The organism is Achromobacter sp. ACM01, from assembly GCF_014851745.1.
Taxonomy (GTDB): Bacteria; Pseudomonadota; Gammaproteobacteria; order Burkholderiales; family Burkholderiaceae_B; genus Achromobacter; species Achromobacter aegrifaciens.
On sequence record NZ_JACVAF010000004.1, the window covers coordinates 1 to 226948 of the forward strand.

Annotated in this window: 206 protein-coding genes, 3 tRNA genes and 2 pseudogenes (1 of these 211 cut by a window edge); 100 read left to right on the forward strand and 111 right to left on the reverse strand. The window is 66.0% G+C overall.

The features are described 5' to 3' along the window. Positions 1 to 278: 278 nt before the first annotated feature. From ilvD to IB268_RS20440, 3 genes are all read right to left on the reverse strand, one after another. On the reverse strand, positions 279 to 2147 hold the full coding sequence (gene ilvD / locus IB268_RS20430) for a dihydroxy-acid dehydratase (protein ID WP_192354733.1): 1869 nt from the start codon (positions 2145 to 2147) through the stop codon (positions 279 to 281). A gap of 107 nt (positions 2148 to 2254) precedes the next feature. Next, positions 2255 to 3070 carry a helix-turn-helix domain-containing protein gene (locus tag IB268_RS20435; RefSeq protein ID WP_175160906.1) on the reverse strand — a complete coding sequence of 272 codons (816 nt, stop codon included), beginning with the start codon at positions 3068 to 3070 and terminating at the stop codon, positions 2255 to 2257. Between the two features lie 64 nt (positions 3071 to 3134). After that, positions 3135 to 4025 carry a LysR family transcriptional regulator gene (locus tag IB268_RS20440; protein ID WP_192354734.1) on the reverse strand — a complete coding sequence of 297 codons (891 nt, stop codon included), beginning with the start codon at positions 4023 to 4025 and terminating at the stop codon, positions 3135 to 3137. A 113-nt stretch (positions 4026 to 4138) separates the two neighbouring features. Here IB268_RS20440 and IB268_RS20445 point away from each other — a divergent pair, with 113 nt between their 5' ends. Both IB268_RS20445 and IB268_RS20450 read left to right on the forward strand, forming a co-directional pair. Continuing rightward, positions 4139 to 4684 carry a GNAT family N-acetyltransferase gene (locus tag IB268_RS20445; RefSeq protein WP_192354735.1) on the forward strand — a complete coding sequence of 182 codons (546 nt, stop codon included), beginning with the start codon at positions 4139 to 4141 and terminating at the stop codon, positions 4682 to 4684. After that, a complete protein-coding gene (locus tag IB268_RS20450; protein ID WP_119450274.1) occupies positions 4681 to 5871 on the forward strand; it encodes an MFS transporter in 1191 nt (396 codons plus the stop codon). Before IB268_RS20445 ends, IB268_RS20450 begins: the two co-directional genes overlap by 4 nt. Positions 5872 to 5904: 33 nt before the next feature. Here the strand turns inward: IB268_RS20450 and queC are convergent, their stop codons facing one another. Then, positions 5905 to 6624: a 7-cyano-7-deazaguanine synthase QueC gene (gene queC / locus IB268_RS20455; protein ID WP_054459441.1), complete on the reverse strand. Its 720-nt coding sequence runs from the start codon at positions 6622 to 6624 to the stop codon at positions 5905 to 5907. Positions 6625 to 6846: 222 nt separating this feature from the next. Here queC and ppc point away from each other — a divergent pair, with 222 nt between their 5' ends. The 7 genes from ppc to IB268_RS20490 all read left to right on the forward strand — a co-directional run bounded on the left by ppc (position 6847) and on the right by IB268_RS20490 (position 17398). Further along, entirely contained in the window at positions 6847 to 9696 is a 2850-nt protein-coding gene (gene ppc / locus IB268_RS20460; protein WP_192354736.1) for a phosphoenolpyruvate carboxylase, read from the forward strand. A 96-nt stretch (positions 9697 to 9792) separates the two neighbouring features. After that, entirely contained in the window at positions 9793 to 10314 is a 522-nt protein-coding gene (locus IB268_RS20465) for a sigma-70 family RNA polymerase sigma factor (RefSeq protein WP_175160902.1), read from the forward strand. Between the two features lie 6 nt (positions 10315 to 10320). Next, complete coding sequence (locus IB268_RS20470) at positions 10321 to 11322, forward strand: FecR domain-containing protein (RefSeq protein WP_125470457.1); 1002 nt, start codon at positions 10321 to 10323, stop codon at positions 11320 to 11322. Between the two features lie 120 nt (positions 11323 to 11442). Next, on the forward strand, positions 11443 to 13902 hold the full coding sequence (locus tag IB268_RS20475; RefSeq protein WP_192354737.1) for a TonB-dependent siderophore receptor: 2460 nt from the start codon (positions 11443 to 11445) through the stop codon (positions 13900 to 13902). Between the two features lie 279 nt (positions 13903 to 14181). Next, positions 14182 to 15117: a 3-hydroxyacyl-CoA dehydrogenase family protein gene (locus IB268_RS20480; RefSeq protein WP_054459431.1), complete on the forward strand. Its 936-nt coding sequence runs from the start codon at positions 14182 to 14184 to the stop codon at positions 15115 to 15117. A gap of 180 nt (positions 15118 to 15297) precedes the next feature. Continuing rightward, positions 15298 to 16638 carry a short-chain fatty acid transporter gene (locus IB268_RS20485; RefSeq protein ID WP_054459429.1) on the forward strand — a complete coding sequence of 447 codons (1341 nt, stop codon included), beginning with the start codon at positions 15298 to 15300 and terminating at the stop codon, positions 16636 to 16638. Between the two features lie 31 nt (positions 16639 to 16669). Then, the gene (locus IB268_RS20490; protein ID WP_125470461.1) at positions 16670 to 17398 is read left to right on the forward strand and encodes an SDR family NAD(P)-dependent oxidoreductase; all 729 of its coding nucleotides are present in this window, start codon (positions 16670 to 16672) and stop codon (positions 17396 to 17398) included. A 47-nt stretch (positions 17399 to 17445) separates the two neighbouring features. Here IB268_RS20490 and IB268_RS20495 read toward each other — a convergent pair whose 3' ends face one another. Then, a complete protein-coding gene (locus tag IB268_RS20495) occupies positions 17446 to 18228 on the reverse strand; it encodes an IclR family transcriptional regulator (protein ID WP_192354738.1) in 783 nt (260 codons plus the stop codon). 145 nt (positions 18229 to 18373) lie between these two features. Here IB268_RS20495 and IB268_RS20500 point away from each other — a divergent pair, with 145 nt between their 5' ends. From IB268_RS20500 to IB268_RS20525, 6 genes are read left to right on the forward strand one after another with little or no spacing between them, the layout of a single operon-like run. Beyond that, a complete protein-coding gene (locus IB268_RS20500; RefSeq protein WP_013396544.1) occupies positions 18374 to 19063 on the forward strand; it encodes a 3-oxoacid CoA-transferase subunit A in 690 nt (229 codons plus the stop codon). Then, positions 19060 to 19704 carry a 3-oxoacid CoA-transferase subunit B gene (locus IB268_RS20505; protein ID WP_013396545.1) on the forward strand — a complete coding sequence of 215 codons (645 nt, stop codon included), beginning with the start codon at positions 19060 to 19062 and terminating at the stop codon, positions 19702 to 19704. Before IB268_RS20500 ends, IB268_RS20505 begins: the two co-directional genes overlap by 4 nt. Before the next feature lie 52 nt (positions 19705 to 19756). Then, a complete protein-coding gene (catC, locus tag IB268_RS20510) occupies positions 19757 to 20032 on the forward strand; it encodes a muconolactone Delta-isomerase (RefSeq protein WP_043546701.1) in 276 nt (91 codons plus the stop codon). Positions 20033 to 20045: 13 nt separating this feature from the next. Beyond that, positions 20046 to 20342: a YciI family protein gene (locus tag IB268_RS20515; protein WP_054459424.1), complete on the forward strand. Its 297-nt coding sequence runs from the start codon at positions 20046 to 20048 to the stop codon at positions 20340 to 20342. A 19-nt stretch (positions 20343 to 20361) separates the two neighbouring features. After that, on the forward strand, positions 20362 to 21141 hold the full coding sequence (pcaD, locus tag IB268_RS20520; RefSeq protein WP_175160896.1) for a 3-oxoadipate enol-lactonase: 780 nt from the start codon (positions 20362 to 20364) through the stop codon (positions 21139 to 21141). Positions 21142 to 21146: 5 nt separating this feature from the next. Further along, complete coding sequence (locus IB268_RS20525; RefSeq protein WP_088159054.1) at positions 21147 to 22187, forward strand: cyclase family protein; 1041 nt, start codon at positions 21147 to 21149, stop codon at positions 22185 to 22187. A gap of 76 nt (positions 22188 to 22263) precedes the next feature. Here IB268_RS20525 and IB268_RS20530 read toward each other — a convergent pair whose 3' ends face one another. From IB268_RS20530 to hemA, 5 genes are all read right to left on the reverse strand, one after another. Beyond that, the gene (locus IB268_RS20530; protein ID WP_054457626.1) at positions 22264 to 22827 is read right to left on the reverse strand and encodes a UbiX family flavin prenyltransferase; all 564 of its coding nucleotides are present in this window, start codon (positions 22825 to 22827) and stop codon (positions 22264 to 22266) included. Positions 22828 to 22834: 7 nt separating this feature from the next. After that, a complete protein-coding gene (gene grxD / locus IB268_RS20535; RefSeq protein ID WP_042797530.1) occupies positions 22835 to 23161 on the reverse strand; it encodes a Grx4 family monothiol glutaredoxin in 327 nt (108 codons plus the stop codon). 94 nt (positions 23162 to 23255) lie between these two features. Then, the gene (gene prmC / locus IB268_RS20540) at positions 23256 to 24080 is read right to left on the reverse strand and encodes a peptide chain release factor N(5)-glutamine methyltransferase (protein ID WP_054457627.1); all 825 of its coding nucleotides are present in this window, start codon (positions 24078 to 24080) and stop codon (positions 23256 to 23258) included. Between the two features lie 8 nt (positions 24081 to 24088). Next, on the reverse strand, positions 24089 to 25171 hold the full coding sequence (prfA, locus tag IB268_RS20545) for a peptide chain release factor 1 (RefSeq protein ID WP_054457628.1): 1083 nt from the start codon (positions 25169 to 25171) through the stop codon (positions 24089 to 24091). 90 nt (positions 25172 to 25261) lie between these two features. Then, a complete protein-coding gene (gene hemA / locus IB268_RS20550; protein WP_042796220.1) occupies positions 25262 to 26536 on the reverse strand; it encodes a glutamyl-tRNA reductase in 1275 nt (424 codons plus the stop codon). 299 nt (positions 26537 to 26835) lie between these two features. On the opposite strand from hemA, the gene IB268_RS20555 reads away from it, so the two are divergent. The 7 genes from IB268_RS20555 (at position 26836) to IB268_RS20585 (ending at position 36082) form a co-directional block, all read left to right on the forward strand. Beyond that, positions 26836 to 26911, forward strand: a tRNA-Phe gene (locus tag IB268_RS20555). Between the two features lie 875 nt (positions 26912 to 27786). After that, on the forward strand, positions 27787 to 30285 hold the full coding sequence (locus tag IB268_RS20560) for a mechanosensitive ion channel family protein (RefSeq protein ID WP_192354739.1): 2499 nt from the start codon (positions 27787 to 27789) through the stop codon (positions 30283 to 30285). A gap of 35 nt (positions 30286 to 30320) precedes the next feature. Further along, positions 30321 to 30396 (forward strand) — tRNA-Phe (locus IB268_RS20565). Between the two features lie 112 nt (positions 30397 to 30508). Then, positions 30509 to 32248, forward strand: a complete 1740-nt coding sequence (locus IB268_RS20570) for an ABC transporter ATP-binding protein (RefSeq protein WP_225591442.1) — start codon at positions 30509 to 30511, stop codon at positions 32246 to 32248. Between the two features lie 40 nt (positions 32249 to 32288). Next, a complete protein-coding gene (locus IB268_RS20575) occupies positions 32289 to 33056 on the forward strand; it encodes a hypothetical protein (protein ID WP_125470470.1) in 768 nt (255 codons plus the stop codon). A gap of 135 nt (positions 33057 to 33191) precedes the next feature. Continuing rightward, the gene (locus tag IB268_RS20580) at positions 33192 to 33587 is read left to right on the forward strand and encodes a hypothetical protein (protein ID WP_125470471.1); all 396 of its coding nucleotides are present in this window, start codon (positions 33192 to 33194) and stop codon (positions 33585 to 33587) included. A 128-nt stretch (positions 33588 to 33715) separates the two neighbouring features. Continuing rightward, positions 33716 to 36082 (forward strand): copper-translocating P-type ATPase, encoded by a 2367-nt coding sequence (locus IB268_RS20585; protein ID WP_370540029.1) that lies wholly within the window; start codon positions 33716 to 33718, stop codon positions 36080 to 36082. A 91-nt stretch (positions 36083 to 36173) separates the two neighbouring features. Here IB268_RS20585 and IB268_RS20590 read toward each other — a convergent pair whose 3' ends face one another. The 4 genes from IB268_RS20590 to IB268_RS20605 all read right to left on the reverse strand — a co-directional run bounded on the left by IB268_RS20590 (position 36174) and on the right by IB268_RS20605 (position 38361). Further along, positions 36174 to 36866, reverse strand: coding sequence for an RNA polymerase sigma factor (locus IB268_RS20590; protein WP_175160886.1), 693 nt, complete (start codon positions 36864 to 36866; stop codon positions 36174 to 36176). Positions 36867 to 36908: 42 nt separating this feature from the next. Continuing rightward, positions 36909 to 37262: a cupredoxin family copper-binding protein gene (locus IB268_RS20595; RefSeq protein ID WP_370540030.1), complete on the reverse strand. Its 354-nt coding sequence runs from the start codon at positions 37260 to 37262 to the stop codon at positions 36909 to 36911. Further along, the gene (locus IB268_RS20600; RefSeq protein WP_192354740.1) at positions 37255 to 37782 is read right to left on the reverse strand and encodes a DUF4142 domain-containing protein; all 528 of its coding nucleotides are present in this window, start codon (positions 37780 to 37782) and stop codon (positions 37255 to 37257) included. The genes IB268_RS20595 and IB268_RS20600 overlap by 8 nt, the downstream gene beginning before the upstream one ends. A gap of 117 nt (positions 37783 to 37899) precedes the next feature. Next, positions 37900 to 38361 (reverse strand): Lrp/AsnC family transcriptional regulator, encoded by a 462-nt coding sequence (locus IB268_RS20605; RefSeq protein ID WP_054457638.1) that lies wholly within the window; start codon positions 38359 to 38361, stop codon positions 37900 to 37902. 192 nt (positions 38362 to 38553) lie between these two features. Between IB268_RS20605 and IB268_RS20610 the strand changes: the two genes are divergently transcribed. Further along, positions 38554 to 39198 (forward strand): LysE family translocator, encoded by a 645-nt coding sequence (locus IB268_RS20610; protein WP_082401232.1) that lies wholly within the window; start codon positions 38554 to 38556, stop codon positions 39196 to 39198. Positions 39199 to 39241: 43 nt separating this feature from the next. Then, on the forward strand, positions 39242 to 40147 hold the full coding sequence (locus IB268_RS20615) for a DMT family transporter (RefSeq protein ID WP_192354741.1): 906 nt from the start codon (positions 39242 to 39244) through the stop codon (positions 40145 to 40147). A gap of 31 nt (positions 40148 to 40178) precedes the next feature. On the opposite strand, the gene IB268_RS20620 is transcribed toward IB268_RS20615, so the two are convergent. From IB268_RS20620 to IB268_RS20670, 11 genes are all read right to left on the reverse strand, one after another. Then, positions 40179 to 40754 (reverse strand): hypothetical protein, encoded by a 576-nt coding sequence (locus IB268_RS20620; protein WP_054457639.1) that lies wholly within the window; start codon positions 40752 to 40754, stop codon positions 40179 to 40181. A gap of 112 nt (positions 40755 to 40866) precedes the next feature. Then, positions 40867 to 41847 carry a tripartite tricarboxylate transporter substrate binding protein gene (locus tag IB268_RS20625; protein ID WP_054457640.1) on the reverse strand — a complete coding sequence of 327 codons (981 nt, stop codon included), beginning with the start codon at positions 41845 to 41847 and terminating at the stop codon, positions 40867 to 40869. Positions 41848 to 41959: 112 nt separating this feature from the next. Beyond that, positions 41960 to 42745 carry a 2-oxo-tetronate isomerase gene (otnI, locus tag IB268_RS20630; protein ID WP_054457641.1) on the reverse strand — a complete coding sequence of 262 codons (786 nt, stop codon included), beginning with the start codon at positions 42743 to 42745 and terminating at the stop codon, positions 41960 to 41962. Positions 42746 to 42815: 70 nt separating this feature from the next. Beyond that, positions 42816 to 43769 carry a hydroxymethylglutaryl-CoA lyase gene (locus IB268_RS20635; RefSeq protein WP_175160876.1) on the reverse strand — a complete coding sequence of 318 codons (954 nt, stop codon included), beginning with the start codon at positions 43767 to 43769 and terminating at the stop codon, positions 42816 to 42818. 11 nt (positions 43770 to 43780) lie between these two features. Next, on the reverse strand, positions 43781 to 44971 hold the full coding sequence (locus tag IB268_RS20640; RefSeq protein ID WP_054457643.1) for a CaiB/BaiF CoA-transferase family protein: 1191 nt from the start codon (positions 44969 to 44971) through the stop codon (positions 43781 to 43783). A gap of 10 nt (positions 44972 to 44981) precedes the next feature. Further along, positions 44982 to 45704 carry an ABC transporter ATP-binding protein gene (locus tag IB268_RS20645; protein WP_054457644.1) on the reverse strand — a complete coding sequence of 241 codons (723 nt, stop codon included), beginning with the start codon at positions 45702 to 45704 and terminating at the stop codon, positions 44982 to 44984. Positions 45705 to 45713: 9 nt separating this feature from the next. Continuing rightward, on the reverse strand, positions 45714 to 47480 hold the full coding sequence (locus IB268_RS20650; RefSeq protein ID WP_175213076.1) for an ATP-binding cassette domain-containing protein: 1767 nt from the start codon (positions 47478 to 47480) through the stop codon (positions 45714 to 45716). Further along, positions 47477 to 48391, reverse strand: a complete 915-nt coding sequence (locus IB268_RS20655) for a branched-chain amino acid ABC transporter permease (RefSeq protein WP_082401234.1) — start codon at positions 48389 to 48391, stop codon at positions 47477 to 47479. The genes IB268_RS20650 and IB268_RS20655 overlap by 4 nt, the downstream gene beginning before the upstream one ends. A 78-nt stretch (positions 48392 to 48469) precedes the next feature. Further along, positions 48470 to 49672 (reverse strand): ABC transporter substrate-binding protein, encoded by a 1203-nt coding sequence (locus IB268_RS20660; protein ID WP_175160872.1) that lies wholly within the window; start codon positions 49670 to 49672, stop codon positions 48470 to 48472. Between the two features lie 43 nt (positions 49673 to 49715). Continuing rightward, entirely contained in the window at positions 49716 to 51347 is a 1632-nt protein-coding gene (locus tag IB268_RS20665) for a GMC family oxidoreductase (RefSeq protein ID WP_192354742.1), read from the reverse strand. A gap of 17 nt (positions 51348 to 51364) precedes the next feature. Next, the gene (locus tag IB268_RS20670) at positions 51365 to 52834 is read right to left on the reverse strand and encodes an NAD-dependent succinate-semialdehyde dehydrogenase (protein WP_175182025.1); all 1470 of its coding nucleotides are present in this window, start codon (positions 52832 to 52834) and stop codon (positions 51365 to 51367) included. A 192-nt stretch (positions 52835 to 53026) separates the two neighbouring features. Here IB268_RS20670 and IB268_RS20675 point away from each other — a divergent pair, with 192 nt between their 5' ends. After that, a complete protein-coding gene (locus IB268_RS20675) occupies positions 53027 to 53917 on the forward strand; it encodes a LysR substrate-binding domain-containing protein (RefSeq protein ID WP_192354830.1) in 891 nt (296 codons plus the stop codon). Between the two features lie 26 nt (positions 53918 to 53943). Here the strand turns inward: IB268_RS20675 and IB268_RS20680 are convergent, their stop codons facing one another. The 7 genes from IB268_RS20680 to IB268_RS20710 all read right to left on the reverse strand — a co-directional run bounded on the left by IB268_RS20680 (position 53944) and on the right by IB268_RS20710 (position 63141). Further along, positions 53944 to 55140 (reverse strand): ABC transporter substrate-binding protein, encoded by a 1197-nt coding sequence (locus tag IB268_RS20680; protein ID WP_054457651.1) that lies wholly within the window; start codon positions 55138 to 55140, stop codon positions 53944 to 53946. 122 nt (positions 55141 to 55262) lie between these two features. After that, complete coding sequence (locus tag IB268_RS20685; RefSeq protein ID WP_192354743.1) at positions 55263 to 56495, reverse strand: dihydrolipoamide acetyltransferase family protein; 1233 nt, start codon at positions 56493 to 56495, stop codon at positions 55263 to 55265. Positions 56496 to 56507: 12 nt separating this feature from the next. Beyond that, entirely contained in the window at positions 56508 to 57209 is a 702-nt protein-coding gene (locus IB268_RS20690; RefSeq protein ID WP_192354744.1) for a GntR family transcriptional regulator, read from the reverse strand. 6 nt (positions 57210 to 57215) lie between these two features. Continuing rightward, on the reverse strand, positions 57216 to 57938 hold the full coding sequence (locus tag IB268_RS20695; protein WP_054457654.1) for an SDR family NAD(P)-dependent oxidoreductase: 723 nt from the start codon (positions 57936 to 57938) through the stop codon (positions 57216 to 57218). Further along, entirely contained in the window at positions 57922 to 60132 is a 2211-nt protein-coding gene (locus IB268_RS20700; protein ID WP_175213072.1) for a thiamine pyrophosphate-dependent enzyme, read from the reverse strand. Before IB268_RS20700 ends, IB268_RS20695 begins: the two co-directional genes overlap by 17 nt. A gap of 39 nt (positions 60133 to 60171) precedes the next feature. Beyond that, complete coding sequence (locus IB268_RS20705; RefSeq protein WP_175160860.1) at positions 60172 to 60945, reverse strand: SDR family NAD(P)-dependent oxidoreductase; 774 nt, start codon at positions 60943 to 60945, stop codon at positions 60172 to 60174. Between the two features lie 171 nt (positions 60946 to 61116). Next, entirely contained in the window at positions 61117 to 63141 is a 2025-nt protein-coding gene (locus IB268_RS20710; protein ID WP_370540033.1) for a TonB-dependent receptor domain-containing protein, read from the reverse strand. A gap of 242 nt (positions 63142 to 63383) precedes the next feature. Here IB268_RS20710 and IB268_RS20715 point away from each other — a divergent pair, with 242 nt between their 5' ends. Beyond that, positions 63384 to 64091, forward strand: a complete 708-nt coding sequence (locus tag IB268_RS20715; protein WP_054457656.1) for a FadR/GntR family transcriptional regulator — start codon at positions 63384 to 63386, stop codon at positions 64089 to 64091. 36 nt (positions 64092 to 64127) lie between these two features. Here the strand turns inward: IB268_RS20715 and otnK are convergent, their stop codons facing one another. The 7 genes and pseudogenes from otnK to IB268_RS20750 form a co-directional block, all read right to left on the reverse strand. Next, entirely contained in the window at positions 64128 to 65384 is a 1257-nt protein-coding gene (gene otnK, locus IB268_RS20720; RefSeq protein ID WP_192354745.1) for a 3-oxo-tetronate kinase, read from the reverse strand. After that, positions 65381 to 66298: pseudogene (gene ltnD / locus IB268_RS20725) on the reverse strand (L-threonate dehydrogenase); the annotation flags it as partial. The gene otnK and the pseudogene ltnD, both read right to left, overlap by 4 nt. Before the next feature lie 36 nt (positions 66299 to 66334). Continuing rightward, the gene (denD, locus tag IB268_RS20730) at positions 66335 to 67309 is read right to left on the reverse strand and encodes a D-erythronate dehydrogenase (RefSeq protein WP_054457659.1); all 975 of its coding nucleotides are present in this window, start codon (positions 67307 to 67309) and stop codon (positions 66335 to 66337) included. Further along, the gene (gene otnI / locus IB268_RS20735; protein ID WP_175213070.1) at positions 67306 to 68106 is read right to left on the reverse strand and encodes a 2-oxo-tetronate isomerase; all 801 of its coding nucleotides are present in this window, start codon (positions 68104 to 68106) and stop codon (positions 67306 to 67308) included. Before otnI (IB268_RS20735) ends, denD begins: the two co-directional genes overlap by 4 nt. 14 nt (positions 68107 to 68120) lie before the next feature. Then, positions 68121 to 68759: an aldolase gene (locus IB268_RS20740; protein WP_192354746.1), complete on the reverse strand. Its 639-nt coding sequence runs from the start codon at positions 68757 to 68759 to the stop codon at positions 68121 to 68123. A gap of 178 nt (positions 68760 to 68937) precedes the next feature. Then, positions 68938 to 69855: an NAD(P)-dependent oxidoreductase gene (locus tag IB268_RS20745; RefSeq protein WP_054457662.1), complete on the reverse strand. Its 918-nt coding sequence runs from the start codon at positions 69853 to 69855 to the stop codon at positions 68938 to 68940. Beyond that, positions 69852 to 70265: a carboxymuconolactone decarboxylase family protein gene (locus IB268_RS20750; protein WP_119450243.1), complete on the reverse strand. Its 414-nt coding sequence runs from the start codon at positions 70263 to 70265 to the stop codon at positions 69852 to 69854. Before IB268_RS20750 ends, IB268_RS20745 begins: the two co-directional genes overlap by 4 nt. Before the next feature lie 283 nt (positions 70266 to 70548). On the opposite strand from IB268_RS20750, the gene IB268_RS20755 reads away from it, so the two are divergent. Both IB268_RS20755 and IB268_RS20760 read left to right on the forward strand, forming a co-directional pair. Further along, positions 70549 to 71289 (forward strand): GntR family transcriptional regulator, encoded by a 741-nt coding sequence (locus tag IB268_RS20755; protein ID WP_054457664.1) that lies wholly within the window; start codon positions 70549 to 70551, stop codon positions 71287 to 71289. A 42-nt stretch (positions 71290 to 71331) separates the two neighbouring features. Next, complete coding sequence (locus IB268_RS20760; protein WP_175160844.1) at positions 71332 to 72135, forward strand: N-acyl homoserine lactonase family protein; 804 nt, start codon at positions 71332 to 71334, stop codon at positions 72133 to 72135. 25 nt (positions 72136 to 72160) lie between these two features. Here IB268_RS20760 and IB268_RS20765 read toward each other — a convergent pair whose 3' ends face one another. Genes IB268_RS20765 through acnA form a run of 4 tightly spaced genes read right to left on the reverse strand, consistent with a single transcriptional unit; the run spans position 72161 to position 78016 of the window. Beyond that, entirely contained in the window at positions 72161 to 73156 is a 996-nt protein-coding gene (locus tag IB268_RS20765; RefSeq protein WP_192354747.1) for a GTP-binding protein, read from the reverse strand. A gap of 7 nt (positions 73157 to 73163) precedes the next feature. Next, positions 73164 to 73892, reverse strand: a complete 729-nt coding sequence (locus IB268_RS20770; protein WP_054457667.1) for an isochorismatase family protein — start codon at positions 73890 to 73892, stop codon at positions 73164 to 73166. Between the two features lie 33 nt (positions 73893 to 73925). After that, positions 73926 to 75287, reverse strand: coding sequence for a dihydroorotase family protein (locus IB268_RS20775; RefSeq protein ID WP_125470497.1), 1362 nt, complete (start codon positions 75285 to 75287; stop codon positions 73926 to 73928). 29 nt (positions 75288 to 75316) lie between these two features. Beyond that, positions 75317 to 78016, reverse strand: coding sequence for an aconitate hydratase AcnA (acnA, locus tag IB268_RS20780; RefSeq protein ID WP_225591443.1), 2700 nt, complete (start codon positions 78014 to 78016; stop codon positions 75317 to 75319). A 298-nt stretch (positions 78017 to 78314) separates the two neighbouring features. On the opposite strand from acnA, the gene IB268_RS20785 reads away from it, so the two are divergent. The 5 genes from IB268_RS20785 to IB268_RS20805 are packed head-to-tail and all read left to right on the forward strand — an operon-like array spanning position 78315 to position 82544. Further along, positions 78315 to 79037 carry a GntR family transcriptional regulator gene (locus IB268_RS20785; RefSeq protein WP_054457670.1) on the forward strand — a complete coding sequence of 241 codons (723 nt, stop codon included), beginning with the start codon at positions 78315 to 78317 and terminating at the stop codon, positions 79035 to 79037. Positions 79038 to 79058: 21 nt separating this feature from the next. Further along, positions 79059 to 79955 (forward strand): oxaloacetate decarboxylase, encoded by an 897-nt coding sequence (locus IB268_RS20790; protein ID WP_054457671.1) that lies wholly within the window; start codon positions 79059 to 79061, stop codon positions 79953 to 79955. Between the two features lie 10 nt (positions 79956 to 79965). After that, a complete protein-coding gene (locus tag IB268_RS20795) occupies positions 79966 to 80685 on the forward strand; it encodes an SDR family NAD(P)-dependent oxidoreductase (RefSeq protein ID WP_054457672.1) in 720 nt (239 codons plus the stop codon). Beyond that, positions 80682 to 81455, forward strand: a complete 774-nt coding sequence (locus tag IB268_RS20800; RefSeq protein ID WP_192354749.1) for an SDR family NAD(P)-dependent oxidoreductase — start codon at positions 80682 to 80684, stop codon at positions 81453 to 81455. Before IB268_RS20795 ends, IB268_RS20800 begins: the two co-directional genes overlap by 4 nt. A gap of 60 nt (positions 81456 to 81515) precedes the next feature. Further along, on the forward strand, positions 81516 to 82544 hold the full coding sequence (locus IB268_RS20805; protein ID WP_054457673.1) for a tripartite tricarboxylate transporter substrate binding protein: 1029 nt from the start codon (positions 81516 to 81518) through the stop codon (positions 82542 to 82544). A gap of 51 nt (positions 82545 to 82595) precedes the next feature. On the opposite strand, the gene IB268_RS20810 is transcribed toward IB268_RS20805, so the two are convergent. From IB268_RS20810 to IB268_RS20820, 3 genes are all read right to left on the reverse strand, one after another. Further along, positions 82596 to 84851: a TonB-dependent siderophore receptor gene (locus IB268_RS20810; RefSeq protein ID WP_192354750.1), complete on the reverse strand. Its 2256-nt coding sequence runs from the start codon at positions 84849 to 84851 to the stop codon at positions 82596 to 82598. A gap of 325 nt (positions 84852 to 85176) precedes the next feature. Continuing rightward, positions 85177 to 85623, reverse strand: coding sequence for a hypothetical protein (locus tag IB268_RS20815; protein ID WP_119450226.1), 447 nt, complete (start codon positions 85621 to 85623; stop codon positions 85177 to 85179). A 49-nt stretch (positions 85624 to 85672) separates the two neighbouring features. Beyond that, positions 85673 to 86155 (reverse strand): hypothetical protein, encoded by a 483-nt coding sequence (locus IB268_RS20820; RefSeq protein ID WP_054457676.1) that lies wholly within the window; start codon positions 86153 to 86155, stop codon positions 85673 to 85675. 195 nt (positions 86156 to 86350) lie between these two features. On the opposite strand from IB268_RS20820, the gene IB268_RS20825 reads away from it, so the two are divergent. After that, positions 86351 to 86740: a hypothetical protein gene (locus IB268_RS20825; protein ID WP_054457677.1), complete on the forward strand. Its 390-nt coding sequence runs from the start codon at positions 86351 to 86353 to the stop codon at positions 86738 to 86740. A 7-nt stretch (positions 86741 to 86747) separates the two neighbouring features. Here IB268_RS20825 and IB268_RS20830 read toward each other — a convergent pair whose 3' ends face one another. From IB268_RS20830 to IB268_RS20860, 7 genes are all read right to left on the reverse strand, one after another. After that, positions 86748 to 88610 carry a sensor histidine kinase gene (locus IB268_RS20830; protein ID WP_192354751.1) on the reverse strand — a complete coding sequence of 621 codons (1863 nt, stop codon included), beginning with the start codon at positions 88608 to 88610 and terminating at the stop codon, positions 86748 to 86750. Further along, positions 88607 to 89299 carry a response regulator transcription factor gene (locus IB268_RS20835; RefSeq protein WP_054457679.1) on the reverse strand — a complete coding sequence of 231 codons (693 nt, stop codon included), beginning with the start codon at positions 89297 to 89299 and terminating at the stop codon, positions 88607 to 88609. Before IB268_RS20835 ends, IB268_RS20830 begins: the two co-directional genes overlap by 4 nt. Positions 89300 to 89405: 106 nt before the next feature. Continuing rightward, positions 89406 to 90191, reverse strand: coding sequence for an EAL domain-containing protein (locus IB268_RS20840; RefSeq protein WP_192354752.1), 786 nt, complete (start codon positions 90189 to 90191; stop codon positions 89406 to 89408). An 81-nt stretch (positions 90192 to 90272) separates the two neighbouring features. Further along, positions 90273 to 90647: an Hpt domain-containing protein gene (locus IB268_RS20845; RefSeq protein ID WP_175182035.1), complete on the reverse strand. Its 375-nt coding sequence runs from the start codon at positions 90645 to 90647 to the stop codon at positions 90273 to 90275. Between the two features lie 48 nt (positions 90648 to 90695). Continuing rightward, positions 90696 to 91325: a response regulator transcription factor gene (locus tag IB268_RS20850; protein ID WP_054457682.1), complete on the reverse strand. Its 630-nt coding sequence runs from the start codon at positions 91323 to 91325 to the stop codon at positions 90696 to 90698. Between the two features lie 11 nt (positions 91326 to 91336). Further along, a complete protein-coding gene (locus IB268_RS20855; RefSeq protein ID WP_225591451.1) occupies positions 91337 to 92962 on the reverse strand; it encodes an ATP-binding protein in 1626 nt (541 codons plus the stop codon). Between the two features lie 77 nt (positions 92963 to 93039). Next, complete coding sequence (locus IB268_RS20860) at positions 93040 to 95121, reverse strand: ATP-binding protein (RefSeq protein WP_192354753.1); 2082 nt, start codon at positions 95119 to 95121, stop codon at positions 93040 to 93042. A gap of 305 nt (positions 95122 to 95426) precedes the next feature. On the opposite strand from IB268_RS20860, the gene IB268_RS20865 reads away from it, so the two are divergent. The 10 genes from IB268_RS20865 to IB268_RS20910 all read left to right on the forward strand — a co-directional run bounded on the left by IB268_RS20865 (position 95427) and on the right by IB268_RS20910 (position 107597). Beyond that, on the forward strand, positions 95427 to 95957 hold the full coding sequence (locus IB268_RS20865; protein ID WP_054457685.1) for a fimbrial protein: 531 nt from the start codon (positions 95427 to 95429) through the stop codon (positions 95955 to 95957). Positions 95958 to 96039: 82 nt separating this feature from the next. Then, entirely contained in the window at positions 96040 to 96852 is an 813-nt protein-coding gene (locus tag IB268_RS20870; protein WP_119450220.1) for a molecular chaperone, read from the forward strand. 17 nt (positions 96853 to 96869) lie between these two features. Further along, the gene (locus IB268_RS20875; RefSeq protein ID WP_192354754.1) at positions 96870 to 99374 is read left to right on the forward strand and encodes a fimbria/pilus outer membrane usher protein; all 2505 of its coding nucleotides are present in this window, start codon (positions 96870 to 96872) and stop codon (positions 99372 to 99374) included. Between the two features lie 83 nt (positions 99375 to 99457). Further along, on the forward strand, positions 99458 to 100429 hold the full coding sequence (locus tag IB268_RS20880; RefSeq protein ID WP_192354755.1) for a fimbrial protein: 972 nt from the start codon (positions 99458 to 99460) through the stop codon (positions 100427 to 100429). Positions 100430 to 100464: 35 nt separating this feature from the next. Next, complete coding sequence (locus IB268_RS20885) at positions 100465 to 101265, forward strand: winged helix-turn-helix domain-containing protein (RefSeq protein ID WP_125470510.1); 801 nt, start codon at positions 100465 to 100467, stop codon at positions 101263 to 101265. Positions 101266 to 101603: 338 nt separating this feature from the next. Continuing rightward, positions 101604 to 102164 (forward strand): fimbrial protein, encoded by a 561-nt coding sequence (locus IB268_RS20890; RefSeq protein ID WP_054457690.1) that lies wholly within the window; start codon positions 101604 to 101606, stop codon positions 102162 to 102164. A 13-nt stretch (positions 102165 to 102177) separates the two neighbouring features. Continuing rightward, positions 102178 to 102909: a molecular chaperone gene (locus tag IB268_RS20895; RefSeq protein WP_225591444.1), complete on the forward strand. Its 732-nt coding sequence runs from the start codon at positions 102178 to 102180 to the stop codon at positions 102907 to 102909. Between the two features lie 81 nt (positions 102910 to 102990). Further along, the gene (locus tag IB268_RS20900; protein ID WP_192354756.1) at positions 102991 to 105612 is read left to right on the forward strand and encodes a fimbria/pilus outer membrane usher protein; all 2622 of its coding nucleotides are present in this window, start codon (positions 102991 to 102993) and stop codon (positions 105610 to 105612) included. After that, complete coding sequence (locus IB268_RS20905; protein ID WP_225589052.1) at positions 105609 to 106370, forward strand: molecular chaperone; 762 nt, start codon at positions 105609 to 105611, stop codon at positions 106368 to 106370. The genes IB268_RS20900 and IB268_RS20905 overlap by 4 nt, the downstream gene beginning before the upstream one ends. Before the next feature lie 36 nt (positions 106371 to 106406). After that, positions 106407 to 107597 (forward strand): fimbrial protein, encoded by a 1191-nt coding sequence (locus IB268_RS20910; protein ID WP_192354757.1) that lies wholly within the window; start codon positions 106407 to 106409, stop codon positions 107595 to 107597. A 68-nt stretch (positions 107598 to 107665) separates the two neighbouring features. Here IB268_RS20910 and IB268_RS20915 read toward each other — a convergent pair whose 3' ends face one another. From IB268_RS20915 to IB268_RS20925, 3 genes are all read right to left on the reverse strand, one after another. Next, positions 107666 to 110692, reverse strand: a complete 3027-nt coding sequence (locus IB268_RS20915) for a filamentous hemagglutinin N-terminal domain-containing protein (protein WP_192354758.1) — start codon at positions 110690 to 110692, stop codon at positions 107666 to 107668. An 80-nt stretch (positions 110693 to 110772) separates the two neighbouring features. Continuing rightward, a complete protein-coding gene (locus IB268_RS20920) occupies positions 110773 to 112461 on the reverse strand; it encodes a ShlB/FhaC/HecB family hemolysin secretion/activation protein (RefSeq protein WP_192354759.1) in 1689 nt (562 codons plus the stop codon). Positions 112462 to 112692: 231 nt separating this feature from the next. After that, a complete protein-coding gene (locus tag IB268_RS20925) occupies positions 112693 to 112857 on the reverse strand; it encodes a hypothetical protein (RefSeq protein WP_192330226.1) in 165 nt (54 codons plus the stop codon). Here IB268_RS20925 and IB268_RS20930 point away from each other — a divergent pair. Together IB268_RS20930 and IB268_RS20935 are read left to right on the forward strand one after the other, a co-directional pair. After that, positions 112856 to 113536 (forward strand): response regulator, encoded by a 681-nt coding sequence (locus tag IB268_RS20930; protein ID WP_192354760.1) that lies wholly within the window; start codon positions 112856 to 112858, stop codon positions 113534 to 113536. The two genes, IB268_RS20925 and IB268_RS20930, sit on opposite strands and share 2 nt — an antisense overlap. Positions 113537 to 113758: 222 nt before the next feature. Further along, complete coding sequence (locus tag IB268_RS20935) at positions 113759 to 117142, forward strand: ATP-binding protein (protein ID WP_192354761.1); 3384 nt, start codon at positions 113759 to 113761, stop codon at positions 117140 to 117142. Between the two features lie 22 nt (positions 117143 to 117164). Here the strand turns inward: IB268_RS20935 and IB268_RS20940 are convergent, their stop codons facing one another. Next, positions 117165 to 118691 carry a sulfatase-like hydrolase/transferase gene (locus tag IB268_RS20940; protein WP_192354762.1) on the reverse strand — a complete coding sequence of 509 codons (1527 nt, stop codon included), beginning with the start codon at positions 118689 to 118691 and terminating at the stop codon, positions 117165 to 117167. Beyond that, a complete protein-coding gene (locus tag IB268_RS20945; protein WP_192330230.1) occupies positions 118688 to 119668 on the reverse strand; it encodes a tripartite tricarboxylate transporter substrate binding protein in 981 nt (326 codons plus the stop codon). Before IB268_RS20945 ends, IB268_RS20940 begins: the two co-directional genes overlap by 4 nt. A gap of 124 nt (positions 119669 to 119792) precedes the next feature. Here IB268_RS20945 and IB268_RS20950 point away from each other — a divergent pair, with 124 nt between their 5' ends. After that, positions 119793 to 120758, forward strand: a complete 966-nt coding sequence (locus IB268_RS20950; RefSeq protein ID WP_192330232.1) for a LysR family transcriptional regulator — start codon at positions 119793 to 119795, stop codon at positions 120756 to 120758. A 39-nt stretch (positions 120759 to 120797) separates the two neighbouring features. Here IB268_RS20950 and IB268_RS20955 read toward each other — a convergent pair whose 3' ends face one another. The 4 genes from IB268_RS20955 to IB268_RS20970 form a co-directional block, all read right to left on the reverse strand. Beyond that, the gene (locus IB268_RS20955) at positions 120798 to 122936 is read right to left on the reverse strand and encodes a LamG-like jellyroll fold domain-containing protein (protein ID WP_175213048.1); all 2139 of its coding nucleotides are present in this window, start codon (positions 122934 to 122936) and stop codon (positions 120798 to 120800) included. Further along, positions 122905 to 123105 (reverse strand): integrase core domain-containing protein, encoded by a 201-nt coding sequence (locus tag IB268_RS31090; RefSeq protein WP_370540031.1) that lies wholly within the window; start codon positions 123103 to 123105, stop codon positions 122905 to 122907. Before IB268_RS31090 ends, IB268_RS20955 begins: the two co-directional genes overlap by 32 nt. Positions 123106 to 123300: 195 nt before the next feature. Continuing rightward, the gene (locus IB268_RS20965; protein ID WP_175213047.1) at positions 123301 to 123825 is read right to left on the reverse strand and encodes a hypothetical protein; all 525 of its coding nucleotides are present in this window, start codon (positions 123823 to 123825) and stop codon (positions 123301 to 123303) included. Between the two features lie 268 nt (positions 123826 to 124093). Beyond that, positions 124094 to 124477 (reverse strand): SMI1/KNR4 family protein, encoded by a 384-nt coding sequence (locus tag IB268_RS20970; RefSeq protein WP_175213046.1) that lies wholly within the window; start codon positions 124475 to 124477, stop codon positions 124094 to 124096. A 903-nt stretch (positions 124478 to 125380) separates the two neighbouring features. On the opposite strand from IB268_RS20970, the gene IB268_RS20975 reads away from it, so the two are divergent. Then, positions 125381 to 125959, forward strand: a complete 579-nt coding sequence (locus tag IB268_RS20975) for a hypothetical protein (RefSeq protein ID WP_192354763.1) — start codon at positions 125381 to 125383, stop codon at positions 125957 to 125959. Positions 125960 to 126042: 83 nt separating this feature from the next. Here IB268_RS20975 and IB268_RS20980 read toward each other — a convergent pair. The 3 genes from IB268_RS20980 to IB268_RS20990 all read right to left on the reverse strand — a co-directional run bounded on the left by IB268_RS20980 (position 126043) and on the right by IB268_RS20990 (position 128575). Beyond that, positions 126043 to 126119: transfer RNA gene (locus IB268_RS20980), tRNA-Pro, on the reverse strand. A gap of 131 nt (positions 126120 to 126250) precedes the next feature. Beyond that, positions 126251 to 127216, reverse strand: coding sequence for an octaprenyl diphosphate synthase (gene ispB / locus IB268_RS20985; protein ID WP_088143216.1), 966 nt, complete (start codon positions 127214 to 127216; stop codon positions 126251 to 126253). Between the two features lie 195 nt (positions 127217 to 127411). Continuing rightward, positions 127412 to 128575: a fumarylacetoacetate hydrolase family protein gene (locus IB268_RS20990; RefSeq protein WP_125470519.1), complete on the reverse strand. Its 1164-nt coding sequence runs from the start codon at positions 128573 to 128575 to the stop codon at positions 127412 to 127414. 104 nt (positions 128576 to 128679) lie between these two features. On the opposite strand from IB268_RS20990, the gene IB268_RS20995 reads away from it, so the two are divergent. The 5 genes from IB268_RS20995 to proB all read left to right on the forward strand — a co-directional run bounded on the left by IB268_RS20995 (position 128680) and on the right by proB (position 132850). Further along, entirely contained in the window at positions 128680 to 129438 is a 759-nt protein-coding gene (locus IB268_RS20995) for an IclR family transcriptional regulator (protein WP_192354764.1), read from the forward strand. A 284-nt stretch (positions 129439 to 129722) separates the two neighbouring features. Further along, positions 129723 to 130034 carry a 50S ribosomal protein L21 gene (gene rplU / locus IB268_RS21000; RefSeq protein WP_006216228.1) on the forward strand — a complete coding sequence of 104 codons (312 nt, stop codon included), beginning with the start codon at positions 129723 to 129725 and terminating at the stop codon, positions 130032 to 130034. 34 nt (positions 130035 to 130068) lie between these two features. Then, positions 130069 to 130329, forward strand: a complete 261-nt coding sequence (gene rpmA / locus IB268_RS21005) for a 50S ribosomal protein L27 (protein ID WP_006216229.1) — start codon at positions 130069 to 130071, stop codon at positions 130327 to 130329. A gap of 191 nt (positions 130330 to 130520) precedes the next feature. Continuing rightward, positions 130521 to 131657: a GTPase ObgE gene (gene obgE, locus IB268_RS21010; RefSeq protein ID WP_054457705.1), complete on the forward strand. Its 1137-nt coding sequence runs from the start codon at positions 130521 to 130523 to the stop codon at positions 131655 to 131657. Between the two features lie 56 nt (positions 131658 to 131713). Continuing rightward, entirely contained in the window at positions 131714 to 132850 is a 1137-nt protein-coding gene (proB, locus tag IB268_RS21015; protein WP_054457706.1) for a glutamate 5-kinase, read from the forward strand. Here the strand turns inward: proB and IB268_RS21020 are convergent. Then, entirely contained in the window at positions 132819 to 133529 is a 711-nt protein-coding gene (locus IB268_RS21020) for a response regulator transcription factor (RefSeq protein ID WP_192330240.1), read from the reverse strand. The genes proB and IB268_RS21020 overlap by 32 nt on opposite strands. A 79-nt stretch (positions 133530 to 133608) precedes the next feature. Between IB268_RS21020 and IB268_RS21025 the strand changes: the two genes are divergently transcribed. From IB268_RS21025 to nadS, 3 genes and pseudogenes are all read left to right on the forward strand, one after another. Further along, a complete protein-coding gene (locus IB268_RS21025) occupies positions 133609 to 134061 on the forward strand; it encodes a helix-turn-helix domain-containing protein (protein ID WP_054457708.1) in 453 nt (150 codons plus the stop codon). A 181-nt stretch (positions 134062 to 134242) separates the two neighbouring features. Further along, a pseudogene (locus IB268_RS31095) lies at positions 134243 to 134553 on the forward strand (type II toxin-antitoxin system RelE/ParE family toxin). A 1-nt stretch (position 134554) separates the two neighbouring features. Further along, positions 134555 to 134845 carry a NadS family protein gene (nadS, locus tag IB268_RS21030; protein ID WP_119450206.1) on the forward strand — a complete coding sequence of 97 codons (291 nt, stop codon included), beginning with the start codon at positions 134555 to 134557 and terminating at the stop codon, positions 134843 to 134845. 112 nt (positions 134846 to 134957) lie between these two features. Here nadS and IB268_RS21035 read toward each other — a convergent pair whose 3' ends face one another. Further along, on the reverse strand, positions 134958 to 135518 hold the full coding sequence (locus IB268_RS21035; protein WP_054457711.1) for a hypothetical protein: 561 nt from the start codon (positions 135516 to 135518) through the stop codon (positions 134958 to 134960). A 371-nt stretch (positions 135519 to 135889) separates the two neighbouring features. Here IB268_RS21035 and thiC point away from each other — a divergent pair, with 371 nt between their 5' ends. Beyond that, a complete protein-coding gene (gene thiC / locus IB268_RS21040) occupies positions 135890 to 137803 on the forward strand; it encodes a phosphomethylpyrimidine synthase ThiC (protein WP_192354765.1) in 1914 nt (637 codons plus the stop codon). 986 nt (positions 137804 to 138789) lie between these two features. On the opposite strand, the gene IB268_RS21045 is transcribed toward thiC, so the two are convergent. The 7 genes from IB268_RS21045 to gpmA form a co-directional block, all read right to left on the reverse strand. After that, positions 138790 to 140202 carry an FAD-binding oxidoreductase gene (locus IB268_RS21045; RefSeq protein WP_054457713.1) on the reverse strand — a complete coding sequence of 471 codons (1413 nt, stop codon included), beginning with the start codon at positions 140200 to 140202 and terminating at the stop codon, positions 138790 to 138792. After that, positions 140199 to 140918: a FadR/GntR family transcriptional regulator gene (locus tag IB268_RS21050; RefSeq protein WP_175182281.1), complete on the reverse strand. Its 720-nt coding sequence runs from the start codon at positions 140916 to 140918 to the stop codon at positions 140199 to 140201. Before IB268_RS21050 ends, IB268_RS21045 begins: the two co-directional genes overlap by 4 nt. A gap of 102 nt (positions 140919 to 141020) precedes the next feature. After that, positions 141021 to 142208, reverse strand: coding sequence for a GGDEF domain-containing protein (locus IB268_RS21055; RefSeq protein ID WP_054457715.1), 1188 nt, complete (start codon positions 142206 to 142208; stop codon positions 141021 to 141023). Between the two features lie 107 nt (positions 142209 to 142315). Then, entirely contained in the window at positions 142316 to 143071 is a 756-nt protein-coding gene (locus IB268_RS21060) for a molybdopterin-synthase adenylyltransferase MoeB (RefSeq protein ID WP_054457716.1), read from the reverse strand. After that, positions 143068 to 144513: a S41 family peptidase gene (locus IB268_RS21065; RefSeq protein WP_054457717.1), complete on the reverse strand. Its 1446-nt coding sequence runs from the start codon at positions 144511 to 144513 to the stop codon at positions 143068 to 143070. The genes IB268_RS21060 and IB268_RS21065 overlap by 4 nt, the downstream gene beginning before the upstream one ends. A gap of 59 nt (positions 144514 to 144572) precedes the next feature. After that, positions 144573 to 146192 (reverse strand): murein hydrolase activator EnvC, encoded by a 1620-nt coding sequence (locus IB268_RS21070; protein ID WP_192354766.1) that lies wholly within the window; start codon positions 146190 to 146192, stop codon positions 144573 to 144575. 7 nt (positions 146193 to 146199) lie between these two features. After that, complete coding sequence (gene gpmA, locus IB268_RS21075) at positions 146200 to 146952, reverse strand: 2,3-diphosphoglycerate-dependent phosphoglycerate mutase (protein ID WP_054457719.1); 753 nt, start codon at positions 146950 to 146952, stop codon at positions 146200 to 146202. 162 nt (positions 146953 to 147114) lie between these two features. Here gpmA and IB268_RS21080 point away from each other — a divergent pair, with 162 nt between their 5' ends. From IB268_RS21080 to IB268_RS21100, 5 genes are all read left to right on the forward strand, one after another. After that, positions 147115 to 147537: a rhodanese-like domain-containing protein gene (locus IB268_RS21080; protein ID WP_173145064.1), complete on the forward strand. Its 423-nt coding sequence runs from the start codon at positions 147115 to 147117 to the stop codon at positions 147535 to 147537. Between the two features lie 51 nt (positions 147538 to 147588). Further along, positions 147589 to 147846: a glutaredoxin 3 gene (gene grxC, locus IB268_RS21085; protein ID WP_088143288.1), complete on the forward strand. Its 258-nt coding sequence runs from the start codon at positions 147589 to 147591 to the stop codon at positions 147844 to 147846. A gap of 38 nt (positions 147847 to 147884) precedes the next feature. After that, entirely contained in the window at positions 147885 to 148415 is a 531-nt protein-coding gene (gene secB / locus IB268_RS21090; RefSeq protein WP_054457722.1) for a protein-export chaperone SecB, read from the forward strand. A gap of 94 nt (positions 148416 to 148509) precedes the next feature. Next, positions 148510 to 149592 carry an NAD(P)H-dependent glycerol-3-phosphate dehydrogenase gene (locus IB268_RS21095; protein WP_054457723.1) on the forward strand — a complete coding sequence of 361 codons (1083 nt, stop codon included), beginning with the start codon at positions 148510 to 148512 and terminating at the stop codon, positions 149590 to 149592. Positions 149593 to 149640: 48 nt separating this feature from the next. Then, on the forward strand, positions 149641 to 150633 hold the full coding sequence (locus IB268_RS21100) for a tripartite tricarboxylate transporter substrate binding protein (protein ID WP_054457724.1): 993 nt from the start codon (positions 149641 to 149643) through the stop codon (positions 150631 to 150633). A 50-nt stretch (positions 150634 to 150683) separates the two neighbouring features. On the opposite strand, the gene IB268_RS21105 is transcribed toward IB268_RS21100, so the two are convergent. Together IB268_RS21105 and IB268_RS21110 are read right to left on the reverse strand one after the other, a co-directional pair. Next, positions 150684 to 151154: a tRNA (cytidine(34)-2'-O)-methyltransferase gene (locus IB268_RS21105; protein WP_054457725.1), complete on the reverse strand. Its 471-nt coding sequence runs from the start codon at positions 151152 to 151154 to the stop codon at positions 150684 to 150686. Positions 151155 to 151234: 80 nt separating this feature from the next. Next, positions 151235 to 151780, reverse strand: coding sequence for a ComF family protein (locus IB268_RS21110; RefSeq protein WP_370540032.1), 546 nt, complete (start codon positions 151778 to 151780; stop codon positions 151235 to 151237). 287 nt (positions 151781 to 152067) lie between these two features. Between IB268_RS21110 and IB268_RS21115 the strand changes: the two genes are divergently transcribed. Next, positions 152068 to 153000 carry a methyltransferase domain-containing protein gene (locus IB268_RS21115; RefSeq protein ID WP_054457727.1) on the forward strand — a complete coding sequence of 311 codons (933 nt, stop codon included), beginning with the start codon at positions 152068 to 152070 and terminating at the stop codon, positions 152998 to 153000. 56 nt (positions 153001 to 153056) lie between these two features. On the opposite strand, the gene IB268_RS21120 is transcribed toward IB268_RS21115, so the two are convergent. From IB268_RS21120 to rsmB, 7 genes are all read right to left on the reverse strand, one after another. Then, complete coding sequence (locus tag IB268_RS21120) at positions 153057 to 154301, reverse strand: YbdK family carboxylate-amine ligase (RefSeq protein ID WP_175182286.1); 1245 nt, start codon at positions 154299 to 154301, stop codon at positions 153057 to 153059. A gap of 308 nt (positions 154302 to 154609) precedes the next feature. After that, the gene (locus tag IB268_RS21125) at positions 154610 to 156079 is read right to left on the reverse strand and encodes a TrkH family potassium uptake protein (RefSeq protein WP_054457729.1); all 1470 of its coding nucleotides are present in this window, start codon (positions 156077 to 156079) and stop codon (positions 154610 to 154612) included. Positions 156080 to 156130: 51 nt separating this feature from the next. Next, a complete protein-coding gene (gene trkA, locus IB268_RS21130; RefSeq protein WP_054457730.1) occupies positions 156131 to 157510 on the reverse strand; it encodes a Trk system potassium transporter TrkA in 1380 nt (459 codons plus the stop codon). After that, a complete protein-coding gene (locus tag IB268_RS21135; protein ID WP_192354767.1) occupies positions 157507 to 158199 on the reverse strand; it encodes a response regulator in 693 nt (230 codons plus the stop codon). The genes trkA and IB268_RS21135 overlap by 4 nt, the downstream gene beginning before the upstream one ends. A gap of 11 nt (positions 158200 to 158210) precedes the next feature. Beyond that, on the reverse strand, positions 158211 to 160526 hold the full coding sequence (locus tag IB268_RS21140; RefSeq protein WP_054457732.1) for an ATP-binding protein: 2316 nt from the start codon (positions 160524 to 160526) through the stop codon (positions 158211 to 158213). Beyond that, complete coding sequence (locus IB268_RS21145) at positions 160523 to 161113, reverse strand: DUF4390 domain-containing protein (protein ID WP_082401241.1); 591 nt, start codon at positions 161111 to 161113, stop codon at positions 160523 to 160525. Before IB268_RS21145 ends, IB268_RS21140 begins: the two co-directional genes overlap by 4 nt. Positions 161114 to 161153: 40 nt before the next feature. Beyond that, the gene (rsmB, locus tag IB268_RS21150; RefSeq protein ID WP_054457733.1) at positions 161154 to 162491 is read right to left on the reverse strand and encodes a 16S rRNA (cytosine(967)-C(5))-methyltransferase RsmB; all 1338 of its coding nucleotides are present in this window, start codon (positions 162489 to 162491) and stop codon (positions 161154 to 161156) included. A 92-nt stretch (positions 162492 to 162583) separates the two neighbouring features. On the opposite strand from rsmB, the gene IB268_RS21155 reads away from it, so the two are divergent. The 3 genes from IB268_RS21155 (at position 162584) to rimO (ending at position 165240) form a co-directional block, all read left to right on the forward strand. Next, complete coding sequence (locus IB268_RS21155) at positions 162584 to 163216, forward strand: LysE family translocator (protein ID WP_054457734.1); 633 nt, start codon at positions 162584 to 162586, stop codon at positions 163214 to 163216. Positions 163217 to 163465: 249 nt separating this feature from the next. Continuing rightward, on the forward strand, positions 163466 to 163723 hold the full coding sequence (locus IB268_RS21160) for a DNA-binding transcriptional regulator (RefSeq protein ID WP_054457735.1): 258 nt from the start codon (positions 163466 to 163468) through the stop codon (positions 163721 to 163723). A gap of 179 nt (positions 163724 to 163902) precedes the next feature. Further along, positions 163903 to 165240 carry a 30S ribosomal protein S12 methylthiotransferase RimO gene (gene rimO, locus IB268_RS21165; RefSeq protein WP_192354832.1) on the forward strand — a complete coding sequence of 446 codons (1338 nt, stop codon included), beginning with the start codon at positions 163903 to 163905 and terminating at the stop codon, positions 165238 to 165240. Positions 165241 to 165275: 35 nt separating this feature from the next. Here the strand turns inward: rimO and IB268_RS21170 are convergent, their stop codons facing one another. Beyond that, positions 165276 to 165593, reverse strand: coding sequence for a multidrug efflux SMR transporter (locus tag IB268_RS21170; protein ID WP_042796135.1), 318 nt, complete (start codon positions 165591 to 165593; stop codon positions 165276 to 165278). Between the two features lie 81 nt (positions 165594 to 165674). Here IB268_RS21170 and IB268_RS21175 point away from each other — a divergent pair, with 81 nt between their 5' ends. After that, positions 165675 to 166070, forward strand: coding sequence for a helix-turn-helix domain-containing protein (locus IB268_RS21175; protein WP_192330246.1), 396 nt, complete (start codon positions 165675 to 165677; stop codon positions 166068 to 166070). On the opposite strand, the gene IB268_RS21180 is transcribed toward IB268_RS21175, so the two are convergent. Then, the gene (locus IB268_RS21180; RefSeq protein WP_192353102.1) at positions 166067 to 166627 is read right to left on the reverse strand and encodes a bacterioferritin; all 561 of its coding nucleotides are present in this window, start codon (positions 166625 to 166627) and stop codon (positions 166067 to 166069) included. The two genes, IB268_RS21175 and IB268_RS21180, sit on opposite strands and share 4 nt — an antisense overlap. A 220-nt stretch (positions 166628 to 166847) precedes the next feature. On the opposite strand from IB268_RS21180, the gene IB268_RS21185 reads away from it, so the two are divergent. From IB268_RS21185 to IB268_RS21200, 4 genes are read left to right on the forward strand one after another with little or no spacing between them, the layout of a single operon-like run. Beyond that, positions 166848 to 167435 carry a TIGR00730 family Rossman fold protein gene (locus tag IB268_RS21185; RefSeq protein ID WP_054457738.1) on the forward strand — a complete coding sequence of 196 codons (588 nt, stop codon included), beginning with the start codon at positions 166848 to 166850 and terminating at the stop codon, positions 167433 to 167435. 37 nt (positions 167436 to 167472) lie between these two features. Continuing rightward, positions 167473 to 168039: a hypothetical protein gene (locus IB268_RS21190; RefSeq protein ID WP_192354768.1), complete on the forward strand. Its 567-nt coding sequence runs from the start codon at positions 167473 to 167475 to the stop codon at positions 168037 to 168039. 49 nt (positions 168040 to 168088) lie between these two features. Further along, on the forward strand, positions 168089 to 168715 hold the full coding sequence (locus tag IB268_RS21195; protein ID WP_054457740.1) for an HAD hydrolase-like protein: 627 nt from the start codon (positions 168089 to 168091) through the stop codon (positions 168713 to 168715). A gap of 17 nt (positions 168716 to 168732) precedes the next feature. After that, positions 168733 to 169359, forward strand: coding sequence for a pyridoxamine 5'-phosphate oxidase family protein (locus IB268_RS21200; protein WP_054457741.1), 627 nt, complete (start codon positions 168733 to 168735; stop codon positions 169357 to 169359). Between the two features lie 34 nt (positions 169360 to 169393). Here the strand turns inward: IB268_RS21200 and fmt are convergent, their stop codons facing one another. Continuing rightward, positions 169394 to 170335 (reverse strand): methionyl-tRNA formyltransferase, encoded by a 942-nt coding sequence (fmt, locus tag IB268_RS21205; protein ID WP_192354769.1) that lies wholly within the window; start codon positions 170333 to 170335, stop codon positions 169394 to 169396. 175 nt (positions 170336 to 170510) lie between these two features. Continuing rightward, a complete protein-coding gene (gene def / locus IB268_RS21210) occupies positions 170511 to 171023 on the reverse strand; it encodes a peptide deformylase (RefSeq protein ID WP_054457743.1) in 513 nt (170 codons plus the stop codon). 216 nt (positions 171024 to 171239) lie between these two features. On the opposite strand from def, the gene dprA reads away from it, so the two are divergent. The 3 genes from dprA (at position 171240) to IB268_RS21225 (ending at position 173855) form a co-directional block, all read left to right on the forward strand. Beyond that, positions 171240 to 172352: a DNA-processing protein DprA gene (gene dprA, locus IB268_RS21215; RefSeq protein ID WP_192354770.1), complete on the forward strand. Its 1113-nt coding sequence runs from the start codon at positions 171240 to 171242 to the stop codon at positions 172350 to 172352. Positions 172353 to 172464: 112 nt separating this feature from the next. Next, positions 172465 to 173373, forward strand: coding sequence for a hydroxymethylglutaryl-CoA lyase (locus IB268_RS21220; protein WP_192354771.1), 909 nt, complete (start codon positions 172465 to 172467; stop codon positions 173371 to 173373). 8 nt (positions 173374 to 173381) lie between these two features. Further along, positions 173382 to 173855: a hypothetical protein gene (locus IB268_RS21225; RefSeq protein ID WP_054457790.1), complete on the forward strand. Its 474-nt coding sequence runs from the start codon at positions 173382 to 173384 to the stop codon at positions 173853 to 173855. A gap of 57 nt (positions 173856 to 173912) precedes the next feature. Here the strand turns inward: IB268_RS21225 and IB268_RS21230 are convergent, their stop codons facing one another. Both IB268_RS21230 and IB268_RS21235 read right to left on the reverse strand, forming a co-directional pair. Beyond that, on the reverse strand, positions 173913 to 174929 hold the full coding sequence (locus tag IB268_RS21230; protein WP_054457746.1) for an amino acid ABC transporter substrate-binding protein: 1017 nt from the start codon (positions 174927 to 174929) through the stop codon (positions 173913 to 173915). Positions 174930 to 175122: 193 nt separating this feature from the next. After that, a complete protein-coding gene (locus IB268_RS21235) occupies positions 175123 to 176364 on the reverse strand; it encodes a PLP-dependent aminotransferase family protein (protein ID WP_054457747.1) in 1242 nt (413 codons plus the stop codon). Positions 176365 to 176563: 199 nt separating this feature from the next. Here IB268_RS21235 and IB268_RS21240 point away from each other — a divergent pair, with 199 nt between their 5' ends. Together IB268_RS21240 and IB268_RS21245 are read left to right on the forward strand one after the other, a co-directional pair. Further along, a complete protein-coding gene (locus IB268_RS21240) occupies positions 176564 to 177283 on the forward strand; it encodes a YggS family pyridoxal phosphate-dependent enzyme (protein ID WP_175213034.1) in 720 nt (239 codons plus the stop codon). Positions 177284 to 177412: 129 nt separating this feature from the next. Continuing rightward, complete coding sequence (locus IB268_RS21245) at positions 177413 to 178381, forward strand: tripartite tricarboxylate transporter substrate binding protein (RefSeq protein WP_054457749.1); 969 nt, start codon at positions 177413 to 177415, stop codon at positions 178379 to 178381. A gap of 89 nt (positions 178382 to 178470) precedes the next feature. Here IB268_RS21245 and IB268_RS21250 read toward each other — a convergent pair whose 3' ends face one another. Together IB268_RS21250 and IB268_RS21255 are read right to left on the reverse strand one after the other, a co-directional pair. Next, positions 178471 to 182430: an FAD/FMN-binding oxidoreductase gene (locus IB268_RS21250; RefSeq protein ID WP_119450193.1), complete on the reverse strand. Its 3960-nt coding sequence runs from the start codon at positions 182428 to 182430 to the stop codon at positions 178471 to 178473. Positions 182431 to 182563: 133 nt separating this feature from the next. Beyond that, positions 182564 to 183100, reverse strand: a complete 537-nt coding sequence (locus tag IB268_RS21255; RefSeq protein WP_054457751.1) for a YqaA family protein — start codon at positions 183098 to 183100, stop codon at positions 182564 to 182566. Positions 183101 to 183173: 73 nt separating this feature from the next. Here IB268_RS21255 and ilvA point away from each other — a divergent pair, with 73 nt between their 5' ends. Further along, positions 183174 to 184682, forward strand: a complete 1509-nt coding sequence (gene ilvA / locus IB268_RS21260) for a threonine ammonia-lyase, biosynthetic (RefSeq protein WP_054457791.1) — start codon at positions 183174 to 183176, stop codon at positions 184680 to 184682. A 172-nt stretch (positions 184683 to 184854) separates the two neighbouring features. On the opposite strand, the gene IB268_RS21265 is transcribed toward ilvA, so the two are convergent. Then, positions 184855 to 185967 carry a porin gene (locus IB268_RS21265; RefSeq protein ID WP_054457752.1) on the reverse strand — a complete coding sequence of 371 codons (1113 nt, stop codon included), beginning with the start codon at positions 185965 to 185967 and terminating at the stop codon, positions 184855 to 184857. A 433-nt stretch (positions 185968 to 186400) separates the two neighbouring features. After that, positions 186401 to 186784 carry a DUF4148 domain-containing protein gene (locus IB268_RS21270; protein WP_192354772.1) on the reverse strand — a complete coding sequence of 128 codons (384 nt, stop codon included), beginning with the start codon at positions 186782 to 186784 and terminating at the stop codon, positions 186401 to 186403. Between the two features lie 383 nt (positions 186785 to 187167). Here IB268_RS21270 and IB268_RS21275 point away from each other — a divergent pair, with 383 nt between their 5' ends. After that, complete coding sequence (locus tag IB268_RS21275; protein ID WP_013396712.1) at positions 187168 to 188058, forward strand: LysR family transcriptional regulator; 891 nt, start codon at positions 187168 to 187170, stop codon at positions 188056 to 188058. A gap of 18 nt (positions 188059 to 188076) precedes the next feature. On the opposite strand, the gene IB268_RS21280 is transcribed toward IB268_RS21275, so the two are convergent. The 8 genes from IB268_RS21280 to purT all read right to left on the reverse strand — a co-directional run bounded on the left by IB268_RS21280 (position 188077) and on the right by purT (position 197201). Continuing rightward, positions 188077 to 188631: an adenine phosphoribosyltransferase gene (locus IB268_RS21280; RefSeq protein ID WP_054457754.1), complete on the reverse strand. Its 555-nt coding sequence runs from the start codon at positions 188629 to 188631 to the stop codon at positions 188077 to 188079. A gap of 54 nt (positions 188632 to 188685) precedes the next feature. Then, complete coding sequence (gene cydC, locus IB268_RS21285) at positions 188686 to 190389, reverse strand: thiol reductant ABC exporter subunit CydC (RefSeq protein WP_119450192.1); 1704 nt, start codon at positions 190387 to 190389, stop codon at positions 188686 to 188688. Further along, on the reverse strand, positions 190386 to 192164 hold the full coding sequence (gene cydD / locus IB268_RS21290) for a thiol reductant ABC exporter subunit CydD (RefSeq protein WP_119450191.1): 1779 nt from the start codon (positions 192162 to 192164) through the stop codon (positions 190386 to 190388). The genes cydC and cydD overlap by 4 nt, the downstream gene beginning before the upstream one ends. Further along, positions 192161 to 192286 carry a cytochrome bd-I oxidase subunit CydX gene (gene cydX / locus IB268_RS21295; RefSeq protein WP_043546919.1) on the reverse strand — a complete coding sequence of 42 codons (126 nt, stop codon included), beginning with the start codon at positions 192284 to 192286 and terminating at the stop codon, positions 192161 to 192163. Before cydX ends, cydD begins: the two co-directional genes overlap by 4 nt. Positions 192287 to 192302: 16 nt before the next feature. Then, positions 192303 to 193457 (reverse strand): cytochrome d ubiquinol oxidase subunit II, encoded by a 1155-nt coding sequence (gene cydB / locus IB268_RS21300; protein WP_192354773.1) that lies wholly within the window; start codon positions 193455 to 193457, stop codon positions 192303 to 192305. 13 nt (positions 193458 to 193470) lie between these two features. Then, the gene (locus tag IB268_RS21305) at positions 193471 to 195045 is read right to left on the reverse strand and encodes a cytochrome ubiquinol oxidase subunit I (protein ID WP_119450190.1); all 1575 of its coding nucleotides are present in this window, start codon (positions 195043 to 195045) and stop codon (positions 193471 to 193473) included. A gap of 127 nt (positions 195046 to 195172) precedes the next feature. Continuing rightward, complete coding sequence (locus IB268_RS21310) at positions 195173 to 195718, reverse strand: GbsR/MarR family transcriptional regulator (RefSeq protein ID WP_059378283.1); 546 nt, start codon at positions 195716 to 195718, stop codon at positions 195173 to 195175. Positions 195719 to 195983: 265 nt separating this feature from the next. Continuing rightward, positions 195984 to 197201, reverse strand: a complete 1218-nt coding sequence (purT, locus tag IB268_RS21315; protein ID WP_054457792.1) for a formate-dependent phosphoribosylglycinamide formyltransferase — start codon at positions 197199 to 197201, stop codon at positions 195984 to 195986. Positions 197202 to 197304: 103 nt separating this feature from the next. Here purT and IB268_RS21320 point away from each other — a divergent pair, with 103 nt between their 5' ends. The 9 genes from IB268_RS21320 (at position 197305) to IB268_RS21360 (ending at position 204806) form a co-directional block, all read left to right on the forward strand. Continuing rightward, a complete protein-coding gene (locus tag IB268_RS21320) occupies positions 197305 to 198294 on the forward strand; it encodes an SIS domain-containing protein (RefSeq protein ID WP_192354774.1) in 990 nt (329 codons plus the stop codon). Beyond that, positions 198291 to 198899, forward strand: a complete 609-nt coding sequence (locus IB268_RS21325) for an HAD family hydrolase (protein WP_082401242.1) — start codon at positions 198291 to 198293, stop codon at positions 198897 to 198899. Before IB268_RS21320 ends, IB268_RS21325 begins: the two co-directional genes overlap by 4 nt. Positions 198900 to 198936: 37 nt before the next feature. Next, positions 198937 to 199569: an LPS export ABC transporter periplasmic protein LptC gene (gene lptC, locus IB268_RS21330; RefSeq protein WP_054457763.1), complete on the forward strand. Its 633-nt coding sequence runs from the start codon at positions 198937 to 198939 to the stop codon at positions 199567 to 199569. Then, positions 199566 to 200195 (forward strand): lipopolysaccharide transport periplasmic protein LptA, encoded by a 630-nt coding sequence (gene lptA / locus IB268_RS21335; protein ID WP_054457764.1) that lies wholly within the window; start codon positions 199566 to 199568, stop codon positions 200193 to 200195. Before lptC ends, lptA begins: the two co-directional genes overlap by 4 nt. Before the next feature lie 32 nt (positions 200196 to 200227). Then, a complete protein-coding gene (lptB, locus tag IB268_RS21340) occupies positions 200228 to 201022 on the forward strand; it encodes an LPS export ABC transporter ATP-binding protein (protein ID WP_054457765.1) in 795 nt (264 codons plus the stop codon). A 222-nt stretch (positions 201023 to 201244) separates the two neighbouring features. Beyond that, complete coding sequence (hpf, locus tag IB268_RS21345) at positions 201245 to 201583, forward strand: ribosome hibernation-promoting factor, HPF/YfiA family (protein ID WP_013396726.1); 339 nt, start codon at positions 201245 to 201247, stop codon at positions 201581 to 201583. 363 nt (positions 201584 to 201946) lie between these two features. Further along, the gene (locus IB268_RS21350; RefSeq protein WP_006389881.1) at positions 201947 to 202402 is read left to right on the forward strand and encodes a PTS sugar transporter subunit IIA; all 456 of its coding nucleotides are present in this window, start codon (positions 201947 to 201949) and stop codon (positions 202400 to 202402) included. A 21-nt stretch (positions 202403 to 202423) separates the two neighbouring features. Continuing rightward, positions 202424 to 203350 (forward strand): HPr(Ser) kinase/phosphatase, encoded by a 927-nt coding sequence (gene hprK / locus IB268_RS21355; RefSeq protein ID WP_013396727.1) that lies wholly within the window; start codon positions 202424 to 202426, stop codon positions 203348 to 203350. Between the two features lie 22 nt (positions 203351 to 203372). Then, positions 203373 to 204806 (forward strand): PLP-dependent aminotransferase family protein, encoded by a 1434-nt coding sequence (locus IB268_RS21360; protein WP_192330257.1) that lies wholly within the window; start codon positions 203373 to 203375, stop codon positions 204804 to 204806. 7 nt (positions 204807 to 204813) lie between these two features. Here the strand turns inward: IB268_RS21360 and IB268_RS21365 are convergent, their stop codons facing one another. Both IB268_RS21365 and IB268_RS21370 read right to left on the reverse strand, forming a co-directional pair. Beyond that, a complete protein-coding gene (locus IB268_RS21365; RefSeq protein ID WP_054457767.1) occupies positions 204814 to 206097 on the reverse strand; it encodes a cytochrome c in 1284 nt (427 codons plus the stop codon). A 12-nt stretch (positions 206098 to 206109) separates the two neighbouring features. Further along, positions 206110 to 206862: a c-type cytochrome gene (locus IB268_RS21370; protein ID WP_192330259.1), complete on the reverse strand. Its 753-nt coding sequence runs from the start codon at positions 206860 to 206862 to the stop codon at positions 206110 to 206112. Between the two features lie 184 nt (positions 206863 to 207046). Here IB268_RS21370 and rapZ point away from each other — a divergent pair, with 184 nt between their 5' ends. Together rapZ and IB268_RS21380 are read left to right on the forward strand one after the other, a co-directional pair. Then, positions 207047 to 207919, forward strand: a complete 873-nt coding sequence (gene rapZ / locus IB268_RS21375) for an RNase adapter RapZ (protein ID WP_054457793.1) — start codon at positions 207047 to 207049, stop codon at positions 207917 to 207919. Further along, the gene (locus tag IB268_RS21380; protein ID WP_054457769.1) at positions 207916 to 208878 is read left to right on the forward strand and encodes a septal ring lytic transglycosylase RlpA family protein; all 963 of its coding nucleotides are present in this window, start codon (positions 207916 to 207918) and stop codon (positions 208876 to 208878) included. The genes rapZ and IB268_RS21380 overlap by 4 nt, the downstream gene beginning before the upstream one ends. A 59-nt stretch (positions 208879 to 208937) precedes the next feature. Here the strand turns inward: IB268_RS21380 and IB268_RS21385 are convergent, their stop codons facing one another. Together IB268_RS21385 and rsmI are read right to left on the reverse strand one after the other, a co-directional pair. Further along, positions 208938 to 209522, reverse strand: coding sequence for a methylated-DNA--[protein]-cysteine S-methyltransferase (locus tag IB268_RS21385; protein ID WP_054457770.1), 585 nt, complete (start codon positions 209520 to 209522; stop codon positions 208938 to 208940). A gap of 3 nt (positions 209523 to 209525) precedes the next feature. Then, on the reverse strand, positions 209526 to 210461 hold the full coding sequence (rsmI, locus tag IB268_RS21390; protein WP_054457771.1) for a 16S rRNA (cytidine(1402)-2'-O)-methyltransferase: 936 nt from the start codon (positions 210459 to 210461) through the stop codon (positions 209526 to 209528). Positions 210462 to 210527: 66 nt separating this feature from the next. Here rsmI and IB268_RS21395 point away from each other — a divergent pair, with 66 nt between their 5' ends. From IB268_RS21395 to IB268_RS21410, 4 genes are all read left to right on the forward strand, one after another. Next, a complete protein-coding gene (locus IB268_RS21395) occupies positions 210528 to 211010 on the forward strand; it encodes a YraN family protein (RefSeq protein ID WP_192354775.1) in 483 nt (160 codons plus the stop codon). 87 nt (positions 211011 to 211097) lie between these two features. Further along, a complete protein-coding gene (locus IB268_RS21400) occupies positions 211098 to 211691 on the forward strand; it encodes a phosphoheptose isomerase (RefSeq protein WP_192354776.1) in 594 nt (197 codons plus the stop codon). Then, entirely contained in the window at positions 211688 to 212428 is a 741-nt protein-coding gene (locus tag IB268_RS21405) for a BON domain-containing protein (protein ID WP_054457774.1), read from the forward strand. Before IB268_RS21400 ends, IB268_RS21405 begins: the two co-directional genes overlap by 4 nt. Continuing rightward, complete coding sequence (locus IB268_RS21410; protein ID WP_054457775.1) at positions 212425 to 212919, forward strand: peroxiredoxin; 495 nt, start codon at positions 212425 to 212427, stop codon at positions 212917 to 212919. Before IB268_RS21405 ends, IB268_RS21410 begins: the two co-directional genes overlap by 4 nt. A 133-nt stretch (positions 212920 to 213052) precedes the next feature. Here the strand turns inward: IB268_RS21410 and IB268_RS21415 are convergent, their stop codons facing one another. After that, positions 213053 to 213841, reverse strand: coding sequence for a MetQ/NlpA family ABC transporter substrate-binding protein (locus IB268_RS21415; RefSeq protein WP_054457776.1), 789 nt, complete (start codon positions 213839 to 213841; stop codon positions 213053 to 213055). Between the two features lie 265 nt (positions 213842 to 214106). Here IB268_RS21415 and argB point away from each other — a divergent pair, with 265 nt between their 5' ends. The 5 genes from argB to IB268_RS21440 all read left to right on the forward strand — a co-directional run bounded on the left by argB (position 214107) and on the right by IB268_RS21440 (position 219260). Next, a complete protein-coding gene (gene argB, locus IB268_RS21420; protein WP_013396740.1) occupies positions 214107 to 215009 on the forward strand; it encodes an acetylglutamate kinase in 903 nt (300 codons plus the stop codon). Further along, a complete protein-coding gene (locus tag IB268_RS21425; RefSeq protein ID WP_192353114.1) occupies positions 215009 to 215755 on the forward strand; it encodes a pyrimidine 5'-nucleotidase in 747 nt (248 codons plus the stop codon). The genes argB and IB268_RS21425 overlap by 1 nt, the downstream gene beginning before the upstream one ends. A gap of 56 nt (positions 215756 to 215811) precedes the next feature. Beyond that, complete coding sequence (slmA, locus tag IB268_RS21430) at positions 215812 to 216387, forward strand: nucleoid occlusion factor SlmA (RefSeq protein WP_192353115.1); 576 nt, start codon at positions 215812 to 215814, stop codon at positions 216385 to 216387. A gap of 314 nt (positions 216388 to 216701) precedes the next feature. Next, positions 216702 to 218195: a DASS family sodium-coupled anion symporter gene (locus tag IB268_RS21435; protein ID WP_054457779.1), complete on the forward strand. Its 1494-nt coding sequence runs from the start codon at positions 216702 to 216704 to the stop codon at positions 218193 to 218195. A 12-nt stretch (positions 218196 to 218207) separates the two neighbouring features. Further along, complete coding sequence (locus tag IB268_RS21440) at positions 218208 to 219260, forward strand: Ldh family oxidoreductase (protein WP_119450185.1); 1053 nt, start codon at positions 218208 to 218210, stop codon at positions 219258 to 219260. Positions 219261 to 220198: 938 nt separating this feature from the next. Here the strand turns inward: IB268_RS21440 and rodA are convergent. The 5 genes from rodA to IB268_RS21465 form a co-directional block, all read right to left on the reverse strand. After that, positions 220199 to 221335, reverse strand: coding sequence for a rod shape-determining protein RodA (gene rodA / locus IB268_RS21445; protein WP_054456885.1), 1137 nt, complete (start codon positions 221333 to 221335; stop codon positions 220199 to 220201). Next, entirely contained in the window at positions 221335 to 223260 is a 1926-nt protein-coding gene (gene mrdA, locus IB268_RS21450) for a penicillin-binding protein 2 (protein ID WP_175213027.1), read from the reverse strand. Before mrdA ends, rodA begins: the two co-directional genes overlap by 1 nt. A 15-nt stretch (positions 223261 to 223275) precedes the next feature. Then, on the reverse strand, positions 223276 to 223842 hold the full coding sequence (gene mreD, locus IB268_RS21455) for a rod shape-determining protein MreD (protein WP_054456889.1): 567 nt from the start codon (positions 223840 to 223842) through the stop codon (positions 223276 to 223278). Further along, positions 223829 to 224713 carry a rod shape-determining protein MreC gene (gene mreC, locus IB268_RS21460; RefSeq protein ID WP_042796087.1) on the reverse strand — a complete coding sequence of 295 codons (885 nt, stop codon included), beginning with the start codon at positions 224711 to 224713 and terminating at the stop codon, positions 223829 to 223831. The genes mreD and mreC overlap by 14 nt, the downstream gene beginning before the upstream one ends. Positions 224714 to 224797: 84 nt before the next feature. Further along, on the reverse strand, positions 224798 to 225841 hold the full coding sequence (locus IB268_RS21465; protein ID WP_006216320.1) for a rod shape-determining protein: 1044 nt from the start codon (positions 225839 to 225841) through the stop codon (positions 224798 to 224800). A 227-nt stretch (positions 225842 to 226068) separates the two neighbouring features. On the opposite strand from IB268_RS21465, the gene gatC reads away from it, so the two are divergent. After that, positions 226069 to 226377 (forward strand): Asp-tRNA(Asn)/Glu-tRNA(Gln) amidotransferase subunit GatC, encoded by a 309-nt coding sequence (gatC, locus tag IB268_RS21470; RefSeq protein ID WP_054456891.1) that lies wholly within the window; start codon positions 226069 to 226071, stop codon positions 226375 to 226377. Between the two features lie 3 nt (positions 226378 to 226380). Continuing rightward, positions 226381 to 226948, forward strand: the start of a protein-coding gene (gene gatA, locus IB268_RS21475) for an Asp-tRNA(Asn)/Glu-tRNA(Gln) amidotransferase subunit GatA (RefSeq protein ID WP_175162430.1). 968 nt of this gene lie beyond the right edge of the window; only the first 568 of its 1536 coding nucleotides appear in the window; its start codon is at positions 226381 to 226383; the stop codon falls past the right edge of the window.

Sequence of the window (226948 nt, forward strand, 5' to 3'; positions counted from 1 at the left end):
GGCGAGCAACCTCGATGCGCCCGAGGGAATCTGAAGGGAAGGCCGAAGGCCTGGACGAAGATGACGAAGGGGCAGTCCGGAGCGAAGGCTCCGGACCGCAATCGTGGGCGCTCGCCTCCCACGCGCCGGCGCCGACGGGCGGCCTACGAAGCACTACGGCACCGGCACCGGCACCCGCACGCACGCACGCACGACGTCAACACCAACCAGCACTCATCAGACGCCAAAAAAAAAGCGGCGCTAAAAAGCGCCGCCCTCTTACCCAACAGCAAGCAAAATCAACGCTTGCCCTTCTGCTTCAGCTGCGACAAATCCCGCACAGCCCCGCGATCCGCCGAAGTCGCCAACGCCGCATACGCTTGCAGCGCCTGCGACACGACACGTTCGCGACCGACCGGCTCCCAGCCATCGGCACGAGCATCCATCGCCGCCCGGCGGCGCGCCAGTTCCTCGTCGGACACCGCCAGATGCATCTTGCGGTTCGGGATATCGATCTCGATCACGTCGCCCTCTTCCACCAGGCCGATCGTGCCGCCTTCCGCCGCTTCCGGCGAAGCATGGCCGATCACCAGACCCGACGAACCGCCAGAGAAACGGCCATCGGTAAACAGCGCGCAAGTCTTGCCCAGGCCCTTGGACTTCAAGTACGACGTCGGGTACAGCATTTCCTGCATGCCCGGACCGCCCTTCGGGCCTTCGTAGCGGATCACCACCACGTCGCCAGGAACGATCTTGTCGCCCAGAATGCCTTCCACCGCATCGTCCTGGCTTTCAAAAACGCGCGCACGGCCGGTAAAGACCCATTGCGACTCGTCCACGCCCGCCGTCTTCACGATGCAGCCCTTTTCAGCCAGGTTGCCGTACAGCACGGCCAGGCCGCCGTCCTTCGAATAGGCGCTTTCCTTGCTGCGGATGCAGCCCGTCTTGCGGTCGGTATCCAGCGTCAGGAAGGTTGCGTCCTGGCTGAACGCCACCGTGGTCGGAATGCCGCCCGGAGCCGCCCGGTAGAACTTCTGCGCCTCTTCGCCTGCGCCGCCGGCCACGTCCCATTGCTTGATCGCATTGCCCAGCGTGCCGCTGTGCACGTTGCCGCAGGACAGATCGAGCAGGTCCGCGCGCGCCAGTTCACCCAGGATGCCCAGGATGCCGCCGGCGCGGTGCACGTCTTCGATGTGGTATTTGTCGGTGGCGGGCGCCGCCTTGCACAGGCACGGCACCTTGCGCGAAATGCGGTCGATGTCGGCCATGGTGAAGTCCACGCCCGCTTCCTGCGCCGCGGCCAGCAAGTGCAGCACGGTATTGGTCGAGCCGCCCATGGCCACGTCCAGCGCCATCGCGTTCTGGAACGCGCTCTTGGTGGCGATGCTGCGCGGCAGGACCGACGCGTCCTCTTCCTGGTAGTAACGGCGGCACAGGTCCACCACCAGACGGCCGGCCTGCTCGAACAGACCCTTGCGCCAGGCGTGCGTGGCAACGATGGTGCCATTGCCCGGCAGCGCCAGGCCGATGGCCTCGGTCAGACAGTTCATCGAATTGGCCGTGAACATGCCGGAACAGGAGCCGCAGGTCGGGCAGGCGCTGCGTTCGACTTCGGCCACTTCCGCATCCGACACCTTCGGATCGGCGGCCTTGATCATGGCGTCGATCAGGTCGATCTTGGCGATGACCTTGCCGTCGCTGGGCGACTTGACCTTGCCCGCTTCCATCGGACCGCCCGACACGAACACGACCGGGATGTTCAGGCGCATAGCGGCCATCAGCATCCCCGGGGTGATCTTGTCGCAGTTCGAGATGCAGACCATGGCGTCGGCGCAGTGCGCGTTGACCATGTATTCGACCGAGTCGGCGATCAGTTCGCGCGAGGGCAGCGAATACAGCATGCCGCCGTGGCCCATGGCGATGCCGTCGTCCACGGCGATGGTGTTGAATTCCTTGGCGACGCCGCCGGCGGCCTCGATTTCCTTGGCGACCAGCGCGCCCAGGTCGCGCAGGTGCACGTGGCCCGGCACGAACTGCGTGAACGAGTTCACTACCGCGATGATCGGCTTGCCGAAGTCGCCGTCCTTCATGCCGGTGGCGCGCCACAGGGCGCGGGCGCCGGCCATGTTGCGGCCGTGGGTCGAGGTGCGGGAGCGGTAGTGCGGCATGGTTTGTCTCTGGCTGTAGCTGTTAGCGTAGGCGGCAAAACGTTAAATAATACGCTGGTTCGAGCCGCCCTCGCCCGTCGGCCGCCCCCGGGACGCGGCCGCGGCCATCAGGCGGACGCCATGCCGCGGGCCGCGAAGGCGCTGGGCGGCTCGCCCACGGCCTTGCGGAACATGGCCGCGAAAGCGCTGGGGCTTTCGTAGCCCAGGTCCAGCGCCACCTCCAGCACACGTTCGCCGCGCGCCAGCCGCTCCATTGCCGCCAGGAGCCGCGCCTGCTGGCGCCACCGGCCAAAGGTCATGCCGGTGTGCCGCAGGAACAGCCGGTGCACCGTCTTCGGGTCCACTCCCAGCGCGCGCCCCCAGTCGGCCGCGCCGTCCTGGCGTTCCGGGTGGCGCACGATGGCGCGGCAAATGCGCGCCAGGCGGGGTTCGGAAGGCTGCGGCAGGTGCAGCGGCAGCACCGGCTCCTGGCGCAATTCGTCCAGCAGCAACATCATCAGCCGGCCGTCGCGCGTGTCGGGCGCCCAGTCCAGCGGCACCTCGGCCGCCGCGACCATCAGCTCGCGCAACAAAGGGGAAATCGACAACACACAGCAGCTGGACGGCAAGTGCGCGGCCGCGCCCGGCTCCACAAACACGGTGCGCATGCGCGGCTCGCCACTCATGCGCAGGCCGTGCGACACCCAGGCCGGCACCCAGACGCCGCGCGTGGGCGGCACCACCCAGATCCCGGCGTCGGTATCCACCACCATGACCCCGGAGATGGCGTACAGCAACTGGGCGCGGCGGTGCCGGTGGCGGCGCACGCGGTGGCCGTCTTCGTAATCCACCGCCAATCCGGCCACCGGACGCCGCGAGGACTCATAAGGAAACAGGTCCAGCTCTGCGGGCTTATAGGGCTTGCGGGCAGCAGGCTTGTCCATTTTGCGATGATTGTGATTCAAGTGGCGTGGAATGGTCTGCGCCAGTGTACCCACGTCCTTGGGTTCACCCTCGCAACGCCAGCAGCGAGTCCTGCAGATGCCGCAACCCCCGGCTGAGCGGCTTGTCCCTTCGCAGCACGATGGCCAGGCTGCGCGACAGGCGCGGCGCCAACGAGCGCACCTCCAGCGCCTGGCGCTGGCCCGCGCCCGACACCGCCAGCCTGGGCAGGATCGCGCAACCCAGGCCCGCGGCGACGATCTCCTTCATGGCCTCGGTGCTGCCCAGCTCCATCACGGGCTTGGCGGCCAGCCCGGCGTCCTCGAACCAGTCGTCCACCAGGCGGCGGGTGCGCGCGCCCGGTTCGAACAGCACCAGCGGCAGCTGCGCCAGCGCCTGCGGCGTGGCGGCCGCGGGTATGGCGGCCGGATCGCGGGCGGGAAAGATCGCCACGAACTCGTCATCCAGCACCGGCGTGACCTGGAACATGCGTCCCGGCGCGGGCAAGGTGACCAGGCCGATATCGAGCGTGTTGTTCTCCAGCCCGCGCAGCATGTCCGCCGTATTGCCGGTGCTGGCCACGATATCCAATGCCGGAAAGCGCCGCCGCAGGTCCGCCAGGATCGGCGGCAGCAGATAGGTGCAGGCGGTGGCGCCCGTGCCCATCCGGATACGGCCGGACACCTGCGACGCATGCGCGGTCATGGCAAGTTCGGCCTGCGCCAGCGCCGCGTCGATGACGCGCACGTGCGACAGCAGCTCCAGCCCGGCCGCTGTCGGGCCCGCGCGGCGGCCGATGCGTTCCACCAGCTTCAGGCCGAAGCGCCGCTCCAACTGGCGGATCTGCAGGCTGACGGCGGGCTGCGTCACGCCTCCCCGCTCCGCCGCGGCGGAAAAACTGCCCAGTTCGATCACCTGCGCAAAGGTGCGCAGGTGATCCAGGTTAAGGCCACGCATCGCTGAATCCATAGTTTTACTTATACAAATCATAATGGACCAAAGCTTTATTAATAAATAAGCTTGCGCGACACTGGCGGCTTCTGTTTTCCTTTCCTGTTCACGGCCCGCCCATGTCGTCCCCCCGCCCCACCGTCCTCATCCGCGATAGCGCGGAAGCCGATCTTCCCGCCATCAAGACCATCTACGCCCACCATGTACAGCACGGCACCGCCTCGTTCGAGCTGGAGCCGCCGTCCATCCAGGAAATGCGCCAGCGCCGCGGCGCCGTACTGGAAAAGGAAATGCCCTATCTGGTGGCCGAGATCAACGGTGAGGTCGTGGGCTACGCCTACGTCATGCCTTACCGCCCGCGCCCGGCCTACCGCCACACGGTCGAAGATTCGGTGTACGTAAAGGCGGGCCGCTCCGGCCTGGGCATCGGCGGCAAGCTGCTGGCCGAGCTGATAGAGCGCTGCACCGCCGCCGGCTGGCGCCAGATGCTGGCCGTCGTGGGCGACAGCCGCAACGCCGCATCGCTGGCGCTACACGCCAGCCAGGGCTTCCATCCCGCCGGCACCCTGCGTTCGGTGGGCCACAAGCATGGCGAATGGCGCGACACGGTGCTGATGCAGCGCGCGCTGGGCGAAGGCGACGCCACGCCGCCGCAACGGCCGTGATTGCGCCGCGCGCCATCGTCTGCCTGGGGCTGACGCAACTGGTCGGCTGGGGCGTGACGTACTACTTGATCGGCGCCCTGGGACCCGCAATGGCCGCCGACCTGGGCTGGAACGCCGCCACCGTCTACGGCGGTTTTTCGGCGGCCATCGTGGTGATGGCCCTGGTGTCTCCGCTGGCCGGCATGGCCGTGGACCGCTGGGGCGGCCATCGCGTCATGCCGCTGGGCGCGCTACTGGGCGCGCTGGGCTGCGCGGGCCTGTCGATCGCGCACGCCATACCTTGGTACTTCCTGTCCTGGGCCGTGCTGGGCGTTGGCATGCGGCTGAGCCTGTACGACGCGGCTTTCGCCTCGCTGGCGCGCGCGGCCGGCCCCTTGGCGCGCCGGCCCATGTCGCAGATCACGTTGTTCGGCGGACTCGCGTCCACGGTGATGTGGCCGGTAGGCCATGCGCTGTCGGGCTGGCTGGGCTGGCGCGGCGCGGCGCTGGCCTATGCCGGTTTGGCGCTGGCCACGGTGCCGCTTTACCTGGCGCTGCCGCGTGCACGCTATGCAGCGGCCCCCGGCGGCAAGGACAAGGCGCCCGCCGGCCTCACCCGCAACGCCGCCGAGCGCCGCCTGGCGGGCGGACTGTACGCGTTGGTCGCCATGCTGACCAACTTTCTGGCGGCGGGCAACGCGGCCCATCTGATTTCATTGCTGTCGGGCCTGGGCTTGGCCGCGGCCGCCGCGGTCAGCGTCGCGGCACTGTGGGGCGTCGGCCAGTTCGCGGCCCGTCTGGCCGACGTGGCGTTGGGCTCGCGCCTGCATCCGCTGACATTGACGCTGGCGGTCGGCGCGCTGCTGCCCCTGTGCTTCCTGCTGGCGCTGCTGTCCGGCGGCAACCTCTATGCCACCGCCGCCTACGCGCTGCTTTATGGCGCCTGCAATGGCCTCTTGACCATCACGCGCGGCACCCTGCCGCTGGCGCTCTTCGATTTCCGCAGCTATGGCACGCTGGTGGGTTCATTGCTGATCCCCAGCTTCCTGGTCACCGCCGCCTCTCCGGTCGCCTATGCCTACATCGTGGACAGCTACGGCGCACGCGGCGCGATGGCGCTGTCGGTGGGCTTGGCCGCGGCTATCGGTGCGGCAGCGTTCGCGCTAAGGTGGAAGTTCATCGCCAGGACGCGCGCGGCGTTTGCCTGAAGCGCCCACCGCGCGATGGCGGCGGCCGGCGTCTCAACCCTCGGCGGCGGAGGCCACCACCCATTTTTCCCAACCGATCTTGCGCAGCTTGCAGGCGGGACACTCGCCGCAGCCGTAGCCCCAGTCGTGGCGCGCGCCGCGCTCGCCCAGATAGCAGGTGTGGCTTTCCTCGACGATGGTTTCCACCAGCGCGTCGCCGCCCAGCCGATGCGCCAGCGCCCAGGTCTCGGACTTGTCGATCCACATCAGCGGCGTCTCGATCGTGACCCGCGAGCCCAAGCCCAGGCCCAGCGCCACCTGCTGCGCCTTGATGGTGTCGTCGCGGCAATCCGGATAGCCGGAAAAATCGGTTTCGCACATGCCGCCCACCAGCACGTCCAGCTGACGGCGGTAGCCCAGCGCGGCGGCCAGCGTCAGGAACAGCAGGTTGCGCCCAGGCACGAAAGTGTTGGGCAGGCCGTTGGCCTGCATTTCGATGGCGCGGTCGCTGGTCATGGCGGTATCACCCACCTGGCCCAGCACCTTCAGGTCCAGCAGATGATCCTCGCCCAGGCGCGGCGCCCAGTCGGGGAAATTGCTGCGGATCTCGCGCAGCACGTTCAGCCGCGCAGTCAGTTCAATGTGGTGGCGCTGCCCGTAGTCGAACGCCACGGTTTCCACATGGGCGTAGCGGTCCAGCGCCCAGGCCAGGCAAGTAGTGGAATCCTGGCCGCCCGAAAACAGCACGAGCGCGCGACGTTGATGATTTTGCATAAATGGGGGCTTCTGGAAAGACGAAGGGACTGAAGGCTTGTACGCACAGGTGACGGCCTGCCTTTAGTGTAAACATGCTGCTGGCGGACTTTAAACCGACGCCGGCGGCTGGCGTAAAAAGTCTGCGTAAAATCTTCCTGGTTCTCTTTCCCGGTTTACCTGCAACGCCTCTTCTTTCCTACCCCTTCCCCTCTCTCAGCAGCCTCGACGGATCCCCGCCAGATGAATGCCATGCGCCCGCAGTCCGATTCAGCAGAACCCTTGCGTCACGATATCCGGCTATTAGGCCGATTACTGGGCACCGTCATCGAGGAATGTGAGGGCAAACGCGTCTTCGACACCATCGAAACCCTGCGCCGCACGGCCGTGAAGTTCCGCCGCGAAGGCAACGACGCCGACGGCAAATTGCTGGAGCAGCGCGTCAAGCGCCTGCAAGGCAGCGACCCCAACTCCGTGGCGCGCGCCTTCAGCTACTTCCTGCACCTTTCCAATATCGCCGAAGACCGCGACCAGAATCGCCGCCAGCGCGCCCGCGCCATCGCCAGCGGCGCGCCCGAGCGCGGCAGCCTGCGCGACGCGGTGCAGACCCTGGGCCGCCAGGGCGTGGGCGTAGCCCGCATCCGCCGGCTGCTGGCCGAAGCCTGCGTCATGCCGGTGCTGACCGCGCACCCCACCGAAGTGCAGCGCAAGAGCACGCTGGACGTGCACCGCGAGATCGCCGGCGCGCTGACGCAGCGCGAAGGCACGCTCACGCCGGAAGAGCTGGCCGACCTGGACGCCTCCCTCCTCGGCCGCGTCGCCACGCTGTGGCAGACCCGCATGCTGCGCTACACGCGCCTCACGGTGGCCGACGAAATCGAGAACGCGCTGTCGTACTACCGCAGCACCTTCCTGCAAGTCATTCCGCGCGTGTACGGCGACCTGTCCAAGCTGCTGAGCCGCGAGTCCGCCAAGCCCTTCGCCGCTCCGCCCGCGCCGCTGGAGCCCTTCCTGCGCATGGGCAGCTGGATCGGCGGCGACCGCGACGGCAACCCCAACGTGGATGCCAGCACCCTGGAACGCGCGCTGCTGCGCCAGGCCACCGTGCTGTTCGAACACTATCTGCAAGAGGTCCATGCGCTGGGCGCGGAGCTGTCCGTCACCACCTTGCTGATTGGCGTGGATGCCGAACTGCTGGCCCTGGCCGACGCCAGCGGCGACGATTCGCCCCACCGCCGCGATGAGCCCTATCGCCGCGCGCTGGTCGGCGTGTACGCCCGCCTGGCCGCCACCGCGCAGCGCCTGACGGGCCAGGACCTGGCGCGGCGCAGCACCGTCGCGGCAGCCCCCTACGAAGGTCCGCAAGAGCTGTCCGCCGATCTGGCCGTGATCGCCGCGTCGCTGGCCGCCCACCATGGCTCGCCCATCGCCAAGCTGCGCCTGGCCGGCTTGCAGCAGGCCGTGGAAGTATTCGGCTTTCATCTGGCCACGGTGGACCTGCGCCAGAGTTCCGACGTGCACGAGCGCGCGCTGGCCGAGCTGTTCACCCTCGCCGGCACGCAACGCGACGGCAAGCCGCTGGACTACCTGGCGCTCACCGAAGAGCAACGCGTCGAACTGCTGCGCGCCGAACTGGCGCAGGCCCGGCCGCTGGCCTCGCCCTGGATCGCCTATAGCGAAGACACCACGCGCGAACTGGCGGTGCTGCGCGCCGCCGCCGCCGGCCGCGCGCGCTACGGCAAGCAGGCCGTGCGCCAGACCATCGTGTCGCACACCGAAACGCTGAGCGACCTGCTGGAAGTCATGGTGCTGCAAAAGGAAGCCGGCCTCATCGCCCCGGCGGGCCAGGAGATCCAGCCCGAGGACGGCCTGATGGTCGTGCCGCTGTTCGAGACCATTCCCGACTTGCAGCGCGGCGCCGAGATCATGGCTGCCTGGCTGGACCTGCCCGAAATCCGCCAGCGCGTGAAGCTGGCGCAGAACGGCGCGCAGGAAGTCATGCTGGGCTATTCGGACAGCAACAAGGACGGCGGCTTCCTCACGTCCAACTGGTCGCTCTACCAGGCCGAGCGCGCGCTGGTCGACGTGTTCTCGGCCCGCAACGTGCGGCTGCGCCTGTTCCATGGCCGTGGCGGTTCGGTAGGCCGCGGCGGCGGCTCCAGCTTCGACGCCATCCTGGCACAGCCCCCGGGCACCGTGGCCGGCCAGATCCGCCTGACCGAACAGGGCGAAGTCATCCAGAGCAAATACAAGGACGCCGAGGTCGGCCGCTGGCACCTGGAACTGCTGGTCGCGGCCACGCTGGAATCCAGCCTCGCGCCGCGCGCCGAAGCCACCAGCGCGGAAGACGCGCACATGGCCCAGCACGGCCCGGCCATGTCCTTCATGTCCGAAACCGCGCAGCGCACCTACCGCGGCCTGGTCTACGACACCCCGCGCTTTGCCGATTACTTCTTCGCCGCCACGCCCATCAGCGAAATCGCAGGCCTGAACATCGGCTCGCGTCCCGCCTCGCGCAAGAAAGGCCAGCGCATCGAAGACCTGCGCGCCATCCCCTGGGGCTTTTCCTGGGCGCAATGCCGCCTGATGCTGACCGGCTGGTACGGCATGGGGTCGGCCATCGAGGCCTATCTGGAAACCGGCGCCCCCGACGCGCCCCGCTCGCGCCGCGGCCGCCTGGCCCAGCTGCGCGAAATGGCGCGCGACTGGCCCGCCTTCCGCACGCTGCTGTCCAACATGGAAATGGTGCTGGCCAAGTCCGACCTGGCGATCGCCGCGCGCTACGCGCAGCTGGTGCCGCAGCGCGGCGTGCGCGAACGCATCTTCGGCGCCATCAGCGCCGAGCACGGCCGCACGCTGGCCATGCTCAGGCTGCTGACCCAGCGCGAACTGCTGGCCGACAACCCCACGCTGCAGGCGTCGTTGCGCGAGCGCTTCGCCTACATCGATCCGCTCAACTACCTGCAGATCGACCTGATCCGCCGCCACCGCGCCGCACAGAAGCATCCCGAGGCCGAGGTCGACAAGCGCGTGCAGCGCGCCATCCACCTGACCATCAACGGGATTGCGGCAGGGCTGCGCAACTCGGGCTAGCGATTGCTGGTGAAATGGCGCGCGGTATAGAATGAGTCTGATTCTCATCCTTTACCCGCGCCATTTTTGCCGCCTTCGCGCGTTGCAGGGGCCCGCATGTCGACCAACCAATCCGCAGCGCAGCAGGGCATCGAAGGCCTGTATGCCGATCATCACAGCTGGCTGAGAAGCTGGCTGCGTCGAAGGCTGGGCAATGCGTTCGACGCGGCGGATCTGGCGCACGACACCTATCTGCGCATCCTGCACACTGGCCGGCTGCCCGAACCGCACCAGTCGCGCCAGCATCTGGCGCAGGTCGCCCGCGGCCTGGTGATCGACCTCTACCGCCGCCGCCAGATCGAGGCCGCCTATCTCGAAGCCCTCGCCGGTCTGCCGCAGGCGCATGCGCCGTCGGAAGAAGCCCGCGCCATGGCGGTACAAGCCCTGGTCGAGATCGACGCCGTGCTGCAGAGCCTGCCAGCCAAGGCGCGCGAGGCGCTGCTGCTGCGCAAACTGGACGGTTTGAGCTACCGCGACATCGCGTCGCGGCTGGCCGTGTCGGTGTCGTCGGTGGAGAAATACGTGGCTTCCGCGCTGCTGGCCTGCTACCAGGCCCTGCACGTGCCCCCTGGCGGCTGACCGGGCATGTCCGCCACGCCCGGCATTCCGTCAAATCCCCAGGGCTTGAATCGGGCCATCGACCCCGCCATCGTGCAGCGGGCAGCCGAATGGATGGCGCGCTTGTGGTCGGAAGACGTCAACCCCACCGACCAGTCCGACTGCGCCCGCTGGCGCGCGCAACATGCCGACCATGAACTGGCCTGGCAACGGCTGCTGGAATTCGAGGACAAGCTCGGCAGCGTATCGCCGCAGGCCGCCAGCCACGCTCTGCGCAAACGCCCGGCTGGCGTCTCGCGGCGCCGCGCGATCAGCCTGCTGGGGCTGGGCGCAACCATCGTGGGCGTGGGCTACGTCCTGCACGGCACCGACTCCTGGCAAACCGCAACGGCCGACTACCGCAGCGGCACTGGCGAAATCCGGACCATCACCCTGCCGGATGGGTCCAGCGTGACGCTGTCCACCGCGACCGCCATCGACCTCAGGTTCACCGCGGACGAACGCGTGGTGGTGCTGCACGCCGGAGAAATCCTGGTAGCAACCGCGCCAGATCTGGCAGCCATGGCCCGGCCGTTCCGGGTGCGCAGCCGCCACGGCTCCATCCAGGCCCTGGGCACCCGATTCTCGGTCAGGGACGATACCGAAACCTCCCGCGTGGCCGTGTTCGAAGGCGCCGTGGAAATCCGTCCCCTCGGCGCACCGGAACAGGCAGTCCTGCTTCAAGCCGGCCAGGGTTCGCGCTTTTCGTCAGGCGGGGCCGCGGCACCTAGTCCTGCGCAGGAAAGCGCGGCGGCCTGGAGCCGCGGGGTATTGGTGGCCGATGCCATGCGCCTGGACGAATTCCTGGCAGAACTGGCCCGCTACCGGCCAGGCCTGCTGCGCTGCGATCCCGAGGTTGCGGGCCTGCTGGTGAGCGGCGTCTTTTCCGTACGCAACACGGACCGGGCGCTGGACAACCTCACGCGGGCTCTGCCGGTGGCGGTGAGCTACCGGACGCGCTACTGGGTGACAGTGCAGGCAGCGCAATGACGGCCAATCGGCTGTCGCCGTTACAAACTTTTCGAGGCGGCAATTGCGGATTCGGCGTTCTTGCTCGGGATATAGGGTGACCCCCTTTCATCTCCAGCACGAACCGCAAGGCATCACCCAATGTCCCGTCACCCGCAGCCCAGGTCCCATTCCCACGCGCCAGCCACGCCAGCGCTCCGCCCCGCGATTCCCCGCCTGATGCGCCTGGCGCTGTTTCTCAGCGTGGCGTTCTGCGTCATCCCTGGCGCGACCGCCACCGCGCAGGCGCAGAGCGTCGACACCAGGCGCAGCTACGACATCGCCGGCGGCCCGCTGAGCCAGGTGCTCAATGCCTACGCCAGCGCGGCCAGCGTAGAACTGAGCATGGACGCCGCGCTGCTGCATGGAAAGCGCAGCAACGGCCTGTCAGGCAGCTATTCGGTGCGCGAAGGCTTCGGTGAATTGCTGCGCGGTCAAGGCCTGCAAGCCCTGCCGGAAAGCAACGGCAGCTACACGCTGCGCCCCGCGCCGGCGTCGCACCACGACGCCACCACTCTCGAAGCCGTGACCGTCACCGCGCAGGCCGCGGAGACCGCCACCGGCCCCCTGCATGGCTACGCGGCCCGGCTCAGCGCGACCGGCACCCGCACCGACACGCCCATCATCGAAACGCCGCAATCGATCTCGGTCGTGGGCGCGGAGGAAATCGACACCCTGAAATCGCAGAGCATTCAAGATGCGCTGGGCTACGTGGCGGGCGTCAGCCGCGCTGAAGGCATGGACCGCACGTCTGACAGCCTGTTCCTGCGGGGCTTCCGCAGCAACCTGGGCAACTACTACCGCGACGGCATGCTGTACACCGTGAACATCTACAACGGGCGGCAGGAGGTGTATGGGCTGGAGCGCATCGAGTTCCTCAAGGGCGCATCCTCCGTCCTCTACGGCTCCGCGTCGCCCGGCGGCATCATCAATACGGTCAGCAAACGCCCCACCGTGGAGCCGCTGCGCGAACTGAACGTTGAAGCGGGCAACTACAGCCGCAAGCAGATCTCCGGCGATTTCGGCGGCGCGCTCGATGAAGATGGCAAGTGGTCGTACCGATTGACCGCCTTGCTGCGCGAGAGCGATACGTTCATCGACCATGTGCCTGACGATCGGACCTACATCGCGCCTGCCATCACGTGGCAGCCAAGCGCCGCCACCTCGCTGACCCTGCTTGCGGAATACCAGAAGGACCACACCGTCTACGTTTATGGCCTGCCGGCGCAAGGCACGGTGCTCCCCAACGTCAACGGCCGGATCCCACGCAATCGTTTTAGCGGCGAGCCTGGTTTCGACAAGTTCAACATGGAACGCTATTCGATCGGCTATCTGTTCGAACACGCCTTCAACAGCCAGCTTAAGCTGCGCAACAGTGCGCGCTATTTCCATGCGGACAGCACCTATCACTCCACCGACATCTGGCAGCTCGCGCCCGACCAGCGCTGGACCGCCGATCGCGGCGCCATGCCACGCTGGGATCGCTCCTCCGCCCTGATCTCCGATACGTCCTTGCAATACGAGGTGGGCAGCGGCATGGTGCGCCACACGCTGTTGGCGGGCATCGATTACTCGCTGCCCAAACACGAAACCGAACGCTATATCCGCAGCAACAACAACATCGACCTCTACGATCCTGTGTATGGCATGCCGCTAGGCCCCGTCGCGCCGTTCCCCGGGTCCTCCTCCGTCACCGACATGAAGCGCCTGGGCATCTACCTTCAGGACCAGATCAAGATCGCCGACAAATGGGTCGTCCTGCTGGGCGGACGACAGGATTGGGTCACGGTCGACGAGCACAACTTCTTCACCGACGAAAAATATGCGGACGGCGAAAAGAGCAAGGCCTTCACCGGCCGCGCCGGCCTGGTCTACCTGGCCGACAACGGGCTGGCGCCGTTCCTGAGCTATAGCGAATCGTTCGAGCCTACCAGCGGCCAGGACCGCCAGGGCAGCCGCTTCCAGCCCACCACCGGCCAGCAGTACGAAGCCGGGCTGCGCTACCAGCCCGCCGGCTCGGACACCATGCTCTCGGCGGCGGTCTACCAGCTGACCCGCAAGAACATGACCGTGACCGACCCCTTGGACACGTCCTACCAGATACAGGCCGGCGAGGCGCGGACCCGCGGCCTGGAACTGGAGGCGCGCACCCGCATCGGCCGCAATGCCAACCTGATCGCCGCCTACGCCTACACCGACGCGCGCACGCTCAAGGCCAGCCCCTTGCAGCCCGACGAGGAAGGCAAGCGCCTGAGCTCGGTCCCCTACAACCAGTTCTCGCTATGGGGCGACTATGGTTTCGGCGACTTCGGCCTGCCTGGCTTGAGAATCGGCGCTGGCCTGCGCTATGTGGGCAGCACCCGCGGCATGGCGCACGGCATGCCGGTGGAGGTGCCATCCTTCACCTTGTTCGACGCCATGATCAGCTACGCGACGGGGCCATGGAAGTTCGCGCTGAACGCGTCCAACCTGACCGACAAGACCTATATCGGCAGTTGCACCTACGGCTGCTTCTACGGCGAACCGCGCCGGGTGATCGGCACCGCCACCTACCGCTGGTGAAGTCAGGCCGGCCCGCGCTCGCGCCAGAGCGCGGGCCGGCGTCCCCTGCCTGCGCGCCGTCCACCAGCCGGACACCCAAAATCCCCCATTTGTCCGCCCCCCGCGACTTTTAGTACTATCTCTTTCAGAAATTCTATATACGCACAAATGTTCGTATATAGAACATAAAGATTTTTCTGGCCAGGCGCACAGGAAGGCACACCCGGAAGAGACAGAAAGCATCCTGGTTCCGCACGTGCCCGCCCGCAAGCCCGGCGTGTCAGCACCGAGCGAACCATCATGGATACTCCCCTCAAGAATCTCGCCATCGTCGGCGCAGGCGCCATGGGCAGCGGCATCGCCGCGCTGTTCGCCTCGAAGGGATTGAACGTCGTCCTGATCGACCCGATGGAAGGCGCGCTGGACCGCGCGCTGCAGACCATAGACCGCCAGTTGAATGTCTATGCCCCGGGCAACGTCCAGGAAGCGATGCAGCGCATTCAAGTCGCACCGGGGCTGGAAGCGGCTTGCAACAGCGACCTGGTGATCGAGGCCGTGCCCGAGAACCTGGAGCTCAAGCGCGGCATCTTCGCCAAGCTCGATTCCCTGTGCCCCGCGCACACCCTCTTCGCCACCAACACCTCCGGCCTGTCCATCAACGCCATCGCCAGCGCGGTAGTGCGGCGCGACCGTTTCGTGGGCACCCATTTCTTTACGCCCGCCGACGTGATTCCGCTGGTGGAAGTGGTGCGCAACGACGGCACCTCCGAGGACACGGTCGCCCGGGTGATGGCCACGCTGCGCTACGCCGGCAAGCGTCCGGTGCTGGTGCGCCAGGACATCCCCGGCTTCATCGCCAACCGCATCCAGCACGCCCTGGCACGCGAGGCCATCTCGCTGCTGGAGAAAGGCGTGGCCAGCGCCGAGGACATCGACGAAGTGGTCAAGTGGAGCCTGGGCATCCGCCTGGCCCTGTCGGGACCGCTGGAACAGCGCGACATGAACGGCATCGACGTGCACTACGCGATCGCCAGCTATCTCTACAAAGACCTGGAAAACCGCACCGAACCTTCCGAACTCCTGAAGAGCAAGGTCGAAAGCGGCCAGATCGGCGCCAAGAGCGGCCAGGGCTTCTACACCTGGAGCCCCGAACGCCGCGAGCGCGTGCTGCGCGAGAAAAGCGCCGCGCTAGGCGAACTGGCTGACTGGCTCAACGGCAAGGCCAGCGGCTCCTGACGGCCGCGCAAGCAAAGCATTCACACCATAAGGCGCGGGGCATCCCGCCACCAGCGCCAGCGGGCCACAAGCCCAACCACACAAAGAAAGCAATCGTCCCACCCGCCCCCGCCGACACCCGGCGCCGGGCGGCGCAAGACGCGAGAAAACTTAGCCTTACCGGAGTTTGTAGGAGGCACCATGAATAAACTGGCTTCATTCTTTACGGAGCTGATGCGCAAGTATCTGCCCGACCCCTTCGTCTTCGCGATCGCGCTGACCCTGCTCACCGTGCTGCTGGCCATGGGCGTCGAGGGCAAGGGCATCGGCGACATCACGCGCGCCTGGGGCAACGGCTTCTGGAGCCTCCTGGCCTTCACGACCCAGATGGCCGTGATCCTGGCGATGGGCTACGTGCTGGCCACGGCGCCGCTCACCGACCGCATGCTCAACCGCATCGTCAGCCACGTGCACAAGCCGCACACCGCCATCATCGTGGCGACGCTGGTCGGCGGCATCGGCAGCTACCTGAACTGGGGCTTCGGCCTGGTCATCGGCGGCATCGTCGCCAAGAAGCTGGCGCTGAAGGTCAAGGGCGTGCACTACCCCCTGATCATCGCCGCGGCCTACAGCGGCTTCACCATGTACGGCCTGGGCCTGTCGGCCAGCATCCCCGTGCTGGTCGCCACCCCCAATCACCCCACCGCCAAGCAGATGGGCACCATCCCGCTGTCGGAAACCATTTTCTCGGTGCCGATGCTGATCACCAGCCTGGTGATCATCGTGACGCTGCCGCTGCTCAACGCCTGGCTGCACCCCAAGAAGGGCGAGAAGATCGTTGAAGTGGACCCGGCCATCGACCGCGACGCCAACACGTCCAGCGCCGCCGAAGACATGCTGGAAAAAGGCACCATCGCCTCCAAGCTGAACAACAGCCGCATCCTGAGCCTGCTGATCGGCGCGCTGGGCATCGCCTACGTGACCTTCCACTTCATGGACGGCGGTTCGCTGGACCTGAACCTGATCAACTTCATCATCCTGTTCCTGGGCATCATCCTGCTGGGCACGCCGGCCGCCTACGTGGCCAAGCTGACCGAAGGCATCAAGACGATCTCCGGCATCATCCTGCAGTACCCCTTCTACGCCGGCATCATGGCCATCATGGCCGCCTCCGGCCTGGTCACCACGATCTCGCAAGTGTTCGTCGACGTGGCCACGCCCGAGTCGCTGCCGTTCTGGGGCCTGATCAGCTCGTTCGTCATCAACTTCTTTGCGCCTTCGGCCGGCGGCCACTGGGTCATCCAGGGTCCGTTCATGATCGACGCCGCCAAGGAAATCGGCAGCGCGCTGAACCAGACCACCATGGCCGTCATGCTGGGCAACGCCTGGAACGACCTGGTGCAGCCCTTCTGGATCCTGCCCGCGCTGGCGCTGTCCAAGCTCAAGCTGCGCGACGTGATGGGCTATACCGTCATCATGATGCTGTGGGTCGGCGTGATCCACATCACCGCCGTCCTCCTTTGGGGTTATCTGACCCACTGACCGGCGCGCATACTCTAGGAACGGAACCGATATGAGCAAACCTACTGCGTATCTCGTGACCGGCGGCAGCGCCGGGATCGGGGCTGCGATCATCCGCATGCTGCTGGATGCGGGACACCAGGTCGTCAACATCGACTACAAGCTGCCCGAGAATCCGCCCGCGGGGCTGGTGTCTTATCAGGCCGACCTGACCGACGAAGCGCGCACCAAGGAAGTGGCCCGCGAAGTGACCGCGGCCTACAACATCGTGGGCCTGGTCAACAACGCCGGCGCGACCCGCCCGGGCACGGCCGACACGGCCACGCTCGCGGACCTGGACTACGTGGTCAACCTGCACCTGCGCACCGCGCTGATCCTGGTGCAGGCCGCGCTGCCCGCCATGCGCGAAGCCGGCTTCGGCCGCATCGTGAACATGTCGTCGCGCGCCGCGCTGGGCAAGCCGGACCGCGTGGTCTATTCGGCCACCAAGGCCGGCCTGGTGGGCCTGACCCGCACGCTGGCCATGGAACTGGGCGGCGACGGCATCACCGTCAACGCCATCGGTCCCGGCCCCATCGCCACCGATCTGTTCACCAAGAGCAATCCGGCAGGCGCGCCGCAGACCGAACGCATCATCAACAGCATCGTGGTCAAGCGCCTGGGCACGCCCGAAGACGTGGCGCGCGCCGCGATGTTCTTCCTGTCGCCGGACAACGGCTTCGTCACCGGCCAGATGCTGTACGTCTGCGGCGGCACGACGCTGGGCGTCGCGCCCATCTGAGATCCGCCATGCGCACGCCAGCCGCCCTCGTCTCTCCCCTGCCCCGCCTAACGGCGAAGCAGGGCGTGGTTGATCTGGTCGGCCGCGCGGCGCAATGGCGGCAGAAACGCCGCCAGCATTTCCTCGCGCGTAAAGCGGTTGGCATGGCCGCTGACGTTCATCGCGGCGATCACGCGGCCGCTGCGGTCCATGATGGGCACGGCCACCGACTGCAGCCCCGGCTCCAGCTCCTGCGCGACGCAGGCGTAGCCGTCGGCGCGCACGCCGGCCAGCACGCGCTTCAACTCCGCGATGTCCGTGACGGTGTGCGGGGTGTAGGACTGGATCTGGCTCAGCGCCAGCACCCGGTCCAGCTCCGGCTCCGTCAGCCCCGCCAGCAACACGCGGCCCATCGAGGTCGCCCAGGCCGGCAGGCGGCTGCCCACGGCCAGGTTGATGGTCATGACCTTGTGCGTGGACAGGCGCAGGATGTAGACGATGTCCGCGCCTTCCAGCACCGAAACGGAACACGACTCCCGCGTCTGCTCGGCCACTTCTTCCATGTACGGCAACGCCAGGTTCCACAGCGGCGTGCCGGACAGGTAGGCGTAGCCCAGCTCCAGGATGCGCGGGGTCAGCGAGAACTTGCGGTCGTCGACGGTGACGTAGCCCAGGTGCTCCAGCGTCAGCAGGATGCGGCGCGCGCCGGCGCGAGTCAGCCCGGTCACGGCCGCGACCTCGGACAAAGTCATCTCGGAACGGTCGGGGCCGAAGGCCCGGATCACGGACAAGCCGCGCGCGAAGGACTGCACGTAGCTGTCGCTGGGTTGCTGGGTTTCTTGCTCGGCCATCCGTCTACCGCAAAAAGAGTAAATGGGGATGACGTCGGGCCGGCTCGCCTTGACGCCCGGCTCATCCCCATGAAACGATGTTCTTCAGAAGAACGAAAGTTCTAATTAAGAACAAATTATGACACGCCACCTATGAGCAAACATCATGATTTCTAAGCTTGTTGCAAGCGCGGCGGCCGCCCTGGCGGACGTACCCGACGGCGCCACCGTCATGATCGGCGGCTTCGGCACCGCCGGCCAGCCCATGGAACTGATCGACGCCCTGCTGGAGCAGGGCGCGAAGGACCTGGTCATCATCAACAACAACGCCGGCAACGGCACCACCGGCCTGGCCGCCCTGCTGGGCGCCAACCGCGTGCGCAAGATCATCTGCTCGTTCCCGCGCCAGGTGGATTCGCAGATCTTCGACGGCCTGTACCGCAGCGGCAAGATCGAGCTGGAACTGGTGCCGCAGGGCAACCTGGCCGAGCGCATCCGCGCCGCCGGCGCCGGCATCGGCGCGTTCTTCACGCCCACCGGCTACGGCACCCCGCTGGCCGACGGCAAGGAAATCCGCGAGATCAACGGCCGCCAGTACGTGCTGGAGTATCCGCTGCACGCCGACTACGCGCTCATCAAAGCCGAACGCGGCGACCGCTGGGGCAACCTGGTCTACCGCAAGACCGCCCGCAACTTCGGCCCCATCATGGCCAGCGCGGCGCGCGTGGCGGTGGCGCAGGTGCGTGAAGTGGTCGAACTGGGCGAGCTGGACCCGGAAACCGTCGTCACCCCCGGCATCTTCGTGAAACGCGTCGTGCAGATCGCAGCCACCCCGGCCGCCAAGGAGCAGCAATGAGCACCAAACTGACCCGCGACCAGATCGCCGCCCGCGTGGCGCAGGACATTCCTGAAGGCGCCTACGTGAACCTGGGCATCGGCCTGCCCACGCTCGTCGCCAACCATCTGCCGGCCGACCGCGAAGTCATCCTGCACACCGAAAACGGCATGCTGGGCATGGGCCCCGCCCCCGCCAAGGGCGAGGAAGACTACGACCTGATCAACGCCGGCAAGCAGCCCGTGACGGAACTACCCGGCTGCTCGTTCTTCCATCACGCCGACTCGTTCGCGATGATGCGCGGCGGCCACCTGGACATCTGCGTGCTGGGCGCCTTCCAGGTTTCGCAGCACGGCGACCTGGCCAACTGGCACACCGGCGCGCCCGACGCGATTCCCGCCGTGGGCGGCGCGATGGACCTGGCGATCGGCGCCAAGGACGTGTTCGTGATGATGGAACTGCAGACCCGCGAAGGCCAGAGCAAGCTGGTCGAGGCCTGCACCTATCCGCTGACCGGCGTGCGCTGCGTATCGCGCGTGTACACCGACGTGGCGGTGTTCGACATCCGCGCCGACGGCGTGACCGTCATCGACATGTTCGGCGACACCACCGCCGACGAGTTGCTGCGCCTTACCGGCCTGCCGCTGAAGTTTTCCCGCTGAATTTTGTGCGCGCTCCGGCATCGCCGGAGCGGCTTTACAGGAGAGAGTCATCATGTTGTTCATGGTTCAAATGCAAGTCAATCTTCCCGTCGACATGCCCGCCGACCGCGCCGACAAGCTGAAGGCCGACGAAAAGGCCCTGGCGCAGCAACTGCAGCGCGACGGCAAGTGGAAGAACCTGTGGCGCGTGGCCGGCCGCTACGCCAACGTCAGCATCTTCGACGTCGAAAGCAACGACGAGCTGCACACGCTGCTGTCCTCGCTGCCGCTGTTCCCGTACATGGACATCAACGTCACGGCGCTGGCGCGCCACCCCTCGGCAATCTGACCAGGAGCGGCTGATGCCCTACATCATCGAAACCTTCGACAAGCCCGGCCACCAGGAAGTGCGCCAGCAGCATCGCGCCGCGCACCTGGAATACCTGGACGCGAACAAGCAGCTGCTGCTGGCCTGCGGCGCCAAGCTGCAGGACGACGGCAAGGACGCCGGCGGCGGCCTCTACATCGTGGCCCTGGAAACGCGCGAAGCCGCGCAGCAGTTCATCGACGCCGACCCGTTCTCCCAGGCCAATCTGTTCGAGCGCGTGACCATCACGCGCTGGCGCAAGGCCTATGTCGACGGCGTCTGCCACCTGTAAACGCAAGGAATAAACCCGCATGTCTTACGCCGATCTCAGCCAGGCACGGCTGTACTACGTCATCGATGGCCCCGCCGACGCGCCGGTGCTCGTGCTCTCCAACTCGCTGGGCACCTGCTCCGACATGTGGGCCCGCCAGATTCCCGAACTGAGCAAGCACTTCCGCGTGCTGCGCTACGACACCCGCGGCCACGGCAAGTCGTCGATCCCCGAGGGCGAATACAGCTTCGAGCAGCTGGGCAACGACGTCGCCGAACTGCTGGCGCACCTGAACATCAAGCGCGCGCACTTCTGCGGCCTGTCGATGGGCGGCCCCACCGGCCTGTGGCTGGCGCTGGCGCGTCCCGAACTGCTGGACAAGCTGATCCTCTGCAACACCGCCGCGCGCATCGGCTCGGCCGAAGGCTGGAGCGCCCGCATCGCCGCGGTCGCCGAACAGACCCTGGAAAAGATGGCGCCCACGCTGGTCGAACGCTGGCTCACCGACAGCTACCGCGCGGCCGAGCCTGGCCTGACCCAGGTGCTGATCGACATGCTGCGACGCACGCCGGACGCTGGCTACTCGGGCAACTGCGCCGCGCTGCGCGACGCCGACTTCCGCGAACAAGTGGCCTCGATCAAGGCGCCCACGCTGGTCATCAGCAGCACGCACGACCTGGCCGCCACCCCGGCCCAAGGCCGTGAACTGGCTGAGGCCATCCCCGGCGCGCGCTACTTCGAAATGAACACCTCCCATATCTCGAACTGGGAGCAACCCGAAGTCTTCACCCGCACGGTCGTCGACTTCCTGAAGGGGTAAGCGGCATGCAGCGCTGGAAAAACCGGCCCGAAGGCTCCAACTGGGGCGACTTCGGGCACGACGACCAACTCGGCCGCCTGAACCTCATTACCGAAGAACAAGTCCTGAAAGGCGCGCGTGAAATCCGCGCCGGCAAGACCTTCTGCCTGTCGCTGCCGCTGGACCTGCCCGGCGGCAACGTGCTCAACCCGCGCCGTCATCCGCCGCAACTGAGCCCCACGCGCCTGGCGGACACGCCCTACCTGAACTTCCCGCTGCGCAACGTCAACCCGGACGCGGTGGACGTGCTCAGCGATGACCAGGTGCTGCTGTCGATGCAGTATTCGACGCAATGGGACGCGCTGGCCCACGTGGGCGCCTTGTTCGACGCCGACGGCGACGGCAAGCCCGAACTGCGCTACTACAACGGCTACCAGGCCGGCGTGGACGTCGTCGGCCCGGCCGACGGCGACCATACCGGCTGCGGCTGCAACAGCGGCGGCCCGTCGGCGGCGCTGAAGCTGGGCGTGGAAAACCTGGCGCAGAAGGGCATGCAGGGCCGCGGCGTGCTGGTGGACCTGTTGCGCCACTACGGCCCCGGCCGCACACTGATCGGCCATGCCGAACTGATGCATGTACTGAAGACGGACGGCATCAGCGTCGAAACCGGCGACATGCTGGTGCTGCGCACCGGCTACGCCGAAGCGGTGGTCGCCATGAACGGCACGCCCGACGCCGAGACGCTGCACACCTACGGCGCCGCGCTGGACGGCACCGACCAGGCGCTGCTGCAATGGATCACGGACAGCGGCATCGCCGCCATCTGCGCCGACAACTACGCCGTGGAAGCCTATCCCGCGCGCGAGAAAACTGGCCCGCGCGCCATGCTGCCGCTGCACCACCATTGCCTGTTCAAGCTGGGACTGCCGCTGGCGGAACTCTGGTACCTGAAGGACCTGGCGGACTGGCTGCACGCCAACGGCCGGCACCACTTCATGCTGACCGCCCCGCCCCTGCGCCTGCCGCATGCAATCGGTTCGCCGGTCACGCCGATCGCAACGGTGTAATCGCCAGCAACCCGGCGCCATCGCGCAAATGAAAAGAGCTCCAGACCTGGAGCTCTTTTTTTTGATGCGGCGATCGCTACTTCATGCCTTCCCAATGCGGTCCGGGCACGATGATGTCGAACAGCTCCAGCACCCGCGCCACGGTATGGTCCACCATCTCTTCGATGGAGGCGGGCCGGTGGTAAAACGCGGGCAGCGGCGGAAACACGATGCCGCCCATTTCGGTGACGGCAGTCATGTTGCGCAGGTGCGCCAGGTTGAAGGGCGTCTCGCGCACCATCATCACCAGGCGCCGGCGCTCCTTGAGGGTCACGTCGGCGGCGCGGGTAATCAGGTTATCCGACAGGCCGTGGGCCACGGCCGCCAGCGTGCGCATGGAGCACGGCACGATGACCATGCCGGCCGTCTGGAACGCGCCGCTGGCTAGCGTAGCGCCCACGTCGCGCACGCTGTGCACGTGGTCGGCCAGGGCATAGACATCATGGCGGCTGACGTCCAGCTCGTGCTTGATGTTCAGCACGCCGGAGGCCGACACCACCAGATGCGTTTCGACATCGTCCACGCCGCGCAATGCCTGCAGCATGCGCACGGCGTACAGGGAGCCCGTGGCGCCCGTGATGCCGATGACCAGTCGCCGCATGGGCTGATCAGGCCGTTGCGCCGGACTGGTCCAGCAGCGTCTTCAGTTCGCCGGATTCGTTCATCTCGTTCATGATGTCCGAGCCGCCGATGAATTCGCCGGCCACGTACAGCTGCGGAATGGTGGGCCAGTTGGAGAATTCCTTGATGCCCTGGCGGACTTCGTCGTCCTCCAGCACATTGACGGTGACCAGCTTCTTCACGCCACAGCCCTTCAGGATCTGAATGGCCTTGCCGGAAAAGCCGCATTGCGGGAACTGGGCGGTGCCCTTCATGAACAGCACGACGGGGTGCTGGGTCACGGTTTCGCGGATGAATTCTTGAACGTCGCTCATGGTGGTCTCTTGGACAGGCATAACGGAATACGCCAATTATAGGTACAGCGGGAAAATTCGCCCGGATACCCCGGGCGTCCCGCCGGGAATGCGGTCAGGCGGGCAGCCGGCCGCCGGAAATACGCTCGATGCCGGCCAGGTCCTGGCGGCTGTGCACGTCCTGGAATCCGGCCGCGGCCAGCAGGCCCCGCACGGCTTGTGCCTGGTCCCAGCCATGCTCCATCCACAGGGATCCCCCCCGTTTCAGGTGACGGCCGGCGCCCTGGACGATGCGGGCCAGGTCTTCCAGACCGCCCGCGCCGTCGGTCAGCGCCCCGCGCGGCTCGAAGCGCACGTCGCCCTGGTCCAGGTGCGGGTCGTCGCAGGCCACATAGGGCGGATTGGACACGATCAGGTCGAAGCCCTCGCCGGCTGGCACGGCCTCGTACCAGCTGCCTTCGACCAGGCGCACGGATGCGGCCAGGTCCCAGGCGTTGCCGGCGGCGACCGCCAGCGCGGCGGAGCTGACGTCGGACGCCATCACCCGGGCGTCGCGGCGCGCCAGCGCAATCGAAATGGCGATCGCGCCGCTTCCCGTACCCAGGTCCAGCACCGCGGGCGCGGCCAGGCCGGCCAGGCATTCCAGCGCGGTCTCCACCAGCACCTCGGTGTCCGGGCGCGGAATCAGCACGTCCGGGGTCACGCGGAAGCGGTGACCCATGAATTCGCGGTGGCCCAGCAGATAGGCCATGGGTTCCCCTGCCAGGCGCCGCTGGGCCAGGGCCTCGTAGGCCGCGGCCGTTTCAGGCAGCAAGGGGTCGGTATCGTGCGCCAGCAGCCAGGCGCGCGGCTTGGCCAGCACGTGCTCCAGCAGCATGCGCACCTCCAGGCGGGGCAGGCGCGTGTCGAGCAGCAGGCTTTTCAGCTGGGGCGGCGTCATGGCCGGGCTCAGATGTCGTCGCCCAGGGCCGCCAGCTGCTCGGCCTGGTGTTCGGAGATCAAGGCGCCGGTCAGCTCTTCCAGATCGCCTTCCATGATCTGCTGCAGCTTGTACAGCGTCAGGTTGATGCGGTGGTCGGTCACGCGGCCCTGCGGGAAGTTGTAGGTGCGGATGCGCTCGGAGCGATCGCCCGAACCGATCAGGCTCTTGCGCTCGGCGGCTTCCTTGCTCTGCCGTTCGCGGGTTTCCTTGTCCTTCAGGCGCGCGGCCAACACCTGCATGGCCTTGTCCTTGTTGCGGTGCTGGGACCGGTCATCCTGGCATTCCACCACCAGCCCCGTCGGCAAGTGGGTGATGCGCACCGCCGAATCGGTCTTGTTGATGTGCTGGCCGCCCGCGCCGCTGGCGCGGAAGGTGTCGATGCGCAGGTCGCTGGGGTTTATGACGATTTCCGACATCTCGTCCGCTTCAGCCATGATGGCCACCGTGCAGGCGGAGGTGTGGATGCGGCCCTGCGCCTCGGTGGCGGGCACGCGCTGCACGCGGTGCGCGCCGGACTCGAATTTCAGGCGGCCATAGGCGCCATCGCCGTCGATGCGCGCGATCACTTCCTTGTAGCCGCCCAGCTCGGATGCGCTTTCGGACATCAGTTCCACGCGCCAGCCGCGCTGTTCCGCGTAGCGCGTGTACATGCGCAGCAGGTCGCCCGAGAACAGCGCGCTTTCATCGCCGCCCGTGCCGGCGCGGATTTCCAGGAACACGCTGCGCCCGTCGTTGGGGTCGCGCGGCAGCAGCAGCAACTGCAATGCGCCTTCCAGTTCCTCGAGCTTGACGCGGCCGGACTTGATCTCGTCCTCGGCCATGGATTTCAGGTCCGGGTCGGACAGCATTTCTTGCGCCGCGGCCAGATCATCCTCGGTGCGGGCGAAGGCCGTGAACGCCTCGACCACGGGTTCCAGTTCAGCGCGTTCACGCGAGAGCTTGCGGAAACGGTCCATATCGGACGCCGTTTCCGGTTCGGCGAGCAGCGCGTCGACCTCGATCAGGCGGTGACACAGGTGCTCCAGCCGGCTGCGCATGGAAGATTTCATGGGGAATGACCAAAAAGAAAAGCGGGAAAGCGGATAGCGGGCGCCCAAAAGACGAACGCCCGCCAGGAGGCGGGACGTGGGGCAAAGTCGCTAACGGCGGGAGTCGCGGCCGGGGAACAGGCGCGGCATCCAGGCAAGCAATTGCTTGCGGTCGTCGCCTTCGCTGCGGTTCAGGGCCGCCAGCGGGCCGTGCAGGTACTTTTGAGTCAGGCCGTGGGCCAGTTGTTCCAGCACGGCTTCCGGCGATTCGCCCCGCGCCAGCAGGCGGCGGGCGCGTTCCAGCTCGGCGCTGCGCACGTCCTCGGCGGCCTGGTGCAGGTCGCGGATGACGGGCACCACTTCGCGGGACTGCATCCAGTGCATGAAGCCCTGGACGCGGGTTTCGATGATGGCTTCGGCCTGCACCACGGCCGCGCGGCGCGCGTCCGTGCCGGTCTGCACCAGCCGGCCCAGGTCGTCCACCGAATACAGATAGACGTCGTCCAGGCGGCCGACCTCGGGTTCGATGTCGCGCGGCACGGCCAGGTCGATCATGACCATGGGGCGGTGGCGGCGCAGGCGCGTGGCCCGTTCCACCATCCCCAAACCGAGGATGGGCAGGGAGCTTGCCGTACAGGAAACGATGACGTCGAACTCGGACAGACGGTCGGTCAGGTCCGACAGCTTCATGGTGCTGGCCGCAAAGCGGTTGGCCAGGACCTCGGCGCGTTCGGCCGTGCGGTTGGCCACCACCATGCTGCGCGGCCGCTGCGCGGCGAAGTGCGTGGCGCACAATTCGATCATTTCGCCCGCGCCGATGAACAGCGTGCGGGCCTGGTCCAGATTGCCGAACACGCGCTCGGCCAGGCGCACCGCGGCGGCGGCCATGGACACCGACTGCGCGCCGATGGCGGTCTGCGACCGGACTTCCTTGGCCACCGAGAAGGTGCGCTGGAACATCTGGTGCAGCAAGGTGCCCAGCGAGCCGGCTTCGCCGGCCGCGCGCACGGCGTCCTTCATCTGGCCCACGATCTGGGTTTCGCCCAGCACCATGGAATCCAGGCCGCTGGCCACGCGGAAAGCGTGGCGCACGGCGTCGTCCTGATGATGGCGGTATAGATGCGGGCGCAGCGTGCCGGCGTCCAGGCGGTTGTAATCAGCCAGCCAGGCGGGCAGTTGATCGGCCACGTGGCCGTCGGCGGCGCAATAGATTTCGGTGCGGTTACAGGTGGACAGGATGGCGGCTTCGCGGACCGAGCCGCCGAATGCCGAGCGCAGGCCTTCCAGCGCGGGCTTCACCAGATCGACGGGCATGGAAACACGCTCGCGGACCGAAACCGGCGCGGACGTGTGATTCAGACCGAAGGCAAGGACAGCTACCGACATGTGGGAAGGATGGCCGGGCCATCCGCGCGTAAGCGTTAAGTACTGCCACTAAGAACGAGGCGCCGCACCGGGATATTCAAACCTGGAGTAGCGTCAGACCGCTAATCATTATACCCCTGCGGGTTATCCCCAGGCCATTTCACCCCCGGGGCGCGACCCTGGGTCGCACCTTTCGTGCCGTCTGACCAACAGTCGGCCCATGATTCATGCGGCGGCCCGGCCGGGAAACGACATATCTCAGGATTTTCGCCTCCGACTGGCGCAAGCCTCAAAAATTGTGTATAGTTGCGGACTTCGTTGGCCTGGTAGCTCAGTCGGTAGAGCAGAGGATTGAAAATCCTTGTGTCGGTGGTTCGATTCCGCCCCAGGCCACCAAAAGATTCAAGCACTTAGCCCCGCGAAAGCGGGGCTTTTTGCTTTGGTCTGTCGCGACGGCCAGTTCTGCGCCCAGTTCCCCACGTCCATCGATGATGTTCAACACATCTTCCAGGTCATGGCTGTTCATGAAGTCGCCGCCCCCTCGGCTGGCGAAAGCTCCAAGTTTGGTGACAAGCTCACGCTCGCGGGCGCGCCCGGTGCGCAAGGCATCCAACAACGCGAGCAGGCGGTGCAGCGCCGGGTCCGATAGAGCAGCCTGCGGTGTTGTGCGGTAGAGCGGCGAAAGCGTGGGCCCTTTTGATGAGCCCGTGGGGTATGCCCAGACGGGCGCCTCTCCTGGAGCTGCCGTCAATTGGCTGGCCAGGGGGTCGCTGCCGACAGCTATCGGGACGCCACTCTTGACCGGGCCCAGTGTGGCCGGCCAGACGTAGCGCACGCCGTACACGACAAACTCTAGAAGGTTGGCACGTACCGGTGACCATTGGCCGCGTGCCGGCGCCACCGCCAAGCCCGAAGCCACGGAACGCTTCACGCTCGCATGGGTTTCCGAAGCGCTCATGGACAGCGCTGCGCCCAGCGCGGCATAAGTCCAGCGCTGCGGCGGATGGGCGGCCACCTTTAGCAATACCAGCAGGTCTTGGGGTTTTAGTTCCATCTCAGGGTGATATTCGCTATTCGCGAATAGCGAATATCACCGACGAGACAGTTTTTGTGCGAGTGTCCTACCTTCTATCCGAGGCCAAAAAAAGCCCAGCCCTTATGGGCTGGGCTTTTTGCTTTCCGGACGGCCCTTTCCCTCAAGCGCGCTTCCGCGATATCGTAAGACGCCATTTTTTTTGTAGCCCGCCGCATCCATCCACCGGAGCCGCGACATGCGCGCCCAAGCAACAGCAAGAGCAAAAGCGCTTTTCGGTCTGATTGCACTGCTGGCCAGCCTGCTCGGTTCCCCCTACGCGCAGGGCGCCGCGCCGGCGCCGACCTCCCCCGCCCCGGCCTCCACGCAAGCCCACGCGATCCTGGTGGCAGAGATCCCGCTGCGCGCGGACACCGACCACCGCTATGCCGAAAGCGTCATGGAGCGCATCACGGGGGCCGACCCCACCGATTCGCTGGCGCCGCGCCTGGAATCGATTTCCCGGTCCGTGGACGAAAAGCTCCAGCAATTCCTGCCGGCCCAATTGCGCACCCTGCCGATCATGCGGCTGGAAAGCCTGGAGCGGCACTGGATGTTCGATGCGAGACGTTTCGCCGACTGGCAGGAGGACATGCGCCAGGCGACCGCCGCCTACGCCAGCGATGCCGCCGAGCTGGCGCGCCGCCGCGAAGCCTGGCAGGCGCTCAAGGGAGCCCCCGGCGCCGCCGATCTGCCGCCCGCCCTGACCGCGCGGATGGACTCGGTCATCGCGCAACTGACCCGGGCCGAACAGGCCTTGTCGGTGCCGCTGGGCCGCCAGATTGCGCTGGGCCAGCGCGCCAACTCCGTCGAAGAGCGCATCCAGGCCGGACAGCGCTCGGTGGCCGACGCCATCCGTTACATCGATGCCCGCCTGCTCGAACTTGACGGACCGCCGCTGTGGGCCGCCACCTTCACGCCCACCGCCCGCAGCGATGCAAAGGCCTACCTGCGCAGCGGCCTGGACATGGAATTGCGCTTCGCCCGCCAGTACGCGGCGGCCGATACCGGCAACCAACTGGCCCTGCACGTGCTGCAAGTCGTGCTGCTGCCCCTGTTGCTATGGCTGGCCTGGCACAGCCGCCACGCGATCAGGGCCGGCGAAATGAGCGAGACGGCCGCGCGGGTGCTTGGGCGCCCGCTGTCAGCCTGGCTGCTGCTGGCCATGATGGGCGTGCAGCTGCTGGAGTCGGACGCGCCGCTGATCGTGCTGCAGATCGCCCTGCTGCTGGCGGTCGTCCCGGTACTGCGCCTGCTGCCGCCAACCGCGCGCGAGCAGTTGGACCTGTGGCCCTATGCCATCACCGGCCTGTATCTGGCCGAGCGGCTGGGCATTTTCTTCCTGGCCAGCGAAACGCTGTACCGGCTGCACAACCTCGTCATCACCCTGCTGGCCCTGGCCACGGCGCTGTGGCTGCATGCCCGGGCCAAGCGCCGCGGCAGCGCTGCCCAGGCTCCCGGCCGGCTGCACCGGGCCGTGCGCATCGGCGCCTGGGCCGCGGTGGCGCTGCTGGCCATTGCCGGCGTCGCCAACCTGATCGGCAACCTGTCGATGGCCGAGATGCTGACCAGCGCCGTCATCAGCAGCGGCTATTTCGGGCTGATGCTCTACGCCGGGGTCACCATCATCGTCACCCTGCTGCAACTGATGCTGGCGCGGCCCGGCGTGTCGCGCTTTCGCATCGCGCGCGAGCATGCTCCTCCGCTGGTGCAATTGTTGATCCGCCTGGTGATGGCCAGCGCGGTCGCGGGGTGGGCCATCTACACGATGGACCGTTTCCGCATCCTGCGCGCGACCTACGCCTTCACCACGAAGGTGCTTTCGTACACGCTGGCGCTCGGCGACATCACCATCAGCCTGGGCAACATCCTGGTGTTCGCGATCTCGGTGCTGATCGCGTTCTGGGCCGCGCGCGCGATCCGCCTGGTGCTGCACGACGAAGTGCTGGCGCGCATGCCGCTGCCGCGCGGCGTGGGCAACAGCATCGCCTCGCTGACCTACTACTCGGTGCTGCTGCTGGGACTGGCAGTGGCGCTGTCGGCCGCCGGAGTCAGGACCAGCCAATTGGCCCTGGTGCTGGGCGCCCTGGGCGTGGGCATCGGCTTCGGCCTGCAGAACGTGGTCAACAACTTCGTGTCGGGCCTGATCCTGATGTTCGAGCGCCCCATCCAGCCCGGCGATGTGGTGGAAATCGGCGAAACCTCTGGTCAGGTGCGCGAGATCGGGATGCGCGCGACCCGCATCAGGACTTTCGAAGGCGCCGACGTGGTGGTCCCCAACGGCACCCTGCTGTCGGAAAAACTGACCAACTGGACCATGCTGGACCGCAACCGCCGCATCGAGATCAACTTGGGCCTGGCCTACGGCACGGACCCGGCGCAGGCCATCGAACTGCTGGGCTCGGTGGCGCGCGGCACCCTGGGGGTCTCTACCCAGCCGGCTCCGATCGCGCTCTTCATGGGATTTGGCGCCAGCACGCTGGATTTCAGCATCCGCGCCTGGACGCCGGATTTCGATCAGTGGATGTCCATCCGCAGCGACATGCTGTCGCGGATGTACGAGGCGCTGACGCAGGCCGGCATCGAGATCCCCTATCCGCAGACCGACCTGCACCTGCGCAGCATTTCCCCGGAAGCCGGCGCCGTCCTCGCGCAAGCCCGCCGCGCGGCGCCCGATGGCGGGCCGCCGCCCACGTGACGCGGATATTGTGTATAGTGGCGGACTTTCGCGTTGGCCTGGTAGCTCAGTCGGTAGAGCAGAGGATTGAAAATCCTTGTGTCGGTGGTTCGATTCCGCCCCAGGCCACCAATGAATTCAAGCACTTGGCCCCGCCGTTGGCGGGGCTTTTTGCTTTGGAGCGCGGCGGCGCCTGTCGGATAGCATAATCATGCCGTGCCCCCCCTGACTTCCCCTCCACGCGATGAAGCCTGATTCTTCTTCCCCCTCTTCCTCCGTCGGCATGGGCCGCGCGGCGATCGTGCTGTGTCGCGCGCTCTGGCACTATGCCGACGGCGCGCGGCGGCAGCTGATGGGCGCCATCGCGCTGCTGTCGGGCGCGCAACTGGTCAAGCTGACCCTGCCCTGGCTGGCCTCGCACGCCATCAATGCCTTGCAGCAGAACGACATGCCCACCGCCGGCTTGTGGATCCTGTTCCTGGTTGGCAGCTACATGATGTCCTGGGTATTCCATGGCCCCGGACGCGTCCTCGAAGGCAATGTGGGCGTGCATGTCCGCGAACGGCAGGCCGACGATCTTTATGCCCGCATCGCTGCCGCCCCGTTGACCTGGCGCGACGGCAGGCATTCCGGCGACCTGCAGCATCGCGTATTGCAATCCAGCCGCGCACTGGCCGCTTTTGCCCGCAGCATGTACGGCTACCTGCACAGCGCCTTGAACTTCATCGGCCCGCTGGTGGCGCTGACCTTGCTGTCCCATGTCAGCGGCATCATCGCCGTAAGCGGTTACCTGATCATCGCCCTGGTCACCTTGCGCTTCGACCTCGCGCTGATGCGGCTGGCCCGCGACGAAAACGACCAGGAACGCCGCTACGTCGCGGCGCTGCTCGATTTCGTCAGCAACGCCGGCACCGTGATCGGCCTGCGGCTGCAAGCCGCCTCGCGCAAGATCCTGGGCCGCCGCCTGCAGGCGGTCATGAAGCCCCTGCGCCGTGCCCTGTGGATCAACGAAGTGAAATGGTGCGTGGTGGACCTGGCGGGCATGTGCCTCACCTGGATCCTCGTCGTGGAGTACGTGCTGCGGCACCGCGAGCCCGGGCAGGCGCTATTGCTAGGCACCATCTTCATGATCTACCAATATGCCCAGCAGGCCGCGTCCGTGGTCAGCGCCATCGCCTCCAACTTCCAGAGCTTCGCGCGCATGCACACCGACTACAGCAGCGCCGAACCCATCTGGCAGGCCCCGGGCAACCCCAATGCCGCCGTCCCCGCGGTCCAAGCCGACGCGCCTTGGCAGACCCTGGAGTTGCGCGGCGCCACCTGGCGCTATTCGGACGAAGGACGCGGCGGCCTGCATGGCGTCGACCTGGTGCTGCGGCGCGGCTCGCGCGTCGCGCTGATCGGCGCCAGCGGCGGCGGCAAGAGCACGCTGCTGCGCACCCTTGCCGGACTCTATCCGCCGCAACACGGCGAACTGCTGCGCGACGGCAAGCCGGTGGACTGGGCAGAACTGCGCACGCTGGCCACGCTGATTCCGCAGGAAGCCGAAGTCTTCGAAGCCAGCGTGCAGGAAAACCTCACCTTCGGCGAACCCGCCGACGCGGCCGCGCTGCAAGCCGCCGTGCATACCGGCGTGTTCGACGAAGTGCTGCAACGCATGCCCGAGGGTCTCGCCAGTCCGATGAATGAACGGGGCAGCAACCTGTCCGGCGGGCAACGCCAACGCCTGGCCCTGTCGCGCGGGGCGCTGGCCGCGCAGGGCAGCTCCTTGCTGCTGCTGGACGAGCCCACCAGCGCGCTCGACCCGCAAGCCGAAGGCCGGGTGTTCGACCGCATGTACGCCGCGTTTCCGACCGCTTGCATCGTGGCCTCGGTGCACCGGCCCAGCCTGCTCAGCCGTTTCGATACCATCGTGGTGATGGAAGCCGGACGCGTGGTGGATGCGGGCCCCCGCGACGAAGTGCTGGCCCGGCATCAGCCTTGATGAACTCCCTCTGCCGACCAGGCGTCTACACTCAGCATCCATGACACAGCCGCCCGCCACCCCAACTGCACAGCGCCAGCCCAGTCGACGGCTCGCGAATCTGCTCTTCTATGTCTGCCTGGCGATCAGCCTGACGTTCGTCTACCTGGGCTCGCAAATGATCCGGGACGGCGCCGATGCAGGCATTCCCGTCACGCTGTTCTTCGGCGTCTGCGCCGCGACTGCCGTCCTGCAGATCTGGCCGCAACTGCTGCAGCGCGACTCGCGCTCGGCCGCAACACTGCTGGCGCGGTACCCAGGCCCCCTGGAACTCAAGGCCGCGAAAGGCAAGCTGCTGGCGTTCTCGCTGCTGTCCGCGGGCTTCGGTGGCGTGATCCTGTGGATGCTGCTGCAGGAATCGCTGCCGCCTCTCAAGCAATTGATCCTCTGGCCGGGCGCCGCATTCTTTCTGCTCGGCGCGGTCATGCTGCTGGTGCGCGCCGCCAAGGACGACATCGGCCTGCGCCTGGGGCGCGACGGCTTTCAAGCGCGACAGGTGTGGAACGGCAGGACAATACGCTGGCAAGACACCAGCGAGTTCAACGTGATCAGAGCCAGCCGCGCGGTGCCCAAGCTGATTGTCTTCGACGATGCTGCGGTCGAACGCAGCGGCACTGCCGGGCTCAACAAGCATTTCGTCGGCCGCAATTCCAGCCTGGGTGAAACTTACGGGCTGACCCACGAAGCTTTGGCCGACCTGCTCAATGCTTGGCGCAAGCGCGCGCTGGAGCAGGATGCGATTTTTACGCGATGGCCTGATAACCAATGACCGCCACATCGTGTCGGATGTACGCCCGCCTGCCCCGCAACATTACAAAAAAGTAATCCGCGCGTAACCTCCTCGCCCCGGTCAGCACTCCAAACTGGAGTTAATGCACTTCCAGACCACAGAAAGGAGCTGACCATGAAGACCCTGACCACCTTGTTCAGCGCGTGCGCGTTGAGCCTGGGATTGCTCGGCGCGGCCCACGCGCAGGCGGGGAACGGCGATCATGCCGCGCATCATCCCGCGTCGCCTGCGGCGGGCGAATCGGCCACGAAGCCGCAAATGGCGCCGGACGCCAGCATGATGAAGAACATGGAGGCGCACATGCAGGCCATGAACGGCATGCACCAGAAAATGGCCGCCGCCCAGACGCCCGAAGAGCGCCAGGCCTTGATGGCCGCCCACATGAAGTCCATGCCCGCCAATGGCGCCGACATGCAAGGTTGCCGCCAGATGATGGGATCGATGATGAACCCGGCGGGTGATGCACCCTCGGCGGCGGAACCCGCGACTTCCCCGGCGGCCAAGGGCTGATCGCCATGGGCCATCGCTGCGGCCGGCTCCGCAGCGATACCACTGCGGCCAGCGGTTGCGCCGCAAACACCCCAGCCTGGGCATAATAGGCGCACGAAGGATCACACCAGTACTCGAAAGGGATGGGTATGAATCACTCTCGTCACGGCGACGCGGCATCGAAAGACGGCACGCTCTACGTGTGTCCCATGCACCCGGAAATCCGCCAGGACCATCCGGGACGCTGTCCGAAGTGCCAGATGCATCTGGTGCCGCAGGGACAGCCAGAGGATCAGGCTGCGCATGCATACGGCGGCCATGATGCGCACCAGCATCACGGTCACGGCAAGCGCCACGCGGGCCACGACGATGCCACCGCGCTTCCAGCCGCGCCCGCCGATGCCCCCACCGATGTCCCCGCGGGCACGATCTACACCTGCCCCATGCACCCGGAGATCCGCCAGGATCACCCCGGGAACTGCCCCAAATGCGGCATGACGCTCGAACCGCTCATCCCGCTGGACGAGGAAGACAACAGCGAACTCAAGGACTTTCAGCGCCGCTTCTGGTGGACGCTGCCCCTGACCCTCATCGTCGCCGTGATGGCCATGTTCGGCCATCGTCTGGGCTGGTTCGACATGGCGACCCAGAGCTGGCTGGAGCTGGCGCTATCCCTGCCGGTAGTGTTCTGGACGGGTTGGCCCTTCTTCGTGCGCGGCTGGCAATCCCTTGTGCATCGCAGCCCGAACATGTGGACCTTGATCAGCCTGGGCACGGCGGCGGCTTTCATCTACAGCGTGGTCGCCACGCTGGCGCCGGGCGTGTTCCCGGATTCCTTTGTATCGATGGGCCGCGTGGCGGTGTACTTCGAAGCCGCCGTGGTCATCATTTCGCTGACCATGCTGGGACAGATCCTGGAGTTGAAGGCGCGTTCGCAGACGTCCGCCGCGATCAAGGCCTTGCTCGGCCTGGCGCCCAAGACGGCGCGGCGTATAAACGCTGACGGCAGCGAGGAAGACGTGCCGCTGAACCATGTGCATGTGGGCGACCTGCTGCGCGTGCGGCCCGGCGAGAAGATCCCGGTGGACGGCGTCGTCACCGAAGGCCGCAGCGCCGTGGACGAGTCCATGCTTACCGGCGAGCCCGTGCCCGTCAGCAAGCGCGAGAACGACAAGCTGATTGGCGCCACCCTCAACACCAGCGGCACCCTGGTGATGCGATCGGAAAAGGTCGGCGCAGCCACCATGCTGGCGCAGATCGTGCAGATGGTCGCCAACGCCCAGCGCTCCAAGGCGCCCATGCAGCGCATGGCGGACGTGGTGGCGGGCAAGTTCGTCATTGCCGTGGTGCTGGTGGCGATCTCCACGCTGCTGGTGTGGGGCTTTTTCGGGCCGGAGCCTAGCTGGGTGTACGGCCTGATCAACGCGGTCGCGGTGCTGATCATCGCCTGCCCCTGCGCGCTGGGGCTGGCCACGCCCATGTCGGTCATGGTGGCCACGGGCCGCGCCGCGGCGCAGGGCGTGCTGTTCCGCGACGCTGGCGCGATCGAGAAAATGCGCGAGGTGGACACGCTGATCGTGGACAAGACCGGAACGCTCACCGAAGGCAAGCCAGCCTTCGACACCGCCATCGCCGCCCCCGGATATACGCCCGACGAAGTGCTGCGCCTGGCGGCCAGCCTGGACCAGGGCAGCGAACACCCGCTGGCCGACGCCATCGTCAGCGCGGCGCGCGCCCAGGGCCTGGCGCTGGCCAAGGCCGGGGACTTCGATTCCGGCAGCGGCATAGGCGTGCGCGGCACGGTGGAAGGCAAGCGCCTGGCGCTGGGCAACACCGCCCTGATGGAGCAGGAAGGCGTGCGGGTGGACGCGCTGCGCGCGGACGGCGAGCGCCTGCGCGGCGAAGGCGCCAGCATCATGCATTTGGCCGTGGACGGCCAGTTCGCCGGCATCCTGGCGGTGACCGACCCGATCAAGCCCAGCACGCATGAAGCCATCCAGAACCTGCACGACAGCGGCCTGCGCATCGTGATGGCGACAGGCGACGGCCTGACCACCGCCCGCGCCGTCGGCGCCGCGCTGCGCATCGACGAGGTGCACGGCGAGGTCAAGCCGGCCGACAAGCTGGCGCTGGTGGAAAAACTGCAGAAGGACGGCCACGTGGTGGCGATGGCGGGCGACGGCATCAACGACGCCCCCGCGCTGGCGCGCGCCGACGTGGGCGTGGCCATGGGCACGGGCACCGATGTAGCCATGAACAGCGGCCAGGTGACCCTGGTCAAGGGCGACCTGCGCGGCATCGCCGCCTCGCGCCAGATCTCGATCGACACCGTGCGCAACATGCGGCAGAACCTGATGTTCGCCTTTGTCTACAACGGCATCGGCGTGCCGATAGCGGCGGGCGTCCTGTATCCGTTCACGGGTTGGCTGCTGTCGCCGATGATCGCGGCGCTGGCGATGAGTTTGAGTTCGGCTTCGGTGATATTCAATGCGTTGAGGTTGCGGGGCGAAAAATAAGCGCCCCACACTGCAGGGAAATCTCTTTACTTGACGTCGTTCGTCCGCGCCTACGAGTTGTTCCAACAAGTCGGTACTTATCAAAATTTACCTAGCTTTTGGAACACTCACCCAACCGCGCCAGCGTCCCCGCCACCACCCTGTCGCAATCATCCCCATCGAACTCAAACAGACTCTTCTCCATCACCCCCACATCCCGCACCAGCGCTTCGCGCAGCAGTGCGTTGGCGCGAAAGTGGCGGCTGCGGACGGTGGCCTCGGGGATGCCCAGGCAATGCGCCGTCTCCTCGACGGACAGCTCCTCGACCGAGCGCAATACGAACACGGTCCGGAACGAGACCGGCAAGGCGTCCAGCCGCGCTTCGAGCAGGCCCCTGAGCTCGGCTCGGGCAGCGGCGTGGTAAGGCGGGTTGAAGTCGTTGATGGTCATCGCATCAACCTCTTTCTCGATGTCGTCGGCGATGGGCAACAGCGCCTCGCGGCGGCTGTGCTTGCGCAGCCGGCCGTAGCATTCGTTGAGCAAGAGCCGTGTCAGCCAGGTGTACAGCGTCGACTCGCCGCGGAACGCGGCCATGTTCCGATAGGCTGCCAGGTAGGCTTCCTGCAAGGCATCTTCGGCGTCGGCATCGTTGCGCAGGGTGGCGCGCGCCAGGCGGTAGAGCCGCCGGTTGTGCCGCCGCATCATCAATTCGAATGCGGTCTGCTCGCCTGCCGCGATACGGTGCGCGAGCGCCAGGTCTTCATCCTCGGCCCGCCGTAACGCCAGCGCCGCAAGTGCAGTCATGAGTCTGACCTCCGCCATGCGTCATTGCGCAATCAAGGTGCCCTACATCGTCGGATGGAACAGGCAGACGTAGGCGCTGCTGCCCTCCTCCCGGACAGTGTAGGTCCAGGAGGCGCCGGCGGCGATAAGCCCTGAGTCGAACGCCTTGGAAACGGCGGTGGCGGTATGCGGGACCAGGTCCTTGTTGATCCACGTCACCTTGTCGCCCCGCTTGACGGTCAGCTCGGCGGGCATGAACTGCATCCCTTCGATGGTCACCACGTGTTCGGCCAGCCGGGTGCCGGCTGGGTTCTGTTGGGCGGCGGCCAACCCGCCCGCCAGCAACAGGCCCGCAGCCAGCGCGGCCAGGCTTGCGCGTCCGGACCCGCGCGCTCCGGGGGTCGTTCTTTCAGCCACCGTTGAGCCTCTTTTGCAGGGATTTGGCATGCTCCAGGTGCGCGATGAACGCGGGCCGCACCTTGACCAGCAAGGCCTTCAACTCCGCGTTGTGGGCGCCCGGAATCAGGGTCGTGTCCAGCGCCTGGATCACCGCCTCGTGATAGGCCACTTCGTGGTCCACATAAGCCTTGTCGAACGCGGCGCCGTTCATGCCCTTGAGCGCGGCAAGGTTCTTGTCGCCGCCCTGCTGCAGGCTGTCGCTGGTCGGGTTCGGTTCGGGGGTGACCTTCAGCTTCTGCACCAGTGCGTCGGCCGACTTGTTGACGGCGGCATGGTCGGTCACCATCAGCGTGGCGAACTCGCGGACATCCTTGTTGCCGGTCTTATCCTGCGCCAGCTTGCCGGCGTCGATGTCGACCTGGTTGGCCACCACCACGATCGCCGCGATCTGCGGATCCGTCGGCCCGTTGCCATGGGCAAATACCCCGCAGCTCACCAGGGCCAGCGCATAGAACCATCTTGCTTGAATCGCTTTCATCTCATCCCCCAAACCCTGGATGCAGGCGCGGCCGGAATGGCCAGGAATCTTGCCTGCTTATGGGGTTGGATGTCGCGAAAACGCGCCGCGTTCCGGCGCAGAAAACATACGGAGAAATCAGCCCACCGGCACCGCCATGCCGTACTTGGCGCGGTTCAGCACCACCAGCGTGGAAAAGCGCTTGACGTTGGGATTGCCCCAGAAATTGCGCTGGGCGAAGGCCTCGTATTCGGCCATGTCGCGCATGGTGATGGTCAGGACGAAGTCCACCTCGCCCGTCACCGACAGGCACTGCATGATTTCCGGCGCGGACTGCATGGCGCGCTTGAACTGGTCGAGCTTGTCGGCGCGTTCGCTCTCCAGCGTCACCAGCACGACCATCATGATGCCGCGGCCCACGGCGGCGGGATCGACCACGGAAACGTCACCCAGCACCACCTTGGATTCGCGCAGCCGCTTCATGCGGCGCAGGCAGGAAACCGGCGACAGGTTCACGCGCTGCGCGACTTCCTGGCTGGTGCGCTGGTTGTCTTCCTGCAGGCTTTGCAGGATCTGGAGGTCGAAATCGTCTAGTTCCATAAGGGTCTCGGAACGGCTGGAAACGGGCTGGAAAGGGCTCGCCAACAGATTCTAAGCCCGGTCACGCCGGAATCCGGCCCCATTTTGACGGGAAACTTCATTTCCGCGTCCCGCGATGCAGGAATTATTCAGCAGGCTTGCTTACACTGAGAGCCCTCTGCCCGCGCCGCGGGTACGTCCGCCCCTCGTATCATGCCGTCACTCCAGCTTTTCCTGCTGTTCCTCGCCGCAGACGCGGCGCTCAAGCTCACGCCCGGCCCCGACATGGCGCTGACCCTGTCCCGAGGCATGACGCAGGGCTTCCGGCCCGCCTTCCACAGTGTCCTGGGCAACGTCGCCGCCGGATTCATCCAGGTGCCGGCGGTGGTGCTGGGCCTGGCCTCGGTGCTGCAGGCGTTTCCGTCGCTGTTCATGGGCATCAAGGCAGCTGGCGGCCTGTACCTGGGCTACCTGGGCATCAAGGCCATCGTCCGCTGCGCGCGCTCGGCCGACGTATCGCTGGCCGCACGCCCCGGGGATGCGCGCGACGCCTTCTGGCAAGGATTCACGACCAATCTGCTGAACCCCAAGGTGTTGCTGTTCATGATCGCCTTCCTGCCGCAGTTCACCACGCCGGACAACGGGCCGGTCTGGGTGCAGATGCTGGTGCTGGGCGTGACGATGAAAGTGTTGAGCCTGCCCTACGGCAGTTTCTTTGCCTACGGCGCCTCGCGCATCCGCGGCTGGGTGGGGCGCAATCCCTGGTTCCTGCGCATGCAGCAAGGCCTGCTTGGCGCCGTCATGCTTGGGCTGGCGCTGTATGTGCTTTACTCCACCGCCGCACACCTGACGCCCTGAACCTGCCGCCGTTCCCTACGCATTCCGCTTTTCCGCCATCGCCATGACCGCCGCAACCCTGAATACCGGACGCAACGCGTCGTCCTCCACCCTGCTCCCCATCCTGTCGTTGATCAGCGCGATGGCCTCGCTATGCGTCGGCACCTCGTTCGCCAAGTCCCTCTTCCCGATGGTCGGCGCGCAGGGCACGACTGCCTACCGCATCGCCATCGGCGCGCTGATCCTGGTGGCGATCTGGCGCCCGTGGCGCTTTCCGCTGACGCGCCAGGCGGCAGCCAAGATCGCGCTGTATGGCGTGACGCTGGCCTGCATGAACCTGCTGTTCTACATGGCCTTGCGCACGCTGCCTCTGGGCGTGGCCATTGCCATCGAATTCATCGGCCCGTTGACCCTGGCGGTGGCGCTGTCGCGCCGCGCCATCGACTTCGTCTGGATCGGCTGCGCCATCGCCGGCCTGGTGCTGCTGATTCCCACGGGGCAATCGGTGCATGACCTGGATCCGGTCGGCATCGCCTTTGCGCTGGGTGCGGCGGTGTGCTGGGCGCTCTACATCATCTTCGGCAAGATGGCCGGCAACGTGCATGGCGGACAGGCCACGTCGCTTGGGCTGACCGCGGCGACGCTGGTGGCGCTGCCCATAGGTGCAGCGCATGCCGGCGCCGCCCTGCTGGATCCGACCCTGATCCTGGCCGGCATCGCGGTGGGCGTGCTATCCAGCGCCTTGCCCTATTCGCTGGAAATGGTGGCGTTGCGGCGCCTGCCGCAAAAGACCTTCGGCGTGCTGCTCAGCATGGAGCCCGCCATGGGCGCGCTGGCCGGCGTGATCGTACTGAACGAGCAGCTGTCGCAAACGCAATGGCTGGCCATCTGCGGGATCATCGTCGCTTCCGCAGGCTGCGCGGCCACCGCCCGCCGGCAAAACACCGCCCCCACGCCCGCGCCGGACTGAGCGCGGACGCGCGCCGCCGCCCAAGGCCGTTTCAGCCGAATCCGATCTCGCGGCGGGGCGGCGCCAGCGGATCGAAGTCTTCCCAGTGGTTGTTGCGCCAGCGGCCGTTGGCGTGTTCCACGTCCGCGCCGCCGGCATCGCGCAGGATGCGGCACGCCAGCATTTCGCGCTGCGGCCGCGTGCGCACGGCAACCATCACGCCGGCCTGCCGGATCTCGGCATGGGAATCAGGATTGAAGTGGCCATGCTGGGTGCTGCCGTGGCCCGTCACCCAAAGCGCGCCGAAGAGCGATCCCAGATAGGCGCCGACCCCGGCCGCGGCCAGGATCAGTGGCGTGGAATCGCTGATCTCGGACATCACGAACCCGCCAAACACCGCGAAACCTGCGCCCACCCCGCCCGCCCCCAGAAAAGCGCCGATATCGGCGCGTCCCGAGTCCGGGTCGGAACGGCGGTCGCCGCCCAAGGGGTAGCGGCCGTGCTCGCCGGCCGGATTGACGTAGAAGGTATTGATGTCCCAGTCTGGAAAACCGCTGGCGGACAGGCGCTCGGCCGCGGCGTTCGCCGCTTCGAAACCCTCGAACCGGGCTGCTACGATCAGAGACATGATGTGCTCCTTGCCCGGGCTGCCGGGCAGGATATACGTGTCTTTATCGTACGCCCGCGGCGCGGGCGCGAACGCGCCGGTTACACCTTGCGGCGGCTGTTACCGTCCGCCGTCAGTTGGCGGAAATGTTCTTGCTCCGGATCACCGCGCCCCAACGCTCGTATTCCTTGCGCGCATAGTCCGCGAAGGCCTGCGGCGTGCTGCCCGTGGGCTCCATGCCCTGCAGCTTCAATTGCTCGGCCACCTCTGGCGAACGCAAGGCCTGCTCGATGGCCCGGCTGAGTTTCTCCACCACCGGCGCCGGCGTGCCCGCGGGCGCCACCACGCCCTGCCAGGCAGCAGCCTCGAATGCCGGGCCGCCCGCCTCGGCGAAGGTCGGCACCTGGGGCAATTGCCCGGAGCGCTGCGCGGCCGGCACCGCGATGGCGCGCAGCTTGCCCGCCTGGATCAGCGGGCGGGCGGCGGCCAGATCGGCCATCATCATCGGCACCACGCCGGACGCCACGTCCTGCAGGGCGGGCGGCGTGCCCTTGTAGGGAATGGCCGTGGCGCGGCCCTGGACGGTATCCAGGAACAGCTCCATGGCCAGGTGATGGGGGCTGCCCACGCCCAGGGACGCATAGCTGCCCGGTTTGTCGCGCTTGAGGTATGCCTTCACGTCGGCCAGCGTATGCATCTGGGTATCGGGCGACACCACCAGCACGATGGGCAGCGACACGAGCGTGGAAACGGGGGTCAGGTCCTTCCCTGGATCGTAGGGCAGCTTCTGATACAGCCAGGGGTTCAGCGCCAGGGTGCTCATCCCCGCCGTCAGCAGGGTGTAGCCGTCAGGCGCGGCGCGGGCGGTTTCCTGGGCGGCGACGATCGTGGCCGCGCCCGGACGGTTTTCCACCACCACCGGCTGGCCCAGCGCGTCGCCCACGTGCTTGGCGACGATGCGGGTGGCGATGTCGCTACCCCCGCCCGCGCTGAACGGCACCAGCCAGCGGATCGGATGATCGGGAAACCCGGCCGCCGCAGCCTGGCCCGGGACGATTGCAGCCCCTGCCAGCGCCGCCGCCAGCAAGGCGCGATGCAGTATGCCTTTGAACATGTGCGCTCTCCTCGCCTGCCTATTTATTTAACATATTAATGATTTATTATCGGACGCAGGACGCTGGCGCACATCACAGGAAAAACCCGCAGTCCAAGCATCAGGACCGGCGTCAGGTGCGCGCGGCGGCCAGCCAGCGCAAGCCGGCCGACGTGCCGGCGGCCGGCCGGTACTCGCAGCCTATCCAGCCGCCGTATTCCAGTTCGCGCAGCACATTGAACACCCAGCCATAGTCCAGTTCGCCACGGTCAGGCTCCTGGCGCAGCGGCACGCCGGCGATCTGCAGATGGCCGACCCGCCCCGTGGGCAGGTATTCGCGCAGCTTCATGGTGAGGTCGCCCTCGACGATCTGGCAGTGGTAGAGATCCATCTGCACTTTCAGGTTGGACGCATTGACCGCCTGCACCACGGCATGCGCCTCGTCCTGGCGGTTCAGGAAATAGCCGGGTATGTCGCGGGTGTTGATGGGTTCGATCAACACGGTGACCCCCGCCGAACGCGCCTGGCGCGCGGCCCAGTCCAGGTTCTCGCGATAGCAATCCAGCATGGCCTCGCGCGATGCGCCGGGTTGGACCAGGCCCGCCATCACATGGAGATTCGGGCAGGCCAGCGCGGTAGCGTAGGACAGCGCCTGTTCGATGCCCGCCTGGAATTCCGCCTGCCGTCCCGGTTGCGCGGCCAGTCCGCGATCGCCGCGGGCGGCCACGCCGGGCGGCGCGTTGAAGAGCACCTGCGTCACGCCGGCTGCGTCCATGCGTTCGCGCACGAAGGCGGCCGGAGCCTCGTAGGGAAACATGCATTCCACGCCGGCGTACCCGTCCGCCGCAGCGGCCGCGTAGCGGTCCAGGAACGCGTGTTCCGTGTACATCATCGAAAGATTGGCGGCGAACTTCAACATGGCGGAGGCTCCGGACCGGGCGGCATGCATGGAAATTAGCACAACCGCCCGCCCCGCCATCGCCGCAGCGCTAGGCGCCGAAGTCGGGCGCCGGGTGCAGGGTCAGCCGCGGTCCCGCCTTGAGCAGCTGGCTGGGAATGTCGTGCCCCACCAGCGCGGGCAAGGTCGCCGATACGCCAAGTATGGCGTCCAGGTCCACGCCGGTGTCGTAGCCCATCAGTTCCAGCATGTGCACCAGTTCCTCGGTGCAGACGTTGCCGCTGGCCCCCGGCGCGTACGGGCAGCCGCCCAATCCGCCCAGCGATGCGTCGAAGCGGTCGATGCCGGCCTCGATGGCCATCAGCGTATTGGCCAGCGCCATGCCGCGCGTGTTGTGGAAGTGCATGGTGGTGGTCAGTCCCGGGAACAGCTTGCGGACCTCGCGCCCGATTTTGCCGACCTGCGTGGGATAGGCCATGCCGGTGGTGTCGCACAGCGTCACCCCGTCCACCCCCAGCGCCGCGAAGCGTCCCACCAGTTCGAACACCTCGAAGGCATTGATGTCGCCTTCCATCGGGCAGCCGAACACTGTGGACAGAGATACGTTGATGGCGACGCGGCTGCCGCGCACCGCATTGACCACATCGCTCAATTGCTCGAACGACTGCTCCCGCGTCATGCGCAGGTTGGCGCGGTTATGGGTCTCGCTGACCGACATCACCAGGTTGATCTCGTCCACCTTGCACTCCAGCGCCCGCTGCGCGCCGCGCACATTGGGCACCAGCACGGTGTAGACGACGTCCGGATTGCGCTCGATCTCGTGCATCACGATCTCGGCGTCGCGCAAGGCGGGAATGGCCTTGGGCGAGGTAAAGGACGTGGCCTCGATCTTGGCGAATCCGCTGGCGGACAGCCGGTTGATGAAGGCAATCTTGTCCTGGGTTTCGATGAACTGCTTTTCGTTCTGGAAGCCGTCGCGCGGCGCGACTTCCTGGATGTACAGCCGCGGGCGGCTGGCAGTGGTTCCGGGGTTGGTCACATTCATGGCTGCCTTCCTCAGATGATGCCGCGCGCGCGCCAGTCCTGGCGCTGCGCCTCGCCTATGCCCAGCCCGGCCAGCACCTGGTCGGTGTCCTGGCCCAGGGCGGGCGCCGGGCTGCGCACTTCGCCCGGAGTTTCCGACAGCTTGGGCACGATGCCCGGCACCTGCACGGGCGTGCCGTCAGGCAGCGTGCCGTCCAGGATCATGCCGCGCGCCTGGTAGTGCGGGTCGGCCGCGATATCGGCCACGTCATAGATCTTGCCCGCGGGAATCTGGCCGTCATTCAAGCGCTCCAGCACCAGGTCCAGCGGATGCTGGCCGGTCCATTGCGAAATCGCGTCGTCAAGCATGACCACGTGCTTCACGCGCCCGGCGTTGTTCGCCAGTTCCGGCGCATCGGCCAGATCGGGCCGGCCGATCACGCCCATCAGGCGCTTGAAGATGCTGTCGCCATTGCCGGCGATCAGCACGTACTTGTTGTCCTGGCAGCGGTAAGCATTGCTGGGCGCGATGCCCGGCAGGCTGCTGCCGGCCGGCTGGCGGATTTCGCCGAACACCGAATACTCGGGCAGCAGGCTCTCCATCATGTTGAAGACGGATTCATACAGCGCCACATCGATCATCTGGCCCGTGCCATTCTGGTCGCGCGCGCGCAGCGCCAGCAGGATGCCGATGACGCCGTGCAACGCCGACAGCGAATCGCCGATGGACACGCCCACGCGCACCGGCGTGCGGTCAGGCTCGCCGCTGAGGTGGCGCAGGCCGCCCATGGCCTCGCCGATGGCGCCGAACCCGGGCAGATCGCGGTACGGACCCGTCTGGCCGTAGCCGGACACGCGCAGCATCACCAGCCGCGGGTTGATGGCGCGCAGTTCTTCCCAGCCCAGGCCCCAGCCTTCCATGGTGCCGGGCTTGAAGTTCTCGACCACCACGTCGATGTCCTTGACCAGGGACCGGATCAGGTCCTGCGCCTCGGGCTTGCGCAGGTCCAGGCTGACCGACTTCTTGTTGCGCGACTGCACTTGCCACCAGACGGAAGTGCCGTCGTGGATCAGGCGCCAGTTGCGTAGCGGATCGCCCTTGCCGGGCGGTTCGATCTTTATGACCTCGGCGCCGAATTCGCCCAGCATCTTGGCGGCGAACGGTCCGGCGATCAGCTGGCCCAACTCCAGCACTCGGATCCCGCTCAATGGTTTGGATGACATGATTGCCTCGTCAGCTCTTGTGTTTGCCCAGATAGGCCTCGCGCACGCGCTCGCTGGCCAACAACTCCTGGCCCGTGCCCTCCATCACGATGGAGCCCACTTCCAGGACATATGCGCGGTCGGAGATCGCCAACGCCTGGTTGGCCATCTGTTCGACCAGCAGGATCGTCATGCCGCGCTCTTTCAGCGACTTGATGATCTTGAAGATCTCGGCCACGATCAGCGGCGCCAGTCCGAGCGAGGGCTCGTCCAGCATCAGGATGCGCGGCTTGCTCATCAAGGCGCGGCAGATGGCCAGCATCTGCTGTTCGCCGCCAGAAAGCGTGCCCGCGTATTGCGCACGGCGCTCCTTCAGGCGCGGGAACATCGCAAAGCACTGCTCGATCTCCGCAGCCAGTTCAGCGGGCGATTCCTTGCGCAGGAACGCACCCAGCATCAGGTTGTCGTAGACGGTCTGGTCGGGGAACACCTGGCGCCCTTCCGGCACGTGGGCGATACCCAGCCCCACCCGCTTGTGCGCGCTGATCCCGCCCAGATCCTGCCCGGCGAACGCGATGTCGCCAGTGGATTTTTCGATGCCCGACAGCGCGCGCATCATGGTGCTCTTGCCCGCACCGTTGCCACCGATGATGGTCACGATCTCGTTCGTGTCCACATGCAGCGACACCTGCTTCAGGGCATTGACGGCGCCATAGCTGACCGCCAGGTTCTTGATGTCCAGTAAACGGCTCATTGCGGTCTCCTATGCCGGCGCGCCCAGGTAGGCTTCGATGACTTTCGGATTCTCCTGGATGTGGTTCGGCAGGCCCGAAGCGATCTTCACGCCGTAGTCCAGCACCACGATATGGTCGGAAATGGCCATGACCAGATCCATGTGGTGCTCGATCAGCAGGATGGTCAGGCCCATGTTCTTGAGCTTCACGATCAGGTCCGTAAGCTGGTCGGTTTCCGCAGGATTCAGGCCTGCGGCAGGCTCGTCCAGCAACAGCAGGTCCGGCATGGCCGCCACCGCGCGGGCGATTTCCAGGCGGCGCTGCAGGCCGTAAGGCAGGCTGTTGGCGGCATCGTCCGCGTAGCGATCCAGCTCGAAAAACCGGAGAATGGCATAGGCCTGGCGGCGGATGCGCCGCTCTTCGGCCAGACTGCCGGGCAAGCCCAGCAGGTTGGAGAAGAAGCTGGACTTCTGCACCCGGTAGAAACCCACCATCACGTTCTCCAGCGCGCTCAGCCCGTCGAACAGCTTCAGGTTCTGGAACGTGCGGCCAATGCCGGACGCAGCGATCTCATTGGGAGACAAGCCGACCATCTGGCGGTTCTTGAAGCGGATGCTGCCGGCGTCCGGCACCACCAGGCCAGACAGCAGGTTCAGGGTGGTGGTCTTGCCGGCGCCATTGGGGCCGATCAGCGACACGACGGAACCGCGCTCCAGCGAGAACGACACCTTGTTGGTAGGCACCACGCCGCCGAAGGCCTTGTACAGGTCCTTCACTTCCAGGAAGCCGGACGCCGCGCCGCCGCGGTCGGCAGGAGGCGCCGGCGTCCAGTCGGCGGCGCCCGCCTCGGCAGCCAGCGCCTCGCGCTGGCCGCGCTTGGGCAGCACCTTGGCCAGCAGGCCCGCCAGCCCTTCCGGCATGGCGTACAGCGCGAACAGCAGGATCAGACCATAGGCGAAATGCTGCACTTCCGGCCAGCGCGCCAGCATGGCGTCGATCACCGTCAGCACCACCGCGCCCAGGAAAGAGCCCCCCGGCGTGCGGCCGCCGAACAGCACCAGCACCAGGAAGAACACCGACAGGTTGAAATTGACGAAGTCCGAATTGATGTACTGGTTCTGCTGCGCCACCAGGCCGCCCGCGATGCCGCAGGTGATGGCGCTGATGGCGAAGGCCAGGATCTTGAAGCGGTAAACGCTGATGCCCACGCTCTCCGCCGCAATCTCGGACGTGCGCACCGCGGCGAAGCCGCGGCCGAAACGGCCGTTCAACAGCAGCGAGGTCATGGCGTGCAGCGCCAGGCCCAGCACCACGACCACCACCACCCATTGGCGGCTGTCCAGCGTGGCGCCGCCGAAGGTCAGGCCGGTGATGCCATAGAAGCCTTCCTGGCCCTTGAACACGTCGGTCCATTCGGACACGATCTTTTCGATCAGAAGGCCAAAGGCGATGGTCACCATCGCCAGGCTCGGCCCCTTGACCTTCAGCGCCGGAATGGCGATCACCACGCCGAAGACCGCTGAAACAACCGCGGCGCAGCCCAGCGCCAGCCAGGGATCGACCTGGTAGTTCACGGTCAGGAGCGCCACCGTGTAGGCGCCGACGCCGAACAGGCCGGCATGGCCCAGCGACTTCTGCCCGGTCTGGCCGACCAGGATGTTGAAGCCGGTGGCAGCGATGTAATAGACCCCGATGTTGAACAGGATCAGCAGATAGAAGTCATTCAGGCCCGAATAGGCGTAGCCGATGGCAAGCGCCGCGATGACCAGCGGAATGAGGATTTTGGAGAGCTTCATACTTTCTCCGCATGCACGCGACCGAGGATGCCGGCCGGGCGGAAATACAGCACCACGATGATCAGCGCGAACACCGCGATCTCGCGCAGGTTCGAATACCAGAGGCCGATCAGCGATTCCAGCAGCCCGATCAGAAAGCCGCCAAAAATGCAGCCGCGCGGATTCTCCAGCCCGCCCAGGATTGCGGCCGAAAAGGCCTTGAGCGACAGCAGCGTGCCCACGAACACCGAGGCGGTGGCAATCGGCGCGACCATGACGCCGGCGATCGCGGCCAGCGCCGAACTGATTGCGAACACGGCAATCGCAACCGCGTTGGCATTGATGCCCATCAGGCTGGCGGCGGTCTTGCTGAACGCCACCGCGCGCACCGCCTTGCCCATCTTGGTCTTGTGCAAGGCCCAGTCGAACACGATCATCAGCGCCAGCGTGGTGCCGAACACCAGGATTTCCTGCGGCCGCACGCCGGTACCCAGGACCGTGATGATGCCCTCGCCCAGCGGCGACGCCACCGCGATGGGCGCCGGGCCCCAGACCAGCAGCGCCAGGTTCTGGATGATGATGCCAAAGCCGATGGTGCTCATCACCCAGGACAGCCCCGCCTCGCCCACGAAGTGGCGGATGGCGGTGATGTAGAGCACGTAGCCCAGCAGGCTCAGGACCAGCATGGCGGCCAGCAGGGCGAACAGGAACGTGCCCCAGGTTACGTCCTCCGGATTCGGAAAACCGATCAGCTTGCCCTGGCTGACCAGCAGGATGGCGCTGATGCCGATCAGGCCGGCCAGCGCCAGGAATGCGCCCTGTCCGAAGTTGAAGGTCTTGGTCGTGGTGTACGTGATGCTGAACCCGAACGCGACCAGGGCATAGACGCTGCCCATGGCCAGCCCGCTCAAGATGGCTTGTAGTATTTGCATGCTGGATGCCCCCCTATTGACGACTCCCCGGCGCGCCTCCGCGCACCGGGGAGAGATCTTTCTCGTTGCCGCGCCTTCTTACAGCTTCAGGTCTTCCGGCTTGATGGCGCGGGTGTATTCGTCATCCACCGACACCACCTTGCCGTCGATCCAGCGCACCAGGCGGAAGTCCTTCACCGACAGGGCTTCGTGGTTTTCCGCTGTGAACGGCTTCTCGTAGGTCTTGATGACGCCCTTGGCCTGCGCCAGGTTCTGCAGCGCGGCTTGCACGGCTTCGCCTTCGGTCGACTTGGCCTGCTCCATGGCGGCGGCGATGAGCTTGACCGAGTCATAGGCCTGCGCGGCCATGACGTAGGTCGGCACGCGGCCGTCGCGCTTCATCAGCGTGTCATACAGCGCCTTGGACTCGGGCGAGGAGTCTTCGGTGATCGAAGCCGTGAAGATCATCTTGCTGGCCAGCTCGGGACCCGCGATGCGCAGGAACGGCGAGCTCAGGTTGGCCCAGGAAGCCAGCGTGGTCGGGAAGTAGCTGATCTTCTCCAGGCTGCGCATGACGTGCGCGTTGGAATCCGCCAGCGCGTAGACGATCAGCGTGTCGGCGCCCGAACTCTTGATCTTGTTCAGCTGCGACGACATGTCCGTGTCCTTGGGACCGAACTTCTCGTTGGCCACGGGCGTGATCTTGTGCAGCGCCAGGATCTCGACCGCGTCCTTGGCGCCTTGCTGGCCGTAGCCGGTGGTGTCGGCGATGATGGCGACCTTGCCGTTCTTGCTGGCGCGGGCGGCGTAGGCCGCCAGCAGCGCGATCTGGTCGCGGTCGCGCATGGACACGCGGAACACGTAGTTGGCGGGCGACTTGGCGTAGCGGCCGGTGATGTCGGTGGCGGTGGCCACGGGCGAGATCGTCGGAATCTTCTTCTGCTGCACCAGGTGCAGCCAGGCCAGCATGTTGCCGGAGTTGACCCCGCCCAGCATGGCGTTGACCTTGACGTTGTCGACCAGTTCGTTGGTGTTCTGGATGGCCTTGGGCGGCGCGCCAACATCATCGCGCTCGACGATGACGACCTTCTTGCCCAGCACGCCGCCAGCCGCGTTCAGCTCATCGGCCGCCTGGCGCGCGCCGGCCAGCGCGGAAATGCCGAAGTCCGCCGAGCCGGTGGCAGACATGTCGCTGTTGAAGCCGATCTTGATGTCGTCGGCCAGCGCGGCGCCGCTGGCGCCCGCCAGCGCCGCCGCCAGCAGCAGGGACTTCATGGTCTTGGGGAAATGCTTGAAGTACATCTTGTCTCCTTCTGGATCACTCTGGTGACCGCTGATTGGCAATTCAGGATTGTTTGATGAGGTCGGCGGCCTTGTTGCCGATCATCATGGTGGCCGCGCAGATGTTGGCCGATGGCATGGCCGGCATCACCGAGGAATCGATGACGCGCAGATTGCCCACGCCGTGCACCCGCAACTGCGGGTCGACCACTGCGTACTTGTCATCGGCCTGGCCCATGCGGGCAGTGCCGTTGACGTGATACGACGACACGCCATAGCGGCGCGCGAAGTCCAGCAATTCGGAATCGGATTCGCACAGCGGACCGGGCAGCACTTCGCTGTCGAAATACTGCGAAAGCGCCTGCGAACGCAGCAGCTGACGCGCCAATCGGATGCCGCGTACCAGCGTCATCTGGTCGCGCTCGTTTTCGAGGTAGTTGGCCAGGATCACGGGGTCCTGCAGCGGGTCCGCCGAACGGATGCGCACCTGGCCGCGGCTCTCGGGCCGGTGCTGCCAGACGCCCGCGGTCATGCCGGGGAAGTCATCCAGCATGCCCACATAGCCTTCCTTGTAGCTGGCGGGCGTGAACACGCCCTGCAGGTCAGGCAAGGCGAGGTCAGGCGTGGACTTCCAGAAGTAATGCAGCAGCGACGGGCTCAGCGCCATGATGCTGGGACGCTTCATCATCCAGCGGCTGATCTGGCCGGCCAGGCTCAGGCCCTTGACCAGCTGGTTCATGGTCTGGCTGTTCTTCACGCGCGCCACGACCCGCACCGAATAGTGGTCGCTCAGGTTTTCCCCCACGCCCGGCAGGTCGCACACCACGCCGATGTTGTGCTGGCGCAGCAGGTCCGCCGGTCCCAGGCCCGACAGCTGCAGCAGCTTGGGCGTGTTGATTGCGCCGCAGGACACGATCACTTCGCGGCGCGCGCGCACCGCGCGGACCTGCGAAGGGTGGGCCGGGTGGCAATAGGCCACGCCAGCAGCCTTGCCGCCATCGAACAGGATGCGGGTTGCCTGCGCGTAGGTACGCACTTCCAGGTTCTTGCGGCCCATGGCGGGCTTGAGGAAGCACTTGGCCGTGCTCATGCGCCAGCCGCGGTCGATGGTGCGCTGGAAGTAGCCCACGCCGGCCTGATCCGCGCCGTTGTAGTCGGGGTTGCGCGGGATGCCCTGTTCCACCGCGCCGGCGATGAAGGCCTCGCACAGCGGGTGGATCCAGTCTATGTCCGTGACCGGCAGTTCGCCCTTGCGGCCGCGGTAGCGGTCGTCGCCGCCCACGCGCCGTTCCATGGACTTGAAGTACGGCAGCACCTCGTCATAGGACCAGCCGGTATTGCCCAGCGCGGCCCAGTGGTCGAAGTCGGCCGCCTGGCCGCGGTTGTAGACCAGGCCGTTGATGGAAGTAGACCCGCCCAAGGTTCGGCCCTGCGGAATCGGCACGCGCCGTCCGTTGGTCTGCGCCGTGCCTTCGCTGGAGAACTGCCAGGCGTACTTCTTGTTGAAGACCGCCTTGATGAAGCCGGCGGGTATGTGCAGGTAGGGACTGCGGTCCGGCGGGCCGGCCTCCAGCACGCAGACCGTCGAGCCGTCCGCGCTCAGGCGGTTGGCCAGGATGGAGCCGGCCGCGCCGGATCCCACGATCACATAGTCGAACTGATCCGCGTCGCGGAGGGAAGGCTGTGCTTGGCTCATGTCTGGATCCGCGGGCGTCAGGGAATCGCGTTGAACGACTTGCCGGCAAGGCAGACGTACTTGATTTCCAGGAACTCTTCGATGCCGTACTTGGAACCCTCGCGGCCCACGCCCGACTCCTTGATGCCGCCGAAGGGGCCGACCTCATTGGACACGGCGCCGGTGTTCACGCCGACAATGCCGTATTCCAGCCCTTCCATCATGCGCCAGACCCGCTCCAGGTTGGCGGTGTAGAAATAGGCGGCCAGGCCCGAGGCACTATCGTTGGCGCGCGCCAGCACGGCGGCTTCGGATTCGAAGGTACTGATGCCCACCACCGGGCCGAAGATCTCTTCGTGCGCCAGCTCCATGGCATCCGTGATGCCGGCCAGCAGGGTCGGCTCATACAGCAGCGTGCCCGGCTCGCGCAGCTTGCCGCCCGCCAGGAGGCGCGCGCCGCGCGCCGTGGCGTCGTCCACCAGGCGGGCCACCTTGTCCACCGCGCGCTGGTCGATCAGCGGTCCTTGCGTAACGCCTTCTTCCAGCCCGCCGCCCACCTTCATGCGGCGCATTTCCGCCAGCAGCTTGTCGTTGAAGGCGTCTGCGACGCTGGCATGGACGTAGACGCGGTTGGCGCATACGCAGGTCTGGCCGGCGTTGCGGAACTTGGACTGCACCAGGCCTTGCACGGCCTCGTCCAGATCGGCGTCCTCGAACACGATGAAGGGCGCGTTGCCGCCCAGTTCCAGCGACAGCTTCTTGATGTTGGAAGCGCTTTGCTGCATCAGCAGCCGGCCCGTCTGGGTGGAACCGGTGAAGGTCAGCTTGCGCACCGTGGGGTTCTGCGTCAGCTCCGTGCCGATGGGCGCGGGGTCGCCGATGACCACGTTGAGCACGCCGGGCGGGATGCCGGCCTGCTCGCCCAGCCAGGCCAGCGCCAGCGCAGTGAACGGCGTCAGCTCGGACGGCTTGAGCACCACCGTGCAACCGGCGGCCAGCGCCGGACTGACCTTGCGCGTGACCAGGGCCGAGGGAAAGTTCCAGGCGATGATCGCCGCGCACACGCCCACGGGTTGCCGGATGGCCAGCATGCGCTGGTCGCCGCGGGTATGGGGCAGCACGTCGCCATACACGCGCTTGGCCTCTTCCGCGAACCATTCGACGAAGGACAAGGCGTAATTCAGCTCGCCGCGGGCTTCGGCCAGCGGCTTGCCCTGCTCCAGCGTCAGCAGCAGCGCCAGGTCGTCGGCGTGCGCCTCGATCAGGGCATGCCATTTCCGCAGGATGGCGCCGCGCTCCTTGCCCGTCCTGGCCCGCCAGGCCGGCAGGGCGTCATCGGCGGCCGCGATGGCGCGGGCCGTCTCGGCCTGGCCCAGATTAGGCACCGTACCCAGCACGCTGGCGTCAAAGGGATTGCGCACCGTAATGGTGGCGCCATTGTCGGCGTCGCACCAGGCGCCGCCGATGTAGGCCTGCTGCCGCAGCAGCTGGCTATTCTGCAGATTCATTTGTCTCGCGCTCCATCCATCATGCTCCGCACGGTCCGCGCTGGGGGGCCGGGCGAAATTTTTTGGGGAGGATAGCCCTGGCGCCCGCCTGCGCAACAGCAGTCATTAGCGATGCCGCCATCACCATCCGCGATGACAAGCCTGCCCATGGCTACAATGGAACTTCTCGTCCGCTTTCCCGCCCGTCCCGCCATGCGTCTCGATCCCACCTCCCTCAAGCTCTTCATCAGCGTGGTCGAGCAAGGCACCATCGCCGCAGCGGCCGAACACGAGCACATCGCCGCGGCCGCCATCAGCAAGCGGATCAGCGAGCTGGAAGAGAACCTCAAGATCCGGCTGCTCATCCGCACCAACAAGGGCATCCGTCCCACGCCGGCCGGCGTCGCGCTGTCCACCATGGCGCGGCGCGCCCTGCACGAACTGGATGAAATCTCGGTCCACATGCGCGACTACTCGCGCGGCCTGCGGGGCTTCATCCGGGTGCACGCCAATATTTCCGCGATCACCCAGTTCCTGCCCCAGGACATCAAGCTCTTCCTGAACGACTACCCCAACGTGCAGGTCGACCTGGAAGAGAAAATCACCTCGACCATCATCAAGTCTGTCGCCGAAAACGCAGCCGACGTAGGCATCTTTTCCGGCACCGCGCCAGACCACGACGTGGAAATCCACCCCTACCGCGAGGACACGCTGGCGCTGGTGGTGCCCGCCGACCATCCCCTGCGGGACAAGCCGGGCTTTCGCTTCGCCGACGCGCTGGAACACGATTTCGTCGGCTTGCACCGCGGCAGCGCCATCAACCGCATCCTGTCCAACGCCGCCAGCGATGAAAAGCGCAACATCCAGCTCAAGGTGCAGGTCACCGGCTTCGACGCGCTGTGCTTCATGGTGAATTCGGGGCTGGGCATAGGCGTGCTGCCGCTGGACATCGCGCGCCGCTACTCGGCCATGTTCGACATCCGCATCATTCCCTTGACCGAACCCTGGGCGCGGCGCCAGATCCAGATCTGCGTGCGCTCCTTCGACGCCCTGCCCACGGCTGCCAAGCTCTTCGTGAACCACCTGAGCAAGCGCCAGCCCTGAACCCGGGCCGGCGCCTGCCTGCCACCCTACTGCTTGAGTTCGTCCGGCTTGATGCTGCGGCTGACTTCGTCGTCGACCGTGACCACCTTGCCATCGATCCAGCGCACCAGACGAAAATCGCGGTACGACAGCGCTTCGTGGTTTTCCTTGGTGAAGGCCGGCGCGTAGGTCTTGATCACGCCGTCTACCTTACCCAGCTTGTCCAGCGCCTGCTGCACCTTCTCGCCGTCGGTGGAATTGGCCTGCGTCATCGCCGCCGCCAGGATCTTGACCGAGTCATAAGCGTGCGCCGCGAACACATATGTCGGCAGCTTGCCGTCCTTCTTGATGATGGCGTCGTAGAGCGCGCGCGATTGCGGCGTGGAATCCTCGGTGATGGAGGCGGTGAAGATCATCTTCTTGGCCAGCTCCGGCCCCGCGATACGCAAGAACGGCGGACTGAGGTTGGCCCAGGAGCCGAGCGTGACCGGGAAGTAATTGATCTTTTCCTGGCTGCGCATCAGGTGGCCGTTGGCGTCAGCCAACGCATAGACGATGACTGTGTCCGCGCCCGCGGCCTTGATCTTGTTCAGCTGCGACGACATGTCCGTGTCCTTGGGACCGAACTTCTCGTTGGCCACGGGCGTGATGCCGTACAGGCTCAGCACATGCGCCGCATCCTTGGCGCCCTGCTGCCCGTACCCGGTGGTGTCGGCGATGATGGCGATCTTCTTGTTCTTGGTGGCCTTGGCGGCGTAGGCCGCCAGGAGCGTGATCTGGTCCAGGTCGCGCATGGACACGCGGAAGACGTAGTTGGCCGGCTCCTTGCCATAGCGGTTGGTGATCTCCGTGGCCGTGGCCGACGGCGAAATCGTCGGCACCTTCTTCTGCTGCACGATGTGCAGCCAGGCCAGCATATTGCCGGAGTTCACCCCACCCAGCATTGCCACGACCTTCTCGTTGTCCACGAGTTCGTTGGTGTTCTGGATCGACTTGGGCGGCGAACCCACGTCGTCGCGCGGCACGATGACCAGCTTGCGGCCCAGCACCCCGCCCGCCGCATTGATCTCCTCGGCGGCCTGCCGCGCCCCGGAGAGGGCCGACACGCCGAAGTCGGCGGAGCCGCTGGCGGACATATCGCTGTTGTAGCCAATCTTGATGTCGGCCTGCGCCCAGGCGCCCGGCGCCAGGGCCACGAAGGCCGCCGCGCAGGCAATGCGGATTAGCTGCTTCTGCTTACTCATTACTTTGTCTCCTGACTAGATGTAATGCTGCTTCGACTTGCTTCCGCCATCGGTCTGTGCGCCGTTCGCGGTCCACCCTGCGCGCTGATGCCGTGGAAATCGTCCAGGTCCCGCCCAGGACGCTAGAGAATCAATTCGATCGGATTCTCCAGCAATTGCTTTACCGCCCCCAGGAAGCGCGCGCCCAGCGCGCCGTCCACCACGCGGTGATCCGCCGACAACGTAAGGCTCATGACGTGGCCCACGCGGATGTCGTCGCCGTCGACCACCGGCTGCCTGACCACGGCGCCCGCGGCCAGGATGACGCTTTGGGGAGGATTGATGATGGCGGCAAACTCGCGCACGCCATGCATGCCCAGATTCGACAGCGTGAGGCTGCCGCCTTCGTATTGTTCGGGCCGCAAACGGCCACGGCGCGCCTGTTCCGCCAACTGCGCGATCTCGGTGGAGAGCTCGCGCAAGGATTTCCGGTTCGCGTTGCGCACGATGGGCGTGATAAGTCCGGACTCCAGCGCCACGGCGATGCTCAGGTCCACCTGGCCCAGCTGCACGATGCCCTCGTCCGTCCATTGCGCATTGATGCCCGGCACTTGGCCGGCCGCCCGTGCCACCGCCATCGACAGCAGGTCGTTAAGGGAATGGCGCATGGGCTCACGCGCAGACTCGCTGCGCGCATTCAATGCTGCACGGGCGGCCAGCAGCGCGTCCATGCGGCAATCCACCGTCAGGTAAAAGTGCGGCACCTGCTGCTTGGACTGCACCAGGCGGCGCGCGATGGTGACGCGCATGGAACTGTGCGGCTGCAAGCCGGCGCTGGAGACCGGCGCGGCGGGGGTAGCCCCGGATTGCGCGGATGCCGCGGCGGCATTCTCGATGTCGATCCGCACGATGCGGCCGTTCGGGCCGCTGCCGGAAAGCGTTTGCAGGTCCACGCCCAGCGCGCGCGCCAGGCGTCGCGCGGATGGGCTGGCGAACAGGCGCTGCTCCGCCAGGCCCGAACGATCCCCGGATGGCAGGTCGGCCGCAAGGGCGGGACGCGTGACGGCCTGGGGAGCCGCTGCTGGCGGGTTCGCGATTGCCGGTGGCGGACTGGCGGCCGGCTGCATCGCACCGCCCCGGCGCAGCAGCGTCGCGATGACGCCGCCTACCGGTACCTCGGCATCGCCCGCGGGCACATGGATGCGGTCCAGCACCCCATCGTCCAGGGCTTCCAGTTCTATGACGGCCTTGTCGGTCTCGATCTCGGCCAGGATATCGCCCACCTTGACCGTGTCGCCGGACTGCTTCAGCCACTGCAGTATCTTGCCCTGCGTCGTGCCCGCGCCTATGGCGGGCATCACGACCTCGATATCCATGTCTTACTCGCTCTATGTGTTGGCCAGATTGCCTGTCTTCTCGATGTACAGGGCTGCGTCCGATATGTCCGCCACGATGGCCGCGCGCGCAGCTTCGCCGTCGCGGTGCTTCAAGGCGTCCAACAAGGCGGCGTGGTGGCTGAAGGATTCCCAGCTTTCGGACTTGCGGTCCTTGCTGCCCATGCTGAGTGAAAACAGCGGCGCGATCTGCAGCCAGATGTTCTCTATCATCGTGACCAACAGAGGCATTCCGGCCGCCTCATACAGCGTGAAATGCAGATTGCGGTTGGCCTCGATGGTCTTCAAGGTATCGATCTTGCGTTGATGCCCAAGTTTGTCGAACTCGTCGGCGTAGCGCTGTATGCGCGCCACGGTCGCATCCGTCATGATCTGGGCCGCCTCGGCCGCCGCGAAGCCTTCCATGCAGCAGCGGATGCGCACGATCTCGCGGAACTTGGTCAGGCCGGGCTTGGGCACGCGCAGGCCACGGCTGGGCAACATTTCCAACGCCCCTTCGGCGACAAGTTTGTTGACCGCTTCGCGTACCGGCATGGGACTGGTGTTAAGCACCGAGGCCAGCCCGCGCAAGGTGACTTTCTCTCCCGGCGGCACGGCGCCGCTCATCAGGAGTTCACGGGTCCGTTGATAGATCTGATCCGCGACGGTGACGCGTTCCTGCTTTTCGAGCAGGCCTTCCAGTGTGCTGTTGTCCATGTCGTCTCAATTCATGTAGACGCCACCGTTCACGTCCAGGGTGGCGCCGCAGATGTAGCTCGCGCCATCGGAACAGAGAAAGGCGATGGGCAAGGCGATTTCGCGAGGCCGGGCTATGCGCCGCAGCGGAATTCTATTCGCATCGAAGGCCTGCCCACGGGTCATTCCCGTCTCGGTCGCGCCTGGCGCGACGCTATTGACGGTGACGCCGGAATCGGCCGCCTTGCGGGCCAGCCATTTGACAAAAGCCTGCGTGCCGCCCTTGGCCGCAACGTAGTGTGGACTGGCGGCCAGCCCTCCCATGCGCGCGGCGACGGAAGACACCAGCACCATGCGGCCGGCGCCCTGCGCGCTCATCTTCGCCAGCACGGCGCGCGTCAGGTGCATCAGCCCCAGCAGATTGACGTCGATGACATGGTGGAAGACCTCGTCCCAGCCCGCCTCGTGCCAGTCGTCCCAGGGGCAATAGCCCGCATTGGCCACCAGCGCGTCCAGGCGCCCGATGTCGGCCACGGCCGCCTCGGCGGCGGCCCGGTCCGTCACGTCGAAGGCGATGGCGCGCGCCGGCACGCCCTTGGCTTGCAACTGCGCAACCAGTTCCTGCGGGGGTTCGCGATCGGCCAGCACCAGCGATGCGCCCTGCTCGCCGCAGACTTCGGCGGTCGCGCGGCCGATGCCGCCGGCCGCGCCGGTGATCAACACGGTCTTGCCCTCAAGCGCGCGCGGCATGAGCTTGCTCCTGTTGGCCGACCGAGAGCGCACTGTCGGCCTGCATTTCACGAATCAGGGCACGGATGTCGTCCTCTCCCGCCAGCGCCGCGCGCTCCAGCGCCTGCGACACCACGGGAGGCGCCCAGCGGCCGGTGACGCGCTTGACCGGCTGGTCCAGGTAGTCGAAGTAGCGCCGCTGGATCTCGTCGGCGATCAGCGCACCCAGGCTGGCGCCGCGCGTGGTCTGTTCGACGATGGCGACGCGCCCCGTCTTCATGACGGACCGGCCGATGGTTTCGTAATCAATGTCCCGCTGCGACAAGGTGCGCAGGTCGATGACGTCGGCGCGTATGCCCGCCTCTTCCACCATGCGGCAGCATTCATCCACCATGGTCAGGGTCGTCAGCAGTGTGATCTGGTCCCCCTCGCGTACGCGCTTGGCGCGGCCGATGGGGATGTAGTAGTCCAGGTCCTTGGGCACCAGCGTCTTGCGCTTGTGCAGCTGCTGCGGCTCGATGACCAGCACCGGGTCTTTGCAGCGCAGCGCCGAGTTCATCAGGCCCACGTAATCGAAAGCATTGGACGGCGCCACGATGCGCCACCCCGGAAACAGCGCGAACACGCCTGCCGGGTCCATGGAATGCTGCGAGCCATAGCCTTCCGGCCCGGGGATGCGCGCGCGCAGCACCAACGGCACTTCGGCCGTGCCATTGAACAAGTGACGGATCTTGCCGGCCTGGTTCAGCAGCTGGTCGCCCGCCACCAGGAAGAAGTCGCTATACATCAGCTCGACCACGGGCTTCAGGCCCGACAGCGCTGCGCCGGTGGCCAGGCCGCAGAATCCGTTCTCAGTGATCGGAGTATTCACCAGCCGGCCGGCGTATGTCTCCGTCAGTCCGCGGGTTGCGCCCACGGTGCCCCCGCCCATGTTGGCCACGTCCTCGCCGAACACGTGGATTGTTTCGTCTTCGGCCATGCGCGCGCCCATGGCCCGCGAGATCGCCTCGATGTAGGACAGGGGTTCCATCTCTTCGGCGGCATAGTCCTCCGCCTCGGCGTAGCGCACGCCATCGAACTCCGACATGTCGCTATTGAGGTGTTCGTCCACGCTGGCCGCCGCCGGCCAAAGGCCGGCGCGTATGCGGGCCGACGAGCCTGCGCCTTCGATGCAGGAGGCGGCGGCCGCTTCCACCGCGTCAGTCACCGCGGCGTCGACGGCCGCCAACTCTTCCTCGCGCAGAATGCCGCGCGCCTTCAGTTCCTGTTGCAGGAACAGCCAGGGATCGCGTGCCTTCCACGCGTTTTCCTCTTCGCGCGTGCGGTAGCCGAAAGCGCTGCCCGGAATCGAAGAACTCTGGTGGTAGTAACGGTACACCTCGGCCAGGACGAAGGCCGGGCGCCCGGTGCGGACGATATGGTCTTGCGCCCAGCGCGTGGCCAGCCAGGTGGCGAACGGGTTCATGCCGTCCACCTTGACTCCGGCGATGCCGTGGCCCTGCGGCCGGGTCAGCAATTCCGTCTCGAAAGTGGATTGCTCCACGCTCATGGAGACGGCGTACTTGTTGTTCTCCAGGAAGAAGATCATGGGCAGGCCGTATAGCGCCGCCAGGTTCATGGCTTCGTGGGTGGCGCCCTGGTGCACCGCGCCGTCGCCGAAAAACGTGACCATGGTCTTGCCCGAGCCACGCTGCTTTTCCGCGTAGGCGTGGCCGCAAGCGATGGGAATGCCGCCCGCGACGATGGCATTCGTGCCCATGATGCCGAGCTCCGCGCGGCGCAGGTGCATGGAACCGCCACGGCCGCCGGTCCAGCCGTCCTTCAAACCCAGGATCTCGTGCATCATTCCCTGGATTTCCTGGCGCATGCGCAGCGTCAGGCCGGCCGCCGAGGGGTCCAGGCCGCCGTCGTAGAGCGCGTTGATGGCCTTTGCAATGCACTGGTGATGCGCGCGGTGCGTGCCATTCATCAGCGTGTCGACGGGCAATGCGGCGATACAACCGGCCGCGGCGCCTTCCTGGCCGATGCTGGAATGCGCCGGTCCGTGCACCAGGTTCAGCTTGTCCAGCTGCAGGATTTTTTCCTCGAAGCGGCGCGCGGCCAGGAACAGCGTCGTCAGGCGCAGGGCCTCGGCGCGTGTCAGCTGCGCCCAGTCGCTCTCTTCCACCACCAGTTCGTGCACCGGCGTCTTCTGCCGGATTTCTTCGAGTTGCATGCCGTCCCCTCGTTGTGCTTTGCGGCCGCCGCGCGGCATTCAGATATGCGCGGTCACGCCGCCGTCCACCACCACGCTGGCGCCCGTCATGAAGTCGGACGCGGCGCTGGCCAGGAACAGGGCGGGTCCGACCATGTCTTCCGGTTCGCCCCAGCGGCCCATGGGCGTGGTCGCCACGACGCGTTCCGCGTGGCCAGGAATGTCTACCCGCGCCTGGCGCGACAGCGCCGTGTCGATCCAGCCGGGCTGGATCACGTTGACGGTGATGCCATCGGCCGCCCAGGCGCAGGCCAACGAACGGGTCAGCTGCAGCACCCCTCCCTTGCTGGCCGAATAGGCCGCGGTCATGGCGTTGGACGCCAGTGCCAGGATGGAGCCGATGTTGATGATCTTGCCCTTGCGGCGCGCCTGCATGGATGCGTGCACGGCCTGGCACATGTTGAAGCTGCCCTTCAGATTGATGTCGATGATGCGGTCCCAGACGTCTTCGGCGTACTGCTCCGGACGCATGCGGGTATTGACGCCGGCGCAGTTCACCAGCACGTCCACCCCGCCGAAGGCGGCCACCACCTCGTCCACCACCGCGGCGCACGCGGCGCGATCCTCCACCTGCAGCGCGTAGCTTCCGGTCTTGGCGCCGGATCCGCGCAACTCGGACGCCAGCGCGTCGAGCTTTTCCCCCGCCAGGTCGGTCAGCACCAGCGTTGCGCCCGCCTGGGCATACGCCCGGCTGAGCGCGGCGCCGATACCGCCTGCCGCGCCGGTGATCAAGACAATCCTGCCTTCGAGATCGAACAGTTCGTGCTGGGCCATGCTGCGTCCCTTGTTTGCTATTTTTGATATGTGATCACAAATCAAATTCTAGGAACGGCTTCGAAGGCCGTCAACATGCCTGCCATCGGGGTCTACCCGTAGAACGAAAAAAATGGCGGAACGGGGACATGCCCATTCCGCCTTGGAGGCATCCGCCAATGGCTGGAAAAATCAATACGTCATGCGCACGCCCAGCAGCACGCTGCGCCCGGGCAGCGGCGCCACCGTCGAAATGAAGGACGCGTGGTTGTACGCCAGCTTGTTCAGCAGATTCGTGCCGCGCAGGTAGACCTCATAGCCCGTGGCGCCATATTGGCCGCGGTAGGCCACCACCGCATTGACCATGTTGTAGCCAGGCGTGGTCTCCTCGTAGGCAGCGATGTCCTTCTGCGCAAACACGCGCGCGTACTCGACGCCGCCCGACCACTGCTGCCACTTCATATCCGCGCGCACGCCGGCGCGCGCTGCCGGGATGCGCGGCAGGTTGCCATCGCCGCCCGTCAGCTTGCCGCGCACGTAGTCGCCGAATACCGCAGCCGAAAACACCGGGGTGAACTGGTGGCGCAGTTCGCCCTCCACGCCCGTGAACTCTGCGTCGCGCTGGGTGTACTCGATCAGACGAAAGTCTTCGTAGCGGTCCAGCGTGTTGGCATAGATGTAGTTCTTCACGCGATTGTGGAACACGCTGGCCGAGAACGTCGTGTCGCCCGAATGCTTGCGCAAGGTCAGGTCGATGTTGTGCGAGGTCTCGCGGCCCAGGTTCGGATTGCCCAGTTCGTAGGTGTTGGTGGCCAGGTGCACGCCGTCCGCATACAGTTCTTGCGCGGTGGGCAGGCGCTGCGAGCGCGACAGGGACAGGGCCACCGAATACTGCGGCGCGAAGTCCCAGATGGCCGCGGCCGACAAGGACGTGCCGGACAGGCTGCTGCGCTGCGCGCCGCCCGTGGGCGAGATGCGCTGCCAGTCCTGCCGCGCGCCCAGTTCGAAGCGCCAGTCGTTCAACTGGTACTCCTCCAGCACGAACAGGCCATAAGAGCGCGTCTTGCTGCGCGGCAGGAACGCCTCTTCGCCATCGGCGCGGAAATCGCTGTAGGCATTCTGCACGCCCACCACGCCGCGCCAGCCTGCGATGGGCTTGTGCTGCATTTCCACGCGCAGGTCGTAACCCTTGTTCTTGAAGCGAGTGCCCACCTCGCCGCCTTCGATTTCGTCGTGCTGGTAGTCGGTCAGGCCGCCGCGCACGCGGATTTTCTCGAAGCCCGCAAATGGATCCTGGTACTCGGCGCGCAGATCGAGGCGGTTGCTGCGCAGCTTCACGTAAGGCACGCCGCCGTGTTCGTGCTCATGGTCGTGATCGTGGCCGTCTTCGTCGTGGTCATGATCATGGCCGCCGCAATGCAGATGAGTACCGTGCGGATGGCAGCCTTCGTATTCGTGGTTATGTCCGGGCAGGCCGTACTTGCTTTCCAGATGCGTGAACGCCAGGCCGACGTAGCCGCGCGGCGTGATCCAGGACATGCCCACCGTACCCTGCGTCGACTCGCTGTACGAACCTTCCAGCTTGCCGCCCGGCCAATCCGGCACGTCATAGTCGCTGGTGCGGCGCTTCAGGCCTTCCACGCGCACCGCGAACTGTCCTTCGCCCGCGGTGATACCCACCGCACCCGCACGTTCCTTGGTGCCCGTGGCGCCGCGCAGCTCGGCCTCGGCTTCTATGCCTTTTTCCGGCACCGCCGTCGGGATCTTCTTGTCCACCACATTGACCACGCCGCCGATCGCGCCGCCCCCATACAGCAGCGTTGCCGGACCGCGCAGCACTTCGATGCGTTCAGCCAATAGCGGCTCCACCGTCACCGCATGGTCAGGAGAGATGCTGGACGCGTCCATCACCTCGGAGCCGTCGGACAGCACCTTTACCCGCGGCGCGGTCTGGCCGCGGATCACGGGGCGGCTGGCGCCGCCGCCGAAGGTGTCGCTGTTGACGCCGGGCAGGTTCTTCAGCGTGTCGCCCAGGGTGCCGTTGCGCTGCTCGATCAGCGCGTCGCCTTCCAGCACCGAGGCCGGCAAGGTGGTGCTGTTCAGGTCCAGCCCCAGCGGGTTGGCGGAAACCGTGATCGGCGCCAGCGTCCTGGCGGCCGAGCGTTCCGCCGCGGCTTCCGCGGCTTCGTCGGCCTGCGCGGCGGGCGCGGCCAGCATCAGCGCGCAGACCAGGGGCTTCAGCGCACCCCGGCGGCCCGCCCGCAGGGCAACCCTGCCGCCGCGTTCCCTCTGCCACCCCAGTTTCTTGCCATTCATCATCGCCCTCTTTCAAATGTTATAACGTACCAAATAATTGACGAATGATATAACATTTCGAAAATGACGCAAGCTTGCAGACGCAGTGAATGTGCCGCTGCCGCTCATGGCCGGGCCGGCACGGGCGCGCGTATCATAGGGCGATGGTGTTCCCCCGACTTCCGACTCCTCCCACGCTGACCGACACCGTCGCCAAGCGCCTGCTCGCCGAGATCGACGGAGGTCGCGTGCCGCCCGGGGAAAAATTGCCCACGGAAAGCGCGCTGGCGGAGCAGTTCGGCGTCAGCCGCACGGTCATCCGCGAAGCGGTTTCGCGGCTGCGGCAGGACGGCATCGTCGAAGCGCGGCAAGGCAGCGGCGTGTACGTCACCGGCCACGCCGGCAACCGCGCTCTGCGCATCGACGCCGCCGATCTGTCCTCGCTGGACGCCGTGCTGCATATCGTGGATCTGCGCCGCGCGCTGGAAACCGAGATCGCCGCGCAGGCCGCGGCAGTGCGGAAAAAGCAGGACATGGCGGAGATCGACGCCGCGCTGGCCGCCATTTCGCAGGCTGTGGAAAACGGCGGCGACGGCGTGCAGGAAGACGTCGCCTTCCATCGCAGCATCGCCCGCGCCACCGGCAACCCCTATTTCCTGACAACCCTGGCCTTCGTCAGCCAGTTCCTGGAAGCGGCCACGCGCGTCACGCGCGCCAACGAGGCGCGCCACGCCAGCCTGATGCGCGACGTACTGCAGGAACACATCGCCATCGTCGAAGCCATACGCGGCAGGGACGTGGACGGCGCGCGCGAGGCCGCGCGCATCCATATGGTGAATGCGGCCAAGCGGTTGAGCCAGGCGCACCGCTAGACGGGAGCGCCGCGGCGCATGCGCTGCGGCCGGCGCCTAGCCGAATGCCTTGATGAAGAAATCCCGCGTGCCGAAGTTGCCTGATTTCAGCGCGATGCTGATGTCGCCTTGTGCCGCGGGCGCATGACCGGAGCACCAGGGAACGCCGGGATCGATCTGCTCACCGATGGCGATCTGCTGCAGTCCCAACGCCTGCACCACCGCCCCCGAGGTCTCGCCGCCCGCCACGATCAGTTGCCGCACGCCGCGTTCGACCAGACCCGCCGCGATGCGCGCGATGGCGTCCTCGATCATGGCGCCCGCGCGCGCAGCGCCGAGTTCGCTCTGCGCCTGCCTCACCTGCGCGGGCTGCGCGGTGGAGTAGATCAGCACGGGGCCATCGTGCATGCGCGCATCGGCCCAAGCCAGCGCCTCGCCCACGACGTCGTGACCCGCAGCCAGCCGCCGCGGATCCAGCGCCAACGCCGGCCGGCCGCTTTCAATGAATGCAGCCACCTGGCCATTGGTTGCCGCCGAGCAACTGCCCGCCACCACCGCCTGCAAGCCGCGCTGGCGCGGTTGCCGGGCGTCCGCGGACGCCGCCGCCAGCCCCCAGTTGCCGGGCAGTCCGATCGCCACGCCCGACCCCGCCGTCACCAGCGGCATGCCGGCAAGCGCGGGACCCAAGGCCAGCAGGTCGTCATTGGACACGGCGTCCACGATGGCGATCCCCACACCCTGCGCCTGCAACTCTTGGATGCGGGCGCGGATGGCCTCGCTACCGCGCGCCACGACGCTGTAGTCGATCAACCCGACTCGGCGGGAAGTCTGCGCGGACAGAACGCGCACCAGATTCGGGTCGGTCATGGGCGTCAGCGGATGGTGCTGCATGCCCGATTCGTTCAGCAGCACATCCCCTGCGAACAGATGGCCTTTGAACACCGTGCGCTTGTTGTCCGGAAAGGCCGGCGTGGCGATGGTGAAATCCGTTCCCAGCCGCGTCATCAGCGCATCGGCGACCGGCCCGATGTTGCCCTCGGGCGTGCTGTCGAAAGTGGAGCAATACTTGAAGTAGATCTGTTCCGCGCCCTGCGCCAGCAGCCACTCCAGCGCCGCCAGCGACTGCGCCACGGCCTCGGCCGCGGGCAGCGTGCGGGTTTTCAGCGCGACCACCACCGCATCCGCCGCGCCGCGCAGGGGTTCGCCCGGTATGCCTATGGTCTGCACGGTGCGCATGCCGGCGCGCACAAGGTTGTTGGCCAGATCGGTGGCGCCGGTGAAGTCATCGGCGATGCAGCCCAGTTTGATGCTCATTTGGCCTCCGGCAGGGCGATGCCCGGGAATATCTTGATCACCGCGCTGTCGTCCTCGCGGCCGTGGCCGGCGCTGGAGGCCTGCATGAACATCTGATGCGCGGTGGAGGCCAGCGGCAAGGGAAAGCGGGTATGCCGGGCGGTGTCCAGCACCAGCCCCAGGTCCTTGACGAAGATGTCGACCGCGGAGAGCGGCGTGTAGTCGCCGGCCAGCACATGGGCCATGCGGTTCTCGAACATCCAGCTATTGCCCGCGCTATGCGTGATCACTTCATACAGGGCGTCCGCGTCCACGCCTTCGCGCAGTCCCAGCGCCATGGCCTCGGCCGCCGCTGCGATGTGCACGCCCGCCAGCAGCTGGTTGATGATCTTGACCTTGCTGCCCGCGCCGGCGCGGTCGCCCAGGCGGTAGACCTTGCCGGCCATGGATTCCAGCACCGCGCCGCAGGCGTCATAGGCCGCCGCGCGCCCGGCGGTCATCATCGTCATCTCGCCCGAAGCCGCGCGCGCAGCGCCGCCCGAGATGGGCGCGTCCAGGTACAGGATGCCCTGCGCTTCGAGCCGCGCCTCCAGCGCGATGGACCAATTGGGATCCACGGTGGAACACATCACGAACACCGCCCCCGGGCGCAGCGCGGCGGCAAGGCCGCCTTCCCCGTACAGCACCTCCTCGGTCTGCTGGGCGTTGACGACCACGCTGATGACGATGTCGCAGGCGGCCGCCATGTCGGCCAGGGTGGCGCAGGCCACGCCGCCCTGCGCCGCGAATGCCGCGCAAGCTTCCTTGCGGATGTCGTACACGTGCACGTCGTGGCCCGCCCGGCGCAGGCTTTGCGCGATGCCCGCGCCCATGGCGCCCAGGCCGATGACGCCGACGCGGCGGGATGGGGTTTGAGGATTGCTCATATCGTTGGCGGCCCGGCTACGGTGGGAATGGAGAGCTGCCGGCGCTCAGCGCGGCAGGTCGTCGGCCATGTAGGCGCGGATGATGTCCGCGAAGTCGGCGTCGCCGCGCAGGCCCAGGCGCTCGGCCCGAGCGGTGTCCCAGCGTCCAGGCCAGCTGCCCACGATGCGCTCGACGCGCTCGTCAGGCTTCCAGCCGACACGGCCGGCGACCTCCTCGCCCGCGACCTCTCGCAGCGCTTGCACCATTTCGCTTGCCGTGACCGACACGCCAGGCAAATTGATGGGAGCGCGGTCCGCGACGGCGGCCGTCTCGAGCTCGCAGCCGGCGATCAGGGCCTGTATCGCGCCGCGCGGCGACAGCAGCCACAGGCGCGTATCGGCGCTGACCGGGCAGGCGGCCTCCAAGCCGTTCAATGGTTCGCGGATGATGCCGCTGGCAAACGACGACGCCGCCGCATTGGGCCGCCCCGGACGCACGCTGATGGTGGGCAGGCGCAGCACGCGCCCGTCCACGTAGCCGCGCCGCGTGTAGTCCGCCAGCAGCAGTTCGGCAATGGCCTTCTGCGTGCCGTAGGACGATTGGGGATTGAGCGCGGTATCGTCGCGCACGGTGTCGGGCAGCGCGCCGCCGTACACCGCGACCGAACTGGTGAAGATTACCCGCGGCTTGTGGCCCAGCGCGCGGCAGGTTTCGAGCAGCGCGCGCGACGCGTCCAGGTTGATGCGCATCCCCAGGTCGAAGTCCGCCTCAGCCTGCCCGCTGACGATGGCGGCCAGATGGAAGATGGCGCGGGTTTGCGTGTCAATGGCCTGCCGCAGCATCGCGGGGTCGGCGATATCGCCAAGCTGCGCATGGATGCGCGGATCGTCCGGCCCCTGCGCCTGCACCACATCCAGCAGGTCGATCCGCGTGATGGCTTCGGGCTTGCCGCCATCCAATGCCAGCGTGCCGCGCTCCAGCAGCTTGCGGGCCAGGCGCTGCCCCAGGAATCCGGCGCCGCCGGTGATGAGTATCTTCATATCGCGGTATGCCCCGTGTGTGTCAGATAGGGCCGGGCCCAGCCCAGCCCGGCGGAGGTGCCGGCCCGGGGCCGGTATTCGCAACCGATCCAGCCGGCATAACCCAACGCATCGATCTGTTCGAACAGATATGGATAGTTCAGCTCTCCCAGGTCCGGCTCGTGGCGGTCGGGCACGCCCGCGATCTGGATGTGGCCGATGCCCGCCATGTCGCGCTTGAGCTTGACCGCGATATCGCCTTCCACGATCTGGCAGTGGTAGATGTCGAACTGGACTTTCAGATTGTCTGCGCCGACTTCGGCACAGACGGCTTGGGCCTCGTCCTGGCGGTTGAGAAAGAATCCCGGAATGTCGCGCGTGTTGATCGGCTCGATCACCACCGTCACGTCGGCGGATGCCGCAGCGCGCGCGGCCCACGCAAGGTTCTCCAGATAGACCGCGCGATGCGCCGCGCGGTCCTGTCCGGGCTGTATCAGCCCAGCCATCAGATGCAGCTTGCGGTTGCCCAGCGCAGCGGCATATTCCAAGGCTTGGTCGACTCCGCGCCGAAACTCGCTTTCACGGCCTGGCAGCGAGGCTGTGCCGCGCTCGCCCGCGGCCCAATCGCCGGGCGGCGCGTTGAACAGCGCCTGGGTCAACCCTTGCGCTTGCAGCCGCGCCTTGAGTTCGACGGCCGGGTACTCGTAGGGAAACAGGAACTCCACTCCCGCGAATCCGTCCCCCGCGGCCGCGGCAAACCGGTCCAGGAAAGGATGCTCGGTGTACATCATGCTGAGATTGGCGGCCAGGCGCGGCATCGCGATTCCTTGATTCAATAGCGCGCGCCGAACACGTCGCGCAGTTCGTCGATCGCCGCCGCGCTCAATGGCGCCGGCCGGGGATCGCTCATCAGCCACAGGCGGGCGGTTTCTTCCAGTTCTTCCAGCGCGTAAGCCGCATGCGCCACGGAACGCTCCCACACCACCGGCCCCAGGCGCTCGAATAGTGCCCCGCGCACCTCGCCGGCCACGGCGGCGACCTCGGCTGCGGCCTGGGGGTCGCCGGGACGGCGATAGGGGATCAGCGGAATCCTGCCGACCTTCATGACCTGATAGGGCGTGATCGGCGGCAGCACTTGATCGGGCCGCCATACGCCCGCGAGCGTCAGCGCCACCAGATGCGTGGAATGCGTATGCACGATGCCGCGAGCGCCGGGACTGGCCTGGTAGATGCCGCGATGCAGCTCCAGCGTCTTGGACGGCTTGCCGCCCGAAACATGCCTGCCCGCCGCATCGACCTTGGACAGTTGGACGGGATCCAGCCTGCCCAGGCAGGCATCGGTCGGCGTGATCAGCCAGCCATCGTCCAGGCGCGCGCTGATGTTGCCGGCGGCGCCCACGGTATAGCCACGGTTGTAGAGGCTGGCGCCTATGGCGCAGATCTCTTCGCGGATGCGGGATTCTTCGGTCATGGACGCCCGCCGGCCGGACAAGGGGCGAGCATGCGTAATGTGGATGCCAAGGGCATGACGACGTTGCCTTCCAAGAGTGAAGTCATAATGTCATCATACAAATTTGCCGTAAAGCACAGTGCCAGGGTAAACACTGAGCGATAGGACGCAGCCGGACGCCAACCCGGCCGCAACGGTTTCAGTCTTGCTGCCTGGCGCCCAGCTCCACGCCGGCCAGTTGCTCGGACAGGCGGGCGACGGCGGTGTGGTCCTGGCCCTTGCCCAGCGTCTTGCCGGCCGAGGCCCAAAGTTCGCGGCACAGCGAGGCAAACGGCGTGGGCGTGCCGGTGTCGGTCGCGATGCCTAGCGCAATGCCCAGGTCCTTGACCATCAGGTCCAGGCCGAAGCCCGAATTGAACTGGCGCGACAGCACGAACTGCTTGAACTTCTTCTGGGTGGAATTGTTCATGCCGGTCGACGCGTTGAGTACGTCGACGATAACGTTCGGATCCAGGCCGAACTGCTGGCCGATCAGCATGGCCTCGACGCCGATCAGGAAGCCGCCTGCCGACACCAGGTTGTTCAGCGCCTTCATGGCGTGCGCGCTGCCCACCTCACCCACGGGCGTGATCGTCGTGCCCATGCTGGACAGGGCCGGACGCACCCGCTCCAGCGTCGCCGCGGGTCCGCCGTACATGATGGCCAGTTCGCCCGTGCGGGCGCGCGGCACGCCGCCGGAAACCGGCGCGTCGACCATGACGCCGCCAGCGGCGGCCACGGCCTGCGCCAGGCGCTGGGTATGCGCCGGCACGCCGGAACTCATGTCCACGACCACGCTACCCTGGTGCAAACCCGCCAGCACGCCCTGTTCGCCGTTCAGCACCTGCTCGACGATCGCGCTGGTGGGCAGCATGGTGAAGATGATGTCGGACTGCGCGGCCAATTCGGCGCAGGTGGCTGCGGCCTGGCCGCCTACTTCCTGGGCGAACTTGGCGGCCTGGCCCGGCACGGCGTCGAACACCGTGACCGCAAAGCCGGCCTGCACCAGGCGGGCCGCCATGGGCCAACCCATGCTGCCGATGCCGATCAGGCCCACCCGCTCTTGCGGGGCGTTCATGCCTTGGACTCCTTGAAAGCGCCCTCTTCTTCCAGCACCTGGTTGGCGACCTTGAACGCGTCCAGCCCCGCCGGGATTCCGCAGTAGACCGTGGCCTGCAGCAGGATTTCCTTGATCTCCTCGACCGTCACGCCGTTGTTCAGCGCGCCCTTGACGTGCAGCTTGATCTCGGCCGGGCGGTTCAGCGCGGTCAGCATGGCCAGGTTGAGCATGCTGCGGGTCTTCTTTTCCAGACCGGGACGGCCCCAGGTATAGCCCCAGCACCATTCGGTGGTGATGTGCTGGAAGGCCATCATGAATTCGTTGGCGCGGCCGATGGAGCCGTCCACGTATTCCGTGCCCAGCACTTCGCGGCGCAGGTTCAGGCCTTGGTCGAACAGGGCCTGGGTTTCGGATTTGATGTCTGCCATGAGTTCCTCTTTGTGATGGGTGACGGCTTTACAGGGGATCTACGCCCACTGTTTTGTCTGATTGTCCGGCAATTTTCCCGCAATCGTCAATAGTCTGATTGTCTGACAATCTGCTTGACTGAAAAAATAGTGCACCTCATAATTTGCCGCAGGGCATGCCCCGCGAGCACGACCTGCCAACGGGATATATTGCGTCTTTACATTGACACGGCGGTCCGCCGCGACGAGGCCATGAGCCTGCGCCGCCGCTCGAACCCGCCGCCCGGATAAGCGAGAAACAGCAATGGCCAGCCAGACAGGCGCGGTATTCGAAAAGCCCAGCACTCTGCGCATACGCGTCGAGGAGTTCCTGCGAGCATCCATCATGGACGGCCGGCTCAAGGGCGGAGAGCGCCTGCGCGAACAGGAGCTGTGCGATCAATTGGGCATCAGCCGCAGCACCCTGCGCGAGGCGCTGCGCACCCTGGAAGCCGAACGCCTGATCTCCATCGAGCCACACCGCGGCCCTACCGTGGTGCGCATCACCGAAAAGGCCGCCCGTGACCTCTATGCCCTGCGCGGACTGCTCGAAGGCTATGCAGCGCACGAGTTCGCCCGGCTGGCAAGCGACGCCGACATCGAGCGTCTGGGCAAGGCCGTCGACGCCCTGCACCGCCAGGCCAAGGGCAGCAATAAGGCCGCCCTGCTGGCGGCCAAGCGCGAGTTCTACGACGTACTACTGAGCGGCTGCGACAACGATCTGGTCAAGGACATGCTGCCCGGCCTGCTGTCGCGCATCAATCTGCTGCGCGCCACCTCGTTTGCACGCGCCGACCGCCTGCCGGAAAGCATGGCCGAGATCGATCTGATCTTCGAGCACATCCGGGCCCGGGATCCGCAAAGCGCACAGAACGCCGCGCAAAGCCATATCGCAAACGCGGAACGCACTGCGCTCGAGGTGCTCAAGCGCCAGCAACAGGAGACTTCCCAAGGTGAAGACGAGCGTCCAGCAACCAAAAAGCGGGGCGCCAGCACTGCAGGGTAGCGAGTTCATCCCGCCCGTCCTGCGCGCAACCGGAGCCATCGCATGACACTGCCCCACTACGAGGTCTACGCCCTGCGCTACGCCACGGTAGCGCGGCAGCGTAGCCAGAACTTCATCACGCCCCCGGATCCGCACGACGGCCCGATGCCGATGGATTACTTCGTCTGGGTCATCCGCAACGGCCAGCGCGTCTACCTGGTGGATACGGGCTTCAACGAGGCCGCAGCCCGGGCCCGCGGCCGCGAGTTCTTGCGCTGCCCGATTGAAGCATTGGAAAAGCTGGGTATCGCGCCCGCGGACATCCGCGATGTCATCGTCACACATCTGCATTACGACCACGCAGGCAACATCCGCAAGCTGCCGCAAGCCCGCCTGCATCTGCAGGAAAGCGAGCTGCACTATGCCTGCGGCTGCAACATGCGCTTCGACATGCTGCGCCACGCCTATGCAGTGGAAGACGTGGTCGACGTGGTACGGGGCGTGTACGACAAACGCGTGGCGTTCTACCATGGCCACGACGAAATCGCACCGGGCCTGCAACTGCTGCACATCGGCGGCCATACCCGCGGACTGCAGGCGGTGCGCGTGCACACCGCGCGCGGCTGGATGGTGTTGGCGTCGGACGCCAGCCACTACTACGACAACATGGGCCGGGACGCACCGTTTCCCATCGTCGACAACGTCGCCGACATGCTGGCGGGCTACGAGATCCTGCTGAAGTTCGCGGAATCACCCGACCACATCGTGCCTGGGCACGATCCTTTGGTCAGGACACGGTACCCGGGACTGGCCGGCGCGGATACGGAAGTGGTGGCGTTGCACCTGGGCAACGGCGCGCGCCCCTGAACGCCAGCGCGCCAGCGGCGCGGCATCACAATCCCAGCGGCCGAATCGCCTCGTCCACTTCTTCCGCCGACATGTCCTGCACGATGAGGACCATGGCGCCCGCCCGCTGCGAGCCTTCCACTCCCTCGACAGGCTCGGGCACAGAAAAGACATGCCGCACGCCATGGACGGCGCGCAGCGTCCCGTCCGTCCAGCGCAAGAGCCCTTTCGCGCGCAACAGCCGGTCTCCGACCTGGCGCTGCATGTGCCGGGTCCAGCGCGCATAGTCCTCCCAGCCCACCGGCCGGCTCTGCGTAAAGGAGTGGGACACGATGCCGTAGCGCAGCACATGCGCCAGCGGCCCCGAGGCCGGCACCGCCGTCAGCGCCGCCACGTCCAGATGCCCGGCGCGCAGGCCGTCGAACAAGGCCGGCGCGTCTTCGTCCACGGTGTCCGGCGACACCGCGCGGATGGGCGCACTGGCGTTGTAGCCGCGCAGCGCAGCGCGCATCGTGTCTATCGCAGCCTCATCGGCCAGATCGGCCTTGGTCAGCGCGATGCGGTCGGCGATGGCGATCTGGGTACTGGCTTCGCGGTAGGCGTCCAGCGTCGACAGGCCATGCAGCGCGTCCGCCGTCGCCACCACGCCGCCGAAGCGGTAGTGGCGGGCGATGAGCGGATCCGCCGCCAGCGTATTGATGACCGGACACGGATCCGCCAGCCCCGAAGTCTCCACCACCACGCGCGTGAACGCGGGAATCTCGCCGCGCTGGCGCCGGTAATAGAGCGACTCCAGCGTGTCCTGCAGCGAACTGGTGGCTGCGCAGCACAGGCAGCCGGAATCCAGCAGCACCACGTCGGTGTCATCGGCCTTGCCCACCAGCATGTGGTCCAGGCCGATCTCGCCGAACTCGTTGATCACCACCGCCGTATCGGCAAAGCGCGGGCTGCGCACCAGCCGCGACAGCAGCGTGGTCTTGCCGCTGCCCAGGAAACCCGTCAGCAGGTAGACCGGCAACGGTCCGGCGGCGGTCGCGGACATGGGCGGCTCAGGCCTGTTCCGCCGCGGCCGGCGCGGGCAGGTTGCGCAGGTAATCCTGCACTTCGCGCGACGGGATCACATCGGCGTACTTGCAGTTCAGGTCGAACAGGCTCATCGCATGGCTGGCCTGGAAGCGGTCGAACGCAGCCTCTTCGGGAATGATGACCTTGAAGTTGTACGAATAGGCGTCCACCGTGGTGGCGCGCAGGCATCCCGAAGACGTGCAACCCACCAGGATCAGCGTGTCCACGTCCAGGAAGTTCAGGTGGCTCATGAAGATGGTGCCGAAGAAGCAGGACGGCTTCTGCTTGGTGATGCGGATGTCCTGCGGCCGCGGGGCCAACGGCTCCACGGTCTGCGTGGCATGGGTGTTGGCCAGCACGGTCTTCTCGCCACCGCGATGGTTCTTGCCCACTTGCACGCCGCTGTCCAGAAGGTCGGCGCGGCGGCCGCTTTCGGTATAGAAGACCGGTATGTTCTTGTCGCGCGCCAGCTCCAGCAGCGGCACGATATGCGCCACCGCGTCCCAGGCCTCCCGGCCGCAATGGGTGCGGTACTGCTTCAGGCCTTCCAGGATGTCCTGGGGCGTATCGCCGCAGAAGTTGTACTGCACGTCGATGATGAACAGGGCCGGACGCTTGCCGAAGCCGCCACGCTTGCCGTAGCCGGCCTGCGCCAGCACCTGCTTGTCGCGTTCAGTCAGAAAGTCGTCCCAGATTCGCTTGGTTTCGCTCATGGTAGTGCCTGCCAGAAGAGGAGTAGGTTCAGTTCAAAGACGCTTGAGATAGCGGCCGCCGGGATTGCTGCGCGCGGCATCGGTAATGCGGCCGTCCAGCGCCACAGTGCGCCCGCGCACCAGGGTGCGCACGGGCCAACCCTTCAGGGTCATGCCCTCGTAAGGGGAGTAGTCGGAATTGGATTCGAGCGTGGAGGGATCGACGGTGCGCTCCAGATCCGGATCCACCAGCACCAGATCGGCATCCTTGCCGATCTCGATGCTGCCCTTGGCAGGCATGCGGTAGATGCGGGCAGAGTTCTCCGCGCTGACTTTCATCAACGTTTCCAGCGGCACGCCGCGGCGGTGATAGCCTTCGTGCAGCAGGATCGGCAACATCAAGCCGGTGCCGGGAAAGCCGTTGCTGGCTGCCCAGATGTCGGTGTCCTTGGTGGCACGCTTGCGCGGCACGTGGTCGGTGCCGATGGTGGTAATGGAACCATCCAGCACGCCCTCCCACATGGCGTCCACGTCGGCCTGGCCGCGCACCGGCGGATTGACCTTGGCATAAGTCCCGGCGGGCGATTCGTCGTTCAGGAACAGGTAGTGCGGGCAGGTCTCGACATAGATCGGCGGCGCGTCCGGCGTGCGCCGGTGGCGCCGCGCCTCGTCCAGCGCCTCGCGGCTGCTCAGGTGCACGATGTTGACCGCGGCGCCGGTCTTGGATGCGAAGTAGCAGACGCGGTGCACGTTCTCCGCTTCCAGGAAGTCCGGGCTCTGTTCATTCCAGGCCTTAAGGTCGTCGCGGCCAGCGGCGCGCAGCGGATCCCGCAGGACGGGAATCACTTCCACGTTTTCACAATGCACGCCCATGATCGCGCCCGGGATCGCGGCGGTAGCGCGCAACGCCGAATACAGCAGGCCGTCGTCGATATCGGTAAAGCCCTTGGACAGCCCTGCTGCGCCCTTGTACATCATGTAGAGCTTGTAGGAATTCACGTTGAAGCGGCGCGAAATTTCCTCCAGCGTCTCCACGTGCAGATTGCTGGTGATGCCGAAATGGAAGCCGAAATCGACGCAGCTCTGCGACAGCGCGCGGTCGCGCACCTTGTCGAAGGATTCGCGGATATCCGCCGAGCGATGAAACGACAGCACGGAGGTCGTGCCGCCGAGGGCAGCGAAGCGCGACTCGGTTTCGAAGTCGGTCTCGGGCGAGCCGAATCCGAAATGCACGTGCGGATCGATCAAACCCGGCAATACCCAAAGCCCTTGGCAATCTATGGTCTCGCGGGCCTCGAACTGCGCGCCTGGCTCGGCGATGATGGCAATGCGACCGTCGATGACGCCGAGTACGCCTTCGGTCAGCCCCTGCTGGGGCAAGTACAGTCTGGCATTGGTAAGCAGCAGATCCAGCATGATGTGGTTTTCCCGATAGATGCGTGTTTTCAGCGAGGGGCCGCGTCAGCGGCCTGCGTGTCGTTCAAAAAGCCGTTGAGGACGCTGGCAGGAATGCCGCCCTCTGCCATGAGTTTGCGTTCGGCGCGAGTGAGCACCTGGGCGTAGGCCTGGAAGACGATGCGGCGCTCGCCGTCTTCGGCGACGACGGTGATGGGCTCGCCCTTGCGCACACCGTCAGCCACGTTGTCGAAACGCAGGGTTTCCGCCCCGGTCAGGCCCAACTGGCGCCAGCCCTCGCCCGGGGCGAAAGCCAGCGGCAACACGCCCATGCCCACCAGATTCGCCCGGTGGATGCGTTCAAACGATTCCGCGATCACGGCGCGCACGCCCAGCAGCGCCGAACCCTTGGCGGCCCAGTCGCGGCTGCTGCCCATGCCGTAGTCCTTGCCGCCCAGGACCACGCTGGCCACACCCTCGGCGCGGTAGGCTTCGGCCGCGTCGACCACCGCCATGCGCTGCCCGCTGGGAAAATGGCGGGTCACCCCGCCCTCCACATCCGGCACCAGCGCATTCTTGATGCGGATGTTGGCAAAGGTGGCGCGGGTCATCACATGGTGATTGCAGCGGCGCGCCACATAGGTATTGAAGTCGCGCGGCGCCACGCCCTTGCCGATCAGGTACGCGCCAGCCGGCGTATCCGCCGGGATCTCGCCGCTGGGCGAGATGTGGTCGGTCGTCAGCGAATCGCCGAACGCCGCCAGCACGCGGCCGTGCTTCAGGCTGGCTTCCAGGTCTGCCAGGGCATCGCGGCCGGGCTCGGTCTTGAAGAATGGCGGCTCGACCAGGTATTGCGATTCCGGGTCCCAGGGAAAGCGCAGCCCCGAGGGCGCCGGCAGGTCGCGCCAGATCGCGCTGTCCAGGCTCGCCGGGTCATAGACCTCGGCGAACAAGGCAGGATCCGCGGCCAGCGGCAACAGGGCCGCTATCTCTTCCTGGCTGGGCCAGACGTCGCGCAGATAGATCGGCGCGCCATCGGAGCCCGGCCCCAGCGGTTCGCGTTCGAAGTCCAGGTCTATCCTGCCGGCCAGCGCATACAGCACCACCATGGCCGGAGAGCCGATGTAGTTGGCGCGCAGCAGCTTGTGAATGCGGCCTTCGAAATTACGGTTGCCGGACAGCACCGCCGCGGCCACCAGGCCGCCCTCGGCGATGGCGTCTGCCGCCGCGGCGTCCAGGGGGCCGGACTTGCCGCCGCAAGTCGTGCAGCCATAGCCGATCACGTGAAATCCCTGCGCCTGCAAGGCCTGCAGGAGGCCGGCGGATTCCAAATAGCGCGTGACGGCGCGCGATCCCGGCGCCAGCGAACGCTTGACCCAGGCGGGCGGCGTCAGCCCCAACGCCAGCGCCTTTTTCGCGACCAGGCCCGCGGCCAGCATCACGCCAGGATTGGACGTATTGGTGCAAGAGGTGATGGCCGCCAGCGCCACGGAGCCATGGCCCAAGGAAGCGCGGCTGGGCGGATGCGCGGCCAGCGCGGCGGCGTCCACGCCGAACCCGCCTTCCGTCAGGGACTGACCCAGGCGGCGGCGGAAATCCGCCCCGACCTCGCCCACGTCCATGCGGTCTTGCGGCCGTCGCGGACCCGCCACGCTGGGACGCGCCGCCGACAGGTCGATCTCTATCACCCGGCTATATGCGGGCGCCGCGTCGCCAGCATCGCGCCACAGGCTGTTGGCGCGGGCATAGGCTTCGATCAGCGCCAGTTGCTCGTCGCTGCGCCCCGTCATGCGGGCATAGTCCAGCGTGCGGGTGTCTATCGGGAAAAAGCCGCAAGTGGCGCCGTACTCGGGCGCCATGTTGGCGATGGTGGCGCGTTCCGGCACACCTAGCGCCTGCACCGCAGGGCCGAAGAATTCGACCATGCAGCCCACCACGCCCGCCGCGCGCAATTGCTGCGTGATCAGCAGGGCGGCGTCGGTGGTGAGCGCGGGCGCCTCGATGGCGCCGCGCAGCCGCACCCCCACGACCTCCGGGATCGGGAACGTGTAGGCATGGCCCAGCAGGGCCGCCTCGGCGTCGATGCCGCCCACGCCCCAGCCCAGCACGCCCAGGGCGTTGACCATCGGCGTGTGCGAGTCGCCGCCGATGACGAAATCGGGATAGGCCCAGTCGCCGTCCGGCCGTGACTGGCGTATGACCACCGGCGCCAGGTACTCCAGGTTGACCTGATGGATGATGCCGATGCCCGGCGTGATGACCTGCAGACCCTTATAAGCCTGCTGCGCCCATTTCAGGAACCGGTAGCGTTCGTCGTTGCGCTCGAACTCGCGGCGCAGGTTGCGCTGCACCGCGCCTTCGTCGCCCCAATGGTCGACCTGCAGGGAATGGTCCACGATCAGGTCCACCGGAATCCGGGTGTCCACCCGCGCCGCGTCCCCGCCCGCCTGGGCCACCGCGTCGCGCAGCGCCGCCAGGTCCTGCAAAACCGGCAGGCCGCTGGAGTCCGGAAGGATCACCCGCGCGACATGCAGCGGCAAGTCGGCGCCGGCATGCGCGCGCCAATCCCAGAGCCTGCCGATCTCATCCTCGGACACGGCGGCGCCCCATGCGCGATGGCGCAGCAGGTTCTCAAGCAGCACGCGGATGACATAGGGATATGCGTGGATGTCGCGCCCCGCGGCTCGGGCGGCGGCGGACAGGTGCGCGTAGCGCAGCGTCCTGCCGCAACAGGGGAAAGACTGGATCATGGCAGCGGTAATCGGGAAAATCTCAACTGAGTCCATCTTACGGCTTACGAAATAATAGTGTCAACACTATAGGCCATCACTGAATCGACAATGGGTGCGTCAAATACAGTTTGGCATAGCCTCATCGAAAGTGTAGATACAAGAACCACCCCCATAGAGCTAGGGATAACCCCGAAAAGTCTCTGTAAAATAGGCGAAACATCAATGGCGACGCCTGCAATCCGGTATCGCCACCACGATCCTGTCAACTCCAAAAGAGTTGACACTTTTTAAATTCCTTTGATAGGCTGTCAACACTATGAACACCGCCACGACCTCCATCGCCATCAAGGAAGACGCCTCCGGCCCGCTGGCCGACGTGGTGTTCGACCAGGTGCTGGACGCGATCTACCAAGGCCGGTTGGCCCCGGGCAGCGTTATCAATGAAGTCGCGCTGGCGCAGGAATTCGGCGTCAGCCGCGGTCCGGTGCGTGAGGCCGTGCGCCGCCTGCAAGGGATCCAGCTGATCACGCGCGAGCCCTACATCAAGGCGCGCGTGGTGACGTTGTCGGCGGAATCCGCGCTGGAACTGTTCCAGATGCGCATGGCACTGGAAGGCGTGGCCTGCAATCTGGCCACTCGCCGCATGAGCGACGAGGAAATCACGCAACTGCTGGCCGAGCTTGAACAGGACCGCCAGCGGCGCCTGGAAGCGGCCAATGGCGGCGCCCCCGCGCCGCGGGTCTTCGACTTCCATGAGCGCATCGTGCGGGCCAGCGGCAACAACCGCATCATCAACGCCCTTTGCGGCGACCTCTATCACCTGCTGCGCGTCTACCGCCGGCACTCCGGCACCGTGCTGGAGCGCAAGGACGACGCCTACGCCGAACACTGGCAGATCCTGCGCGCGATCCGCGCGCGCGACGCCGAGCTGGCGGAATCGCTCATGCGCTCGCACATCGAACGCGCGGCGCAACACCTTTTTGAACATCTGGCGGAAGGGGCGTCCGGCATCGCCGGGCACCCCGTCTCCGCTGCCTGACACTCTCTGGAGCAGTACGACATGAACAACCCGCGCCACCAGTTCCGGCAATTGCTGAAGAACGAACCTTTCATCGTCTCCCCTGGCGTGTACGATGGATACAGCATCCGCCTGGTCGAGGCCGCGGGCTTCAAGACCGCCTGCACCAGCGGTGCGGCAGTGTCGAACGCCCTGCTGGGCATCGCGGACATCGGCGTGATGGGCCTGTCGGAAAACGTCACCCACTGCCGCCATCTGGCGCGCTCCGTCTCCATTCCCCTCACGGCTGACGCCGACACCGGCTACGGCAACCCGGTGAACGTCTACCACACGGTACAGATGTTCGAGGAAGCCGGCGTCGCCGGCATCAACCTCGAAGACCAGGTCAGCCCCAAGCGCTGCGGCCACATGCCCGGCAAGGACGTGGTGAGCGAAGCGGAAATGGTCAAGAAGATCGAAGCCGCCTGCCTGGCGCGACGCGACGATGACTTCGTCATCATCGCCCGCACCGACTCCCTCGCGATCGAAGGCATCGAAGGCGCGGTCAAGCGCGCCCGCGCCTACGCCAAGGCGGGCGCCGACATGCTGTTCCCCGACGCCGTGCGCACCGAGGACGACATCAAGCGCCTGGTGGACGCCGCCGGCATTCCGGTCAGCATCAACATGGGATTCGGCATCCGCAACCGTCCCACCACGCCGCTGATTCCGCTGCCGCGCCTGAAGGAAATCGGCGTCAAGCGCATCAGCCTGCCGCGCATGCTGCCTGCCGCTGCGATTTACGGCATGCGCCAGGCGTTGCAAGTCATGCAGGGCGTGATCGCCAGCGGCGAGCCCGCCGACCGTCCCGACCTGCTGGTGGGCATCGAAGACATCATGCAATTGATGGGCTACGAGCAGATGCGCGCCATGGAAAAGCGCCTGACGACGCTGGCCGACTGAGCGCTTCGCCATGACTGAGCGGAATGCGCAGGCGCATTGCGTCCTGACGGGCGCGTCGTCGGGCATCGGCCTGGCGCTGGCCGAGCTGCTGCTGGCGTCCGGCTGGCAGGTGACCGGCGTGGACATCGCGCCGGCGGCCATCAAAGGCCATGGACAGTATCGCCATCTGGTGTGCGACCTGACCGACGCCGCCGCCTTGCGCGGTCTATGCGCGCTGCTGGACGGCTGCGCCCCGACAGCGCTGGCGCATTGCGCGGGCGCAGTGCGCACCGGCGGCGCGCTGGACACGCGCCCGGAAGACGCGGACTGGCTTTGGCAATTGCACGGCGCCGCGCCGATGGCACTGGTCCGTGCGCTGGCGCCGCAACTGCCTGACGGCCGCGGCCGCATCGTGCTGGTGTCCAGCCGCGCCGTGCTGGGCCGCGCGCAACGCCTGGCCTATGCGGCGACCAAATCCGCCCAGATTGGCCTGGCGCGCAGTCTGGCCGCCGAACTCATCGCGCGCGGCATCACCGTCAACGTCGTCGCGCCCGGCGCGGTCGACACGCCCATGCTGCGCGATCCCAAGCGCGGCGCTCCGCCGCAGGTTGAACTGCCGCTGGGCCGCCTGATCGACGCGGGCGAAGTCGCCGCGGCCATTGCCTTCTTCCTGGGCGCGCAGGCAGGCGCCATCACCGGACAGACGCTCTACGTCTGCGGCGGCGCCTCGCTGGGAGCGATGCCGCTATGACACAGACGAACGCACCCGCGCTGCATGGCAAGGTCGTGATCCTGACCGGCGCAGCCGGCGGATTGGGCCAGGCGATCGCGGCGCAATGCCTGCTTGCCGGCGCCCGCGTGGCCTTGCTGGACCGCGATGCGGAACTGCTCGCGCAAACCCGCCAGGCCCTCGCTGGACCTGATACCCAGATGCTGGCGATCGCCTGCGACGTGAGCGACGCGCAAAGTACGCGCGAAGCCGTGGAAAGAACGGCTGCGCACTGGGGTGCGATCCACGTCCTGGTGAACAACGCGGCCACCGTCACGGCGGGCAACAAGATCGCGGACCTTACGCTGGAGCAATGGCGTCAGGCGCTGGACGTGAACCTGACGGGCGCGTGGCTGATGAGCAGATGCGCCATCCCCCACATGGCGCGGGCCGGCAGCGGCGTGGTGTTGAACATCGCCTCGCAGCTGGGCAGCGTGGCCGCGCCGGGCCGTGGTGCGTATGGCGCCAGCAAGGCCGGTTTGATCGCGCTGGCGCGCGCCATTGCCGTGGACCACGCGGCCGACGGCATCCGCGCCTTGAGCCTGTCGCCGGGCGCTGTCCTGACCAGCAGGCTGGTCGCGCGCTATGGCAGCGCGCAGGCCGCCGGCGCCGCGTTGGCGGCCAAATATCCAGCCGGACGCCTCGGCACAGCCGAGGAGATCGCACAGACAGCAGTTTTCCTGATCAGCGACGCCGCCTCATTCATCACGGGTACGGACATACGCGCGGACGGCGGCTACACCGCGCTATAGCTCCAGCCGCCACCATCGACTTCACACAAGACTTACATCACACAGCAAGGGGCTAGAACCATGAAGCACACCAACACTTCCGCAACGCACGGACGCCCGGCGCGCCCTGCTCTCCGCCGCAGCATGCTGGCGCTGCTTGCCGGAGCCATTGGCCTGGCTGCCGCCCCAGTCTTCGCGCAGGGTACGGACAACTTCCCCAACCGCGCGGTCACCATCGTCGTACCCTTCCCGGCCGGCGGCGCCACTGACATCACCGCGCGCCTGGTGGCCGAAGGCCTGTCCAAGAAATGGGGACAACCGGTGGTCGTGGAAAACAAGCCCGGCGCAGGCGGCAACGTCGGCTCGGAATATGTAGCGCGCGCGGCGCCCGACGGCTACACCCTGGTGCTGGGCGTGACGGGTTCGCACGGCATCAATACCTCGCTCTACAAGAACATGCGCTATGACCCGGTCAAGGACTTCGAGGCCATCACGCAGGCCACGCTGTATCCCAATGCCATCATCGTCAACAACGACGTGCCGGCCAACAACCTGCAGGAACTCATCGCCCTGCTGAAGAAGCCCGACGCGCACTACTCGTACGGATCGGACGGCAACGGCACGGCATCGCACCTGGGCATGGAGCTGATCAAGAACCAGGGCAAGTTCGAGATTGCCCACATTCCCTACCGCGGCAGCGCGCCGATGGTGACCGACCTGCTGGGCGGCCAGATCCAGGTGGGCGTCACCGGCCTGCCCGCCGTGCAAGCCTATGCCAAGAGCGGCAAGCTGAAGATCGTGGCGCTGACCACGGCGGGGCGCTTCGCCAGCGCGCCCGACTACCCCACGGTGGCCGAACAGGGCTTCCCCGGCTACGCCGCTCCGCCCTGGTCGGGCTTTTTCGCCCCCAAGGGCACGCCCAAGCCGCTGGTGGAGAAGATATCGGCGGACATGCGCGAAGTCATGGCCGATCCCAAGACCAAGGAAAAGCTCGCCGCCTCCGGCAGCGAATTCACGCCTTCCACGCCCGAGCAGTTCCAGGCTTTCGTGCAGCAGGAAATCGCCAAGTGGGCCGAGGCCGTCAAGATCTCCGGCGCGCGCATCGACTAAGCCGGAATACGCGACGCCAGCGCCGCGGCTGCGGCCCTGGCGTATTGCGCGTCAGTTATAGCGGAACGTGGCGGTCAGCATCGCCGACCGGCCCGGCGCCACATAGCTGAACAGCCCCACGTGCGAAGCCTCGTAGATGGTCTCGTCGGTCAGGTTGTTCAGGTTCAGCTGCAGGCCGAAGTTCTTGTTGAACTGATAAGCCGCCATCGCGTCGTAGCGCCAGTAGGACGGCAACTGATAGACGTTGGCGTCGTCCACGTAACGCTTGCCGGTGTAGGTGGCGCCCGCGCCCACCGTCAGCTCCGGCAGGAACTTGTAGGTCGTCCACAGGCTGGCGCTCTGGCGGGCGATGAATTTCATCTGATTGCCGCTGTAGTCGGTGCCGCCGCTCTGGTAGCTGGTGACCTTGGGGTCCATGTAGCTGTAGCCGCCCCAGACCTGCCACTTGGGCGTGATGGATCCCGCCACGCCCAGCTCGATGCCGCGCACGCGGTTGCTGCCGGACAGCGTCACGTCGCCGGTGATGGGATCGGAGCTGCGGGCATCGGTCTTGCGGGTTTCGAACACCGCTGCCGTCAGCGACAGGCGCTCGTCGAACACGTCCCACTTGGTGCCCAGTTCGATGCTGCGGCTCTTTTCAGGCGCCAGCGCCGCGGTGCCCGCGGTCAGGCGGCCGCCTGCCGCGCCGTCGGCGCCGCCTGACTGGCCTGCCGTTTCGCCGGACGGGTTGGACGAGGTGCCGTAGGACACGTAGATGCTGCCATTGGGCGCGGGCTTGTAGACCAGGCCCAGCTGGTAGTTCCACATATTGTCGGTACGCTCGACGTTGCCGCTGGTCACGCGGTAATTGTCGTAGCGCAGGCCGGCGTTGGCTTCCCATTGCTCGCTGAACTTGACCGTGTCGAACACGTAGGCCGCGCGCGTGATGGTCTTGGCGGCGTCGTAGCGCGGCCCCCAGCTCAGGCTGCCGGTATACGGCTGGCGGGGATCGGGGTTGTACAGATCGTCCTGCAGGGTCTTGTCGAAGCCGCCCGAGGGCACGCCGTCGCGCTTGCTGATCGTCTCGGTGCTGAACTCCAGGCCGGCCACATAGCTGTGACGCAGGCCGCCGGCGGTGAATTCACCGAACATGTCGGTCTGGTTGATGAAGGAGCGGTTGGTCTGGTTCAGGCTGCGCAGGGCCTTGCTCATCTTCACGCCGTCCGCTTCGTTCGAGCAGGGCGCCACGCCATAGGCGGGGTTGGGCCTGCCACCCACACGCGCCGCGCAATTGTCGAAGGACGGTCGGGTCATCACGTATTCGTTGGTGGACTCGCTATAGCGCGTACCGTTGCGCAGCTTCAGCTTGTCGCTGAACTTGTGCTCGACCATCAGGGTGGTCATGTCGGCCTGGTTCTTGCGATAGTCGCGGCCGATCAGGCCGTAGTAGTTGTTGCGGTCCACCTTGGGCGGCGTGACGCGATCCGGGCGCGACTCGTTCTTGAACGGAATGCCCAGGTCGGGCGTGTCGTCGTTCTGCAGATGGTAGTAGCTGAGCGTGACCTGCGTCGGTGTGCCCAGGCCCCAGGAGAATGAGGGCGCCACGCCCCAGCGATCGGTTTCGACATGGTCGCGGCCCGGGATGTCCCCACCCTGCTTCATGAAATTCAGGCGGAATGCCGAGCTCTCGCCCAGCGCCCAGTTGCCGTCGCCGGTCAGGCGCCAGTTGTCGTCGGTGCCCACGCCGACCGTGCCTTCGGCGAAATTCTCCAGCTTGGGGCTCTTGCTGACCAGGTTGATGCTGCCGCCGGTCGAACCGCGGCCGGAATAGGCGGAGCTGGGGCCCTTCAGGATCTCGACCGACTCCAGGTTGAAGGTCTCGTGCGAGAAACGGCCCAGGTCGCGCATGCCGTCAACCATCATGTCGGTGCTGGCCTCGTAGCCGCGCACGAATGGGCGGTCGCCGGTGGGCGTGCCGCCCTCGCCCGCGCCAAAGGTGATGCCCGGGGCGGTGCGCAACACATCCATGAGCGAGGTCGCCGCGCGGTCGCGCATCAGCTGTTCAGTGATCACGGTGACCGAACGCGGCGTGTCCAGCAGAGGCGCCGTCATCTTCGGAGAGGACGCGATGTTGGCTTCGTAGCCATCGCTGACCGCCTGCCCCTGCACGTGCACCGGCGACAGTTCGTGTACGGCGCCTGGCGCCACGCTGCCCTGCGCCAGGGCCAGGCCCGGCGACATCAGCGCCCCGCACATCGCTGCATAAATGGAGGCCGAAGTATTCCCACCGGCCTTGGCATGGGCCGTCGATGTATCTGCTTTGTTCATTGGACTCTGTCAGAAGCCGCCCCGCGGCGGCTGCGCTATCAGCGCGATCTTGGTTTTTTAAGAGCGCCAATGATATTCATTCTTATTTTTACGTTCAACAAATAGTCAGGATTTATTCAGACAAATGTCAATTTTGTGAAATTTGACCGGTTCACAAGGCCAGAATGCAGCGCAATAACAACAATTCATGCGTATCGATCTGCTCACAGCAGGTGCATATCGGCGCCTATCCTCAGGCTTCAGACATGAAAAAGCCCCTTGCTCCAGATGTCCAGTCATCTGGAGAAAGGGGCTGGGCAAGCTGCCGGTCAGCTACCGTCCAACCTTACAGCGAGTACCGGTAGTCGCAGTTGAGGGTAGCTTTCAGCGGAGTATCGGCCTGCACCCCCGACACGCTGCGGGGCCGTGGAGCCGTCAGCTTGGCCTGGAATTTGCCAGCGGCGTCGCCATTGCTTTCCCGCTTGACCGCCATGCTGGACGGTATCGCGTACAGCGTGAGCGGCTGCCCTTGGGCCGCCACCACCAGCGTGAACACGGCCTGCGGAAAGTCCGCCACGACATAGTTCTGGTTCGCGTCCGAGTCGAACGCCAGGCTGCCGTCCGCATAGCTCAGCTTCAGCTTCATTTCGTCCGATGAGGATGAGGGGATCGTGCCTTCCAGCGCGACCTTGCCGCTTTCGGATACGCAGCTCAATTCTGCCGGCGCCGATCCCGCGTGAGCGATACCGCTCAACAACAAGCCGGCCGCAAGCCAGACTCCACGCACTGCCATGAGACTCTCCTTCGTTAGACCCGGCCCAGGCCGGGATCGGGCCGCCGTATCAATGCGCGCTTTCGTCTGCCGGCTTCAGCACGCCGGCTTCCCGCAGCGTCTCGGCGGCGCTGTGGCGGATCGCCGACAGGCAACGCGCGACTATGCCGCGCAGCAAGGCCTCCGAGGGCAGCGCGTCGGGTGCAGCCACAAAGCTCTCGATCGCGGCCGAAACGCGGTTCGTGACCACATCGCCGCTGCTCTGCGTGATGTACAGCTTCACCGCCTTGCAACGGTTGTTGACCGTATTGATGATCTCCAGCAGCTCGGCGCGCCCCATGCCCAGATCGGTCGCATCGGCGAAGGACGGATAGACCAGGCGCAGGAATTCGGGATCGTCGGCGCTCAGGCTGAAATACAGGGTGCCCAGTTCGGGATGGCGGAACAGGACATCGCCCTCTTCGTCGATCCGGGCGACCAGACCCAGCTCTTCCTGGATCACATGTTGGTAGAGCTCGGCGAGCGGCGTGGCGCCGGCGGTAACGTTGGACATGTTTCGACTCTCTTCGTATGGATCGCACGGCGGTTGCCGCGCTGAACTTCGCGCCGCGAAGCATAGCGCCCATTGCGCGCTCGTGCTTGTCCGATTTGCGCAGACGATCGCCAGCGAGACATGCGCTAGGATGTAGGAACCCGCCCAGGCCCTGCGAAGGGACCAGGCCAGGATGTCCATCAGAAGGAGCTTGCCATGCCATCAATGAGACAACTCGCCCGCGCGGCCGCGCTTGCGCTGTTGCTGCCCGGCGCGGCCTACGCAGAGACCGTCGTGCTGCAGGTGGCGCGCGCCACCGCCGGCGCCGACCCGCAAACCTCCGCCAGGACGGTAGACGTCGAACTCAAGCCCGAAAGCCGCCAGGCCCTTGCCGACTTCACCCGCGACCGCGTGGGCAAACGCATCCAGCTGCGGTCGGGCGGCGTGCTGTTGTCTTCCGCCACGCTGCAAAGCCCGCTGGAAGGCGACAGCTTCCGCATTACCGCGGGGGAACACGGTTTTGCCGGAAAGTCCGCCGAGGAGATCGCCCAGAGCATCATGAAAAGCGGCGGACTGACGGTGGACGACGAGAACACCGCCAAATAGCCGGCCTTCAAGCCTGAGGCGTGCGCAGCCCCAGCGTGGCGGTCAGCGCAGTGCGCCCCGGCTGCGACGCAACGTCCAGCTCGCCCCCTACCCGGGCGATGCGGGCGTGCATGCTGCGCATGCCCACGCTGATGCCCGCGCGCAGCACCGCGGCCACGTCGAAACCGACGCCGTCATCCTCGATGCGCAGCTCCAGACGGTCGGATTCGGACTGCCGCAGTTCCAGTTCCACGCGCCGGGCGCGGCTGTGCTTGAGCACGTTCACCAGCGATTCCTCAACCAGCCGCGTCAGCGCCATGCACTGCAGGGCGCTGGGCGGCGTGCGCCATAGCTCGGGCACCCGCCAGGTGGCGCTGATGTCCAGCTCGTCGAACAGCTGCATGAAACGGTGGCGCAACGGCGCTATCCATTCCCGCGGTGTGGCCGGCACCGTAACGCCCGCGCTGGAACCGCTGTCTATGGTCTGCCGCAGATCATCGCGCAACAGCTTGAGCATGGAAAGAAACTGCTGGCTGTGCAGCGGCGCGCTGGCCTGCTCCACCACGGCCATCATGCGGACCAGGGAGCCTCCCAGCCCGTCGTGCAGATCGTGCGCGATCTGCAACCGGTCCTGCAGCCGGGCATTCGTCAGCGCCAGCGCATGCTCGCGCTCCAGCGTGGTGGCGAGTTCGGTGCGCGCCTGCTCGATGCCGCTGGCCAGCTCCTGGTTGAAGCGCTCGATGCGGCGCACGCTGCGCGCATGGCGCAGCCCCAGCACTGCGGACATGCATAGCGTGACCACCACGCTGGTGAAAGGCGTGTAGGTGGCCTCGCCGTCGATAAGCCTCAGCATCAGCAGCAGATCGTGGGCGCAGGCAGCGAAGAAGGCCAGCAGGCATGCCGCCAGCATGGCGTGCTCTGGCCGGCGGGTGCGCAGCGCGTGAAACGGAAATTGCAGGCAATTGGCGAAGAAGATCGCCGACACGATCAGCACCACGCTCAGCTGCACTTGCGGCAGATGCCCCTGCGGCACGAAGGCCATCGCCGCCAGCAGCACGGCCGCCAGCAGCCATAGCGCCTTCTCGATGCGCGGCAAGGACTGGTCGCCAAAGCGCCATGTAAAGACGCAGAAGCAGGCCACGTACAGCACCAGCACCATGATGTTGGCCCGAGCCGCCGTCAGGCTGTCGGGGAACGGCCAGGGACTGGTCACCAGCACGTTGGCAATGAACAGCACCCAGAACAGGGCCATCAGCGCGTACCAGCCAAAGGCGCGCTGTTCGCGCCGCATGAGCCAGATGAAGAAACACAGGCCGCCCAGGACGCCCGAGACGATCAGGTTGAGCGTGAACAACGTGCGGTTGCGCCACCACAGGTCTTCGTACTGCTGCAACACCGTCCACTGTCCGCCCAGACGCACCGGCCCCAGGCCGGGCGTCTGCCCCGCCACGCCGACCACGCGGATCCACAAGGTGTTCTCGCCCGGATGCAGCAGGGCGTCGGGAATCACCCAATAACGCGGCACATTCCAGCTGCGCGACAGCGGCTCTGTCAGGTGCGGATCGCTCCAGATCCGTTCGTCATTGATATAGACCTCACCCGCCATGACGATGGATTCCAGCGCCAAGGCCACCTGCCCGGACGCCGTGCCGGCGCAATTGCGCGTCCAGCCGATCCGGTACCAGGCGGTACCGCTGTAGCCCGGCCAACGCGCGCTCCAGTCGTCGGGCAGTTCGACCGCCTGCCATTGCGCCGGCTCCGGACGCCTGCCATCGTCGCCGCCCTTGGCAACCTGTACCGACTGCACCTGCGCCGTACAGGCGTCAGCGGGCTCCTGGGCCCACGCCGGCGCCAGCCATAGCGCCAACCACAGGACGGCCAGCCACTTCAATCGAGCAAGCCGCGCGTGCGCGCCGCGTGTATGGCACGCGTGCGCGAGGAGACCGCGAGCTTGCGGTAGATATGCTTGACGTGGCATTCGACGGTGTAGCGCGACAGATGCAGTTCCTCGGCGATCTCGCGGTTGCCCAGTCCCTCGGACACCAACCGCAGGATCTGGCTTTCGCGCGGACTCAGGGTTTCGACGGAATCGCCCGCAGCCTCGTCGGCGCGTTCGGCCCGCCTGGGGCGCAGTTCTTCGATGATGCGTCGGGCCACGAAGGGATCGATAGGCGCCCCGCCCCGCAGCACGCTGCGGATGGACAGGGACACCTCCAGGTCGTCTCGTTCCTTGAGCACATAGCCCGTGGCGCCCGCGCGCAGCGCGGCAAGAATCGCGTCTTCCGTGCTCCATGCCGAAATCACCAGGATCGCCAGGCTGGAATCCTCCGCGTGCATCTCGGCGATCAAATCGGTGCCGTTGCCGTCGGGCAGGCCCAGATCGACCAGAGCCAGCGCAAACGGCTGGCTGGCGAGTTGCTCGCGCGCCTGCGCCAGCGTGGCGGCAAACACCAGCGCCTCCGGCGCATAGCCAAGCTGCAGCAGCAGGCCTTCCAGCCGGCGGCAGATCAGGGGTTCGTCCTCCACCAGCAGCACCGGGGCAGGCAGGGTCGACTCGGAAGCAAGCATGTGGGCGGTCATCGGATGAGAGCGGGCGGAATTGCCCAGCCTGAACTATGTCTCAGCCGCGCGAAACCGCATATCCCTGGAAGTTGGTATTTTCACAGGAATTTCGCATCAGGTGAGGCTACCGCTTCCGGCTCTCGATGAACTCGGACAACACGACGGGCGGCGACAGCACATAGCCCTGCCCGTGGCTGCATCCCAGGGACTGGAGCAGAGCGATGTCCGGCGCGCTTTCGATGCCTTCGGCAATCACGCGCAGGCCGAGCCGCTCCCCCAGCAACACCGACAGGCGCGTGATTTCCCGCGCTTTCCGGTCGCGGCGGATGCGGCGCACGAAGCGTCCGTCTATCTTCAGTTCGGCGATGGGCAACGCGTTCAAGAGCTGCAGCGAAGCATAGCCCGTTCCAAAATCGTCCATGCTGACCTGGCAACCGGCCTTCGCAAATTTCTTCAAGGACTTCCGCAGCATCTCGAGGCGAGTGATGGGCTGGTCTTCCGTCAGCTCGATCCGGAAGCGCGTCAACGGAATGTTCGCCGCGGCGGCGTGACGCGCCAGGACGTCGACCGCATCATGGCTCGACAAGGTTGAGGCCGAGGCGTTGATCGCCAACGGCACGTCGATTCCCTCTTCCTGCAGCGCCTGCGCTGCGGCGACCGCCAGGCGGCAGATCTGCTCAAAAAAAAGCAGGTCCAGGCCCAGTCGATGGACGGCGGGAACGAAATCGGCGGGTCCGATATCGCCCATGGTCGGATGCTTCCAACGAGCCAGACATTCCGCTGCGACCATTTCGCCGTTCATCAGGTTGAATTGCGGCTGTAGGGCGACGCTCAAGCCATCGCCTCGCCATGCCATCGACATGACTTCGTGGTCGCCAAGTTGCTGGCATTGCGCTGCAGCGCGTTTCATACATCGTTCCTGGTGGACTGGGGAAGGAAATTCACATACAGCCACTCTACGGCGCTTCGAGAGCGAAAAATGTAGGAGGATTCAGAATGTGCGGTTCACTCGCTCCAGGACTGCACTCAAATTTTTGACGACCGGGACATAGTCGGCCAACAGTTCCCCACGCGCCTGGCCATCCTTCCTGCCGAGCATCGCCTCAACGCGCAGGCAAAGTTCAACCAAGGCGCTGCAGCCCAGCAATTGCGCGGTGTTCAGAATCCGGTGCGCATACCGCTTGACCTCCGCCCACTGCTCCTGTTCGATCGCCAGCAGCAAGGCATCGACGTCCTTCCTGTGGTTGACGTGCAGGCTATGCGCCAGCTCGGCGGCAATGTCCAGGTCGTTGCCTACCTTGGAAAGCAGTTCATCCCGCAGCACCGCCACCGCCTGGATCTGCGAGTTTTCCTGCTCGGGATGCATGGCCGAAGCCGCTGGGTTCTGCACGCGGAAATATGCCCTATGAGAAATTCACATCGATATTTTCGATTTTCTGGCGAAATCGACTAATTCAACCAGGGAACCGATCTGCAATTTGGTCATTATCCTGGTCTTGTGCGTGCTGACCGTCTTATTGCTGATGAATAGCGCGTCACCGATCTCCTTATTGCTCAATCCTTGGGCCAGCATCTGCGTGACGACCATCTCCTTATTGGACAGCAGTTCAAGTTTCTTCTGGTAGGCATCCGCCACATCCACCTGGCCTGCCGTCTTGGCCGAATTCGGAAACACGCGGTAGCCAGCCAGCACGGACTCGATGCAACGGATCAGTTCCTTGATCTCCAGCCGCTTGCTGGCGTAGCCGCAGGCGCCGAGTTCGGCCACGCGCGACGCGAAGACCGACGGATCATGCGCCGACACCACCAGTATCCGCAAGTCCGGATTGATGGCAAGGATTCTGGATATGGCTTCCAGGCCGCCCATTTTCGGCATGTCCAGGTCCAGCACGATGAGATCAGGGCGCTCGCTGCGGGCCAGCGCCAGCGTATCGACCCCGTTGTCCGCCTCCAGTATCCGGCTGGCGCTGGGCAAAAGCGCAATCTGCGTTCTCAGAACCAACCGAAACGCGGGATGGTCATCAACAATCAAGACAGTCGACATGCGGCCTCCCTTCAGTGGATCTTGGGCACGCTGGCCAGCGGCCGCCTGGCATGCGCGAGGATGAACGACTGCAGCGTCTGCAGGTCTACCGGCTTGATCAGCACGGCGTTCATGCTGGCTCGCGCGCCGGACGCCAGATCGAGTTCAAGTTCGCTTGCGGTATAGCCCAGCACGGGCGTGGCCGCATTCACGCCGCCGCCGGCTCTCAAGGCAGCAGTAAATGCATTGCCGTCCATGACGGGCATGACGCAATCGCAGATGATCAGATCAAACTCCATCCGTTCGGCCAAGGCCAGACCCGCCGCGCCGTTCTGCGCGAATTGCGCGGAATGCTTCAACATCCGCAACTGATGCTTGAGCAGCAGCCGGTTGGCCTCATGGTCGTCGATGACGAGTATGCGCAGGCCGCCGGCGTCGGCCACCGTTGGCGCAGGAGCCGCTGCCACGGCGGCATTTTCCGAAGGCGGCAGCGCCAAAGGCAAGCGCACCGATATTCTGGCGCCCTGCCCGGCCGTACTGGAAATTTCCATGGAGCCCCCCATCAAGCGCGTCAGTTCGTTGCATATGGACAGCCCCAGTCCGATAGTGACGCCTTGCTCCCCGACCACGTGTTCAAAGTGCGGGGCAGCCAGTCTGGCCTGGATATCCTCGGCAATCCCGGGGCCGGTGTCCGCGACGCACAGCGTGATCCACTGCACCTCTTCCGTGGCGGCCCCGGCGGTCAGCGCGACATCGATACGGCCATGCCCCGTGAAGCGGACCGCATTGGACAACAGCTTATCCAGCAGTTGCTTCAGGCGAACGGGATCCGAGAAATGACGCTCGGCAATGTCGCGGCCGATGTCCAGGGTCAACTGCAGGCCTTTTTCTTGGGCAGCGCCCCGAAATGATGCCAGCGTGTCGGCCGCCAGCGCGCGCAGATCGACGTTCTGCCGTCGCAGTTGAAAGTGACCGGTTTCCAGCTTGGATATGTCGATCAGGCCGCTGATCAGGGACAACAGCGATTGCGCCGACTGGCGCGACACGGCAAGTCTTTCATACGTCTCGCTGACGAGTTCCCCGCGCGCCAGCATCAGTTCAAGCATGCCGATAATCGCATTCAGGGGGGTGCGGAGTTCATGGCTGATGAACGCAAGATACGTTGATTTCATCAGGTTGGCCCTTTCCATATTGAGCCGAGTTGTCGACACGTCCCGCAGCATGTCGGGAAAGCCACGAAAGCGTGCGCTGCCCCCGATCAACCCGATGATGGCGCCGTCCTCTCCGCGCAACGGCGCGGCCCAAGCGGCTACCCCACACGTAGGATCATGCTCGAACGGATGTTCGCGGACCAGGGTTTCACCGCCGGCCAGCACTTGACGATAATCGTCGATTATCTCGTTCAGGTTGGGCGGCGGTTCGCTGCCCGAGTCCGGCGCGGACAGGGACTCCAGCGGAACATGCAGAGGGCGACTCCAGCCCTCGCTGCGGCATGTAGCGGCGTACTCCCTGAGCGCGTCATTGCGCGTCACCAGATTCAAATCCAGATCGCGGATGAAAATCCCGGCGGGTAGCGTATCCGCCAGGCGCGCCAGCCGGGCCAGTTCGCCGCGCGGCGACCTGGCGCTGCGCATGCGCACCGCGAGCCAGACCAGCATCAAGACCAGCGCCGCAGCCAGCGCCAGATTCAGGAATACGGAAAGCGTGAGTATGGAGTCTGCCTCGCGATGGACCACTATGGCGCTCCATCCCGTGCACGTCCGTTCGCGACGCAGGCCGCCGGCAGGCAGGAAGCGACCGCGGCTTCCAGCGCGCGCAGATCCGCAGGCTTGACCAGCGCCGCGTTCATGCCAGCCTGCAAACCCGCCTCATGGTCTTCCCGGCGCGCGTCGGCCGTGTATCCGAGCACGGGAACGGTGGCGCACTCGCCCGCGCCGGCACGCAGCGCCCGGGTGAACTCTGCCCCGTCCATGTCCGGCATCATGCCATCGCAGACCACCAGGTCGAACCTGCCTGCTCTGGCAAGCGCCAAGCCCTGCGCGCCATCCTCCGCCGTCTGGACGGCATGGCCGAGGAATTCCAATTGGCTTTTCAACAGCAGGCGGTTGGCGGCCTGGCTTTCAACCACAAGCGTCCGCAACCCGGTGGCGGGTCGCTGAGCCATTCCGAGCACGGTCTCTTGCGACGGGTCGCGCCGCTCGCCGGATCCGAGCATCAGCGGCACGCGGACATGGACGTGCGTACCCTCGCCCACGACGCTGGAGATGCGGATGGTTCCGCCAACGCGATGCACGATCTGCCGACAGTAGTGCAAGCCCAGCCCGGCGCCATCGGGCGAGGCGCTCAGCCCGGCTTCGTAGCGGGAGGCCGACAGCTTCTGCTGTATGTGCGGATCAATGCCGCTGCCGGTATCGATGACCGACAGCGAGACCCATTGCCGGCCATCTTCCACCGGGGTGGCGTCCAGATGTATCCGGACGCCGCCCCGTTCCGTGAATCGGATGGCGTTGGACAGGAAATTGTTGAGCAACTGATTCAACCCCTGAGCGTCCGCCATGTGGCTGGCGGCGACCCCGGGAGCCACCTCCAGCGTCAGGCTTATGCCCTTTTCGTAGGCGCTGGGAGCGAACAGCGCAACCACGTCGGCTACCACCCTGCGCAGCGAATGGGATACGCGGGCGCATGCCAGATCGCCGGTCTCCATTCTGCGCGTATCGACGATGGACGGAATCAACTGGAGCAGGGACCGCGTAGACAAGCGAACGGTCGCCAACATTTCTTTCGACTGCCGCGGCATCGCCGCGTCAAGCGACGCCATTTCCAACAGGCCCGCCATGGCGTTCAAGGGATTGCGCACATCGCGGCTGACCGCCGCCAGGAACCGCGTTTTCATGTCATTGATGCGTTCTGCCCGGCCACGTGCGCTTGCCGAATCCTCCAACGACTGGCTATGGCCCAGGAAGTACATGCCCTTGGCGAAAACGCCTATGACCTGATCTTCAGCGCCAAACAGAGGAAAAATCTGGGCCTGGATTGCCGCCCGGATTCCGGCGGCTCCTGGCAGCTCCTGGCTGTAGTCATAAGAGCGCGGTTCGCCGGTAGCCACCGCAGCCTGGAACTCGCGCACGATGACGGCAACTTCGGGCGGCACCTGAATCTGATCCTTCTCTGCGCCGGAGAGGAATCCCAGATCGATGTGCTCGGGCCTGGCCCATCCGTTCCTGATGACGATGTCCGAAAAGCGCCGCATGCCATCGCTGAGCCCGACCAGACGCAGCGATTTTTCCCGAATAACCATGTCCACAGGCGCCGCGGCGATCAAGCGCGCGGCTTGCCTCAAATGCGCCAGCAGATCGTGGCTTTTATTCGCCGTGCCTTTCAGTGCCAGCAGGACCCATAGCACGGCCAGAAACAAGACGCCGTTCAAGGCCCAGGAGAGGATCGCAGCAGATGCAAGCTGTTGCTGCAGCGAGGCGGCGATGGTCGGCGCGCTCAGCGCACATAGCACGACAACAAGAATCGCGGCCGCCCCAATTGCCATCCTGATTCGAACGGCATTGCCGCGTCGTATAGCGCTAGCAAAAACTTCAGGCTTCATCTGGAGATTGTCGATGGTCGTGCCTATGGCTGAATTTGATATGCGCTGCGCAACGGCGATTTTATCGCAGAAGGCATCGCGCCACCCCTCCGCACGCGTCGCCGGCCCCATAAATTCCGCGTAACGTTGCTTCCAAATCACGGCCCAAAAAATACCAAATAGGACCAATAAAACCGCCTCATTTCGCCAAGGTTGGCAATTATTGGAAAGAATCGTCAATTGTCGTTTTCATATGAAATTTCATACAACAAGAAGGGAGAATTCCTACAAATTCAGAATTCCGATTCTATTAATTTTCAGTTGCCGACGAAATGCGGAATACGGGATTCGGAGGAGCAGGCGAATGAATTATCCGGCTGCGTCCTTTTATCAATTGTTCGAATTGAATTTTGATAACAACTGAATCGCACGGAAGTTGATTCCTGAAAACCGAAATAAAGCATTTCGCAAGTCGGTCGCCCTCTGCTTTCAGTAATCCCCAGGCGGCGCTTTTGATTATTAATCGACTCAGGATATTCACTTCCATGAACAAGAACATCATTATCAAGTTTGCCCTGCTCGCCACGGCAGCCGCAGTTTCCCAAACCGCCCTGGCTGAGGACGGCCGCATTAACTTCATTGGCGAAATCGTCGATGCCCCGTGCGATGTCTCGCCCCAGGCAACCAATCTGGTCGTCCCGCTTGGGAAAGTGTCCCGGACCACCCTGGACGGCGCCGTGGGCAAGTACTCGACGCCCGCGCAATTCGAACTCCAGCTGGCCAATTGCAGCGCCACGGCCAAGGGCGCCAGCGTGACGTTCACCGGCACCGCAGACACGATCAACACGGACACACTGGCGATCGGTATCGGCGAACTGGGCAGCGCCACCGGCGTGGCCGTCGAGCTGCGCGATTCCACCCAGAAAAAAATCAAGCTGGGAGCGGAGTCCCCCGAATACACGCTGCGCGCCGGCACCAACAATCTGAAGTTCGGCGCCGTTTATGTGTCGACCGCCAACACCGTCACCGTCGGCCCCGCCAACGCCACCGCGCAGTTCACGGTGAACTACAAGTAACGCCGCTTTGCCGGACCGCCAGCCCCTCAAAAGCGGGGCTGGCCGCAAGCCTACTCGCAGCAGGCGGTTCCACGAGAACCCGATGGCTTGCGAGCACAACATCGAGATCCCCATGCTGAAAGACATCGCGCAACGGTTCGTGCACAAGGCGCGGCCCTTCATGATTTTCGCCCTGGCGGCCACGCTGGCCCACGCCAATGCGGCAGCCGGCGTGCTGGTCGGCGGCACCCGCGTCATTTTCAACGAGAAGGACCGCGAGTCCTCCATTCCCGTCAAGAACACTGGCGTGTCCCCTTACGTCGTGCAGGCCTGGATCGATGCAGGCGAAGGCGCTGCCAAGGCGCCGTTCGTGGCAAGCCCGCCGCTGTCGCGGCTGGACCCAGGCCAGGAAAACGTGCTGCGCATACTGCGCCTGGCCGGCAATCTGCCTCTCGACCGCGAATCGGTGTTCTGGCTCAACGTCAAGGAAATTCCGGAAAAAAGCCAGGACGAAAACGTACTGCAGATCGCGGTGCGCACCCGCATCAAACTGTTCTACCGGCCGTCGGGCCTGGCGGGCAAACCCGGCGAACAGCGTCAGCAGTTGCAGTGGGCGGTCGCCGCCGGCGGCAGAGGCGCTGTGCTCAAGATCGCAAATCCGTCTGCCTATCACGTCACCTTCGCCACGCTGAACGTCAATGGCGGCCAGCAGGAGATCAACGGCGGCATGGTGTCGCCCGGCGGCACCCTGGAGTACCCCTTGTCCGGGCTGTCCGCGCCCAGGGACGTGGACGTCGTGTTCACGACCATCAACGACTACGGCGCCGAGACCCCCGAGGAAAGAGTCCGCGTACCCAGCGCCCAAGTTCCGGTCCACGTCAAGGCCGAGCCCGTCGCGCCTGCCGCAAGCCGTTAATGCCCGGAGCTCATGCAATGAATGGCGTATCGCAGGGTCGCATGCCCCCTTTCGCGGCATTGGCATCGCTGTTGCTGGGCCTGGCTTCCTTTTCCGCTCAGGCCGCCGAGCCGGCGGGCACGGTCTTCAATCAGGAATTCCTGGGTACGGGCGGAGACCAGCCGCAGGCAGACTTGTCCATCTTCAGTTTCGGCAATAGCGTGCTGCCGGGCGAGTACCTGGCCGACGTGTTCGTCAACGATCAGTCCATGGGCGCGAGCCGAATCATCGTCGAAGTCCAGGAGGGCCTCAAGCAGCCCTCGGTCTGCCTGACCCGCGGCCAATTGGAGAACTGGGGCGTCAACATGGCCGCGCTGCCCGAATCCGCGGGCGCGGACGGCGCCTGCGTGGACCTGCCCGCGCTGGTGCAAGACGCCGCCGTGAATTTCGATGGCGGCAAGCAACGGCTGTATCTGAGCATTCCGCAGGCCGCGCTCAAGCGCGCGGCGCGAGATTCAGTCGACCCGTCGCGCTGGGACAAGGGCATCACCTCGGCCCTGCTGGACTATCAGCTCAATATGTCGCGCCAGGGCGGAGGCAACTCCTCCAACCGCGGCGCCGAATCGCCCTACGCGGCCTACGCCGGATTGCGCGGCGGCTTGAACTTCGGCGACTGGCGCCTGCGCCACGCCTCCAACTACAACCGCGGCACCAACGGTCGCGGTGAATGGCAGTCGCTGGAAACCAATCTGCAGCGCGACCTGCGCTCGATCAACGGCCAATTGCTGCTTGGCGACGGCAACACGCCGGGCAACTTTTTCGATAGCGTGCCATTCCGCGGCGTGCAGGTCTCTTCGGACGACTCCATGCTGCCGGACAGCATGCAGGGCTACGCGCCGACCATACGCGGCATCGCCCAGACCAATGCGCTCGTCACTGTCAGGCAGAACGGCTACATCGTCTACAACGCCTATGTCGCGCCCGGCGCGTTCGTGCTGGACGACCTGTACCCGTCGTCCTCCGGCGGCGACCTGGAAGTCACCATTACGGAGTCGGACGGGCGCCAGACCCGTTACGTGCAGGCCTATGCTTCCGTGCCAACGCTGTTGCGCGAAGGCACCTGGCGCTACAGCGCCACCGCCGGACGCTATCGCAGCGCCTCCGGCTCCGACGAGCGTGAACCCACCTTTGTGCAAGGCACGATCGCGCGCGGCCTGGGCCAGGAATTCTCGTTGTATGGCGGCATCACCGCGGCCAGCATCTATCAATCCGCCCTCGTGGGCGTAGGCAAGAATCTGCGCAGTTTCGGCGCGATTTCGTTGGACCTGTCGCACGCGCGCACCTCCACCGAGCGATTGAAAACGCAGGGCCAGTCCGTGCGCTTCCTGTATGCCAAATCCCTCGACGAAATCGGCACCAACTTCCGCGTCGCCGGCTATCGCTATTCCACCAGCGGCTACCGGACCTTCCGGGAAGCGACCGGCGTCGACGATTTCGAGCCGGGCTACAAGATGCCCAGCCGCCGCAACGAACTGCGATTCGAGGTAAGCCAGTCGCTGGGCTCTTGGGGTTCGGTCTACGCCTCGGCGCGCCAACAGTCGTACTGGCAGACGAATCAAAAAGAGCGGCTGATCCAGGTCGGATACTCCGGTTCCTACAGACAGGTCAGCTACAACGTCTTCGTCGACATGAACACCGGCCGCAGCGGTTCGAATGACCGCCGGGTCATGCTGTCGATGTCGATTCCGCTGGGCGCCTCGGGCAGCAGCGCCCACTACTCCCTGACCACCGGCAACAATGGCGAGACCAGCCACGCGGCCACCGTTTCCGGCTCCGCGTTCGAAGACAACCGGCTCAGCTACAACCTGACTGCGGCGACCTCCAACCAGAACGGCGTCAACAGCTCCGGCAACGCCTACTACTTGTCCAGGATCGGCCGCCTCGACCTGGGCGCGTCGCAGGGACGCAACTACAACCAGATCAACGCGGGCCTGTCAGGCGGCATCGTCGTCCATGCCGGCGGCGTGACGTTCGGCCAGCCTCTGGGTGAAACCGTGGCGCTGGTGCACGCTCCGTCGGCGGAGAACGTGCGCTTCGAATCGCATCCAGGCGTCAGCACCGATGCCAGCGGCTACGCCATCGTGCCGAGTCTGAGCCCGTACCGTCCCAACCGTCTGGCCATGCTCACCGCAGACCTGGGCGACACCGTCGAAGTCAAGAACGCGGCGGTGAATCTGGTCCCCACTCGCGGCGCGGTGATACGTGCCGGGTTTGAGACGGTGGTTGGCTATCGCCTGATGCTGACGCTGACCCGCAAGGACAACAGCGTGGTGCCGTTCGGCGCGCGCATCGACAACGAGGCGGGCCAGGAAATCGGCATCGTCGGACCGGACGGCCAAGCCTTCGTGACCGGCGCGCAGCAGTCCGGAACGATGCGCATCGTCTGGGGCCGCGGCGCAGCCGACAGCTGTGGTGTGTCCTACACCCTGCCGCAAGAGGACCGCCCCGCTCCCATACGCGAAGTCGCCTACATGTGCCTGTGATGCCTGGCTTGGCGATTGCAAGCTTGAGGAATGAAAAACAAATGAAAGACTCTCGGATCAAGAAAAAAAGATGCACTGCCGGCATGCTGGCACTGTCGTGCATGGCGTTGATGCTGGGTGCATATGCGCCGCAAAGCCTGGCAGCGTGCGCCCTGGGAGAAGGTATCGCCCGGAATGTGATCAACATCTCCTTGGGCAATATCGTCGTCCCGCCGGAAAAGGGACCGAGCAGGGTAGTGCCGATCGCGGACAGACGATTCCCCATCAGCCACAAAGACAACGCGCTCCTCGTCTGCAAGGATGGAGGGGGAAAGGCGCTAGCGTCCCTGCACAAAGGTACGGTCGTAGACGATACCCACATCTATCGCACCAACATTCCCGGTATCGGCATACGCATCGGAATGCGACCGGGCGATCACGTCGGAACCTTCTATTTCCCGACGACCTGGTCCCTCTCCGGCACAGGCACGGAGACGACTATCGGCAACAAGGGCTGGATTCACGTCCAGCTCTTCAAGATCAGCTCCGACACCGGCAACGGAGCCCTGGAGGAAGGGACTTACGCCACGCTGTACGCGCAGGACGCGCCAGGGGACTCCCTGAAAGTGATACTCACCGGCAGGACCACGGCCATTGTCACTCCGTCGTGCACCGCCGCTCCCACTCCGCCCGTACAGCTGGGAAAGGTCTGGAAGAACCTGTTCAGCTCGGTCGGCAGCACAGCAGCCGAACAACGCTTCAACATCAAGCTGAACTGCCGCGAGGCCAAACCCGAACTGAACGCTGTCTACCTGCGCATGGACGCAAAACCCCACGCGTCAGGCGCGCCCGGCGTGATCGCCTTGAGCCCCGACGCCAATTCCGCCACCGGCGTCGGCATCCAGCTCCTGGACAAGGACCGTCAGCCGGTCAAGTACGGCGACAGCGCCTTGGTCGGCATGTCCAAGGACGGCGTCTATGACGTGCCGTTCCACGTCCGCTACTACCAGACCGCAAACCAGGTGACGGCCGGCGCGGCGAACGGCACCGCCACCTTCACGCTTGAATACAAATGATCTTCCCAGCTTCCACGAACCACAGGCCATCGATCATGAAAAAGCCCGCATTCAACCACACCGTCCATGTCTGCGTCGAAGCCATAGAGCCAGCGGCGACGCTAGTCCAAGGGCTGGGCGACCGCGCCCAGATGGTGTGCCTGACCCAATCCGCGCTCCGCTTGCAGGAACAGCTGGCCGAACCCGGATTGCACTACGTCGTCATGCACGGCAGCGTCGAATGGCTGGCCGCCATGCTGGGCGCGCGGCGCGGCCCCTACGTCACCGGACTGGTGGTCATGATCACCGCCAACGATTCCTCCAATGCGCGGGCCGAACTGATATGCGCCGGCGCCGACGCCTGCCTGGCCTCGAACGCGGGCATCGACGAACTGCTGGCGGCGCTGAGCAGCCTGGAACGCCTGTCCTCGGCATTGCGTACTCGCCTGCAGCGCGAAGCCACCCCCGCCGCCGACGCCCTGGCTCGGCAGCGGCGCGCCTTGACCGGTACAGTCGCGACAGTCCGCGTCACGCCGGTCCGGGAATGGGCCCTGATCGAAGCGGAGAAAACGCTGCGCGCGCCTGACAGCGCCGGCAAGATCGCGTTGAGCAACAAGGAATTTGCGCTGCTGTCGTGCCTGCGCGGGCATGACTTCCAGTACTGCAGCATTGCGGATCTGCACCGCGAAGTGTGGCCGGATGCGGCAAGCCGCCCCATCCACCTGCAACGCGCCATCGTCTCCAGCGTGGTCGGGCGGCTACGCCGACGGGCGCGCATGGCGGGAATCGAGCTACCGCTGCGCACAAGCTATGGACAGGGCTACACCTTCGTCCATCCGCTGAACAACGCCAACTAGCGACGGCGCCAATCGCGACGCAGCAATGGCGGCGGTTGGCTCCCGATCAACGCGACCCTGCGCAAATTCGTATTTCTCAGATGCGGAAATCGATGTCTTCCGACTAAATTTCCCGCCCCCGCGCCATAAAGTATCCGTACTCGCCGGCCCGCGCAGATTCGAGCGCACAACCGACGGGTACGAGCCGCCTGGATATCGCCGCATTCGCGGCGTCGGGCCTTACATGAATCCCCAAAAAGATCGCTGCCTTCCGGATGCGCAAGGACCGTCCCGGTCCGACCCGCGCCCGGGACGGTCTCGATCGCCGCGGGCAAGCCTAGCTTCAAAGGAAATACAACATGAAACGCAGTCTCGTCGCCTCTCTCCTGGCCTCCGGAGCCCTGGTCTCCGTGCTCGCGCCGGTGCCCGCCCACGCGGTTGACGGCGTCATCAACTTCATGGGCGTTATCCGCGCTCCCGGTTGCGACATCAACGGCAACACCCCGGGCCTGGGCAACACGCAGACAGTGCAGCTGGGCACGCCCACGCCGGAGGAAGTCGGCCTGGGCAATGCCGTCGAAGCCGAGTTCCAGCTGAATCTCGCGGGCGGAGCAGGCTGCACCGACGGCCGGAAGGTCCGCATCATGTTCGACCCGACCAACGCCACGCCAGCGGGCAACCTGGCGCTGCTGGATGCCGACCGCGCGCCCAACGTCGAGATCCAGATCCGCAACAACGCGACCGGCAACACCGGCATCATTCCCATTGGCGGTTCGGAAACCACGCCGCAGGTCGCCACGATCACGGGCAATCCGGGGACGGCGGAACTGAAGTACGCCGCCAAGTATGTCGAGGTCGGCGGCGCGGCGGGCGCAGGCTCCGGCGCGTCGAGCATCAAGTATCTGCTGTCCTACAACTAAGCGCGGGCCGGTCATGGCGTCGATAGCGCGCATCGTTTCATCCCTGGCTGCCGTCTGCGCCATGACCCTGTGTTCCTGGGCTACACCAGTCCGGGCCGGACTGGTGCTGCAAAGCACGCGCCTGGTCATCTCGCCGGATTCCCGCGACGCGACGCTGGCCATCCGCAACGCGGGCGCCGGTCCCGTGCTGGCGCAGAGCTGGCTGGACGACGGCAATGCAGACAGGTCGCCGGCGGACATGCGCGTGCCTTTCGTCCTGGCGCCAGCGGTCGTGCGGGTGGACCCGGACAGCGGCGCGGTGCTGAGGATCTCATACACCCGCGAGCCGCTGCCCGCCGATCGCGAGAGCCTGTTCTATCTCAACGTGTTGGAAACGCCGCCGCGCGATCCGAACGAAGCCAATGTGCTGATCTTCCAGTTCCGGTCGCGCATCAAGGTTTTCTTCAGGCCAGCCGCGCTGCGTCCTCACGTTCAAGCCGCGCCGGCGCTGTTGAGCTGGAGGCTGCGCGGACGCGCGCTGGAAGTCACGAACCCGACGCCTTATTACGTCTCCTTCGCCAGCGTCGATCTGGTCGCAGGCGACAAGCGCACCGTGCTCGAAGGCGGCATGGTCGCGCCATTCGACAAGGCGCGCTTCGAATTGCCGTCCCGCGCGGCCAAACCCGCGGGCCGGGTCTCGGTCGAGTACGAGGTCATCACCGACTACGGCGGAACCACGAAGACAAAGCAGGCCGTTACCGAGTAAAGGCGCGGCGCAGCTTGCGCCCGCGAACCACAGAGCTGACACGTCCCGATGGAAAATCTACACGCAAGGGCTTGCCCCCGCTTGCCAGACCCCGCTCGTCCAGCGAATCGGCGCCAGGCGGCGGGAAGGCTCGCATCCGGTCTTGCCGCCGCGCTGGCGGTCTGGGTCGCTCCCGTACAAGGCAAGCAGGCGTTCTTCGACCCGCAGATGATGTTCCAAGGCGCAGGCGGCACGACCATCGACACGAGCCGCTTCGAGCGCGGCAACTTCATGGAGCCCGGCCGGCACAAGCTGGACGTCTACGTCAACGGCCAGTGGCGCGGCGTGGAGGAGGTCCCGTTCCGCCTCCTGGCCGGCAGCGCCAGCGCCACGCCGTGCTATGACAGCGCATTGCTGGCGCGCCTTGGCCTGGACGTCGACAAGGCCGCGCGCGGCGAGGGCATGCTTGCGCTATCCTCGACCGCGGCCTGCGGCGAGCTGTCGCGCTACGTGCCCGGCGCGCAGGTCAAATTGGAGGTGGCCGAGCAGAAGCTCTATCTCACCGTGCCCAAGTATTATCTGCGCCTCTCCACGCCCGGCGCCTACGTGGATCCATCGAACTGGGACTTCGGCGTGACGGCGGCGCGGCTGAACTACAACAGCAACCTCTTCACCTCTGAAAGCCGCGGCACGCGTACCACGCGTGGCTATGCGGGCCTGAATGCAGGCGTCAACGTGGGCGCATTCCGGCTGCGCCACTACGGCAGCGCGACCTGGTCGCCGGGCCATGGCGCGAACTATCAGCGCGGCTATACCTATCTGAAGACCGACGTACCGGCGTGGAAGTCGCAGCTGTTGATGGGAGAAAGCTCCACCGACGGCGACCTGTTCGACTCCGTATCGTTCCGGGGCGTGCAACTGGCCAGCGACGAACGCATGCTGCCCAGCGCGTTGCGTTCCTACACCCCGGTTGTCCGCGGCACGGCCAACAGCAATGCCCAGGTGTCGGTGTACCAGCGTGGCTACCTCGTCTACGAAACCACCGTGGCGCCCGGCCCTTTCGCGCTCGAAGACCTGCAGGCGGCGGGATATGGCGGCGACCTGGACGTGCGTATCGTGGAGGCGGACGGCAGCGCGCGCAGCTTCGTCGTGCCCTTCGCCACCACCGTCCAACTGCTGCGGCCCGGCACCAGCCGCTACAGCCTGACGGCGGGGCGGGCGATAGATCTGGGCATGGGCAGCAGTTCGCAGTACTTGCTGCAGGGCACGTTCAAGCGCGGGCTGGGCGACATGTACACGGGTTACGGCGGTCTCGCTTTCACCCGGCACTATGGTTCCGCGCTGGCCGGCGCCGCGGTGAACACCGCGCTGGGCGCATTCGCGGCCGACGTCACGCTATCCCGCGCCGAGCTTCCGGACGAAGGCACGCGGACGGGCGCCAGCTACCGCCTGTCGTACAGTAAGAACCTGCCCAATAGCGGCACCAACTTTTCGCTCCTGGCCTACCGCTATTCCACCAGCGGCTTCGTGGGCTTGCGCGAGAGCATCGCCCTGCAAGGCGCGCCACAGCGCTACCGCTGGTTCGGCGACGTGGGCCGCACGCGCGGACGGCTCGACGCCAACATCAGCCAGCAGCTTGGCGTCAACGGCGGAAACGTCTACCTGTCGGGGTCGGCCATCCAATATTGGCAAGGCCATGGCAACACCATCAACTTCGCGCTGGGCTACAGCAACCGTTGGCGCGACATTTCCTATTCCTTCGGCGTGCAGCGCATGCAAAACCTGGCCACCCGAAATTCCTACCGGGGCGGCGGCCGCGACAACTCCACACTGGTCACCGTGAACCTTTCGATTCCCCTGGGCCGGGCCGAGCGCGGCGCTCCCATGCTCAACAGTTACTACAGCGCCGATTCCCGCGCCGGCGCCAACTTCACCACCTCGGTCGCGGGCTCGATGGGCGAGTCCGACCAAGGCACCTATTCGGTATCCGCCTCTCATGCCAGCCGCGAGAACGCCAACTCGGCAAGCGCAAACATCGGCTACCGCCTGCCGCAGTCCTGGGTGGGAGCGGGTATTTCGCAGGGAGCGGGCTTCCGCCAGGCATCGCTGAACGCGTCGGGCGGCGTGCTTGTCCATGCTGGCGGAGTGACCTTCTCGCAGACGCTGGGGGAAACGGTCGCGCTGGTACGCGCCGACCACGCGCAAGGCGCGCAGATCGGCTACGGCGGCGACCGCCTGGACGCCCGCGGCTATGGCGTCGTCGCCAGCCTGAGCCCCTACCAGCTCAACACCGTCGACATCGATCCGCGCGGCATCCCCGACGACGTGGAGCTGCAGGCCAGTTCGCGCAACGTGGCGCCGCGCGCCGGCGCAGTCGTGCTGCTGTCCTACCCGACCCGCGTGGCCCGGCCGGTGCTGATCGATGCCCGCCAGGCCGACGGCGCCGCGCTGCCCTTTGGCGCGGAAGTGCTGAACGCCGCCGACGGCAAGCCGGTGGGCGCGGTGGGTCAGGGCAGCCGCATCGTCATGCGGGTGGAACAGGATCAAGGCCGCGTCATCGTGCAGTGGGGACCGGGGCTGCAGCAGCGCTGCACCATCGACTACGCCCTACCCGAGCGCGCGCGGCAGCGCGCCCGGGGCTACGATGAGATTTCGCTCACCTGCGCGCCGATGCCGGCGGACGGCGGCAGGCCCACGGGCCCCGGCCCGCTGGCGCGCCGATGATGGGCCTGCTGCGCGCATGCGCACCGCGCCTGACCGCCGGCCTGCTGATGGCCTGCATGGCAGCCTGGGCGCATGCGGACCTGACCGTGGTTGGCACACGCTTCATCTATCCAGCGCAAGCCAGGTCGCTGACGATACGCACCAGCAACTCGGGGGAGACGCCCATCCTGGTGCAGACCTGGCTGGACCAGGAGCAAGCGCAGGCGCGCACCGATCCCAGCAAGCTGCCCGTCCCTTTCGTGCTGACGCCCCCGGTCTACCGGCTGGATGCCGGGGAGCGCAAGGCGCTGGAGCTGCGCTACACGGGCGAACCCCTGCCGGGCGACCGCGAATCGGTGTTCTGGATCAATTTCCTTGAAATCCCTTCGCTGCAGCCGTCGCGCCGCAACCAGTTGCAGCTGTCGTTCCGGCTGCGGATGAAGGTCTTGTTCCGTCCGCCGGCGCTGCAAGGCGATCCTCGGGAGGCCCCGGCGCAAGTCGCGTGGAAGTACCGGCGCTCTGGAGACGCCGCTGCGCCATGGCAGCTGGAAGCGCACAACCCCACCCCTTTCCATGTGTCGCTGGCACGGCTGGAGCTTCCCGCCGCGGCGGGCGTGCAGCGCCTGGACGGTTTGACCGTGCCGCCGTACGCCACCTCCCGGTTCGCGCTACCCGCCGGCCATCAACCCCAGGCGCACGCAAGCACGCTGCGCTACGAGGCCGCCGATGACGCCGGCGACCTGATCCACGGCGCGGCAGCGCTCGCAGCCGCAAACTGAGTCCAAGCCGATCCCGGCATCCAGGAGTACACCCTGATGAGCAAGCTCCCTATCCCCGCACGCACCCATGCGATCGACAAGCCTGCACGGGCCGCCCTCCTCCTGCTGGCCGCCGCGATGGCATTGCCGTGCGCCCCGGTTCGCGGCGAACTGGTCATGAACCGCCCTGCCATCCACTGCAGCCAGTCGAACCAGGCCGGCGGCCCCTGGCGTGAAGTCTCGCCGCTGACCAGTTCCTCGCAGATTGGCGATGTGCTGTTCGAGCGGGGCGCCGGGCTTTTCAACAATTTCCAGCTTGGCTCGGGCGTGGGCGCAGGCGTCCTCCACGAATTGGTTGCGGCGGCGCAGTGGGGTCCCAACGCAGGCGTGGCCGCCGACGGCACGGCGCAGACAAACGTACCCGGCATCGGGCTGCAGGTATCCGTCATGGGCGCGGACGGCATCGAAAGACGGATCAAACCCGGCGCGCTGCCCGTGGTCATGGACAAGCGTCCCGTGTACTACGACACCGCCGGGTCCGCGTCGCAGAAAAACTCCACCGTCACCGAGTACATCCAGCGCCTGGTACTGACCGACGCCGCGGCCAACCTGCCCAGCGGTGAACTGAAAGTGACCGGCGTGGACCCCAACATCACGCTGATGCTCTATGCCGTCAACTACCAGCAGGGCGCGGTGGGCTACGGCGAGGCCATCCAGAACTTTCCCGTCTGGACACCGGGCATTACCGGCGTCTGCGGCAGTCTGCCGTTTTCCTATCAGGGCACCGGCGTCATCGGCATTGGCGGTGGCACGGGGGTAATCGTCCCCAACAAATGCGAGGTCGGCGCCTACCGGACGATCCCAGTCTCGCTGGGAGACCTGCCCCTCTCGCTCTTCGATACACCGGGAGCCACCTCGCCAGCCAAGGAATTTTCCATCGTGCTCACCCAATGCAGCGCCTCGGCCAAGCCGACCATTACTTTTGCCGACAAGTACGGCCCCAACACCGATCCCCATGTGCTGAACCTGAAGCCCGGCTCCGAAGCCGCCGAGGGCATAGGCATTGCCATGATCAACGATACCGGCAAAGTCCCGGTCCGCTTCGGCGCCGCGTATGACATGCAGCGCGTCGGCGACCAGGCCGTGCTGATGCTGCGAGCCCGCTATCTCCGCACGGCGCCGGTCGACGGAGCGGTCAAGGCCGGCATCGCCGATGGCAGCGCGGAGTTCACCTTCGAGTTTCCCTGAGGCCAGGCCGCCTCATGCCAACAGGGCCACGGACGCGCGCGTCCATGGCCCTGTTCATGCACTGTCGATCAACGCTCGACAATCCCGTAGTTCAAGCCCACCGGCGGCACCAGGGATGCCAGCCCCAACGTGCTGTTGGCGCGCAGCACGCCGTAGTTCGCGCCGGCCAGGCCGCCGTAGGTATGCTGAAGGGAGTTCACGAAATTCACCTTGCCGCTCGCGCTGGAATAGGAGATTTCGCCCTGGTTCAACCCAGCAATGCCCCCCAGCAGGGCGCGGCTCGCGCCACCCACTTCGCCCGAGGAAGAGGACTGCCGGACCTCTCCCATGTCGCCGTTCTCTCCCACCACGCCACCGGCACGGCTGTTGACGCCGCCGTAGACATTGCCATTGGCCATCGCCGAAACGATCAGGCCCTGATTGGCGCCGACCAGCCCCCCGACCGCACTGCCCTGCCCCGCTGTCACGTTGCCGCTGGCGTTGACCGTGCCCAGCGTGCCGGTGTTGTAGCCGACCAGTCCCCCGCTGTACCCATAGTGTCCGCCAGCAACCTTGCCGCGGGCGACCGAGGCTTCTATCGTGCCGCTGTTATAGCCGGCCAGACCGCCCGCCCGGCCTCCATTCCGGTTGTAGCCGGCCTTGACCTCGCCACCCGCCTCCGCCGTATCGATGCGTCCATCGTTGGCGCCGACCAGGCCGCCCACATTGACGCCATAGGCGGCCGTCACATCGCCTGCGGCCTTGACGTCCAGCAGCAAGCCGCCGTCGCTGTTGCGCCCTGCGAAGCCGCCGGTGGAGCCGCCGCCCTCGGCACTGACGCCACCTTCGGCGGCCGAGCCTGAAATGGCTCCGCTATTCAACCCCACCAGGCCGCCGGTGTATGCATCGCTGCCGTTCTGCACCCGTCCGGTCGCAAGCGAGCGTTCGATGTCGCCGCCCAGATTGCTGCCCACCAGCCCGCCCACATTGTGGCCAGCTCCCGTGGCTTGCGTGCCGGCGTGGCTGGCGGCGTCCGCGATCAGGCCGCGGTTCACGCCAACCAGACCGCCCATGCCGCCCAGCTCATCGCGCTGCATCGCTCCCGATACGACATTGCGCGAGACGCTGCGCGTAATGACGCCGCGGCTCGTCGCGGAATTCAGGTTTTCACCTGCCAGCCCGCCTATGGCGATCGTGCGCGAACCTGCATATACGCTGCCGGCGACGGTGGCGCGGTCGATACTGCCGCCGGCGTTGGTGCCCACCAGGCCGCCCACCACGTTACGGTGATACGAACTGCCCTTCACGTGCATCCCGGACGTGGATACGTTGACGATCTGGCCCGAGTTGCGGCCCACCAGCGCGCCCACCGACATGGATGCCGCGCCGGTGGCAGGCGCATTGACAGCCATCGACGCCAGGTTGACATTGCTGATGCTGCCGGACGAGGCGGCGAACAAGCCCACGTTGGGACCGGCGCCGCTGACCGAATAGCCGCTGAGCGTATTGCCCAGACCATCGAAGACGCCTGAAAAGATGCCCTGCGGACCGCCTATGGCCTGGATCGAGCCGCGTCCGCTCAGGTTGTTGCCCAGCACGTACAGGCCGCTCAGGTTGCGGTCGATGTCCTGCAGCTGGGCAAGGTTCTGGATCACCGCGTAACGCTGGCCATGCGCGCTGAACGATGCGCCTGCGCCGGACAGCGTGATCACCGCCCCTTCGCCCAGAATATGGCCTCCGGGCGCCTGCAAGGACAAGGCGCCATTGATGCCGGTAATGGCAGTCTTGCCGTTAAGCGCGATTTCTCCGCCGGCGGACAGGGCAATGGCGGCGTTCTGGCCGGTTGCGGCCAGGTCTGCGTTGACCGCGATATCACCCGCCGCAACCAAGCCGAGCGTGTTGCCGCTGTGCCACGCGATCGGGCCATTGAGCGCGACGTCGCCCGCAGCGCCTTCCAGCACGATGTTGGTGGCCGCGAGATTGCTGGCGACGGTGTCCGCGTGCACCGTGACGTTTGCCGCGGTGGCGTTTTCGCCCACCGTCACCCCTGCCGACGCGATGCGCCAGGTGCCGCTATCGCCGTTCAAGGCCCGCGTGTCGACCTCAGTGCCAAGCCGCACGGCCACCTGCTGCCCCCGCATCTCCACCTCGCCGCCGTTGCCTGGCGAGGCAAGCGCGCTGGCATTCAGCTTGCCCGCAGCCACCACCACACCGGCGCCGCCGCCGTCCAACGTAATCTTGCCGCCTTGACCCTGCAGCGTCTTCGCTTCGATGATGCCCTGGCTGTTGACCACCGTGCGCAAGGCCGCTCCCACGGCGCTGGCCGTCATCAGGACCTGCCCGCCGTCGGCGCTCAGCATGCCGCCATTCTCGGCCAGGGCGGACAGCGCGGCGCCATCCATCCGCAAATCGAGCAAGCCGTTGCCGTCGAAGTTCACAGTGAACTCTGCGCCGGCTGCCAGCGCGATCCGCCCCAGCCGCGCCTGGATCACACCCTGATTGCTGACCTTGGCGCCCAGCAGCGCGACGCTGCCGCGGTCGCGCGCGGCAATCACGCCCTGGTTCAATACGGAGGCCTCCGATGGCCCGGCGAAGCGATAGTTGCCCGCGTTGAAATCGGCGTCGGAAAGCTGCTTGGTCGACGCTACCAGTCCGCCTACGTTGACCTCCGCGCCCCTGCCGAAGACGATGCCGTTGGGGTTGACGAGGAAAACCTGGCCATTTGCGTCCATGCGTCCCAGGATCGAACTTGGCGACAGGCCGTTCACCCGGTTCAGCGCGATGGATCCGACGCCAGGCTGGTTGAAGGCGACACGTTCGTCCGCGCCGATACTGAAGCTGTTCCAATCGATGATCAGCTTTTGCGTGTGCTGATTGATCGACACCTGTTTCTGGTCCAGCGTGGTGTGGATATCGCCTATGCCATTGCCGGCTGCGATCGTCCCTCCCGTCGGTGCAGCATGCGCGCAAGACAGGCTCGCCAGTCCGATCAGGGCCAGCGCGGCAACGCGGCCGCGCCTGCCGCCGCCGCATTTTCCATGGCGGCGCGCCGACTCGCGCGCCACGCTCCAACTTTGTCTGGCCTCGTTCCATACCAATGCATATGTCTTGTTCATGATTGCCTCGCGAGAATGGCGCATCCGCCGCCACGGCAGACTGCGCCGGTTGAGAAAACTGCGCGCGTGATGCGCCTGCGTCAGAAGTAGCGCGACGCCTGGAACCACAAGCGGGGCTCGCGGTCCGCTTCCGTCGCGGGTAGCCGCCGGCCCATCGGCCAGGCGATGCTCAGGTTCACCTGATGGTTGGCGCCGTACTGCGTGATGCCGAATCCCGCCGCACTCAGGTCGTTGCGGTTGCCTCCCCGCGTCCAGCGCTGTTTGCTCAGGCGCACGCTGCCGCGGTCCGCAAAGGCGCTCGCCTGCCACCCGGGAGCCAGTTGGTAGCGCAGTTCGACGCCGGCCAGCCAGCCCTCGTCGCCGCTGGCCGCGCCCAGCGGATAGGCGCGTACGCCATAGGGTCCGCCCAGGCTGAATTTCTCGGAACTGTCCAGGTTCTTCGACGCCCATTGCGCGTCCAGCCGCGCATAAAGCTGCAGGTGGTCCCCAAGCTGCTGCAGTCGGCTGGCCGAAAGATTGGTCTTGGCGAACCAGCCTGCAGTGCGCACGGTCAGACGGTCCTCGCGCTCGGCTTGCGAATCGCCCAGGCGCAGTCGGCCGCGGCCATGCGACAGCTGCAAGATGGTCCTTCCGCCGCCGAGCCATCCGTCCTCGCTGCTGCCAGCCAGGGCCACGGTCCATAGCCCGATACGCTTGCTGCTGCTTACGTCGAAGAGATCCATGCTGTCGACCAGACGCTTGCGCTCGTGCTGCAATTGCAGGCGCAAGCTGGCGCGGCGCGTGCGCACCAAGGGCTGCTGGATGAACACGGTCGACACGTCGGCGCGGCCGTGCGCACCCAGGGGTTCGAAACGCCTGCCGAGTTCGTACCGCATGCTGGACATGCCAATGCCGACGCGCGTGGACCAGGAGCCAAGGGGAAGCTGATAGCCGGCGTTGTAGTAGCGCTGACCGCCATCGCTCCCCAACAGTCGCAGATTGAGCTGGTCGCCCAGGCGCAGGGGGTTGTTGACGCCGATGCTTCCGCTCAGCCGGTATTCGCCGGTGTAGTAGCCGCCGAAATTGTCCGCGTCCACGCTGCCGAAGACGAGCGGTCCCGCTTCGGCATCCACCAGCAGGCTGGTGGTGCCGGTTTCGACGCCGGGCCGCAGCGTTCCCTTCACCGCCACGCCGGGCAGCTCGCTGAGCAACAGCAGCGCGCGCTCCAGCTCACGGGCCTGCACTGCATCCCCCGGATGCAGGGCGGAGAGCGGCTGTTCCAGCACAGCATCGCGGATCCGCGAGCGGTTCCGCAGACCGATCTCGCCATAGCTGCCCTCCAGCACGGCGATGCGCAGGACGCCCGCATCGATGTCTTGCGGCGGCAGGTAGGCGCGCGCCAGCACATAGCCCCGATCATGGTAGTAAGCGGTGACGCGATCAGCGGCCAGGCGCAAGTCCGGAAACGTCAGCGCCGTGCCCGCCAGATCGGCCAGCAGCGCCCGCAGCGTCGCGTCGTCAACGGCGCGGTTGCCTTCGAAGCGGAACTCGAGCACCTTGACGGCGGGGCCTGTGGCCGCTTCGCCGGACGCGGCTGCGGGCGGCTGCGGTTCGGGCAATTGCACCTCCGGAGCCGTGCCACCCGGGGGCATGGCGGGCAAGACCGATTGCAGGTCGCGCATGGCGCGCCCCGCATCCGGGATCTGCGCCCGCGAGACGTCCGCACACAACGCCATGACCAGCCCGGCGGCCAGCGCAGCCATCCGATGGCGCGCGTTCTCCCCTGTCATCTCCCGCCCCCTGCTCTCTGCCTTTTTTCACGGGAAGCGTTTGCCCCCGGGCCGGCTGCCGCTCCTGCCAAGCCGGGCGATTCTCGTCCTGCCGGCAGAATACGGAGCGGACGGGAGCGGAACTGTGGGAAGACTACGAAATCGGAGTCGTACTACTACGATTCGGCAGTCGCCTGCCGCGGAGTTGGGGGTGGCGGCGGCTGCGACGAGCGCCGCACTTTAGTACTCCTCCTATTCTTTGGCGAGAACGCCGTCGGTAATATGGCGGCACGCGGCATCGCCACAGCAGCCGCGCACATACAGCGTTTCAAACGCCTGCTTGCGAAACTTGGCGGCAATCGCCATGGACGCACGGCAGTTCCGCAGCAGGCTCTGGATGAACGGGGAAAGAAACATGTCACACGGCCGCATCCGCGTCATCATTGCCGACGACCATCCCATCGTGTCCCTGGGCGTGAGCCACGAGCTCGCGCGAGATCCGGCCATCGAAGTGATCGGCTGCGCCAGGAACTCCACGGACCTGGTGGCCCTGCTTGAAACTCAACCGTGCGACGCGGTGGTCTCGGACTACGCGATGCCGGGCGGCAAGCACGGCGACGGGCTGGGGCTCATCGGATTTTTGCGGCGGCGCTTCCCGGCGCTGCGAGTGGCCGTGCTCACCATGGTCGAGCATCCCACGCTGCTGCGGGCGCTGCTGGCCGAAAAGAACCTGTGCATCCTCAGCAAGGCAGATTCAACGCGCCATATCGCCGAAGCGATACACGCGATGAGCCGCGGCCGGACCTACTATTCGCCGACGGTGAAGGACATGATCATCCGCGAATCCCTCTCGCCGCAACAGCCGCGGTTGACGCGGCGAGAGGCAGAGATCATCCGTCTGTTTTGCGCGGGCGCCACCATCACCGAGATATCGCGTCTTTCCAGCCGCAGCGTGCAGACGGTCAGCTCACAGAAGCGCAGCGCGATGAGGAAGCTGGGCATCGAACGCGACGCGGACCTGGTCCGGTACGGCTGCGCCGCCCTGCCGATGGCCGATATGACGCCACCCGACGTGAAGGGCGAGAAAGCGGCCTGAGCCTCCAGCGGCACCAGTGCTTGCCCCTTGTTCAATGTCGACACGCTGGACGCGACCAGACCCGAGTGGCAGCCGCTTGATCCATGTCAAAGCCGCTGGCAAGCCTTTGCGCCAAACGGGCCGGAATAATGTTCAAGTAGCTGCGCCCGCCCCCAGAAACCCGCAGCGCCCGCCTATCCGAGACGGCATGCCGGCGCCGCCTGACACCCATCCTCCCGCGCCTTGATTCGACTACGCCACCGCCTGAGCCCCTCGCGGCTCGACACCGTGACGCGCTTTCGCCGCTATCAGCGCTGGCAGAGCCTGGGCGGCGGCGTGCTGATCACGGTCGCGGTGCTGCTGACCTTCGCCCTGGAAGCCAAGACCACCGCCGAAAAATATCTGGAGTACGTGCGCCAATCGTTCGTGGCCGAACACGCCGTGCTCATGAAGGAAATCTATACGCGCGAGAACGCCTTCCGGATCAGCCTGGCAAGCGCGGAGCTGATGTGGCGGGAAGCGGCGCCCTTTGACGCGGCCCAGATCGCAAAGTACCGCAGCCGGGGCGAAGAACTGCTGGTGGAGGCCGACGAGGATTCCCGCTCTCAATGGATATTGGGTTCGGGCGGCGGCCGGGTGACGAACGCTGCGACAGGAAAGTTCTTCAATCTGGCCGAGCAGATCGGACGCGTTCCCTCAGGCGGGCCCGCGGCCCATGACAACTCGCTGGCCTCGTTCTTCTTTGGGGTCAATGGCAGCATCGCCGGCCTGGTCCCTGCCCCCGAAGCAGCGGTCCGCCAGAGGATCCTGGCGGACCGCGACCGCTACCTCGCCCTGCTGACCGGCGAAGTCAGCCGGCGCATGCTGATCGCGACCGATGCCGGCACCGACACATGGCGCTCCTTGCGCTGGATCCCTCCCGTCGCTAATCCGATCACGGGCAAGCAGGTCTTCCGCATCGGTGGAACCATACTGGACAAGGGCGTGCCGGTCGCCGTGCTGGTGACGGAGTACTCCCCCCTGCAACCCGGCGCCTCGCAGGCGGCAAACCGGCAGGCGGGCGACTTCGCCATCATGTCCGCCAGCGGCCAACTCATCGCTGCGTCGCCGGGCGGCAGTGCCGGCGACGCGCAGGAAACCGCTCCGGCCGCCGACCTCGCCGATATCCCTGCCGGAACGCGCCAGGAAAGAACGCGCTCTGGCCAGTTCTCGATTTCAGAAGGATTGGGCCCGACGGGCTGGGTGCTGGTCTTCACGCTGGACTGGAGCAGCATCGTCAATGCCATCAGCGCACAGCTGACCACGCCCGCGACCATGACCGCAACCACGCTGGCGTTGATATGGGCGCTGCTGCTCTACTTCGAGCTGCGCGTGGTCCGGCCCTTAATGAACCGTTCCAGGCTGGCGCTGGAGAGCGAGCATCTCAACCGCACGCTCATCGAGACGGCTCCCGTGGGCCTGGGTCTGATCGACGCTGCCAGCGGCAGTCCGCTGTTGCACAGCCCGGCCATGGAGAAGATGACCGCGCGCGTGGGCGTGGGAAAATTCAGCCTTTCGGCAGAGCTGGCCAATCGTTATCGGCGGCGCGCCGGCACGGCCGCAGGCAGGCGCGATACGGATGTGGTGGAGGAAGACCTCTCGTTCGTTGCCTGCGATGGCACTCCCGTCACCTTGTCGGTCAGCATGGCAGGCGCGCGCTACCGCGGATCTAACGTGGTCGTGGCTGCGTTCATCGACGTCACCGAAAAATATCAGCTGGCCCACCGCCTGCGTGAAGCCAAGGCCGCCGCGGACCGCGGCAATGCCGCCAAGTCGGCCTTCCTGGCGGCGATGAGCCATGAAATACGCACGCCGCTGCACGCCATCCTGGGACACCTTGAGCTGCTCTCGCGCTCGCGCCTGGCGCCAATCCAGCGCAATCATCTCGAAACCGTGCGGGTGTCGTCGGGACTGCTGCTGGCCACGATCAGCGACGTGCTGGACTTCTCCAAGATCGAGGCCGGCGAACTGAGTCTGGAGCAGACGGAGTTCGACCTGCTCGAAGTCGCCTCGCACGCCCTATCCATGTTCGCGCCCCAGGCCCAGGCCAAAGGACTGGCCTTGCTCGGCGATCTGGGCGCTGCGCTCAGGCAGCCCATGCGAGGGGATGCCACCCGGCTGGGACAAGTGATCCACAACCTGCTCTCCAATGCCATCAAATTCACCGACCACGGCAAGGTGGTGCTGCGTACCCGCACCGACGCGGCCCGCATCGCCGTCGAGGTGGAGGACACCGGCATGGGCATGACGGAAGAACAGACTCGGAGTGTCTTTCGCGCTTTCAGCCAGGCCGACGCGACCATAGGCCGGCGCTATGGCGGCACGGGCCTGGGGCTGACCCTGTGTTGCCGGTTGGTCGAGGCAATGGGCGGCTCCCTGTCCGTGCGCAGCGAACCTGGAAGCGGCAGCCTGTTCGCGTTCTCCTTGCCGCTGGGCATCGAAAACGCCGAGGCCGACAGGCCATGGTTCGCCGGCGAGCAGGTGTTGCTGCTGGCCGCGCGCGACAACTGCCGTCACGGCCTGGAAGCCGTCCTGCGAACCTGGGGACTGCGCGTCAACGCCCGCCGCCATCCATCCGAACTGGACGAGGACACGCTGGACGAAGCGACGGTCCTCATCATCTGGGGCGACAAGACGGACTGGCAGCCGGAGGACGAAGACAGGTTGCTGGACCAATCTTCATGGGTGATCGATTGCGGCATGCTTGGACCCGCCACGCCGCAGGACACGGGACGCAAGCTCAGCGTTTCGATGTACGGATTGCATGGCCTGGCCTCGGCCTTGCGGCATGTGCTGCAGGACGCGCCCCTGTCCACCGCGGCCCCCGCGCCCGCGCCGCGGCATTCGACCCGCTCGTTGCGGGTGCTGGTGGCCGAAGACAACGCCGCCAACCGCGGCCTGTTCGAAGAACAGTTCAAGCTGCTGGGCTGCGAAGTCGATCTGGCGGAGGGAGGTGCGCAGGCTTGCGCACTGCTGGCAGCGCACCGCTATGACGTGCTGGTCACCGATCTCGCGATGCCCGGCGTAGACGGCTACGCGCTGGCCCGACAGGCCCGATCCATGCGGCCGGACATGCCCGTCATCGCCGCCACGGCCTGCGTGACGAAACACGAGCGGCAGCGCTGCAATGAAGCCGGCATCGCGCGGGTGCTGACCAAACCTTTGCCGCTGGCCGAACTCGAACACGCCTTGCTGGACGTATGCGGGCAAGCCGGCCGCGGCCCCCAACAAGCACCGGCTGCGGCCGATAACGGTCCGCAAGCCTTGACCGGCGGGCGCGCCTTCCCCCCGGCGCTGCTGCGCACGCTGGAGCAATCTTGCGCGCAGTCCCTGGACACCATCAAACGCGCTGCCATCGACGAAGACAGCGGCAGCCTGCGCGGCGAACTGCACGCCTTGCGTGGCATGCTGGCCATTTTCCGCCTGCCCGCGCTGGCCGAACAGTGCGCTCAGCTCGATACCCGCCTGAACCAGCCAGGCGTGCGCGGGTCGGCGGACGCGGTGGCGCTCATCTGCGACGACGTGCTCGCCGCGGTGAAAAGCGCCCTGGCCAAGCCTGCTGGCCAGCCGACCACCGAACAGGCTTGACCGTCCGGTTTGCGCCGCAGGTTCAAGCGATACCCGATGCCGGCACGCGCGCCGGCAACTGGTCCGCAGGCCGGGTTGCGAGCATGGCGGCCAGTTCCCGCCGTTTCGCGGCATGACCCGGATCGTCGAAGAGATTGTCCATCTCGTCCGGATCTTCGGCCAGGCAATACATCTCGCCCGCGCCGCTGCCCAGTTCGACGGTCAGCTTCCAGTCGCGCGTGCGCACCGTGCGCAGCTTCAGCTCCACGCCGCAGCGTGATGCCGCCACGTCCCATTCGCTCAAGGCGAACTCGCGGGTGGCATACCCGCCTTCCAGCAACGGACGCAAGCTGCGGCCGTGTTGCGGCCCCAGGGCCGATGCGCCGGCGTAGTCGCAGAAGGTCGCAGCAAGGTCCAGCGTGGAAACCGGGTCTTCCACCTTTCTCCCGGCCGCGATGCCGGGGCCGCTGGCCACCATGGCCACGCGCAGCAGGCCTTCATACGGCATGGGACCCTTGAGCATCAGCCCGTGGTCGCCCAGCCATTCGCCATGATCCGAGGTGAAGATGACGATGGTGTCCTGATCCAGCCCATACTCGCTCAGCGCCTTCATGATGCGCCCCACCTGATGGTCCACCAGCGAGATCATGCCGTAGTAGTTGGCGATGATCCGGCGCAGCGCCTCGTCTGATTGGGTCGGCATGCGCGAAAAATTCTGCCGTACCGCCTGCACTTCGGCATTGCCCATGGGCTTGCTTTCCATGCTGGCCCTGTGCCACCAGGGCCGGCGATCGTAGTCGGTGACGCGATGGCGCGGCAGATCGACCTCGTCGGGATGATGCAGGCGCGACCAGGGCTCGGGGCAATCAAAAGGGTGATGGGGATCGGGAAACGATGCCCACAGGCAGAACGGCTGATTGCGATGCTCGCGCAAATAATCGATGGTGCGATCGCCGATCCAGGCGGAGTTGTGCCAGGCCGCCGGCAAAGCGGAATGGAAGGTCTGCGGCGCGCCGCTGGCCGGGCCCAGGTCGGTCTCATACAGCTGGTTGCGCAGTTCGCCCAACCCGTCGCCGTAGTGCCAGCGCGAATGATTCAGGCCGCCGGGCAAAGGCGTGGGCAGCCAATAGTTGTGGCCTTCCACCACCAGCTCCACATGCTTGAAGCCCATGTAGGGCCCCGCCCAGCCCGGTCCCATGCCAGCCTCGCTGTACTGGCATTCGGGCCGTCCCGTGGCCTGGAAGGTGTGGTGCGTGGAGAAATGCGCCTTGCCGATGAAGCCCGTGTCGTAGCCGGCAGCGGCCAGGCTGCCGGCAAAGCCCGCCTCGCCGGTACGCAGGTCCAGGTCTATGCCGTTGTCGCAGACGCCATGCGTCAGCGGCAGCAGGCCGGTCAGCATGGAGGCGCGCGAAGGCTGGCAGACGACGTTGGGCGTGATGCAGGCCGCGAAATGCGTGCCAGTGCGCGCCAGCAGATCAATGTGCGGCGTCTTGACCCGGCGTCCCGCAAAGCCCAGGCAGTCGCCGCGATGCTGGTCGGTCGTGATGAGAAGAATGTTGGGGCGTTTCATTGCTGCTTGCTGGTGGCGGTCTTGATGTCGGAAAGCACGGGCGCGAGCACACGGATGTCATGGGCGATGCGTTCGCTCAAGCCCAGCCCGTCCTGGTCGCCCACGATCATGCCCTGGGCCTGCATCTTGTCCCGGACCTCGGGACTCTTCAGGACAGCGGCGACGGCGCGCTGCAAATCGGCCAGCACCGGAGCGGGCGTCTGCGCCGGCGCGAACAGGCCGAACCAGCTGTAGAACGTGAAGTCCTTCACTGCGTCCTTCACCATCGGCAGGTCGGGCGCGCCCGCGATGGGCGCGGCTCCCGCGTTGGCCAGCCCCTGCACCTTGCCGGCCTTGATCTGCGGCACGGCCGTGCTGGCGACGATGAACATCAGGTCGACCTGGCTGCCCATCACGCCGACAAAGCCCTGGGGCGCGGCCTTGTACGGCACGTGCTTGAGCGAGATGCCAGCGGCATGCTCGAACAACGCCATCGCCAGATGATGGGTGGAACCCGGACCGCCGCTGGCGTAGGTAATGGAGTCGGGCCGGGCGCGCGCCTGCTCCAGCAGTTCACGCAAGGACTTGAACGGCGCCGTGGGCGCCGCCACCAACACGTACTGCAGGGTCGCCAGCGTCGCGACGGGCGCGAAGTCCTCGGCACGATACGGCACGTCCTGCATCAGGTAAGGCACCGCCGTGAACGAGGCGTCCGGCCCCAGCAGCAGCGTGTAGCCGTCGGGCTTGGCGCGTGCCACCGCCTGGGAACCGATGACGCCGGCGCCACCGGCGCGGTTTTCCACGATGACCGGAACGTTCCATTGTTTGGACATTTCCGCAGCGACCAGACGCCCGACCACATCGGCCGCGCCGCCGGGCACCGAGGGCACGACCAGCGTGACGGGGCGGTCCGGATAAGCCGCGACGGCCGCCTGGGGAACGGCCAGAGGTACGGCCAGACTCAGGGCGGCCAGGGCGCCGCGCACAAGTTTCAGCATGATTGTCTCCATCCCGCGGCTCGCCTCATTCGCGGGCGGCTCGCTGGCAATCATCATCTGCCAGCCCATCATTCCAGTCCAATGATATATTTTTCACTTTCCATATCAGAGTTGATATGTAGAGATGAACCCTCCCGACACCGTCGCTCCCCTGCAGCAAGACTGGTATCTGCGTGGCCGGCTGCGCCTGCGCCACCTGCAACTCATGCTATTGCTGGACGAAGTCCACAACGTCGGCGTGGCGGCGCAACGCATGGCCACCACCCAGCCTGCGGTGTCGCGCATGCTCGCGGAACTGGAGGACATGCTGGGCGCCCGGCTGTTCGACCGGACCCCGAAGGGCACCTTCCCCACGCCCCATGGCGACTCCCTGATCCGTCACGCCCGCTGGGTGCTGGGTGACCTGGAACGCATGAGCGGCGAATGGTCCGCCGCGCCCGGCCTCGACGCGGAAACCATCCATGTCGGCGTCAACTCGGCGGCGGCGGCCTACCTGGTGCCGCGCGCGCTGCTGCGTTTCGAGCAACAGGCGGCCAATGTCAATGTGCTGGTGCGCGAGGGTTCACTGGAAGCGCTGATGCCAGACCTGCACACCCGCAAGCTGGACCTGCTGGTGGCGCGCATGGGCGCCGCCGTGCGCACGCCCGATACCCTGACGCAAGTGCTGTACGAAGAGCCGATGTGCGTATGCGCGCGCAGCGGACATCCGCTGGCGGACGTGGCCCAGGTCTCCTGGGCGCAACTGGCGGCCTATCCGTGGATCATGCCGCCGCGCGGCAGCCCGGCGCGCATCGGCCTGGACATGCTGCTGCAGCGTCACGGCCAGTACCCGCCGTCGCGCATCGAATCGGCCTCGGCCCTGAACAATATGATGCTGATGGCCAATAGCGACCTGCTGTCGCTGCTGCCCCGTTGCGTCGCACGCCACCCGGCCGGCAGCGGCGGCGTTGCCGTTCTGGATATCGAGCTGCCTCCCGTATTCGGCCCGCTGGGCATCGTGCGGCACCACAGCCTGGATTTGTCGCCGCGGATGCGGGATTTGATCGAGTGCCTGCGGGCCGAGGCGGCTGACGCGGCGGCGCCACGCTGAACACCTGCGGGACGCGTCGCGCGCGTCCCGCATGACGCGCTAGCTCGCGCGGCGCGCGGTCAGCCATTGCGCGGGCTTGAGCGCCTTATCCACGATGCGTATCTCGCCGATGCTGCCGAAGAAGCCGTCGGCGCGTTCGCCGTCCCACGAACCCGCTCCGATCACCCAGGGCATGTCGGCGGCCAGCGTCGCCAGGCCCGGCGCATTGCTGACGTTGCGCAATACCGGCGCGCCCTCGATGTACAGAATGGTCTCGTGCGTGTCGGCGTCGTTGACCACCGCGACGTGGAACCATTTGTCCGCGATGATCTCGCCCGACCAGTTGGTCTTGCCGCCGCGCTCACCCGCCACGACCGGCACGATTTCCCACTGGATCTCGCGCAAGCTGGACACGGCGAAGATCAAGGGCGGGGATTCCGGGTCGCCGCCATTGAACCCGGCCAGATCGCCGCGCTTGCCGTCGCGCGTCATCACGTTCATCCAGGCGTGCTTCTGCGCGCTCCAGTCCCGGTCGATCTTCAGGAACGCCTCGACCGTGTAGCCGTTGGGCACCGTGGCGCCGTTGATCGCCGCAGTGGCTTCGGTGGTGAAGTAACTCATGCGCGCGGTGTTCTTATCGGTGTTCAGAAACCGCACTGAACCGGGCGCGGCGGACAGGTAATGGTGATCGTCCGACCACAGCAGGTCGCCTTCCTGCGCGCCCGCCACGCCGTCTATGTTGAGCGCCGCGCGGCGGATCGGATTCAGGCCGGTCAGATCCGCGACGGTCTCGCCCACCTTGACGGACAGGCCGGCCTGCCCGCCGAAGAAGCGCCAGTGCGCCAGCGTCCCCGCCACCAGCGGGTAGTCGTTGACGTCCGCGGCCGGCTTCTGTTCGACGGTCGTGGGATCCGTGTAGTTGGCCAGGATCAGCGCCGAAGCCTGTTCGACCAGCGAGGTATGCGAGGGCGCCGCCGCCTTGAACGTCTTGTTGAAGCCGGAGAAGCGGCTGGCGAAGTCCATCTTGATGGTGAACTGCTCGTTGGGCGCGGTCAGCACCGCCTGATCAAATGCGTTGAGCGTGTCCTTGGGCTTCTGCGGCACCCAGGGCGAGAAAGACAGCACGCGGATCTCGTTGTTGCCCAGATCGAATTCGTACAGACGCATCAGGCCGTTGCCGCCCTGGTAGGCCATCTGGTAATCCACCACCATCTCCTCCACCGCGTTGCCATAGGCATTGGTCTTGGTCAGGCGGGTGGCGCCGTGGTAGTGGCCGTTGAGCGTCATGAAGATCTGATCGTTGTCGCGGATCAGCTTGTCCCACAGCATCTTGCCGTAGGGCACTTCCAGTGGGCTGACGCCATCCTTGTCGATGTTCAACAGCTGGTGGTTGATCAGAATGGCGGGCAGCGTGGGATTGGCGCGCAGCACCTGGTTGGCCCAGGCCAGCGCGTCATTCGATGCGCGCCAGGACAGCGACAGCACCAGGAACTTCTGCCCTTCGGCCTCGAACACGTGGTACTCGTGAAAGCCGCTGGCATCGCGGCCGCCGAAGGTGGCCTGCTGCTTGGCGCGCGTGACGCTGAAATGCTGCAGGTAGGGTTCCTTGGCCAGGTCGCGCTGCGCGTCGGTATTGGCCGACTGGCTGCTCTCGTCGACATAGTCGCGGTCGACGATCACGTCGTGGTTGCCCGCCAGGATCGAGTACGGCACCTTGGCGTCTTCCAGCACCTTCATCGCGGCGCTGGCCACCTTCCACTGGTCGGGCTTGCCCTGCTGGTCAACCACGTCGCCCAGATGGACCAGGAAGGGAATGTTGAGCGCCTTGGCGTGCTCGGCCACCCAGCGCGTCTGCGCCTGGTAGGGCTCGCTGCCGTACTTGCGCATGAACTGCTGGTTCTCGGCGTCGGTCGCGTAGCGAGAATAGAACTGCGTATCCGGCAGCACCGCCAGCGCAAAGCTCGACACCAGGGCCGGCTGAGGCTTGCCCGTGCCGCCATCGCCGTCATCATCATCGTCATCGTCGCCGCCGCCATTGCAGCCGCTGAGCAGGAAACTGCCGCCCATGGGCAACAGCGTCACGCCCAAGCCGGCGCGCAGCAAGCTGCGCCGCCGGTTGTCGGGCGCCTGCGGCAAGGCATCCGCCGCCTGCTCCACGATCTGCGTATCACCCTGGCCGTGCTTGCTGTCCTTCGTCATCTCTGCTGCCTGTTCGAAAAAGGCGGGAGTCTAGAGACGCGGAATGACGGCGGGATGACTGGAGGCCGCCCAGCGACTCATGCGGGCGGTATTCGTTGTAATCGACTAGCCAACGTTCAGTGATTGCTTGGACCTGCTGAAACATTAAATAAAACGTAGCCTGACACATTGAATCAAACTTGTCTTAGGCCAAAGTCAAGACGGTGCCGTCGATCGACGGCCGGATTTCGAAGGTGATTTGGGCGTCCGTTAAACGTAGTCTGACTCGTTAAATTTCGGTCTGGCGTCATAGAGGCGCGCGACCTGGCCAACCGCGTCTTGAGCGTGGTTCAGGTTCTAGCCACGAGTATTGGAGAAAGTAAATTCAATCATCGCTGATAAAAAACCAGGAATACTCTTTCATATAGTTCCCCCTCGCCACCTCCGAGTTCACTATATAAACAACAAATGCGCAAAAATCCAGCTCTTTGCCCTCTGGCTGGGCGATGCTTTGCAGCGTATCGCCGGCCTGGATCCGGTACGAGCCCGGACTGGCCGACGGGTTGCTGCCATCGATCGGACGGTAGGCTGGCGAGAAGTCATCCACGCCAGCGCCCGGCCCCGTGGTGCCCAGCAACTCGCCGTTGGCGATCAGCGAGCGCGTGGTCTTGCCATCCTGCACCCGCTGCAGGATCTTGCCGTTGGCGTCGTTGACCAGCGTCTGATTCCTCCTGCTGTCCTTGGAGTCCGTGACCCCAACCAGGTTGCCGTTGACGTCGTCCTGGTATGTGGTCTGGCCCGGATCCAACGCCGTGCTGGTGCCGGACAGCGTCTCCTCGCAATAGCCTTCATAGCGCGCGTGGGTATACGTGTAGGTGTTCGAGTAGGCCGAACCGTCGTACACGTCCATGCGGTACTGCGTGACGTTGCCCGCCTGGTCGTAGCAGGAATACGTCGTCGCGTAGCCGCCGACAGGCCCGCAGAGGTCACTTCACTACTCGTGCAGAATACATTAAGCCGCCGCCCCCCGGCCAGAAAACAAAAGCCCCGACGCCAATACACGGTCGGGGCTTCCTCAAAACAATCGCGTTAAACGTAGTATGACACATTAAATTTTCATTTTCTCGATTAAATTGAAGCGCCTTCTTCACCGCCTGAGGACGAAAAACCGATAAAAATTACATCAGATTTTTAATTTTTCCTCGAATAAAAATCTGAAATGTTGACGCGATCACGTCTATCTCCATATCAGAAGGATTGATTTCTACAACACTCCAATCGGACACTCTGAATCCAGAGTTGCATCCCGAAAAATCATCACCAAAAATCAGGACTCTTTCCCACTCTGGCGGCAATTTTCCATATATTTCTTCAGAAGGGATCAACCCATCGTACAACATGAATCTCGCATCCCCTAGCTCTCCAGCTCCTACATCCGCGATGAAATTCACATAATCCTGAGGAATTTTATCTAGCGTCGGAACAATGGGTCGCATTTTTCTCAGCTTATCAAATGGAGTGCCACTCCCCTTCAAACTCACGAGATCGTCATATGTACCCATTTATTCTTCCTCTATCATTTTTGAAAAAATTGCTTTTCTGAGCTACGCGACCGATGGATACCCCCCTGATGCTGATCTGGATACCTAGCAGGGTGTATATTCCACCAGCCATTTGGCCCGCCATAGCTACTTTCTATAATATGATGCGCATCGAAGGGCTGGCCAACACTGCGCGACAACACCCCCGCCTTTGAAAAGAGAACTTGGACTGCACGCCAATCGCCATGCCTACACCTTGGCTGACAATGCTGCCCATTGCCCCTGCGGCCAATCCGATGCCGACAGCCGCCAATCCAGACACTGCCGAGGCGCCTGTCAAAACGGCAGCTCCCGCCGCCATCGTGGCGCCGAAACCGCTTGCCGCGCCAGCAACGACAGGCGCCATCGCCCCCGCCGTAAACACCGTCGCCACCACCGCCCCCCGAATCCGCTTGCGGCACCGGCATCGTCGGCTACGTGTCGCCCAGCAGCTTGCCCGGGTCGTATGGCTTGAAGGTCTTGTAGTCGTTGTGGTTGCCCGACACCCGGTTCGGGATCATCACGTTAAGCCCTGAAGGTGATCAGTACGAGCGCCAACTTCAGAGCCCTCGACGCCAGCATCGCGAGCAACTGCCGCAAAGCGTCGGCCGGCGTGCGTGCGCTCAGCAGGTACGACAGAACCGGCGCCCGCCGCGCCATCCGCCGACAACCAGATCTCGGATGTGATTTTGTTGTTCGCTGAACGTAGTCTGACACGTCAAATTTTTCCTGGCGAGCCAACACTCCCTACGGCGCGCCTCAAGCTTTGCCGCGAATGACCGTTAATAACCATGGGCGGCTGGCGCCGCGCGTCAGGCATCCACGGTTGACTCCCACCGCGGGTCCGCGAAAAGAGGATGGTGCATTAACAACGAAAGGCAACTGATGAAGACAGCATGGCGAGCAACGATGGCAATGATCGGCGTTGCCATATTGACCTCGGGATGCGCCCCGAAGAGCCCGTATCTGCCCAAGAAATACGATCCTGCGGTGAGCGCAAGATTGCGGATCTATTTCGGCACTCAAACCACCATCATCCTGAATCGCACTTGCCAGGATGACATGCGTTCGTACAGCTTCGAAGCCAACGATCCCTTGGTCCGGGGATTCAGCAATACGGTGATCGGCATGCCCATGCCCGATATCGACGAGGAATACTATTCCGAATATGTCGTCACCGCGGGAATTCCGATCGACATCTACTCGCGCGGCGGCGGATCGACCCATCCCGACGCCATAGGCATGTCCATGTACCGCCGTCCCTTCGGCGAAGCGATCAGTGCAGTTCTGGAGCCGGGAAAAGATTACGAGACGCTCTACCAGCATCCCCATACCGTCTTGCGTGAGCTTGTCGTAGTAGACGGAGTGGTACGGACTAGGCCAGTCCCGGTAAAGAAGGCGGTGAAATGCGACAACATCAAGGTCGAGCCACCCAAACCTCTGCCCATGGGCGGAAATTCCTAAGCAAGCACCGCGCAGCCCAAAACAAAAAAGACCCAATGGCCATTTGGCTAAAGGGTCTTCTGTCGGGTGTGACCACAAATTAGTGGTCGGGGCGAGAGGATTCGAACCTCCGACTCCTGCGTCCCGAACGCAGTACTCTACCAGGCTGAGCTACGCCCCGGTTACTTCAACTTCCTTGGCTTGGTTGCGCTCAGTGCAGCCAGGCCATCTTTCGCTTTCACTATCAACCACCACGTTTCAGGCTACCGGGTTTCCCCACCTGGGTTACCCCAGATTTTCCGCCTAATTCGCTTAGCGATCTCTATTCACCGCGAAAGCGCAGAATTCTAACAGAGAATTTAGAAAAGGGGAAATGGGGTAAGCAGAAAGTGCTTTTCTGGCCAGATCGGCCTCGGCGACGGCGGCCTGGCGGGCGTGCTCCAGGGCATCGGTGGCCTGGATGGCGGCGGCCACGGCGGCGAAGTCGGCGTCGCCGGTCTTGATGGCGTCGCGGATCAGTTGCTGCTGTTCCGGGGTGCCCACTTCCATCACGCGGATCAGCGGCAGCGTGGGCTTGCCCTCGCGCAGGTCGTCGCCCACGTTCTTGCCCAGGGCGGCGGCGTCGCCGCTGTAGTCCAGCACGTCATCCACCAGCTGGAAGGCAGTGCCCACATGGCGGCCGTAGGCGGCCGCGGCGGCTTCCTGCTCGGGGGTGGCGCCCGCCAGCACGGCGCCCACCTGGGCGGCGGCCTCGAACAGCTTGGCGGTCTTGTAGCGCACGACTTGCAGGTAACGTTCCTGGGAGACGTCCGGGTCATGCACGTTCAACAGCTGCAGCACCTCGCCTTCGGCGATCACGGTGGTGGCTTCGGACAGGATGCTCATGACGCGCATCGAATCCGCTTCCACCATCATCTCGAAGGAGCGCGAATACAGGTAGTCGCCCACCAGCACGCTGGCGGCGTTGCCGAAGACCGCGTTGGCGGTTTCACGGCCGCGGCGCAGGTCGGATTCGTCGACCACGTCGTCATGCAGCAGGGTGGCGGTGTGGATGAACTCCACCACGGCGGCCAGCAGTTGGTGGTGCGTGCCCTCGTAGCCCAGCGCGCGCGCCACCATCAGTACCATGGCCGGGCGCATGCGCTTGCCGCCCGCGCCTATGATGTAGTCGCCGATCGTGCGGATCAGGACCACCTCGGAATTCAGCCGCTCGCGGATGACCGCGTCGACGGCTTTCATATCGTCTGCAATGGGGGCAACAAGCTCGGGGAGATTCAAGACGTATCCGGGAGAGTGAAACGAGCCGCGGCGTGAACGCGCGCCGGCTCTTACCGCTGGGCCCGCCGCAGACGGCGGGAGGATTCGACCAAGGATTATACGGGGAGTGACGGACGCGAGCCGTCATCCTGGCGGAATCGCCGGCAGGGGTGGCGCCCCGGAGCGCGCCCCTGCCCGGCGCCGTCCTGCAGCGGATCAGGCGCCTTGCCTCGGCAGGCCGCGCGCGGCCAGGCTGGCGTAAAGTGCGCGCACCCCGAAGGTCCAGGGCTCGATCTCGGTGGCCAGACGCACTTCGTTGACCAGCGCGCCCAGGCGCTCGGACGCGATCACGACGCGGTCGCCCAGCTTGTGGGTGAAGCCGGTGCCCGGGCCCATGCGGTCCTGGGTGGGCGAGAACATGGTGCCCAGGAACAGCATGAAGCCGTCCGGGTACTGATGATGCTTGCCGCAAGCCTGGCGCGCCAGGTCCAGCGGATCGCGGCTGATCTCGCGCATGTGGCTCACGCCGTCCAGCACGAAGCCGTCCAGGCCCTCGATGCGCAGGGACACATCGGCCTGGCGCACGCTGTCCAGGCTGAAGTCCCCGTCGAACAGGCGAATGAAGGGACCGATGGCGCAAGAGCCGTTGTTGTCCTTGGCCTTGGTCAGCAACAAGGCGCTACGGCCTTCGATGTCGCGCAGGTTGACGTCGTTGCCCAACGCGGCGCCGACGACCTCGCCGCGACTGTCCACCGCCAGCACGATCTCGGGTTCGGGATTGTTCCAGCGGGATTCGGGCAGCACGCCGATATGCGCACCCGCCCCCACCGACGCCATGGGCGGCGCCTTGGAGAAAATCTCGGCGTCCGGACCTATGCCCACCTCCAGGTATTGCGACCACTGGCCGCGCTCGGTCAGCTCGGCCTTCAGTTTGGCAGCTTCGGGCGAGCCCGGCCGCAGGCGGGACAGGTCCGAGCCAATCAGCGCCTGCATGCGGACACGGATTTCCTCGGCGCGGCTGGCATCGCCGCCGGCCTCTTCCTCGATCATGCGTTCCAGCAGGCTGATGGCGAAGGTGACGCCCGCCGCCTTGACGGGCTGCAAGTCGCAAGGCGCCAGCAGGCGCAAGCCCTCCCGACCTGCCAGGCTGGCTGCCATCAGGGCATGCACATCGCCCAGCGACTCGCCGGCGGCGCTGGCGGCGAGCGCCACGCGGTCGGGACGGTCCAGCAGGTCCGCCATGGTGGACGCGGCCGCCGTGATGTCGATCACCTCGCCGCGGCGCACCGCCACGACGCTGGGACCATGCCCCGGCCTCCACACCCGCCCCACCAGCAACGCCTGTTCCAGATCGACGGGCAGCGCCTTTGCTTGGTCCATGAGTCTCCTCGCCTTGTTCGAATGATGTGCGGGGCAGTCTAGGAGACTTCCATTATCATGTCCAACATCATGAATTTATGTCCAATATGTTGGACAAATAGAGCATGGCAACCGTACACGACGTCCCCGCCATCCGCCGCACGCACGACATCCTGCAAGTGCTGGCCGGCCGCAACACGCCGGTCAAGGCATCCGAGCTGGCCGAATCCTGCCAGCTCGCCCGCAGCACCCTCTATCTGCTGCTGGATTGCCTGGAACAGCGCCGCTGGATCGAGCGCCGTGATGGCGGCTACGTCATCGGCATCGAACTGATGGCGCTGGGCCATGCCTATCTGCGCCAGGACGGACTGCAGGCGGCGTTCCAGGCGGCCGCGGGCGCTTTCGTGGCGCGGCACAACGAAGTGGTGCAATTGGCGACGCTGGATGGCTTCGACGTGGTCTACCTGGCCCGCGAAGACGCGCGCCGCCCGGTGCGGCTGGTGTCGGACCTGGGCCTGCGCCTGCCGGCGCACGCCTGCGCGCTGGGCAAGGCGTTGCTGGCCAGCCTGCCGCCCGAAGACCTGGCCGCCCGCGTGCCGGATGCGCTGCCGCGCGTCACCGAGCGCAGCCTCGCCACCCGCGCCGCGCTCGATCAGGAACTGGCCCAAGTGCGCAGCACAGGCCTCGCGCAGGATCTGGAGGAAGTGGCGACAGGCCTGGTCTGCTATGCCGCCTACGTGGGCATGACGCCGCAGGGCAAGCGGGTGGCCGTCAGCACGTCGATCCCCACCGACCGGCTGGACGAGACGCACCGCCATGACGTCATTGCGGGCATCCGCCTCGTGGCGCGGGACATCGCCCTGCGGGTGATCCCCGGCGCTTGAAGCGCGCATGCGACACCTAAGCCCTTAGCCTGCAACGGCTTTTTGACTTTCTGAAAGTCCCGGGCTAATATTCCGGATTCGGTCAGCAATGCCCGAATTACGTCGGTTGCATTTGCGTCACCCCTCTGGGTGCCAAGGAAGGTTCTACTTTCCCAGGCATCAAGGCCTTTCCCTCTCTTGCCAGGCTCTGGCGCCAGGAGAAGAAAGCGCCCGCCAGAGCGGCAATCCCGCCCAGCAGGGCAGGCAGCGCGGATGAACCCATTTACCTATTTAAGGAATCCCCCATGTACGCGGTCGTAAAAACCGGTGGCAAGCAGTATCGCGTTGCCGCTGGCGAAAAACTCAAGATAGAACAGATACCGGCAGACATTGGGCAAGAAATCACCCTGGACCAAGTGCTGTCCGTGGGCGAAGGCGACCAACTGAAAGTTGGCACGCCCCTCGTCTCCGGCGCCGTGGTCAAGGCAACGGTTCTTGCGCAAGGCCGCCACGACAAGGTCAAGATCTTCAAGATGCGCCGTCGCAAGCACTACCAGAAGCGTCAGGGCCACCGTCAGAACTACACCGAAATCCGCATCGAAGCCATCACGGCTTAAGAAGCGACTCGGTACCACTTAGCAGGAGCTAAACATGGCACAGAAAAAGGGCGGCGGCTCTACGCGGAACGGACGCGACTCAGAATCGAAGCGTCTGGGCGTCAAGGCATTCGGCGGCGAATTGATTCCCGCTGGTTCGATCATCGTGCGTCAGCGCGGCACGCGCTTCCACGCTGGCGTGAACGTCGGCATGGGCAAGGATCACACCCTGTTCGCGCTGATCGACGGCAAGGTTCAATTCGGCTTCAAGGGCGCGTTGAACAAGCAGACCGTTTCGATCGTCGCTGCCGAGTAATCGGACCAGCACGGTCAGCAACGCGGTTCGCCGCGTTCCAGAACGGCAAAAGCCCTGTCGCATGCGGCAGGGCTTTTTTGTTTTAAGCTTTTCCAGATTTCGGGCAGCAGCCGGACGGTTCCGGCCCCTGCCTCCCGGCGGCGCCGAATGACGGCCCCGCCCCACTCCTTACCACTACACGCGCGGACATCATGAAATTCGTAGACGAAGCCACCATCGAAGTCGTCGCCGGCAAAGGCGGCAATGGCGTGGCGAGCTTTCGCCGCGAAAAATTCATTCCCAGAGGCGGCCCGGACGGCGGCGACGGCGGACGCGGCGGCACCATCTACGCCGTGGCAGACCGCAACATCAACACGCTGATCGACTACCGCTATGCGCGCCTGCACCGCGCCAAGAACGGCGAAAACGGCCGCGGCTCGGACCAGTACGGCGCGGCCGCTCCGGACATCACGCTGCGCGTGCCGGTGGGCACCATCATCCATGACGCCGACACCGGCGAAATCCTGTTCGACCTCAACCAGCACGACCAGAAGGTGGTGCTGGCCGCAGGCGGCCAGGGCGGCATGGGCAATATCCATTTCAAGTCGAGCGTGAACCGCGCGCCCCGCCAGTGGACGCCCGGCAAGGAAGGCGAACACCGCTACCTGCGCATGGAACTGAAGGTGCTGGCGGACGTGGGCCTGCTGGGCCTGCCCAACGCCGGCAAGTCCACGCTGATCACGCGCATCTCCAATGCCAAGCCGAAGATCGCGGACTACCCCTTCACCACGCTGCACCCCAACCTGGGCGTGGTGCGCACCTCGCCGTCGCGCAGCTTCGTCGTGGCCGACATTCCCGGCCTGATCGAAGGAGCCTCCGAAGGCGCCGGCCTGGGCCACCTGTTCCTGCGCCACCTGGCGCGCACCCGCGTGCTGCTGCATCTGGTGGACGTCTCCACGCCCGACCCGGACGCGGATCCGGTCGAGCAGGCCGTGGTCGACGCGCGCGCCATCGTCGAGGAACTGCGCCGCTACGATCCGGAACTGGCCGCCAAGCCGCGCTGGCTGGTCCTGAACAAGCTGGACATGGTGCCCGATCCCGAGGACACCAAGCGCCGCTTCCTTGAACTCTACGACTGGAAGGGCCCGGTGTTCGGCATTTCCGGCCTGTCGGGCGAAGGCACGCAAGACCTGATCTATGCGCTGCAGGACTACCTGGACGCCGAACGCGAAAAGGAACACCTGTCGCAAGACCAGGCCGAAGAGAACTATGTCGCGCCGGACCCGCGCTTCGACGACAAGCGCTCGACCGCCGACCAGCGCCCCGCGCCGCGCGGCGACGACGAATAAGCCATAATCGCAGTCCTTACGATTACGCCTTTTTCTCGCCGCAGCCGGCCGCCATCATGTCTGCTGAAACACCCGCCGTTTCCGTCGTCACCAACGCCCAGCGTCTCGTCGCCAAAGTCGGCTCGTCGCTGGTCACCAACGAAGGCCGAGGCCTGGACCGCGCCGCCGTGGCGCACTGGGCCGCGCAGATCGCCGCCCTGCACAAGCAGGGCAAGCAGATCGTGCTGGTCTCCAGCGGCGCCATCGCCGAAGGCATGGCGCGCCTGGGCTGGCGCAAACGCCCGTCGGTCATGCACGAACTGCAGGCAGCCGCGGCCGTGGGCCAGATGGGCCTGTGCCAGGCCTACGAAGCGGCCTTCGCCGAATACGGCCTGCGCACCGCGCAAATCCTGCTGACGCACGAAGACCTGGCAGACCGCCACCGCTACCTGAACGCGCGCAGCACGCTGTTCGCGCTGCTGCGCCTGGGCGTGGTGCCGATCGTGAACGAAAACGACACGGTCGTCACCGACGAAATCCGGCTGGGCGACAACGACACCCTGGGCGCGCTGGTCACCAATCTGATCGAAGCCGACACGCTGATCATCCTGACCGATCAACGCGGCCTGTACGACTCCGATCCGCGCAAGAATCCCGACGCCAAGTTCATGTCGCATGCCCAGGCAGGCGACCCCGCGCTGGAAGCCATGGCCGGCGGCGCGGGCAGCGGCATCGGCACCGGCGGCATGCTGACCAAGGTGCTGGCGGCCAAGCGCGCGGCGCATAGCGGCGCGCATACCGTCATCGCATCGGGCCGCGAGCGCAATGTGCTTACGCGCCTGGCCCAAGGCGAGTGCATCGGCAGCGAATTGCGCGCCGTGCTGCCCGTGTGGTCCGCGCGCAAGCAATGGCTGGCCGATCACCTGCGCCTGCGCGGACGCGTGGTGCTGGATGACGGCGCCGTGCAGGCGCTGCTGCGCGAAGGAAAGAGCCTGCTGCCCATCGGCGTGACCGAGGTGGAAGGCGAGTTCGGCCGTGGCGACGTGGTCGCCTGCGTGGACGGCCAGGGCCGAGAATGCGCCCGTGGCCTGATCAACTATTCATCGGCCGACACCCGCCGCATCCTGCGACAGCCTTCGTCGCAGATCGCGCGCATCCTGGGCAGCATGACCGAACCCGAACTCATGCATCGGGATAACCTGGTAGTGCTCTGAGACCCTGCCCTCTTGCGGCGCCTTCGGGCAGCAGGATGTAGCCCCATCCCCGCACCGCAAGCACGGGCAAGTCGATATTGAGGCGGCGCGCCTTGCTACGCAGCCGCGACAAGAGCACATCCACCCGCCGCGCCCCTTCCATGGACTTGCGCGTACCGGCAGGGAAAAAACATTCCCGGCGCAGGCAGTAGCCCGGCGCGCTCAACAAGCGGACAAAAAAAGCGCGCTCGGTGACCGTCAACGGCAGGAACTCGCCAGCCGGTCCCGCCAGTGCGCCCACGTGCGGGTCTAGTCGCCAAGGCAAGGCGGTGGACGGCGCGCGCCGATACAGATTGCGCAGCAGAGCATCCCATTCCAGCGCGTCCATGCCCGCAGGGGTACAGACGTCCGCCCCCGCATCCAGCGCAGCAATGCGATCCGACGCACTGGCATCCGCGGCCTGCCACAGCACCGCCGCAGCGGGCGCCGCCCGGCGCAGCAGGGCGATGAGGCCAGGCACGCCCTTAATACCTCCCAAAAGTACCAGGGCATCAGCACCCTGCGCCTGCAAGTGTTCCAATACGGCAGCGGACGAATCGAACACGCGGACCTGCCAACGCATCAGACGCAAAGCCTCGGCGAAATCCTCGCGCGCCGTTGCGTCGAGCCGTACGACGAAGACGCTGCCTCGTTGCTCCATGCGCTCACCTTTGATAAATATCACTTAAGTAATATTTATAACCACCAAAGCGCGTGACCAGCAAGCTTCAATCGCCGGTGTGAAAACATTCTCAGACCGACTGAAGCATGCGCGCCTGCTGCGTGGCCACACGCAGAAAGACCTCGCTCGTCTTGCGCGCATTTCGCAAAGCGCCATCGGCAGCTACGAAAGCGGCCTGCGGCACTCAAGCCGCTCGGCCCGCAAGCTGGCGCAGGTCCTGAAGGTCGAGGTCGAATGGCTGGAAACCGGCAAGGGCCCGCTGGAACTTCCCGTGGAAGGCTACGACCTCAGCAACACGCTGCCCGCGCCTGGCGTGGCCGAACCCGTGCCGCGTCCCGGCGGCCGGCCGCGTCCGATGGCGCCCTGGCCCTTCCCCAACATTTCGCCTTCACAGTTCGAATCGCTCACGGCCGACGACCGCCTGATCCTTGAATCGATCACGCAGGCCTACATCGAAAAAACCATCCTCGTCCGCCGCGGTGCCAAGACGCGCGGCCGCAAGCTGGGCTGATCGCAAACTATCTTTGCCGGCCTCGCGCAAGCGCGCCCGCCAAGCGCATCCCAGTGACAGATATCGCGCAGTAGCTCCCCTGCCTCCCGGTAAAGCACGTACAGTCGTCGGCGATTTTCCGCGCCGCGCGCTTGCGGTATTACGTGCAACTTCGACTACGCCATTGGCGTACAATCCAATCATGGTTTTCATAGAAACCAGCGTCTTTACCAGGCAAATCACGTCCCTGCTGCCAGATGATGGTTATCGTGAATTGCAGCAAATGCTGCTGGAGAATCCCGCCTGCGGCCATGTGATTCCTGGCGGAGGCGGCATACGAAAGGTGCGCCACGCGCGGCCGGGAATCGGCAAGAGCGGGGGATACGGGTGATCTATTACTGGCTCACCGATGACGACCAGATTCTGATGCTGTTGGCCTACCCAAAGAACGTGCGGGACAACTTGAGCTCAGCGGAACTTTCTGAACTGCGGGCGTTGGTAAAGGACTTGTGAAATGGACAGGCAGTTATTCGCCGATTTGAAGGCGAGTCTCAAAGAAGCGGCAGCGATACGCAAGGGAGAGACGCGTCCTTCGAGAATATCCACGCTTGATCCTCTGGACGTGAAGCGGGTGCGCGAACAGACCAAGCTGTCTCAAGCTGAGTTTGCGGCGGCGTTGCAGGTCAGCGTTCGCACCTTGCAAAACTGGGAGCAAAAGCGCCGGTCTCCTACCGGACCAGCTGCTGCTCTGCTGAAAGTCGTGGCCAACGAGCCTGAGATCGCGCTACGCGCCTTGCACCGTTAGGCGCATGGGACCGCGCAAAAGACGCCAAGCCCTCATCAACCTTCCCCCGCGCATTGTGCGCGGCCATGAAAAAGCCCGGCATGCCGGGCTTTTTTGTCGCTTGCTGTGCTGTTCAGGGCTTGGCAGCAGGAGCCGGAGCGGCGCCGCCAGCCGGCGGCACGGCAGCGTCGCCGCGGATCTTGGCGGCGATTTCCGAGGCGGCCTGGGCCGAGGCCACGCCAAAGGCCAGCACGCCGCGGTTCAGCGGTTCGCCGATCAGCGGAGCGGCGACCAGTTCCTGGTCGATCACGAGCGCCAGCATGTTGCCGACGTTCTTGGTGCTGACGTCATTGAGCTTGCGGGCGCCGGCTTCCGAGAAGCGCAGGCCGACGAAGTTCTGACCCTGGCGGTCCACCAGCGCGGCGGCGTCGGTGAGGTCGGCGCGCGTCAGAACAGGCACGGTCTGCATGTAGAGCTTGCCGTCAGGCAGCGCAATTTCGCGCATGCCGGCGCCAGGCTGCTTCTGCGCCAGGTAGAAGTCCACCGAGGCCGCGGCTGCCGGCTTGGCGGCCTCTTGGCCTGCTTGCGGCGTGGCGGTGTCGCCAGACGTCTTAGTCGGGGCGGTCTTGCAACCCGCTAGCGCCAACGTCACGACTACCAGGGCGGGCGCCAATTTGCGTAGGGTCAGTTGCATGCTCGTTTCCTTCTTAATGTGGACTAAGACCAGGCGATGCACTTCATCCCCGGCACTGGGAAAAGTGTACCGAACCTGAATGACGGTGTCGCCATAGTCTGAATCCAATTGTAAAGCGGTAATACCAGCTCCCGCCTGCTCCGGCCGACGCGGCGCAGCAGCCCGCGATTCGTCGGAACGCGCGCCAGCCTCTATACTTCGCTCTCGCGCAGGGGTACTCGTCCCGCCTACATGGCCGGACGTGTTGAGAGAGTCCCTTCGTACCAGTACGGATAATGCCGATGCTGGGAGCCGTATTCCCGCCATGCGTCTTTGCGCGCGCGGCGGGAATTCCTTCCCGATCGGCTCCAACCACTCGCTTGGAGCTTTCCATGAACGCCAATCCCAAATTCCTGGCCGCTACCGCCGAAGTCGACGCGGCGGCCGTCGCACCGCTGCCCAAATCCCGCCGCGTGTATGAAGTGGGCTCGCGCCCCGACATCCGCGTGCCGTTCCGCGAGATCGAGCAGGACGATACGCCGACGATGTTCGGTGGCGAGAAGAACCCGCCGCTGACGGTCTATGACTGCAGCGGCCCCTACACCGACCCCGAAGCCAAGATCGACATCCGCCGCGGCCTGCCCGAACTGCGCCGCGGCTGGATCGAAGAGCGCGGCGACACGGAAGTGCTGTCGGGCCCGACCAGCGACTACGGCAAGGAACGCCTGACCGATCCCAAGCTGACGGCCATGCGCTTTGACCTGCAGCGTCCGCCGCGCCGCGCCAAGTCGGGCGCCAACGTGTCGCAGATGCATTACGCGCGCCGCGGCATCATCACGCCAGAAATGGAATACGTGGCGATCCGCGAAAGCCTGCGCCGCGAACACTACCTGCAGACGTTGCGCGAAAGCGGCCCCGATGGCGAAAAGATGGTCAAGCGCCTACTGCGCCAGCATCCCGGCCAGTCCTTCGGCGCCTCGATTCCCGCGGCCATCACGCCCGAGTTCGTGCGCGACGAGATCGCGCGCGGCCGTGCCATCATCCCCGCCAACATCAACCACCCTGAAGTGGAGCCGATGGCCATCGGCCGCAACTTCCTGGTGAAGATCAACGCCAACATCGGCAACTCCGCCGTCAGCTCCGGCATCGGCGAGGAAGTGGAAAAGATGACCTGGGCGATCCGCTGGGGCGGCGACACGGTCATGGATCTGTCCACCGGCAAGCACATCCACGAAACGCGCGAATGGATCATCCGCAACTCGCCCGTGCCGATCGGCACCGTGCCGATCTACCAGGCGCTGGAGAAGGTCGACGGCAAGGCCGAGGACCTGACCTGGGAGATTTTCCGCGACACGCTGATCGAGCAGGCGGAACAGGGCGTGGACTACTTCACCATCCACGCGGGCGTGCGTCTGCCGTTCATCCCGATGACGGCCGACCGCATGACCGGCATCGTCTCGCGCGGCGGTTCGATCATGGCCAAGTGGTGCCTGGCGCACCACAAGGAAAGTTTCCTGTACGAGCGTTTCGAGGAAATCTGCGAAATCATGAAGGCCTACGACGTCAGCTTCTCGCTGGGCGACGGCCTGCGCCCGGGTTCGGGATACGACGCCAACGACGAGGCGCAATTCGCCGAGCTGAAGACGCTGGGCGAACTGACGCAGGTGGCGTGGAAGCATGACGTGCAGGTCATGATCGAAGGGCCGGGCCACGTACCGATGCAGATGATCAAGGAAAACATGGAGCTGCAGCTGGAACACTGCCACGAGGCGCCGTTCTACACGCTGGGCCCCCTGACCACCGACATCGCTCCGGGCTACGACCACATCACCTCGGGCATCGGCGCGGCGCTGATCGGCTGGTACGGCACGGCGATGCTCTGTTATGTGACGCCCAAGGAGCACCTGGGCCTGCCGAACAAGAAGGACGTGAAGGACGGCATCATCACGTACAAGATCGCGGCCCACGCGGCGGACCTGGCCAAGGGCCATCCGGGCGCGGCGATCCGCGACAACGCGCTGTCCAAGGCGCGCTTCGAGTTCCGCTGGGACGACCAGTTCAACCTGGGGCTGGATCCGGACACGGCGAAGGAATTCCACGACGAGACGCTGCCGAAGGATTCGATGAAGGTGGCGCACTTCTGCTCGATGTGCGGACCGCATTTCTGCTCGATGAAGATCACCCAGGACGTGCGGGATTATGCGGCGGCTCAGGGGGTTAGCGAGAAGGATGCGTTGCAGAAGGGGATGGAGGAGAAGTCCATCGAGTTCGTTAAGAAGGGAGCCGAGGTTTATCATCGGCAGTGATGTTTTTGCTGCTGCGTGTGCGTTGAGTTCTTGAGACGCACGGCGCGGCAGCGGCCTGCCGGGCGCGGGGCAACGATTGCGGTCCGGAGCGTTCGCTCCGGACTTCCCCGTTGTCATCCTCGTCCTCGCCTTCGGCGACTCCTTCGGATTCCCTCGGGCTTATCGACGCCCCGCGCCCGGCAGGCCGCTGCCGCGCCGTGCTCTGTCTGTTGGATCTTCACGGTCGCCGCGACGAGAAGTGTGCTTGGCGTTCTCGCCACCGGTGGGGGTGGGCGAGGATCTTGCGGGGCCCGCCCCCGGCCGGCCGCGCAGGCGGCCTTTGGGGGCTTACGCGGTGTCTCGCGTCGGATGATGACGCTGCGCGCTGGTGGTGAGTGCGTGAAATTGGGCAGGATGAGTGAATTGCGCACGTAGCCCGCGGGCTACGTGCGCTGGACGCTTGGGGTTCTTGCTTCACCCATCCTACTGAAGCGTCATGAGGCGCCAAACGTTCGTCATTTCAACTCCGCCGCCGGATGGGCGGCGCGCGAGAGGATCCGCGTGCGCAAGCTTCTGTCCAACGCGCGCCGCCCATCACCGCCCCCCAAAAAACGGCGACAACCACTAGCAAACCGCTCGTCGCATTCGCGCCAGCGCACCCATCACGACGCAAGCAAGCGCGCATGCTCATTGCGGCCGCCCGGGCGGCCGCAATGAGCGGGCCCCGCAAGACTCGCCACTGAACACGGCTCTAGCAACGCAACAAGCCAAGACACAGATAGCACGGCGGTGCGGGCGGCATGGCGGCGAGCAACCTCGATGCGCCCGAGGGAATCTGAAGGAACCGCCGAAGGCGGTGACGAAGATGACGAAGGGGCAGTCCGGAGCGAACGCTCCGGACCGCAATCGTGGGCGCTCGCCGCCATGCCGCCCGCACCGCCGTGCGGCCTACGAAGCTTCGCTCAAGCACACCGCCGAAGCCCCGCTCAAAAACAACCCAAAAAAAACTACAGCAACTTCCCCGGATTCATAATCCCCGCAGGATCCAATACAGCCTTGATTTCCCGCATCAACCGCAACTCCAGCGCGTCCTTGCTATGCAGGAAATGATCCCGCTTCAGCTGCCCGATCCCGTGTTCTGCCGAAATGCTCCCGCCATAGCGATTGACCTCGTCCAGCACCGCATCAGTGATCGCCGCCCCATGCACCGCCACCCAGTCGCGATCGGCTCCGGCCGGGCGCGACAGGTTGTAGTGCAGGTTGCCGTCGCCGAAGTGGCCGAAGATGAAGGGGCGGATGTCCGGGTACAGCGCGCGCACGCGGGCCTCGGCGGATTCCATGAAGTCGGGAATGCGTTCGATCGGCAGCGACACGTCGTGCTTCAGGTGCGGGCCGTCGGCGCGTTGGGCTTCGGAGATTTCCTCGCGCAGCTTCCACAGCGCCTGCAATTGCGCCAGCGACGCCGACACGGCTGCGTCCAGGCACAGGCCGCGTTCCAGCGCCGTGCCGATCACGTTTTCAACAAGGCCATTGAGCGCGGCCTCATCGGCCGTGTCCGCCAGCTCCACCAGCACATAGGCCGGATAGCGCTGGTCAAAAGGTTCCTGCACGCCCGCGGCGTGCGCCAGCACCAGATCCAGGCAGTCGCCCGAGAAGTACTCGAACGCCTGCAGCCGCGCACCGCATTGTTCGAACAGGATCTCGAACAGTTGCAGGGCCTGCGCCGGCGACTCGACGGCGGCCAGCACCACCGAGCGCACATCAGTGCGCGGGAACAATCGCAAGGCGACGGCGGTAATGACACCCAACGTGCCCTCGGAGCCGATCAGCAATTGCTTGAGGTCATAGCCGGTGTTGTCCTTGCGCAGCGTGCGCAGGCCGTGGAAGATCTCGCCCGTGGGCAGCACCGCTTCCAGGCCCAGCACCAGTTCGCGCGCCATGCCATAACGCACCACGTTCACGCCGCCGGCGTTGGTGGCGACGTTGCCGCCGATCTGGCTGGAGTCTTCCGCGGCCAGGCTCAGCGGCAGCAGGCGGCCGGCGTCCTGCGCGGCGCGGCGCAAATTGCCCAGGATCGCGCCCGCCTCGGCCACCATGGTGTTGGCGATGGTGTCGATGGAGCGCACGGCGTTCATGCGGTCCAGGCTCAGCACCACGTTGCCCGCGGCGGCATCCGGCGTGGCCCCACCGCACAGGCCGGTGTTGCCGCCGCGCGGCACTACCGGCACGCCTGCCTCCTGGCACAGCGCCAGGCAAGTGGCGACCTCGGCGGTTGTGCGCGGGCGCACCACCGCCTGCGCGTTGCCCTTGTACAGGCCGCGCCAGTCGGACAGCCAGGGCGCAATGTCGGCCTCGGCGGTGATGACGGTATCGGGGCCCAGGGCCTGGACCAGGCGTTGCGTAAAGTCGGATGCGGTCATGATGTCTGCCTTGCGGCGGGAGAGAGGAGATCGAGTTGCAGGCGGCTGGCCGCCTGTTGCAGATGGCGGGCGGCGGCGTGCCGCGCCCGTTCGGGATCGCGCGCGCGGATGGCCTCGAACACGGCCACGTGCTCCTGGTGCACGGCGGCCGTCAAACCGGCCTGCAGGCGGCTGTTGCTGCGCGCAGTGCTGACCGCCAGCCTGAGCTGCAGGTTCAGGTACTGCAACAGGTCCTGGTAGCAGCTGTTGTGCGTGGCGGCGGCAATGGCGCGGTGAAAGGCGATGTCGTGCTCCACGCCCTGCTCCGGGTCTTCCAGATGCGATCCCAGGTCGGCCAGGGCGCGCGCCATGGCGGCCAGGTCAGCATCGTCGCGCCGCAGCGCAGCCAGCGCGGCCGCACCGCCTTCCAGCTCCATGCGCAATTCGTAGACCCCGGCCAACTGCTTGCGGTCCACGGCGATGCCGGCGGACAGCTGGAAGCCCTGCGCGCCCGTGCGCGACAACACGGTGCTGCCGGAACCCTGCCGGCTCTGGATCAGACCCTGGGCTCGCAGGCGTTCGGTGGCCTCGCGAATGACCGCGGCGCTGACGCCGTATTGCTCGGCCAGCACGCGGCCCGCCGGCAGCTTTGCGCCGACGGGATAGGCGCCCCCGGCGATGTCGGCGGCGATCTGGCGGGCGACCTGTTCGGTCAGGGTGAGGCTCTTGGTCAGCATCCGGGCATTATAGGCACACTTCTCAGGTTATCTGATAACTTTTGAGAAAGAAGCCGCTTCCAGATCGGGTTCAGGCTTGATGGATTACGCGAAGCGGGCGGATCAGGCGACGGCGGGTTCGTCGTCCCGGACGGTCTTTTCGGCCTCTTCCGCCCCCGCCACGGCGCAACAGCGGCCGCCCTGCGCCTTGGCCCGGTAGAGGGCGGCATCGGCGGAATGCAAGGCAGCTTCCGGACTGCGGTTGGCGCCGGACACAATGGAAATGCCGATGGACAGGCCGACACTGACCCGCGTGCCATCCGCCAGCGTGATCGGCTGGGAAGCGTCATGCAGCAGGTGCTCGCCCAGCCGTAGCGCCGCCGTGGCGTCAATGCCGGTCACCAGCACGATGAACTCGTCGCCACCAATCCGCGCGGCCACGTCGTCCACCCGCAACATGGAGCGCATGCGCTGGGCGATGGTCATCAGCACCTGGTCGCCGGCAGCATGGCCGTAGGTATCGTTGATGAGCTTGAAGTCGTCCATGTCCATGTACAACAGCGCCGCAGAACTGTCCTGGCCGCGCGCGCTGGCGCAGACGCGCTCCAGCGCGGCCTGCAGGCCGGCGCGGTTGGCCAGGCCGGTCAGCGCGTCTTCGCTGGCGCGACGTTCGCTGTCGCGCTCGGCCAGCATGGTCGACACCAGGATGCGGTTGAGCCGGTGCGAGGCGACACTCATGCTGACCAGGTAGAACGGAATCTGGATGAAGACGATGGCTGTGACGTATTCGCCGGTGAAGGCCGCGCCCAGGCACATCGGCCCCAGGCTCAGGAAGATCATGGCGCCGACCAGCCTCGGCGCGCCGTAGTTCCGGAAGCAGATGCCGCCGGCCATGGCCCCGCAGGACACGCCGGCCAGGGTGGCGGCCAGCCAGTCACCGTTGATGAAGGTGACGAAGACGCCGTAGCCCACGCTGAACGCCCACAGCAGCGCCAGCAGGATGTAGATATCGGTATGGGTATTGCCGCCCTTGGGCGCGGCGCGCAAGGCGGACCGCAGGATCAGCACGCGGACCAGGGCCAGTATCACCTCCATCGCCAGCCAGGACAGGTACAGCGGCTCGGGGCGGCGCCAGGCGACCACGCCGGAGATCATGAGGGTGTTGATGACGCCGCCGGCAAAAATGGGCAGCGTGCCGAACAAGCTGGCGATCAGGGCCGAACGGATGTCCGCAGGGGTGTCGTGCCCGGAATGCGTCAGCCAACGCGTCAGGCGCCATTTGGGCAAACTGAACTTCAGTGCTGTATCCACGCGGTCACGTCCCTGGCCATCTACCCGCTTTCGGGTAGGCTGGCTGGCGTTATAGCAGGTATTTCAAGCCTTTAATATTGTCCGCGGGGCCAATCCCGGGCAGGAAATCAGTGCCCGCGATGGCCGCAGACGGCGCATTCCGGGTCGCGCTGGACGTTGACGCTGCGCCATTGCATGGTGCGCACGTCCAGCCACAGCAGGCGGCCGGACAGGCTTTCGCCTACCCCGGACAGCAGTTTCAGGGCCTCTGCGGCCTGCATGCTGCCGATGATGCCGACGACCGGGGCGAACACGCCCATCGTGGCGCAATTGGCTTGCTCGACGTCGTCCGCTTCCGGGAACAGGCAGTGGTAACAGGGCGCGTTGTCGTCGCGCAGGTCATAGACGCTGACCTGGCCGTCGAAGCGTATGGCCGCGCCCGATACCAGTGGCTTGCGGTGCTGCACGCAGGCGCGGTTGATGGCGTGGCGGGTGGTGAAGTTGTCGGTGCAGTCCAGCACCAGGTCCGCCTGGGCGACGGCGTCGGACAGGGCCTGGCCTTCCAGGCGCTCGACGCGGGCATGGACCCGGGTCTGCGGATTGAAGGCCGCCAGCATGTCCCGCCCCGACTCGGCCTTGTGGCGGCCGACGCTGGCGGTGGTGTGCAGGATCTGGCGTTGCAGGTTGCTCAGCTCGACGACATCGTCATCGGCCAGGGTGATGTCGCCCACGCCGGCAGTGGCCAGATAGAGCGCGGCGGGGGAACCCAGTCCGCCCGCCCCCACGATGAGCACACGCGCCGCCAGCAGTTTTTCCTGCCCTTCGATTCCCAGCTCGTCGAGCAGGATGTGGCGGGCGTAGCGCAGCAGTTGCTCGTCGTTCATTTGTCCTTGCTGGGCTCGACTCCGGTCGGCGTGATCTTCATGCGCTGGGGCGTACCGCCGCCGGCCTTGGCATCAGCCTTGGCCTGGGCGCGGGCCGAACCCTTCTGCACCGGCTTGCCGGCCAGCACGTTCAGGGCCTGTTGCAGCTGGAAGTCGTCCTTGCCGCCGAATTCGAACACCTTGGCCGGCACATCGGCGTTGTCTTCGCCGGCGCTGGACTTCACTTCGTTGGCCGTCTGCTGGTTGGACAGGTGGCGCTGCAGGTCGGCTTCGCGCGGCAGGCGGAACAGGTCGCCTTCGGCGGTGTCGGCCACGACGTAGTCGGGTTCGATGCCGGTGGCCTGGATCGAGCGGCCGCTCGGGGTGAAGTAGCGCGAGGTGGTCAGCTTGACCGCAGTGGTTTCGGACAGCGGCAGGATCACCTGCACCGAGCCCTTGCCGAAGGTGCGGTTGCCCAGCACCTTGGCGCGCTTGTGGTCCTGCAGCGCGCCGGCCACGATCTCGGACGCCGAGGCGGAGCCCACGTTCACCAGCACCACCATCGGCACGGTCTTGGTCCAGGCCGGCAGGCCGGCCAGGTAGTTGCTTTCGCCGCGGGCGTATTCCGAAGGCGTGGCCAGGTACTTGTGGCGGGCGTCCGGAGTACGGCCGTCGGTGGTCACCACCACCGAGTCGGGCGGCAGGAACGCGCCGGACACGCCGATGGCGCTGGTCAGCAGGCCGCCCGGGTCGTTGCGCAGGTCCAGCACCAGGCCCTTGGGGGCTTCCTTGGCGCCGAGGTCCTTCAATTGCTTGGCCAGGTCGGCGCCGGTCTTTTCCTGGAACTGGGCGACGCGGACGTAGCCGATGCCGTTGTCCAGCATCTTGCTGCGCACGCTGCGCACCTTGATGATGTCGCGCACGATCTTCAGCACGATGGGCTGCGGACGGTCGGCGCGCATGATGGTCAGCGTGATCGGTGACTTGGGCGCGCCACGCATCAGCTTGACGGCATCGTTGAGCGTCATGCCCTTGGTGGGCGTGTCGTCGATCTTGATGATGAGGTCGCCAGCCATCACGCCGGCGCGGGCCGCGGGCGTGTCTTCGATGGGCGAGATGACCTTCACGAAGCCGTCTTCCGCGCCGACCTCGATGCCCAGGCCGCCGAACTCGCCTTGCGTGGCCGTCTGCATTTCGCGGAAGGCATCGGCGTCCAGGTAGGCCGAGTGCGGGTCGAGGTTCGACACCATGCCGGAGATGGCATTGTCGATCAGGGTCTTGTCGTCGACGGCCTCGACGTAGTTGTTCTTGATGGCGGCGAACACATTGCTCAGCTGCCTGAGTTCGTCCAGTGGCAGAGGGCTGCCGCGCTGGGCGACCGCGGTCACGCCTACGCTGAGCAACACACCAGCCACCGCACCGATGGCAATCAGACCGAAACCGCGAAACTTACGAGTGCCCATGCACACTTCCCGAATTTTGTTTTCGCCGATGGGGTTTGGTAATTACCAACGACATCAATCTACTGCGCCAGCCATTGTGCCGGATCCACAGGAGCGCCACGATGGCGAATTTCAAAGTATAGGCCGGATTCCACTTGGCCGCCGGTCGCCCCGACCGTGGCGATGGTATCGCCACCCGTCACCGAATCTCCCACCCGTTTGAGCAGACTTTGGTTGTAAGCATAGACGGTCAGGTATTGCTGCCCATGATCCACAATGATGAGGTTGCCAAAACCCCGCAGCCAATCGGCGTAGACCACCGTGCCGGAGGCCACCACCTTGACCGGCGTGCCTTCGGCCGCGCGCAGCACCACGCCGCGCCATACGCCGCCATCCGGACGGTCGACCCCGAAGCGCCCCTGCACCTGGCCGCGCACCGGCATGGACAGCCCGTGGCGCAAGCCGTTGCCGCCGCCCACCGCCGGCGCGGCGCGCGCGGTCTGGGTTTGCTGCGCAGGCTCGCTACGGCTTGGAGCGGGTTTTTCCTCTATAGGTTCCGCCTTCCGGGGCGGTTCCGCGGGCTTGGCCTGAGGCGGCGGTTCGGGCGTGGTCAGACGGGATTGCTTCTGCTCGGCCGGGCGCAGTCCGGCGGCATCCGGGTCGGCCACGGCCACGGGACCGCGGTTCTGGCGCGAGGCGGCTTCGACCTGTTCGCGCGCCTGGGCGGCATCGCGGGCGTCACGGGCGTCGCGCTCGCGCTTGGCGTTGTCGGCGGCCTGCTTGGCATTGTCTGCGGCCAGCTTGCGGTCAGCCTCGGCCTTCTTGCGGGCCTCGTCGGCGGCGCGGCGCTCGGCGTCGGCGCGTTTCTTGGCTTCTTCGGCAGCGCGGCGCGCTTCTTCCGCGCGACGCACTTCCTCGGCCCGCTTGCGCGCTTCCTCGGCGCGGCGGGCGTCCTCGATCTGCTTGGCGATAGCCGCATCCAGATCGGTGATGAGCCGCGACAGGCGCTGGTCGTCGCGGCCCAGTTTGTTGGCTTCGGCGCGCTGGGCGGCGATCTGCCCTTCCAGCTGGGCCAGCAGCGTGGCGCGCTCCTTCTGCTGACCGACCAGCGCGGTCTTCTGCTCGGAGGTCTCGGCCACGACTTTTTCGATTTCCGCGCGGCGGGCGTCGGCGCGTCCCTGCAGGGCGGCCAGGCGCTCGATGTCCTCGCGCAGGGCCTGCACGGCCTGGGCGCGGGCCTGCGACACATAATCCAGATAGCCCAGGTTGCGCCCCAGCACCTGGGGATCGTCGCCCGACAACAGGGCGGTCCAGGGCGACAGGCCGCTGGTGTACTGGGTGCGCAGCTGTTCGGCCAGTTCGGTGCGGCGCTTGGCCAGCACCGCCTGCTGGGCGCCGATCTGCTTTTCCAGGCCGGTCAGGTCGGTCTGCGCCTGGCGGTTGGCCTCGGCCAGCTCCCGCAGGCGCAGGTTGATCTTGGAAATCGCCGACTCGGACTGCTTGAGCGAGTCGGCGGCTTCCTTGCGGGCAGCCTCGCGGTCATCGATATCCTTTTGCAGGTTCTCGATGCGGTCGCGCAAGGCGGCCTGCTGCTTTTCCGCGTCGGACTGGCGGCCGGCAAGGTCGTTGGGCGCGGCGCGAGCCGACAGCGCCCCACCGGTCAACATGACCGCCAACAACAACCCTGCCGCGCGACGCATAGGAATATCAGTCCTTCTTAGCCTTGCCCTGGGCTGCCACCGCAGCCATGGCCGCCTCGATCTCGGCGGCATCGCCCAGATAATAGTGGCGGATCGGGCGCAGGTCATCATCCAATTCGTACACCAGCGGCTGGCCGGTGGGAATGTTCAGGTTGACGATGTCTTCGTCCGACACGTTGTCCAGGTGCTTGATCAGGGCGCGCAGGCTGTTGCCATGGGCGGCGATCAGGACATTGCGGCCGGCGCGGATGGCCGGAGCGATGGATTCGTTCCAGAACGGCAGCACGCGGGCCACGGTGTCCTTCAGGCATTCGGTGGCGGGCAGCTGGTCGGCCGGCACCTTGGCGTAGCGCTTGTCGAAACGCGGGTGGCGTTCGTCGTCCAGCGCCAGCGGTTCCGGGGCGATGGCGTAGGCGCGGCGCCAGATCAGCACTTGCTCGTCGCCGTACTTGGCGGCGGTTTCGGCCTTGTTCAAGCCTTGCAGCGCGCCGTAGTGACGTTCGTTCAGGCGCCAGGTCACGCCGACCGGGGTGTACATGGCGTCCATGGCGTCCAGGGCGATCCACAGGGTGCGGATGGCGCGCTTGAGCAGCGACGAGTAGGCCAGATCGAAGGTGAAGCCTTCTTTCTTGAGCAGTTCGCCGGCCTTGCGGGCCTGTTCGCGGCCGGTCTCGGTGAGGTCGACGTCGGTCCAACCGGTGAAGCGGTTTTCCAGATTCCACTGGCTTTCGCCGTGGCGCATCAGAACGAGTTTGTGCATGATTTGGGACGCTTGTAACGCGGGTTAAAGTGAAGGAATGCGCTCATTTTATAATTGAGCGATTTTGCCCTTGATTTTGCCCCGGCGCACCCGCCCATTTCTGCGGCGCGGCGCATCAGGGTTCGCCTATACCAGGCTAGTCGCCGCACTTCAGGATGCCCCGTGGACCTTTTGCAATTCTTGATCGATAAAAACAACGTCTTCATCGTCGCCGTTGCCGTGATCTCCGGCATCATGCTGGCCATCCCCGCCCTGCGCAAAGGCCGCACCGGTTCGGCCGTGAGCACGACCGAGGCCATCCAGATGGTCAACCAGCGCCAGGCCGTATGGGTCGACGTCCGTCCCGCCGAACAGTTCCAGGCCGGCCACATCGCCCAGGCCCGCAACGTGCCGGCGGCCGATCTGGAGCAAAAGGCCGCCTCGCTGCCCAAGAACAAGCCGCTGGTCGTGGTTTGCGACAATGGCCGCGATTCGGCCCGCGCCGCCGCCAAGCTGCGCGCCCAGGGTTTCGCCGACGTCGTGCCGTTGGACGGCGGCATGCGCGCCTGGTCGGCCGCCAGCCTGCCGGTGACCCAGAAGGGTTGAAGCCAGGGGCCCGGCCCCCATCTACCTATTCTTGTACCCACAGGAGCGCCCATGAATAAAGTCGTCATGTACAGCAAGGACTATTGTCCCTATTGCGCCCGCGCCAAGAGCTTGCTCGAGCAGCGCGGCGTGACCGACCTGGAAATCATCCAGATCGACCGGGACCCGTCCCAGCGCGAGGTCATGATCGAACGCACCGGCCGGCGCACCGTCCCGCAGATCTTCATCGGCGATACCCATGTCGGCGGTTGCGACGACCTGATGGCCCTGGACCGCTCGGGTGGCCTTGCCCCCATGCTGGCCAGCTAATCGCCCCCTTTTTGCCCCTCCCACCAACGGAAACACTCATGGCTGATCAAGACCAAAACACCCAGCAAGAAGGCGGCAACGCGCCCTCGTTCAATCTGCAGCGCGTCTACCTGAAAGACCTTTCGCTGGAAATGCCGAATGCGCCCCACGTCTTCCTGGAGCAGGAAGCGCCCCAGGTCGAGGTGAGCATCACCGTGGGCGGCCAGCGCCTGGCTGAAACCGTGTTCGAAACCACGGTCACCGTCACCGTCACCACCCGCATCAACGAAAAGGTCGTGTACCTGGTCGAAGGCACGCAAGCCGGCATCTTCGAGGCCGCCAACATCCCCGAAGAACAGCTCGATCCGCTGCTGGGCATCGTCTGCCCGACCATGCTGTACCCCTACCTGCGCGCCAACATCGCCGACGCGATCACCCGCACCTCGATGCCGCCGCTGCACCTGACCGAAGTGAACTTCCAGGCCCTGTACGAGCAGCGCCTGGCCGAGCTGCAACAGCAGCAAAGCGCCGCCAACGGCAACGGCAGCGACTCGGGCATCATCCTGCCCCCCGGCGCGACCCGCCAGTAAAGCAGCCGCGGCGTCCAATGAAAAGAGCCCCCACGCTGCGCCTTCGGCTTGCTGCCCCCCGTGGGGGCGCTTTTCATCTTGAGGCGGCTCGGCGATGAAAAATCCCATCGAGCCACGCCTGCGCGTCGCCGTCCTGGGTGCGGGAAGTTGGGGCACCGCGCTGGCGGCGGCTGCCAGCCGCCGCCACGCCACCGTACTCTGGGCGCGCGATGCCGCGCAGGCCGCCGACATGGCCGCCTCGCACGAAAACGCGCGCTACCTGCCGGGCATCGCCCTGCCGCAGGCACTGAATATCTCCTCCGATCTCGACGCCACGCTGCGCAGCCTGCAAGAAGACGGCGCGCGCCGGCTGATCGTGCTGGGCGTGCCCGTGGCCGGCTTGACCGCCATCTGCGGCGAGCTGTCCCGCCGGCTGCCCGCGCTGGGATTGCAGGACACTCCCATCGTCTGGACGTGCAAGGGCTTTGAAGCCGACACGGCCAGGCTGCCCCATGAAATCATGCGCGAGGCCCTGCCTGGCGCCACCGGCGGCGCATTGTCAGGCCCCTCGTTCGCGCGCGAAGTCGCGCAGGGCCTGCCGGTCGCGCTGACCGTGGCCAGCGACAGCCCCGCCTTGCGCGATGCCACCACTGCCGCCTTCCACGGCGCGGCGCTGCGCGTCTACGCCAGCACCGACCTGGTGGGCGTGGAAGTGGGCGGCGCGCTGAAGAACGTGATCGCGGTCGCCTGCGGCATTGGCGACGGCCTGGCCCTGGGCACCAATGCCCGCGCCGCGCTGATCACCCGCGGCCTGGCCGAGATGACCCGCTTCGGCGTGGCGCTGGGCGCGCAGGCCGAGACCTTCGCCGGGCTGACCGGCCTGGGCGACCTGGTCCTGACCGCGACAGGCGAGCTGTCGCGCAACCGCCGCGTGGGCCTGGAGATCGGCGCCGGGCGCAAGCTGGCCGACATCCTGGCCAGCGGCATCACGGCCGAAGGCGTGCGCTGCGCGCGCGCCGCGCTGGACCGCGCCCGCGCCATCGGGGTCGAACTGCCCATCACCGAAGCCGTCTGCGCCGTGCTGTTCGACGGCGTGGCCCCAATGACGGCCGTGTCCGCCCTGTTGGCGCGCGACGCCCGCTACGAAAGCGGGATAGCCAGCCAGCCGGACGCGTCGCCGGACAACCGGCCCCGCTGAGCCGCCCCAAAAACAAATACCACGCACAACCCCGAGGAGACATCCTTCATGACGCAAACCCGCAAGTTCCGGGTCGGCCCGCTGCTACGCGGCCTGTGCCTGAGCCTGGCCGCCATCCTGCCCGCCGCCGCCCATGCCGACTGGCCCGACCGTCCGATCCACATGGTCGTGCCCTTCCCGCCCGGCTCGTCGCCCGACATCCTGGCGCGCACCATCTCGGAACCGCTGTCGCAGGCGCTGGGCCAACCCATCGTGATCGACAACAAGCCGGGCGCCGGCGGCAACATCGGCACGCGCATCGTGTCGCAGGCCAAGCCGGACGGCTACACGCTGCTCTACACGATCAACGGCCCGCTGGTCACCGCCCCCACGCTGTACAAAAAGACGCTGGGCTACGACCCGCTGCGCGACCTGCAGCCGGTATCGCTGGTGGGCACCAGCCCCAACGTGCTGGTCGTGCCCAGCAGCCTGAAGGTCGATAACGTCAAGGACTTCGTCGCGCTGGTGAAAGGCCGCGGCAATTCGCTGAACTACGGTTCCGTGGGCCCGGGCAGCTCGGCCCATCTGGCGATGGAAATGTTCAAGGAAAGCGCCGGCGTAGACCTGGCGCACATCCCCTATTCCGGCTTCCCGCAGGTCATCTCGGCCATCATCGGCGGCGATGTCCAGGCCGGCTTCATGGTGCCCGCCATCGCCGTGCCCCAGGCCCGCGACGGCAAGGTGAAGCTGCTGGCCGTGACCAGCCTGCAGCCCAGCGAGGCGCTGCCGGGCGTGCCGACGATGGCATCCCAGGGCTATCCGGACTTTGAAGCCATTTCCTGGAATGCCGTGCTGGTTCCCGCCGGTACGCCCACGCCCATCGTCGAACGGCTCAACAGCGAGCTGGCGCGCATCATCGGCAGCGAAGCGGTGCGCAAGCAGCTGGCGCTGCAGTACTTCACCCCCGCGCCGTCCACGCCGGAAGCCCTGACCGCCCGCATCAAGAATGAAAAGGCGCGCTGGGACCAAGTGATCGAGAAGCTGAATCTGTCGCTGGATTGATTGCAGCCCAGCCGTGACGGGCCAGGCGCGCCGGCTTCAGCGCGCCCCCGTCACACTCCCCCTTCATACCCCTGCTGACGCCAGGCCTCGAACACCGTCACGGCGACGGCATTCGACAGGTTCAGGCTGCGTTGGCCAGCGCGCATCGGCAGGCGCAGGCGCTGCTGGGGCGGGAACATCGCCTGATGTTCTTCCGACAGGCCCGACGTTTCGCGGCCGAATACGAACACGTCGCCCGGCTTGAAGCCGATATCCGCCACGCTGCGTTGCGCATGCGTGGTCAGCGCGTAGATGCTGGACGGCGCGGCGCCGGTATCGGCCAAAGCCTCCTCCAGCGTGTCGTGCACGCGGACGGGCTGCCATTCGTGGTAATCCAAGCCGGCGCGGCGCATGCGGGCGTCGTCGAGCTCGAAGCCCAAGGGACGAACCAAGTGCAATTGCGCGCCCGTATTGGCGCACAGGCGGATGGCGTTGCCGGTATTGGGCGGGATTTCAGGACAAACAAGGATGACGTGGAACATGGCGCTAGGGACTCGGGACGGCTTGCGGCGGAAACGTCGCCGCGCACCGGGAATTGTCGCCGATTTACCTGGGGGCCGGCTCAGGGCGTGCGCGCCGCCACCAGCACCGTGACATCCACAGCTCCTGCTGCCAGCAGCGCAGCGGCGGCCGCGTTGGCGGTGCTGCCGGTGGTCATGACGTCGTCCACCAATAGCAGCTGCCGGCCGCTTACGTCGCCCACGCAATAAAACAGGTTTTGCGCCCCGAGCCGGCGGGCCTGGCGGCCCTGCGCGGTCTGCCGGGGCGTCTCGCGCCGGCGCCGCAGCAGCCCGCGCGCCAGCGGCAGCCCCAGCTCCGCCGCCAGGCTGCGCGCAATTTCACCGGCCGGATTCATGCCGCGCTGGCGCAGCGATGCGCGGCTGGCGGGAACGGGCACCAGCAAGGCGCCTTCCGGCGCAGGCCCGTCTCGGGCCACGGCAGCCGCGATCATCCGGGCCAGCACCGGCGCCATGCTGAGGCGCAGCCGGGTCTTCAGCATCAGGATCAAGGTGTCGGCGGGCGGCGCGTAGTCAAAGGCGGCAATCGTGCGCGAAAACGTCCGGGGCGCGCCCAGGCAGGCGGCGCAGTGCGGCGCATCCGGGCGCAACCGCAGGGCGCAACGAGGACAGCGTGGCGCTGCAGGGCGACGCGCGACCACCCCACTATCGGCCCGGCGGAGAGCATCGCCGCAGATATCCGCCTCGCAGCCCGCGCAAAGCCTAGCACCCGCCACCCGGGCGCCGCACAAGGGGCAGTCGCAACCGACGCGCGACAGCAGCCACCGCCCCATGACCCGTAGGGGCAATCGGAAGCCGCGGCCGGGATGCGCAATAATGGATGCCATCCCTCATGAAACCATGATCCGCCCGCGTTGCAGACGCGGGTGCGACCGAAATGTCCCTGCCAGAATCCGCAACGCTCCCCTCCCTGCCCATCGTCAGCGCCGACGTGCCCCGGCAATTCGCCCGCCGCGGCGACCTGGCCGAGGCCCAGTTCCTGTACGGGGAAATCGCCCGCCGCATGCTGGGCCGCCTGCAATACATCCGGGTCCAGCCGCAAGCCATGCTGGACGCGGGCTGCGGCGCGGGCGACAACCTGCCGCTGCTGCGTGAACGCTATCCCGACGCCGCCTATACCGGGCTGGACAACTGCGAACCGCTGCTGGAACAGGCGCGCAAGCGCCATGCCCCTGCCGGCCTGTCGGCCTGGATCGGCAAGCTGGCGCGCCGCGGCCCGGCCGCCCCTGCCTTCGTCAACGCCGACCTGGCGGCGACGGGCCTGGCGCCCGAATCGCTGGAACTGGTGTGGTCCAACCTGGCCATGCACTGGCACCGCGCTCCGCACGCCGTGCTGGCGGAATGGCGGCGCATCCTGAAAGTGGGCGGACTGGCGATGTTCTCCTGTCTTGGGCCGGCCACGCTGCGGGAACTGCGCCAGGCCCTGGACGACGCCGGGCTGCGCACGGCTACGCCGTCCTTCGTGGACATGCATGATTTCGGCGACCTGCTGGTGGAAAACGGCTTCGCGGATCCGGTCATGGACCAGGAGATCCTGACCCTGACCTACCGCAGCCCGGAAAAGCTGCTGCAGGACGTACGCGCGCTGGGCGGCAACCCGGCCGAAGGCCGGCGCGGCGGCCTGGTGGGCCGCGACTGGCGCGACCGTCTCTGCGCCGCGCTGGAAGCGCAGCGCCGGCCCGACGGTCTGATCGTGCTGAGTATCGAAGTCGCCTACGGCCACGCCTGGCGCGCCGCGGCGCATCGCACCGTGGCCGGTGAAACCCGGCTGTCGGTCAGCGCGATTGGCGGCCGGCACCGCGCGCCCTGACCTGGGCCGCAGGCTGACCGGCAGAGCCGGCGCTTTGCGGGCGCCGGCCTCCCCGTCTAGTGCAGGCGTTCCGGCATCGGCACGCTGACCCCGGGCTCGGAAGCCGGCAACGCCGACATAGGCTCGGAGGTTGCGCGAATGCGGCGCCTCAGGACCGCCGTCGGTTCTGCGGGCCCTACGCCGGGCGAAGCCACGCCGCGCCAGGCGTTCGACATGGCCTCCACCACCAACGGCAGGTCGCGCAAGCGGTGGAACTGGCTGCGCAGCCAGCGGGAATCGTTGCCGCTGCGCATGGATTCATCGCGCAGGGCGGCGATCATGTCGCCCGTGCCCAGTTCTTCAGCCACCGGCATCAGGCGCTGGAACAGGTTGCGCAGGTGGTCCATCAGCCGCAGGCGCTGGCCGTCCGGCGTCACGTAGCTGCCCTGCAGGCCGAAGCGGCAAGCCTGGAAGTGATTGCTGCGGTAGGACAGCCAAGCGCCGTCGCCGGGGTCGCCCTCGCGCATCAGCAGCACCGCCAGGGCCTGGGCAAAGGCCGCCAGCTGGCAAGCCCGTTCGACCGTCAGCGGCGTGTCGCACACGCGGATTTCGACCGTGCCGAATTCCGGCTTGGGGCGGATGTCCCAGTACAGGTCCTTGATGCTTTCCGCCAGGCCATAGGCGCGCAGCTGCGCCAGATGGGCCTCGAACTGGTACCAGTCCTTCACTTCGGGCGGCATGTGCCCGGCCAGCGGGAAGCTGTTCACCGCGTTCAGGCGCGAGCACGAGAACAAGGTGTCCACCCCCTCGCAATAGGGCGACGAGGCCGACAGGGCGATAAAGTGCGGCACATAGGGCGACAGGCGGCGCAACAGTTTGATGGAATCGTCGCCGTTCTTGACGCCCAGGTGGATGTGCTGGCCGAAGACCGTAAATTGACGCGCCAGGTAACCGTACATTTCGGCCAGGTACTGGAAGCGCGGGGTGTCCGAAATGGACCGTTCCTGCCAACGCATGAAGGGGTGGGCGCCCCCGCCAGCGACCGATACGCCCACGGCGTCCGCCGCTTCGATCAGGGCGTCGCGCATTTCGCGCATCTCGGCCAAGAGGCCCATGGGGTGCTCGTGCACCGAGGAATTCAGTTCAATCATGGACCGCGTGATTTCCGGTTTAACGCGGTCGGCGATGGGGTGGTTGGCCATTTGGGCCAGCAGCTCGTCCGAGGCTGCGGTCAGGTCAAAACTGCGCGGGTCTATCAGTTGCAGCTCGAGCTCGATGCCCAGGGTGTTGGGGGCCGACGAAATGAACGGGATCTGTTCCATCTCGGACTCCTTTCTGAATGTTTGATGAGGGTGTGCGCCGTTCGACCTTGAAGCCCGGAAACAGCCCGGGGGGCACTAGACGGCAGCTTGTGCACGCATGATAGCCGCTGTTTTGTGGCAAGAAGATGGAAAATCGTGACATTTATGTGCAACATCACGAAGCAATCGGTTTTTCCCTGTGAAGGAAAGTGAGCGAGCGCTCACGGCATAGAAATGGCGCGGCCTCCCGGGCTGCGGCAGCCGGAAAGCAAGCGCTCAAGGGGCTTTCAAGAGGGGGTGGGACAACCCTTATAAGGGTTATCCCTTATCTATTTCCGCCAGAAAATAGGGGTGAACAACACCAGCACCGTCAGCAGTTCCAGGCGCCCGATCAGCATCGCGAAGGTGCAGACCCAGATCTGGAAATCGGACAGGACGGCGAAGTTGCCCATGGGTCCGACGGGCCCCAGGCCTGGTCCGGTGTTGTTGACGCTGGCGAAGACGGCCGAGAAGGCGGTGATCGGATCCAGGCCGGACAGGAGCAGCAGGCTGGTGAAAACGGCGATGGAAAGGCCGTAGAACAGCATAAAGGCCAGCACCGACGACATGGTGCGGGTCTCGACCGCGCGGCCATTGATGCGCACCGGGCTGACCGCGTGCGGGTGCAACATTGTGACCAGCTCATTGCGCGCCTGCTTGACCAGCAGGATCGCCCGGATCATCTTGATGCCGCCCCCGGTCGACCCGGCCGACGTGGCGAAGCCCGACAGCAGCAGCATGGTCAGCGGAGCGAACAGCGGCCACTGCGCGAAGTCGGTATTGGCGTAGCCCGTGGTGGTCGCCATGGAAATCGTGTTGAACATGCCGTAGCGCAGCGCCTGCAGCGGGTCTTCATAGACCCCTTTCAGGAACAGGAACACCGAGATGACCAACCCGACTCCCAATACCACCACCAGGTAGGGGATCGCCTCCGGACACCGCACGTAGGCGCGCGCGCTGCGCTGGCGGAAGGCGTTGAAGTGGGTGGCGAAGTTGATGCCCGCGATCAGCATGAACACCATCGCCACCATTTCCACCGCGACCGAATCGAAATGGGCGAAGCCGTCATCCCAGGTCGAAAAGCCGCCCAGGCCCATGGTGGTGGCCATGTGGCACCAGGCCTCGAACCACGACAGGCCGACCGCCCGGTAGGCCAGGAAGCACAGGATGGAGAACACGAAATACACCGCGTACAGCGCCTTGGCGGTGCTGGCGATGCGCGGCGTGAGCCGCTCGTCCTTCATCGGTCCGGGGGTTTCCGCCCGCACCACCTGGTGCCCGCCGACACCGAGCAGGGGCAGAATGGCCACGGCCAGCACCAGGATGCCCATGCCGCCGATCCAGATCAGCGTGGCCCGCCACAGGTTGATCGACGCGGGCAAGGTGTCCAGATTGGTCAGGACGGTGGCGCCGGTGGTGGTCAGGCCCGACATGGCCTCGAAATAGGCGCCGGTAAACGACAGCGGCAAGCCGGCGCCATGGAAGTAGAGCAGCAGCGGAATGGCCGCCAGCAGGGGCAGGCCCGCCCACACGGCCGACACCAGCACGAAGCCGTCGCGCGCCCGCAGCTCGCAGCGGGCGCGGCGCGTTATCGCGGCCAGGCCGCCGCCTATGCCCACCGAGATCAGGAACCCGTCCAGGAAGGCCTCGCGCGCGCCGTCGCCGCCCACGTAGGCGACGGTCAGCGGGATCAGCATGGTGAGCGCGAACATCACCATCGTCAGGCCCAGGATGTAGAGAGTGCCCAGGACGCGCTTCATGGAGCTATCCGGCCGCGCGCGGCCCGCGCAGAAGGAAGGAGGCGGCGCGCATCAGAAGAACGACGCCGAGACTTGGAACAGCTTTTCCACGCGCGGCATCTGCCGGCGCGAGGGCACGAAGACGATGACGTGGTCGTCGGATTCGATCACGGTGTCGGCGTCCGGCAGGATGATTTCGTCCTCCCGCACCAGCGCGCCGATGCTGGCGCCCTTGGGCAGGCTGATCTGCCCGACCGCGCGCCCCACCACCTTGGAGGTGGAGCGGTCGCCGTGGGCGATGGCCTCCAGCGCTTCCGCCACGCCCTGGCGCAGCCGGTGCACGGCTGCCACGTCGCCGCGGCGCACATGCCGCAGGAGTTCGCTCATGGTGGCCTGGGATGGCGACACGGCGATGTCGATATGGCTGCCCTGCATCAGCTCGCCGTAGGCTTGGCGGTTGATCAGCGCGATCACCTTGCGCGCGCCCAGGCGCTTGGCCAGCAGCGAGGACATGATGTTGTCCTCGTCGTCGCTGGTCAGCGCCAGCCAGGTGTCCATGTCCTCGATGTTCTCGCGTTCCAGCAACGCCTCGTCGGTGCCGCTGCCGTGCAGCACCAGCACGCTGTCGGGCAACTGGGTCGCCAGGTATTCGCAGCGCTTCTGGTCGCGCTCGATGATGCGGACGCTGTATTTTTCCTCGGCCAGTTGGCGCGCCAGGCGCAGGCCGATGTTGCCGCCGCCCGCGATCATCACGCGACGCACGGCACGCTCGGCCTCACGCAGCTGCCGAACGGCGCGGCGCGCATCGCGCGAGTCCACCACCAGCACCACCTCGTCGCCCGGGGCGACGACGGTACCGCTGCCGGCCCGCAGCGGCCGGCCGCCGCGCAGCACGTCGATCACTCGCGCCTTCACGTCGGGCCAGACGTCGCGCAGCTTGTCGACCGGCGAATGGGCCATCGGGCTGCCCGCCCCGACCCGCACGGTCACGACGCTGACCCGGCCTTCGGCGAACTCCACCACCTGCAGGGCCTCGGGAAATTCGATCAGGCTGTGCAGATAGGTGGTGACGCTGCGCTCGGGGCTGATCAGGGCGTCGATGCAGAAGCCCTCTTCGCTCATGAGTTCCGGGTGTTCGGCGAACTCCACCGAACGGATGCGGGCAATGCGGCGGGGAATGTTGAACAGCTGGCGCGCGATCTTGCAGGCCACCATATTGGCCGAATCCGAGGCCGCACAGGCGATCAGCAGGTCGGTGTCGGCGGCGCCAGCGGCCTCCAGCACCGAAACCTGCGAGCCGTCGCCATGGACGACGCGCAGGTCGAAGTGTTCTTGCAGGTATTGGAGCTGGACAGGATCCGAATCGATCACCGTGATGTCGTTCTCTTCGGACACCAGGTTCTCGGCCACGCTGGTGCCTACGCGACCAGCGCCCATGATCAGGATCTTCATGAGCTCCGCTTGCGGGCGGACTCGATGCCCAATTGCTTGAGCTTGCGGTACAGGTGGGTGCGTTCCAGCCCCGTGCGTTCCGACACGCGGGTCATGCTGTGGCTTTCGCGGACCAGGTGGTATTCAAAATAGATGCGCTCGAATTCGTCGCGCGCCTCGCGCAGCGGTTGGTCCAGCGAAATGCTGCCCAGTTGGCCGTTGGACGTGACGGGGACTTCATTGGACGGCGCGGCGGCCTGGACCGGGGGATCGAGTTCGTCTTCCAGCGCCACCGCGGAGCTGGCCACGGCCGAATGCGCGGCGGCAGGCGCCGGATGCGGCGCGCGGCCGCGCGCCAGGCCGGCGGCGACCGTCTTCAGGAGGCGCTGCAGCGTGATCGGCTTTTCAAGGAAGTCCATGGCGCCGATGCGCGTGGCTTCGACTGCCGTGTCGATGGTGGCATGGCCGCTCATCATGATCACGGGCATGTCCAGCAGGCCTTGCGAGCCCCATTCCTTGAGCAGGCTGACGCCGTCCGTGTCCGGCATCCAGATGTCCAGCAACACCAGGTCAGGACGCATGCGCAAGCGTGCGGCGCGCGCTTGCGCCGCGTTTTCAGCCAGCTCGACCGTGTGTCCTTCGTCGTATAGGATTTCCGACAAAAGCTCGCGTATACCGACTTCGTCGTCAACCACCAGAATTCTGGCCATAAAGCATCCACCTATTGCGTAGCCGCATTATCCTTTTCTTGCGCGGTCGCGTCCATAGTATCGGCCTCGGAAGCCAGCCGGGTCAACAATATGGAGATCCGCGCGCCCCCTTCCTTGCGGTTCGCAAGGTCTATACGCCCGCCGTGTTCTTCCACGATCTTGCGTACGATTGCCAATCCTAACCCAGTCCCGTGGGACTTGGTGGTGACGTAGGGCTCGAACGCGCGCTGCATGACCTGGGGAGGAAAGCCCGGGCCCGTGTCGGCGACCGTGAACCTGAGCGCCTGATGGGCCGCCCGGTCGGGCTGCTCGCTGCGCATGAGCTGCGTGGTCACGCTGACCCGCCCTTGCCCGCCCTGCTCGGCGATCGCGTCGCGGGCATTGGACATCAGGTTATGGATCACCTGCCGCAACTGGGTGGGATCGCCCTCGATGGGCGGCAGGTCCGGCGCCAGCGTCACGTCCAGATTCAGGGCCTTTTCGGCCAGGCGCGACGAACCGCCTTCGGGCTCCCAGCCGTACAGCGACAGCACGTCCGCCACCAGGGCGTTGAAGTCGATGCGTTGCATCACGGCCGGCGGCGTGCGGGCATATTCGCGGAAGTCGTCCACCATCTGCTTGAGCGATGCCACCTGGTTGACGATGGTATTGGTAGACCGTGCCACGATCTGGGCCTCGGCGGGAGGCAGCTTGCCCTCCAGCTTCATCGCCAGGCGCTCGGCCGATAGCTGGATCGGCGTAAGCGGGTTCTTGATCTCGTGCGCCAGTCTGCGGGCGACTTCGCCCCAGGCCACGGTCCGGTTGGCCGAGATCACTTCGGTGATGTCGTCAAACACCACCAGATAGCCGTTGCCGCGCCCGTCCACGCGCAGATGCGTGCCGCGCGCCAGCAGGGTCAGGGGCTGCGAGCCAGCGGGCGCGTCGTCCTGGCCCGGGGCGATCTCGAATTGCTGCTGCCAGTGCTGGCGCTCGGACCCCACCGCGGCGTGGGCGGAAAAAGCCTGCCGCACGATGTTGGCGAACTCCAGCATGCCGGCCACGGTTTCCAGCGGCCGTCCGATCACCGAGCGCAGGTCCGCGCCCAGGATGGTCTGGGCGCCCTGGTTGACGGTGGTGACGCGGAACGATTCGTCGAACACCAGCACCCCGGAGGACAGGTTCGACAGCACGCTTTCCAGATAGACATTGGAGCGTTCCAGCTGCTGCCGGTTGCTCTCGACCATGCGGCGGGCCTCGTCGAGCTGGCGCGTCATGGCGTTGAACGAACGCGTGAGCTGGCCGACTTCGTCGCGCTCGGGCGGCTCGGGCAAGGGCCGGTAGTCGCCCACGCCCACGGCCTGCGTGCCGCCCGCCAGGCTGAGCAGCGGGCGCACCAGCCGCTTGGACAATGAGAGCGCCACCGCGATGGCGCCGAAGGCCGCCAGCAGCAAGGCCAGGGTCAGGGTGATGCCGTACAGCTTGCGCAAGCCCAGCCGCGACAGCGCCAGCTCCTGGTAGTCGCGAAAACCCTGCTGCACCAGATTGGCGTTGTGGGCGATCTGCTCGGGTACCGGCTGCAGCAGCTGCAGCCAACGCGGTTCGGATGCCGGTCCCAACAGGTTGTCGTAGCGGTCGGGGCCGGTCAGCGGAATCACCACCCGCAGGTGCAGCCCGCCTTCAGCGCCGGGGGTCACTGGGTCATCGGCCTCGGCGGCGGAGTAGCCGCGCGCCAGCCGCAGCTGGTTCATGACGGTGGACGGCGGCATCGCGGGCAGCAATTGCCCGTACTGGCTGGTGGAGAACGCGATCATGCGCCCGCTGCCGGTAAAGACCATGGCTTCCTGCACGCCGTTGGCCTCGCGCAGCCGCGTCAAGGCGAGCGTCACGCCGCTGTCGGAACTGCGGTTCAGTTCCATCGCCATGGAGCGCGCACGCGCGTCCAGGTCGGCCAGCAGCGAATCCAGCGCGGCGCGGCCCAGGTTCAGGCCCGCCTCCAGCGCCGTGTCCACGCGCACGTTGAACCAGGATTCGATCGAGCGCGACATGAACTGCACCGACACGGTGTAGATCAGGGCGCCGGGCACCACGCCGATCAGCGCAAACGCCAGGGAAAAACGGGCCGTCAGCCGCGCGCCGAACTGGCGTCGACGGATCTGCCGCGCCAGCCTCACGGTCAGCGCCACCACCCAGATGAAGAGCGCCAGCGCAAAAATGCCATTCAGCACCAGCAGCGTGTCGTAGTAGCGCGCAAAGCGCGAGGCATTGCCGGTGGACCACGCCAACAGCCCCAGCAATGCCAGGCCGCTTGCGGCGCCAACCATCAGGGCCAGCCGAAGCACAAGCCTCATGACGGGTCTTTCTCCTTGTCGCTGAGCACGAACGTGAAGTCCATCCACGGCGTCGACTGTACCCAGGAGCTGCTGTTCAGGGCGTTGACCTGGAAGGGCCGCGGCAGCAGCGACGTATCCAGGCGCAGGCGCAACTGGCCGCCGTACAGCACGCCCGCATCGAAGTCGGCGGCGTCCGCCACCGGCCAGTTGCGGATATGCCGGATGACCCCCATGGCGTCATCCAGCGAGGCGACTGGAAAGGTCAGTTCGCCCACGCCCACCCGCCATTGCCGGGTCAGGGCGTTGTAGATGATGCGCCAGGTGCGGGACGTGTCGACCAGGGACTTGTCGAACCACCACCAGCGTTCGCGCGTGACGGTGAGGTCGGCGGTGAGATACAGCGGCACTCCGCGCTGGGCGGCTTCGCGCAGCTGCGAGTTCAGTTCGAACTCGATGTCCGCGTCGATCTGGAGCTGGCCGTCTCGAACCGCCGGGCGAACTTCGGTGACCTTGGGTTCCGCCCCATGCGCCTGCCCGCCCGGCACGAAGGAAAGCAAGGCAGATGCGAGCAACAACCCGAGAAATAAGCGCGGAATAATGGACATACGGCACCGGAACTACGTCATGCCCCCTATTCTTGGCGATTCAGGACTGCTTGGCAAACAAGGCGTAGAAAAACCCGTCGCGCTGCGCCGCAGGTGTTGCATCGACCGCAACTGGCAGCAATTGGCCGGGCGCGTCCAGGCGCTGCGCCTCCGGATGGCGCTGCATGAACTCCAGCGCCTGGCGCGTACCCTCGATCGGGAAGATCGAGCAGGTCACGTAAAGCAGCCGCCCGCCGGGCGCCACGGTGCGCCAGAGCGCGTCCAGGATGCTGGCCTGCAGGGTGGCCGTGCGACGCACGTCGTTCTCGCGCCGCAGCCAGCGGATGTCGGGATGGCGGCGCACGATGCCCGAGGCCGTGCAGGGGACGTCGGCCAGCACGGCGTCGAACGGCTTGCCGTCCCACCAGGCGTCCAGGTCGGCCGCATCCGCCGCTTTCAACTGGACACGATCGCTTGCCAGACCCAGCCGGTCCAGGTTCTGCCCGACGCGGGCCAGCCGGTCGGCGTCGGCATCCAGCGCCAGCAGGTCGATATCGGCCAGCTCCAGCAGGTGGGCGGTCTTGCCGCCAGGGGCCGAGCAGGCGTCCAGCACCCGCATGCCGTCGGCAGGCGCCAGCAGTTCGGCCGCCAGTTGCGCGCCGGCGTCCTGCACCGACCACCAGCCCTCGGCAAAGCCGGGCAGTTGCGTGACCGGCTTGGGCGTGGCCAGTACCAGGCCGGACTGGCCCACAGGTTCGGCCGCCAGGCCGGCGGCCTGGAAGGCGGCCAACACCTGCTCGCGGCTGGCGCGGCGACGATTGACCCGCAGGGTCAGCGGCGCGGGCACATTGGCCGCAGCCAGGATCTCGCGCCATTCCCGCGGATAGGCCACGCTCAGCTGCTTGACCCACCAGCCGGGGTGGTTCCATTGGGCCTCGGGGCTGTCCGCCACGGCAGCCTCGAGCGCCGCGCGCTCGCGCAGGAAACGACGCAGGCAGGCGTTGAGCATGCCCTTATAGGAAGCCAGGGCGCGGCTGCGGGAGGCCGCCGTCACGGCCTGGTCCACCACCGTGTGCGCCGCGTAGACCGGCATGCCCGGCAGGGCGGCGGCGGCATCGCCTTCTTCCTTCAGCAGGGTCAGCGACACCAGCAACAAAGATTCGAACAACACGCTGGGATAGCGCTGCACCATCTCGCGGCCCACGGCGTCGGCCCAGCCCAGGTAACGCATGGCATGGAACGACACGGCCTGCGTGGCGGGCCGCAGGGCCGATTCCACGTCGGCCAACGCGTCCGTCAGGGAGCGGCCGTCCAGCACGCCCTCGACCACCTCCGCGCTGGAAAGCAGGACGGAGGACAGCGGAGGGGCCAGATTGGGGGAGTCGGAACGCGTGGACATGATGCAAATTCAGGAGATAAGACCGCTATGGTAGCCGGACCTGGACGAATGGCGGCCGTCGCGGCACACTGGCCCCAGCCACGGAGCCCCTCATGACCCTCGCCACCCTGCTGCTCTTCATCCTGGCCTCGGCCGTCACCATCATCACGCCGGGCCCCACCGTCCTGCTCGCCATGAGCAACGGTTCGCGCCACGGCGTGCGCGCTGCCTGCTGGGGCATGGCCGGCGCGGTGCTGGCCGACCTGGTCCTGATCGGCGCGGTGGCGTCGGGCCTGGGCGTGGTGCTGGCGGCGTCCGAAATCGCCTTCCAGCTCATCAAATGGGTGGGCGCGGCCTATCTGGCGTACCTGGGCTGGAAGATGCTGCGCTCGGACGCGGCGCTGGTCATGCCCGCCGCCCAGGCGGACGCCCGGCGTCCGGCCGGCCTGGCGCTGGGCCTGCGCAGCTTCGCGGTGGCGCTGACCAACCCCAAGGCGCTGCTGTTCATGTCCGCCTTCCTGCCCCAGTTCATCAATCCCGCCGCCCCTCTGCTGGCGCAGTACGCCGTACTGGCCGGGGTCATGGCGCTGATGAACATCGCCGTGATGCTGGCCTACGCCGCGCTGGGCGCGCAGATGGTGCGCGCCTTCCAGGGCGCCGGCCTGCGCTGGCTGAACCGCGTCTGCGGGGGACTGCTGATCGGGCTGGCGGGGACGCTGGCGCTGTATCGGCGCAGCGCGCCTTGATGCAACCTCGATTCCAAATCCCGCGCGGATACACGTTGGGCAGCACCCAACAACGCGGATGCATCGATCCGCCTCGCGACCGCACTACGCGCGGGGATGATTCCTGACAGTAGGCACATCGCGCTATTGGAGCGCCCCGCGCTTGACCTACGGCAATGCCGTATAATTAAAAATTCGCCTTCGCCGCCCATCCTGGTGCGATGGCCTGAACCCTGGGACGCCACACAGGCGCCCGACTTTTGAAGAGCCATGAAGAATGCTGCCCCGACGGCGCGCAGCGTACCGTGGCAGGCGTCGCATATCAGCGAAGCACGCAGCCGCGTGGGCCTGCCGCAAACGGATTTCGCTGAACTGCTGGGCGTGAGCGTACGCACTCTGCAAGATTGGGAGCAAGGACGGCGCACCCCCTCGGGCGCGGCGAAGACCCTGCTGCAGGTAGCAATGATGCATCCCGAGACCCTGCGAGAGCTGCCCCCGTGGCCCGCCAACGAACACGCTGAATCCTGAGGCCAGCCGCCCCGGCCTCGCCCGACACGAACAACACATCCGCCGCGCGACACGCTTGCCGCGCGATTTTTTGGTGAACGACATTGGAAATCCTCGAAACCTCCCGGCCTGGCAAGGGCCCCGGCAAGGCCAACGACGCTGACGCGAACGCGTCCGCCACCTCCGCCCTGGCCGACACCATCGCCGCCGCCAACGCCGACGGCCGGACCCCGCGCGTGGGATTCGTTTCCCTGGGCTGTCCCAAGGCCCTGGTCGACTCCGAGCGCATCCTGACCCAACTGCGCACCGAAGGGTACGTAGTCACGCCCGAGTACAACGATGCCGACGTGGTCGTCGTCAATACCTGCGGCTTCATCGACAGCGCCAAGGCGGAATCGCTGGAGGCCATTGGCGAAGCCCTGGCCGAGAACGGCAAGGTCATCGTGACCGGCTGCATGGGCGTCGAGGAATCGGTGATCCGCGACGTGCACCCCAGCGTGCTGGCCGTGACCGGCCCGCAGCAATACGAAGAGGTGGTGCGCGCGGTGCACGAGGCGGCGCCGCCCAAGAAGGACCACAACCCCTACCTGGACCTGGTGCCGCCGCAAGGCATCAAGCTCACGCCGCGGCACTACGCCTATCTGAAGATTTCGGAAGGCTGTAATCACCGCTGCAGCTTCTGCATCATCCCGTCGATGCGCGGCGACCTGGTCAGCCGGCCGGTGGGCGATGTGCTCAGCGAAGCCGGGCGCCTGGTCAAGGCGGGCGTGAAGGAATTGCTGGTGATCTCGCAGGACACCAGCGCCTATGGCGTGGACGTGAAGTACCGCAGCGGCTTCTGGAACGGCCGCCCGGTGAAGACCCGCATGACCGAGCTCTGTACGGCCTTGTCCGAGATGGGCGTGTGGACGCGCCTGCACTACGTGTATCCGTACCCGCACGTGGACGAAGTGATCCCGCTGATGGCCGAGGGCAAGATCCTGCCCTACCTGGACATCCCGTTCCAGCACGCCAGCCCGCGCATCCTGAAGGCCATGAAGCGCCCGGCCTTCGAGGACAAGACCCTGGCCCGCATCAAGCGCTGGCGCGAGATCTGTCCGGACCTGACGATCCGTTCGACCTTCATCGTCGGCTTCCCCGGAGAAACCGAGGAAGACTTCCAGTACCTGCTGGACTGGATGCAGGAAGCGCAGCTGGACCGCGTGGGCTGTTTCCAGTATTCGCCGGTGGAAGGCGCGCCCGCGAACCTGCTGGACAATCCGGTGCCGGACGAGGTCAAGCAGGAACGCTGGGAACGCTTCATGGAGCTGCAGCAATCGATCTCCGCCGCCCGCCTGGCCAGGAAGGTCGGCCGCGAGATCGACGTGCTGATCGACGAAGTGGACGAAGACGGCGCCGTGGGCCGCAGCAGCGCCGATGCGCCTGAAATCGACGGCTGCGTCTACGTCAGCTCGGACAAGCCCCTGAAGGCGGGCGATCTGGTGCGCGCCCGCGTCACCGATTCCGACGAATACGACCTCTGGGCCGACGCGATCTGAATCCGCTCCCGCGCGCGGCGCCCGCCGCGCGCAGCTCAGGCTTCCAGCAGCTTGAGCCCAGCCACGCCGCCCACGATCATCGCAATGCACAGCAGGCGCGCGGCAGACGGCGAATCCCCGAACAGCATGATTCCCAGCACGGTAATGCCCACGGACCCGATACCGGTCCAGATGGCGTAGGCCGTGCCAGCAGGCAGCTGCTTCATGGCCAGCGTCAGCAGGAACACGCTGCCCAGGGCGGCCGCAATGCCGATCACGCTGGGCCAGAATCGCGTCCAGCCATCCGCATACTTCAAGGCCAGGGCCATCACGATTTCCACCGCGCTCGCGGCGACCAGAATCAACCAGGCCATTGCGGCCTCCTGCCAGAACCAGGGAACGGCTAGCTTAGAGACTATAGTTACCACAAGACAAGTACGCACCTTTTGGTAACTATGAAAAAGCCATCCGCCTCCGTGCCCTCGGGCGACGTGTTCGACGCTGCCTGCCCGTCGCGCCGAGCGCTGGAACTGATTGCCGGCAAATGGGTGCCGCTGATCCTGCCTGCGCTGGAACATGGCCCCATGCGCAACAACGAGCTGCTGCGCAGGCTGGACGGGATTTCACAGAAGGTCATGACCCAGACGCTCAAGGAACTGGAGCGTCACGGCCTGGTGCTGCGCGAGGATCTGGGCACCGTGCCGCCGCACGTGAACTACCGGCTGAGCGAACTGGGCCAATCCCTGAACGTGGCCCTGATCGCGCTGGACCGCTGGGCCGAGAACCATCATGCGGCGCTGGACGCCGCCGCGCGCCGCCATGACGCCCGGGCGGCGCGCCGCGTCCGCTAGCGCTTGGCCAGGAAGTCCGACATGTCGTCGGCGTGCTCTTCCTCCACCGCGAGGATCTCTTCCAGCAGGCGGCGCGTGGTGGTGTCCTGTTCGCCGATGTACTCGATCATCTGGCGGTAGCTGTCGATGGCGATGCGCTCGGCGATCAGGTTCTCCTTGATCATGTCCTCCAGCGACGTGCCTTCGACGTACTCGGAATGGCTGCGCTCCAACAGCCCCTTGGGCGACAGGTTGGGCTCGCCGCCCAGCTGCACGATGCGTTCCGAGAGCCGGTCGGCATGGTCCTGTTCCTGCGTGGCGTGTTCGGCGAATTCGGCGGCCACGGGCTCGGCGTTCAGCCCGCGGGCCATGAAGTAGTGGCGCTTGTAGCGCAGCACACAGACGATCTCGGTGGCCAGCGCTTCATTCAGCAGCTTCAGCACGGTCTGGCGGTCGGCGCGATAGGTGTCGGTCACGGCGCCGGACTCGATGTCCTGGCGCGCCTTGGCGCGTATGGCCTTCACGTCCATGTCGAACGGGCGGCTCGCCTGCGTTTGGGTACGGGTTGCTTGTTCCATATCGTGGCTCCTCTTGGTTAAGTGAAAGCACTGCGACACTGGGCTTCCAGTCTCTCCGTACAACCCAGTCTACCGATCGTGGCGGAACATGCTGTGTCCAAACATTGCCTGCGCCCCCCAAATTGCCCGGCGAAAACGGTTTTCGATCCTTGCGTAAACTATGGGCTTCCCGAAAACCCGTGACGCAATCTGTAACGGGATGGGCATCACCCGAAGATCTATGACTTTGAAGAACATTTGCGTGTATTGCGGCTCGAACCCGGGCGCCCGGCCGGATTACATCGAGCAGGCCCGCGTGCTGGCCCGCGAACTGGTGCGGCGCGATCTGGGGCTGGTGTATGGCGGCTCGGTCGTGGGCATCATGGGCGTGGTCGCCAATGAGGTGCTGGCCGCCGGCGGCCGCGTGATCGGCGTGATCCCCGAACTGCTGATGAAGAAGGAGCAGGCGCACCGCGGCCTGACCGAGCTGCACCTGGTGCAGAACATGCACGAGCGCAAGGCCATGATGATGGAGAAGGCCGACGGCTTCATCGCGCTGCCCGGCGGCGCGGGCACGCTGGAAGAGTTCTTCGAGGTCTGGACCTGGGCGCAGCTGAACATGCACCAGAAGCCCTGCGGCCTGTTGAACATTGCCGGCTACTACGACGCGCTGGTCCAGTTCGTGGACCATGCGGTCGAGGAAGAATTCATCCGCCCCCAGCATCGCGACATGCTGGTGGTGGAAGAGGACCCTGCTTTGCTGCTGGACCGCTACGCCATGTACGAACCGCCCAATGTCTCGAAGTGGTTCGAACAGATCAAGGCCTGAGGCCATCCATCCACCCGACCACAACGGAAGCCCCGCAATGCCCACCCATGCGTTGACTCCCGCCAGCACCGAGTCCGTCCTGCGCGACTACTTTCATGCCAAGGACGAGAACCGCCCGCACTACATGGCGCGCGCGTTCGCGCCGGACGCCGTGCTGAAGATGGCCTTGCGCACGCAGGCCATCGCCTTCCCGCCCGAGTCGCACGGCCTGGCTGCCATCATCGATACGCTGGTGCGCAAGTTCGGCCAGACCTACGACAACGTCTACACGTTCTATCTGGCGCGACCCGAGGCCGAGGCGCGCCTGCCCGCCTACCAGTGCGACTGGATCGTGGGTATGACGGAAAAGGCCACGGGCAACGTCCGTGTGGGCTGTGGCCGCTATGACTGGGAATTCCAGCCCGAGCCCTATCGCGCGAGCAACCTCGTCATCACCATCGAAACCATGGTGACGCTGCCCGCGCACGACACCGAAGCCGTGTTCGGCTGGCTGCTGGGTCTGGACTATCCCTGGACCAGCGCCGCCCGCGTCGTGGCCGGCGCGCCGCCGCTCGAGGGCCTGGCTCCCGTCGTGCACTATCTGCTGCATCCGAACGGCGCCTAGGGCCGGCACAACGCTATTTTCAGCATCAACAGGCTCAGAGACCCGCGACTTGAAATACGACATCGCCGCTTTTGATTTTGATGGAACCCTGGCGGACACCATGCCATGGTTCAACTCCATCCTGAATACGGTGGCCGACAAATATGGCTTCCGCAAGATCGACGCCTCCGAACGCGACCAGCTGCGCCATCGCGATGCCGCCGAGATCCTCAAGTTTCTGGGCATCCCGCTGTGGAAGCTGCCCGCCATCATGGCCCACGTGCGCACGCTGATGCAGGAAATCGACCCCAGCGTGCACCTGTTCGACGGCATTCCCGACGCGCTGGCGCGCCTGAAGGCGGGCGGGCTGCGGCTGGCGGTGGTCAGCTCCAACTCCATCGAGAACGTGCAGCGCGTGCTGGGCGCTGAAACCGCCGCCCTGTTCGACGACTACGAATGCGGCACCGACCTGTTCGGCAAGTCCGCCAAGATCGACCGCCTGCTCAAGCAGCATGGCACCGCCCCCGAGCGCTTCCTGCTGGTGGGCGACGAAATGCGCGACATCGACGCCGCCCGCAAGGCCGGCGTGCGTATCGGTTCCGTCGCCTGGGGTTATAACCATGTCGAGGCCCTGCGCGAACGCGGCCCCGACGAGCTGTTCCTGACCGTTGCCGACCTGCCAGCCGCGCTGGCCTGAACCTGGAACCCGCAGCCATGCATATCGATCCCGCCCATCTGGTCACCGACGCAAACGCCCTGCAGGCGCTGTATGGCGCGTCCGGCGAAGCCTCCATCAAGAAGGAGGTGGATCATGTGCATCCGCACTACCGCGCCTTCATCGAAGCGGCGCCCTTCGCGGTGCTGGCCACTGCGGGCCCCGATGGCCTGGACGCTTCGCCGCGCGGCGATCCCGCCGGCTTCGTGGTGGTAGAGGACGACAAGACGCTGCTGCTGCCGGACCGCCGCGGCAACAACCGCATCGACAGCCTGCGCAACATCCTGGCCGATCCTCGGGTCGCGCTGCTGTTTCTGGTGCCGGGCGTGGGCGAGACCCTGCGGGTCAACGGCGCGGCGCGCATCAGCGTGGACCCGGCGCTGCTGGCGCGCTTCGAGATGGACGGCAAGCTGCCGCGCTCGGTGCTGGTCGTGGACGTGCACACCGTGTACTTCCAGTGTTCGCGCGCCTTGCTGCGCTCCAAGCTATGGGATCCGGCGACACAGGTGCCGCGCACCGCGCTGCCCAGCGTGGGCCGCATCCTGTCGGACCTGACGGCGGGCACCTTCGACGGCGTCACCTACGACCGCGAATTGCCTGCCCGCGTGGCCAGCACCTTGTATTGAAGAAAGATCCCGGGGCCGCCAGGCCCCGGCGGGTTCAGGCCGGCTGCCAGCCGCGCGCGAACACGTCCACGGGCTGGCGCTTGCCGCCCGCTTTCTGCAGTTCCAACAGACGCAGCACGCCGTTGCCGGTGGCGATGTCGATGCCCGTGGCATCGGCGCGCAGCACGCTGCCTGGCGCAGCCGTCGTGGCCTGGTCCAGCGCCTGCGCGCGCCACACCTTCACCGGATCTGCCAGGCCGGGCAGGCGGATGCTGGCGCCCGGCACGGGATTGAAGGCGCGCACGCGGCGCGCCAGCAGTGCGGCTGGCTGCGAGCAATCCAGCGCGCCTTCGGCCTTGTCTAGCTTGGCGGCGTAGGTCACGCCGGCCTCGGGCTGCTTGCGCGGCGTCAGTCCGCCTTGAGCCAGCGCGTCCAACGCCGCAACGATCGCCTCCCCGCCCGCCAGCGCCAACGCATCGTGCAGTTCGGCCGCCGTGGTGTCGCCGCCGATGGGCACGCTGCGTTCCAGCAGCATGTCACCCGTATCCAGGCCCTGATCCATTTGCATGATGGTCACGCCGGTCTGCGCGTCGCCGGCTTCGATGGCGCGCTGGATGGGCGCGGCGCCGCGCCAGCGCGGCAGCAGGCTGGCATGGATGTTCAGGCAGCCCAGGCGCGGCAGGTCCAGCACCCACTGCGGCAGGATCAGGCCATAGGCCGCCACCACCATCACGTCGGGCGCCACACGCTCAAGCAGGGCCCGAGCCTCGCCGGCCTCTTCGGGATAGCGGCCGTCCAGGCGCAGGCTGCGCGGCTGGGCGACATCGATGCCGGCGTCCAGTGCCGCCTGCTTCACGGGGCTGGGCGTCAGCTTCAGCCCGCGCCCGGCCGGGCGGTCGGGCTGGGTCATGACCAGCGGGATCTCGTGGCCTGCGGCGCGCAGGGCGTCAAAGGCGATACGGGCGAATTCCGGCGTGCCGGCAAAGACTAGGCGCATGGGACGAGAAAAGAAGAATGAAATGGAACGGACGTTCAAAGAATCGCGTTGCCCGCAGCCAGGAGGCCTGGCCGATCCGGGGCGCCGCGGATCCGGCTTTGCCGGTTCGCCTGCGCCGCCCCCTGGACGGCGGCCCGCCTGAGGGGGCCCGCGCAGCGGGTAGGGGGTGAGCCCCTTACGCTCGCAACGCTTCGCGCTCGGCCTTCTTGAGCCTGGTCTTGATGCGGTTCTGCTTCAGGCTGGACAGGTATTCCACGAACACCTTGCCTTCCAGATGGTCAAGCTCGTGCTGCACGCACACGGCCAGCAGGCCGTCGGCCTCGAACTCGAAGGGCTTGCCGTCGATATCCAGCGCCTTGCAACGGATGCGGGAGGCCCGCTCGACGTCGTCATAGACGCCGGGCACGGACAGGCAACCCTCTTCGTAGATCTTGTAGTCGTCGCTGCGCCAGGTGATCTCGGGATTGATCAGCACCAGCAGCTGGTTGCTTTCCTCGGACACGTCGATCACGACGACGCGCTCATGCACGTCGACCTGGGTCGCGGCCAGCCCTACGCCCGGCGCGTCGTACATGGTTTCGGCCATGTCGCGCACCAGTTGGCGGATGCGGTCGTCGACCTCGGCGACCGGCTTGGCCTTTTTGTGCAGGCGCGGGTCCGGGTAGCGAAGAATAGGAAGTAAAGCCATTGCGGGGGAAATGCCAGTAGTCAGGTTTACATAAGAGTTTAATTCATTAGACTCTTGATTTCTAATAGTTTTCGGCTAATCCCGGGATTGGCCGGATTGCCATGTCCGCGGCGTTTCCTGGCCGCTCCGCGCCGCAAATCAATCCGCCTCGGGCCCGCGGCCCAGCGCCCCGCATGCGACACTCTCGCACCACCGACGCCCTTACGCGCCCGCACGATGCCGCTTACGCAATCCCCATCCGAACTGGCAGCCTGGCTGCGCCTGTCCCTGGAACCGAACATAGGCTCCGCCACCGCCTGCACCCTGCTCGGCGCGCTCGGCCTGCCGGAACAGATCTACGCCCAGCGCGCCACCGCCTTGTCGCGCCATCTGCCCGAGGCGCTGGCGCGGCAACTGGCCGCCCCGATGCCGCCAGAAATGGCAGCGCAGGTCGAAGGCGCGCTGGAATGGGTAGCCGCGCCCGGCCGGCACATCCTGACGCTGGCCGATCCGACTTATCCGCAAAGCCTGCTGACCATCGCCGACCCGCCCATCCTGCTCTACGTAGCGGGCGATCCCGCCTTCCTGCAGGGACCGTCGCTGGCCGTGGTGGGCGCGCGCAACGCCACGCCCGGCGGCCAGGAGAACGCCCGCGCCTTTGCGCGGCATCTGGCTGGGCATGGCTGGCGCGTCATCAGCGGGCTGGCGCTGGGCATCGACGGCGCCGCCCATGAAGGCGCGCTGGACGCCGGCCCCGATGGCGCCGGCACCGTGGCCGTCATGGGCACCGGCATAGACCGCATCTACCCCGCCAAGCATCGCGACCTGGCGCATCGCATCGCGGCGCACGGCGCACTGGTGTCGGAACTGCCACTGGGCACGGGCGCGCTGCCGCAGCACTTCCCCAAGCGCAACCGCATCGTGGCCGGGCTGGCGCGCGGGGTGCTGGTAGTGGAAGCCGCCCGCCAGAGCGGATCGCTGATCACGGCCAGGCTGGCGGCCGAAGGCGGGCGCGAGGTCTTCGCCATTCCCGGATCCATCCATTCACCGCTTTCGCGCGGCTGCCATGCGCTGATCCGCCAGGGCGCCAAGCTCGTGGAGACCGCCCGCGACATCACCGACGAATTGGGCGGCGACCCCACGCCGGCCGTGCGCGCCCAGCCCGCCGCCGCGGAGGCCTTGCCTGACCACCCGGTGCTGGACGCGCTGGGCTACGATCCGCTGCACCTGGATGCGATCCAGCCCCGCAGTGGAATGGACACCGCCGACCTGCAGACGCAACTGGTGCAACTGGAACTGCAAGGCCGCGTCGTCCAGCTGGACGACGGCCGTTACCAACGCATGAAATAGGGTTGTTCCCCCTGGACCTCCCTGCAAAACAGGGTCGGCGCTATGGCGCTAATATTGAGCAGATAGCGCCGCCCTGCCGCGCCGCCTACCCCATCCCGAGACAGGAATAGACATGGCTTTGCCCTCCCGCGTGAAGATCGTCGAGGTGTCGCCCCGCGATGGCCTGCAGAACGAAAAGGAATTCGTGCCCACCGACATCAAGGTGGAACTGGTCAACCGCTTATCCGCCGCAGGCTTCCCCAACGTGGAGGCCGCCTCGTTCGTGTCGCCCAAATGGGTGCCGCAAATGGCCGACGGCGCGGAAGTCATGGCCCGCATCGAGCGTCGTCCCGGCACCATCTATTCCGTGCTGACGCCCAACATGAAGGGCTTCGAGGGTGCGCTGGCTGCCGGGGCCGACGAAATCGTGATCTTCGGCGCGGCCAGCGAAGCTTTCTCGCAGAAGAACATCAACTGTTCCATCGCCGAATCGATCGCGCGCTTCGAGCCCGTGGTGCAGGCCGCGCGCGCCGCCGGCATCCGCGTGCGCGGCAGTATCAGCTGCGCGCTGGGCTGTCCCTATCAGGGCGAAGTACCGGTGGAAGCGGTGGTGGACGTGGCGCAGCGCTACCTGGCAATGCAGGTCGACGAGATCGACGTGGCCGACACCATAGGCGTGGGCACGCCCAGGCGCGTGCGCGAAGTGATGACCGCGGTGACGCGCGTGGCCGACCCGGCCCGCATCTCCGGCCACTTCCATGACACCTACGGGCAGGCGTTGGCCAACATCCTGGCGGCGCTGGAAACCGGCATCTCGATTTTCCACACGTCGGTGGCCGGCCTGGGCGGCTGCCCCTACGCCAAGGGCGCCACCGGCAACGTCGCCACCGAAGACGTGCTGTACATGCTGCGCGGACTGGACATCGACACCGGCGTGGATTTCGACGCCGTGGTCGATATCGGCCAGTGGATGTCGGCCCACCTGAACCGCAAGGGCGCGAGCCGCGCCGGCAACGCCATCGCCGCCAAACGGGCGGCATGACGGATCGCATGAATACTCCGGCCAGCACGCCCTCCGCCGAGGAGCACGCGGCGCTGCTGCGGACCATCGGTCCCCTGCCCTTGTCCGGCCAGGCCTGGCCCGACTGGGTCCGCATCCTGACCTGGGTCATCCTGGCAGTGCTGGGCGTGCAGGTGGTCACCACCGCCATCCGCGCGCCCTCGCAGCCCTTCGACACTTTGCTGGCCGTCGTGGTGGGACTGTGCTTCCTGGGGCTGCTGTTCGTTTCCTGGCACATGCAGACATCCATCACCACCATCGATGAACGCGGCCTGCGCCAGACCTGGTTCACGCGCCGCGAAGTCGCCTGGGAAGACGTGCGCTACGCGCGCTTCGTGCCGATGCTGTTTTCCAAGCGGCTGGTGGTGTTCACGCACCGCGGCCGGCCGATGATCTTCCAGGGCGGCACGCGCGAATTGCGCGCCGCGTTCGTGAAGATCGCGGAGTTGTACCGGCGCGGATAAAGCCATCGGGCTTCGCGCGCGGGCAATCGAGTACCCAATGCGCGAAACCCGCCGTCATCACCGTATTGGCAACGCGTACATCAGGCCGCCCTGCGTCCATTGCGCATTCAGCCCGCGCTTGATCTTCAGCGGGCTGCCCTGGCCCACGTTGCGCTCGAAGCTTTCGCCGTAATTGCCCACCTGCTTGACGATGTTGTAGGCCCATTTCTCGTCCAGCCCCAGGTTGGCGCCGCTGCCGGGCGTGACGCCCAGAATGCGCTTGATATTGGGGTTGGCGCTCTTGGCCTGCTCGTCCACGTTGGCGGACGACACGCCGTATTCCTCGGCTTCGATCATGGCCGACAACGACCAGCGCACGATGTTCAGCCAGGCATCATCGCCCTGGCGCACGAAGGGGCCGAGCGGTTCCTTGGAGATGATCTCGGGCAGCACCACGTAGTCGTCGGGGTTCTGCAGCTTGGAAATGCGAATCGAGGCCAGGCCCGAGGCGTCGGTGCTGAAGACGTCGCAACGGCCCGCGGCGAAGGCGTTGACCACCTCGTTGAAGGTCTCGATCACGACCGGCTTGTAGCTCACGTTGTTGGCGCGGGCCCAGTCGGCCAGCGTGTTTTCGTTGGACGTGCCGGTCTGCAGGCAGATGGTGGCCCCGTTGATCTCCTTGGCGCTCTTCACGCCCAGGGACTTCGGCACCAGGAAGCCCTGGCCGTCATAGAAGTTGATGCCGGCGTGGATGATGCCCAGTGCGGTATCGCGCTGCTGCGTCACCGTGGTGTTGCGCGTCAGCACGTCCACCTCGCCGGATTGCAGGGCGGTGAAGCGCTGCTGCGAATTCAGCGGCACCACCTTGATCTTGCTGGCGTCGCCGAAGACCGCTGCGGCAATCGCGCGGCACAGGTCGACGTCCAGCCCCTGCCACTTGCCTTGCGCGTCAGGCGCGGAGAAGCCCGCGAAGCCTGTGGTCGTACCGCAAGCCACGGCGCCGCGCTGGCGCACCACGTCCAGCGTGGCCGCTTGCGCGCCCTGCGCCGCTGCCGCCAGCAACGCTGCGCCGATCAACCCTTTTGCAATGTTCATGACCTCGTTTCCTGTTCTGCTTTGCGGGCGCGGGAACGCGCCGAGGCAAGAAGCTTATAGACATGAAGCGCCCAAACCAAATAACCAGCGCTTATTTAGGTATGCGCGCCCCGGCACGCAAGCGCCGGGGCGGACAGGCAGAAGAGCATAGCAACAGGCCGCACAGCGGCGCATGCGCGCCGTCAAGCCGGCATCAGGCGGCCAGCGAGATCGACACTGGTTCGTTGGCCTCGCACGCGTCCAGCGCGCGGCCCAGCCGCACCATGCCCTGGGCGATCTGGCTTTCATTCATGGTGGCGAACGACATGCGCATGGCATGCAGGTCGGCCTGCGCAGCATCCGCGTAGAACGCCTTGCCCGGCACGTAGACGACCTCGTGCTCGATGGCGTAGGGCAAGAGGCGCGTGGCGTCGATCTCGCCCGTCAGGCGGGCCCAGAAGAACATGCCGCCCTCGGGCTTGCTGAAGGTGACGCGGCCGTTGAGTTCACGGGCCAGCGATTCCGCCATGGCGTCACAGCGCAGGCCGTAGGCTGCGCGGATGCGCGGCACGTGTTCGCCGTAGCGGCCATTGGCCAGGTATTGGGCCACGACTTCCTGGATCCAGGCGGACGAGGCCATGTCGTCGGCTGCCTTGGCGCTGACGCAGCGGCGGCGGACTTCGGGCGGCGCCACCAGCCAGCCGATGCGCAGCGCCGGCGCCATGGTCTTGGACATGCTGGCCAGGTACACGGCCCAGTGGCGCGCTTCGCCCTCGGCCAGCGCGGCGATGGGCGGCACTGCTTCGCCGGCAAAGCGCAGTTCGCTGTAGGGATCGTCTTCAACGATCAGGAAGCGGTGCTTGACCGCCAGTTCCAGCAGCCGCAGGCGGCGCTCGCGCGTCAGGGTCGCGCCGCAGGGGTTGGAGAACGATGCGACCACGCAGACCATCTTGGGCTTGATGCGGCCGGCCAGTTCGTCCAGCGCGTCCACGTCGATGCCTTCGGGACCCGACTGCACCGTATGCACCGTTGCGCCGGTGTAACGCAGCGCCTGCACGGAATTCGGAAACGCGGGCGATTCGATGATGGCATGGTCGCCGGGCTGCAGCATGACGCGGGTCAGCAAAGCCAGGGCCTGCTGCGAGCCGCCGGTCACGACCAGCTCGGTATCCGCGTTGCAGATAAGGCCGCGCTCGGCCGACAGACGAGCCAGCTCGTGGCGCAGGCTGGCCTGGCCGTCGATGTTGGAATACTGCAGGCAGGCGCCCAGGCGGGCCAGGACCTGGGTCGACGCGATCGACAGGCCTTCCACGTCGAACAGTTCCTGCGCGGGATAGCCGCCCGCCAGCGAAATGGTGCCCGGCCGCATGGCATACGGCATGAGCGATCGGATGGGGGAAGCTGGGGGATTCAGGAAAGGCGTGGCGAAAGCGTATTCAGGCGCTGCGGTGGACATGGCGGGAGACTGTGTAGGTTGGATACCGTGTCGCCCGCTGGGGCGGCGCCGGATGGCATAGAACATTGAAATATAAACAAATATCTTCAAATTCTAAGCCTGCCGATCAGACAGGGTCAACGACGCGCACGGGCGCTGTGGCGAAACGATCGGGCGCAGTCCTACACTATGGGACATCCCGTTCCTACCAGAGAGCTGAATGACCGCCGTAGACACCATGGCCGGGCGCCTTGCCCAGATCCAGCAACGCATCGCCGACGCCTGCGCGCGCGCCGGCCGCAGCCCGGACAGCGTGACGCTGCTGCCCGTCAGCAAGACCTTCGGCGTGGACGCCATCCGCGAGGGCATGGCGCTGGGGCTGACCCGCTACGGCGAAAACAAGACGCAGGAAATCCGCCAGAAAGCCGCGGCGCTGGACGGCCTGGGCCTGCAATGGGTGCTGATCGGCCATCTGCAGACCAATAAGGCCCGCGACGCGGCGCGCGACGCCGCCGAAGTCCAGTCGCTGGACCGGGTGGAGCTGGCCGAAGCCCTGCACCGCCGCCTGGCCAACGAAGGCCGGACGCTGGACGTGCTGGTGCAGGTCAAGACTTCGTCCGAGCCCACCAAGTACGGCATGGACCCCGCCGACGTGCCCGCCTTCCTGCGCCGCATCACCGCCGACTTCCCGACGCTACGTGTGCAAGGCCTGATGACGCTGGCCGTGAATTCGCCGGATCCCGCCGAGGTGCGCGCCTGCTTCCGCACCCTGCGCGAGCTGCGCGACCGCCTGCGGCAGGAAAACCTGCCAGGCGTATCGCTGGACCGTCTCTCGATGGGCATGAGCGGAGACTTCGAGCTGGCGATCGAGGAAGGCTCGACCGAGGTGCGTATCGGCTCGGCGATCTTCGGCGCCCGCAGCTATCCCGATCCGCAATAAGCCGCTGAAAGCAGGGCACAAAACATCTGCCGATTGCCGGGGACGCAAGGCATAATAACGGCGCATAACAGGCCCCCCGCATACCCTGCGGCGGCGGCCCATACTCAATTCCGCACTTGGAGACACCCCATGCATAAGCACGCGAAGCGCCTGTTGGCGCTGGCCGCCCTGTCCCTGGCCGCCGGCGCGGCCTCGGCCCAATCCTGGCCCACCCAGCCGATCCGCTGGATCGTGCCCTACCCGGCCGGCGGCGGCACCGACGTCGTGGCGCGCACGGTGGCAAGCGGCCTGGAAAAGCCGCTGGGCCAGACCATCGTGGTCGAAAACCGCCCCGGCGCCGCCACCATCATCGGCGCCACCGCCATCGCCCAGGCCGAGGCCAACGGCTACATGGTCGGCACGGCCGACTCGGGCACGCTGGCCTTCAACCCGTCGCTGTACGCCAAGCTGTCCTACGATCCGTCCAAGTTCACCTACATCGGCGGCATCGCCAAGTTCCCGCTGCTGCTGGCCGTGAACGTCAATTCGCCGTTCAAGACCGTGGACGACGTGATCCAGGCCGCCAAGAAAGAGCCGGGCAAGCTGTCGGCGGCGTCCGCCGGCGCGGGTTCGCCGCATCACCTGGCGCTGGAACTCTTCAAGCAGCGTACCAACGCCAACGTGCTGCACGTGCCCTACAAGGGCGCAGCGCCCGCCGTGCAGGATCTGCTGGGCGGACAGGTGGACCTGATGTTCATCGACCTGGCCTCGGGCTTGCCCAACGTCAAGGCCGGCAAGCTGCGCGTGTTGGCCGCGGCCACTCCGGAACGCGTCGCCGCGCTGCCGGACGTGCCCACCATGGCCGAACAAGGCGTGCCCAACTTCACCGCCTATGCCTGGCAAGGCCTGGTCGGCCCGGCCGGCCTGCCGGAGCCCGTCGTCAAGAAGCTGGCCGCCGACCTGGAAGCCACGCTGAAGTCGCCCGCCGTATCGCAGAAGATCCTGGACATGGGCGTCATCCCGATGCCGATGTCCTCGCAGGAGTTCAAGGCCTACGCCGAACAGGAACGCAGCGCCTGGGCGGACGTGATCAAGAAGGCCGGCATCAAGCTGGAGTAAACCTCCGGCTCACTGCCACAGCTGAAAAAAAACCGCGGCCAGCAATGGCCGCGGTTTTTTCTTGCGCGTATCTTGCGCGGACTGCCGGCCTAGACCAGCACCCGCTCGATGCCGCCCGCGTTGGCGCGGCGCACGTACTCTTCCATCCAGCCTTCGCCCAGGATATGGCGCGCCATCTCGACCACGATGTAGTCCGCGTCCATGCCGGTGTCGCCTTCATAGCGCGACAGACCCTGCAGGCACGACGGGCAGGAGGTCAGCACCTTCACGTCGCCGGTGAAACCGTCGCTGCGCAAAGCGGCATCGCCCTTAAGCAGCTCTTCCTGCTTGCGGAAGCGCACCTGCGTGGAGATGTCCGGACGGCTCACGGCCAGCGTGCCCGATTCGCCGCAGCAGCGGTCGCTCTTGACGGCGTCGTCGCCAACCAGGGCGCGCACGGTCTTCATGGGTTCCTGCAGCTTCATGGGCGTGTGGCAGGGGTCGTGGTACATGTAGCGCACGCCCTTGGCCCCTTCCAGCTTGATGCCCTTTTCCAGCAGGTACTCGTGGATGTCGATCAGGCGGCAGCCCGGGAAGATCTTGTCGAACTCGTAGCCCGCCAACTGGTCGTAGCAAGTGCCGCAGCTGACCACCACCGTCTTGATGTCCAGGTAGTTCAGCGTGTTGGCAACGCGGTGGAACAGCACCCGGTTGTCGGTGATGATCTGCTCGGCCTTGTCCGTCATGCCGTTGCCGCGCTGGGGATAGCCGCAGCACAGGTAGCCCGGCGGCAGCACGGTCTGCACGCCCGCGTGCCACAGCATGGCCTGCGTGGCCAGGCCCACCTGCGAGAACAGGCGTTCGGAGCCGCAGCCCGGGAAGTAGAACACCGCTTCCGTGTCGGCCGTGGTGGCCTTGGGATCGCGGATGATGGGCACGTAGTTCGCGTCTTCGATGTCCAGCAGCTTGCGCGCCGCCTGCTTGGGCAGCCCGCCGGGCATCTTCTTGTTCACGAAGTGGACCACCTGCTCGCGCAGCGGCGGCTTGCCCACTGTGGCCGGAGGCGCTGCGGTCTGCTTCTTCACCAGGCCCGACAGCAGGTCATGCGCGGCGCGCTGGACCTTGTAGCCCACGCCCACCATCGCCTTGCGGGTGGCGTTGATGGTCGCCGGATCCTTGGCGTTCAGGAAGAACATGGCGCTGGCCGTGCCCGGATTGAACGACTTGCGGCCCATGCGGCGCAGCACGGCGCGCATGTTCATCGACACGTCGCCGAAGTCGATGTCGACCGGACAGGGGTTGTAGCACTTGTGGCAGACCGTGCAATGGTCGGCCACGTCCTCGAACTCTTCCCAGTGCTTGAGGCTGACGCCGCGCCGGGTCTGCTCTTCGTACAGGAAGGCTTCCACCAGCAGCGAGGTCGCCAGGATCTTGTTGCGCGGCGAATACAGCAGGTTGGCGCGCGGCACGTGAGTGGCGCACACCGGCTTGCACTTGCCGCAGCGCAGGCAGTCCTTGATGGATTCGGAGATGGCGCCGATGTCGCTTTGCTGCATGATCAGCGACTCGTGGCCCATCAGGTTGAAGCTGGGCGTCCAGGCGTGGCGCAGGTCCGCGCCCGGCATCAGCTTGCCGGCGTTGAAGTGGCCGTTGGGATCGACGCGGCGCTTGTAGTCCTGGAACGGGGCCAGTTCGGCCTCGGTCAGGAATTCATACTTGGTCAGGCCGATACCGTGCTCGCCCGAGATCACGCCGTCCAGGTCGCGGGCGATCTGCATGATGCGCTCGACGGCCTGGTGGGCCTCCTGCAGCATGCCGTAGTCGTCCGAGTTGACCGGAATATTGGTGTGCACGTTGCCGTCGCCGGCGTGCATGTGCAGCGCCACGAACACGCGGCTCTTCAACACGCGGCCATGGATGGCGATCATCTCGTCGATGATCTTCTTGTAGGCTGCGCCCGAGAACGTGCGCTGCAGGCCCGCCAGCACTTCCGTCTTCCAGGACAGGCGGATGGTGCGATCCTGCACCACGTCGAAGACGCGCGCGCCGGGCTGCGCCGCGAGGCGGTCCGACAAGGCGGGTTGCAATTCACCCAGGCCCAGGCCGTGCAGCTCGGGCAGCGCCTGCAGGAGCGGCAGGTCCAGGTTGTCCAGCAGCCACTGCCAGCGCTGCCGGACGGCGGCCACCAGTTCCAGCGCCTGGCGCGTGCGCTCGGCCAGCATTTCGGCGCGGGTCGTCTCGACGTCCGTGTCGTCGATCTTGCCGACCGGCAACGGCGTGCACAGATAGGCGTCCAGCTCGCCCAGCAGCTTGAGCTTGTTGCTGGTCGAGAGTTCGATGTTGATGCGTTCGATGTGATCGGTGTACTCGCCCATGCGCGGCAGCGGGATCACCACGTCTTCGTTGATCTTGAAGGCGTTGGTGTGGCGCGCGATGGCGGCGGTGCGCGAACGGTCCAGCCAGAACTTCTTGCGCGCTTCGGGGCTGACGGCCACAAAGCCTTCGCCGTGGCGCGTGTTGGCCAGGCGCACGACTTCGCTGGATGCCGCGGCCACGGCGTCTTCGTCGTCGCCGACGATGTCGCCGATCAGGACCATCTTGGGCAGCACGCCGCGCTTGCTCTTGGTGGCGTAGCCCACCGCGCGCAGATAGCGTTCGTCCAGGTGCTCAAGACCTGCCAGGATGGCGCCGCGGGCGCGGCCTTCGCCGTCCAGGTAGCCCTTGACCTCGACGATCGACGGGATCGCGTCGCGCGCCTGGCCGAAGAACTCCATACAGACGGTGCGCGTGTAGCGCGGCATGCGGTGCAGCACCCAGCGCGCCGACGTGATCAGGCCGTCGCAGCCTTCCTTCTGGATGCCGGGCAGGCCAGCCAGGAACTTGTCGGTGACGTCCTTGCCCAGGCCTTCCTTGCGGAACACGCGGCCCTGGATTTCCAGGGTTTCGGTCTTCAGCAGGCGCTCGCCCGGCTTGCCGCGGCCGTCGAACCACTTGAGCTCGAAGCGCGCCACGTCCACGTCATGGATCTTGCCCATGTTGTGGTCGAGGCGGCTGACTTCCAGCCAGTTGCCGTTCGGGTCGACCATGCGCCACCAGGCCAGGTTGTCCAGCGCGGTGCCCCACAGCACGGCCTTCTTGCCGCCCGCGTTCATGGCGATGTTGCCGCCCACGCAGGAAGCCTCGGCCGAGGTCGGGTCGACGGCGAACACGAAGCCCGCGGCCTCGGCGGCCTCGGAAACGCGCTTGGTCACCACACCGGCGCCGGCATGGATGACCGCCACGGGCTCGGTCAGCCCGGGCAGCAGACAGGACTCGACCTTGCCCAGCTTGTCGAACTTTTCGGTGTTGATCACCGCCGACTTCCAGGTCAGCGGAATGGCGCCGCCGGTATAACCGGTGCCGCCGCCTCGCGGGATGATGGTCAGCCCCAGTTCAATACAGGCTGTGACCAGCGCGGCGATCTCGTCTTCCGAGTCCGGCGTCAGCACCACGAAGGGGTATTCCACGCGCCAGTCGGTGGCGTCGGTCACGTGCGAGACGCGCGACAGGCCGTCGAACTTGATGTTGTCGCGGGCGGTGATGCGGCCCAGCACCTTCTGCGCCTGCTTGCGCATCATGGCGGTCTGGTCGAATTCGCCCTCGAATGCGGCGATGGCGGAGCGCGCCCGCGCCAGCAGTCCGACGACCTTCTCGTCGCGGTGCGGATCATGGCCGGCCTCGGCGGGCACGTCCGGTTCGCGGCGACGGTCGATTTCGCCCAGGCGGTGATGCAGGGCTTCGATGAGCTGCTTGCGGCGCTTGGGGTTGTCGAGCAGGTCGTCCTGCAGATAAGGGTTGCGGCGCACCACCCAGATGTCGCCCAGCACCTCGTACAGCATGCGCGCGGAACGGCCGGTGCGGCGTTCGCCGCGCAGGTCGCTCAGCAGACTCCAGGCGTCGTCGCCCAGCAAGCGGCCGACAATCTCGCGGTCGGAAAACGACGTGTAGTTGTACGGGATTTCGCGCAAGCGCGCGGGTGCTGCGGGCGGCATCGCCCCGTTCAAGATGTGGCTAGCGAGTGGGGCGTTCATGGCTGCAAGAAGGGGGCCCTTAAAAAATTATTTTATGCCATAGGCCGAGTCTGGCCCCTAATACCCCTAGGGAAGCGCTCGAAACTCGGAAATGAGAGGGGCGGTGCGTCCCCAATTAAGTGCAATCCTGGCGCTAGATCTGCCCGGGGAAAAACCACAGCAGTCCGGCCGTCATGACCAGATAGCGCAGGAATTTGCCGATGGCCATGTAGACCACGCAAGGCCAGAACGACAGCCGCAGCCACCCTGCCACGGCGCACAGCGGATCGCCCACTGCGGGCAGCCAGGACAGCAGCAGCGCCGGCGGCCCCATGCGGTGGATCCAGTCATGGGCCCGCTCGTTCCAGCGGCCGCGCATGCGTCCGCCTTCGGTCGCGTCAGGATGCGGATGGGGGTGGTGTTCCTTCCAGCGCTGCACGGCGCGCTCGGCGCCCAGGCCCATGGCATAGCTGATGGCGCCGCCCACGGTATTGCCCGCGGTCGCCACCAGGATGGCCGGCCAGAACATGTCCGGCGCCAGCTTGATGTAGCCGAACACGGCGGGTTCCGAACCCAAGGGCAGCAGGGTCGCGGACACCAGCGAGACCGTGAAGATCGCGGACAGGCCGACCGAGGGCAGCGACAGCACCCCCAGCATCCAATGCACAGCGGATAACAGACTTTCTTCCATAGTGGGGCGAGTGTAGCCGCGCGCGGGTGCATAATCTGCCCCACCTTCCTACTTCTTGCCCCGCCCGCTGTCCATGTCCACTGACTATCTGAAACGCATCCTGACCTCCAAGGTTTACGACGTAGCGGTCGAATCGCCGCTGGAGACGGCGCCGCTGCTGTCGCAGCGGATCTCGAACACGGTGCTGCTCAAGCGCGAAGATACCCAGGCGGTGTTCAGCTTCAAGCTGCGCGGGGCTTACAACAAGATGGCCAACCTGAGCCCGGCCGCGCGCAACCGCGGCGTCATCGCGGCCTCGGCGGGCAACCACGCCCAGGGTGTGGCGCTGGCCGCCAGCCGGCTGGGCTGCCGCGCCGTCATCGTCATGCCCACCACCAGCCCGCAAGTGAAGATCGACGCGGTGCGCCGCCTGGGCGGCGAAGTCGTGCTGGCCGGCGAGAGCTTTTCCGACGCCTACGCGCACGCGCAGATCCTGGAAAAGAAAGAGAAGCTGACCTTCGTCCACCCCTTCGACGACCCTGACGTGATCGCCGGCCAGGGCACCGTGGGCATGGAGATCCTGCGCCAGCATCCCGGCCCGATCGACGCCATCTTCGTGGCCATCGGCGGCGGCGGGCTGATCGCGGGCGTGGCCGCCTACATCAAGCAGCTGCGCCCGGAAATCAAGATCATCGGCGTGCAGACGGAAGATTCCGACGCCATGCTGCGCAGCGTGCGCGCGGGCCGCCGCGTGCAGTTGAACGATGTGGGGCTGTTCTCGGACGGCACGGCGGTCAAGATGGTGGGCGCGGAGACCTTCAAGCTCACGCGCCAGTACGTGGACGACTTCGTGGTGGTCAACACCGATGCGATTTGCGCAGCCATCAAGGACGTGTTCCAGGACACGCGCAGCGTGCTGGAGCCGGCTGGCGCGATGGCGGTCGCGGGCGCCAAGCAGTACGCGGCCGAACACAATCTGAAGGGCAAGACGCTGGTGGCGATCGCCTGCGGCGCCAACATGAATTTTGACCGGCTGCGCTTCGTATCCGAACGCGCCGAGGTCGGCGAAATGCGCGAAGCCGTGTTCGCCGTCACCATGCCGGAGCAGCGCGGCAGCTTCCGCCGTTTCTGTGAACTGGTGGGCGAGCGCAGCGTGACCGAGTTCAACTACCGCATCTCCGACGCGGACCGCGCACACGTCTTCGTCGGCATCCAGGTGTCCTCGGCGTCCGAACCCGACAAGATCGCCGCAAACTTCCGCCGCCACGGCTTTGACACGCTGGACCTGACCCACGACGAAATGGCCAAGACCCACCTGCGCCATATGGTGGGCGGACGCTCGGCGTTGGCGCGCAACGAACTGCTGTACCGCTTTGAATTCCCGGAACGCCCGGGCGCGCTGATGCGTTTTCTGAACGCCATGAATCCGGACTGGAACATCAGCCTGTTCCATTACCGCAACCAGGGCGCGGATTATGGCCGCATCCTGATCGGCATCCAGGTGCCGCCCGCCGACAAGAAGCAGTTCCGCAGCTTCGTCGCGGAACTGGGCTATCCCCACTGGAACGAGACCGACAATCCGGCCTACAAGCTGTTCCTCTAAATCCACGCCCTTCACGCGGGCGCATAAAAAACGAGAGGGCCTCCTTGCGGAGGCCCTTCCCTTCCCTGCTCTACAAACGTCCGGCGGCAACCAGTGGGGGGGTTCGCTGTCACTCGGCGGCCCACGGAGATGAGCCGCGCATTCAGCAAGGTCTTGCCGGACGTCCTAGCGCTTAGAAACGGTGACGCACACCCACGGCGACTGCCGTGTCGGTCGCATCGCGCTGGAACGCGTAGTTGTCGCCGTAGGAGGCGTACGCGTACAGGTTGGTGCGCTTGGTGAAGTCGTAGGTGTAGCCCAAGCTGTAGACGTTGAACGTTGCGTCGTCGCCCGTCAGCTTGTCGTTGCTGGCGGTCGCGCGCTGCCACGAACCGAAGACCGCGTGGCGGCCCAGCGGCACGGTCGCGCCGATCATGTACGAATTGGCGCGGAAGCCGTCGGCCAGCTTGAACGTGCCCAGGTTCTGCATGCCAGCGGGCGTGGTGCCCATGTTCTGGCCGACGAACCAGCCGTCGCGGGTCTGGCCGAATGCCGCCGCAACCTTCACGACTTCGAAGTCGTACGAACCGCCCAGGATGTATTCCTGGATGCGGGCTTCGGACTTGCCGCCGGTCTGGCCGTTGGACGGATTGAAGCGGTCATACGCCGCAGCCAGGTTCAACGGGCCGTTGACGTATTGCACGCCCGCGGTCAGCACGCGGTTGTTGTTGCCAGTCTGGAAGCCGGTCTGCGAGGTGTCGCTGACGGCGTCATCGGCGCTGAAGGAGTAACCCACGCCCACCTTGAAGCCGCCCATGCTGGGGGTCTGGTACAGGACCATGTTGTCCAGGCGCATCGTGTTGGCGCTACCGAACGTGGTACCCATGTTGGCGGTGTTGTAGCTGATCGAGAACGGGTCGATCGAACCGAAGTACTTGGAAGCCAGGTTGGTCTGGCGGCCGAATTCCAGGCGGCCCCAGGTATCGCTGTCCAGGCCCACGGTGGCCTGGCGGCCCCACAGGCGACCGTTCTGCAGCGACTTGCCGTTCATGGGGCCGAAGCCGCCTTCCAGCGTGAACACCGCGCGCAGGCCGTCGCCCAGATCTTCGGTACCGCGCAGGCCAAAACGCGAGCCGCTGCTCACGCCCTGCACGCCGCCGAAACGGCTTTGCGAATTGCCGTCGAACTTGACCTTCTCGTAGCCGATACCGGCGTCGATCAAGCCGTACAGCGTCACGGAGTCTGCGGCTTGCGCAACGCCGGCAAAACCAGCCAGCAGCGCGACAGCCAATAGCGTCTTCTTCATATAAGTCCCCAAAATGGCGAGATGAAAGGCAAACCGCAAACCCACCGCGCACAGAGCTGGGAGTCTGCGTGCCGCTGCGAACAAGTTAGCGGCGCATGCACTGAAGCCAGTGTCCAGCCTGCGCCAATTCGAAGTAACCCGGATTTCGAAGAACTACTTTCCATGGTTGGGATAATCACGGCCCTCTTACTAGCTACCCTCTTTGGAAACCTGCGTTAACGTGTTGATATCAAATGCGAATTAAGGCTCGCAAAAAATCAAACAAGCCTCAGACATTCTCCTGCCGCGCCTGACCGGCCAACAAGACTTGTTGGCTGATTCGTACAATTCTGATGCGCAAACGCGACACTATTTGGCAAGCGCGGCCGTGCGCACCGCGCAGAAAAAAGCCCCTCGGCGTCCGTAGGGGCTTTTTCCTTGGTAGCGGGGCGACTTAACGGCCTTGGGGCGGATAGTCCAGTTCACCGAAGCTGTACTCGCCGCGCGCCTTGGCTTCAGCCAGTTCCTGGCGCACTTGTTCGCGGCTCTTGCCGGCGGTTTGCGACACGGCGGCTTTGGGCGGGTAGTCCAGTTCAGCAGAGGTCACCTGGCCAGCGACCTTGGCGCTTTGCAGTTCCTGCTGGACTTGTTCACGCGACAGGCTGGTGCGCTCGACGGTGGCGGGCGGGTAGTCCAGTTCACCAAACGTGACCTGGCCGGCGGCCTTGGCGGCTTGCAGTTCCTGCTGGACCTGTTCACGCGTCTTGCCATCGGCGTGAGCGGCGGACATACCCACCAACGTTGCGGTAACCATGAGTGCGGTAGCTAGGGCTTTCATTGAGATGACTCCATCCTAAACCTTGCACATCGTCTTCTGCCAGGCTGGCAGGTGCGATATGACAATTTGATTGCTGGGACGAAGTATCTGGCGATTGCAGCCTAGTAAAAACCCTTATTTTGGGGAACATATTTGCACAGATGGGACAATTACGGGATGTTATCGCCAGAATCTGCGCATTTTCTGCACAGTTCCCCATACCATCCAGCGACGGCAAGACTTGCCAGCATTCAGCGGGAAGCAAGCTAGGTAAGAGAACATATGCAGCTGATCGGGTGGATGCGCCGTTCAGCGTGGGGAAATAGACATTTCTACTGGCGGGACAATTATTCCATTTATCATATGAATCCACCCAGAAATGGAATTAAATCGTGAGAGCCCCCATGGATATCCAGCTTAACGACATCGCTCTGTTTGTCGAAGTCGCCAAGCGCAAGAACTTCAGCCACGCGGCCGAAGCCTTGAATATTCCCACGTCCACGCTCTCGCGCCGCGTCAGCGAACTGGAGCGCAGCATCGGCATGCGGCTGCTCAACCGCAGCACGCGCAAGATCGACCTGACCGAGGCCGGCGCCATCTACTTCGAACGCTGCCGTCATATCGTGGAAGAAGCGCGCATTGCGCACGATCAGTTGCTGGACATGGCGGTGCAACCCAAGGGACGCCTGCGTATCTCGCTGCCCACCAGCCTGGCGCAGCTGTTCCTGCCCGCCGTCATCAGCGAATTCCGCGAGCAGCATCCGGATATCGAATGCGACTTCGATCTGAGCATGCGCCCGATCGACCCCATCAGCAATCCGTTCGACCTGATCCTGCGCTTTGGCCAGCAGCCGGACTCCAGCCTGATCTCGCGCAAGATCGTGCTGATGGCCCATCAGCTATATGCCTCTCCCGAGTACCTGGCCCGCCACGGCGAGCCTCGGGTGCCCGCGGATCTCAGCCATCACGAATGTCTGCGCCCCACCATGCGCGAGGAGTCATCCTTCTGGATGCTGCATTCGGGCGACAAGGTGGAACGCGTACAAGTGTCGGGACGCCTGTCGGCCAACAACGTCGGCATGCTCGGACGGCTGGCCGGACAAGGCCTGGGCATCACGCCGCTGCTGGTCTTTGACGCGATGGAACGCGCCATCAAGCAAGCGGGCCTGGTGCGGGTGCTGCCGGAGTGGAGCCTGACGCCCCTGCCGCTCTTCGCGCTGCTGCCTTCGCGCATGCTGCCGGCGAAGACCAAGGCTTTCCTGGATTTCATACAACCCAGGTTGTCGGACGCTTGAGCGGCGGTTGTTGATGAGTTACGCGGGCGTGTCGGCGCTGTACTGACAGACGGTGTAGAGCGGCGTGCCGGTGGCGGCGACCTTGGCGGAACCGCCCAGGTCGGGCAGATCGATGATGGCGGCCGCCTCGACCACGTTGGCGCCCAGGCGCTGCAGCAGCTTGATGGCGGCCAGCATGGTGCCGCCGGTGGCGATCAGGTCGTCCACCAGCAGGACGCGCTGGCCGGTGCGCACGGAGTCCGTGTGCATTTCAACCGACGCGTTGCCGTACTCGAGCGAGTACTCCTCGGCCACGGTGCGGAACGGCAGCTTGCCCTTCTTGCGCACCGGCACAAAGCCCAGATTGAGTTCGTAAGCCAGCACGCTGCCCACGATGAAGCCGCGCGCATCCACGCCAGCCACCAGGTCCAGGCGCTGGCGCATATAGCGATAGACGAAGAGATCGATAAGCACCCGGAACGCGCGCGGATCCTGCAGCACGGGCGTGATGTCGCGAAAAATGACACCGGGTTGGGGCCAGTCTGGAACGCTGCGGATGGTGCGCCGGATGTACTCGGCGTTGTCGGTCTGCATGGAAGACGGCCCTGAAGAATTGAAGCAAGGCGAACTATAACCTCGCAACAGCGCTTAAGCCAGGGTTGCCGTCCGCGATGACAATTCACATTGCTGTAGCCGGCCGCCCTGCAGTGCGTAGCGGCGATCGACCGCCCCTGCGGGCAACGCAGCGTGGGTGGCCAGCACCACGGCGCGTCCCCGCAAGGCGCCCGCCAGATCGCTGAAGAATGCCGCTTCGGCCTCGACGTCCAGACCGGCAGTGGGTTCGTCCAGCACGATGACCGCAGCTGGCGACAACAGCGCACGCGCCAGGCACAAGCGGCGCGCCTGTCCCGCCGACAGCTGCGACCCAGTCTCCCCCGCCCAGGTGTCCAGGCCATCGGGCAGGCCACGCACGAAGTCGCCCAGCCGCGCAGCGTCCAGCGCGCGCCACAAGGCGGCGTCGTCCGCCTCGGGATCGCCGATGAGCAGATTGGTGCGCAGGGTTCCCAGGAACACGGGAGCGTCCTGCGACAGCAGCGCGATGCGCCGGTGCCAATCCGCCTGCGTACAGGCGCGCGCGTCGCAGCCGCCGAAACGCACCTGTCCCGCCTGCGGGTCTTCCAGACGAAGGAGCAGGTGCAACAGTGTCGACTTGCCCGCGCCGCTGGGTCCCACGATGGCGATCCGTTCGCCAGGCGCCACGCGCAGGCTTACGCCGGCCAGCACGGGCGGACTCGCGGCCGCTCCCCGGGCGGGATAGGCAAAGCGCACGCCGTCCAGCTCCAGCGCGCCGCTCTCGGGCAAGGCCCGGGGCGTCGTCGGATCCTGCATGTCCGGCTCGCTTTGCGTGACTTCACGGATGCGTCCGGCCGCCGAGATGGCCGAGCCCATGCGCGATGCGCCCCGCATGATCGGGCCGGCCACTTCGAAAATGCCGATGACCGCCAGCAACAATCCGGCCAGCGTGGGACCTTCCATGCGCCCCATCTCCAGCGTGTCCAGGCCGAACCAGAGCAAGGCCAGCACCGATGCGCCGGCGGCGGCCTGCAGGAAAAACTGTCCCCGCGCAGCCACCCGCGCCTGGCTGCGGCGGGCGAGCGCACTGGCGTCGCACAGACGTTCGAAATGCGCGGCCGTCTGCGCCTGCGCGTGCAAGGCCACCATGTCGGCATGCCCATCCACCGCGTCCAGCGTCGCGGCGCGCAGTCCCGCCGCGCTCTCCTGGGCCGCCGCGCCAGGTTTGCGCGCGGCGCGCAGCAGCCACAAGGGCACCAGCACGCATGCGACCAGCAAGGCCAGGGCCAGCGCCAGTGCGGCGGCGGGCACCCACGATCCCAACACCGCGGTCAACACCGCTCCCGCCAGGATGGCGGTGATCAAGGGCGCCAGCACAAACAGGAAGACCGTATCGAGCGCGTCGACGTCGCCCGTCATGCGCGCCACCAGATCGCCGTCGCGATAGCGCGCCAATTGCCGCGGCGTAAGCCGGATCAAGGCCGAGAACACTTTGGCGCGCAGGTCCGCCAGCAGGCGCAGCGTGGCGGAATGGCCCACTACGCGGTCGGCGTAACGCGCCACGATGCGCAGGAACGACAAACCCCGCACCAGCGCCGAAGGCGCAAACAGATTGAACGCGCCGCCCGCCCCCGCCAGCGCCGCGCCGGTCAGGAACCAGCCCGACACGCCCAGCAGGCCCACGCCGGCCGCCACGGTGGCCAGCGCGCAGAACAATGCGAGTAAAAGCCCGCTTTTACGGCGCACATAGAGCGGCAGGAGCAACAACAGATTCTTCATGCGTCTTCCACTTTTCCGCCAACCACCTGCAACGTCCTGCCCAGCCGGGCCGCCACCGCGGGCGCGTGCGTTGCCAGCAACAAGGTACGGCCGGCCGAGAATTCCAGGATCGCGTCCAGCACGCGCGCCTGCGTGCCTTCGTCCAGATGCGCCGTGGGTTCGTCCAGCAGGATCAAGCCCGGATCGCGCAGGAATAGACGCGCCAGCGCGACGCGCTGCGCCTGGCCGCCGGACAGGCCGTGCCCGCGGCCGCCCAGTTGCGTCGCCAGCCCTTGCGGCAGGGCCTCGGCGAACTCCAGCACGCAGGCGCGGCGCGCGGCCGTCTGCACTTCGGCATCGGAAGCCTCCGGACGCCCCAGGCGAATGTTGTCGGCGATGGATCCCGTCAGCAGCTGCGGCTTCTGCCCAATCAGCGCCACGCGCTGGCGCAGTGCCGCCTCGCCCCAATCCGGCAAGGGCACGCCGTCGATGCGGATATCGCCTTGAAACGGCCGCAGGCGCGCAATCGCCTCGATCAGGGAGGATTTGCCGATGCCGCTGGGCCCCATCAGCGCGGCATGCTCGCCGGGCGCCAAGGTCAGGCCAGCGTCCGCCAGTACCGCCTGGCTGCGGCCTGGCGCGTCAAGGTTCAAACCCGCGATGGCCAGGGCGGCGCCGGGGCCGCGGCTTTTGGAAACGCGTCCCGGGCCTGCGGCGGCCTTGCCTGCGCCAGGCGCTCCATCGGTTGCAGCATCGCCAGCCTGCGGCAAGCCATCGAACAGCAGGGAGATCTGCGAAACTGCCGCAAGCGCGGCCGCGCGATCGTGATAGTGCGCCGCGAACTGGCGCAACGGTGCATAGACCTCCGGCGCCATCAGCAGACAGAACAGCCCTGCCTGCAGAGTGAGCGGCGACCAGCGCAGATCCAGGAATCCCAGATAGGTCAATCCGATGTAGACCGCCACCCCGGCCACGCCCAGCGCCGCGAAGAACTCCAGCACCGCCGATGAAAGAAACGCGATGCGCAGCACCGACATCGTGCGTTGGCGCAGCGCGTCGCTGGCCGCCACGACGGACTCGGCTTCAGCCTCGGCGCGGCCATAGAGCTTCAGGGTGGACAGACCGCGCAGCCGATCGGCAAAGAAGCCCGACAAGCGCGCAAAGGCGCGCAGGTGCCGGCGGCTTGCGCCCTGGGCGCCCCAGCCCACCAGGGCCATGAACAAGGGAATCAACGGCGCCGTGATCAGCAGGACCAGTCCGGCAATCACGTCCATCGGCAGCAGCACCACCGAAAAAGCGACCGGCAGCATGGCGGCCGCGGCCATGGCGGGCAGATACTTGGCAAAGAACCCGTCCAGGGCCTCGACCTGGTCCACCACTGCGCTCGCCAGTTCTCCAGACGCCTGCCCCCGGCTCCAGTACGGCCCCTTCTGCACCAAACGCCGGAAAAGCGACAGCCTCACGTAGCGCTTGATGCGCTCGGCCGCGTCCGCGCCCGCGCGCTCGCCCGCCCAGGTGATGCAGGCGCGCACCAGCATGAGCCCTGCGATAGCCAGGATGTCGCCCAGCAGCTCCTGCCGGGGCGCCTGCCTGACGATGGCCGCGTCGAGCACGCTGGCCAGCAACCAGGCCTGCACCACCAGCAAGGCGCCGCTGACCAGAGGCGCGGCGCCCGCCAGCATCAGCGGCAGCCTGGCCGTCTTGGCGAGCGCCATCAACCACCGCGACTGTTCGCGCGGCGGTTTGTTCAGGGTGGCCGAGGGATCGTGCTCGAGGCTGCTGGCGCCGCCGCTCACTCGTCGTCGCGGCTGGCGCGCGGATCATGGGTATGACCCTCGCGCAGCTCGAACCACATTGCATTGAGGATGGCGAAGGCGCACGCCAGGCCCAGACCGAGTATCCACGAGAAATACCACATGGTGGAGGCTCCTTTATCAGTATGAGTTGGGCGTGTCGCCGACCGACTCATGGGTGACCTTGCCGCGCATGACGCGGTAGACCCAAGCGGTGTAGACGGTCACGATGGGCAGGAAGATGGCGACCGCGATCACCATGATCCATAGCGTCAAGTGGCTGGAGGATCCGTCCCAAATGGTCAGGCCGGCCTGCGGCTTGGTCGACGAGGGCATGATGAACGGGAAGAGCGAAAAGCCCACCGTCAGGATCACGCCAGCGATCGACACCGACGACGCCAGGAACGCCAGCACGTTGGCGCGCACGCTAAGCAGCAGCGCCACCAGGACGGCGCCGCCCACGCCCAGCGCGGGCGCGATCCACATCAGCGGCCATTTCGCGTAGTTGGCCATCCAGGCGCCGTTTTGCACCGTCACGGCCTTGAGCATCGGGTCCGACGGACCGGCCATGTCCACCGCGCTGGTGATCACGTGGCCAGGCAAGCCGCTTGCCACCCAGAAGCCGCCCGCTGCGAACAGCGCCGCGGTCAGCAAGGCGCACAGCCTACCCCAGTTGCGGGCGCGCGACGAGATCGGGTCTTCCGTGCGCCAGGCCAGCAACACGGCGCCGTGCATGGCCAGCATCACCACGCTGAGCACGCCGGCCAACAACGCGAACGGCATGAACAACTGGTAGAAGTGGCCTTCATAGATCGGACGCAAGGTCACCGGATCGAACGTGAACGGCACGCCCAGGATGATGTTGCCCATGGCCACGCCGAACACCAGCGAGGCCACCACGCCCGAGAAACAGAGCACGCCGTCCCAGCGGTTGCGCCAGCTGGTGCCTTCCATCTTGCTGCGGTACTTGAAGCCGACCGGCCGCAGGATCAGCGCGATCAGCACCAGCATCATCGCCAGATAGAACCCGGAGAACGACGCGGCGTACAGCAAGGGCCATGCCGCGAAAATGGCGCCGCCCGCGGTGATGAGCCAGACCTGGTTGCCTTCCCAGACCGGTCCCACCACGTTGATCACCACCCGGCGCTCGACGTCGGTCTTGGCGACCACCGGCAGCAGCGCGGCCACGCCCAGGTCAAAGCCGTCCATGACGGCGAAGCCGATGAGCAACGCGCCCAGCAGCACCCACCAGACCACGCGCAGCGTGCCGTAGTCGAAAGGAATAAGAGTATCCATCGCTGTCTCTCCTTCAGGCCCGCACGGCAGCGTGCACAGGATCGGCGGCGGCAGCGCCGGGCGCCGGCCCATCGGATTTCGGTCCCTTCCTCACAGCGTGCAGCATCACCTTCACGCCGATGATCAGCAGCACCGTGTACAGCACCAGGAATATCGTCAGGCTGATCGCCAGGTCGACGATGGTCAGGCCGGAAGCCGCGTAGTAGGTCGGCAGCACGCCTTCGATCACCCAGGGCTGGCGGCCGTATTCGGCAACGAACCAACCGCTTTCGATGGCGACCCAGGGCAGCGGCAGGCTCCACAACGCCACCTTGAGCAGACCGCGCCGGCTGTCCAGCCGCCCGCGCGAGGCCAGCCAGAAGGCCACGCCGAAGAACAGGATCAGGTACATGCCCACCGCCACCATGATGCGGAACGCCCAGAACAGCGGCGCCACATTGGGCACGGTATCGACGGCGGCCTTTTTGATGTCGTCTTCGGTGACCTTGCTCATGTCGGGCTGATAGCGCTTGACCAGCAGCGCATAGCCCAGGTCGGGCCAGGTCTTGTCAAACACCATGCGCGCGTCCACGTCCTTGGGATTGGCGCGGATCTTCTGCAAGGCGTCATAGGCCACCATGCCATCGCGGATGCGGTTTTCGGCGCGGCGGATCAGGTCGTCGATGCCCAGCAGCGGCGTGGTGAGCGAACGCGTGCCGATGATGCCCATGACGTAGGGAATCTCGATGGCGAAGTCGTTCTTGCGCTCGGCCTGGTTGGGGATGGCGATCAGGTTGAAGGACGCGGGGGCCGGCTCGGTGTGCCACATGGACTCGATGGCCGCGATCTTCATCTTCTGGTGTTCGGTGGTGAGGTAGCCACTTTCGTCTCCCAGCACCACGACCGACAGCGCCGAGGCCAGACCGAAGCTGGCGGCGACCGCCATCGAGCGCTTGGCCAGGTCGATGTGGCGGCCCTTCAGGAGGTACCAGGCGCTGATCGACATGACGAACATGGCGCCCGCGACGTAGCCTGCGCTGACCGTGTGCACGAACTTGGCCTGCGCCACGGGGTTGAAGATCACCGCGGCGAAGTCGGTCATCTCCATGCGCATGGTGTCGGGATTGAAGATCGAACCGACCGGATTCTGCATCCAGCCGTTGGCGATCAGGATCCACAGCGCCGAAAAATTGGTGCCGAACGCCACCAGCCAGGTCACGATCAGGTGGCTGACCTTGGACATGCGGTTCCAGCCGAAGAAAAACAGGCCGACGAAGGTCGCTTCCAGGAAGAAGGCCATCAGCCCTTCGAGCGCCAGCGGCGCGCCGAAGATGTCGCCTACGTAATGGCTGTAGTAGGACCAGTTCATGCCGAACTGGAACTCCATCACGACGCCGGTGGCGACGCCCAATGCGAAGTTGATGCCGAAGAGCGTGCCCCAGAACATCGTCATCCGCTTCCAGATGGCGCGGCCGGTCATGACGTACACGCTTTCCATGATGGCCAGGATGAACGACAGGCCTAGCGTGAGGGGGACGAAGAGGAAGTGGTAGAGCGCGGTCGCGGCAAACTGGAATCGCGACAGATTTACGACGTCGAGATCAATCATTGGGTCGCTCCCAAGCAGTTGAGGTGCCGCGGCAACCGGCATGGTTCCCAGGCCGTCTCTCGCGCCATGTTACGGGCGTTGCATACAACTTCATAGAGGTTTCCTGAAAAATCGGGGCGGATCAGGCTTAGCCCTTGCCCCGCAATTTGCCGGCGAAACCCAGCACCTTCTGCACTTTCGAACCGAGCTTCATCAGGTTCTGCAGGGTTTCTGGCGGCAGTCGTTGAACCTCATCGAACCATCCGGTGGACAGTTCGATGAGCTCCAGCATGTCGTTCATGCGTTGTTGCGCGTATGCCTCATCCGGACCCGACGGGGGTTCCAGCAAGGTGTCCCGCAGCAGGGTCAGCGTGGGATCGATTTCGCGCTTGCGCTTTTCTTCCATCAGGATGCGGAAGATCTCCCAGACGTCCTTGGGAGTTTCGAAGTAGTCGCGGCGGTCGCCGACCTGATGCATGAGCTTGACCAGCCGCCAGGACTGCAGCTCCTTCAGCCCCAGGCTGACGTTGGAGCGCGAGAAGCCGAGGGTTTCGGCAATGTCATCGGCATTCAGCGGCTTGGGCGACAGGAACAGGAGGGCGTAGATCTGGCCGACCGTGCGGTTCACGCCCCACCGGCTGCCCATTTCGCCGAAATGCAGGACGAATCGTTCGTTTTGGGGAGACAGGGCCATGGGTTGCGCTACGCCGACAAGGCCAGGACGCGTCGCCCTGGCCGATAAAAACAGTTACACCGATTTCAGAAAATTCTGGAATTTCCGAAATTATCAAACAATCCATGCGAAAGCGCAAACCACACCGGCGGCAGGGGGATGATCGCAAGACATGATGTCGCGGCAGTGACAGACGGCTTCCGCGGGTTTGGCAAAAGCCGCGGACAAGCGCAAGCGGCCACCAGCCGGTGAGCTGGTGGCCGCCGGAAAAAGGGAAAAAGAAGCGTTAGCCGGCCTTGACGGACACCGCCGCCGACACCCGCTTGGCCTTGGCGCGAGCCGCCGCCACGTCCTCGGCCACGGCCAGGCCCACGCCCATGCGGCGCTTGACGAAGGATTCAGGCTTGCCGAAGAGACGGAGGTCGGTGCCGGGTTCGGCCAGCGCTTCGGCCACGTTGTGGAACGAGACCGCCGCGGCCTCGACCCCGCCGTAGATGACGCTGCTGGCGCCGGGCTGGCGCAGGCTGGTATCCACCGGCAGTCCCAGGAACGCCCGGGCGTGGAGTTCGAATTCGTTCTGGACCTGGGTGATCATGGTGACCATGCCGGTGTCGTGGGGACGCGGGCTGACTTCCGAGAACCAGACCTGGTCGCCCGCCACGAACAGCTCCACGCCGAAGATGCCCAGGCCTCCCAGGTTGGAGGTGACCGCCAGTGCGATGTCCCGCGAACGTTGCAGCGCGGCGGGAGACATCGGGTGCGGCTGCCAGCTTTCCACGTAATCGCCGTCGACCTGCTTGTGGCCGATGGGTTCGCAGTAGCGGGTCTCGACCTGGCCGTCGGCGCCGCGGGCGCGCACGGTTAGCAGGGTGATTTCGTAGTCGAAGCGGATGAAGCCTTCGACAATGGCGCGCCCGCCGCCCACCCGGCCGCCCTCCTGGGCGTAGCGCCAGGCGGATTCGACGTCGTCAGCGCTCTTGATGACGGATTGGCCCTTGCCCGAGGAGGACATGACCGGCTTGATGACGCAGGGATAGCCGATGCCGCCGTCGATGGCCGCGCGCAGTTCTTCTTCGGTGTCGACAAATCGGTACGGCGAGGTCGGCAGCCCCAGGGTTTCAGCCGCCAGCCGGCGGATGCCCTCGCGGTTCATGGTCAGCTGGGCCGCGCGCGCGGTCGGCGTCACCCGGGCCACGCCCGCCTCTTCCAGCTCCACCAGCAAATTGGTGGCAATGGCTTCGATTTCGGGGACAATAACGTGGGGCCGTTCCTGTTCGATGACCTTGCGCAGGGCCTGCGGGTCCGTCATCGAGACCACATGCGCCCGGTGCGCCACCTGGTGGCCCGGGGCGTCGGCATACCGATCCACGGCAATGACTTCCACGCCCAGCCGCTGCAGGGCAATGATGACCTCTTTGCCCAATTCGCCGGACCCGAGCAGCATGACGCGGGTGGCCAAGGGGGACAAAGGCGTGCCAAGGACGGGGCTGGAAATGCTGGACATGGAGCGGGCCTGGAAAAAAGTTGGAAAGCCGTTGAAATGACCCGCCAGCATGCCATACGCCCTTTCCGGGGGCAAACCCGCATACTGATATTAAAATCCACGTATGACTGACCATCCCACAACATCGTCCGAGACCGCGCTGGCATCTGCGCGCAGAACGCTGCAGATCGAATGCCGGGGCCTGATGGACCTGTCCGCCCGGCTGGACGACAGCTTCACGCAGACCGTCGCGATGCTGCTGGCCTGCCGCGGCCGGGTGGTCGTCAGCGGCATCGGCAAGACCGGCCACGTGGCCCGCAAGATCGCGGCGACCCTCGCCTCGACCGGCACGCCGGCCTTTTTCGTGCACGCCGCCGAGGCCGTCCACGGCGATCTGGGCATGATCACCCAGGATGACGTCCTCATCGCGATTTCCTATTCCGGCTCCGGTCAGGAACTGCTGACGATCCTGCCTGTCGCCCGCCGCATGGGCGCCAAGCTGGTCGCCATCACCGGCAATCCGCAGTCCGAACTGGCCCGGCTGGCCGACGTCCACCTGGACGCCAGCGTGGCGCAGGAAGCCTGCCCGCTGAATCTGGCGCCCACGGCCAGCACCACCGCTGCGCTGGCCCTGGGCGATGCCCTGGCCGTCGCCTGCCTGGAGGCCCGCGGCTTCGGCCCGCAGGATTTCGCCCGCTCGCACCCAGGCGGCGCGCTCGGCCGCCGCCTGCTGACCCATGTGCGCGACGTCATGCGCCAGGGCGACGCCCTGCCCATCGTCATGGCCGGCACCCCCGTATCCCAGGCGCTGGAAGTCATGTCCGCCAAGGGCATGGGCATGACCGTCGTAACCGACGCGCAGCGCCGCCCCCTAGGCATCTTCACCGACGGCGACCTGCGCCGCCTGATCGCCCGGCAGGGCGACATCCGCAGCCTGACCGTCGAATCCGGCATGACGCGCTCGCCCCGCAGCATCACTCCCGACGCGCTGGCCGTCGAGGCGGCCCAGCAAATGGACAAACTACGGCTCAACCACATGCTCGTGCTGGACAGCGACGGCGTTCTGCTCGGCGCCCTGCACATGCATGATCTGATGGCCGCCAAAGTGGTATGAATATGACTCTTTCTGTACCCGTGACGCATCCGGCCGAAGCGCTGGTCCTGGCCCGCATCCCCGCCGGCGTGCGCGAACGCGCCGCCGCAGTGCGCCTGATGGTGTTCGACGTGGACGGCGTGCTGACCGACGGCAGCCTCTATTACGGCGACAACGGCGAACTCCAGAAGCGCTTCAACGCGCTGGACGGCCACGGACTGCGCCTGCTGATGGAAGGCGGCCTGAAGGTTGCGCTGATGACCGGGCGCTCCGGCCCCATCGTGGCGCGCCGCGCCGCCGAACTGGGTATCGCCGAGGTCATCCAGGGCGTACGGGACAAAGGCGGCGCCCTGGCCGAACTCGCGCAGCGCAGCGGTGTCCAACTGAACCAGACCGGCTACATGGGCGATGACGTCATCGACCTGCCGGCCCTGCAGCGCGCCGGCTTCGCCGCCAGCGTGCCGAACGCGCCGGGCTACGTCAGCCAGGCCGCCCACTGGGTCTCCACGCACACCGGCGGCAACGGCGCCGTGCGCGAATGCTGCGACCTGCTGCTGGCGGCCCAGGGACGCCTGGGCGCCTTCCTGGCGGCGCCTGGCCTGCTTGGCCCGGGCGCCATCCAATGACCGCCAGGACAACCCATACGCCCTTGCGGCAGACCCGATGAAAGAACGTTTTCCCTCCCTGATCGCGCTGTTCCTGCTGCTGGTGCTGGTCGCCAGCTCGTGGTGGGCGGCGGATTACGCGCAGCGGGCCATCCAGACGGATCCGCCGCGCCGCGTCACCCACGAAATGGACGCCTGGTCGCGCGACTTCGTCATGCTGCGCACCGACCCGAACGGCAAGCCCATCAACCGGCTGGAAGGCGACTACGCCGAACATTTCCCGGATGACGATTCCTACCATGTGACCTCGCCGCGCGCCGTGGGCCAGCGCGAGGACAACCCCATCACCGTGGCCGTCTCCAAGACCGCCGTGATGGAGCAAGGCGGCAAGCGCATCGTCATGAACGGCGACGCCCACGTGCGCCGCCAGCCGGACGCCAATAACGACCTGCTGGACGTGCGCAGCCAGCAATTGATCATCCTGCCCGACGACGACGTGGTCTACACCGACCTGCCGGCGGAAGTCATCAAAGGCCGTTCGCGCATGAACGGCACGGGCATGCACTACAACAACAAAACGCGCCAACTGCAGGTTTCGGCATCGACCGATGTGGAAATTGCCGGTTCCGAAGGCAGGCAGCAACGCCGGACCGAAATTCCCGCCAACAACACTGACCAGAAAAAACCATGACCGACCTCCGGATTCTCCTTGCCCCGACGACCCGCTTGCTCGGCGCCATCCTGCTGACGGCCTCGGCACTGGCCCCGGCCCATGCCGCGGATCCGGCGCCCAAGGCAGCGACGCCGGCGGAAGAGCCCAGCACGCTGATCCTGTCGGACACCCTGCACTACGACGACGTGAAGAAGAAGAGCGTCTTCACCGGCAACGTCAACATGACGCGCGGCCTCATGACCCTGACGTCCGACGTGCTGGAAATGAACGAAGACGCGCAAGGCAACCAGTACGGCACGGCCACCGCCAACAAGGGCAAGATCGTGACCATCCGCCAGGAACGCCCGGAAACCTTCGAGCTCATCGAAGGCACCGGCCTGCGCGCCGAATACGACGGCACCAAGAGCACCTTCGACCTGATCGGCCAGGCGGTCGTGATCCGCTACGTCTGTGGGAAACCGTTCGATACCATTCGCGGCGAGCGGGTACGCTACAACGAGAAGACCGGCACCTACGAAGCCCATGGCGGCCCCAACTCCGCCGCGGCCGGCGGCCGGGTCCGTTCGGTGGCTGAACCGCGCGCCAAGTCGGACGCAGCCATCGCCGAATGCCGCAAGCAGCAGGCAGCCAAGAAGGGGCGTTGAACGCCTCCCATGCAACACCACTCGCAGCCACGATGAACCAACCTTCAGTGCCGACTCCGGTAACCTCCGCGCCCTCGGGCGTCAAGCAGGGCAGCCTGCGCGCAACTGGTTTGCGCAAGACCTATAACGGCCGGACCGTGGTGCAGGACGTATCCCTGTCCGTGGTCAGCGGCGAAGTGGTGGGCCTGCTCGGCCCCAACGGGGCTGGCAAAACCACCAGCTTCTACATGATCGTGGGCCTGGTGCCCGCGGATGCGGGCCGCATCGAGATCGACGGCTCCGTCATCACTTCGATGCCGATCCACAAGCGCGCGCACATGGGCCTGTCGTACCTGCCCCAGGATGCTTCCGTGTTCCGCCGCCTGACCGTGGAACAGAACATCCGCGCCGTGCTGGAACTGCAATTGGGGCCGGATGGACGTCCGCTGTCCACGCCCAAGATCAACGAGCAGATGGAATCGCTGCTGGAAGAACTGCAGATCGGCCACATCCGCAGCAACGCCGCGATCTCCCTGTCGGGCGGCGAACGCCGCCGCGTGGAAATCGCGCGCGCGCTGGCCACCAGCCCGCGCTTCATCCTGCTGGACGAGCCCTTCGCCGGCGTGGACCCCATCGCCGTGATCGAGATTCAGCGTATCGTGCGCTTCCTGAAGGGCCGCGGCATCGGCGTGCTGATCACCGACCACAACGTGCGCGAAACCCTGGGCATCTGCGACCGCGCCTACATCATCAGCGAAGGCAAGGTTCTGACCGACGGCCATCCCGATGAAATCGTGGGCGATCCCGCCGTGCGCCGGGTCTATCTGGGAGAGCATTTCCGCATGTAATGCGGCCCTGGGGAAGACCCCTAGGCGCCGCCTGCGCAAAGCCGCATGCACCCTGGGGCCTCAGCCATAAAAATGCCATGAACTTGCGCTAGGTCAGCTTGTTTTATCGGCCCGAGTCTATACACTAGTACTAAACGAACCCGCTCAATCAAGGAGAACGCCTAACGAATCAGCCGCGCTTTTTGCGCACCCTTTTTTCCTCTTTTAGAAGGAGAGCACACTATGAACCTGAGCATCTGCGGTCGTCACCTCGACGTCACCCCGGCCATCCGGGAATATGTCATGAACAAACTGGCGCGAGTGCTGCGGCATTTCGATCACGTCATCGATACCCAGGTCATGCTCTCGGTAGAGCCCCTGCGGCATAGAGCCGAAATCACCATGCGTCTAAGCGGTAAGGACATTCATTGTGAAGCAACCGATGAAAACCTCTATGCAGCCATAGACCTTCTTGCTGACAAAGTCGACCGTCAGGTCATCAAGCACAAGGACAAGGTACGAAGTCACACGGCGGAGTCCGTGAAGCGGCAAGCGGCAAATCTAACGCCACCCCAGCAGTAACGCGCTTCATGAGCACTCGCACTGCGAGACTAGCTAAACAGCGATTCTAGAAATCCTGCCTGAGTCCCGGTGTCCCGCTAGACGCAACGTCCAGCTGGGGCATCGGCAAACTTCCCCTCCTTGTAGTACCTCCCGCAGTACCCCCCCTTATTTGTCCCCTATTCCCGGTTCCGCCGGCGATTCCGTTTTTCCAGGTTTCCGACGCTTTCCCCAGGGCCAGCCCCGCCGCCGGGAGCAAGAATGCCCACAATCCGCCGCTATCGGTCTATGCTGTCGCTCTTGCCGCCCCATGATGCGACCGAGCCGAGGACGCATCTCAGAGGCCGATTATTGCAGTGCGTCATATAACCATATAATGACCCGATGAATCATTTGTCGCGCATCCTACCCGCCGGCAACGTCGTGCTCGATATGCTCGCAACGAGCAAGAAACGTGCGTTCGAACAGGCCGGCCTTCTCTTTGAAAACAACCATGGCCTGGCGCGCGCGCTCGTCTTCGACAGCCTGTTCGCCCGGGAACGCCTGGGCTCCACCGCGCTCGGGCAGGGCGTGGCGGTGCCGCATGGCCGGGTGAAGGGCCTGGAACAGGCCCTGGCGGCCTTCATCCGCCTGGCCCAGCCCATCACTTTCGATGCGCCTGACGGGCAGCCCGTGTCGATGCTGCTTTGCCTGCTGGTGCCGGAAACGGCCACGCAGCAGCACCTGGACATCCTGGCCGAACTGGCGCAGCTCATGTCGAACAAGGCCTTGCGCGAGGCCCTGGCCACAGAGCCCGATCCCGCTGTCGTCCACAAGATGCTCACGACCGGCCAACTCTGAACTCCACGCGGAAGCGCAGCCATGCTCACGGTGCAGGAACTCGTCGACGACAACGCCGACAAAATCCCCTTTAACTGGATTTCCGGCCAAGGCGCCGCGGACCGCGCAATTCCCGACGACGGCATGTCGGCCGCGGACCTCGTCGGCCACTTGAACCTGATCCATCCGTCCCGCATCCAGGTGTTCGGACAGGAAGAGCTGGCGTACTACACCCGCTTCGACCTGCGCCGCCGCATGCATCACATGGACGAGCTGCTGATCGGCGGCGTGCCCGCGATCCTGCTGGCCGACGGCCTGACCCCGCCGCAAGACCTCATCGACCAGTGCGACCAGCATCAGGTGCCGCTGCTCTCCACGCCGGTGGCGGCCGCGCAGTTGATCGACCTGCTGCGCATCTACCTGGGCAAGAAGCTGGCGCCCACCACCACCGTGCACGGCGTGTTCCTGGACGTGCTGGGACTGGGCGTGCTGATCACCGGCGAATCCGGCCTGGGCAAGAGCGAACTGGCGCTGGAACTGATCTCGCGCGGACACGGCCTGGTGGCCGACGATGCCGTGGAGTTCTCGCGCACGGCCCCCAACATGATCGAAGGCCACTGTCCGCAGCTGCTGCAGAACCTGCTGGAAGTGCGCGGCCTGGGCCTGCTCGACATCCGCACCATCTTCGGCGAGACCTCCGTGCGCCGCAAGATGCGCCTCAAGCTCATCGTGCACCTGGTGCGCGCCACCGCACAGGACAAGTTCGAGCGCCTGCCGCTGCAGGACATCACGCAGGACATGCTGGGCTTGCCGGTGCGCAAGGTCATGCTGCAAGTGGCCGCGGGCCGCAACCTGGCGGTGCTGGTCGAGGCCGCCGTGCGCAACACCATCCTGAAGCTGCGCGGCATCGACACGCTGGGCGAATTCATGGAACGCCAGGCCATGGCGATCCTGCAAAGCAGCAAGTAGGCGCACATCGGCCGGCGGCACCTTGAGCCTGTATGAAACTCTGGCCGCCGAGATCGCCAAGTCGATCCGCGACGGCGTATTGCGCGCGGGCGACAAGCTGCCCTCCGTGCGGGACGCGTGCGCGGCGCGCGGCCTCAGTCCGTCGACGGTGTTCCAGGCCTACTATCTGCTGGAAGCGCGCGGCCTGATCCGGGCGCAGCCGCGCTCCGGCTATTACGTCAACGCCCCTGCCGCATCCCTGCCGCCCGAACCCGGCGCCTCCAGTCCGGACGGAGAATCGACGGAGCTCGCGATCAGCGAACGCATCTTCGACATCCTCGGCTCGGTGCGCAACCGCGACGTGACGCCGCTGGGCTCCGCCTTCCCTTCCCCGCTGCTGTTTCCGCTGCCGCGGCTGGCCCAGGCCATGGCCGTGCACCTCAAGCGCCAGGATCCGCTGGACACGGTGGAAGACCTGGCGCCGGGCAATCCCGGCCTGCGCCGCCAGATCGCGCTGCGCTACCTGATCGGCGGCATCAACGTGCCGGCCAGCGACATCGTCGTCACCAACGGCGCGCTGGAAGCGCTGAATCTCTGCCTGCAGGCGGTCACGCAGCCCGGCGACACGGTCATGGTCGAGGCCCCCACGTTCTATGGCGCCTTGCAGGCGCTTGAGCGCCATGGACTGAAGGCGCTGGAAATACCGACGCATCCGCGCACCGGCATCGACCTGGACGCGATGCAGGCCGCCATCGAGCGTCATGCGCCGCGCGCCTGCTGGCTGATGACGCAATTCCAGAACCCGCTGGGCAGCCTGATGCCCGATGAGAAAAAGCGGCAACTGGTCCAGCTGCTTGCACGCCACGACATTCCGTTGATCGAAGACGATGTATACGGCGAGCTGTATTTCGGATCGGTGCGCCCGGTACCCGCCAAGGCCTATGACACCCAGGGGCTGGTGCTGCATTGCTCGTCGTTTTCGAAGTGCCTGGCGCCGGGCTACCGCATCGGCTGGACCTCGGCCGGCCGCTACACGCAACGCGTGCAGCGCCTGAAACTGTCGTCGACGCTATCGGCGTCCGGCCCCGCCCAGGGCGCCATCGCCGAATACCTGGAACAGGGCGGCTATGACCGCCACCTGCGCCGCCTGCGCGAAACGCTGCAGACACAGCAGCAGCGCATGGCCGAGGCGATCGCCCAGGAATTCCCGGCCGGTACGCGCGTGACGCGTCCGCAAGGCGGGTTCTTCCTGTGGCTGGAACTGCCGGCCGCGGTGGATGCGCTGACGCTGCATCGCCAGGCGCTGGCGCGCGGCATCAGCGTGGCGCCGGGACCGATCTTTTCGGCCAGCGGCCAGTTCGGCAGCGCGCTGCGCCTGAACTACGGGCATCCTTGGGACGCCGCTGCGCAGGCCGCCATCCGCGTGCTGGGGGAGTTGGCGCGCGAGGCCTGCGCACAGGCCGTCAAAGCGCGCTGATTCCGCGTCAGTTCAGCGTCGATGCGGCGCGCGCCCGCTTGACTTCCAGCGGTGTCACGCCGCCCGCCTCATTGCCCCAGCTATTGCGGATGTACGTCACCAGCATCGCGATGTCGCCGTCGTTGAGCAGTTGTCCGAAGGGCGGCATGCCGTGCGGCCGCGGATTCGCCGCCGTAGCCGGAGCGTAGCCGCCATCCAGCACCATGCGGATCGCGTTGACGGGCGACGGCGCCGTCACGGTCGGATTGCCGGCCAGCGCGGGCCACGCCGTGCCGCTGCCTTCGCCCGCGGATTGATGGCATTGGACACATTGCTGGCGGTAGATCTTGCCGCCCAGCTCCATGGCCGCCGGCGCGACAGCCGTCCGCGTGCGTTCCGTTGAGGCCGCCGTGGCGGGCAGGGATTTGATGTAGACGCCGATGGCCAGCGCGTCAGCGTCGGTCAGGTGCTGTGTGCTGCCCAGCACCACTTCGGCCATGGGCCCGCTGGCGCTGGAATGCTTCGAAATGCCAGTCTTGAGCAAGGCTGCAATGTCTTCGGCGGACCATCTGCCCATGCCGGTTTCCATGTCGTTGGTGAGCGGCGGAGCGTACCAATCCAGCACCGGAATCACACCGCCGGCCAACGGGTCGGCCGAACGCAACGCCCCCAGGCTATTGCGCGGCGTATGGCAGGCGGCGCAATGCCCCAGCCCTTCGACCAGATAGCGGCCGCGGTTCCACTGCACCGATTGCCCCGCGTCGGCCTCCTGCACGCCCGGCTTGAAGTACAGCGCGCGCCAGGCGGCCAGCAGCGCCCGCTGGTCATAGGGGAATTCCATCTCGGGCGGCCGGTTGGGCTGGTCCACGGGCGCCACGGTACGCAGATAGGCGTACAACGCGTCGGAATCGGCGCGCGTCACGCGCGTGTATTCGGTGTAGGGGAAAGCGGGATACAGCAGCGTGCCGTCGCGCGATTTGCCGTTGTGCAGCGCCTGCCAGAAATCATCCGCGGTCCACGCGCCTATGCCGGTTTTTTCGTCGGGCGTGAGGTTCGGGCCGTAGACCGTGCCGAACGGCGTGGGGATGGGCGTGCCGCCCGCCAGCGCCTTGCCGCCGCGGCTGGTGTGGCAGGCCATGCAATTGCCGGCAAGCGCAAGGTAGCGGCCGCGCTCCACCAGCGTCGCGGTATCGGCCGCGGCCGCGGCGGGACCGGTGCTGGCGTCGTCGCGCGTACCGAACCAGTAGAGGCCGCCGAGGGCGACGACCGCGAGCAGCAACAGGAGGGACAGGACTTTCTTCATGATCGACATCCGGCCTCTCCCTTACCGTTGCGCCTGGCTGCCGCATTCCGCGGGCAGGCGTATCGAACCCGCGGCCTCTGGCGCGTAGGGTTCCACGACGGGTTGCGAGGACAGCCACGCGGCCAGCGCGCCGATGTCCTGGGGAGTGAGTTTGTTGGAGATGTCGGCCATGCAGTCCGGTTCGGCCGCACGGCGCAGGCCGTTCTTCCAGCTGCCGATCTGCGAACCGATGTAGTCGCGCGGCAGCCCAAGCAAGCCGGGAATGGCGGGCAGCACGCCGCCCAGGGCGGCGCCGTGACAGGCGGCACAGGCGGGCAGGCCGCGCGCAGCATCGCCGCTCAAGGCCAGCTTGCGCCCGGCTTCCAGCGTGGCGGCGGAGACCTCGGCGCGCGTCGGCGCCGGATACGGCACATGCTGCGAAGAGAAATACGCGGCGATCTCGCGCAGGTAGTCGTCGGGCAGCCCGGTCAGCAGGTGCGTCATGGGCCGGTACTGACGCCGGTCGTCGCGGAAATTGAGCAACTGGTGGTACAGGTACTCCTGCGGCTTGCCGGCCAGGCGCGGATAGTAGCCATCGGCGCCGGCCTTGCCCTGCGCGCCATGACAGGCCGTACAGGCGGCAACCCGGGCGTCCATGGTGTCCGGACGCAGGATTTCCTGGGGCGCGGGCTGGGCCGGCGCGGGCGCTGCGAGGAAGGCGGCAGCCACCCCAAATAGGGAAATTGCCCAAAAACGCGGCAGTGAAACACTACGAAAGGAAATGAAGGCTAACATCTAGGTCGAATTCCATTCCCCCGAAACGCATGACGGCGGGGCGCGTATGTGAATCTGTCGAGTATCCGGCCCCCAGCTTACGCCAGGGGGACCAAAGCGGTACAGGCGCAGATTGGCAGTTTACGGCCATATCAGATGTCATCCCGCCGGCATCGTCCTCGAAAAGCGTGCCACAATCATGTCCATGTTGAAAGTCGTCCTCGTCACCGGCATCTCAGGCTCAGGCAAGTCCGTCGCCCTGCGCATGCTTGAGGACGCAAGCTATACCTGCGTCGACAACCTGCCGGTGCGGTTCCTGACCGAGTTCATCGCCAACGCCCGGGATGACGGCATGGAGCGCGTAGCCGTCGCCATCGACGTCCGCTCCCCCGGCGAACTGGCCGAATTGCCCGACGTAGTCACCGCGCTGCGCGCCATGGGCACCAGCCTGCGCGTGGTCTTCCTGGACGCCAGCACGGAAACGCTGGTGCAGCGCTATTCCGAATCGCGCCGCCGCCACCCGCTGACCGACCGTCTGCAGCATGGCGGCAAGACCCCGACGCTGTCCGAGTGCATCGCCCTGGAACGCGAACTGCTCGCGCCGCTGCGCGAGCAGGAACACGTCATCGACACCTCGGACCTGACGCCGGGCCAGTTGCGAGTCTGGATCCGCGACCTGATCAAGGCCGACCGCGCGCCGCTGGTGCTGACCTTCGAATCCTTTGCCTACAAGCGCGGCGTGCCGCGCGACGCGGACCTGGTGTTCGACGTGCGCTGCCTGCCCAATCCCTACTACGACCGCGACCTGCGGCCGCTGACCGGCCGCGACGAGCCCGTGGCCGCCTGGCTGGCGGGCTTTGACCTGGTGGGGCAGATGATCGACGACATCGCCGGTTTCCTGAACCGCTGGCTGCCGCAATACACGCAAGACACCCGCAATTACCTCACGGTCGCCATCGGCTGCACCGGCGGCCAGCACCGTTCGGTCTATGTGGTCGAACAGCTGGCGCTGCGCTTTGCCGACCACGACCCGCTGCTGGTGCGCCATCGCACCCAACTGCCTGACGAATCCGCATGACCCTGTCCCGCCCGACCCGCCTGTTCGTGATGCTGCTGCTGGCCATTGCCGTGGCTGGCTGTTCTTCCACCGGCGGACGCAAGAAGGGCGGCGGGTATTACAAGGACGACGGGCCGGACGCGAATCCGCCCTCGAACCTGGACCAGGTGCCCGACGCGGTGCCCAGGATCGAACCCTACGCCAGCGGCGCGAACCGGCCGTATGTGGTGTTCGGCCAGCGCTACGTGCCGGACACCAGCGGCCAGCCCTACAAAAAGCGCGGCACCGCCTCGTGGTATGGCAAGAAGTTCCACGGCAATTCCACGTCCATCGGCGAGTCCTACGACATGTACGCCATGACGGCCGCCCACACCACGCTGCCGCTGCCCAGCTACGCCCGCGTCACCAGCATGGTCAACGGCAAGACCATCATCGTGCGGGTGAACGACCGCGGCCCGTTCCACAGCGACCGCATCATGGACCTGTCCTATGTCGCGGCGTACAAGCTGGGCATCATCGGCCCCGGCAGCGGCCAGGTGATCGTGGAAGCCATCCCCCAGGACGAGATCCGGCGGCTGGCCTCGCAAGGCGCGCCCGCCACGGCCGCACCCGAACCCGCATCGGCGACGGGCTCCTCGCCAGTGGCCGCGCCCATCGCCGCCGTGCCGGTGGCGCTGGCGGCTGAACCCCTGCCCGGGCCCGCACCCGGTTCAGCGCCGGTGCGCCAGCCGGCCGCAGGCGGCATCGGCAGCGTCTACCTGCAAGTGGGCGCGTTCAGCCAGCCGGCCAACGCGCAATCGCTGGTCAGCCGCATCAACACGCAGCTGGGCGCCGCAGGCGCGCCGCCCGCGTCGGTCGAGCAGTCAAATAACCTCTATCGGGTCAAGATCGGCCCCTACCCCGACCGGCAGAGCGCCTTGGACGCCGTGCAGATCGTGTCGGACCGCATCGGCATCCTGCCCAGCATCGCCTCGCAGTAGCAAGCCTTGGCAGTAGCAAGCCTCAAAAGTCAGCCTCAAGACCTCTCGAGGCTGCCCGCCTACCAAGGCAGTTCGGCCTGCCCGTCGCACACGCGGCGCGCGCTAGCGCTGCGGCTGCGGTAGCGATTGCCTTCATGCGCCAGCAAGGCCTGCTTGCGCGGCAGGCCGCCGCCGAAGCCGGTCAGCGAGGTGTCGGCCCCAATCACACGATGGCAGGGAATGATGATGCTGATCGGATTGCGCCCGACGGCGCCGCCGACCGCCTGCGCGCCCTTGGGCCGCCCCACGGTGCGCGCCAGATCGCCGTAGCTGGCCAGCACGCCGAACTCCAGATCGCACAGGGCATGCCAGACCTGGTGCTGGAAAGTGGTGCCGACGGGGTCCAGCGCCACGTCGAAGACGCGGCGCTGGCCCGCGAACCATTCTTCCAGTTCGCAGCGCGCCTGCTCCAGGATGGGATCCGAGTCCGTGAGAATCCAGCCATCCGCCGCGGGCAGCAGTTCCTGGTCGGTGAACCAGGCGCCGCGCAGGCCCTTGGGACTGGCGACCAGGCGCATGTCGCCCAGCGGCGTAGGAATGTCGCGATAGACCAGGCGTTCGTCGGGATCCGCGGGCTTGTTGGACACGATAGTCGAATACACCATGTCTTACTCCGCCGATTTCTTGCGGGCCAGCGCCCGGTTGTACAGCACGTCCCGCGGCAGGCCGGAAACCTTGGCGGCCACGCGCGCGGCATCGCGCAGCGACAGCGACTCCAGCAAGGCGTCCAGCAGCGCATCGGTGCGCGGATCGGCTTCTTCATCCGCTTCCTGTTCAGCGGGCGCGTGCGCGATCAGCACGAATTCACCCTGCTCGCGGTGCGTATCCGCGGCCAGCCAGGCTGCGCCCTCGCCCATCGGGAAGGTCGCGATCTCTTCGAAGCGCTTGGTCAGTTCGCGCGCCACGGTCAGGAGCCGGTCCGGACCGCACACTTCCAGCAGGTCGGCCAGCGTAGCCGCGAGCCGATGCGGCGATTCGAACATGACGACCGGCGCGGGCAAGGCGCACCAGGTGCGCAGCCAGCGCTGGCGCGCTGCCGCCTTGGGCGGCGGAAATCCGGCAAAGGCATAGCCCGGGTTTTCGTCGGTGGTGACGCCGCTACCCATCAGCGCGGCGATGACCGCGCTGGGACCCGGCACTGGCACCACGCCGAAGCCGGCTTCACGCACGGCACGCACGATGCGTGCGCCCGGATCGCTGACGGCGGGTGCGCCGGCGTCCGATACCAGCGCCACGCGCTGGCCCTGGGCCAACCGTTCGCAGATGGCCTGGGCCGCGGCGGCTTCATTGTGGCGGTGGGCGGCCATGAGCGGCGTGCCCACGCCCCAGGCGTCCAGCAGGGCGCGGCTGGCGCGCGTGTCTTCGGCGGCGATCACGTCGGCCCGCTGCAAAGCGTGCCAGGCGCGCAGCCCCAGGTCGCCCAGGTTGCCGATCGGCGTGGCCACGACATACAGCGTCGAGGCAGGCCAATGCTGCCCCGCCACGCGTTCAGAAACGCGGGACCAGGCATCTCCGGCAGGGGGAGGTGAGACATTTTGATTCATTGCAGCCTACAGACACGGGAAACCATGTCAGTGTAGCCGCCTATGCCCGCCAATTCCGGAGCGCCCATGACGGATGACACCTTGCGACTGGCCTGCGAACTGGCCCTGGCGGCCCGCCGCCGCGCCGCCAGGCGCCGGCGCCGTTCCTCCCGCGCAGCGCCCGCGGATCGTCCGCCGCCGCGGCGCTCGCCCGCCCAGCGCAAGGGCGACCACCACGAGGACGCCGCCTTGCGCCTGCTGCAGTCGCGCGGCCTGGTCCTGCTGGCGCGCAATCTGCAGACCCGCGCCGGCGAGATCGACCTGGCCATGCGCGACGGCGACACGCTGGTGTTCGTCGAGGTCCGATCGCGTGGGCCCAGCCGCTACGGTGGCGCCGCGGCCAGCATCGGGCCGGACAAGCAGGCCCGGCTGTCCCGCGCCGCGGCCCACTGGCTGCCGGAGCTGGCCCGGCGCCACTGGCGCGGCAGACTGCCGGCGGCGCGCTTTGACGCGGTCGTCTTCGACGCCGGCGATCCCCAGTGGCTGCGCGGCGCATTCTGGCAGGCCTGAAGTCCGCCCCTCCCCCGGTAACGACCTGCCTAACAGTCGTTACGCCTGGACAGAACCACGCCTCGGCCCCGTGAGATAATCGCGCCCATGGATATGACCTCTCGTATGACGTCGCACTTTCGCGACGCCATGGCTGCGTGCGAACAAAGCATGAACGTCCTGGCCGAGCCGCTGGCAGTGGCGGTGGACGTGCTGTTCGGCGCCCTGGCAAACAACGGCAAGATTCTGGCTTGCGGCAATGGCGGCTCGGCCGCCGATGCGCAACATTTCATCGCCGAACTGGTGGGCCGCTTCGAACGCGAACGCCTGCCCCTGGCCGGCATCTCCCTCAACACCGACACCTCGATCCTCACCGCGGTGGGCAACGATTACGGCTTCGACGAGATCTTCGAACGCCAGGTCAACGCCTTCGGCCAGGCCGGCGACGTGCTGGTAGCCATATCCACCAGCGGCAATTCCCCCAACGTGGTGCGCGCCATGGAAGCCGCCAGCGCCCGCGAAATGCACGTGCTTGCCCTGACGGGCAAGGGCGGTGGCGTGATGGGGGAACTCATTACGCCGATGGACGTCCATCTATGTGTTCCCAGCGATCGCACGATGCGCATCCAGGAAGTCCATATTCTGCTGCTGCACGCGCTGTGCGACGGCATTGACGCTCTTCTGCTTGGAGACACCGAATGATTTCTGACGTCCGTACCGCAGTCCGCCCGTTGATGCTCGCCGCGGCGCTCTCCACCGCCGCGCTCTCGCTGTCGGCCTGCGCGCCCCTGATCGTGGGCGGCGCGGCCGCCACCACCGCGGTCGTCGTGACGGACCGCCGCACCTCCGGCATCCAGCTCGAAGACCAGAACATGGCGTTCAAGGCGCAGAGCCAGATCTCGCAGAAGCTGGGCGACACCGCCCGCGTCAATGCCATGGCCTACGGCGGCCACCTGCTGCTGACCGGTGACGTGCCCACCGAAGAAGCCAAGAACCAGGCCACCACCATCGCCCAGGGCGTGGAAAACGTCAAACAGGTCATCAACCAGTTGAACGTCGGCCCCATCGCCTCGTTCGGCACGCGCTCCAACGACACCTGGCTGACCTCCAAGGTCAAGACCGCCCTGCTCAACACCAAGTACGTGCCGTCCGGCACCATCGCGGTCACCACCGACCACAGCGTGGTCTACCTGATGGGCAAGGTGACGCAGGCCGAAGGCGAATATGCCGCCAACGCCACCGCCGACGTCGGCGGCGTGGCCAAGGTGGTTAAACTGTTCGAGACGATCAGCCGCGAGGAAGCCATCCGGCTGTCGAATACCGGTTCAAAGTCCAACACTTCCACGGAAACCAAAGCGCCCATCGAAAGCGGCGCCGGCGCAAGCAGCGATAACGCGGCCGGCACCAGCAGCGGCGTAGAGGCCATGCCCATCAAATGAAGAAAGCCATCATCGCGTTGGCCGTCCTGGTGGCGGTCGGCATCGGCGCCTGGTTCGTCATGCGCCCCGCCCAGACCGCGCCCGACGTCACCTTCACCACGCTGGAAGGCAAGACCTTCTCGATGCAGGACCTGCGCGGCAAGGTCGTGCTGGTCAAGTTCTGGGCCACCAGCTGCGTGACCTGTGTGAAGCAGATGCCGGAAACGATCTCGGCCTACAACGAGTACGCCGCCAAGGGCTACCAGGCGGTCGCGGTCGCCATGAACTACGACCCGCCCAACTTCGTGCTGAACTTCGCCGAAACGCGCAAGCTGCCCTTCCCGGTGGCCCTGGACACCAAGGGCGACATTGCCCGGGCCTTCGGCGACATCCGCCTCACGCCCACGGCGTTCCTGATCGACAAGCAAGGCCGCATCATCAAGCGCTACCTGGGCGAATACGACGTGGCGGAATTCCATGCCACCGTGGAAAAAGCCCTGGCGGCGGGCTGAGCGCCGCAGCCCCACAAAGGACCGCCCCGACAGGGCGGTTTTTTTTCGCCCGGCAACCGACCCCTTCGCGACGGCGCCCAAAAGAAAAACCGCCCGATGGGCGGTTTCCAGATCAGGGCACGGCAGGCCGGAATCAGAACGCCGGAACCACGGCGCCCTTGTACTTGTCCTGGATGAACTTCTTCACCTCGGGCGTGTGCAGGGCCTGCACCAGCTTCTTGATGCCGGGCGCGTCCTTGTTGTCCGCGCGGGTCACCAGGATGTTGGCGTAGGGCGAATCCGAGCCTTCGATGAAGAGGGCGTCCTTGGTCGGGACCAGGCCGGCCTCCAGCGCGTAGTTGGTGTTGATCAGCGCCAGGTCCACGTCGTCCAGCGAGCGCGGCAGCATGGCGGCTTCCAGTTCGCGGAACTTCAGCTTCTTGGGGTTCTCGACCACGTCCGCGGCCGTCGCCAGGATGTTGGACGGATCCTTCAGCTTGATCACGCCCTGCTTCTGCAGCAGCACCAGCGCGCGGCCGCCGTTGGAGGGATCGTTCGGGATCGCGACGGTCGCGCCGTCCTTGAGCTCGGACAGGCTCTTGATCTTCTTGGAATAGCCGCCGAAGGGCTCGACGTGCACCAGCGCCACCGGCACCAGCGTGGCCTTGCGGTCCTTGTTGAAGGAATCCAGATAGGGCTTGTGCTGGAAGAAGTTGGCATCCAGCTGCTTATCCGCCAGTTGCAGGTTGGGCTGCACGTAGTCGCTGAACACCTTGATGTCGAGCTCCACGCCTTCCTTGGCCAGTTGCGGCTTCACCACTTCCAGGATCTCGGCATGGGGGACCTGGGTCGCGCCCACCACCACTTTTTCGGCATGGGCGGCGTTCGCCGCCACCAGGAACACCGACGCCGCCAGAGCGGACCGGACAAAGTTCAAACGCATGTGTTGCCTCTTTTATGGGTAAAAAATCGGGGCCGATGCCCCTGCCGGTGTGGCCCGGCCCCCTTTTGCGGGGCCGGCCGTTGCGAAATCGCCCCCAATTTACCTGAATGCCGGTTATTTGTCGGGCATATGAACATGGGTTTAAAGCATAAGAAACCTGTGGGTACTACAATCCGTCGTATGCTTGCGCTACCGCGTCCCGAACGCGTTTTTGTGCAGGCATTTTTTCTAACCACTCATACGTATATTTGCCGACTTAGCTGCCATGACCGACACCCCCGACCCTGCTGCCGTTTCGTCTCCTGCTGTCAAAGCCGCTGTGCTGTCTGAAGCACTGCCGTATATCCGACGATTTCACGGCAAGACCATCGTGGTCAAGTACGGCGGCAACGCCATGACGGAAGAACGTCTGCAGCGCAGCTTCGCGCATGATGTCGTGCTGCTGAAGCTGGTGGGTCTGAATCCGGTGGTGGTGCACGGCGGCGGTCCGCAGATCGACGACGCGCTGCGCCGCATCGGCAAGCAAGGCACCTTCATCCAGGGCATGCGCGTCACCGACGCCGAAACCATGGAAGTGGTCGAATGGGTGCTGGGCGGCCAGGTCCAGCAGGACATCGTCATGATGATCAACGAGGTCGGCGGCAAGGCCGTGGGCCTGACCGGCAAGGACGGCGGACTGATCCAGGCCCAGAAGAAGCTGATGGCCAACAAGGACAATCCGTCCGAACCCATCGACATCGGTTTCGTCGGCGACATCACCATGGTCGAGCCGGCCGTGGTCAAGGCGCTGCAGGACGACCAGTTCATCCCCGTCATCTCGCCCATCGGCTATGGCGAGGACGGCACGGCCTACAACATCAACGCCGACGTCGTCGCCGGCAAGATGGCGGAAGTGCTGGGCGCTGAAAAGCTGCTGATGCTGACCAACACCCCGGGGGTGCTGGACAAGGGCGGCAAGCTCTTGCGCAGCCTGTCGGCCCAGACCATCGACGAACTTTTCGCCGACGGCACGATCTCCGGCGGCATGCTGCCCAAGATCTCGTCCGCGCTGGACGCCGCCAAGAACGGCGTGAACTCCGTGCACATCGTCGACGGCCGCGTGCCGCACTGCCTGCTGCTGGAAATCCTGACCGACCAGGGCGTGGGCACGATGATCAGCTCGCACTGATGCGGGCACAGCGTTACCTGTTGCGGCCGGCGGTGCGCGTGCGCCGCTCGCGCCGCGCGGCCACGGGCGATTCCGAACGCCTGTGGCTGTTCGACCTGGACAACACGCTCCATGACACCTCGCACGCCATCTTCCCGAAGATCGACCACGGCATGACCATGGCCGTGGTCGAGGCGCTGAACGTCGACATCGACACTGCCAACCACCTGCGCTCGCAGTATTGGAAACGCTACGGCGCCACCATGATAGGCATGGTGCGCCATCACGGCGTGGACCCCCATGATTTCCTGCACCGCAGCCACGACTTCGACGTCGGCCCGCTGGTGCGCGCGGAAAAGGCGCTGGCCTACAAGCTGAGCCGACTGCCGGGCCGCAAGGTGCTGCTGACCAACGCGCCGCTGCACTATGCGCGTGCGGTGCTCGCGCGCCTGGGCATCCTGCGCCAGTTCGACAGCCTCTGGGCCATCGAGCACATGCGGCTGCACGGCGAGTTCCGGCCCAAGCCTTCGCCCACCCTGCTGCGCCACGTGCTGGCCCGCGAAGGCGTGCACGCGCGCAACGCGGTGCTGGTGGAAGACACCTTGGCCAATCTGCGCGGCGCGCGCCGGGCAGGGCTGCGCACGGTGCACGTGTATCACCCCGGCACGCCGTTCGCCCGCGGCCGCTCGCAGCGGCCGGCCTATGTCGACTTGCGGGTAAACTCCGTCAGTGATTTGCTGTTACGCCGACGCCCCTTGCGGGGATAGCGGCGCGCTCCTCCCCTCCCCTTCACCGTCAAGCCTGCGCGAGAGCAGACCCTTCCATGGCGAGCAAACCCGGCGAGCGCAAGACCCAGATTCTGCAAACCCTGGCCGAGATGCTGGAGCAGCCGCACGCCTCCCGCATCACCACGGCGGCCCTCGCCGCGCGCCTGGAAGTCTCTGAAGCCGCGTTGTACCGGCACTTCGCCAGCAAGGCGCAGATGTTCGAAGGGCTGATCGAATTCATCGAAACCAGCATCTTCACGCTGGTGAACCAGATCGCCATCGCCGAGCCCGAAGGCCTGACCCAGGCCCACCAGACCGTCTCCATGCTGCTGACCTTCTCGGAACGCAACAAGGGCATGACGCGCGTGCTGACCGGCGATGCGCTAGTCACGGAAGACAACCGCCTGCAGGAACGCATCAACCACATCAACGACCGCATCGAGGCGTCGTTGAAGCAATCGCTGCGCATCGCGGTCACCGATGGCGGCCTGCCGCCGCAGGCCAATGTCGCGGCGCACGCCAGCCTGCTGACGCATCTGGTGCTGGGCCGCTGGCTGCGTTACGCGCAGAGCGGCTGGCGCATCGCGCCCACGCTGCATCTGGACGAGCAGCTGCGCCTGGCGCTGGGCTGAGCGGCCGGGGCTGCCTGCCGGCCCTGGCGCGAATTAGTATCGTGAAACGATCTAATTAATTTCCCATCCGTCTCTATTTCTGCCCATTTGCATTGTTCCATGCAACAATCTCCGCTTGCCGGCGGCGCGGGGCGACGAGCATAATGCCCGTCAGAGGTTTTCCACAAGCCCAAATCTCCACAGGCTTGATCAGTATCAATACGGGTTTTCCGCAATGCCGTCACGATCATGCTGTAGCGTCGACACACCGATTTGACCTATCCCGTTGCTCGCGGGGCGGTGTGTCGGCAGTTTGACCTCAACCGGAGATGGATATGACCGCGCAAGCCGCCGTCCCTGCCTCGCAAGCCCCAAAGAAAACCAAAATTCCAATCGGACTCATCGCCGGCGTCCTAGTGATGATCGGCGTGCTGATGATGCCTTTGCCCGCCGACCTGCCCGTCGCGGGTCACCGGATGCTCGCCATCCTGGCATTCGCAGTGGTGGTCTGGATTACCGAAGCCGTGTCCTACGAAGCCAGCGCGATCATGATCACGACGCTGATGGCCTTCCTGCTGGGCACGGCTCCGACAATCAAAGACCCGCAAGTGGTTTATGGCACCTCGGCCGCGATCAGCATGGCGCTGACCGGCTTCGCGAACTCGGCGCTGGCGCTGGTCACCGGCGCCTTGTTCATTGCGGCCGCCATGACCTTCACCGGGCTGGACCGGCGCATCGCCCTGGTGACGCTGGCCAAGGTGGGCACCAGCACGCGCCGCATCCTGATCGGATGTATCGCCGTGACCATCGTGCTGAGCCTCGTGGTGCCCAGCGCCACCGCGCGCAGCGCGGCCGTGGTGCCCATCATGATGGGCGTCATCGCAGCCTTCGGCGTGGACAAGCGTTCCAACATCGCCGCCGGCATCATGATCATCGTGGCGCAGGCCACCAGCATCTGGAACGTCGGCATCCAGACCGCCGCCGCGCAGAACCTGCTGACCGTCGGCTTCATGGAAAAGATGCTGGGCGAACGCGTGGCATGGTCGGACTGGCTGATCGCTGGCGCCCCCTGGTCGCTGATCATGTCGGCCGTGCTGATCATCATCGTGCTCAAGCTGCTGCCGCCGGAAAGCGACAGCATCGCGGGAGGCAAGGAAGCCGTCGAGAAGTCGCTGCTTGAACTGGGCCCCATGACCGGCGCGCAAAAACGCCTGATGGCCGTGTCGCTGATGCTGCTGCTGTTCTGGTCGACCGAAGGCAAGCTGCACAAGTTCGACACCACTTCCACCACCTACTTCGGCCTGGTCCTGCTGCTGCTGCCGCGCTTTGGCGTGATGACGTGGAAAGACGTGCAATCGCGCATCCCATGGGGCACCGTGATCGTGTTCGGCGTCGGTATCAGCCTGGGCACCGCCCTGCTGACGACCCAGGCTGGCCAATGGCTGGGCAACCAGGTCGTGGCGCACACCGGACTGGACCACCTCGGACCGCTGGCGATCTTCGCGATCCTGGCCGCTTTCCTCATTGTCATCCACCTGGGTTTCGCCAGCGCCACCGCGCTGACCTCGGCCATGCTGCCGATCCTGATCTCGGTGCTGGCCACGCTGCCGGGCGAATTCAGCCGCCTGGGCATGACCATGCTGCTGGGCTTTGTCGTCAGCTACGGTTTCATCCTGCCCATCAACGCGCCGCAGAACATGGTGTGCCTGGGAACGGAGACCTTCAACGCCAAGCAGTTCGCCAAGGTCGGCATCATCGTCACCATCGTCGGCTACCTGCTGATGCTGCTGATGGGCATGACCTACTGGCGCTGGCTGGGCTGGCTGTAAGGAGGGCGCGTCATGAAGATTTCGATCGCCCAAGCCAATGAATACGGCCGCCGCGTGCTGATGGCCCAAGGCGTGCCCGAGGACATCGCCCGCGACGTGGCCGAGCACCTGGTCGAGTCCGACCGGGTGGGCTACACCAGCCACGGCCTGTCCATCCTGACGAACTACCGGCGCGTGCTGTCCGAGGGCCTGGCCCAGGCCGACGGCCGGCCCGAACTGGTCAACGACCGCGGCGCAATGCTGGCCTACGACGGCCACCACGGGCTGGGCCAGTATGTCGGCAAGGTCGTCATCGAGAAGGCCATCGAGCGCACGCAGGAGCACGGCCAGTGCATCCTGACCCTGCGTCACAGCCATCACCTGGGCCGCATGGGCCACTACGGGGAAATGGTGGCGGCCAAGGGCCTGATCCTGCTGGCTTTCACCAACGTGATCAACCGCTCGCCGACCGTGGCGCCTTTCGGCGGCGCGCAGGCCTGCCTGACCACCAACCCGCTGTGCTTCGCCGGCCCGCTGCCGGGCGGCCGTCCGCCGTTCCTGGTGGACATGGCCACCAGCTCGATCGCCGTCAACAAGGCGCGGGTGCTGGCCGCCAAGGGCGAGGAAGCGCCCGCGGGCTCGCTGATCGACGCCCAGGGCAATCCGACCACGGATCCCAACGCGCTGTTCACCGACCCGCCCGGCGCGCTGCTGCCGTTCGGCGGCCACAAGGGCTATGCCCTGGGTCTGGTGGCCGAACTGCTGGCCGGCGTGCTGTCTGGCGGCGGCACGATCCAGCCGCAGCATCCACGCACCGGCGTGGCCACGAACAACATGTTCGCGCTGCTGCTGGATCCGCAGGTGGACTTCAATACGGATTGGCGGTCGATGGAGGTGGGTGCGTTCATCGACTACCTGCACGCCTGCAAGCCGCAACCGGGCGTCGAAGGCGTGCAGTATCCGGGCGAGTACGAAGCTCGCAACCGGGCGCTGAACGAGGATACGCTGACGTTCGATAGCCGGATTTGGGATGGTCTTACCAAGCTGGCGGTCGACCTTGGGGTGCCTGAGGCGTTGCCTGCTTGAGGTTGTAGGCGGTTCTTGCGGGTAACGTTTATTTGCTTGCTTTCGGGCGTTTTGGGTTCTTAAGACGCCCGTCGCATCGGCGGCCCGCCATGCGCGGGGCAACGATTGCGGTCCGGAGCCTTCGCTCCGGACTGCCCCATCCTCATCCTCGTCACCGCCTGCGGCGGTTCCTTCGGATTCCGTCGGGCTTATCGACGCCCCGCGCATGGCGGGCCGCCGACGCGACGGGCTCGTTCAACTGCAATTCGGCCTCAGCTGGGGCGAGCTGTGTGCTTGGCTTTCTAGCAACGGGTGGGGTATGGCGGTGGATCTTGCGGGGCTCGCCTCGGGCCGGCCGCCCGGGCGGCCTTCCGAGGCTTCCGCGGTGTCTTACGGTTGAGAATGACGCTGCGCGCGTGTGAGACACCCATCAGCGTTAACGCCTCAAGGGTGCTGCTCATCACCGAACGTCACCAGGCCGTTGATCATCACCGACCGCTAAGCCACGGTGCCGGATGGGTGGTGCGCGCGAGAAAATCCTCAAGCGCAAGCCGCTGCCTGCCGCGCACCACCCATCACCGCCCCACCCCAATGATGAGCGGCCACTAGCAAACCACGCTCCGCAAACGCGCAAGCGACCATCGCCACGACGCCCAAAACCACGTATGTAGCTTACGGCCGCCCGCGCGGCCGTAAGCTACGGGCAACGCAAGACTCGTCACCGATCACGGATCTAGCAGCGCAGCGACCCAAGACGTACGTAGCCCGTAGGCGCGGGCGGCGTGGCGGCTCGCAACCTCGATGCGCCCGACGGAATCCGAAGGAACCGCCGCAGGCGGTGACGAGGATGAGGATGGGGAAGTCCGGAGCGAACGCTCCGGACCGCAATCGTGGGCGCGAGCCGCCACGCCGCCCGCGCCTACGGGCGACCTACGAAGAACGCGCAGCCGCCAAAAAGATCAAGTCTTAACCGACCGATGCCGACTAACACTCATCATGATCCCAAACGCAATCCCCATGGTGAACAAAGCCGTCCCCCCATAGCTCATGAACGGCAACGGCACCCCCACCACAGGCAGAATCCCCGTCACCATCCCCACGTTCACGAATACATAGATGAACAGCATCATCGTCAGCGCCCCGACCAGCAACCTGCCGAACTGCGACGATGCCCGTGACGCGATCGTCAGTCCTCGCGCCATCATCAGGCCATACAGCACCAGCATGGCGATGCCGCCGTAGAGTCCGAATTCTTCCGCGTACACCGCGAAGATGAAGTCGGTGGTGCGTTCTGGGATGAAGTCCAGGTGCGTCTGCGTGCCCTTCATGTAGCCCTTGCCGTACACCCCGCCCGAGCCCACCGCGATCATCGACTGGATCGTATGGAAGCCCTTGCCCAGCGGATCGGAACTGGGGTTGAGCAGCGTGCACACCCGGTGCTTCTGGTAGTCGTGCAGCACCACCCAGTCCACGTCGGGCTCGCATAACTGGTCTTCGTAGTAGATCAGCGTGCCTATGCCGATGATGCCCGCCAGCATGACCGGCACCAGCAGCTTGAAAGACAGGCCCGCGAAATAGATCACGAAGAAGCCGGCGCCAAACACCAGCAGCGCCGTCCCCAGGTCGGGCTGCAGCACAATCAGAGCGAAAGGCGCGGCCAGCATGGCGGCGGCGGCCAGGAAGTCGCGGATGCGGACGGCGCCTTCGTGGCGCTGGAAGTACCAGGCCAGCATCATGGGCACGGCGATCTTCATCATCTCGGAAGGCTGGATGCGGGTCACGCCCAGGTTCAGCCAGCGGGTCGCGCCCTTGCTGGTTTCGCCGAAGAACTCCACGCCCAGCAGCAGCACCACCCCCACCACGTAGAAGGGCAAGGCCAGCTTCATCAGCCACTTCGGCGGAATCAGGGCCATGGTCCACATGGCAAAGAAGGCGATGATGAAATTGCGCGACTGTTCGGCGAAGCGCCAGTCCGTGCCGCCCACCGCGGAATGCATGACCGTCATGCCCAGCGCGGCGAACATCAGCAGGATCGCCAGCAGCGGCCAATCGAAGGCCGTGAACACACGTAGCAGGATAAGGCCCAGGCGTTTCATTATCGGCGCACCACGTCGGAAGCGATTTCCTCGACCGAGGCCAGGGGGTCGGCGCGGTCGGGCCGCACGATCTTGTCCTGACGGTCCTTGGCCAGCCAATAGTCGAACACCTTGCGCGCGACCGGCGCGGCGACGCTCGCACCCCAACCGGCGTTCTCGACGATCAGCGCCACCGCGATGCGCGGATGCTCAAGCGGCGCAAAGCCCATGAACAAGGCGTGGTCGCGCAGACGTTCGTCAATGGCGCTGGCGCGGTAATGGCCGCCGCGCAGGCTGAACACCTGCGCGGTGCCGGTCTTGCCGGCCGCCTGGTAAGCCGTATTGGCGAACGCGCGCCGCGCCGTACCGGCGCGCACCACATCCGCCATGGCGTTCTTGATCACATCCACGTTGGCCTGCTTGAGGGGAATGCGGTAGTCGGGCGCGGACTCGGTGGCCTTGGCCACGCCGCTGCGCGGATCGCGCACCGCGTGCACCAGGTGCGGGCGGCGGTACAGGCCGTTGTTGGCCAGGGTGGACGTGCCCTGCGCCAGCTGCAACAGCGTGAAGGCGTTGTAGCCCTGACCCACCGCCACCGAAATCGTTTCGCCTGCGTACCAGCGCTGGCGGTCCTTGTCCTTGTAGGCCGAGCGTTTCCAGTCGGTCGAAGGCAGCACGCCGCGCTTTTCGCCTTCCAGGTCGATGCCGGTGATCTGGCCGAAGCCGAACTGCTTGGCGAAATCATGCAGCGCGTTCACGCCGATTTCCGGACCCAGCGAATAGAAATAGGTGTCGGACGACACCACGATCGCCTTGTGCATGTCGGTCATGCCATAGGCCGCGCCGCCGGCGTTGCGGAATTTCTGGCCGCCGAATTCGTAATAGCCGGGGTCGGAGATGCGATCGGTGGCGCGGCGCTTGCCCAGTTCCAGCGCGGCCAGGCCCACAAAGGGCTTGTAGGTCGAACCGATGGGATAGGTGCCGTACAGCGGCCGGTTGATGAGGGGATGGTCCGGCGATTCGTTCAGCATGCGCCAATTGTCCACGTCGATGCCGTCCACGAACAGGTTCGGGTCGTAGGAAGGCTGCGAGACAAAGGCCAGTACCTCGCCGGTATCGGGGTCGATGGCGACCAGCGCCCCACGCTGGCCCTCGAATGCGGCTTCGGCCACCTTCTGCAGCCCCAGGTCGATGGACAGCATGATGTCGGAGCCCGGCACCGGGTCGATCCGGCGCAGCGTGCGCATGGGGCGTCCGCCTGCGGTGACTTCGACTTCTTCCAGGCCGGTGCGGCCGTGCAGCTGCTCCTCCCAGGTCTTTTCGATGCCCTTCTTGCCGATGACGTCGGTGCCGCGATAGTTGCCCAGCTGGCCGGCGCGGTCCAGTTCTTCGATATCGCCTTCGGCGATGCGGCCGATGTAGCCGACCACGTGGGCCGCCGACACGCCCTGCGGATACTCGCGCACCCAGCGCGCGCGCAGCTCCACGCCCGGGAACTGGAACGAATGCGCGGCGAACCAGGCGGCTTCGGTTTCGTTGAGGTTATTGCGCAGCTGCAGGCTGGCGTAGCGGCTGGACTCGGCGGCGCGGCGCTTGAAGCGGCGCTGGTCGGCCGGGCTGATGTACACGACTTCGGTCAGGCGTTCGAACAGCGCGCTGAGGTTCCCTGCCTGTGCCGGCACGACCTCCAGCGTATAGGTGCGGTAGTTGCGCGCCAGCACCTCGCCGTTGCGGTCCAGGATCTCGCCGCGTCGCGGCGGGATGGGCACGACCGCGATGCGGTTGCGGTCGGCGCGCTCGGACAGACCCTCGTAGCGGTCGACCTGCAGGTACCAGAAGCGGCCGATCAGCACGCCGAAGCAGGCCAGCGCGAACAGCCCGCCCACCCAGGCGCGCAGGCGGAAACGCTGCTTCTGCTGCTGGCCGGTTTTCTTGAATTCGAACATGACGCGGCGCCGCCGTCAGGCGGAGGAGGATTCAGCGTCGTCGACACCGCGCTGCGGCAAGTGCAGAACCCAGCCCGCCAGCGGCCACAAGGCGGTGGTCAGGAGCACGCTGATGCCCCAGTCCCAACCCGGCCATTTGCCGGCCAGCCATGCGTGGATGATCTGGGTCACGAAGCGGGCAATGAAGAACACAGGCAGCATGTGCATGGCCTGGCTCCAGAGGTCGAAGCGCTGCAGCCGGCGGTGCAGCACCACCGCGCCGTAGGCGACCAGCGTGTACGACAGCGCGTGCTCGCCCAAGAGGCCGGCGTCGTGCACGTCCATCAGCAGCCCAAAGAAGAAGGCGGTGAACAAGCCGACGCGGCGCGGCTCATGCACGCACCAGAAGGCGATGATCAGCAGCAGGATGTCGGGCGCGCCCTGCCACAGGCGCCAGGGCAGCAGCGACACCAGCCACGCCACCAGCACCGTGGCCCAGACGAACAAGCCGTGCGCCGGGCCGGAGAGCCGGTCGGGCTGCACGTTGCTGGGGGTGCCGAGGCGGCGCGCGGCCTGCCCCGAGGATTGATTAGTCCGATCCACCGGAATCGACCTCCTGACGGTTGGACTCGGCGCGCTCCACATCGACCTGCAAGACCAGGAAGTGGCGGTAGCGTTCGGGATGGGCCAGCGGTTCGCATACGGCGCGCGCGAAGCCGGAGGCGGTGTCGCGTTCGACCGAGGTCACCTTGGCCACCGGCAGGCCTGCCGGGAACAGCCCGCCGACGCCGCTGGTGACGATGGTATCGCCTTCCTTGATGTCGGCGTTGGCGGCAAGGTAACGAACTTCCATCTTGCCGGGCGAGTTGCCGCCGAACGCAATCAGGCGCAGGCCGTTGCGCAGCAGCTGCACGGGGATGGAGACCTGTTCGTCGGTGACCAGCGCCGCCTCGGCGGTCATGGGCGTGACGCGCACGATCTGCCCGACCACGCCGCCTTCGTCGATCACCGGCATGCCCGGGGCCAGCCCCGCCTTGCTGCCCTTGTTGAACACCAGGCGCTGCGTGAATGCGTTGGTGGGTTCATACATGACCTCGACCACCACCGCGGATTGCGCCACGGTATCGGTCACCCCGAGCAGCCGGCGCAACTGCGAGTTCTCGGCAGCCAGCTGGGCGCCATGCGTGGTCACCTGGGCCAGCTCGATGCGCTGGCGCTGCAAGGCTTCGTTTTCGCTACGGATGAGATTGGCCGCGTTGACCCATTCGTTCACTTGCTGGACGAGGTCGCGCGGCGCCATGACGGCGCGTTGGAAGGGATACAGCGCGACGGACATTGCGCGGCGCGCCGGTTCCAGCATGCGCCATTGCGAATCCATGACGATCAGGGCCAACGCAAGGACGACCAGAACGACCAGCCGCACCTCCGCAGGTGGGCCGCGCCTGAATAGGGGAGGAGTCCCTTGTCGTTGCATGAATATCAGCCCGGACGCCCGCGTCCGTCGCTCCGGCAGCGGCCGGAGCCGTGAAAAAGCGGGGCTCCGGGCTGGCGGGCAAAATTAGTCGTTGATGAAGATGGCGCCCAGTTTCTCAAGGTGTTCCAGCGCCTCGCCGCAACCGCGCACGACGCAGGTCAGCGGATCGTCCGCGACCACGACGGGCAGGCCGGTCTCTTCCTGCAGCAGGCGGTCCAGGTCGCGCAGCAGCGCGCCGCCGCCGGTCAGGGCGATGCCCTTGTCGGTGATGTCGGCGCCCAGTTCGGGCGGGGTCTGTTCCAGCGCGATCTTCACGGCCGAGACGATCTGGTTCAGCGGGTCGGTCAGCGATTCCAGGATCTCGTTGGACGAGACCGTGAAGCTGCGCGGCACGCCTTCGGCCAGGTTGCGGCCCTTGACCTCGATCTCGCGGACTTCGGATCCCGGGAACGCCGAGCCGATTTCCTTCTTGATCAGTTCGGCGGTGGGTTCGCCGATCAACATGCCGTAGTTGCGGCGGATGTAGTTGACGATGGCTTCGTCGAACTTGTCGCCGCCCACGCGCACGGAGCCCTTGTAGACCATGCCGCCCAGCGAGATGACCGCCACTTCCGTGGTGCCGCCGCCGATGTCGACCACCATGGAGCCGCTGGCGTCGGACACGGCCAGGCCGGCGCCGATGGCCGCGGCCATGGGTTCTTCGATCAGGAAGACGTGGGACGCGCCCGCGCCCAGGGCCGATTCACGGATGGCGCGGCGTTCGACCTGGGTGGAGCCGCAGGGCACGCAAACGATGATGCGCGGGCTGGGCGCCAGCATGTTGCGGGGGTGCACCATGCGGATGAACTGCTTGAGCATCTGCTCGGTGACCGTGAAGTCGGCAATGACGCCGTCCTTCATGGGCCGGATGGCTTCTATATTGCCGGGAACGCGGCCAAGCATCTGCTTGGCTTCATGGCCGACGGCTTGAATGATCTTCTTGCCGTGGGGACCGCCTTCATGACGGATTGCGACCACGGACGGTTCATCGAGCACGATGCCCTTGCCGCGGACGTAGATCAGCGTGTTGGCGGTACCGAGGTCGATCGCCATATCGCTGGAAAAATAACTGCGCAGGAATCCGAACATGGGAGCTCAGCTAAATTCTGGGGGGAATGAGGTACATGCCGCGGGGCGTAGGGCCCGTAAAACAACGGGTCCGCCTGTCATCACGGCGATTAAACCGTGAATCATAACTTATAATTTCCCCGGAAATAGCGCATAAATGCAGGCTATTCAAGCTTTGTAACGGGTTCGGCGTATGCATACTGCCCTGTCCCGCCCCTCGGCCTTCGCTTATCGATTTGCAATCCCCCATGGCGCTCAATGACACAGATGTGGCCCGCATTGCCCGGCTGGCCAGAATCGAACTGACCCCCGACCAGCGCACCGTCGCGCAGGCCGAACTCAACGGCATCCTCCACCTGATCGAACGGCTCCAGTCCGTCGATACCCAGGGGGTCGAACCCCTGGCTCACCCGCTGTCCGCCCATGAGGACATCGTGCTGCGCCTGCGTGAAGATGTCGTGACCGAACCCAGCTCGGAGGCCCGCCGCGAGGAGCTGCTGGCCAACGCCCCCGACGCCCAGGAAGGCCTGTTCCTGGTTCCCAAGGTCCTGGATTAAGTCATGACGAAACCCGCTCTGCACACCCAATTCAAGGGGATCGCCGCCCTGCGCGCGGCCCTTGCGCAACGCCAGATCAGCGCCGTCGAGCTCGCCCAAAGCGGCCTGGCGGCCGCCGAAGCGGCCAGCGGCCTGAATTGCTTTTTACATATTGACGCCGAATTGACGCTGGCCCAGGCCCGCGCCGCCGACGCCGCGCTGGCGTCCGGCTCGGCCGGCCCGCTGGCGGGCATCCCGATCGCCCACAAGGACGCCTTCGTCACCCGCGGCTGGCGCACCACCGCCGGCAGCAAGATGCTCGAAGGCTACGTCAGCCCGTTCGACGCCACCGTCGTCGAACGCCTGGGCGAAGCGGGCGCCGTGTCGCTCGGCAAGCTGAACTGCGACGAATTCGCCATGGGTTCCGGCAACGAGAACTCCGCCTACGGCGCGGTCAAGAACCCCTGGGACCACGCCGCCGTGCCCGGCGGCTCCTCGGGCGGCTCGGCCGCCGCCGTGGCCGCCCGCCTGGTGGCGGCCGCCACCGGCACCGACACCGGCGGCTCGGTGCGCCAGCCCGCCGCCCTGTGCG

What these genes read in the sequence shown, in the direction of transcription:
- IB268_RS21405 (WP_054457774.1), top strand. Translation starts at nt 211,688, where the DNA reads ATGATTTCTGACGTCCGTACCGCAGTCCGCCCGTTGATGCTCGCCGCG.
- fmt (WP_192354769.1), bottom strand. Translation starts at nt 170,335, where the DNA reads ATGCGCCTAGTCTTTGCCGGCACGCCGGAATTCGCCCGTATCGCCTTT.
- mrdA (WP_175213027.1), bottom strand. Translation starts at nt 223,260, where the DNA reads ATGTTCGAATTCAAGAAAACCGGCCAGCAGCAGAAGCAGCGTTTCCGC.
- IB268_RS20655 (WP_082401234.1), bottom strand. Translation starts at nt 48,391, where the DNA reads ATGCAAATACTACAAGCCATCTTGAGCGGGCTGGCCATGGGCAGCGTC.
- IB268_RS21050 (WP_175182281.1), bottom strand. Translation starts at nt 140,918, where the DNA reads ATGCTGACCAAGAGCCTCACCCTGACCGAACAGGTCGCCCGCCAGATC.
- IB268_RS21035 (WP_054457711.1), bottom strand. Translation starts at nt 135,518, where the DNA reads ATGCAACTGACCCTACGCAAATTGGCGCCCGCCCTGGTAGTCGTGACG.
- IB268_RS21220 (WP_192354771.1), top strand. Translation starts at nt 172,465, where the DNA reads ATGGCTTTGCCCTCCCGCGTGAAGATCGTCGAGGTGTCGCCCCGCGAT.
- IB268_RS21320 (WP_192354774.1), top strand. Translation starts at nt 197,305, where the DNA reads ATGACTGACCATCCCACAACATCGTCCGAGACCGCGCTGGCATCTGCG.
- lptA (WP_054457764.1), top strand. Translation starts at nt 199,566, where the DNA reads ATGACCGACCTCCGGATTCTCCTTGCCCCGACGACCCGCTTGCTCGGC.
- IB268_RS20790 (WP_054457671.1), top strand. Translation starts at nt 79,059, where the DNA reads ATGAACAACCCGCGCCACCAGTTCCGGCAATTGCTGAAGAACGAACCT.
- cydC (WP_119450192.1), bottom strand. Translation starts at nt 190,389, where the DNA reads ATGAAGAATCTGTTGTTGCTCCTGCCGCTCTATGTGCGCCGTAAAAGC.
- IB268_RS20495 (WP_192354738.1), bottom strand. Translation starts at nt 18,228, where the DNA reads ATGGCCGAGCAAGAAACCCAGCAACCCAGCGACAGCTACGTGCAGTCC.
- IB268_RS21385 (WP_054457770.1), bottom strand. Translation starts at nt 209,522, where the DNA reads ATGGTGTATTCGACTATCGTGTCCAACAAGCCCGCGGATCCCGACGAA.
- proB (WP_054457706.1), top strand. Translation starts at nt 131,714, where the DNA reads ATGTCTGCTGAAACACCCGCCGTTTCCGTCGTCACCAACGCCCAGCGT.
- grxD (WP_042797530.1), bottom strand. Translation starts at nt 23,161, where the DNA reads ATGAGCGACGTTCAAGAATTCATCCGCGAAACCGTGACCCAGCACCCC.
- IB268_RS20975 (WP_192354763.1), top strand. Translation starts at nt 125,381, where the DNA reads ATGAAGACAGCATGGCGAGCAACGATGGCAATGATCGGCGTTGCCATA.
- IB268_RS21230 (WP_054457746.1), bottom strand. Translation starts at nt 174,929, where the DNA reads ATGAACATTGCAAAAGGGTTGATCGGCGCAGCGTTGCTGGCGGCAGCG.
- secB (WP_054457722.1), top strand. Translation starts at nt 147,885, where the DNA reads ATGGCTGATCAAGACCAAAACACCCAGCAAGAAGGCGGCAACGCGCCC.
- IB268_RS20875 (WP_192354754.1), top strand. Translation starts at nt 96,870, where the DNA reads ATGAATGGCGTATCGCAGGGTCGCATGCCCCCTTTCGCGGCATTGGCA.
- IB268_RS21250 (WP_119450193.1), bottom strand. Translation starts at nt 182,430, where the DNA reads ATGAACGCCCCACTCGCTAGCCACATCTTGAACGGGGCGATGCCGCCC.
- IB268_RS20755 (WP_054457664.1), top strand. Translation starts at nt 70,549, where the DNA reads ATGGCCAGCCAGACAGGCGCGGTATTCGAAAAGCCCAGCACTCTGCGC.
- IB268_RS21200 (WP_054457741.1), top strand. Translation starts at nt 168,733, where the DNA reads ATGCATATCGATCCCGCCCATCTGGTCACCGACGCAAACGCCCTGCAG.
- pcaD (WP_175160896.1), top strand. Translation starts at nt 20,362, where the DNA reads ATGTCTTACGCCGATCTCAGCCAGGCACGGCTGTACTACGTCATCGAT.
- IB268_RS20870 (WP_119450220.1), top strand. Translation starts at nt 96,040, where the DNA reads ATGGCTTGCGAGCACAACATCGAGATCCCCATGCTGAAAGACATCGCG.
- IB268_RS20845 (WP_175182035.1), bottom strand. Translation starts at nt 90,647, where the DNA reads ATGCATCCCGAGCAGGAAAACTCGCAGATCCAGGCGGTGGCGGTGCTG.
- IB268_RS20950 (WP_192330232.1), top strand. Translation starts at nt 119,793, where the DNA reads ATGAACCCTCCCGACACCGTCGCTCCCCTGCAGCAAGACTGGTATCTG.
- prmC (WP_054457627.1), bottom strand. Translation starts at nt 24,080, where the DNA reads ATGACGCCGCCCCAGCTGAAAAGCCTGCTGCTCGACACGCGCCTGCCC.
- IB268_RS21365 (WP_054457767.1), bottom strand. Translation starts at nt 206,097, where the DNA reads ATGTCGATCATGAAGAAAGTCCTGTCCCTCCTGTTGCTGCTCGCGGTC.
- slmA (WP_192353115.1), top strand. Translation starts at nt 215,812, where the DNA reads ATGGCGAGCAAACCCGGCGAGCGCAAGACCCAGATTCTGCAAACCCTG.
- queC (WP_054459441.1), bottom strand. Translation starts at nt 6,624, where the DNA reads ATGCAAAATCATCAACGTCGCGCGCTCGTGCTGTTTTCGGGCGGCCAG.
- IB268_RS20690 (WP_192354744.1), bottom strand. Translation starts at nt 57,209, where the DNA reads ATGGACAACAGCACACTGGAAGGCCTGCTCGAAAAGCAGGAACGCGTC.
- IB268_RS20710 (WP_370540033.1), bottom strand. Translation starts at nt 63,141, where the DNA reads ATGCTGGCCGCGCCCGCCGCGCAGGCCGACGAAGCCGCGGAAGCCGCG.
- IB268_RS20990 (WP_125470519.1), bottom strand. Translation starts at nt 128,575, where the DNA reads ATGGACCAAGCAAAGGCGCTGCCCGTCGATCTGGAACAGGCGTTGCTG.
- IB268_RS21095 (WP_054457723.1), top strand. Translation starts at nt 148,510, where the DNA reads ATGAAAAATCCCATCGAGCCACGCCTGCGCGTCGCCGTCCTGGGTGCG.
- IB268_RS21125 (WP_054457729.1), bottom strand. Translation starts at nt 156,079, where the DNA reads ATGAAGCGCGTCCTGGGCACTCTCTACATCCTGGGCCTGACGATGGTG.
- IB268_RS20750 (WP_119450243.1), bottom strand. Translation starts at nt 70,265, where the DNA reads ATGGCAGACATCAAATCCGAAACCCAGGCCCTGTTCGACCAAGGCCTG.
- IB268_RS20820 (WP_054457676.1), bottom strand. Translation starts at nt 86,155, where the DNA reads ATGTCCAACGTTACCGCCGGCGCCACGCCGCTCGCCGAGCTCTACCAA.
- IB268_RS21305 (WP_119450190.1), bottom strand. Translation starts at nt 195,045, where the DNA reads ATGATTGATCTCGACGTCGTAAATCTGTCGCGATTCCAGTTTGCCGCG.
- IB268_RS21400 (WP_192354776.1), top strand. Translation starts at nt 211,098, where the DNA reads ATGGATATGACCTCTCGTATGACGTCGCACTTTCGCGACGCCATGGCT.
- IB268_RS21120 (WP_175182286.1), bottom strand. Translation starts at nt 154,301, where the DNA reads ATGGAACAGATCCCGTTCATTTCGTCGGCCCCCAACACCCTGGGCATC.
- IB268_RS21175 (WP_192330246.1), top strand. Translation starts at nt 165,675, where the DNA reads ATGAAAAAGCCATCCGCCTCCGTGCCCTCGGGCGACGTGTTCGACGCT.
- IB268_RS20660 (WP_175160872.1), bottom strand. Translation starts at nt 49,672, where the DNA reads ATGTACTTCAAGCATTTCCCCAAGACCATGAAGTCCCTGCTGCTGGCG.
- IB268_RS20925 (WP_192330226.1), bottom strand. Translation starts at nt 112,857, where the DNA reads ATGTTTCTTTCCCCGTTCATCCAGAGCCTGCTGCGGAACTGCCGTGCG.
- IB268_RS21435 (WP_054457779.1), top strand. Translation starts at nt 216,702, where the DNA reads ATGACCGCGCAAGCCGCCGTCCCTGCCTCGCAAGCCCCAAAGAAAACC.
- IB268_RS20610 (WP_082401232.1), top strand. Translation starts at nt 38,554, where the DNA reads ATGCCGTCACTCCAGCTTTTCCTGCTGTTCCTCGCCGCAGACGCGGCG.
- IB268_RS20955 (WP_175213048.1), bottom strand. Translation starts at nt 122,936, where the DNA reads ATGACGAAGGACAGCAAGCACGGCCAGGGTGATACGCAGATCGTGGAG.
- IB268_RS20515 (WP_054459424.1), top strand. Translation starts at nt 20,046, where the DNA reads ATGCCCTACATCATCGAAACCTTCGACAAGCCCGGCCACCAGGAAGTG.
- IB268_RS21045 (WP_054457713.1), bottom strand. Translation starts at nt 140,202, where the DNA reads ATGACCGCATCCGACTTTACGCAACGCCTGGTCCAGGCCCTGGGCCCC.
- IB268_RS20800 (WP_192354749.1), top strand. Translation starts at nt 80,682, where the DNA reads ATGACACAGACGAACGCACCCGCGCTGCATGGCAAGGTCGTGATCCTG.
- IB268_RS21060 (WP_054457716.1), bottom strand. Translation starts at nt 143,071, where the DNA reads ATGAACGACGAGCAACTGCTGCGCTACGCCCGCCACATCCTGCTCGAC.
- IB268_RS21225 (WP_054457790.1), top strand. Translation starts at nt 173,382, where the DNA reads ATGAATACTCCGGCCAGCACGCCCTCCGCCGAGGAGCACGCGGCGCTG.
- IB268_RS20885 (WP_125470510.1), top strand. Translation starts at nt 100,465, where the DNA reads ATGAAAAAGCCCGCATTCAACCACACCGTCCATGTCTGCGTCGAAGCC.
- IB268_RS20650 (WP_175213076.1), bottom strand. Translation starts at nt 47,480, where the DNA reads ATGAAGCTCTCCAAAATCCTCATTCCGCTGGTCATCGCGGCGCTTGCC.
- IB268_RS20525 (WP_088159054.1), top strand. Translation starts at nt 21,147, where the DNA reads ATGCAGCGCTGGAAAAACCGGCCCGAAGGCTCCAACTGGGGCGACTTC.
- rapZ (WP_054457793.1), top strand. Translation starts at nt 207,047, where the DNA reads ATGTTGAAAGTCGTCCTCGTCACCGGCATCTCAGGCTCAGGCAAGTCC.
- prfA (WP_054457628.1), bottom strand. Translation starts at nt 25,171, where the DNA reads ATGAAATCTTCCATGCGCAGCCGGCTGGAGCACCTGTGTCACCGCCTG.
- IB268_RS20945 (WP_192330230.1), bottom strand. Translation starts at nt 119,668, where the DNA reads ATGCTGAAACTTGTGCGCGGCGCCCTGGCCGCCCTGAGTCTGGCCGTA.
- IB268_RS20645 (WP_054457644.1), bottom strand. Translation starts at nt 45,704, where the DNA reads ATGAGCCGTTTACTGGACATCAAGAACCTGGCGGTCAGCTATGGCGCC.
- IB268_RS20605 (WP_054457638.1), bottom strand. Translation starts at nt 38,361, where the DNA reads ATGGAACTAGACGATTTCGACCTCCAGATCCTGCAAAGCCTGCAGGAA.
- rodA (WP_054456885.1), bottom strand. Translation starts at nt 221,335, where the DNA reads ATGAAACGCCTGGGCCTTATCCTGCTACGTGTGTTCACGGCCTTCGAT.
- hpf (WP_013396726.1), top strand. Translation starts at nt 201,245, where the DNA reads ATGAACCTGAGCATCTGCGGTCGTCACCTCGACGTCACCCCGGCCATC.
- ilvD (WP_192354733.1), bottom strand. Translation starts at nt 2,147, where the DNA reads ATGCCGCACTACCGCTCCCGCACCTCGACCCACGGCCGCAACATGGCC.
- IB268_RS20475 (WP_192354737.1), top strand. Translation starts at nt 11,443, where the DNA reads ATGTCCCGTCACCCGCAGCCCAGGTCCCATTCCCACGCGCCAGCCACG.
- IB268_RS20675 (WP_192354830.1), top strand. Translation starts at nt 53,027, where the DNA reads ATGCGTCTCGATCCCACCTCCCTCAAGCTCTTCATCAGCGTGGTCGAG.
- gpmA (WP_054457719.1), bottom strand. Translation starts at nt 146,952, where the DNA reads ATGCACAAACTCGTTCTGATGCGCCACGGCGAAAGCCAGTGGAATCTG.
- IB268_RS20910 (WP_192354757.1), top strand. Translation starts at nt 106,407, where the DNA reads ATGAGCAAGCTCCCTATCCCCGCACGCACCCATGCGATCGACAAGCCT.
- IB268_RS20530 (WP_054457626.1), bottom strand. Translation starts at nt 22,827, where the DNA reads ATGCGGCGACTGGTCATCGGCATCACGGGCGCCACGGGCTCCCTGTAC.
- IB268_RS21440 (WP_119450185.1), top strand. Translation starts at nt 218,208, where the DNA reads ATGAAGATTTCGATCGCCCAAGCCAATGAATACGGCCGCCGCGTGCTG.
- purT (WP_054457792.1), bottom strand. Translation starts at nt 197,201, where the DNA reads ATGTCCAGCATTTCCAGCCCCGTCCTTGGCACGCCTTTGTCCCCCTTG.
- IB268_RS21155 (WP_054457734.1), top strand. Translation starts at nt 162,584, where the DNA reads ATGACCCTCGCCACCCTGCTGCTCTTCATCCTGGCCTCGGCCGTCACC.
- IB268_RS20615 (WP_192354741.1), top strand. Translation starts at nt 39,242, where the DNA reads ATGACCGCCGCAACCCTGAATACCGGACGCAACGCGTCGTCCTCCACC.
- otnI (WP_175213070.1), bottom strand. Translation starts at nt 68,106, where the DNA reads ATGCCGCGCCTGGCCGCCAATCTCAGCATGATGTACACCGAGCATCCT.
- acnA (WP_225591443.1), bottom strand. Translation starts at nt 78,016, where the DNA reads ATGATCCAGTCTTTCCCCTGTTGCGGCAGGACGCTGCGCTACGCGCAC.
- IB268_RS20895 (WP_225591444.1), top strand. Translation starts at nt 102,178, where the DNA reads ATGGCGTCGATAGCGCGCATCGTTTCATCCCTGGCTGCCGTCTGCGCC.
- IB268_RS20700 (WP_175213072.1), bottom strand. Translation starts at nt 60,132, where the DNA reads ATGCAACTCGAAGAAATCCGGCAGAAGACGCCGGTGCACGAACTGGTG.
- IB268_RS20760 (WP_175160844.1), top strand. Translation starts at nt 71,332, where the DNA reads ATGACACTGCCCCACTACGAGGTCTACGCCCTGCGCTACGCCACGGTA.
- IB268_RS20600 (WP_192354740.1), bottom strand. Translation starts at nt 37,782, where the DNA reads ATGAAAGCGATTCAAGCAAGATGGTTCTATGCGCTGGCCCTGGTGAGC.
- IB268_RS21240 (WP_175213034.1), top strand. Translation starts at nt 176,564, where the DNA reads ATGACCGCCGTAGACACCATGGCCGGGCGCCTTGCCCAGATCCAGCAA.
- IB268_RS21070 (WP_192354766.1), bottom strand. Translation starts at nt 146,192, where the DNA reads ATGCGTCGCGCGGCAGGGTTGTTGTTGGCGGTCATGTTGACCGGTGGG.
- IB268_RS20745 (WP_054457662.1), bottom strand. Translation starts at nt 69,855, where the DNA reads ATGAACGCCCCGCAAGAGCGGGTGGGCCTGATCGGCATCGGCAGCATG.
- cydB (WP_192354773.1), bottom strand. Translation starts at nt 193,457, where the DNA reads ATGGATACTCTTATTCCTTTCGACTACGGCACGCTGCGCGTGGTCTGG.
- IB268_RS21310 (WP_059378283.1), bottom strand. Translation starts at nt 195,718, where the DNA reads ATGGCCCTGTCTCCCCAAAACGAACGATTCGTCCTGCATTTCGGCGAA.
- IB268_RS21380 (WP_054457769.1), top strand. Translation starts at nt 207,916, where the DNA reads ATGACCCTGTCCCGCCCGACCCGCCTGTTCGTGATGCTGCTGCTGGCC.
- mreC (WP_042796087.1), bottom strand. Translation starts at nt 224,713, where the DNA reads ATGCAACGACAAGGGACTCCTCCCCTATTCAGGCGCGGCCCACCTGCG.
- IB268_RS20930 (WP_192354760.1), top strand. Translation starts at nt 112,856, where the DNA reads ATGTCACACGGCCGCATCCGCGTCATCATTGCCGACGACCATCCCATC.
- IB268_RS21105 (WP_054457725.1), bottom strand. Translation starts at nt 151,154, where the DNA reads ATGTTCCACGTCATCCTTGTTTGTCCTGAAATCCCGCCCAATACCGGC.
- IB268_RS20500 (WP_013396544.1), top strand. Translation starts at nt 18,374, where the DNA reads ATGATTTCTAAGCTTGTTGCAAGCGCGGCGGCCGCCCTGGCGGACGTA.
- IB268_RS21415 (WP_054457776.1), bottom strand. Translation starts at nt 213,841, where the DNA reads ATGCGTTTGAACTTTGTCCGGTCCGCTCTGGCGGCGTCGGTGTTCCTG.
- ilvA (WP_054457791.1), top strand. Translation starts at nt 183,174, where the DNA reads ATGTCCACTGACTATCTGAAACGCATCCTGACCTCCAAGGTTTACGAC.
- IB268_RS20505 (WP_013396545.1), top strand. Translation starts at nt 19,060, where the DNA reads ATGAGCACCAAACTGACCCGCGACCAGATCGCCGCCCGCGTGGCGCAG.
- IB268_RS20835 (WP_054457679.1), bottom strand. Translation starts at nt 89,299, where the DNA reads ATGACCGCCCACATGCTTGCTTCCGAGTCGACCCTGCCTGCCCCGGTG.
- IB268_RS20995 (WP_192354764.1), top strand. Translation starts at nt 128,680, where the DNA reads ATGGCAACCGTACACGACGTCCCCGCCATCCGCCGCACGCACGACATC.
- IB268_RS21265 (WP_054457752.1), bottom strand. Translation starts at nt 185,967, where the DNA reads ATGAAGAAGACGCTATTGGCTGTCGCGCTGCTGGCTGGTTTTGCCGGC.
- IB268_RS21280 (WP_054457754.1), bottom strand. Translation starts at nt 188,631, where the DNA reads ATGCAGACCGACAACGCCGAGTACATCCGGCGCACCATCCGCAGCGTT.
- rplU (WP_006216228.1), top strand. Translation starts at nt 129,723, where the DNA reads ATGTACGCGGTCGTAAAAACCGGTGGCAAGCAGTATCGCGTTGCCGCT.
- IB268_RS21325 (WP_082401242.1), top strand. Translation starts at nt 198,291, where the DNA reads ATGAATATGACTCTTTCTGTACCCGTGACGCATCCGGCCGAAGCGCTG.
- IB268_RS20805 (WP_054457673.1), top strand. Translation starts at nt 81,516, where the DNA reads ATGAAGCACACCAACACTTCCGCAACGCACGGACGCCCGGCGCGCCCT.
- IB268_RS20815 (WP_119450226.1), bottom strand. Translation starts at nt 85,623, where the DNA reads ATGGCAGTGCGTGGAGTCTGGCTTGCGGCCGGCTTGTTGTTGAGCGGT.
- IB268_RS21235 (WP_054457747.1), bottom strand. Translation starts at nt 176,364, where the DNA reads ATGTCCACCGCAGCGCCTGAATACGCTTTCGCCACGCCTTTCCTGAAT.
- IB268_RS20620 (WP_054457639.1), bottom strand. Translation starts at nt 40,754, where the DNA reads ATGTCTCTGATCGTAGCAGCCCGGTTCGAGGGTTTCGAAGCGGCGAAC.
- IB268_RS21020 (WP_192330240.1), bottom strand. Translation starts at nt 133,529, where the DNA reads ATGGAGCAACGAGGCAGCGTCTTCGTCGTACGGCTCGACGCAACGGCG.
- IB268_RS20775 (WP_125470497.1), bottom strand. Translation starts at nt 75,287, where the DNA reads ATGCTGGATCTGCTGCTTACCAATGCCAGACTGTACTTGCCCCAGCAG.
- IB268_RS20695 (WP_054457654.1), bottom strand. Translation starts at nt 57,938, where the DNA reads ATGCCGCGCGCGCTTGAGGGCAAGACCGTGTTGATCACCGGCGCGGCC.
- IB268_RS20665 (WP_192354742.1), bottom strand. Translation starts at nt 51,347, where the DNA reads ATGAGCCAAGCACAGCCTTCCCTCCGCGACGCGGATCAGTTCGACTAT.
- IB268_RS21100 (WP_054457724.1), top strand. Translation starts at nt 149,641, where the DNA reads ATGACGCAAACCCGCAAGTTCCGGGTCGGCCCGCTGCTACGCGGCCTG.
- IB268_RS21425 (WP_192353114.1), top strand. Translation starts at nt 215,009, where the DNA reads ATGCGGGCACAGCGTTACCTGTTGCGGCCGGCGGTGCGCGTGCGCCGC.
- thiC (WP_192354765.1), top strand. Translation starts at nt 135,890, where the DNA reads ATGAACGCCAATCCCAAATTCCTGGCCGCTACCGCCGAAGTCGACGCG.
- IB268_RS20680 (WP_054457651.1), bottom strand. Translation starts at nt 55,140, where the DNA reads ATGAGTAAGCAGAAGCAGCTAATCCGCATTGCCTGCGCGGCGGCCTTC.
- IB268_RS20705 (WP_175160860.1), bottom strand. Translation starts at nt 60,945, where the DNA reads ATGGCCCAGCACGAACTGTTCGATCTCGAAGGCAGGATTGTCTTGATC.
- IB268_RS21065 (WP_054457717.1), bottom strand. Translation starts at nt 144,513, where the DNA reads ATGGGCACTCGTAAGTTTCGCGGTTTCGGTCTGATTGCCATCGGTGCG.
- IB268_RS21135 (WP_192354767.1), bottom strand. Translation starts at nt 158,199, where the DNA reads ATGGCCAGAATTCTGGTGGTTGACGACGAAGTCGGTATACGCGAGCTT.
- obgE (WP_054457705.1), top strand. Translation starts at nt 130,521, where the DNA reads ATGAAATTCGTAGACGAAGCCACCATCGAAGTCGTCGCCGGCAAAGGC.
- IB268_RS20635 (WP_175160876.1), bottom strand. Translation starts at nt 43,769, where the DNA reads ATGAATGTGACCAACCCCGGAACCACTGCCAGCCGCCCGCGGCTGTAC.
- IB268_RS20625 (WP_054457640.1), bottom strand. Translation starts at nt 41,847, where the DNA reads ATGTTCAAAGGCATACTGCATCGCGCCTTGCTGGCGGCGGCGCTGGCA.
- IB268_RS20855 (WP_225591451.1), bottom strand. Translation starts at nt 92,962, where the DNA reads ATGCTGGTCTGGCTCGCGGTGCGCATGCGCAGCGCCAGGTCGCCGCGC.
- IB268_RS20880 (WP_192354755.1), top strand. Translation starts at nt 99,458, where the DNA reads ATGCTGGCACTGTCGTGCATGGCGTTGATGCTGGGTGCATATGCGCCG.
- gatC (WP_054456891.1), top strand. Translation starts at nt 226,069, where the DNA reads ATGGCGCTCAATGACACAGATGTGGCCCGCATTGCCCGGCTGGCCAGA.
- hemA (WP_042796220.1), bottom strand. Translation starts at nt 26,536, where the DNA reads ATGTCGGTAGCTGTCCTTGCCTTCGGTCTGAATCACACGTCCGCGCCG.
- IB268_RS20920 (WP_192354759.1), bottom strand. Translation starts at nt 112,461, where the DNA reads ATGACAGGGGAGAACGCGCGCCATCGGATGGCTGCGCTGGCCGCCGGG.
- IB268_RS21465 (WP_006216320.1), bottom strand. Translation starts at nt 225,841, where the DNA reads ATGTTCGGATTCCTGCGCAGTTATTTTTCCAGCGATATGGCGATCGAC.
- lptB (WP_054457765.1), top strand. Translation starts at nt 200,228, where the DNA reads ATGAACCAACCTTCAGTGCCGACTCCGGTAACCTCCGCGCCCTCGGGC.
- IB268_RS20865 (WP_054457685.1), top strand. Translation starts at nt 95,427, where the DNA reads ATGAACAAGAACATCATTATCAAGTTTGCCCTGCTCGCCACGGCAGCC.
- IB268_RS20580 (WP_125470471.1), top strand. Translation starts at nt 33,192, where the DNA reads ATGAAGACCCTGACCACCTTGTTCAGCGCGTGCGCGTTGAGCCTGGGA.
- IB268_RS20940 (WP_192354762.1), bottom strand. Translation starts at nt 118,691, where the DNA reads ATGAAACGCCCCAACATTCTTCTCATCACGACCGACCAGCATCGCGGC.
- IB268_RS20560 (WP_192354739.1), top strand. Translation starts at nt 27,787, where the DNA reads ATGCGCGCCCAAGCAACAGCAAGAGCAAAAGCGCTTTTCGGTCTGATT.
- IB268_RS20715 (WP_054457656.1), top strand. Translation starts at nt 63,384, where the DNA reads ATGGTGTTCCCCCGACTTCCGACTCCTCCCACGCTGACCGACACCGTC.
- IB268_RS20480 (WP_054459431.1), top strand. Translation starts at nt 14,182, where the DNA reads ATGGATACTCCCCTCAAGAATCTCGCCATCGTCGGCGCAGGCGCCATG.
- IB268_RS21245 (WP_054457749.1), top strand. Translation starts at nt 177,413, where the DNA reads ATGCATAAGCACGCGAAGCGCCTGTTGGCGCTGGCCGCCCTGTCCCTG.
- IB268_RS20970 (WP_175213046.1), bottom strand. Translation starts at nt 124,477, where the DNA reads ATGGGTACATATGACGATCTCGTGAGTTTGAAGGGGAGTGGCACTCCA.
- IB268_RS20825 (WP_054457677.1), top strand. Translation starts at nt 86,351, where the DNA reads ATGCCATCAATGAGACAACTCGCCCGCGCGGCCGCGCTTGCGCTGTTG.
- otnK (WP_192354745.1), bottom strand. Translation starts at nt 65,384, where the DNA reads ATGAGCATCAAACTGGGCTGCATCGCCGATGACTTCACCGGCGCCACC.
- IB268_RS21370 (WP_192330259.1), bottom strand. Translation starts at nt 206,862, where the DNA reads ATGTTAGCCTTCATTTCCTTTCGTAGTGTTTCACTGCCGCGTTTTTGG.
- IB268_RS20575 (WP_125470470.1), top strand. Translation starts at nt 32,289, where the DNA reads ATGACACAGCCGCCCGCCACCCCAACTGCACAGCGCCAGCCCAGTCGA.
- rpmA (WP_006216229.1), top strand. Translation starts at nt 130,069, where the DNA reads ATGGCACAGAAAAAGGGCGGCGGCTCTACGCGGAACGGACGCGACTCA.
- IB268_RS20770 (WP_054457667.1), bottom strand. Translation starts at nt 73,892, where the DNA reads ATGAGCGAAACCAAGCGAATCTGGGACGACTTTCTGACTGAACGCGAC.
- IB268_RS20435 (WP_175160906.1), bottom strand. Translation starts at nt 3,070, where the DNA reads ATGGACAAGCCTGCTGCCCGCAAGCCCTATAAGCCCGCAGAGCTGGAC.
- IB268_RS20590 (WP_175160886.1), bottom strand. Translation starts at nt 36,866, where the DNA reads ATGACTGCACTTGCGGCGCTGGCGTTACGGCGGGCCGAGGATGAAGAC.
- IB268_RS21145 (WP_082401241.1), bottom strand. Translation starts at nt 161,113, where the DNA reads ATGTCCATTATTCCGCGCTTATTTCTCGGGTTGTTGCTCGCATCTGCC.
- IB268_RS20470 (WP_125470457.1), top strand. Translation starts at nt 10,321, where the DNA reads ATGTCCGCCACGCCCGGCATTCCGTCAAATCCCCAGGGCTTGAATCGG.
- IB268_RS21115 (WP_054457727.1), top strand. Translation starts at nt 152,068, where the DNA reads ATGTCCCTGCCAGAATCCGCAACGCTCCCCTCCCTGCCCATCGTCAGC.
- IB268_RS20785 (WP_054457670.1), top strand. Translation starts at nt 78,315, where the DNA reads ATGAACACCGCCACGACCTCCATCGCCATCAAGGAAGACGCCTCCGGC.
- IB268_RS20585 (WP_370540029.1), top strand. Translation starts at nt 33,716, where the DNA reads ATGAATCACTCTCGTCACGGCGACGCGGCATCGAAAGACGGCACGCTC.
- IB268_RS21350 (WP_006389881.1), top strand. Translation starts at nt 201,947, where the DNA reads ATGAATCATTTGTCGCGCATCCTACCCGCCGGCAACGTCGTGCTCGAT.
- IB268_RS21140 (WP_054457732.1), bottom strand. Translation starts at nt 160,526, where the DNA reads ATGAGGCTTGTGCTTCGGCTGGCCCTGATGGTTGGCGCCGCAAGCGGC.
- IB268_RS21275 (WP_013396712.1), top strand. Translation starts at nt 187,168, where the DNA reads ATGGATATCCAGCTTAACGACATCGCTCTGTTTGTCGAAGTCGCCAAG.
- ppc (WP_192354736.1), top strand. Translation starts at nt 6,847, where the DNA reads ATGAATGCCATGCGCCCGCAGTCCGATTCAGCAGAACCCTTGCGTCAC.
- IB268_RS20850 (WP_054457682.1), bottom strand. Translation starts at nt 91,325, where the DNA reads ATGTCGACTGTCTTGATTGTTGATGACCATCCCGCGTTTCGGTTGGTT.
- IB268_RS20915 (WP_192354758.1), bottom strand. Translation starts at nt 110,692, where the DNA reads ATGAACAAGACATATGCATTGGTATGGAACGAGGCCAGACAAAGTTGG.
- IB268_RS21180 (WP_192353102.1), bottom strand. Translation starts at nt 166,627, where the DNA reads ATGGAACAAGCAACCCGTACCCAAACGCAGGCGAGCCGCCCGTTCGAC.
- cydX (WP_043546919.1), bottom strand. Translation starts at nt 192,286, where the DNA reads ATGTGGTATTTCTCGTGGATACTCGGTCTGGGCCTGGCGTGCGCCTTC.
- IB268_RS20685 (WP_192354743.1), bottom strand. Translation starts at nt 56,495, where the DNA reads ATGGATATCGAGGTCGTGATGCCCGCCATAGGCGCGGGCACGACGCAG.
- IB268_RS20490 (WP_125470461.1), top strand. Translation starts at nt 16,670, where the DNA reads ATGAGCAAACCTACTGCGTATCTCGTGACCGGCGGCAGCGCCGGGATC.
- IB268_RS20670 (WP_175182025.1), bottom strand. Translation starts at nt 52,834, where the DNA reads ATGAATCTGCAGAATAGCCAGCTGCTGCGGCAGCAGGCCTACATCGGC.
- denD (WP_054457659.1), bottom strand. Translation starts at nt 67,309, where the DNA reads ATGAAGATACTCATCACCGGCGGCGCCGGATTCCTGGGGCAGCGCCTG.
- IB268_RS20485 (WP_054459429.1), top strand. Translation starts at nt 15,298, where the DNA reads ATGAATAAACTGGCTTCATTCTTTACGGAGCTGATGCGCAAGTATCTG.
- IB268_RS20840 (WP_192354752.1), bottom strand. Translation starts at nt 90,191, where the DNA reads ATGAAACGCGCTGCAGCGCAATGCCAGCAACTTGGCGACCACGAAGTC.
- hprK (WP_013396727.1), top strand. Translation starts at nt 202,424, where the DNA reads ATGCTCACGGTGCAGGAACTCGTCGACGACAACGCCGACAAAATCCCC.
- IB268_RS20810 (WP_192354750.1), bottom strand. Translation starts at nt 84,851, where the DNA reads ATGAACAAAGCAGATACATCGACGGCCCATGCCAAGGCCGGTGGGAAT.
- IB268_RS21255 (WP_054457751.1), bottom strand. Translation starts at nt 183,100, where the DNA reads ATGGAAGAAAGTCTGTTATCCGCTGTGCATTGGATGCTGGGGGTGCTG.
- trkA (WP_054457730.1), bottom strand. Translation starts at nt 157,510, where the DNA reads ATGAAGATCCTGATCATGGGCGCTGGTCGCGTAGGCACCAGCGTGGCC.
- catC (WP_043546701.1), top strand. Translation starts at nt 19,757, where the DNA reads ATGTTGTTCATGGTTCAAATGCAAGTCAATCTTCCCGTCGACATGCCC.
- IB268_RS21410 (WP_054457775.1), top strand. Translation starts at nt 212,425, where the DNA reads ATGAAGAAAGCCATCATCGCGTTGGCCGTCCTGGTGGCGGTCGGCATC.
- nadS (WP_119450206.1), top strand. Translation starts at nt 134,555, where the DNA reads ATGGACAGGCAGTTATTCGCCGATTTGAAGGCGAGTCTCAAAGAAGCG.
- lptC (WP_054457763.1), top strand. Translation starts at nt 198,937, where the DNA reads ATGAAAGAACGTTTTCCCTCCCTGATCGCGCTGTTCCTGCTGCTGGTG.
- IB268_RS20440 (WP_192354734.1), bottom strand. Translation starts at nt 4,025, where the DNA reads ATGCGTGGCCTTAACCTGGATCACCTGCGCACCTTTGCGCAGGTGATC.
- rsmI (WP_054457771.1), bottom strand. Translation starts at nt 210,461, where the DNA reads ATGAATCAAAATGTCTCACCTCCCCCTGCCGGAGATGCCTGGTCCCGC.
- IB268_RS20740 (WP_192354746.1), bottom strand. Translation starts at nt 68,759, where the DNA reads ATGACCGAAGAATCCCGCATCCGCGAAGAGATCTGCGCCATAGGCGCC.
- IB268_RS20465 (WP_175160902.1), top strand. Translation starts at nt 9,793, where the DNA reads ATGTCGACCAACCAATCCGCAGCGCAGCAGGGCATCGAAGGCCTGTAT.
- IB268_RS20445 (WP_192354735.1), top strand. Translation starts at nt 4,139, where the DNA reads ATGTCGTCCCCCCGCCCCACCGTCCTCATCCGCGATAGCGCGGAAGCC.
- IB268_RS21270 (WP_192354772.1), bottom strand. Translation starts at nt 186,784, where the DNA reads ATGAAAGCCCTAGCTACCGCACTCATGGTTACCGCAACGTTGGTGGGT.
- dprA (WP_192354770.1), top strand. Translation starts at nt 171,240, where the DNA reads ATGCCGCTTACGCAATCCCCATCCGAACTGGCAGCCTGGCTGCGCCTG.
- IB268_RS21190 (WP_192354768.1), top strand. Translation starts at nt 167,473, where the DNA reads ATGCCCACCCATGCGTTGACTCCCGCCAGCACCGAGTCCGTCCTGCGC.
- grxC (WP_088143288.1), top strand. Translation starts at nt 147,589, where the DNA reads ATGAATAAAGTCGTCATGTACAGCAAGGACTATTGTCCCTATTGCGCC.
- def (WP_054457743.1), bottom strand. Translation starts at nt 171,023, where the DNA reads ATGGCTTTACTTCCTATTCTTCGCTACCCGGACCCGCGCCTGCACAAA.
- IB268_RS20570 (WP_225591442.1), top strand. Translation starts at nt 30,509, where the DNA reads ATGAAGCCTGATTCTTCTTCCCCCTCTTCCTCCGTCGGCATGGGCCGC.
- IB268_RS20965 (WP_175213047.1), bottom strand. Translation starts at nt 123,825, where the DNA reads ATGGACGTGTACGACGGTTCGGCCTACTCGAACACCTACACGTATACC.
- argB (WP_013396740.1), top strand. Translation starts at nt 214,107, where the DNA reads ATGACCGACACCCCCGACCCTGCTGCCGTTTCGTCTCCTGCTGTCAAA.
- IB268_RS31090 (WP_370540031.1), bottom strand. Translation starts at nt 123,105, where the DNA reads ATGTGTCAGGCTACGTTTTATTTAATGTTTCAGCAGGTCCAAGCAATC.
- IB268_RS20890 (WP_054457690.1), top strand. Translation starts at nt 101,604, where the DNA reads ATGAAACGCAGTCTCGTCGCCTCTCTCCTGGCCTCCGGAGCCCTGGTC.
- otnI (WP_054457641.1), bottom strand. Translation starts at nt 42,745, where the DNA reads ATGTTGAAGTTCGCCGCCAATCTTTCGATGATGTACACGGAACACGCG.
- IB268_RS21170 (WP_042796135.1), bottom strand. Translation starts at nt 165,593, where the DNA reads ATGGCCTGGTTGATTCTGGTCGCCGCGAGCGCGGTGGAAATCGTGATG.
- IB268_RS21395 (WP_192354775.1), top strand. Translation starts at nt 210,528, where the DNA reads ATGACGGATGACACCTTGCGACTGGCCTGCGAACTGGCCCTGGCGGCC.
- IB268_RS20640 (WP_054457643.1), bottom strand. Translation starts at nt 44,971, where the DNA reads ATGTCATCCAAACCATTGAGCGGGATCCGAGTGCTGGAGTTGGGCCAG.
- rsmB (WP_054457733.1), bottom strand. Translation starts at nt 162,491, where the DNA reads ATGTCCACGCGTTCCGACTCCCCCAATCTGGCCCCTCCGCTGTCCTCC.
- IB268_RS21185 (WP_054457738.1), top strand. Translation starts at nt 166,848, where the DNA reads ATGACTTTGAAGAACATTTGCGTGTATTGCGGCTCGAACCCGGGCGCC.
- IB268_RS20795 (WP_054457672.1), top strand. Translation starts at nt 79,966, where the DNA reads ATGACTGAGCGGAATGCGCAGGCGCATTGCGTCCTGACGGGCGCGTCG.
- IB268_RS20905 (WP_225589052.1), top strand. Translation starts at nt 105,609, where the DNA reads ATGATGGGCCTGCTGCGCGCATGCGCACCGCGCCTGACCGCCGGCCTG.
- IB268_RS21160 (WP_054457735.1), top strand. Translation starts at nt 163,466, where the DNA reads ATGAAGAATGCTGCCCCGACGGCGCGCAGCGTACCGTGGCAGGCGTCG.
- IB268_RS20765 (WP_192354747.1), bottom strand. Translation starts at nt 73,156, where the DNA reads ATGTCCGCGACCGCCGCCGGACCGTTGCCGGTCTACCTGCTGACGGGT.